This window comes from Nannocystis punicea, assembly GCF_026965555.1.
Classification (GTDB): Bacteria; Myxococcota_A; Polyangia; order Nannocystales; family Nannocystaceae; genus Nannocystis; species Nannocystis punicea.
The window spans coordinates 8,636,825-8,867,510 of the sequence record NZ_CP114040.1; the positions used below are offsets into that span (position 1 = coordinate 8,636,825).

169 protein-coding genes (2 of these 169 cut by a window edge) are annotated in these 230,686 nt (G+C 70.8%); 94 read left to right on the forward strand and 75 right to left on the reverse strand.

Annotated features, from left to right (window positions below; translation table 11 throughout):
• The 6 genes in view from O0S08_RS33060 to O0S08_RS33085 are tightly spaced (at most 36 nt apart) and all read left to right on the forward strand, a layout consistent with a single transcriptional unit that may run on beyond the window.
• A protein-coding gene (locus O0S08_RS33060) for a baseplate J/gp47 family protein (protein WP_269033408.1) crosses the window boundary here: on the forward strand, window positions 1-1,422 show its 3' portion. 72 nt of this gene lie to the left of the window's left edge; 1,422 of the gene's 1,494 nt are visible here — the last part of the coding sequence; its start codon lies off the left edge, out of view; the stop codon is at window positions 1,420-1,422.
• Complete coding sequence (locus O0S08_RS33065) at window positions 1,412-3,946, forward strand: hypothetical protein (protein ID WP_269033409.1); 2,535 nt, start codon at window positions 1,412-1,414, stop codon at window positions 3,944-3,946. Before O0S08_RS33060 ends, O0S08_RS33065 begins: the two co-directional genes overlap by 11 nt.
• Before the next feature lie 36 nt (window positions 3,947-3,982).
• Complete coding sequence (locus tag O0S08_RS33070) at window positions 3,983-5,197, forward strand: hypothetical protein (protein ID WP_269033410.1); 1,215 nt, start codon at window positions 3,983-3,985, stop codon at window positions 5,195-5,197.
• A 6-nt stretch (window positions 5,198-5,203) separates the two neighbouring features.
• Window positions 5,204-6,451 (forward strand): hypothetical protein, encoded by a 1,248-nt coding sequence (locus tag O0S08_RS33075; RefSeq protein WP_269033411.1) that lies wholly within the window; start codon window positions 5,204-5,206, stop codon window positions 6,449-6,451.
• 35 nt (window positions 6,452-6,486) lie between these two features.
• Complete coding sequence (locus O0S08_RS33080) at window positions 6,487-7,074, forward strand: hypothetical protein (protein ID WP_269033412.1); 588 nt, start codon at window positions 6,487-6,489, stop codon at window positions 7,072-7,074.
• 30 nt (window positions 7,075-7,104) lie between these two features.
• Window positions 7,105-11,295 carry an eCIS core domain-containing protein gene (locus tag O0S08_RS33085; RefSeq protein ID WP_269033413.1) on the forward strand — a complete coding sequence of 1,397 codons (4,191 nt, stop codon included), beginning with the start codon at window positions 7,105-7,107 and terminating at the stop codon, window positions 11,293-11,295.
• Window positions 11,296-11,354: 59 nt separating this feature from the next.
• On the opposite strand, the gene asnB is transcribed toward O0S08_RS33085, so the two are convergent.
• Both asnB and O0S08_RS33095 read right to left on the reverse strand, forming a co-directional pair.
• Window positions 11,355-12,992: an asparagine synthase B gene (asnB, locus tag O0S08_RS33090; RefSeq protein ID WP_269033414.1), complete on the reverse strand. Its 1,638-nt coding sequence runs from the start codon at window positions 12,990-12,992 to the stop codon at window positions 11,355-11,357.
• A 3-nt stretch (window positions 12,993-12,995) separates the two neighbouring features.
• Window positions 12,996-14,327 (reverse strand): KamA family radical SAM protein, encoded by a 1,332-nt coding sequence (locus tag O0S08_RS33095; RefSeq protein ID WP_269033415.1) that lies wholly within the window; start codon window positions 14,325-14,327, stop codon window positions 12,996-12,998.
• Between the two features lie 265 nt (window positions 14,328-14,592).
• Between O0S08_RS33095 and O0S08_RS33100 the strand changes: the two genes are divergently transcribed.
• Window positions 14,593-16,041 (forward strand): sensor histidine kinase, encoded by a 1,449-nt coding sequence (locus O0S08_RS33100; RefSeq protein ID WP_269033416.1) that lies wholly within the window; start codon window positions 14,593-14,595, stop codon window positions 16,039-16,041.
• The gene (locus tag O0S08_RS33105; RefSeq protein ID WP_269033417.1) at window positions 15,998-17,380 is read left to right on the forward strand and encodes a sigma-54-dependent transcriptional regulator; all 1,383 of its coding nucleotides are present in this window, start codon (window positions 15,998-16,000) and stop codon (window positions 17,378-17,380) included. The genes O0S08_RS33100 and O0S08_RS33105 overlap by 44 nt, the downstream gene beginning before the upstream one ends.
• Before the next feature lie 557 nt (window positions 17,381-17,937).
• Here O0S08_RS33105 and O0S08_RS33110 read toward each other — a convergent pair.
• The 7 genes from O0S08_RS33110 to O0S08_RS33140 all read right to left on the reverse strand — a co-directional run bounded on the left by O0S08_RS33110 (window position 17,938) and on the right by O0S08_RS33140 (window position 33,389).
• The gene (locus O0S08_RS33110; RefSeq protein ID WP_269033418.1) at window positions 17,938-18,501 is read right to left on the reverse strand and encodes a hypothetical protein; all 564 of its coding nucleotides are present in this window, start codon (window positions 18,499-18,501) and stop codon (window positions 17,938-17,940) included.
• A 15-nt stretch (window positions 18,502-18,516) separates the two neighbouring features.
• Window positions 18,517-21,831, reverse strand: a complete 3,315-nt coding sequence (locus tag O0S08_RS33115) for a tetratricopeptide repeat protein (protein WP_269033419.1) — start codon at window positions 21,829-21,831, stop codon at window positions 18,517-18,519.
• Between the two features lie 968 nt (window positions 21,832-22,799).
• Window positions 22,800-23,555 (reverse strand): hypothetical protein, encoded by a 756-nt coding sequence (locus O0S08_RS33120; RefSeq protein WP_269033420.1) that lies wholly within the window; start codon window positions 23,553-23,555, stop codon window positions 22,800-22,802.
• An 8-nt stretch (window positions 23,556-23,563) separates the two neighbouring features.
• On the reverse strand, window positions 23,564-29,662 hold the full coding sequence (locus O0S08_RS33125; RefSeq protein WP_269033421.1) for an Ig-like domain-containing alpha-2-macroglobulin family protein: 6,099 nt from the start codon (window positions 29,660-29,662) through the stop codon (window positions 23,564-23,566).
• A 64-nt stretch (window positions 29,663-29,726) separates the two neighbouring features.
• Window positions 29,727-30,470, reverse strand: coding sequence for a hypothetical protein (locus O0S08_RS33130; RefSeq protein ID WP_269033422.1), 744 nt, complete (start codon window positions 30,468-30,470; stop codon window positions 29,727-29,729).
• Between the two features lie 168 nt (window positions 30,471-30,638).
• A complete protein-coding gene (locus O0S08_RS33135) occupies window positions 30,639-31,871 on the reverse strand; it encodes a response regulator transcription factor (RefSeq protein ID WP_269033423.1) in 1,233 nt (410 codons plus the stop codon).
• Window positions 31,872-32,138: 267 nt separating this feature from the next.
• Window positions 32,139-33,389, reverse strand: a complete 1,251-nt coding sequence (locus O0S08_RS33140; protein ID WP_269033424.1) for an FAD-dependent monooxygenase — start codon at window positions 33,387-33,389, stop codon at window positions 32,139-32,141.
• A gap of 87 nt (window positions 33,390-33,476) precedes the next feature.
• Here O0S08_RS33140 and O0S08_RS33145 point away from each other — a divergent pair, with 87 nt between their 5' ends.
• The 7 genes from O0S08_RS33145 to O0S08_RS33175 all read left to right on the forward strand — a co-directional run bounded on the left by O0S08_RS33145 (window position 33,477) and on the right by O0S08_RS33175 (window position 45,096).
• Window positions 33,477-34,079 carry a TetR/AcrR family transcriptional regulator gene (locus O0S08_RS33145; RefSeq protein WP_269033425.1) on the forward strand — a complete coding sequence of 201 codons (603 nt, stop codon included), beginning with the start codon at window positions 33,477-33,479 and terminating at the stop codon, window positions 34,077-34,079.
• 296 nt (window positions 34,080-34,375) lie between these two features.
• Window positions 34,376-35,992 carry a DUF4832 domain-containing protein gene (locus O0S08_RS33150; RefSeq protein ID WP_269033426.1) on the forward strand — a complete coding sequence of 539 codons (1,617 nt, stop codon included), beginning with the start codon at window positions 34,376-34,378 and terminating at the stop codon, window positions 35,990-35,992.
• 243 nt (window positions 35,993-36,235) lie between these two features.
• The gene (locus O0S08_RS33155; protein ID WP_269033427.1) at window positions 36,236-37,243 is read left to right on the forward strand and encodes a DNA/RNA non-specific endonuclease; all 1,008 of its coding nucleotides are present in this window, start codon (window positions 36,236-36,238) and stop codon (window positions 37,241-37,243) included.
• Between the two features lie 31 nt (window positions 37,244-37,274).
• A complete protein-coding gene (locus tag O0S08_RS33160) occupies window positions 37,275-38,339 on the forward strand; it encodes a hypothetical protein (protein WP_269033428.1) in 1,065 nt (354 codons plus the stop codon).
• Window positions 38,336-41,899: a trypsin-like peptidase domain-containing protein gene (locus O0S08_RS33165; protein WP_269041885.1), complete on the forward strand. Its 3,564-nt coding sequence runs from the start codon at window positions 38,336-38,338 to the stop codon at window positions 41,897-41,899. Before O0S08_RS33160 ends, O0S08_RS33165 begins: the two co-directional genes overlap by 4 nt.
• Window positions 41,900-41,912: 13 nt before the next feature.
• Entirely contained in the window at window positions 41,913-42,986 is a 1,074-nt protein-coding gene (locus O0S08_RS33170; protein WP_269033429.1) for a trypsin-like peptidase domain-containing protein, read from the forward strand.
• A gap of 46 nt (window positions 42,987-43,032) precedes the next feature.
• On the forward strand, window positions 43,033-45,096 hold the full coding sequence (locus O0S08_RS33175) for an endonuclease (protein WP_269033430.1): 2,064 nt from the start codon (window positions 43,033-43,035) through the stop codon (window positions 45,094-45,096).
• A 26-nt stretch (window positions 45,097-45,122) separates the two neighbouring features.
• Here O0S08_RS33175 and O0S08_RS33180 read toward each other — a convergent pair whose 3' ends face one another.
• Window positions 45,123-45,596, reverse strand: a complete 474-nt coding sequence (locus tag O0S08_RS33180; protein WP_269033431.1) for an AgmX/PglI C-terminal domain-containing protein — start codon at window positions 45,594-45,596, stop codon at window positions 45,123-45,125.
• 80 nt (window positions 45,597-45,676) lie between these two features.
• Here O0S08_RS33180 and O0S08_RS33185 point away from each other — a divergent pair, with 80 nt between their 5' ends.
• Entirely contained in the window at window positions 45,677-46,513 is an 837-nt protein-coding gene (locus tag O0S08_RS33185; RefSeq protein ID WP_269033432.1) for a hypothetical protein, read from the forward strand.
• Between the two features lie 17 nt (window positions 46,514-46,530).
• Here O0S08_RS33185 and O0S08_RS33190 read toward each other — a convergent pair whose 3' ends face one another.
• From O0S08_RS33190 to O0S08_RS33210, 5 genes are all read right to left on the reverse strand, one after another.
• Complete coding sequence (locus O0S08_RS33190; RefSeq protein ID WP_269033433.1) at window positions 46,531-47,718, reverse strand: radical SAM protein; 1,188 nt, start codon at window positions 47,716-47,718, stop codon at window positions 46,531-46,533.
• Window positions 47,719-47,766: 48 nt separating this feature from the next.
• A complete protein-coding gene (ggt, locus tag O0S08_RS33195) occupies window positions 47,767-49,578 on the reverse strand; it encodes a gamma-glutamyltransferase (RefSeq protein ID WP_269033434.1) in 1,812 nt (603 codons plus the stop codon).
• A 395-nt stretch (window positions 49,579-49,973) separates the two neighbouring features.
• Window positions 49,974-50,666 (reverse strand): DJ-1/PfpI family protein, encoded by a 693-nt coding sequence (locus tag O0S08_RS33200; RefSeq protein WP_269033435.1) that lies wholly within the window; start codon window positions 50,664-50,666, stop codon window positions 49,974-49,976.
• Window positions 50,667-50,821: 155 nt separating this feature from the next.
• Window positions 50,822-51,991, reverse strand: a complete 1,170-nt coding sequence (locus O0S08_RS33205; RefSeq protein ID WP_269033436.1) for a zinc-dependent alcohol dehydrogenase — start codon at window positions 51,989-51,991, stop codon at window positions 50,822-50,824.
• A gap of 679 nt (window positions 51,992-52,670) precedes the next feature.
• Window positions 52,671-52,973, reverse strand: coding sequence for a helix-turn-helix domain-containing protein (locus O0S08_RS33210; protein WP_269033437.1), 303 nt, complete (start codon window positions 52,971-52,973; stop codon window positions 52,671-52,673).
• 319 nt (window positions 52,974-53,292) lie between these two features.
• Between O0S08_RS33210 and O0S08_RS33215 the strand changes: the two genes are divergently transcribed.
• Together O0S08_RS33215 and O0S08_RS33220 are read left to right on the forward strand one after the other, a co-directional pair.
• Window positions 53,293-54,408 carry a 3-oxoacyl-ACP synthase III family protein gene (locus tag O0S08_RS33215; protein ID WP_269033438.1) on the forward strand — a complete coding sequence of 372 codons (1,116 nt, stop codon included), beginning with the start codon at window positions 53,293-53,295 and terminating at the stop codon, window positions 54,406-54,408.
• Between the two features lie 224 nt (window positions 54,409-54,632).
• The gene (locus tag O0S08_RS33220; RefSeq protein ID WP_269033439.1) at window positions 54,633-55,343 is read left to right on the forward strand and encodes a response regulator; all 711 of its coding nucleotides are present in this window, start codon (window positions 54,633-54,635) and stop codon (window positions 55,341-55,343) included.
• A 125-nt stretch (window positions 55,344-55,468) separates the two neighbouring features.
• Here the strand turns inward: O0S08_RS33220 and O0S08_RS33225 are convergent, their stop codons facing one another.
• Both O0S08_RS33225 and O0S08_RS51375 read right to left on the reverse strand, forming a co-directional pair.
• Entirely contained in the window at window positions 55,469-56,326 is an 858-nt protein-coding gene (locus tag O0S08_RS33225) for a PAS domain-containing protein (RefSeq protein ID WP_269033440.1), read from the reverse strand.
• A gap of 254 nt (window positions 56,327-56,580) precedes the next feature.
• Window positions 56,581-57,123, reverse strand: a complete 543-nt coding sequence (locus O0S08_RS51375) for a hypothetical protein (protein WP_371879506.1) — start codon at window positions 57,121-57,123, stop codon at window positions 56,581-56,583.
• A gap of 211 nt (window positions 57,124-57,334) precedes the next feature.
• Here O0S08_RS51375 and O0S08_RS33235 point away from each other — a divergent pair, with 211 nt between their 5' ends.
• The 5 genes from O0S08_RS33235 (at window position 57,335) to O0S08_RS33255 (ending at window position 65,884) form a co-directional block, all read left to right on the forward strand.
• On the forward strand, window positions 57,335-57,865 hold the full coding sequence (locus O0S08_RS33235; protein WP_269033441.1) for a DUF1993 domain-containing protein: 531 nt from the start codon (window positions 57,335-57,337) through the stop codon (window positions 57,863-57,865).
• 277 nt (window positions 57,866-58,142) lie between these two features.
• Window positions 58,143-59,549 carry an STAS domain-containing protein gene (locus tag O0S08_RS33240; RefSeq protein WP_269033442.1) on the forward strand — a complete coding sequence of 469 codons (1,407 nt, stop codon included), beginning with the start codon at window positions 58,143-58,145 and terminating at the stop codon, window positions 59,547-59,549.
• Window positions 59,550-60,810: 1,261 nt separating this feature from the next.
• Window positions 60,811-63,150, forward strand: coding sequence for a golvesin C-terminal-like domain-containing protein (locus tag O0S08_RS33245; RefSeq protein WP_269033443.1), 2,340 nt, complete (start codon window positions 60,811-60,813; stop codon window positions 63,148-63,150).
• A 293-nt stretch (window positions 63,151-63,443) separates the two neighbouring features.
• The gene (locus tag O0S08_RS33250; protein ID WP_269033444.1) at window positions 63,444-64,751 is read left to right on the forward strand and encodes a sensor histidine kinase; all 1,308 of its coding nucleotides are present in this window, start codon (window positions 63,444-63,446) and stop codon (window positions 64,749-64,751) included.
• A complete protein-coding gene (locus O0S08_RS33255) occupies window positions 64,748-65,884 on the forward strand; it encodes a sensor histidine kinase (protein ID WP_269033445.1) in 1,137 nt (378 codons plus the stop codon). Before O0S08_RS33250 ends, O0S08_RS33255 begins: the two co-directional genes overlap by 4 nt.
• Here O0S08_RS33255 and O0S08_RS33260 read toward each other — a convergent pair.
• Window positions 65,833-66,945 (reverse strand): VLRF1 family aeRF1-type release factor, encoded by a 1,113-nt coding sequence (locus O0S08_RS33260; RefSeq protein ID WP_269033446.1) that lies wholly within the window; start codon window positions 66,943-66,945, stop codon window positions 65,833-65,835. The two genes, O0S08_RS33255 and O0S08_RS33260, sit on opposite strands and share 52 nt — an antisense overlap.
• 1,255 nt (window positions 66,946-68,200) lie before the next feature.
• Here O0S08_RS33260 and O0S08_RS33265 point away from each other — a divergent pair.
• Both O0S08_RS33265 and O0S08_RS33270 read left to right on the forward strand, forming a co-directional pair.
• A complete protein-coding gene (locus O0S08_RS33265) occupies window positions 68,201-68,446 on the forward strand; it encodes a hypothetical protein (protein WP_269033447.1) in 246 nt (81 codons plus the stop codon).
• Between the two features lie 77 nt (window positions 68,447-68,523).
• On the forward strand, window positions 68,524-69,090 hold the full coding sequence (locus O0S08_RS33270; protein WP_269033448.1) for a hypothetical protein: 567 nt from the start codon (window positions 68,524-68,526) through the stop codon (window positions 69,088-69,090).
• 181 nt (window positions 69,091-69,271) lie between these two features.
• On the opposite strand, the gene O0S08_RS33275 is transcribed toward O0S08_RS33270, so the two are convergent.
• Together O0S08_RS33275 and O0S08_RS33280 are read right to left on the reverse strand one after the other, a co-directional pair.
• Window positions 69,272-70,024 (reverse strand): dienelactone hydrolase family protein, encoded by a 753-nt coding sequence (locus O0S08_RS33275; protein WP_269033449.1) that lies wholly within the window; start codon window positions 70,022-70,024, stop codon window positions 69,272-69,274.
• Window positions 70,025-70,078: 54 nt separating this feature from the next.
• Window positions 70,079-71,311, reverse strand: a complete 1,233-nt coding sequence (locus O0S08_RS33280; protein WP_371879564.1) for a dipeptidase — start codon at window positions 71,309-71,311, stop codon at window positions 70,079-70,081.
• Window positions 71,312-72,779: 1,468 nt separating this feature from the next.
• Here O0S08_RS33280 and O0S08_RS33285 point away from each other — a divergent pair.
• Both O0S08_RS33285 and O0S08_RS33290 read left to right on the forward strand, forming a co-directional pair.
• Complete coding sequence (locus tag O0S08_RS33285; protein ID WP_371879565.1) at window positions 72,780-73,154, forward strand: ArsR/SmtB family transcription factor; 375 nt, start codon at window positions 72,780-72,782, stop codon at window positions 73,152-73,154.
• Entirely contained in the window at window positions 73,151-73,618 is a 468-nt protein-coding gene (locus O0S08_RS33290; RefSeq protein ID WP_269033452.1) for an SRPBCC family protein, read from the forward strand. The genes O0S08_RS33285 and O0S08_RS33290 overlap by 4 nt, the downstream gene beginning before the upstream one ends.
• 292 nt (window positions 73,619-73,910) lie before the next feature.
• Here O0S08_RS33290 and O0S08_RS33295 read toward each other — a convergent pair whose 3' ends face one another.
• On the reverse strand, window positions 73,911-75,230 hold the full coding sequence (locus tag O0S08_RS33295; protein ID WP_269033453.1) for an SMP-30/gluconolactonase/LRE family protein: 1,320 nt from the start codon (window positions 75,228-75,230) through the stop codon (window positions 73,911-73,913).
• 250 nt (window positions 75,231-75,480) lie between these two features.
• On the opposite strand from O0S08_RS33295, the gene O0S08_RS33300 reads away from it, so the two are divergent.
• A complete protein-coding gene (locus O0S08_RS33300; protein ID WP_269033454.1) occupies window positions 75,481-77,403 on the forward strand; it encodes an FG-GAP repeat domain-containing protein in 1,923 nt (640 codons plus the stop codon).
• Window positions 77,404-77,458: 55 nt separating this feature from the next.
• Here the strand turns inward: O0S08_RS33300 and O0S08_RS33305 are convergent, their stop codons facing one another.
• Window positions 77,459-78,967, reverse strand: a complete 1,509-nt coding sequence (locus tag O0S08_RS33305; protein ID WP_269033455.1) for an aldehyde dehydrogenase family protein — start codon at window positions 78,965-78,967, stop codon at window positions 77,459-77,461.
• Between the two features lie 90 nt (window positions 78,968-79,057).
• Between O0S08_RS33305 and O0S08_RS33310 the strand changes: the two genes are divergently transcribed.
• The 3 genes from O0S08_RS33310 (at window position 79,058) to O0S08_RS33320 (ending at window position 81,628) form a co-directional block, all read left to right on the forward strand.
• A complete protein-coding gene (locus O0S08_RS33310) occupies window positions 79,058-79,435 on the forward strand; it encodes an MAPEG family protein (RefSeq protein WP_269033456.1) in 378 nt (125 codons plus the stop codon).
• 148 nt (window positions 79,436-79,583) lie between these two features.
• Window positions 79,584-80,615 carry a DUF2169 family type VI secretion system accessory protein gene (locus O0S08_RS33315; RefSeq protein ID WP_269033457.1) on the forward strand — a complete coding sequence of 344 codons (1,032 nt, stop codon included), beginning with the start codon at window positions 79,584-79,586 and terminating at the stop codon, window positions 80,613-80,615.
• Between the two features lie 209 nt (window positions 80,616-80,824).
• On the forward strand, window positions 80,825-81,628 hold the full coding sequence (locus tag O0S08_RS33320) for a hypothetical protein (protein ID WP_269033458.1): 804 nt from the start codon (window positions 80,825-80,827) through the stop codon (window positions 81,626-81,628).
• A 10-nt stretch (window positions 81,629-81,638) separates the two neighbouring features.
• Here the strand turns inward: O0S08_RS33320 and O0S08_RS33325 are convergent, their stop codons facing one another.
• Window positions 81,639-82,388, reverse strand: a complete 750-nt coding sequence (locus O0S08_RS33325; protein ID WP_269033459.1) for an SMI1/KNR4 family protein — start codon at window positions 82,386-82,388, stop codon at window positions 81,639-81,641.
• The gene (locus O0S08_RS33330) at window positions 82,385-83,452 is read right to left on the reverse strand and encodes a DUF4150 domain-containing protein (RefSeq protein WP_308477874.1); all 1,068 of its coding nucleotides are present in this window, start codon (window positions 83,450-83,452) and stop codon (window positions 82,385-82,387) included. The genes O0S08_RS33325 and O0S08_RS33330 overlap by 4 nt, the downstream gene beginning before the upstream one ends.
• A gap of 486 nt (window positions 83,453-83,938) precedes the next feature.
• On the opposite strand from O0S08_RS33330, the gene O0S08_RS33335 reads away from it, so the two are divergent.
• A complete protein-coding gene (locus O0S08_RS33335; protein ID WP_269033461.1) occupies window positions 83,939-84,823 on the forward strand; it encodes an STAS domain-containing protein in 885 nt (294 codons plus the stop codon).
• Between the two features lie 112 nt (window positions 84,824-84,935).
• Here O0S08_RS33335 and O0S08_RS33340 read toward each other — a convergent pair whose 3' ends face one another.
• The 4 genes from O0S08_RS33340 to O0S08_RS33355 form a co-directional block, all read right to left on the reverse strand.
• Window positions 84,936-85,688 (reverse strand): hypothetical protein, encoded by a 753-nt coding sequence (locus O0S08_RS33340; protein WP_269033462.1) that lies wholly within the window; start codon window positions 85,686-85,688, stop codon window positions 84,936-84,938.
• Between the two features lie 67 nt (window positions 85,689-85,755).
• On the reverse strand, window positions 85,756-87,153 hold the full coding sequence (locus O0S08_RS33345) for a DUF2403 domain-containing lipoprotein (RefSeq protein ID WP_371879507.1): 1,398 nt from the start codon (window positions 87,151-87,153) through the stop codon (window positions 85,756-85,758).
• A gap of 53 nt (window positions 87,154-87,206) precedes the next feature.
• Complete coding sequence (locus O0S08_RS33350) at window positions 87,207-88,649, reverse strand: hypothetical protein (RefSeq protein ID WP_269033463.1); 1,443 nt, start codon at window positions 88,647-88,649, stop codon at window positions 87,207-87,209.
• A gap of 518 nt (window positions 88,650-89,167) precedes the next feature.
• Window positions 89,168-90,115: a LysR family transcriptional regulator gene (locus tag O0S08_RS33355; RefSeq protein WP_269033464.1), complete on the reverse strand. Its 948-nt coding sequence runs from the start codon at window positions 90,113-90,115 to the stop codon at window positions 89,168-89,170.
• On the opposite strand from O0S08_RS33355, the gene O0S08_RS33360 reads away from it, so the two are divergent.
• The 3 genes from O0S08_RS33360 (at window position 90,114) to O0S08_RS33370 (ending at window position 93,297) form a co-directional block, all read left to right on the forward strand.
• Window positions 90,114-90,776 carry a hypothetical protein gene (locus O0S08_RS33360; RefSeq protein WP_269033465.1) on the forward strand — a complete coding sequence of 221 codons (663 nt, stop codon included), beginning with the start codon at window positions 90,114-90,116 and terminating at the stop codon, window positions 90,774-90,776. The two genes, O0S08_RS33355 and O0S08_RS33360, sit on opposite strands and share 2 nt — an antisense overlap.
• Window positions 90,777-90,950: 174 nt before the next feature.
• A complete protein-coding gene (locus tag O0S08_RS33365) occupies window positions 90,951-91,925 on the forward strand; it encodes a Na/Pi cotransporter family protein (protein WP_269033466.1) in 975 nt (324 codons plus the stop codon).
• 160 nt (window positions 91,926-92,085) lie between these two features.
• Window positions 92,086-93,297 carry a lanthionine synthetase C family protein gene (locus O0S08_RS33370; RefSeq protein ID WP_269033467.1) on the forward strand — a complete coding sequence of 404 codons (1,212 nt, stop codon included), beginning with the start codon at window positions 92,086-92,088 and terminating at the stop codon, window positions 93,295-93,297.
• A 154-nt stretch (window positions 93,298-93,451) separates the two neighbouring features.
• On the opposite strand, the gene O0S08_RS33375 is transcribed toward O0S08_RS33370, so the two are convergent.
• Window positions 93,452-94,468, reverse strand: a complete 1,017-nt coding sequence (locus O0S08_RS33375) for a WD40/YVTN/BNR-like repeat-containing protein (RefSeq protein ID WP_269033468.1) — start codon at window positions 94,466-94,468, stop codon at window positions 93,452-93,454.
• 359 nt (window positions 94,469-94,827) lie between these two features.
• On the opposite strand from O0S08_RS33375, the gene O0S08_RS33380 reads away from it, so the two are divergent.
• Both O0S08_RS33380 and O0S08_RS33385 read left to right on the forward strand, forming a co-directional pair.
• Window positions 94,828-95,958 carry a PAAR-like domain-containing protein gene (locus O0S08_RS33380; RefSeq protein WP_269033469.1) on the forward strand — a complete coding sequence of 377 codons (1,131 nt, stop codon included), beginning with the start codon at window positions 94,828-94,830 and terminating at the stop codon, window positions 95,956-95,958.
• Window positions 95,940-96,683 carry an SMI1/KNR4 family protein gene (locus O0S08_RS33385; protein ID WP_269033470.1) on the forward strand — a complete coding sequence of 248 codons (744 nt, stop codon included), beginning with the start codon at window positions 95,940-95,942 and terminating at the stop codon, window positions 96,681-96,683. The genes O0S08_RS33380 and O0S08_RS33385 overlap by 19 nt, the downstream gene beginning before the upstream one ends.
• Before the next feature lie 169 nt (window positions 96,684-96,852).
• On the opposite strand, the gene O0S08_RS33390 is transcribed toward O0S08_RS33385, so the two are convergent.
• The gene (locus O0S08_RS33390; RefSeq protein WP_269033471.1) at window positions 96,853-97,536 is read right to left on the reverse strand and encodes a UdgX family uracil-DNA binding protein; all 684 of its coding nucleotides are present in this window, start codon (window positions 97,534-97,536) and stop codon (window positions 96,853-96,855) included.
• A 95-nt stretch (window positions 97,537-97,631) separates the two neighbouring features.
• Between O0S08_RS33390 and O0S08_RS33395 the strand changes: the two genes are divergently transcribed.
• The 3 genes from O0S08_RS33395 to O0S08_RS33405 are packed head-to-tail and all read left to right on the forward strand — an operon-like array spanning window position 97,632 to window position 101,243.
• Window positions 97,632-97,841 carry a hypothetical protein gene (locus O0S08_RS33395; protein WP_269033472.1) on the forward strand — a complete coding sequence of 70 codons (210 nt, stop codon included), beginning with the start codon at window positions 97,632-97,634 and terminating at the stop codon, window positions 97,839-97,841.
• On the forward strand, window positions 97,832-98,299 hold the full coding sequence (locus tag O0S08_RS33400; protein WP_269033473.1) for a DUF2243 domain-containing protein: 468 nt from the start codon (window positions 97,832-97,834) through the stop codon (window positions 98,297-98,299). The genes O0S08_RS33395 and O0S08_RS33400 overlap by 10 nt, the downstream gene beginning before the upstream one ends.
• 10 nt (window positions 98,300-98,309) lie before the next feature.
• Window positions 98,310-101,243, forward strand: a complete 2,934-nt coding sequence (locus tag O0S08_RS33405) for a PHP domain-containing protein (RefSeq protein WP_269033474.1) — start codon at window positions 98,310-98,312, stop codon at window positions 101,241-101,243.
• Window positions 101,244-101,264: 21 nt separating this feature from the next.
• On the opposite strand, the gene O0S08_RS33410 is transcribed toward O0S08_RS33405, so the two are convergent.
• Both O0S08_RS33410 and O0S08_RS33415 read right to left on the reverse strand, forming a co-directional pair.
• Window positions 101,265-101,591, reverse strand: coding sequence for a plasmid stabilization protein (locus tag O0S08_RS33410; RefSeq protein ID WP_269033475.1), 327 nt, complete (start codon window positions 101,589-101,591; stop codon window positions 101,265-101,267).
• 111 nt (window positions 101,592-101,702) lie between these two features.
• Window positions 101,703-102,404: a hypothetical protein gene (locus O0S08_RS33415; protein WP_269033476.1), complete on the reverse strand. Its 702-nt coding sequence runs from the start codon at window positions 102,402-102,404 to the stop codon at window positions 101,703-101,705.
• Between the two features lie 274 nt (window positions 102,405-102,678).
• Here O0S08_RS33415 and O0S08_RS33420 point away from each other — a divergent pair, with 274 nt between their 5' ends.
• The 6 genes from O0S08_RS33420 to O0S08_RS33445 all read left to right on the forward strand — a co-directional run bounded on the left by O0S08_RS33420 (window position 102,679) and on the right by O0S08_RS33445 (window position 112,802).
• Entirely contained in the window at window positions 102,679-105,129 is a 2,451-nt protein-coding gene (locus O0S08_RS33420) for a hypothetical protein (RefSeq protein ID WP_269033477.1), read from the forward strand.
• Between the two features lie 460 nt (window positions 105,130-105,589).
• On the forward strand, window positions 105,590-107,080 hold the full coding sequence (locus O0S08_RS33425; RefSeq protein WP_269033478.1) for a sensor histidine kinase: 1,491 nt from the start codon (window positions 105,590-105,592) through the stop codon (window positions 107,078-107,080).
• The gene (locus O0S08_RS33430; protein WP_269033479.1) at window positions 107,077-107,529 is read left to right on the forward strand and encodes a response regulator; all 453 of its coding nucleotides are present in this window, start codon (window positions 107,077-107,079) and stop codon (window positions 107,527-107,529) included. Before O0S08_RS33425 ends, O0S08_RS33430 begins: the two co-directional genes overlap by 4 nt.
• A 2-nt stretch (window positions 107,530-107,531) precedes the next feature.
• Window positions 107,532-109,493, forward strand: a complete 1,962-nt coding sequence (locus O0S08_RS33435; protein WP_269033480.1) for a hybrid sensor histidine kinase/response regulator — start codon at window positions 107,532-107,534, stop codon at window positions 109,491-109,493.
• A gap of 124 nt (window positions 109,494-109,617) precedes the next feature.
• Window positions 109,618-110,712, forward strand: a complete 1,095-nt coding sequence (locus tag O0S08_RS33440; protein WP_269033481.1) for an alpha/beta fold hydrolase — start codon at window positions 109,618-109,620, stop codon at window positions 110,710-110,712.
• A 701-nt stretch (window positions 110,713-111,413) separates the two neighbouring features.
• Entirely contained in the window at window positions 111,414-112,802 is a 1,389-nt protein-coding gene (locus tag O0S08_RS33445; RefSeq protein WP_269033482.1) for a cytochrome P450, read from the forward strand.
• On the opposite strand, the gene O0S08_RS33450 is transcribed toward O0S08_RS33445, so the two are convergent.
• Window positions 112,775-113,491, reverse strand: coding sequence for an HAD family hydrolase (locus O0S08_RS33450; protein WP_269033483.1), 717 nt, complete (start codon window positions 113,489-113,491; stop codon window positions 112,775-112,777). The two genes, O0S08_RS33445 and O0S08_RS33450, sit on opposite strands and share 28 nt — an antisense overlap.
• 198 nt (window positions 113,492-113,689) lie before the next feature.
• The gene (locus O0S08_RS33455; protein WP_269033484.1) at window positions 113,690-114,094 is read right to left on the reverse strand and encodes a hypothetical protein; all 405 of its coding nucleotides are present in this window, start codon (window positions 114,092-114,094) and stop codon (window positions 113,690-113,692) included.
• 6 nt (window positions 114,095-114,100) lie between these two features.
• Here O0S08_RS33455 and O0S08_RS33460 point away from each other — a divergent pair, with 6 nt between their 5' ends.
• Both O0S08_RS33460 and O0S08_RS33465 read left to right on the forward strand, forming a co-directional pair.
• Window positions 114,101-115,267 (forward strand): prenyltransferase/squalene oxidase repeat-containing protein, encoded by a 1,167-nt coding sequence (locus O0S08_RS33460; protein WP_269033485.1) that lies wholly within the window; start codon window positions 114,101-114,103, stop codon window positions 115,265-115,267.
• A gap of 174 nt (window positions 115,268-115,441) precedes the next feature.
• A complete protein-coding gene (locus O0S08_RS33465; RefSeq protein ID WP_269033486.1) occupies window positions 115,442-116,770 on the forward strand; it encodes an efflux RND transporter periplasmic adaptor subunit in 1,329 nt (442 codons plus the stop codon).
• 133 nt (window positions 116,771-116,903) lie between these two features.
• Here O0S08_RS33465 and O0S08_RS33470 read toward each other — a convergent pair whose 3' ends face one another.
• Complete coding sequence (locus O0S08_RS33470) at window positions 116,904-117,614, reverse strand: DUF899 domain-containing protein (RefSeq protein WP_269033487.1); 711 nt, start codon at window positions 117,612-117,614, stop codon at window positions 116,904-116,906.
• A gap of 235 nt (window positions 117,615-117,849) precedes the next feature.
• On the opposite strand from O0S08_RS33470, the gene O0S08_RS33475 reads away from it, so the two are divergent.
• Both O0S08_RS33475 and O0S08_RS33480 read left to right on the forward strand, forming a co-directional pair.
• Window positions 117,850-119,067 carry a helix-turn-helix domain-containing protein gene (locus O0S08_RS33475; RefSeq protein WP_269033488.1) on the forward strand — a complete coding sequence of 406 codons (1,218 nt, stop codon included), beginning with the start codon at window positions 117,850-117,852 and terminating at the stop codon, window positions 119,065-119,067.
• A 9-nt stretch (window positions 119,068-119,076) separates the two neighbouring features.
• Window positions 119,077-119,763 (forward strand): NHL repeat-containing protein, encoded by a 687-nt coding sequence (locus O0S08_RS33480; protein ID WP_269033489.1) that lies wholly within the window; start codon window positions 119,077-119,079, stop codon window positions 119,761-119,763.
• 232 nt (window positions 119,764-119,995) lie between these two features.
• Here the strand turns inward: O0S08_RS33480 and O0S08_RS33485 are convergent, their stop codons facing one another.
• The 6 genes from O0S08_RS33485 to O0S08_RS33510 form a co-directional block, all read right to left on the reverse strand.
• Window positions 119,996-121,102 carry a hypothetical protein gene (locus tag O0S08_RS33485; protein WP_269033490.1) on the reverse strand — a complete coding sequence of 369 codons (1,107 nt, stop codon included), beginning with the start codon at window positions 121,100-121,102 and terminating at the stop codon, window positions 119,996-119,998.
• Window positions 121,103-121,143: 41 nt separating this feature from the next.
• The gene (locus tag O0S08_RS33490) at window positions 121,144-122,109 is read right to left on the reverse strand and encodes a hypothetical protein (protein WP_269033491.1); all 966 of its coding nucleotides are present in this window, start codon (window positions 122,107-122,109) and stop codon (window positions 121,144-121,146) included.
• A 129-nt stretch (window positions 122,110-122,238) separates the two neighbouring features.
• Window positions 122,239-123,714: a hypothetical protein gene (locus O0S08_RS33495; RefSeq protein WP_269033492.1), complete on the reverse strand. Its 1,476-nt coding sequence runs from the start codon at window positions 123,712-123,714 to the stop codon at window positions 122,239-122,241.
• Between the two features lie 79 nt (window positions 123,715-123,793).
• The gene (locus O0S08_RS33500) at window positions 123,794-124,690 is read right to left on the reverse strand and encodes a hypothetical protein (RefSeq protein WP_269033493.1); all 897 of its coding nucleotides are present in this window, start codon (window positions 124,688-124,690) and stop codon (window positions 123,794-123,796) included.
• A gap of 86 nt (window positions 124,691-124,776) precedes the next feature.
• Window positions 124,777-125,376 (reverse strand): hypothetical protein, encoded by a 600-nt coding sequence (locus tag O0S08_RS33505; protein WP_269033494.1) that lies wholly within the window; start codon window positions 125,374-125,376, stop codon window positions 124,777-124,779.
• 344 nt (window positions 125,377-125,720) lie between these two features.
• On the reverse strand, window positions 125,721-126,830 hold the full coding sequence (locus O0S08_RS33510; RefSeq protein WP_269033495.1) for a hypothetical protein: 1,110 nt from the start codon (window positions 126,828-126,830) through the stop codon (window positions 125,721-125,723).
• An 847-nt stretch (window positions 126,831-127,677) separates the two neighbouring features.
• On the opposite strand from O0S08_RS33510, the gene O0S08_RS33515 reads away from it, so the two are divergent.
• The 4 genes from O0S08_RS33515 (at window position 127,678) to O0S08_RS33530 (ending at window position 133,073) form a co-directional block, all read left to right on the forward strand.
• The gene (locus O0S08_RS33515; RefSeq protein ID WP_269033496.1) at window positions 127,678-129,501 is read left to right on the forward strand and encodes an SBBP repeat-containing protein; all 1,824 of its coding nucleotides are present in this window, start codon (window positions 127,678-127,680) and stop codon (window positions 129,499-129,501) included.
• A gap of 421 nt (window positions 129,502-129,922) precedes the next feature.
• Window positions 129,923-130,609 (forward strand): hypothetical protein, encoded by a 687-nt coding sequence (locus O0S08_RS33520; protein WP_269033497.1) that lies wholly within the window; start codon window positions 129,923-129,925, stop codon window positions 130,607-130,609.
• A gap of 278 nt (window positions 130,610-130,887) precedes the next feature.
• Window positions 130,888-132,222: a hypothetical protein gene (locus tag O0S08_RS33525; protein ID WP_269033498.1), complete on the forward strand. Its 1,335-nt coding sequence runs from the start codon at window positions 130,888-130,890 to the stop codon at window positions 132,220-132,222.
• 95 nt (window positions 132,223-132,317) lie between these two features.
• A complete protein-coding gene (locus tag O0S08_RS33530) occupies window positions 132,318-133,073 on the forward strand; it encodes a hypothetical protein (protein ID WP_269033499.1) in 756 nt (251 codons plus the stop codon).
• 31 nt (window positions 133,074-133,104) lie between these two features.
• On the opposite strand, the gene O0S08_RS33535 is transcribed toward O0S08_RS33530, so the two are convergent.
• On the reverse strand, window positions 133,105-133,995 hold the full coding sequence (locus tag O0S08_RS33535; RefSeq protein WP_269033500.1) for an MYXO-CTERM sorting domain-containing protein: 891 nt from the start codon (window positions 133,993-133,995) through the stop codon (window positions 133,105-133,107).
• Between the two features lie 410 nt (window positions 133,996-134,405).
• On the opposite strand from O0S08_RS33535, the gene O0S08_RS33540 reads away from it, so the two are divergent.
• A complete protein-coding gene (locus O0S08_RS33540; protein WP_269033501.1) occupies window positions 134,406-135,515 on the forward strand; it encodes a hypothetical protein in 1,110 nt (369 codons plus the stop codon).
• A gap of 34 nt (window positions 135,516-135,549) precedes the next feature.
• Here O0S08_RS33540 and O0S08_RS33545 read toward each other — a convergent pair whose 3' ends face one another.
• The 6 genes from O0S08_RS33545 to O0S08_RS33570 all read right to left on the reverse strand — a co-directional run bounded on the left by O0S08_RS33545 (window position 135,550) and on the right by O0S08_RS33570 (window position 145,313).
• A complete protein-coding gene (locus O0S08_RS33545; protein ID WP_269033502.1) occupies window positions 135,550-136,683 on the reverse strand; it encodes a hypothetical protein in 1,134 nt (377 codons plus the stop codon).
• 32 nt (window positions 136,684-136,715) lie between these two features.
• Window positions 136,716-137,504: a phytanoyl-CoA dioxygenase family protein gene (locus tag O0S08_RS33550; protein WP_269033503.1), complete on the reverse strand. Its 789-nt coding sequence runs from the start codon at window positions 137,502-137,504 to the stop codon at window positions 136,716-136,718.
• Window positions 137,505-137,509: 5 nt separating this feature from the next.
• Window positions 137,510-139,933 carry an SAM-dependent methyltransferase gene (locus tag O0S08_RS33555; RefSeq protein WP_269033504.1) on the reverse strand — a complete coding sequence of 808 codons (2,424 nt, stop codon included), beginning with the start codon at window positions 139,931-139,933 and terminating at the stop codon, window positions 137,510-137,512.
• A 24-nt stretch (window positions 139,934-139,957) separates the two neighbouring features.
• Entirely contained in the window at window positions 139,958-141,814 is a 1,857-nt protein-coding gene (locus tag O0S08_RS33560; protein ID WP_269033505.1) for a hypothetical protein, read from the reverse strand.
• A gap of 144 nt (window positions 141,815-141,958) precedes the next feature.
• A complete protein-coding gene (locus O0S08_RS33565) occupies window positions 141,959-143,644 on the reverse strand; it encodes a hypothetical protein (protein ID WP_269033506.1) in 1,686 nt (561 codons plus the stop codon).
• 919 nt (window positions 143,645-144,563) lie between these two features.
• Window positions 144,564-145,313: a hypothetical protein gene (locus O0S08_RS33570; RefSeq protein ID WP_269033507.1), complete on the reverse strand. Its 750-nt coding sequence runs from the start codon at window positions 145,311-145,313 to the stop codon at window positions 144,564-144,566.
• A gap of 323 nt (window positions 145,314-145,636) precedes the next feature.
• Here O0S08_RS33570 and O0S08_RS33575 point away from each other — a divergent pair, with 323 nt between their 5' ends.
• The 8 genes from O0S08_RS33575 to O0S08_RS33610 all read left to right on the forward strand — a co-directional run bounded on the left by O0S08_RS33575 (window position 145,637) and on the right by O0S08_RS33610 (window position 155,300).
• Complete coding sequence (locus O0S08_RS33575; RefSeq protein WP_269033508.1) at window positions 145,637-147,337, forward strand: RCC1 domain-containing protein; 1,701 nt, start codon at window positions 145,637-145,639, stop codon at window positions 147,335-147,337.
• 421 nt (window positions 147,338-147,758) lie between these two features.
• On the forward strand, window positions 147,759-148,598 hold the full coding sequence (locus O0S08_RS33580) for a helix-turn-helix transcriptional regulator (protein ID WP_269033509.1): 840 nt from the start codon (window positions 147,759-147,761) through the stop codon (window positions 148,596-148,598).
• An 87-nt stretch (window positions 148,599-148,685) separates the two neighbouring features.
• On the forward strand, window positions 148,686-150,473 hold the full coding sequence (locus tag O0S08_RS33585; RefSeq protein ID WP_269033510.1) for an amidohydrolase: 1,788 nt from the start codon (window positions 148,686-148,688) through the stop codon (window positions 150,471-150,473).
• A 10-nt stretch (window positions 150,474-150,483) separates the two neighbouring features.
• Window positions 150,484-152,250 (forward strand): alginate export family protein, encoded by a 1,767-nt coding sequence (locus O0S08_RS33590; RefSeq protein ID WP_269033511.1) that lies wholly within the window; start codon window positions 150,484-150,486, stop codon window positions 152,248-152,250.
• Between the two features lie 40 nt (window positions 152,251-152,290).
• The gene (locus tag O0S08_RS33595; RefSeq protein ID WP_269033512.1) at window positions 152,291-152,947 is read left to right on the forward strand and encodes a hydrolase; all 657 of its coding nucleotides are present in this window, start codon (window positions 152,291-152,293) and stop codon (window positions 152,945-152,947) included.
• Between the two features lie 7 nt (window positions 152,948-152,954).
• Window positions 152,955-153,218 (forward strand): DUF1427 family protein, encoded by a 264-nt coding sequence (locus tag O0S08_RS33600; RefSeq protein ID WP_269033513.1) that lies wholly within the window; start codon window positions 152,955-152,957, stop codon window positions 153,216-153,218.
• Complete coding sequence (locus O0S08_RS33605) at window positions 153,208-154,845, forward strand: MFS transporter (RefSeq protein WP_269033514.1); 1,638 nt, start codon at window positions 153,208-153,210, stop codon at window positions 154,843-154,845. The genes O0S08_RS33600 and O0S08_RS33605 overlap by 11 nt, the downstream gene beginning before the upstream one ends.
• Complete coding sequence (locus O0S08_RS33610) at window positions 154,842-155,300, forward strand: DoxX family protein (RefSeq protein ID WP_269033515.1); 459 nt, start codon at window positions 154,842-154,844, stop codon at window positions 155,298-155,300. The genes O0S08_RS33605 and O0S08_RS33610 overlap by 4 nt, the downstream gene beginning before the upstream one ends.
• 69 nt (window positions 155,301-155,369) lie before the next feature.
• On the opposite strand, the gene O0S08_RS33615 is transcribed toward O0S08_RS33610, so the two are convergent.
• Both O0S08_RS33615 and O0S08_RS33620 read right to left on the reverse strand, forming a co-directional pair.
• Window positions 155,370-156,302: a hypothetical protein gene (locus O0S08_RS33615; protein WP_269033516.1), complete on the reverse strand. Its 933-nt coding sequence runs from the start codon at window positions 156,300-156,302 to the stop codon at window positions 155,370-155,372.
• Window positions 156,303-156,514: 212 nt separating this feature from the next.
• On the reverse strand, window positions 156,515-156,961 hold the full coding sequence (locus O0S08_RS33620; protein WP_269033517.1) for a hypothetical protein: 447 nt from the start codon (window positions 156,959-156,961) through the stop codon (window positions 156,515-156,517).
• A 58-nt stretch (window positions 156,962-157,019) separates the two neighbouring features.
• Here O0S08_RS33620 and O0S08_RS33625 point away from each other — a divergent pair, with 58 nt between their 5' ends.
• Window positions 157,020-157,349, forward strand: coding sequence for a hypothetical protein (locus O0S08_RS33625; protein WP_269033518.1), 330 nt, complete (start codon window positions 157,020-157,022; stop codon window positions 157,347-157,349).
• A gap of 360 nt (window positions 157,350-157,709) precedes the next feature.
• Here the strand turns inward: O0S08_RS33625 and O0S08_RS33630 are convergent, their stop codons facing one another.
• Complete coding sequence (locus O0S08_RS33630; protein WP_269033519.1) at window positions 157,710-158,474, reverse strand: helix-turn-helix domain-containing protein; 765 nt, start codon at window positions 158,472-158,474, stop codon at window positions 157,710-157,712.
• Window positions 158,475-158,584: 110 nt separating this feature from the next.
• On the opposite strand from O0S08_RS33630, the gene O0S08_RS33635 reads away from it, so the two are divergent.
• A complete protein-coding gene (locus O0S08_RS33635) occupies window positions 158,585-159,769 on the forward strand; it encodes an alpha/beta fold hydrolase (RefSeq protein WP_269033520.1) in 1,185 nt (394 codons plus the stop codon).
• Window positions 159,770-159,833: 64 nt separating this feature from the next.
• On the opposite strand, the gene O0S08_RS33640 is transcribed toward O0S08_RS33635, so the two are convergent.
• Entirely contained in the window at window positions 159,834-160,112 is a 279-nt protein-coding gene (locus O0S08_RS33640; RefSeq protein ID WP_269033521.1) for a DUF1653 domain-containing protein, read from the reverse strand.
• Between the two features lie 1,379 nt (window positions 160,113-161,491).
• On the opposite strand from O0S08_RS33640, the gene O0S08_RS33645 reads away from it, so the two are divergent.
• Window positions 161,492-163,672, forward strand: a complete 2,181-nt coding sequence (locus tag O0S08_RS33645) for a M4 family metallopeptidase (protein WP_269033522.1) — start codon at window positions 161,492-161,494, stop codon at window positions 163,670-163,672.
• Between the two features lie 151 nt (window positions 163,673-163,823).
• On the opposite strand, the gene O0S08_RS33650 is transcribed toward O0S08_RS33645, so the two are convergent.
• Window positions 163,824-164,246, reverse strand: a complete 423-nt coding sequence (locus O0S08_RS33650) for a VOC family protein (protein ID WP_269033523.1) — start codon at window positions 164,244-164,246, stop codon at window positions 163,824-163,826.
• A 517-nt stretch (window positions 164,247-164,763) separates the two neighbouring features.
• On the opposite strand from O0S08_RS33650, the gene O0S08_RS33655 reads away from it, so the two are divergent.
• The 4 genes from O0S08_RS33655 to O0S08_RS33670 all read left to right on the forward strand — a co-directional run bounded on the left by O0S08_RS33655 (window position 164,764) and on the right by O0S08_RS33670 (window position 170,125).
• Window positions 164,764-165,654, forward strand: a complete 891-nt coding sequence (locus tag O0S08_RS33655) for an FHA domain-containing protein (protein WP_269033524.1) — start codon at window positions 164,764-164,766, stop codon at window positions 165,652-165,654.
• Window positions 165,651-166,559, forward strand: a complete 909-nt coding sequence (locus tag O0S08_RS33660; RefSeq protein ID WP_269033525.1) for an SMI1/KNR4 family protein — start codon at window positions 165,651-165,653, stop codon at window positions 166,557-166,559. Before O0S08_RS33655 ends, O0S08_RS33660 begins: the two co-directional genes overlap by 4 nt.
• A 379-nt stretch (window positions 166,560-166,938) precedes the next feature.
• Window positions 166,939-168,453, forward strand: coding sequence for an ATPase domain-containing protein (locus O0S08_RS33665; RefSeq protein ID WP_269033526.1), 1,515 nt, complete (start codon window positions 166,939-166,941; stop codon window positions 168,451-168,453).
• Between the two features lie 4 nt (window positions 168,454-168,457).
• Window positions 168,458-170,125, forward strand: coding sequence for an ATP-binding protein (locus tag O0S08_RS33670; protein ID WP_269033527.1), 1,668 nt, complete (start codon window positions 168,458-168,460; stop codon window positions 170,123-170,125).
• 105 nt (window positions 170,126-170,230) lie between these two features.
• Here O0S08_RS33670 and O0S08_RS33675 read toward each other — a convergent pair whose 3' ends face one another.
• Window positions 170,231-170,989, reverse strand: coding sequence for a lysophospholipid acyltransferase family protein (locus O0S08_RS33675; RefSeq protein WP_269033528.1), 759 nt, complete (start codon window positions 170,987-170,989; stop codon window positions 170,231-170,233).
• A 542-nt stretch (window positions 170,990-171,531) separates the two neighbouring features.
• On the opposite strand from O0S08_RS33675, the gene O0S08_RS33680 reads away from it, so the two are divergent.
• The 3 genes from O0S08_RS33680 to O0S08_RS33690 all read left to right on the forward strand — a co-directional run bounded on the left by O0S08_RS33680 (window position 171,532) and on the right by O0S08_RS33690 (window position 174,090).
• Entirely contained in the window at window positions 171,532-172,143 is a 612-nt protein-coding gene (locus O0S08_RS33680; RefSeq protein ID WP_269033529.1) for an SAM-dependent methyltransferase, read from the forward strand.
• Between the two features lie 283 nt (window positions 172,144-172,426).
• The gene (dbpA, locus tag O0S08_RS33685; RefSeq protein WP_269033530.1) at window positions 172,427-173,851 is read left to right on the forward strand and encodes an ATP-dependent RNA helicase DbpA; all 1,425 of its coding nucleotides are present in this window, start codon (window positions 172,427-172,429) and stop codon (window positions 173,849-173,851) included.
• On the forward strand, window positions 173,848-174,090 hold the full coding sequence (locus O0S08_RS33690; protein ID WP_269033531.1) for a VF530 family protein: 243 nt from the start codon (window positions 173,848-173,850) through the stop codon (window positions 174,088-174,090). The genes dbpA and O0S08_RS33690 overlap by 4 nt, the downstream gene beginning before the upstream one ends.
• Window positions 174,091-174,278: 188 nt before the next feature.
• Here O0S08_RS33690 and O0S08_RS33695 read toward each other — a convergent pair whose 3' ends face one another.
• From O0S08_RS33695 to O0S08_RS33705, 3 genes are all read right to left on the reverse strand, one after another.
• A complete protein-coding gene (locus O0S08_RS33695; RefSeq protein ID WP_269033532.1) occupies window positions 174,279-175,004 on the reverse strand; it encodes a hypothetical protein in 726 nt (241 codons plus the stop codon).
• Window positions 175,005-175,469: 465 nt separating this feature from the next.
• Entirely contained in the window at window positions 175,470-176,645 is a 1,176-nt protein-coding gene (locus O0S08_RS33700; RefSeq protein ID WP_269033533.1) for a PAS domain S-box protein, read from the reverse strand.
• A 331-nt stretch (window positions 176,646-176,976) separates the two neighbouring features.
• Window positions 176,977-177,264, reverse strand: a complete 288-nt coding sequence (locus tag O0S08_RS33705; protein ID WP_269033534.1) for a hypothetical protein — start codon at window positions 177,262-177,264, stop codon at window positions 176,977-176,979.
• A 347-nt stretch (window positions 177,265-177,611) separates the two neighbouring features.
• Between O0S08_RS33705 and O0S08_RS33710 the strand changes: the two genes are divergently transcribed.
• Window positions 177,612-178,211 carry an SGNH/GDSL hydrolase family protein gene (locus tag O0S08_RS33710; protein ID WP_269033535.1) on the forward strand — a complete coding sequence of 200 codons (600 nt, stop codon included), beginning with the start codon at window positions 177,612-177,614 and terminating at the stop codon, window positions 178,209-178,211.
• Window positions 178,212-178,338: 127 nt separating this feature from the next.
• Here O0S08_RS33710 and O0S08_RS33715 read toward each other — a convergent pair whose 3' ends face one another.
• Window positions 178,339-178,671: a DUF1330 domain-containing protein gene (locus O0S08_RS33715; protein ID WP_269033536.1), complete on the reverse strand. Its 333-nt coding sequence runs from the start codon at window positions 178,669-178,671 to the stop codon at window positions 178,339-178,341.
• Entirely contained in the window at window positions 178,661-179,392 is a 732-nt protein-coding gene (locus O0S08_RS33720; RefSeq protein WP_371879566.1) for an SDR family NAD(P)-dependent oxidoreductase, read from the reverse strand. The genes O0S08_RS33715 and O0S08_RS33720 overlap by 11 nt, the downstream gene beginning before the upstream one ends.
• Window positions 179,393-179,489: 97 nt before the next feature.
• On the opposite strand from O0S08_RS33720, the gene O0S08_RS33725 reads away from it, so the two are divergent.
• Complete coding sequence (locus O0S08_RS33725) at window positions 179,490-180,461, forward strand: LysR family transcriptional regulator (protein WP_269033538.1); 972 nt, start codon at window positions 179,490-179,492, stop codon at window positions 180,459-180,461.
• 160 nt (window positions 180,462-180,621) lie between these two features.
• Here O0S08_RS33725 and O0S08_RS33730 read toward each other — a convergent pair whose 3' ends face one another.
• On the reverse strand, window positions 180,622-182,016 hold the full coding sequence (locus O0S08_RS33730) for an alpha/beta hydrolase (protein WP_269033539.1): 1,395 nt from the start codon (window positions 182,014-182,016) through the stop codon (window positions 180,622-180,624).
• Window positions 182,017-182,172: 156 nt separating this feature from the next.
• On the opposite strand from O0S08_RS33730, the gene O0S08_RS33735 reads away from it, so the two are divergent.
• Window positions 182,173-182,631, forward strand: a complete 459-nt coding sequence (locus tag O0S08_RS33735) for an Lrp/AsnC family transcriptional regulator (protein WP_269033540.1) — start codon at window positions 182,173-182,175, stop codon at window positions 182,629-182,631.
• Window positions 182,632-182,742: 111 nt separating this feature from the next.
• Here the strand turns inward: O0S08_RS33735 and O0S08_RS33740 are convergent, their stop codons facing one another.
• Window positions 182,743-184,062, reverse strand: coding sequence for a hypothetical protein (locus tag O0S08_RS33740; RefSeq protein WP_269033541.1), 1,320 nt, complete (start codon window positions 184,060-184,062; stop codon window positions 182,743-182,745).
• Between the two features lie 468 nt (window positions 184,063-184,530).
• On the opposite strand from O0S08_RS33740, the gene O0S08_RS33745 reads away from it, so the two are divergent.
• Both O0S08_RS33745 and O0S08_RS33750 read left to right on the forward strand, forming a co-directional pair.
• The gene (locus tag O0S08_RS33745) at window positions 184,531-185,439 is read left to right on the forward strand and encodes an STAS domain-containing protein (RefSeq protein WP_269033542.1); all 909 of its coding nucleotides are present in this window, start codon (window positions 184,531-184,533) and stop codon (window positions 185,437-185,439) included.
• Between the two features lie 387 nt (window positions 185,440-185,826).
• Window positions 185,827-186,453 (forward strand): CAP domain-containing protein, encoded by a 627-nt coding sequence (locus O0S08_RS33750; RefSeq protein WP_269033543.1) that lies wholly within the window; start codon window positions 185,827-185,829, stop codon window positions 186,451-186,453.
• A 73-nt stretch (window positions 186,454-186,526) separates the two neighbouring features.
• Here O0S08_RS33750 and O0S08_RS33755 read toward each other — a convergent pair whose 3' ends face one another.
• Both O0S08_RS33755 and O0S08_RS33760 read right to left on the reverse strand, forming a co-directional pair.
• Window positions 186,527-187,747: a metallophosphoesterase gene (locus O0S08_RS33755; RefSeq protein ID WP_269033544.1), complete on the reverse strand. Its 1,221-nt coding sequence runs from the start codon at window positions 187,745-187,747 to the stop codon at window positions 186,527-186,529.
• A 360-nt stretch (window positions 187,748-188,107) separates the two neighbouring features.
• Entirely contained in the window at window positions 188,108-189,223 is a 1,116-nt protein-coding gene (locus O0S08_RS33760) for a mechanosensitive ion channel family protein (RefSeq protein ID WP_269033545.1), read from the reverse strand.
• A gap of 318 nt (window positions 189,224-189,541) precedes the next feature.
• Here O0S08_RS33760 and O0S08_RS33765 point away from each other — a divergent pair, with 318 nt between their 5' ends.
• The 4 genes from O0S08_RS33765 to O0S08_RS33780 all read left to right on the forward strand — a co-directional run bounded on the left by O0S08_RS33765 (window position 189,542) and on the right by O0S08_RS33780 (window position 196,599).
• Window positions 189,542-192,616: an ATP-binding protein gene (locus O0S08_RS33765; RefSeq protein WP_269033546.1), complete on the forward strand. Its 3,075-nt coding sequence runs from the start codon at window positions 189,542-189,544 to the stop codon at window positions 192,614-192,616.
• Entirely contained in the window at window positions 192,613-193,023 is a 411-nt protein-coding gene (locus O0S08_RS33770) for a response regulator (RefSeq protein WP_269033547.1), read from the forward strand. The genes O0S08_RS33765 and O0S08_RS33770 overlap by 4 nt, the downstream gene beginning before the upstream one ends.
• A gap of 138 nt (window positions 193,024-193,161) precedes the next feature.
• Window positions 193,162-193,995 carry an EamA family transporter gene (locus O0S08_RS33775; protein ID WP_269033548.1) on the forward strand — a complete coding sequence of 278 codons (834 nt, stop codon included), beginning with the start codon at window positions 193,162-193,164 and terminating at the stop codon, window positions 193,993-193,995.
• Window positions 193,996-194,349: 354 nt separating this feature from the next.
• On the forward strand, window positions 194,350-196,599 hold the full coding sequence (locus O0S08_RS33780) for an ATP-binding protein (protein WP_269033549.1): 2,250 nt from the start codon (window positions 194,350-194,352) through the stop codon (window positions 196,597-196,599).
• A 141-nt stretch (window positions 196,600-196,740) separates the two neighbouring features.
• Here the strand turns inward: O0S08_RS33780 and O0S08_RS33785 are convergent, their stop codons facing one another.
• From O0S08_RS33785 to O0S08_RS33795, 3 genes are all read right to left on the reverse strand, one after another.
• The gene (locus O0S08_RS33785) at window positions 196,741-197,031 is read right to left on the reverse strand and encodes an antibiotic biosynthesis monooxygenase family protein (RefSeq protein ID WP_269033550.1); all 291 of its coding nucleotides are present in this window, start codon (window positions 197,029-197,031) and stop codon (window positions 196,741-196,743) included.
• A 219-nt stretch (window positions 197,032-197,250) separates the two neighbouring features.
• A complete protein-coding gene (locus O0S08_RS33790) occupies window positions 197,251-198,702 on the reverse strand; it encodes an FG-GAP repeat domain-containing protein (protein WP_269033551.1) in 1,452 nt (483 codons plus the stop codon).
• A 92-nt stretch (window positions 198,703-198,794) separates the two neighbouring features.
• Window positions 198,795-200,285 carry an Ig-like domain-containing protein gene (locus O0S08_RS33795; RefSeq protein ID WP_269033552.1) on the reverse strand — a complete coding sequence of 497 codons (1,491 nt, stop codon included), beginning with the start codon at window positions 200,283-200,285 and terminating at the stop codon, window positions 198,795-198,797.
• Between the two features lie 254 nt (window positions 200,286-200,539).
• On the opposite strand from O0S08_RS33795, the gene O0S08_RS33800 reads away from it, so the two are divergent.
• From O0S08_RS33800 to O0S08_RS33825, 6 genes are all read left to right on the forward strand, one after another.
• A complete protein-coding gene (locus O0S08_RS33800) occupies window positions 200,540-201,544 on the forward strand; it encodes a hypothetical protein (protein ID WP_269033553.1) in 1,005 nt (334 codons plus the stop codon).
• Window positions 201,545-201,843: 299 nt separating this feature from the next.
• A complete protein-coding gene (locus tag O0S08_RS33805) occupies window positions 201,844-202,398 on the forward strand; it encodes an RNA polymerase sigma factor (protein WP_269033554.1) in 555 nt (184 codons plus the stop codon).
• 1 nt (window position 202,399) lies between these two features.
• Window positions 202,400-202,966: a hypothetical protein gene (locus O0S08_RS33810; RefSeq protein WP_269033555.1), complete on the forward strand. Its 567-nt coding sequence runs from the start codon at window positions 202,400-202,402 to the stop codon at window positions 202,964-202,966.
• A 136-nt stretch (window positions 202,967-203,102) separates the two neighbouring features.
• Window positions 203,103-204,386, forward strand: coding sequence for a serine hydrolase domain-containing protein (locus tag O0S08_RS33815; protein ID WP_269033556.1), 1,284 nt, complete (start codon window positions 203,103-203,105; stop codon window positions 204,384-204,386).
• 550 nt (window positions 204,387-204,936) lie between these two features.
• Window positions 204,937-206,037 carry a hypothetical protein gene (locus O0S08_RS33820; RefSeq protein WP_269033557.1) on the forward strand — a complete coding sequence of 367 codons (1,101 nt, stop codon included), beginning with the start codon at window positions 204,937-204,939 and terminating at the stop codon, window positions 206,035-206,037.
• A 111-nt stretch (window positions 206,038-206,148) separates the two neighbouring features.
• Window positions 206,149-206,664, forward strand: a complete 516-nt coding sequence (locus O0S08_RS33825) for a DUF6368 family protein (protein ID WP_269033558.1) — start codon at window positions 206,149-206,151, stop codon at window positions 206,662-206,664.
• 55 nt (window positions 206,665-206,719) lie between these two features.
• Here O0S08_RS33825 and lepB read toward each other — a convergent pair whose 3' ends face one another.
• Window positions 206,720-207,892 carry a signal peptidase I gene (gene lepB / locus O0S08_RS33830; RefSeq protein WP_269033559.1) on the reverse strand — a complete coding sequence of 391 codons (1,173 nt, stop codon included), beginning with the start codon at window positions 207,890-207,892 and terminating at the stop codon, window positions 206,720-206,722.
• 808 nt (window positions 207,893-208,700) lie between these two features.
• Between lepB and O0S08_RS33835 the strand changes: the two genes are divergently transcribed.
• A complete protein-coding gene (locus O0S08_RS33835) occupies window positions 208,701-209,585 on the forward strand; it encodes an STAS domain-containing protein (RefSeq protein WP_269033560.1) in 885 nt (294 codons plus the stop codon).
• A gap of 55 nt (window positions 209,586-209,640) precedes the next feature.
• On the opposite strand, the gene O0S08_RS33840 is transcribed toward O0S08_RS33835, so the two are convergent.
• From O0S08_RS33840 to O0S08_RS33870, 7 genes are all read right to left on the reverse strand, one after another.
• Window positions 209,641-211,281, reverse strand: a complete 1,641-nt coding sequence (locus tag O0S08_RS33840; protein WP_269033561.1) for an SMP-30/gluconolactonase/LRE family protein — start codon at window positions 211,279-211,281, stop codon at window positions 209,641-209,643.
• A 27-nt stretch (window positions 211,282-211,308) separates the two neighbouring features.
• Complete coding sequence (locus tag O0S08_RS33845; RefSeq protein WP_269033562.1) at window positions 211,309-213,123, reverse strand: flavin-containing monooxygenase; 1,815 nt, start codon at window positions 213,121-213,123, stop codon at window positions 211,309-211,311.
• Window positions 213,124-213,250: 127 nt separating this feature from the next.
• The gene (locus tag O0S08_RS33850) at window positions 213,251-213,895 is read right to left on the reverse strand and encodes a TetR/AcrR family transcriptional regulator (protein WP_269033563.1); all 645 of its coding nucleotides are present in this window, start codon (window positions 213,893-213,895) and stop codon (window positions 213,251-213,253) included.
• Window positions 213,896-214,154: 259 nt separating this feature from the next.
• Window positions 214,155-216,677: an nSTAND1 domain-containing NTPase gene (locus O0S08_RS33855; protein ID WP_269033564.1), complete on the reverse strand. Its 2,523-nt coding sequence runs from the start codon at window positions 216,675-216,677 to the stop codon at window positions 214,155-214,157.
• 655 nt (window positions 216,678-217,332) lie between these two features.
• Entirely contained in the window at window positions 217,333-217,956 is a 624-nt protein-coding gene (locus tag O0S08_RS33860; RefSeq protein WP_269033565.1) for a hypothetical protein, read from the reverse strand.
• A gap of 245 nt (window positions 217,957-218,201) precedes the next feature.
• On the reverse strand, window positions 218,202-218,603 hold the full coding sequence (locus tag O0S08_RS33865; RefSeq protein ID WP_269033566.1) for a cupin domain-containing protein: 402 nt from the start codon (window positions 218,601-218,603) through the stop codon (window positions 218,202-218,204).
• Window positions 218,600-219,436, reverse strand: coding sequence for an SDR family NAD(P)-dependent oxidoreductase (locus O0S08_RS33870; RefSeq protein WP_269033567.1), 837 nt, complete (start codon window positions 219,434-219,436; stop codon window positions 218,600-218,602). The genes O0S08_RS33865 and O0S08_RS33870 overlap by 4 nt, the downstream gene beginning before the upstream one ends.
• Before the next feature lie 59 nt (window positions 219,437-219,495).
• Here O0S08_RS33870 and O0S08_RS33875 point away from each other — a divergent pair, with 59 nt between their 5' ends.
• Window positions 219,496-220,158, forward strand: a complete 663-nt coding sequence (locus O0S08_RS33875; RefSeq protein ID WP_269033568.1) for a TetR/AcrR family transcriptional regulator — start codon at window positions 219,496-219,498, stop codon at window positions 220,156-220,158.
• Window positions 220,159-220,203: 45 nt separating this feature from the next.
• On the opposite strand, the gene O0S08_RS33880 is transcribed toward O0S08_RS33875, so the two are convergent.
• Window positions 220,204-223,167, reverse strand: coding sequence for a carboxypeptidase regulatory-like domain-containing protein (locus O0S08_RS33880; protein WP_269033569.1), 2,964 nt, complete (start codon window positions 223,165-223,167; stop codon window positions 220,204-220,206).
• A 950-nt stretch (window positions 223,168-224,117) separates the two neighbouring features.
• Here O0S08_RS33880 and O0S08_RS33885 point away from each other — a divergent pair.
• From O0S08_RS33885 to O0S08_RS33900, 4 genes are all read left to right on the forward strand, one after another.
• A complete protein-coding gene (locus O0S08_RS33885) occupies window positions 224,118-225,401 on the forward strand; it encodes a PAS domain-containing protein (protein ID WP_269033570.1) in 1,284 nt (427 codons plus the stop codon).
• A gap of 1 nt (window position 225,402) precedes the next feature.
• Window positions 225,403-226,404, forward strand: coding sequence for an isopenicillin N synthase family dioxygenase (locus O0S08_RS33890; protein WP_269033571.1), 1,002 nt, complete (start codon window positions 225,403-225,405; stop codon window positions 226,402-226,404).
• 274 nt (window positions 226,405-226,678) lie between these two features.
• Window positions 226,679-229,297, forward strand: a complete 2,619-nt coding sequence (locus O0S08_RS33895) for a glycosyltransferase (protein WP_269033572.1) — start codon at window positions 226,679-226,681, stop codon at window positions 229,295-229,297.
• Window positions 229,294-230,686, forward strand: the 5' portion of a protein-coding gene (locus O0S08_RS33900) for an aminotransferase class III-fold pyridoxal phosphate-dependent enzyme (protein ID WP_269033573.1). It continues 263 nt past the right edge of the window; the window shows 1,393 of its 1,656 coding nt (coding positions 1-1,393); it begins with the start codon at window positions 229,294-229,296; its stop codon lies beyond the right edge, outside the window. Before O0S08_RS33895 ends, O0S08_RS33900 begins: the two co-directional genes overlap by 4 nt.

The following is a 230,686-nucleotide window of genomic DNA, read 5'->3' on the forward strand; positions in this document are numbered from 1 at the left end:
GAGCTGGCGCGCGAGCGCCTGCCCGAGTGGACCGACCACTCGCCCAACGACCTCGGCGTCGCCCTCGTCGAGCTGTTCGCCGCGATGGGCGACGCCCTGTTCTATTACCTCGACCGCGTCGCCGGCGAGAGCTACCTCGAGACGGCCCAGGAGCGGCGCAGCGTCGTCAACCTGCTGCGCCTGATCGGCTACGAGCTGCGCCCGCCGCAGCCGGCCTACGCCGACCTCACCCTGCTGTTCAACAAGGACGCCGCCGGCCAGGTCCAGATCCCCAAGGGCGCGGGCTTCGCCACCACCGCCAAGGCCACCGGCGCCCCGATCCTCTTCCGTTACCTGCGCACGCCCCTCACGCTCGACGTCGGCGCGCTGCCGCTGGTCACCGTCGACGGCAAGCAGCACCGGATGTTCGCGCCGCTCCCGGTGGTCCAGGTCGATCTCATGGTGACCGGCGAGATCCTCGGCTCCTCCGACGGCGGCCCGCGCCAGCGGCTGCCGCTCGCCCGCAAGCCGCTGATCGACGGCACGCTCGAGATCACGGTGATGCAGCCGTTCCAGAAGATCTGGCGGCGCGTCGACACCCTGCTCGACAGCGTCGGCACCGACGAGCACTACGCGGTCCGCCGCGACGAGAACGACGTCGCGTGGATCGAGTTCGGCGACGGCGTGCGCGGCAAGCCGCCGGCGCGCGGCCGCAACAACCTGCTCGCCGCCTACGCGATCGGCGGCGGCGTCAAGGGCAACGTCCCGGCGCGGACGATCACCGACGTGTCGCCCGCGATCCCGCAGCTCGAGCGGGTCTACAACGAGGCGCCGGGCAGCGGCGGGGCCGCCAGCGAGGCCATCGCCGACGCGGTCCAGCGGGCCCCGCGGCAGTACCGCTCGATGGGTCGGGCCGTCACCGCCGCCGACTTCGAGGCCCACGCGCGCAGCTTCGGCGTCGCCAAGGCCCGCGCCCGCGCGGTCGGCAACCGCGTCGAGCTGTGGGTCGCCCCGGCCGGTGGCGGCTACCCCAACGACCTGCTGAAGGACGACCTGCGCGCCTACCTCGACGGCAAGCGCATGCTCACCACCCTCCTCGACCTCCGCGACCCCGTCTACGTCCCCGTGGCCCTCGCGGCCAAGGTCGAGGTCGAGCCGTACTTCTACCGCACCGAGGTGCGCGCGCGCGTGAAGGAGGCCATCCGCGCGCTGTGGAGCTTCGACAACGTCGACTTCGCCGACACCCTGTACGTCAGCAAGGTCTACGAGGCGATCGAATCGATCGAGGGCGTCGCCGGCGTGACCGTGACCCACTTCGGCGTCGCCGGCGGCCCCAACGACACCGGCGGCGCGCTCAAGTTCGGCTACGGCGAGATCCCGCTGTCGCTCGGCCTCGCCGACCAGGACCTCGAGATCACCGGAGGCAAGAGCGATGTCCTTTGAGGTGCTGCAAGACCTCCACGCGCGTCGGCTCGTCGTGACCGCCGAGCACGCGCGCGGCTACCTCGATCCGATCCCCGGGGTCCGCGTCGTCCGCAAGCTCGACCACGCCGCTGCCGCGCCGGGCGGCGGGTTCGTCCTCTTCGACGCCCACCGCCAGCTCGGCGACCCGGCCGCGCCCGCGCTGTTCTGCCGCCGTTTGCGCGGCCTGACCGCCAACACCGCGGTCGACGGCGGCCTCGTCGAATTCGAGCTGTGGGAGGCCCACCCGACCGCGCCGCCGCCCGAGGCGCTGTCGACCTCGCCGAGCCACGTGCACCTGGACATCTGGAACGGCACCCAGCTGCGCTCGTTCCGCTTCACGGGCGTCACCAACGCCGCGCAGTCGGTCCAGCAATTCGGGCTGTCCACGATCTTCAACACCGATTATTACGCCGGCGACGATTACCTCGGCCGCGCCGCCTTCTGGATCGAGCCCGGGCAGGCCAGGCGCCTGACCTTCACCCCGGACGGCCAGCCCCCCGTCACCGTGTATTACGACGTCGAGGAGGAGTGGCGCGCCGACCTCGAGCTCACGGGCGGCGCCCAGGGCCAGTACCAGGCCGCCTTCACCTGGACGCGCGGCGACCAGACCCTGCTCGCGGGCACGATCGTCAACCGCCTGGACGCCGACCGCGGCGTGTGGTCGCTGGCGGTCGAGCTGGCCGACGCGGCGCCCTCGCGCGCCGGCGCCCCGGCCGGCCTCGACCCGCAGTCCTATTATTATTACGCGCTGTTCCTCGACCCCCAGCCGGGCGAGGACGGCCCGCAATACGCGGCGCCGCCCGCCGCCGTCGCCTCCGCCCTGGCGACCGGCGAGTTCGGCGAGGCCGAGCGCCTCTACCGCCAGCTGCCGGCGATCCACCGCACCTACGACGAGCCCGACCCCGCCGTCACCGGCCAGGGTCAGCTGCGGCGATTCCTGCAGATCTTCGGCGGCGCGCTCGACCACGCTCGCGGCAGCGCAGAGGGCCTGCAGCGCCGCAACGACCTGTTCCAGGTCGACATGGCCGCCGTCCCGCGACTCGCGCGCTGGATCGGCTGGGACGTCGACCGCACCAGCACCGGCGGCGTGCAGCGCAACGACGTCCTGTTCGCCAGCGAGCTGTTCGCCCGCGTCGGCACCGTGGGCGGCCTCAAGGCCCTGATCCCGCGCGCGCTCGGCTGGTCGTTCACGATCCGCGAATTCGCCGACAACGTGTTCTTCACCAACGCCCGCCCGACCCGCGAGTGGGACGTCTGGACCGGGAGCAGCCCCGACGGCGAGGTGTTCGGCCAGGCCGTCGCGGTCGTCAACCCCAACCCCCCGCGGCTCGCCGGCCGGCCCGCGCTGGTGATCGGCGACTTCCAGCAGCTGTGGATGTTCTGGCACCAGCTCACCGTCGGCGGCCGGCGGGAGCTGTGGGCTCGCTGGCCGCTCCTCGGCTTCCCGGCCCAGCTGGTGGCCGTGTTCGACGGCATCAGCGATCCGCAGATCGCCGACGAGTGCCCCGCCGCGCTCGTCGACGGCGCCAACCTCCGCCTGTTCTGGAGCTCCAACCGCGCCGGCACCTGGGACATCTGGACGCGGACCTTGCCGAAGAATTACCAGGGCGGGCAGCTCGGCCCGATCGGCGCCGCGGAGCGGCTGACCGACCACGCGGCCGACGACCGCAACCCTGCCGCCGTCCGCGAGCCCGGCGGGCGCCTGTGGCTGTTCTGGCAGTCGAGCCGGCGCGGGCCGTGCGACATCTGGGCGCGCACGCGGACCGGCAGCGTGTGGAGCGAGCCGCGACGGATCACCACCGCCGCCGTCGCCGACCAGATGCCCGCGGCCGCGCTCGATCAAAACGGCGCCGTCCACCTGTTCTGGAGCGCCACCACCGCCGACGGCTGCAAGCTCTACGAATCGGTGCTCGGCGCCAATCTCGAGGGCGACGATCAGTGGAGCCCGCCCGTCGAGCTCCCCGGCCCGCCCGGCCTCGCCTCTCGCGACGAGGCCCCCTGCGCCGTGCTCCTGCAGAACCGCCTGCGCCTCTACTGGCACTCCAACCGCCGCGGCAACTGGCAGATCTGGACCCGCGAATTCGTCGGCGGCGCGTGGACCGAGCCGGTCCAGGTCGAACAACAGATCAACGGCCAGCCGCACCCGAACAAGCACATGGTGGCCGCCAAGGAGCCGGCCGCGGTCCCGTGGAACCTCGGGCTGTTCACCGCCTGGCGCTCGCAACACCGCGCCGAGGCGTTCGCCTCGCGCACCTTCAACACCGCCGATCCGGCCGCGCTCGCGGCGCTCGGCACCGTCACCGACTGGAATCACTACACCTACGACACCGGCCGCGACCTCGCGGATTGGTACGCGACCGACACCGTCGGGGTTCACTTCACCGTCCCTCAGGACGACCCGCTCGTGGCCGACAAGCTGCAGCACGTCCAGGACTTCATCGAGCCGTACCGTCCGGCCACGGTGCGAATCGTCTGGTTCGCCGGCATGGACCCGGTCACCTGAGCCGCGCGCGGCCGAGAGCGATACGAAGGAGAGACCATGGGTAACTTTTCGAGAGACCCGGACGAGGTGCTGGCGACCAACCTGGCGAAGGGGTACGTCGGCGTGCGGATCGAGCAGAACGTCCCGCTGCTCGATCGGGACGTCAACCTGCTCGGCGACCTGGTCGGCGCCAACCTGCGCAAGATCATCCAGGGCTACGTCGGCGACGGCGTCGCGCCCGGCGACGACGGCTCGTTCCAGATCACCGCCGCGAACCCTCAAGGCACCGACCTCCTGATCGGCGCGGGCATCATGCTCGTCGGCGGCTTGCAGGCGCGGGCCGGCGTCACCAGCAGCTACGCCGGGCAGGTCGGCGCGCCGCTGCTGACCCTGCCGCCGGTCGGACAGCTCCGCGTCGACGTCGTCTACCTCGACGTGTGGCTGCAAGAGGTCGCGACCGACGCCGACCCCGCGATCGACCTCGGCAACCTCGCCGACATCGGCATCCCGACGTCGATCCGGCTCCGGGTCGCGTGGCGCGTCGAGGTCGTCGAGGGCTCCGACCAGGTCCCGCCGGCGGCGCAGGGGCACGCGCGCTGCCCCCTCGCGCTCGTCACCCGCGAGGGTCCGACCCTGGTCCAGATCGAGGACCTGCGGGTGCGGCGGCTCAACCTCGCCGACCTCGTGCAACGGGTCGACGCCCTCGAGGCCGACATCACCATGGTGAGGACTGCGCTCCAGCCGGCCTTCTCGCCGACGCGCCCGTTCGACAAGGCGACCAGCTACCCGACCCGCACCGTCGTGCTGTACGGGCGAAACTTCGACCTCGGCAGCGTCAGCGTCAAGCTCGGCAACTCCTTCACCCTGCCGATCGTCGGCGAGCCGCTCGCCAATTCGATCACCGTGCGGATCCCCGAGAACGCGCCGAAGGGCGACCTCTGGTTCGTCGTGACGACCGCGCTCGGCAGCGTCACCAGCCCGGCCCATCGCGTCCTCGGTTCGGCCGCGATCCAGGTCGTAAGCCCGTTCACGCCCAATCCGGTGGTGGCCGGCCAGCCGTTCACGATCGCCGGCTCCTTCTTCGACGCGCCCAACCTCGACGTCCAGGTCCAGCCGTGGAACGGCGGCACCTGGAACTCGCTGACCATCAGCGGACCGACCCAGACCTCGATCGTCGCCGTCGCGCCCGTCGCTGGCCAGTACCGGGTGCGGGTCACCAGCGAGGTAACGCCGGTGTGGTCCACCAGCAACGTCATGCTCACCGTCAGTTGAACGCCCATGCCGATCTTCTCCAAGGACCCACAGACCACGCTCGAGGCCAACCTCGCGAAGTTCTACGCGGGCGTGCGCCTGACGCAGGGCGTCCCCGTGCTCGACCGCGACCTCACCCTGCAGGGCGACCTGCTCGACGCGACGCTGCGGCGGGTGCTCCACCAGCACCTCGGCCAGGGCACGCCCCGGGGCCCCGCCGATCAATTCAAGATCGTGCCGCTCGTCCCCGCCGCCAACGACTTCGCGATCACCGGCGGCCGGCTCTTGACCCGCGGCATCGACGTCGAGGGCGCGACGACCAAGTACTCGAGCCAGGGCCTCCCGGCGCTGACCCCGACGGCCGGGCTCTCGCGCGTCGACGTCATCTACCTCGACGTCTGGCTGGCCGTGATCGACTGCACGAGCGACGCGGCGCTGTTCAACCCGGACGACTACGAGTTGGAGACCTCCGTGCGCCTGCTGCCGCGCTGGGCGGTGCGGGTGGCTCAGAACGCCACCCTCGTGCCCGCGCCGCAGCCGGGCCACGTGCACTACCTCCTGGCTCAGCTCTCGCGTCCGGCCAACACCTCGACCATCACCGCGAGCATGCTCGCCGACCAGCGGCGGACCCGCCTCGACCTCGCCGGCGCGACCGGCCGGGTCACGCTCGCCGAGTCCGCCGCCGCGAGCATGAAGTCGGCCCTGGCCCCCGCCTTCGCCGCGAGCCCGTACAGCCGCGATTACGCCTACCCCGGCCTGTGCGTGACCCTCCGCGGCCGCCGCTTCCTCGCCGGCCCGCTCGCCGTCGAACTGCGCCGGACCGACGCCGAGATCTACGCCCCCTGGATCTCCGCGCCGCTCGTCGGCGAGGCCGAACCCAACGCCGTCACAGTGCGCATCCCCAACGGCGTCGCCGGCTCGCTCGACGTCGCCCTCACCAACGGGATCGACCGCGTCCTGGCCCCCGCGCCGCTGTACGTCTACGGCCCGCCGAGGTTCGACGCGCGCGGGCCCCAGATCACCCCGCAGACGATCGACATCGGCGCGACGGTCACCCTCCACGGCGAGTTCTTCGACATGCCCGGCGCGATCGTCGAAGTGGCCCAGGTGGCCGAGCCGATCGTCTGGAAAGCGGTGACGATCGTCAGCGCGACGAGCGACAAGCTCCTGTTCAAGGCTCCCCTGACCGGCGGCGAGCACATGGTGCGCGTCCGGACGCTGGCGAGCGACCTCCCCGCGATCAGCCTGGAGACGCTGACCCTCTGGCTGATCTAGCCCAAGACGCCCTCTTCACTCTCCTCGAGGCCACGATGATTTCGTCCACCACTCCCAGATCCGGCAACCTCCCGCTGCTCCTCCTCGGCTCGGAACGCGTGCTGAACGCCGACCCCTCGCTGGAGTACCCGTACGCGTACACCACGTGCACGGCGCAGGGGATCCCGATCATCGACACGGTCAGCCTCCAGACCGTGGACACCCAGAAGTCGCTCGCGCTGTGGCTCCCCACCCCGCTGCTGTCGATCGCCGACCAGCCGGAGCGCAGCCTGACGATCGATTGGGTGTACACGAGCTGGGCCCTCAACAGCGGCACGATCCAGGACCCCACCTTTCAGGTGATCCTGCGCAGCCGGCCGTCGCGCCCGACCGGCAGCTCGATGCGCTTCACCTCGAGGACCGAGCAGGTGTTTCAGCTGTCCTCCGAGGTCGCCGCGCCGAACCTCGCGGGGTTCATCGAGCACCACGTCACCGTCATCGAAGGCATCAAGGGCGCCAACGAGCTGGTCGCGCAGGGCGAGGACCTCCAGTGCTACCTGCGGGTGAAGCTGCCCGCACGCGCGTCCGGCAACGTGTTCGGGCTCCGCTGGCAGATCCACGGCCTCGCGGTCGATCAGTGGTGACGACAATCCTTCGAGACGGGCGGTGAAGTCGTGAGCAAGGGCGGCATTCGTAGCAATCGAGCAGGCGAGCGGGCCGGCAAACCCGGCGAGCGAGCCCCCGACGCGAAGACCGAGGCGGACGCGGACCGGATCGGCCCGCACGCGGCCTTCGCCCGCGGAGCCGCGCTCCTCGGCGACGGCGAGGGCGAACCGCGGGTCGATCCGCGGCGCGCCCTGGCGCTCCAGAGCGCGCTCGGCAATCATCAGTTCTCGCGGCTCGTGGCCGCACGCCGGCCCCACGGCGCCGGGCCGGTCGTGTTCCGCAAGCCCGCGGAGGGCTTCGCGGGCGAGCCCGACCGCGACGCCGAACAGCGCGCGCTGTCCCGACTCGAGGGCGGAGCGCCGCTGCCCGCGTCGCTGCGGAGCGCGCTGCGAGACGTCGTCGCCCTCGACCTCGACGAGGTCCGGATCCACACCGACGAGCGGGCCGCCGCGACCGCGCGCGACCTCGGGGCCCGCGCTCTCACCGTCGAGCACGACATCTCGTTCGCCGCCGGCGAGTACGCCCCGCACACGCCCGACGGATTGCAGCTGCTCGTGCACGAGCTCAAGCACGTCGAGCAGCAGGCGCGAGGCCTGCGCCCCGGCACGATCGCCGGGCGGGCGATCGGCGACCCGCACGACCCGCTCGAGCGCGAGGCCGACGCCGCCGCCCACCGCGTCTCCGTCGGCCCGCCGCCGCCCTCGGCCGCGACACCTGCGCCCGCGCAAGCGAGCGCTCGCCCGCGCCGGGCCGTCCGCGGCGCCTCGCCGGTGATCATGCGCCAGCCCCGGGCCGACGCCGCCGGCGATCGCATCGAGGTGATCGCCGACCCCGCGAAGCACAAGCTCCGCGTCGTCCGCGTCGACAAGAACGGGCGCATCGTCGCCGGCCTCGCCGAGATCACGCCACCGAAGGGCGAGTCGCTCGAGGAAGCGAAGGTCGAGGCCAAGCTGCACGAGACCAGCCGCCTCACCGACGACCGCGGCACCTACAAGATCAAGCTCCCGCCGCGTTACACCGCGATCACCAACCCGAAGGAGACGGTCGACCTCAAGCAGACGACCGTCGAAGAGGTCGCGCGCAAGGAGGCCGACCGCCAGCAGGTCGAGGAGTTCCTGGCCGCCCAGGACGCGGAGTTCGGCACCAACCTCGCCCTCCTGTACGCCACCGACCTCGCCGACGAGGAGAAGGTCGCCGCGCTCATGAAGACCGAGGGGTACCAGCAGTTCGCGCAGAAGAAGGCGGACAAGAAGTACTGGACCGAGGTCAAGCGGCTGATGGAGCTCGACCGCGAGAGCATCAAGGAGGGCTACCTCGCGGGCGACGTCGTCCTGAGCGACAAGGAGGCCGACGACACATGGGTCGACCGCGAGCTCGAGAAGCCGCGGGACGACAAGACCGACCGCGACAAGCCGCACATGTCGGCGCTGCAGCAGTGGGAGGCCAGGAACCGGGCGTGGGTCGAGGAGCGCCTGTACGTCCAGGGCAAGCGGGCCCAGGCGCGCGGCTTCGCCGGGGAGCAGGCGCGGATCATGGCCCACCGCGTCGAGCCCGGCGCGAGCAGCTCCGCGGCCGAGAAGCAGGAGGCCCGCGAGTGGGCCGCGCTCGCCGGCCACGACCTCGCCGACGACGACGACGTCGCGCGGCAGATCAACGCCCAGGTGCGGGAGCACAAGGGCGACCTGCTCGAGCTGGCGACCAAGGAAGCGGCGTGGGCCGTCATGCACAACGGGCCGGACAGCCCCGAGGCGCGGCGCTGGCGGACGATCGTGAACGCCCACGGCACGGCGATGAAGGCCGGCGGCTTCGACCAGCCGTGGCGCCCCAACGCGGCCCGGGAGGCCCGCGAGAACGCCGAGGACAGCGCGATCCGCCAGCAGTTCGCGCAGATGTTCCCGGGCTTCGAGGAGGGGCTGAGCGTCAAGGAGATGCGGGAGATCTTGCGCCGCGGGCGGTCGCGGGCGCAGCTCTCGTCGTGGGAGCGCGACCACCTCGACAAGCACGGCACCTTGCCCAACGAGGTCACCGACGAGCGCGGCATCCTCAAGGGCTACAAGCTCTATTCCTACGAGGAGCTCGGCCTCGGCGGCGGCGTCGGTCAGGTCACCGAGGAGATCGTCGACCTCGGCGGCAAGCGAGTCTCGATCAACAAGACAGTGACGCTCACCCCCGCCGTCGCCTTCTTCGAGGACCTCGCGCGCAGCCTGCCGTACATGAGCACCGCCATCAGCGCCCTCGAGGCGCTGACCGGCCAGAGCATGCAACTGCGCGACGTCTACTCCGAGTCGGGCCGCGAGCTGAGCTTCGGCGAGCGCTTCGAGGCGATCCTGAACGGGATCCCGGCGGGCGGACCGTTCGGCAAGGTGGCCCATTACGCCGGCCGCATCATGCTGGCCAAGGCCGCCCTCGAGGTCACCACCGGCATGGACCTGTCCGGCCCCGGGATCGACGCCATCATCGCCGGCAAGCCGCGCTGGCTCACCGCCGACGAGCGGGCCCAGCGGGCGATCCACGGCGCCGCGATGCACATCGCCTATTCGGCGATCGGGGTGATCGAGGGCACGGTCGCCAACCGCGGGGCGATCAACAAGACCTTCAAGGCGGGGCCAGAACGATGGCGGGACCCCGGCCACGCGCCGAACGCCTCCGGGGGCGGGGAGTTCGCCACGACGGGCCGCCGCGTCGTCGACAAGGCGACGCGCTTCGCCGAGATCTTGCTGACCAGCGGCATGAAGCCGGGCGCGCCGCAGCTCGTGTACCACGAGGGCGCGCCGCTGGTCGCCGAGATGCACGAAGGCGCCGCCCCGGCGCGCCCGCGCGACGCCGGCGGCGAGCCGACGCCCGCGAGCACCCCCACTGTCCAGCGCGAGGTCGAGGGCGACGCGCAGGGCAAGGCGCCCAAGGCGAGGTATCGCAGGGAGCCGACGCCCGCGGAGCGAGGCCAGGCCTGGGATCAGACCGAAGCCATGGCCGCGTATTGGCAGGAGCGCGGGATCACTCCGCCCAAATTCCAGGCGAGCATGGATCTACCGACCTCGTGGATCCACGAGAAGGCCGGCAGCCCGACCGAGGTCCGAATCATCAACATGGGCTATAACCTCGCGCCCAACCGCGACCTCGCCAGCGTCCCGCTGCCTCACCGGGCCAACGCCGCGCTCTCGCCCCGCGCGGCGGTCGGCCACGAGGGCGGTCACTACGAGGCCTTCGTCGCCGACAAGGTCCATCCGACCCACGAAGAGACGCAGGCCAGCCTGCGCGGGGCGATTCACCACGCCGACTCCCGCGCGGATGTCGACTGGCTCGTCCGCGACGCCGCCGCCCGCCTCGGCGAATACGAGCAGGGCACGCCGGTCCCCGGCCGCGAGGAGCTGCGGTCTCGCTGGCAGCGCCCGACCCTGGTGATGCCGCCCGGCCTCTGGCTCGACGCCATCGACTTCCGCGCCGTGGCTCCGCACCGCGCCGGGCTCGCCACCTCCGCAACGCCCGCCGCGGCGGGCATCGGCGACCTCGTGATCCGCGAGGTCGAGCCGCCCCGTCGCGGCGGCCCGCCGCGCAAGGCCGCCGAGCCCGCCGACAAGGCCGGGCAGTCGCCGCGCTCCGCGGCCGAAGAAGCCCAGGACGCCTTCCGGAGGGCAGGCGAACGGCTCGCCAAACCAGCGCCGAAGAACCAGCCGAGGCAGCCCGCCCCGCCGCCCGAACGGGCCCAGGTCGCGCGCCCGCAACCTCCGAAGGAAGCGCCTGCGCCGGCGCAAGCGCGTCCGCAGCCCGCGAGATCGGCCGACGCCCCGCGCGGTCACGAGCCGCCGCCGCTGGTGAAGCTCAGCCCCACGGAGCGGGCGGACCTGGACGCGAAGATCGCCGCCGCCTGCAAGAAGTTGCCGTACCTGTCGAAGCAGCTCGAGCTCTCGCGGAGCAAGATCATCTTCTTCATGAAACGGATCGAGGCCGGCGAACCGGACCCACAGCCGTCGGTCGTCAACAACGAGTTGACCGACGGCCACCATCGACTCATCGCCAGCATGATCGTCGGCAAGCCCGTCGAGCCCATCTTTCGCTCGCAGGATCCCGCCATGCGCCAGCTCAGCAAGGCCGCGCACGAGATGGCCGTGCGGATCGCGGAGGTGTTCGGCACCCCGCCGCCGGGGAAGGACAGGCCGCTGCGACCGATCAAGAACGCGGACTTCGTGCTCACCGATTGACGACAGCGCACGGACGACCGACGGGGCGACGATCGGCGCCCGTGCTGCCCGCGGCGCGCCTAGCCGGTGAGCCGGCGCGCCCCCTCGCCGGCCGCGCGGTGGAACGGATTGGCACGACCGGAGGTGTCGCTGTCGGTCTGCCAGCGCGGCTCCCAGCGGACGATGCACCTGGCAGCGTGTTCGCCGGGGAACAGCGCCGCGAAGCGGTCGCGGTAGACGTAGGCCTCGGCGGTGGCGGGCGTCGCGTACGGGAAGCGCTCGGCGGCCTGCGCCAGCTCGCGTCGGGACACCACGCGCTCGGCGTGCGCCCGCAGCCCGTCGACCCAGCCGTAGCCGACGCCGTCGGAGAACTGCTCCTTTTGCCGCCACAGCACCGAGCTCGGGAGCAGCGGATCGGCGTCGTCGGCGAACGCCTGCCGCAGGATCCACTTCTCCACCCTGGCCTCGCCGCCGCGGCCCGCGCCTCGCGGCTGCTTGAGCTCGGGCGGCAGCGACATCGCCAGGTCGAGGAACTTCAGGTCGAGGAACGGGACCCGCGCCTCCACGCCGTGGGCCATCGTGCTCTTGTCGGCGCGCAGGACGTCGCTGAGGTGGAGGTTGGCGACGCGCGCGACCGTCTCGCGCTGCAGCTCCTGGGGATCTTCGGCGTAATAGAAATAGAGATAGCCGCCGAAGATCTCGTCGGAGCCCTCGCCGGATAGAACGACCTTGACCCCGAGGTCGCTGATATAGCGGCTCAGGAAATACATCGGGGTGCTGGCCCGGATCGTCGGGATATCATAGGACTCGACGTGGCGGATGATGTCGTCGAGCGCGGCGATGCCGTCCTCCACGCGGAACGACACCTCGTGGTGGGTGGTGCCGAGGAACTGCGCGACCTCTCGCGCCGCCCGCAGGTCGGGCGAGTCCTTGGCGACGCCGATGGCGAAGCTGTGGATCTCCGCCCGGGCATCGCGCGCACGCACGAGTCGGGTCGCTAGCGCCGCGATCAGGCTCGAGTCGAGGCCGCCGGACAGCAACAGGCCGAGCGGCACGTCGCTCATGAGCCGCTTCTCGACCGCGTCGCTCAAGCTGCGCCGGAGCTGGGCCGGATCGCCGGGTTCGCCGGGCTCGCCGCGCAGCCACGGGGGCGCGTACCAGCGGCGCAGGCCGCCGCTCCGGCTCATGAGGTGGCCCGGCGGGAACACCTCGAACGACACGCAATTGTCGATCAGCGCCTTGAGCTCCGACGCGAACCACAGGTTGCCGGCGCGATCGCGGCCGTAGTAGAGCGGCTTGATGCCGATCGGGTCGCGCGCCACCATCCAGTCGTCGCCGTGGACCGCGGCGAACGCGAAGATCCCGTCCAGCGCCTCCACGCAGGCCTCCCCGCGCTCTTCGTACAGGTGCGCCAACACCTCGCTGTCCGAGCCGCTCACGCAGCGACGGCCGGTCGCCGCCAGCGCCTCCGCCAGGGCGCGGAAGTTGTAGATCTCGCCGTTGTGGACCACGGCCGCGCCGTCGCGCCCGCGGATCGGCTGCTTGCCCTGCGCGGGATCCATGATCGCGAGGCGGCGGTGACACAGCACCGCGCTGCCGAGGCGCATCCACAGGCCGCTGCCGTCGGGGCCCCGGTGGGCCAGCCGCGCCGCCGCCGACTCTGCCGCCGCCGCGACGTTTCCGTCGACATCGCCGAACACCGCAACGATTCCACACATGATTCACCTCTGCTGCTGCTGCTCGCGCAGCGGACGCTGGAAGAAGAATTCGGGCGCCCCGTGGGCCGGCCGCAGCTCGTCGAGCCAGGCCGCGCGCTCGTCGTACTCGGCGAGGAAGGTGCGACCGACCCACGCGGGGTCGCGGCCCTGCAGGAAGCGGAGGGAGAAGTGCATCGTCCCGCCCGACTCGAGCACGCCGTCGACCACGACCTTGCCCGGCGTCGCCGACATCGACGGCCCCCGCGCGGTGCGAGCCAGGCCCGACACCTGCCGCTGGGCGTCGGCGTAGATGGCCAGCGCCCGCGCGAGCGGCACCTTGAAGTACTCCTTCGGCCCCGTGTCGCGCTCGACGAACATGTAGTACGGCACCGCGCCGAGCCGCACCTGGGCCCGCCACAGCTCCGCCCACACCCGGGGATCGTCGTTGACCCGGCGGATCAGCGGCGCCTGACAGCGGAGGACCGCGCCCGTCGAGCGCAAGCGCCGGATCGCCGCGATCGCGGCGGGGGTCTCGAACTCGCGCGGGTGAGACGCGTGCACCATCAGCGCCAGGTGCATCCCCCGCTCCGTCACCTCCTCGAACAACCGCAGCAGATCGTCGGCGTCGGGGTCGGTCGTGAAGCGATACGGCCAGTACGCGAGCGCCTTGGTGCCGATGCGGATGCTGGTGAGCCCGGGCAGGCGGGCCTCGAGCAGGGGCTCGATCGTCCGGCGCAGGGCCGCGGTGCGCATCACCAGCGGGTCGCCGCCGGTGACGAGCACGTCCGTCACCACCGGGTGTCGCCGCAGGTACTCGACCAATTGCTCGGACTCGCGGGCGGCGAACTTCAGGTCCTCGAGGCCGACGAACTGCGGCCAGCGGAAGCAATACGTGCAGTAGGCGTGGCACGTCTGCCCCTGCGCCGGGAAGAACAGCACCGTCTCGCGGTACTTGTGCTGCATGCCCCGCAGGGCCCGCCCGTCCATGGTCGGCACGTTGAGGGTGATCTGGCCGGCCGGGTGCGGGTTGAGGCCGCGCTGGATCGTCCGCACCGCGGCCTCGAGCTCGGCGGCCGGCGCCCCGCTCCGCAGCAGCGCGATCACTGTCTGTAGATCGTCCGCGGCGAGCATCCCGGGCTGGGGAAAGGTCAATTGGTAGATCGGGTCGTCGGGCGCCGCGCTCCAGTCGATGAGCTCGTCCAGGACGTATCGATTGACCCGAAATGGCAGGACTCTGGCGACCGCGGACAGCTGCAGCCGGGTCTCGGCGGGGAGCGCGGCGATCTGCGGGATCGTCTCGAGATCCCTCAAAGTGATCGGCGAGTAGGTGGACCGTGGCGGCGTGGAATCAAGCACGAGGACCCCCGGAGCACGCGTGCCCCTCGGCGCGCGTGCCGGACTTGAGCAAGCGATGTGCCAAGGACCGCAGCGGAGACTCCGCCGGCCCTGGCGACCCCCGGGGCGGGGCGTCGAGGCCGCGAGACCAGCCGGCGCGCCCGAGCGCGCCGCAGCGAGGCGGGAAAAATTCCGGGCCCCCGGGCAAGATGCCCGGCCCGATCGCGTTCGCCGCCGGCCAGACGCTGTTTCCCAATTGGCGCGGAGCGTGCTTCTCTTGGCCGCCATGAACGCGTCCCTCCCTCGCTTCAAGCGCTGGCGCACGGGATTGCTGGCGACCGCGATGGTGTGCGCCATCGGGGCCATCGCCGCGCTGGGCGTGATGGACGAGCGTTCGCTGGTGTGGACGACGCGCGTCGAGACCTCCCGCGAGACGCGGGTCCTCGCCGAGGTGCTGGCGTCGGAGTTCCGCGCGGGCCTGTCGGCGCTCGGCGGCGACGTGCCTGCGGGCGGCGCTCGCGTCGAGGGCGGGGCGTGGCGCTTCGCGGACACCTCGCTGGTCGTGGAGCCGCGCAAGCTCGTCCACGAGGACGCGATCGCCAACGACGCCGACCACCACCTGCTCGTGTGGGCGGCCGCCACCGACGACCTGCGGACCCTCGACGGCGAGCTCGTGGACATCCCGAGCGTGGTCCATGCGGCGAAGGCCGGAGACACCAGCGCGTGGTTGACGCCGGGCGAGGCGCGCCGGCTCGGGCTCCCCGAGGAGCTCGCGGTCGCGGGCCTGTCGCGCGTCGACGACCCGCGGTTCGGCGAGTGGATCCTCGCGGTGATCAGCTCGACCGAGCGTCAGCGCGCCCGCGAAGCTCGCCGCTACGCCCGCACCATCATCATGGTCAGCCTCGCCAGCCTCGTGGTGGTCGGCTTCGGCCTGGTCCTCCTGCGCACGCAACGGCAGGAGCGAGCCTTCGAGCGCATGCTCGCCCGCGAGTCGATGCGCGCCCATCAGGAGGTCCAGCTGGCGCGAGAGGGCCGCGCCGCGACGATGCTGACGTTCGCCGCCGGCATCGCCCACGAGCTGTCGACCCCGCTCGGCGTCATCGCCATGCGGGCGGAGCAGCTCGAGAACAACGCCGAAGACGATCGCGCGCGCCGCGGCGCGCGGGCGATCACCGAGCAGGTGGCGAAGATCCGGGAGAACGCGCGCGGCTTCCTCGCGATCGCCCGCGGCGCGGCGCCCCTGCGCGAGCGCTTCCCCGCCGCCGACGTCCTGCGCAGCGCCGTCGCTCGCATCGAGCACCGGTTCGATCGCGCCGGGGTGTTCCTCCGCGTCGACTGGCAGTCCGCGCTGCCGTGGATCTACGGCGACGCGCGGCTGCTCGAGCACGCGTTGACGAACCTGCTGATCAACGCGTGCGACGCCTCGACCGTGCGCGGCGAGGTCGAGCTCAGCGCGGCGCAGAGCGACAGGACGCTGACGATCACGGTCCGCGACCGCGGCGCGGGCATCGACCCGGTGGTGCGCGCCCGGATCCAGCCGTTCTTCAGCACCAAGGCCGAGGGCACGGGCCTCGGCCTGGCGATCGCCAGCGAGGTCATGCGCATGCATCGAGGCGAGCTCAAGCTCGAGGAGCGCCCCGGCGGCGGAACGAACGCCGTGCTACGCTTGCCCGCCGAATCGATGTCCGACGATGCTTTCGCCCACGAAGCACAAGACGCGCATCCTGTTGGTTGACGACGACCTCGACATGCTCGAGGCGCTGACCGACGGCCTGACCGAGAAGGGCTTCGAGGTCGCCGCAGCGCGCTCCGCCGAGGCGGCGCTGGTGCACCTGGCCGAGGCGAGCTTCGACGTCATGGTGACCGACCTGCGCATGACCGGCGCCGACGGCCTCACCCTGCTCGCCCAGGCCCGCGCGCTCGACCCTCAGCTGCCCGTCATCGTGATGACGGCCTACAGCGCGCTCGACACCGCGATCGAGGCGGTGCGCCGCGGCGCGTTCCACTACCTGGCCAAGCCGTTCCGCGTCGACGAGCTCCTCATCTTCGTCCGCCGCGCCTTCGAGGACGCGCAGCTGCGGCGCGAGGCCGAGGTCCTGCGCCACGCCCTCCGCGTCCAGCCCGGGCCGCCGGGCGTGCTCGGCGGCAGCGCGGCGATGCAGGAGCTGTTCCGCATCCTCGACCGCGTCGCCGGGACCTCGGCGCCGGTCCTCATCACCGGCGAGACCGGCACGGGCAAGACCCTCGTCGCGTCGACCATCCACCAGCGCAGCGGTCGCGCCTCGGCGCCCCTCGTCGCCCTGAACTGCGCGGCCCTGCCGGAGAACCTGCTGGAGAGCGAGCTGTTCGGCCACGTGCGCGGTGCCTTCAGCGGCGCGACCTCCAGCTCGGCCGGCCTGTTCTGCGCGGCCGACGGCGGCAGCATCCTGCTCGACGAGATCGGCGAGATGGCGCTGCCGCTGCAGGCCAAGCTGCTCCACGTCATCGAGCGCGGCGCGGTGCGGCCGATCGGCGGCACCAAGGAGCGCCCGATCGACGTCCGGATCCTCGCAGCCACCAACCGCGACCTCGAGCAGGCCGTGCGCGAGGGCAAGTTCCGCGAGGACCTGCTGTACCGCCTCAACCTCGTCGTCCTCGAGCTGCCCCCGCTGCGCGAGCGCAGCGGCGACCTGCCCGAGCTGATCGACCACTTCCTCGCCCGCGCCCGCTCGCGCTACCCCGACAGCCCCGTCCGCAACTTCTCGCGCTCGGCGCTCGAGCGGCTGCTCGCGCACCCGTGGCCGGGCAACGTCCGCGAGCTGTCCCACACCATCGAGCGGCTGGTCCTGCTCGGCCACGGCGCCGTGATCGAGGCCGCCGATCTGCCCCGCAACTTCAACGCGCCCGCAGACTCGCCCCCGACCTTCGACGCGATCGTGCCGATGCGAGAGATGCAGCGCAGGTACGCCGCCTGGGTCCTCGAGCAGGTCGACGGGATCCGCGCGCACGCGGCCCGCCGCCTCGGCATCGACGTCAAGACCCTCGGCCGCCTGCTCGGCACGCAGGAGACCGGCGACCTCGAGGTGAAGGACTGAAGAGACTGGTCCGCTCGCCGGCCCCCGAAACCGCCGATGGGTCGAGCGCCGAGGAGATGGACCCCCGGTGATCGTCGAGTGACACCACCGACACCTCGACCCCGTCGCCCAACTCCCTCGCTACCGGCGGTCGCTGACCGCCGCCTCTCGCCGCTGTCCGCGGTGGCGGTGTCGCCCCTGGTCGGCCCGCGGGCCACCGCAATGACGCATTCGGCGTAGTCGCACCCGGCCGCGATCCGGCCGGTGAGACCGTCGTGCCCTCCAATCGACGCCTCGATCCGGCGCTCGCCATGCTCCATCGAATCACGCGCTCATTCGTATGAGCCGCGGAACCGCGCGGCCACACGCGGACGGCAGGTCACGTCTTCACAATCCGAACTCCCGCAACGGCTGTGTGAGCGCGAAGCGCCCGTACGATGGCCGAAGGGTGCGTCATCCTCGAATTTCGCCACGTCCATCGCCGTCCCCCGCGAGAGGGCCCGCCCATGATCGCCGCGCTCGGCAGTCGTCACGGGTCTCGCATACTGGCGCGCGATGCGTCCTGTTCGCGCTCTCGATCAGCGCAAGTTGTTGTTCTGCTGGATCCCGGTGACCGTGACCGTGCTTTTGGGCGCATAGAAAATGTTGCCGCCGCCGAAGTTCACGGTCGGCTCGGGAGGCGCAGCTCGAAGAGGCTCTGGCTCGCGCTCCATGGGTGGGACGACGGGTCGCTCCTCCACGCGCCGTGGCGCAGTGGTTGTCCATTGCCGCCCGGCGGCGAAGGCGACAAGCCCCAGCGCCGCGGCGACCGCGACCAGCAACCACCGGCGAGGTCGACGCGGGCGCGGTGGATCGGCCGGCCTCGAGCACATCCAGCGATCCGCGATGTCGTCGATCTCGCGTGCCCTTCGCGGGCGCTGCGCGCGGAGTCGGACGAAGAACTCGGCGTCGAGCAGACCCCGGCGCTCGAGGCCACGCACGAGCGCGTGCGCGACGTCGGCGTGTCCCGCCTGAGCGCCAGGGAGTTCGTGCTCGAGGTCCCCGGCGTCGGCGACTTGGACTGGAAAGCGACGCAATTCCTCGACGGCGAACAGCTCCGTGAGGAGTCGGGCGAGCACGGCGAGGTCCTGGCGGTGGGCCATGATGGCGGTCGCAATTCAGAAGGCGTCGACGGCGGCTTCGATCCACCCTGTCAGCAAGATATCCGTCGCCCCGCCGTCGCGCCACACACGCAGCGTCGCTGGCGCCGGCGAGTAAAGGCCCGCGAACGGATCAGGGGCCGCGCCGAGGCACGCGCCGTTGTGCCGGAGCAGGATGTCACCGATCCGGAAGCCCGCGCGCAGCCCGTCCCACCCGATATCGAGGATGACGACGCCGCGACAGTCCTCGAGCGTCGCGCCATGGCTCGCCCTTTCGAGGCCCGCCCGTCCGCGCGTGGTCAGCTCGTGGGCCACCGCGAGGTCGGTCGCCACGCGTCCGAGCGTGACCAGCCGGGCATAGGCGCTCCGCGCCGCCTCACCACCCTGGGTGCCCAGGAGGAGCGCCCGATGCATTGCCAGCTCGGACTCGCCCTCGAGCACTTGCAGCTCCGCGAGGGCGACCTCCCCCTCCGCGAGCGCGGCGCCGGCGACGGCGGAGTCCAGCGCCTGCAGCCAGAGGATCTTGGCCTTCCCGTGCGAATGCGGCGCGCCGGCCGTCCGCCGCGCCGCCTCCCCGTAATGGTGCGAGGCCTGGCGGTAGCTTCCCATATCGACATGGGCTGTCGCAATGTTGGTGTGGGCCGCGGCCTCGCCCGCCACGTCGCCCACCCGCCGGAACACCGCGAGGGCCTCGCTATAGTGCTCGCGCGCCTTCGCGTGCGCGCCGAGGTCGTGATGAACGCTGCCGATGGCATTCAACGTGCGTCCTTCACCGGCCAGCTCGCCGGCCTGACGGAGCAGCGCCAGCGCCTTGTCGTAGTGCGCGAGCGCCTGGCGCGTGTCCCCGCGCTCGCGGTGCACGTGGCCGATGTTGGCGTGCGACTTGCCTTCGCCCAAGGTGAACCCGGCAGCTTCGCTGAGGGCCAGCGCCTCTTGATAGGCCGCCAGCGCCCGCTCCGGATCGTCCTTCTGCGCGACCAGGCCGATGTTGTTGAGCAGGATCGCCGTCAACATCGGCGCGTCGAGCTCACGCATCAGCGTCCGCGATCGTTCGTAGTACAGCGACGCGGCGCGCAGATCGTCCATTTGATAATGGACGTAGCCGGTGTCGTTGAGGATCATGGCCTCGATGACCGGCAGGTTCTTCCCGGTGACGAGCCTCAGCCCCTGCTCGTAGAGATCCATGGCCCTCTGACGGTCTCCGAGCGAGGCATGGACCGAAGCGAGGCTCCGGAGCAACTGCGCCTCTTCGGCGACTGCGTTCATCCCGCGGAGCAACTGCAGCGCGTCCTCGAGGTAACGCAGCGCCAGTCGCAGCTCGTGGCGCCGCGCATGGACCATGCCGATGTGGGCGAGGACGGCCGCGCGCGTGGCGACGTCGCCGGACTTCGCCAGCGGCACCAGCGCCCGCTCGAGGTACTCCATGGCACGCTCGGCCTGTCCGAGCAACAGCTCGAGCAGGCCGAGGTCTTTGAGCGCGTTGGCCTCGCCCTCCCGGTCGTGGGCGTCCTCGGCCAGGTGCAGCCCTCTTTCATAGCAGTCGCGCGCCTCCGACATGCGCCAGGCGTCGCGGTGAATGTCGCCGAGGTTGAGGAGCACGGCCATCTCCACGTCCGTGGCTTGCGACTCGCGCGCGAGCACGAGCGCCCGCTCGGCCTGCTCCAGCGCCGCCTTCGACTCGCCCATCGCGTGGCGAACCGCGCTGATGTTGTGGAGCGCCCTGGCCTCGGCCGCAGGGCTCCTGGCCTGCTTGGCGAGCGCCAGCGCGGTCTGGAGCAGCTCGAGCGCCGCCCTCGGTCGACCGAGGGAGCAATGCAGTCGGCCGATCTTGTCCAGGATCTCCGCCTGCTTGACGAGGTTCTGCGTCGATTGATGGCCGCGCAGCGCCCTGTCGTAGTAATCGAGCGCCTGGTCGCGGCGCCCGAGTTCGACCTGAAAATCGCCGATCACAGTCAGCGCCACCGCCTCCTCGTCGGGGATGCCCATCTTCTTGAGCAGCGGGAGCCGCTGCTCGAGCAGCGCCAGCGCCTCCTCGCCGTGTCCGAGTTGCTCATGTAGGCCGGCGAGGTGTTTGAGCACTTCGGCCTCGAGCGTGATTTCCTTCGCCTCGCGCGCGCGCGCCAGCGACTCTTCCAGCAACTCGAGCGCCTTCGCCTCCTCGTCGCGCCGGAAGTGGACCATGCCGATGCTGCTGAGCGCGAGCGCCATCCCACCGGCGTCGCCGGCCTCTCGCCGCGCCGCCAGCACCTCCTCGAGGCATGCGAGCGCCTCCGCCGCCTCTCCCCGCGCGAGGTGGACGGAGCCGATGTTGTGCAGCGCGGTCGCCTCCTCGACCCCGTTGCCGATCTCGCGCTGCAGCGCGAGCGCCTCGCGAAAGTGTTGCAGCGCCCTGCGATCGGCGCGCAGCATCATGTGCGCCAGGCCGAGGTTGTTGAGCGCGACTGCTCGCCCGGCCGCGTCTCCGGCCGCCGAGAACAGCGGCAGCGATCGCTGATAGTGCTCGATGGCCTTGCGGTACAGGGCGGGCGACTCCTGCTGCTGGCCGAGGTACATAGACGCCCACCCGAGGTTGCTCGTGGCCGACGCCTTGCACGCCGCGTCGTGCGACGGGCAGCGCCGTAGGGCCGACTGCAGGATCGCACTCGCCTCGGCCGCTCGACCTGCGAGCAGATAGATGGCGCCGAGTGACCCCTGCAGGTCGGCGAACCCATGCTTCGGGAACCCCGGGAGCTTCTGCGCCCGCGAGAACACGGTCGCCGCCGCGCCGAAGTGACCGCGACGGGCCGCATCCACGGCCAGGACGCTGTGGAACAGCGCGAGCGGCTCGGCGGTCGCCAGCCGGGGGAAGTCGAGGTCGAGCACACCGGTCGCCACGGGCGACGATCTGCTGCGCGCGCTCTCGGTCTCGAGCCGCGGCCACCACACGAGGGTAAGATAAGTCTTGAACCGATCGCGCCCGTTCGCCGTGAGCCGGAAAGAATCACGACCCTCGGCGATCGGCTGGCGCGTAGCGAACATCGCCCCGAGGTTCGGCGCCGCCTCGGCCGCCCCCCACATCACGGCGTCGGCCTCCCAGACGCGCCCGAGCGTTCGCGCCTCCGCGTGTCCGTTGATGATGCACGGGACGTACACCACCTGCAGCGCCGCGGGATCGATCCCCGCCTCGCGCAGCGTCGGATCCCTGGAGAACTCTTCCGCGACGTACTCGGGGATCTTCCGCTCGAGCGCCAGGCTCACCGACTCTCCAAAGTCCTCGGCGTCGGGGCCGGACCCGACGAAGCGCGTGATCACCAGCTTCAGGCCGTCGCTATCGGCGAACCCGCGCGTGAACATTTTGGGCTCACAGCGACCCATCCGCGCCGAGGCCGGCGCCACGGACGAGATCGACTTGATGCCCGAGATCTCGATATGGCAATTTTCCCCGGTACAAACGAACGGGTTGCCACCGCCGAGATACATGGCGGATCCTGCGGCACGCTCCGCGGCGGCCACAGATTCGGCGGCCAGCTCCGGACTCGTCGGAGCTGCGGGGATCGGCGCCGCATCGGACGCGTTCGCCACCGCCTCCGGGGCCTGTTCGGGCTCGCGGACCGCCGACCCACATTGTCCAAGGGACAGGGCTGCCAGGAGTACACCTGGACCGGCCACCCGGCGCCGAGCCGCTTGATCGCGCGGGTGATTCATCGCTCCGACTTAGGAGTGCCGCGGCGCGAGCGATCGATCATCGCGGCTTGACGAATTCGGCGCGTGCGAGTCCTCCCTTGAGGGGTAGGTGAGCCACGTTTCTTGATCTATCGCGCCAGCGGCGGGTTGAACAAGGTGCCACCGCCTTCAAGAGCTCGATGAAACGGCTGTTCCACAGCGATGAAGAAGAGCGCCTGGGCGCCTGGGCGCGGCTCGATGCTCTCCGCGCCTCGGTCGTCACATCGTGCTCCCGTGCCCCTCGAGGGCTTCGAACCGTCCCACCCATTTCCCAGCCACCGCCCGTGCGGCCGGACCTTGCCGCGCTGTAGGGCGAGCTCGCGTTCGGCGTTGATTGACCTGAGCAACCGGACCATCTTGTTCCCGGAGTCGATGCTGCGCGAGATCGAGGCAGTGGCCGCGAGCGATCGCTCTCCTTCGTCATGCGCCGCGCCTGGCAGCTCGCGGCGCCGGAGCTCCTGACCTCCCTGCCGCGAGCTGAGCCGCCTCCGGCACTCGCCCGAGAGGCGGGCCGCGACCTCCACCGTTCCCCACATTCCCGTGACCTGTCCCCGAAGACCTTCCACGCTCGAGCCCACGACACCCACGTGATCGCGGGCTCAGCGCTGCACGGGCTCGAGCTCGAGGCGCGCGATCGACAGCTGCAACCACGCATCGAACGCCTGCGCCTCGATCGTGAACAGGTAATCGCGCCAGCGCCACCGCTGCGGCCTCTCTTCGGTCCCGACATGCGTCTCCAGCCGCTCCGGCGCGGCTCTGAACGGCTGGTACTCGACCGCGACCAGCAGCGGCGGCGGCTCGCCGGCCTCGATGTGCTTGGTCGAGTGACCGAGGAACTTCATCCGCGTGCTGCCGAGCTCGACCTCGCCGCCCCGCTGGACGCGCGCCGCGATCGGCTCGCCCGGCCGCACCCGCTCGGTGACTTGCTCGGCCACCACCACCAGTCGCGGCGCCCGCGTCGGGTCCTCCACCTCGACGACCTCGACGCGATAGCGGTCGAACCACGCCTCGCGCACCGACTCGTAGCCCGCCGAGAGCAGGCTGATCTCGCGGCTGACGGGCGCCCCCAGGCCCTCGAAGATCAGCGCCAGGGTGATGCCGCTGCCGGCGGGATAGCTGCCGTCGGGGCTCGCCGCGATCGACTCCACCGTCACGTTCGAAAAATGCACCGTGACCCCGCCGCCGAGCGCGAGCCGCTCGTTCGGGGCCAGCGTCGTACGGGCCGCAGGCGCGGCGGCGACGGGTGCGGAGGGCGGCTGCATCGTCGGCGGGGGAGCCGGGGCTGCGCACGCCCCGAGCAGGCAGGCCACGAGGCAGCGGCGCACCGCCGCAGGATCGCCGATCGCCGGGCGCACCGCGACCCTCACTCGACGATCACCTTCGCGCTCCACCCGCGGCCGAACGTCTCCGGGTGGTACATCTCCTCGGCCTTCGGCGGCGGCACCACGAACACCCCCGGCGTCGTCGCCAGCGCCACGTACGTGTACGTGTGCACGCCCTCCCACAGCAGCGACGTGAACGCCTCGGCCCGCTCGTCGCGCAGGTTCTGGTGCTCGAACCACGGGCGGTTCCACCACCACCACGGCGACTGCTTGCTCATCGCCTGCGGGTCCTCCGGCAGCGAGCCCGTGGTCATCAGCGCCGGGTTCTGCGGCTCGAGACCCGCGGGCAGCGGGTCGACCAGCGCCACGTGGTAGCGCCGCGTCGGCGCCACCATCGTCAGCCGCACCCGCACGCGCGCCCCGCCCTTGATCCGCCAGGTCCCGTCGGCGTCGCGCGACACGTCCTTCGGGTCGTCGATCGCCTCGTACGCGCGGTCGACCACGAAGCCGTGGTCGGCCGGCGGCATCAGCATGTCGCTCGGCGCGTAGCGCATCCCGATCCGGTAGTACAGGCGGCCCTTGCCCTCCTTCTGCAGGATCAGGTCGCCGGACCCGATCTCGGCCACGTCGGCCATCGGGATGTCGATCCGGCGGCGGTCGGTCTGGCGGCCGACGAACTTCTGCTCGCCGGCGTAGCGCGGCCCGAGCCACGCGCGGGCCACGAAGTCGGGCTCGATCTTCTCGTACGTGTTGAAGTAACGGTCGAGCGCCACCAGCACGAACGCATTCTCCTGCGTGCTCGTCCACCGGCCGGCCTTGCGGTGGGCCATCAAGCCCTCGACCAGCTTCGGGATCAGGTCGCTCTTCGGCTGATCGGCGATCAGCGCCTCGAGCATCAGCGCGTCGACGCGGCGGTCCGAGTGCAGCAGCACGTGGCCGGCGTCGCTGTACGACGTCACGAAGTGGGCCGCGCCCGCGGTCTCCTCGGCGCGGTTGCGGACGATCCGCCGGATCGCCTCGAGCTCGCTCGTCGACGCCGCGTCGCCCTGCAGCGCCGAGTACAGCCACGCGACCGCCTCCAGCCCCATCTTCTCGACCCCGCCGGCTTCCTTGATCAGCGCCCGCGCCTCGGTCGGGTCGCCGTGGCCGAGCTGGCGCAGGGTGTAGAGCGCGTAGGCCCGCAGCACCTGCTTCTCGACCGGCCCGTAGGACTCGGGGATCCGGTAGCGGATCGACTGCAGGTACGAGACTGCCTTTCGGGTCATGTCCTTCGAGACACCAAAGCCCTTGGCGTCGGCGCGGGCCAGCGCGTGGGCCACGTGGATCGACAAATAGGGGTACGAGCGCTCGCCCCAGCGCCAGAAGCCCCAGCCGCCGTCGTGGTTCTGCAGCTTGCCGAGGCGCAGCAGGTCCTGGCGCACGCTCGCCTCGAGCTCCTTCGGCGGCGGCAGGCCCTCGGCGGCGAACGCGGTCAGGACGTCGCGCAGCGCCGCGATCGCCATCACCCGCGACGACACCTGCTCGGCGCAGTCGAACGGGTAGCGGACCAGGTACAGCAGCGCGTCGGTCAGCCCGGCCACCGCGGTCGAGGTCGTCGTCACCTCGAGCCCGCCGAACTCGCGCCACACCCCGGCCGGCGCTTTGACCGGCTGGGCCACCGCGCCGCTGTCGAGCGTGCCGTAGGTCGCGAACGCCTCCGTGGTCGCCGGCGTCCACACCGGCAGCGACAGCTCGGCCGCGTCGGAGTGCTGGCCGCTCGCGGCCGCGAACTGGAACCGCGCGGTGCCGGCCATCTCGGTGGTGGTCGGGAACCTGACCTCGACCCGGTCGCCGGCCGGCACCTGCACCTTGCGACCTGTCCCTGCGGTCAGCTTGGCATTGGCCGCGCGGACCGCCACCTCGACCGTCAGCGCCTTCTTGCCCTGGTTCTGCACCACCACCGGCAGCTCGACCTTGTCGCCGAAGTTGAGGAAGCGCGGCGGCGACGGCCGCACCATCAGCGGCCGGCTGGCGGTGACCGTCGCCTCGCCGCCGCCGAACGCGTTGACGCCCCCGGCCGCGACCGCCATCACCCGGTAGCGAGTCAGGTTGTCCGGCAGCTTGAGCTCGACCTGCGCCTGGCCCTCGCTGTCCGTCGGGACAGCCGCGGCGAACAGCGCCAGCGCGCTGAAGTCGGTCCGCAGGGCGATCGCCGCGTCCTCCTGCGCGCCGCTGTCGCGTTCGAGGGCGTCGCCCGCCTCGTCCTTCTTGGCGGTCTCGCGCTGCCTGGCGTCCGGCATCGTCGGGGCCTCCACCGGCGCCGGATCCGGCGCGGCCATGCCGGGGCTCGACTTGGCCTTCCGCTTCGGCGACTCCTCCGCGCGGTCGTAGCCGCCGTCGTCGCGCGAACCGCCGGTCGGCCCGGCCGCCTGCAGCTTCGCCAGGTCGGGCCGCGCCAGCAGCAGCAGCTCGCGCAGGTGATGCTCGCGCACCCCGCCGTCGCGGTCGACGTAGAACGTCGCCACCGGATCGGGCCAGCGGTAGCCCGTCAGCGACAGCAACGCCTCGTCGACCACCGCCAGCGCCACCTCGCCGCCGGCGACCGGCTTGCCCTCGGCGTCGCGCAGCTCGACGTCGACCACGGTCTTCGCGCCGGGCGGCAGCTCCTCGTCGCGCGGCTTGACCGTCAGCTGCAGCGTGCGTCGCCGCGGCGGGACCCGCAGGTTGAGCGCGCCGGCGGCGTAGGCTGGCCGCGGGGACAGGCTCGGATCGACCGTCCCGTCGTCGCGGGTCCGCGGGGCCGCGCCGACCAGATCGACGTGCACGTGCAGGTTGGGCACGTGCGCCTCCTCGATCGGCACCCGCAGCTTGGCCGCGCCGTCCTCGACCTTGAACCGCTCGCTGCGCACCAGGCCCGAGCGGCGGATCGTCAGCACCCCCTCGGCCCGCGGCCACGGCGACACCACCAGCAGCTCGGCGACGTCGCCGGCCCCGTACTCCTTCTTGTCGGCCAACAGCCCGACCTTCTCCTGCTCGATCGTCCGGCTCGGCGGCGTGTCGCCGCCCGCGACCCACAGGTCCGTCCGCGTCACGCTCGCGCGCCCGCGGGCGTCGGCCACCGTCGCCTCGAGCCGCAGCGTCCCGCCGCGGCGGGCCTCGAAGTCGCAGCGCGACGCGCTCTTGCTCGAGCTGATCGGGCAGGTCTGGGTGTCGACGACCTTCTCCTTCCACTCCCCGCGCTCCTGCACCCACTCGAATTGCTGGGCCAGGATCGTCGCCGCGCGGCCCTCGACCAGCTTGCCGTCGAGGTCGGCGACCACCGCGTCGACCGAGAACTTGTCGCCCTTGTTGTAGAACGGCCGCGGCGTCTTGAGGCCGACGTAGAGGTCGGCCGGGTGCACCACCAGGCGCGTGCGGCCGGTCCACTTCTGCCGGTTCACGTCCTGCGCCGAGCCCTCGGCAATGACCGCGTACGCGCGCGCCGGCCGGCTCCACACGAAGTCGGCGCGGATCCGGTGGGCCCCGGCGGCGTCGGTCTTGCCGGTGAACGTGAACTCGCGCCCCTGCGGGCGAGACTCGCGGCGCCACCAGTACCAGCTCTCGGTGAAGCCGAAGCTGTACTCGTCGAGCCCCGGCGGCGTGAACGCGGCCGGCTCGGCGTGCACCCGCCAGTCGACGTCCGCGCCCGCGAGCCCGCCGCCCGAGAAGTAATTCGCGGTCAGCGTCAGCTCGGCGCTGGTCCCGACCAGGTGCGGCCCCGGCGATGCCTCGACCTTCACCTCGTACTCCGGCCGGCGGAACTCCTCGACCTTGAGCGTGTGATAGTAGGTCCGCGAGTCCGCCTGGATCTGCAGCGACGCCTGCCCGGTATTCATATTACTCGGCAGCCCCAGCGTCAGCTCGAACCCGCCGGCCGCGTTGACCGGCACCTCGCCCTTGCGCACCTCGCTGCCCCGCGGATCGTACAATCGATAGGTCACCGACTTCGCCGAGGTGAGGCCGATGTCGCCGCGCTCGCCCCCGCCGACGCTGCGCACCCAGCCCTTGACCTTGGCCGTCTCGCCCGGCTTGTACAGCCCGCGGTCCTCCGCCACGTAGAAGCGGTAGTCCTCGCCCGGCTGATACGCGCTCCACCCGGAGTTCTCGGGCTGATAATAGTACATGTTCTCGGCGACGAACGCAGTGTCCCCGCCCTTCTTCGCGATCAGCAATTGCCCGCGGTCGGCCAGCGGCAGCGTCACCAGCCCGTCGGCCGCGCTCTGCCCCGCGCCCCCGCGCGGCGCGATCTTGACGTCGACGCCGGCGAGCGGCGCCCCGTCGGCCAGGTTGGTCGCCCACGCCACCATCTCGCCGTGATCGACGAACGCGGTCAGGCCGATGCGCGTGACCTGCGCCCACGCCATCACGTACTGGCGCTCCCAGCAGTTCCACGGCTGGCGCGGCGGCTCGACGAACGCGATCACGTTGCCGAGCCCGCCCTTGAGCGCCGGCGACAGATCGATCGCGGTCTCGACCAGCGCGTCGGGCTTGTCCGCGACCTTGACCGTCGTCGTCGCCACCAGCTTCCCCGGCGGCGGCGGGATCGCCCGGCCGTCACGACAATCCATGTCGCGGCGATAATCGAGGTACTTCCCGTAGTCCTCCGGCGTGACCGCGTACAGCCGCACCTTCAGCTTCGGCCGGTTGATCGTGAACACCGACAGCTTCGACCCGCCCGCCGGGTCGACGACCAGGAAGTCGCGGTTCGGCCCCTGCAGCTGCGGCTCCGCGCGCGTGGTCGTGAACCGCGACACCGCCGGCTTCTCGGACGCCTGGCCGAACACGTCGCGCAGCCCGGCGTCGACCGTCACCGAATACATGGTGCGGCCCGCGGTCGCCCCGGCGACCGTGATCATGTTGCCGCTGGCGCTGATGTTCATGCCCGGGATCGACGGCTCGACGTGGACCGACTTCGGGTCGAAGCGCTCGAGGTCGATCGCGTTGCTGAACTCGATGAGCAGCGGCGTGAGCGGCCGGCACTGGTCGCCCCAGCCGCAGTGAGCGCCGACGTGCGTCATCGGCCCGTACGTCTGAAACGCGAACCTGTACGGCGCCTTCGCCTTGCGCGGCCCCTCGGCCGACGGCGTGCCCGGCCCGACTGTCACGGTGACCACGGTCGCGCGCGGCAGCGGCTCGACCGCGCGGAACGCCACCGTGCGCCCCGGCTCGCTCGCCGCCACCTGCTGGCGCGCGACCTCGTCGGCCTCGAGCTCCGCCTGGGTCGCCAGCCGGATCGCCCGCTTGCCGCCGGCGTCGACGGAGATGACCTCGAGGACAGCCTGCGGATCGATCTTCTGATCGAAGCTCACCACCATCACCGGCTCGAGCTCGTGCGGCCCGCCCTGCGGCCACGAGTTCAGCACCGTCGGCGGCGGCGTCGCGAACGTCCACTCCTTGGCCTTGGCCAGCGCCCCGCCGAGGCTCGACTTGACCTGCCCCGGCACCCGCACCCGGTACTCCGTCGCCATCGGGAACCGCCCCTCCGGCTCGAACATCACCGTCTTCGCCCCGACCCACCGCCACGACCCCGGCGGCTGCGGCGACAGCTCGACCGGCACCTTCAGCTTCGCCAGCTCGGCGTGGCTCGTCACTGCCACCATCGGCTGCGAGAACGACACCGCCAGGTGCGGCGCCAGCTCGACCTCGCCCTCCGGCATCGCCCGCGTCACCGCCAGCGGCCCCGCCTCCGCCCGCTCCGGCGCCGGCGCCTCGGCCGGCGGCGGGAACGCCTGCTGCACCGTCTTGCCCGGCCGCGGCGCCGCCAGGCTCTGCTCGCGCAGCGCGAAGGTCTTCTTGTCACCTGTCTCTTGGGTCAGCGCCGGCAGCCGCGCCAGCAGCTTGGCCGCGCGCGCCTCGGGCAGCGGCTCGGCCCTGGCCGGCGGCCGTCCGGCCGCGCTCAGCGGCCGCAGCTCCTCGCTCGCGCGCAGCCGGATCTCGAGCCCCTCGGGCGCGTCCTCCGGCGCGCTCCGCAGATCGATGTCCCGCGTCCCCGACTCCGTCGCCACCGCCTCGCCGCTCACCGGCACCACCACCGCCGACCCCTTCGTCGCCGGACAGCTCGTCATCAGCGCGAGCGAAAGATGGAGGACGCAGACGATTCGGAGCGGACGACCGGGGCGCACGCCGCGATTGTATGCGCACGCACGCGGCCCCGATACGCCCGCCCGCCGGGCGATTTCGTCCCGCCTACGGGTCGACGTCGAGGCACAGCTCGACCTTGTCCATGCTGCAGCGGGCGTCGTGCACGAGGATGCTCCCGCGCTTCGAGTAGAACGAAGCCCCGCCGGGCGCGACCAGCATGATAACGTCCTCGATGACGATCCCGGCCGCGAGGTGCTCGCGGGCCGCGAGTCCCAGCGCCGGCACCTTCCATCCCAGAGGATCGAGCGCCTGCACCAGCGGGTCCTCGGCGGGCAGCGGCAGCTCCTCCGGATCGATCTGCGACAGCGGCAGCACCGGCGCCAGCCCGCCCTTCGGCGCCAGCTCGCGCACCGCGGCCTCGTGCCCCGCCACCCCGACCAGCGCCAGACAGTCGAGCCGGTCCAGCTTGTCCGTCACGGCCGCGCACGCCTGCTTCGCGCTGCCGGCGGCCTTGCCCGCTCCGTCCTCATTCACCACATACCAGATCCCCGCGTGCGCCGCCTGCCCCGCGAAGCTGTCCGTGATCGTCACCCCGACCTTGCTCTCGCTGCACGTGTAGCGGGCCCGCACCAGCGCGCACGCCTGCGGCGACAGGTCGGCGCAGCGGGTGTCGTAATAATCCTCGCAGCTGCCCACCTCGGGGAATTGCACCGGATCGTGCACCCCCCAATCATCGCTGATGGTGACCGCGCGCGGCTGAACCGCGCCGGCCTCGATCGATTCGTCGCAGCCGCCCGCCATGAGGCCCAGACCGCCGAGCACGAGGATGGAGAACATACGATTGCGCATGACGACTCCTGGCGATCGGCCGTCGACCGATCGCACGGATGAGAACACCCGGCGCACGGGCCCGCCTCATGGCGGCCGCTCGCGCCGGACCCCGGGTCATCGACAACGAGCCCCCGGTTTCTGACGCGGCCGCGATCTTTTTTCCGTCGCGCCCCGGGCCGCGCGAATTCAACCGCCGCGGGCCATCGGCGCCAGGCCGCGCGCGAGCGTCTGCAAGCGCGAGCGCGCCAGCCCCATGCTGCCGCTCGCGCGGTCGAGCTCGACGAACAGATAGCAGCCGGTACGCGGGGTCCGCTGCAACAGGTGCAGCCGCGGCCCGCGGGTCACGAGGATGTCGTCGACGCAATCGTCGACCTCCTCGCTGTGGACCAGCCGCGTCAGCGCGTGGACCAGCCCGTCGTCGAGCGGGTGCCCGCGCCGGGCCAGGAATCGCCCGCGGTCGCTGTCCAGCAGCGCCGCGGCCTGGGCTCCGTCGAGCGCCATCGCCTCGTCGAGGCAGCGCCGGATCTCCGCGTCGATCTCGATCGCCGGCGGCACCGACCTCGTCGGCGCCAGCGGCTCCGTCGCCCCCACGAACGTCGGCAGCAGCTCCGCCAGCGCGAACGTCAGCCCGCTGGAGTAGCGCCGCTGCTGCGGCACGAACATCACCACCTCGTGCCGGCGACCGAGCAGCCGCTGCAGCTTGGCCGCCAGCCACCGCCGCAGCCGCGCCTCGAGCTCGCCGGCCGTGACGACCTCCCACTCGATCAGCACGTCGGCGAAGTGTCGCCCGGCGGTAAAGCACTCCTCGAGCACCGCGCTCACGTCGTCCGCGCGCACGTCGGGCAGATCGCGCAGCAGGTCGTGCAACGAACCTGTCTCCGAGGACAGATGCACCCACGCCACCCGGCCCGCGTGAAAGAACACCCGCCCGACCTCGGCGCCGCTGCGGAGCAGCAGATCGCCGCCGGGGCTGGCGTGGGCCTCGGCCAGGGCGGCCGCCAGCCCCGGCGTCGCGCTCGCCAGCGCCAGCGCCCGTTCGGCCGCCTGCACGCGCGCCACCACCTCTCCGCTCGACAGCGGCTTGACCAGGAAGTCGTCGGCCCCGGCCGCGAACCCGTCGAGCATGTCTGCGTGGCGATTCCTCGCGGTCACCAGCACCACGTGGGCCGGCGCCCGCGCCTCCCGCAGGCGGCGGCACACCTCGAGCCCGCTGATCCGCGGCATCACCCAGTCGAGCAGGACGATCTGCGGCGGCGCCGCCTCGCTCAGCAGCTCCCACGCGGCCGCGCCGTCGGCCGCCTCGCTCACCGCGTAGCCGCGCTCCTCCAGCGGCCCCGCGAGCATCGCCCGGGCCACTGGATCGTCGTCGGCGACCAGGACGCGGGTCATGCGAGCGGGCGACGTTACGAGCAGATTCATGACCGGTGGCTCGACCCGACGATCGTCGGTCCCCGCGCGCTTGTCCATGGCTGTCTTCGACGACGCGAGCCCGCGCGCCAATCACCGCGCGGGCCCGAGCTCACGACTCTGAACAATCATGTCCTATGTTCAATCGTCCGCGTACGGCTGTCCGATGAATCCAGTGAAGGATTGCCCAAGGTATGCACATCGTCGATCCCACGAGCGCCTTCGCGGGTGCCGCCGGCCGCCCCCGGGGCCGCCCCTTGCGCGTCCGACAGCTGCAAATCACGCGTGGGCCGCCACGACCGCCGCGGCCGGGCGGGCGCCGTCCGCATAATCCTTCAACACGAACGCGTCGTGCATCTGGACCGAGCTGCGGCTGAGTCGGGCCAGCGCCCGCAGCCACGACACCGGCACGTGATTGAACAGCCGGGCCGACTGGGCGAACAGCCACACTGCCAGCGGGTTGCCTGGGATCAGCTTGCGCGCCGCGGACAGCGCGAACGCGCGGCTGTGCGTCACGTACTCGCGCAGCGTCTCCTCGCAATTGCGGAAGCCTCGCACGTGATCGCCGCCGGCCGCCGCCAGCTCGCCGGCCAGCACGTACGCGCCGACGATCGCCAGGCTCGTGCTGCCGCCCACCGCCGGCCCCGGCGAGTAGCCGGCGTCGCCGGCCAGCGTCACCCGCCCGCGCGTCCACGTGTCCATGCGCAATTGCGTGATCGTGTCGAAGTAGAAGATCGGCGCGCGCTCGACCTCCGCCAGCAGCCGCGGCACCTCCCAGCCCATCCCGGCGAACGCCTGCGCCAGCAGCTGCTTCTGCCGGGCGACGTCGCGGTGGTGGTATTCGAGCTCCTGCGGGCTGCGGAACAGGAACACCGCGCGGGCGTCGTCCATGTGCCGCGCGCTGTAGACCCCGGCCATTCGGTCGACCCCGGTGACGAGGATCGTGCGGTCGCTCAGCTCGAGGTAGTTCGGGATCGACGCCACCGCCAGGTGCGCGCCGATCGGGCGCGAGAACTGCCGCTCCTCGCCGAACACCAGCCGGCGCACGTTCGAGTGCAGGCCGTCGGCGCCGATCACCAGGTCGAAGCGCCGCGGCGCCCCGCGCTCGAACGTCACGTCGACCCCGGCGTCGTCCTGGCGCAGCGACGCGATCGAATCGCCGTACACGTACTCGACCTCGCCCCGGCCGGCGCCGATGAGGACCTCCGCCAATTCGTCGCGCATGATCTCGCAGTGACGGCGCGACACCGTCTGCAGGATCCGCTTCACGTCGACCTCCAGCGGCCGCTTCACCCCGTCGCGCAGCAGCGTCAGCTGCTCCGTCCCCGTCGCGCGCGCCTCGATCTCCGCCAGCACCCCCATCTTCTCGACGATGTCCATCGCCGGCCGGAACAGATCGACCGCGTGCCCGCCGGTCTTGCGCAGCCCCGGCGCCCGCTCGACCACGGTCGGCTGAAACCCGTGGCGCTTGAGCCAGTAGGCCAATACCGGCCCGGCGACGCTCGCGCCGCTGATCAGGATCTTCTGCATCACGCCTCCCTTACTTACCGATAGGTAAGCACGCGGTCCTGGCACTTTCAAGCCGACCGCCGCGCTTTCCGGCGATATCCTCGTCGGGTGACGCGAGCCCGGCCCACCGACACCAAGGCGCGGATCCACGCGGTCGCCCGCGAGCTGTTCATGCAGCAGGGCGTGCAGCAGACCAGCCTGCGCCAGATCGCGGACCGGCTCGGCATCACCAAGCCCGCGCTCTACTACCACTTCGACTCGCGCGAGGCGCTGGTCGCCAGCATGTTCGCGCCGCTCATCAGCGACATGGAGGCCCACTTCGCCGCGCTCGAGGCGACCGCGCCGGCCGACCCGCGCGCCCTGCTCGGCGCCCACTTCGACCTGCTCACGCGCCACCGCGACCTCATCGTCATGCTCGTGCGCGACTTCAGCATCCTCGCCGAGCTCGACCTCGCCGCGCGCATGTTCGCCTGGCGCCACCGCCTCATGACCCTCCTCGTCGGCCCCTCGCCCTCGCTCGAGGCGCGCGTGCGGGCCGTGGTCGCCATCGGCGGCATGGCCGACACCACCATCGAGTTCCCCGACGTGCCGATGGAGCGGATCAAGAACAGCGCCGTCGAGGCCGCCTGCGCCGCCCTCGGCCTGCCTCCGGCCCGCCCGGCCGCCGCCAAGAAGACCGCGAAGAGCGCCCGCCCGCGCCGCGCGACCTGAGCCCGCCGGGGGCGCGAGCGCCCGCTCACGCCGCGCCCATCTCCGAAGCTCCCGTACCAATCCGAGCAGCGGGCCGCGCGACCCGAGCGCGGATCGACATGTCTCGAGAGCCATGTCATCACCCTCGACGCGGATCTTTCGACCTGTCCCATCGGACATACCTCCTCTCGCCCCCGCGCGAGCTCGCCCGGCCGCGATCGAACCTGTCTCTTGCGACATCATCGCGGCCTCGCGGCCGGCGAGCTCGTCCGCAGCTCGGGCGCCGCGAGCCCGCGGACTCGGGTATGGTGCCCCGCATGTCGACGCGCCCCAATCGACCGCTCACGCTGCTCCTGCTCGGCGCCCTCGCGTCGTCCGCCTGCCCCGGCAGCGACGCCTCGACGGAAGCCGACACCGGCGCGACCGGGGGCTCCGCCACCGACGCGACCGTCGGCGCCGATCCGTCCGGCGATCCATCGACCGCCGCGTCGACCTCGACCACCGGCTCGTCGACGACCGCCGAGCCGACCACGAGCACGACCTCGCCGGCCACCACCGACGCGCCGACGTCCACCAGCGTCGATCCCTCCGCCACCAATGGCGACACCGACACCGGCGCGCCCGGCCTCGCCTGTCCGCTCGGCGACGGCCCCGGCGTCTCGCAGCTCGCGCTCGCCCCGGCGCTGTTCAGCGCCGGTGACGATCCCTCGGATTCACCGGCCTGCGCGATCGTCAACCCCGAGCGCGGCTTCCACGGCTTCACCGACCTGCGCGACCTCGACGACGACACCCTCGACGGAATCGCCGCCGGCGGGCGCAGCGTCGTCTACGGCCAGGTGCTCCTGTCGGAATACCGCGACACCGCGCTCGACGCCGTCGTCCTCGACGAGATCGCCGCCGGCTTCGACCTCGTGCGCGAGCACGGCATGAAGGTCGTCCCGCGCTTCCACTACTCCAACGCCATGAACGAGCCCGACGCCGAGCTCCCGCGGATCCTCGAGCACATCGATCAGCTGGCCCCGCTGCTGCAGGAGCACGCCGACGTGATCCTCACCCTCCAGGCCGGCTTCATCGGCGCCTGGGGCGAATGGCACGGCTCGATGAACGGACTCGACGATCCCGGTCCGCGCAAACAGATCCTCGACGCCCTGCTGGCCGCGTTGCCGCCCGAGCGGACGGTCTCCGTGCGCCGGCCCTCGTTCAAGCAGCAGGCCTACGGCGGCCCGCTGACCGCCGACACCGCCCACGACGGCAGCGCCCTCGCCCACGTCGGTCACGTCAACGACTGCTTCCTCGCCTCGGACGACGACTTCGGCACCTACCAGGAGCCCGGCGAGAAGGACTACGCGGTCGCCGATTCAGCGTTCGTGCCGGTCGGCGGCGAGACTTGCGCCGAGAATCCGCCGCGCTCGGAGTGCCCCTCGGCGCTCGCCGAGCTGGCCCTTCATCACTGGACTCACCTCAATTCCGCGTACAAGGAGGAGGTCCTGGCCGGCTGGCAACAGGACGGCTGCTACGCAGAGATCGCCTGCCGCCTCGGCTACCGCCTCGCCGCCCTCGGCCTGCGCTGGGCCGACGCCGCGGCCCCCGGCGGCGCCGTGCCCGTCGCGCTCGAGCTCGTCAACGACGGTTTCGCCGCCCCCGTCCACGCTCGCCCGCTGGTGCTCGTATTCGCCGGCCCGACGCGCCTCGAGGTCGCCGCCGACGACTTCGACCTGCGCACGCTCCGGCCCGGCGAATCGCAGACGGTCTGCGTCGACGCAGTCCTCCCCGCCGACCTCCCGCCCGGGACGTACCGGATCGGCCTGCGCCTCGCCGACCCGGCCCCGGGCCTCGCCGACGACCCGCGCCAGGCGATCCGCCTCGGCAACGACACCGGCGTCGAATGGACCGAGGGCGTCAACTGGTTCGAGGCGACCGTCGCAGTGAATTGATCGCCGCGACGCCGCGAGCCGCGTCCGTCCTCGCCTCTTGCGCGCGAGCGCGCGGACCCGCCCGCGCCGTCGCCGATCCAAAAAAATGCGCCCGCGGTTCACGGTCTGCGGACCTGTGGACACTACCTCCCCAGGTCCCGCGCAGCCGCTCGCGCCCGGACCCTGGACGCTCGTAACCGCGGTCCGCAAACGCCGGTCGCAGCGCCGCGGCATTCCTTCTCGCCGCCCGCAGGAGCACGCCCCTTGTCGCAACACAGCATTCATTTTCACGGTCCTGTCACGATTCACATCCACGACGGAGCGCCCGGCGACGCCATCGTCTCGGCGTCCGTCGGCGAGGCCGAGGCCGCGCGGGCGTTCGAGAAGAAGCAGACCTTCGACCCCGACTACGACGGGCGCCCGGGCTACGACGCCGACTTCCTCGACGTCGAGGTGCCGGCGCCGACCGTCCGGGTCGAGCGCAGCCGCGAGATGCTGACCGGCTTCGACGGCGAGCCGCTGGTCCTCGCCTATCACCACTACTCCCTGGCGGTGAACAAGCAGCGTCGATTCGCCATGTGGACCGCAGCGAACGTCGACTACTCGCCGGAGATGCGCGGCGACGAGACCCGGGCCGACTTCGGCGACGACGGCTGGCGGCGCGACGCTCGCGTCCCGGCCGGCTATCAAGTCGACGACCGCGACTTCTACCGCCCGGCGCGCCGCATCGACCGCGGCCACCTCGTCCGCCGCGACGACGCCGCCTGGGGCGCCACGCCCGAGGAGCGCGCGTTCGCCAACGCCGACACCTATCACTGGACCAATTGCACACCCCAGCACGAGCGGTTCAACCGCGCCCCGCGATTCCGCGGCGCCTGGGGCGAGCTCGAGAATCAGATCAAGGCCGAGGCCCAGCGCAGCGGCGCCCGCCTGAGCATCTTCGCCGGCCCGGTGCTCGCCGGCGAAGATCCCGAGGCGCTCGGCGTGCAATACCCCCTGCGCTACTGGAAGGTCCTGTTCGCCGTCGAAAACGCCCAGCTGCGCGCCTACGGCTTCATCCTCGACCAGAGCCGCGTGGTCGCCCGCTACGGCCTCGCTCTGGACAAGGAGCTCGACTTCGAAGCCTTCGTCGAGCACCAGACCTCGCTCCAGGACATCGAGGCGACCACCGGCGTGGCCTTCGCTCGCAGCCTGCACGAGGCCGACGTGCTCGCCGGCGCATCGCCGGTGGAGATCCGTCACCCGACCGACCTGCGGCGCTCGTTCCGCTGACCTCGACGCCTCGTCCGGAGGTTATTCATTCATGGCTCACCCGCTCTTCGACGATCCTCGCTATCGTATGGACATCCAGGAGGGGCTGCACCTGTACGAGCAGCTCTGCATTCATTATCCGGGCGCACAGGACATTCGCATCGTCTACGCGTGCTGCGGCGCCGATCTGCCCGGGCTCAAGGACGACGCCCCTCGTCCCATGTGGGACGTGGCGCTCGGCCACATCGCCAGGGCGCTGCGGTTGCGGCGCCTCTGTGAGCACCTCCTCACCCGCACCATGCCGAAGCTGGTGGAGGCCGTCCGCCTGGTCATGGGCATGCGCGACATCGTCGAGCGGACGGTCCTCGGCGCCGACGAGCTGCCCTTCCTCGATCGCAAGGAGCTGCGCGGATACCTCGAGGCCCTCGCCCGCGAGACCAGCCCCCTCAAGGTCGTCGTCGTCCGCGGCGAACGATTCAGCGGGCGGACCTGGACCCGTCACCTCGTCGAGAGCGTGGCCGATTCACGCAAGGAGCTGGTCGCGTACTACGGGCGGGGCAACCTGTTCGACCTCGACACCCTCGTCTCCGACCTGTTCGCGACGTTCAAGGCCGACCGGCCGCCGCAGTTCACGACCAACGCGGCCGGCTACAACAACCTCTGCACCAAGCTGGCCGCCGCGGCTCGTGACAGAGACACGCGCTGCTGGCTCATCGTCGACGACCTCGACGCCGACCAGAACCGCAACTCCCACATCGACTCGGCGATCCTGGCGTTCTTCGATCAATTCGTGGCCGCCATGGCCAACCCGGTGGTGCGGAGCTGGTTCCGTCTGGTCCTGATCGCCTACCCCGTCGAGCAGCCGACGCCCACGCGGTGGGAGCCCGAACACTTCCGCATCGACGAGCCCCGCATCGACACCCCGGACAGGAGCCACGTGCTCGAGCACCTCGAAGCGTGGGCCGCGAGCAAGGGGCGCGCGCTGCTGGCCGAGGAGCGCGAGGCGATGGGCCATCGCATCATGCAGGCGGTCGACCGCGCGAACAGGCCCGACCGGCTGTCGACGCTGCGAAAGACCATCGCCACCGAGACCGCGCAGCTGGAAGGTGCGCCATGAACGGCGGCGAGCGCTCGGAGTGGGTCGGCCTCGCGCGCTTTCAGGACGCGCTCCAGCGATCCGCACAGAGCGTCGTACGTCTCGCTTTCAGCGTCGGCGGAACCGCAGGCGCCGGCTCCACCGGCTGGTGCATCACCGACACGCTCGTGGTCGTGCCCCGCCATGTCATCCACCCGGACCTGTCCAGCTTGCAGGTCTTCTTCCCGGGCGGGACCACGGGAAGCGGGGCAGAGATCGTCGCCGTCACCGGCGACGATAAGATCGACGATGCAGCCCTCCTGCGCTGTACGCCCCCGGGCCCGACTGAAGCGTTGACCCTCTCGCTCGATCCACCCCGGGCAGGCGGCCGCTTGTGGATGTTGCATCACCCCTTTCTCAATCCGCATATCCAGTATTCAGCAGGGGTCACAGTCGAGGTCTCACCGGCGACCGGCGAGCTCATCCACGATCTCGACAGCTCGCCCGGCTCCTCCGGCGGCCCGCTCTTCGACTTCCTCGGCCGCGTCCGGGGCACGCACATCGGATGGTTCGGTGAGCCCAGACGCAAAGGCGGGCGCACGATCGGCTTCTGGCTGCAGCGTCTGCGCAATCTGTCCTTGTGGCCCGAGATCGCCGATTATCATCGCCTCGTCGGCCCGCGCCCTCCGTCCGAGCGCCCTGTCGCCGCACCCCAGCCCTCTCCCTCGTTACTGCTGCGTCTCGCCGTGCGCTCGCGCTTCTCTCCCGAGCAGCTGACCGCCGAGGAGCGGCGCGGCGTCGAACCCCACGTGATCGACGTCCGCGCCGCGGCCTGGACGCTCCAACCCGAGGTTCGCCGCCGCACCCTCGAGGGCGCCGGTTCCCTCGAAGCGATGCGCGAGGCTCGTGGTCCGGAGCGAGCCTCCCAGCCCGGCCAGGTCGCGCTCGACCGGATCTTGCGCGGCCCGCCGTTCGACCTGTGGGAAGAGCCGCTCGCCGACCTGCCCCAATGGTTGCAGATGGTGCGGTGGTTCGCCGGTCTGGTCCCGGGCTTGCCGACCGCGCACGAAGTCCAGCGCGTGCTCACGCAGCGCCGGGCGCGGCAACGGCTCAAGGACATCGCCGGGGACGGGTTCCGCGGCCGGAGCTTCGAGCTGGCCGCGATGCACGCGTGGTACGCACGAGAAGACGCGGGGCCGCTCGTGATCACCGGGATCGGAGGAATCGGCAAGTCCGCGCTGGTCGCCAGATTCGCCGACGAGCTCCCGGCGAACACGGTGATTCTGTGGCTCGACTTCGACCGCGCCGATCTCGCTCCCGACGACGCCGACTCGATCTTGCGGCGGATCCTCGCCGAGTGCGAGGCGCAGCTGGAACTGTCACCACCCGCGACTCCCCACGCGGTCGCGCGCGAATCCTGGCAAGCCGCGGCAGATCGGCTCGGCGTGGCGCTGGCGAGCGAGCTGCGCGACAGGCCGCCGCCGTTGATGGTCCTGGACAGCTTCGAGATCGCGCAGCACGTCGAGCGCTATCAGGAGCTCTGGCCGGTCCTCCAGCGGCTGCTCGCCGAGCTCCCCCGGCTCCGAATCATCGTCACCGGCCGCGGCACTCTACCGAATCGCGAGCTCGTCGGGCGGCCCTCGCAGTCGATGCGGCTGACCGGGCTCCACGCCAGCGACGCCGACGAGCTGTTGCGCGCCAGGGGTATCGGCGCGCACGCGATGCGGCGGCGCCTGGTGGAGCTCGCCGACGGCATCCCTCTCGTCCTGCTGCTCGGAGCCCACTACCTGCACCTGGGCGGCGATCTCGCGGTATTGCCGGCGAGCCTGCCCAGGCAGATCATCGAGGGTTATCTCTACGATCGCATCCTCGCCCGCGTCGTCGACGTCTCGCTGCAGCCGCTCGCGCGCGGCGTGCTGGTGCTCCGGCGGGTGACTGCCGACGCTCTGAGCCACGTGCTCGGCGACCTGCTCCCGCCCGGGGCTCCGGCCGACCAGGTCTTCGCGCGACTGCGGCGCGAGATGGCCCTGGTGGACGGCGACGACGTCCTGCGAGTCCGCCAGGAAGTACGGAACGCGACGCTGCGCATGCTGGAGAGCGAAGACCAGGCGTTCGTCCGCCGCATCGACGAGGCGGCCGCCGTCTACTACGCGAGCCTCCCGCAAGACGACATCATCGCCGCCGAGCTGGTCTATCATTGCCTGCGGCTCGGCGATCTCCACGGCGCGGCCGTGGCGTGGCGGACCGCCTGCGCGACGCACCTGCGCGGCGCGGAGGACGATCTCACGGGCGACGCTCACGTCTGGCTCGCCTCACGACTCGGCACCATCGCCATCGAGCGCACCGATCTCGATGGTTGGGAGCACGACGCCCTGCGCCGGATCCGCGACCTGCTCGCTCGCGGCCTCACGCACGGCGTCGGCCACGTCCTCTCCGAGCGGCCCGAGCGGACCCCCGACAGCCCGCTGGTGTTCTACGACGCCTGGCTCGCGGCCACCCAGGCACACGACGTGCCCCGCGCCCTCGCGCTCCTCGGCGAGGAGAACCTGGTGTGGACGACCGCTCGTCGCGACCGGACGGTGCTGCGCGCCTGGCTCCACGCGCGAGACAATCACGTCCTCGCGGACGGGATCCTGCAACGCACGCTCGACGTCCCGCCCCTCTCGGCCGACGACCGCGACCATGCGACGCACGACCTGGTGAGTCTGGCGATCACCGCGGCGCGGATCTGGCTGACCTTCGAGCCGAGCGCCGAGCAAGCGCTCGTCGAGCAAATGGACGAATCGGGCCATCTTCGCATCGATGGACTGCGGCAGGTCCTGTCCGCCAGCGATACGCTGAACGTCGAGCTGCGCGCCCGACTCGGCTGGGCGTCCAGACAGACCCGTCTCCTCGGCAACCTTCGCTCCATCGACTTCGCCGATGCGATCGAGCGCAGTCAGGTACACCGACTGCTCCTGGCAGAACGTCTGGGCATGTGGACCCGAACCGGGCTCGCCGAGCAACCAGCGTACACACGCTCCTTGACCCGTATCTCCCGCGACGCCTTCGTCGATCAGCTGGCCCGCGAGCAGGGACCTCGAGTATCCAGCCTGCCGCCCCACGCCGTCGACCTCTTTCTCGCCGCGCATCACCGGTGGAAGCTGCTCACGACGACCTCGATCGCCGCCCGAATCGACGCATTCATCCGCCGACAGCACGACTGGCGGATGCTGACGGCGTCGGTGGGGTACACGTTGATCTGCCTCCATGACAGCCCAGGATGGTCGTTCGTCCCGCAGCTGAACCGGCGGCCGGCGCAACAATTCCTGGCCGAGTACCTCAGCCACGTCACCCAGATCGCCCCGGCGCGAGCGCTCATCACGGCCAAGCTGACGGAGCGCTCGCCCGACCGCTGGCAGAGCTTCGCAAGAGAGTCTGCGAGCGACGTGCTCGCGGACCTGCTGACCAGCTCCAGCTCGGGGCCGGAGCGGGCCTTTCATCTGCTGCAAGGCCTCGACAACGATCTCGAGCGCTACAAAGTGCACGCCACCGTCGCCTCCGCCCTCCCCGACCCCCTCGATCTCCTGGTCCGATACCTCGCCGGAATCCCCGACGCTTGAATTGAGGATCTCCATGCAGTTCGATCTCGACGCCCTCCCGTTCCCGTTTCACCGCCAAGAAGGTCAGCAGCTGCGCAAGAACCTCGCGGAGCTCTATCCCACCGCCGCGGCGGCCCGCCGCCTGCTCTCCGAGATTCAGTTCGACACCTCGCTCATCTTCTTCGAACAGGCGCCCGTCTCGCTGTGGCACGAGATCCTCGACACCAACGCGCGCCACGGCACGGTGCGGACGCTCGTCGCCAAGGTTCATGACTCGTTGCCGCGGACGTCGCCGCTGAAGCCGTTCTTCGCCGCGCTGGTCGCCTCGCGTCCCATCGAGATCGAGGCGGAGCCGCTGAACGACGACGGGACGCCGCGCTTCATCGACGGCGACGATCAGGTCCCGGTCCCCGAGGCCCTCCTCTACCTCGACAACCTGACCTTCTCGATCGGCCGCGTCCCCGGCCTCATCCGCACCCTGCAGAGCATGCTGCAGCTGGCCCCGGCCGTCTGCCGGCTCGACGTCAGCACGGGCGCGGGCAACCAGTTCGGCACTGCGTTTCGCGTGGGCGCCGACCTCCTGCTGACCAACTGGCACGTCCTCCACGATCGCGCCGGCGGCCGCGCCAGGGCCGTGACCGCGGAGTTCGGCTACGAAGCCGACCACAACGACAACGGCCTCGCTGCGACCGCCGTGGTGTGCGACGTGAACAGCATCCTGGCCGACCAGGCCGACGATTGGGCGATCATCCGGGCCGCCGGCCTGCAGCCCGCGTGGCCCGTCGTCGCCCTCGACCAGGCCGTCGAGCCGACCTTGAACGACGCTGCCTTCATCATTCAGCACCCGAACGGCGCCCGCAAGCGCGTCGGCTTCGTCCGCAATCAGGTGACCAACTTCACCGACCGCGTGGTCCACTATTTGACGGACACGCAGGAGGGCTCGTCCGGCTCGCCGGTGTTCGACGCCGCGGGGCGGCTCATCGCCCTGCACCACGCCGGAGGTCGGCCTCAGGAGGTGCTCGGACGGCCCCCCCTCAAGAAGAACGAGGGCATCCGGATCCAGCGGGTCCTCGCCGGGTTGAAGGCGAAGGGCTTCGCAATCGCGTGAACCATCGAACAAAGAGGACGCTAATATCATGGTGTACAGTGAAAGTTTGACCGATCTCGCCGAACAGCGGCTGCGCGGGGTGCTCACGGCGCTCCCCGACGGCCGGGCCCTCCAGGAGCGGTGGAAGGCGCTGCGCAGCGCCGGCATCACGGAAGTGACCGAGTCCCAGTCTCTCCACGAGCTCGCCCGCCCCCTGGCGGACCCCGACATGTTGGAGCGGATCCTCGGCCGCAACGACCTCATCGATATCCGCTTCTTCCACCGCATGCATCAGGCCGCCAGGGCGGTGTGCCGCGTCCAGCTCGCCGGCGGCGGCGCCGGCACCGGCTGGCTCCTGTCACCGCGACTACTCATCACCAACAATCACGTCTTGCCGAGCGCCCGCGAGGCCGCGGACGCGGCCGTCGAGTTCGCAGTCGACGCGCGCGACGACGCCGGGCGGCGGTTCAAGCTCGATCCGTCGCGCTTCTTCAGCACGAGCCGCGAGGAGGACCTCGACTACACCGTCGTGGCGGTGCGCGAGGCGGACGAGCCCGAGCTCGCCGCCTTCGGCTACCTGCTGACGGCCCCCGAGCTGGTGCCGACCCTCGCGCTCGGCGAGCCGCTCAACATCATCCAGCACCCCGACGGCGAGCACAAGCAATATGCGATCCGCGAGAACGAGCTCGTCGCCGCGCTGACGAACTTCCTGCATTACCGCACCGACACCAACCCGGGCTCCTCGGGCTCGCCGGTGTTCAACAATCAATGGCAGGTCGTGGCGCTCCATCACTCCGGCGTGCCGCGGCGGGTGAACGGGCGGATCGTCAATCGTCAGGGCAAGCCGTGGACCTCCGACATGGGCGACAAGGCGATCGACTGGATCGCCAACGAAGGCGTGCGCATCGACGCCATCCTGCGCGACCTCCGTCAACGAGCCAGCGGCGCCGAACGGGACCTCCTGGGCGACCTCGGCAAGTTCTCGGAGATCGCCGATCTCCACGTCGATACCCGGCCGCCGCCGCGGACGGACGACGCGATCGCCGTGGGTAGCCCAGGCCCGTCGCAACCCGCCGATCCGCGGATCGCCGCGCCGGTCGCAGTGGCGACCCCGCAGCTCGTCGCCGCGCCCGCGACCGGCGACGGTCTCACCTCCATCGTCATTCCCTTGCACATTCAGCTCAGCGTCGGCGCCCCGCAAACCATCGCCCCGACGAGCCCCGCACCGGCGCCCCGGGCCCTCGTCCCCCGCGAGGCGGGCTTGCGCGCGGCCCTGGAGCGCCTGGACCGGATCACTGCCGACAACTACTACGACCGCGTGCAGGACCAGGCCGCCCGCGATCGCTACTATCAGGACATCGATCCCGAGGCCGACGGCGGCGCGCTCCACGACGCGCTGTCCGACCTGCTCCGCCGGACCCATGAACGCGTGCTGTCCTACAAGGAGGCCCGCCTGCAATACCTCTACCCGATCGTCGATCTCGTGCGCGACGGGCGGCGGCTGTTCCTGCGCAGCCTGTACTCGGCCGACGAATACGACGACACCCGCGAATTCGTCCGCGAGGAGTTCGCCGCCACCGAACGATTCGAGGCCGCGCGCGAGGCGTTGCGGGCGCGAGAGGCCGGCATGAGCGCCGAGGCCCTGACCCGCGAGCTCGACCTGCTCGAGGCGAGCGCCGGCTTCAACTGCGAGCACGTCGTCCCGCAGTCGTGGTTCGCCAAGAAGTCGCCGATGGTCGCCGATCTGCACCACCTGTTCACCTGCGACCAGCGGTGCAACAGCCGGCGCGGCAACTTCCCCCTGACCGACTTCGCCGACTTCCCCGCCGAGGACGACCGCGAGCGGTGCGGCCTGCAACGCGGGCAGCGCTTCGAGCCCCGCCACGGCAAGGCCGCCGCCGCGCGAGCGACCCTCTACTTCCTCGTCCGCTACCCCGGCAGCATCTCGAGCGAGCGGTACTCGCGGTCCGACATCGGCGCCCTCAAGCGCTGGAGCACCGCCGCCTCGCCCGACGAATGGGAGCGCCGCCGCAACGCCGAAGTCGCGCGGGTCCAGGGCGTCCGCAACCCCTTCATCGACTTCCCGGAGTGGGTCGCTCGCGTCGACTTCTCCCGCGGCCTGGGCTCATAGACGATCGGCCCGGCGACGGCTCCGAATCACGGCAGCAGCGCGCCCGACGTCAGGTCGAACGTGTAGGGCATCGGCGAATCGGAGCCGTTCAGGGTGATGTTGAACTTCCAGCCGGCGATCTTCGCCTGCATGCAGGCGAACAGCCCGTCGTGCTTGAGCGTGGAGCGCTGCGGGTCGAACGTCGCCTTCTTCACCTTGCCGTCGCCGTCGACCACGATCGTCGCCTTGACCCGCCCGGTCGGCGCGTCCGGGGCCTTGCCCGCCGTCTCGTTGTAGCAAGCGACGATCTCGCCGACGTTCTCCTCGACCTTGCGGTTGAAGTTCGACACGTCGAGGTACGGCGACTCCTCCTCCGCGGCCGCAGGCGCCTCCGACTCGCCCGTCGCCGCCTGCTCGCCCGCGTCGGCGGCGGCCGGCGGGGTCGACTCCGCCTCCTTCTTGCAACCGGGGTGCAGGAGCAGGGCCGAGGCGAGCGCGAGCCGGAGCGAGGGCGAGGGCATGGCCTCGACGGTATCACGGCAGGGCGCCGCGGCGCCGAAAACCCGCATGCGCGCGAGCGGCCTCGGCTATCCTCGCGGTCGTGCGCACCCTGCAGGAGCTCCCGCATCGCTTCTGGCCCGCCTCGCAGGTCCCGGCCGACGTGAAGGTCTGGCCGAAGATGCTCAACCTCAAGACCGCGGAGTTCGCCAAGGTCTACAACAAGAAGGTGAACCCGCGCCTGCGCGCGCTCGGCTTCACCTGCAAGGGCATGCGAGGCCGCGGCCGCGCGGGCGACGTCGTCTTTCTCAGCTGGTTCGCCGGCGGCAAGGCGGGCGGCTCCGGCTCGCTCGCGTTCGCGGCCCACCGCGTCGGCCTGCCGTCGGCGCTGCACCACGCCCTCGCCCCCGACGACGTCGACTACTCCGACTGCAACTTCTACCGCCTCTTCAGGCTGTTCGACGACCGCCATCACGGCGCCGACTTCGACCTCGGCAAGGACGTCGCCGAGGCCGAGGAGACCTGCGAGCGCCTGCTCGAGGTCGTCGAGGAGCAGGGCCTGCAGTTCCTGGCCGCAGTGCCGCGCGGCCTCGCCGAGCTGACCGCCCTGCGCGTCGACGAATTCGAGGCCCGCGCCCCGGAGCTCGCCACGAGTTATCCGCTCCGCGTGGCCGGCAGCGCGCTCTCTCCGGCCGCGGAGCCGCGGATCGACCTCGTCGTCCTGCTCGCCCGCCTGGCCGTGCTCGACGGCCGCCGCGACGACGCCCAGGCCTGGGCCCGCCTCGGCCTCGCCCTGCTGGCGGGCGCCGCCTGGCCGCCGTACGCCCACCACGAGCGCAGCATCCTGTTCGAGAAGCTCCTCGCCGGCGACTTCGACCTCCCCCTCACCGCCGCCGATCGGGCCGAGCGCGAGCGCCGCTTCGAGCAGTCCCGACAATGACCTTCAGGACATGCCCTTCAGGACATGTCCGAATCGCCATCCAGCTCCGGCGGCAGCTCGCCGGCCCACAGCGGCACCCCGCGCTCGCGCAGCGCCGCAGTCAGCGCGGCTGCCTGCGAGCGCTGCCAGTCACCGTTCGCCGCCGCCGCCCAGCGCGCGTCGGCGAACTCCTGCGTCGCGCCCTCGACCCCGTGGAGCACGTCGACGCGCACCGACCCCGCGTGCTCGGCCAGCGCGTCGGCCAGCGGCGCCACCGGCCCGGGCAGGAGCGGCTGCACGATCGCAAACGTGCGCAGCCCCGCGGCCCTGCAGGCCCGCAGCGCCGCCAGTCGGTCCGCAATGGCGGCGGCCCGCGGCTCGAAGTGGCGGCGGGCCGCGTCGTCGATCGTGGGGATCGAGATCCCCGCCCACGCATTGGCGATCGCCGGCAGGACGTCGAGGTCGCGCTCGATGAGCGCCGAGCGCGTCAACAGCAGCACCCCCGCCGTCCACTGCGCGTCGCGCAGCGCCAGCAGCATCCGCCGCGTCAATTCGTGCCGGCGCTCGATCGCGTGGTACGGATCGCTGACCACCGCGCAGAACTTGATCGGCCGCGGCGGCGCCCGCTGCAGCTCGGCCGCCAGCACCGCGGGCGCGTTGACCCGCACGTCGACGTACGAGCCCCACGGCGCCGGCGCGAGCCCCAGGAGCGCCCGCGTCTCGGCCACGTGCGACTGCGCGTAGCAGAACCTGCAGCCAATCAGGCAGCCGACGTACGGCGTCACGGTGTAGTAGCGGCCGCCCTCGGCGCGCTCGAGCAGGCGCTCGACCGTCACCGCGCGCACGCGCGCGCCCGGCTCGTCACCTGTCTCTTCGGCCATCTCAGCGTCGCGGGCCAGCGCCGCCAGCACCGCCTCCTCGCGGCCCGCCGCGGCGGCCGCGACCGCCCGGCAGACCGTCACCCCGAGCGCTCGCCTGTCCGGAGAGACAGCCTCGTCGAAGCGGTACGACAGGCCGAGCCGGCGCGTCTGCACCGCGCTGCGGCGGCCCGGGGCCAGGCGGGCGACCTCGACGTGGACCCGCGTCCCGCCTGTCTCGAAGGTCAGACGCGGCCCGCACTCGGTGGTGACCTCGGCGAGGCGCAGCCCCGGCGCGAGCTCGTCGCCGGGGGCGAGCCCGCCGACGAGCGCGCGCAGGTGGACCTCGAGGTCGCGGGCGCCGGACATGGCGTCCTCGCCTATACCACGAGGCCGCGCCTCCCGGCCGCCGGTCGTTCACGGCAGGCCGGCGACGCCGCCGATCCGCCGCGGGTCGGCCGCGCCGTATTGATTCCCGCTCCTCGGGTACCTCACCACCGCCTGGACCGCGCCGATGTCGCTCACGTCGGCGAACCGGTAGCCGATGTCCGCCAGCTCCGCCCGCACCGCGCTGCTGAAGCCTTCCTCGATGTCCGTGTCCGCCGAGCTGCCGGCGCTGTCGAGCGCGATCCGCGGCGACGTGATCGACGCCTTCAGCGATCGCCGGTGATCGATCAAGTTGAGCGTCACCTGCAGGAGCGCGCTGATGATGCCGGTCCCGCCCGGCGAGCCGTAGGCGGCCACCAGTTCGCCGTCGAGGAAGACCATCATCGGCGAGATGCTCGCGCGCGGCCGCTTGCCCGCGGCCAGGTCGTTCGACCCCGGGTCGTATGGCGACGTGGAGGCCGCCGGCGCGTCGTTGAAGCTGGTCAGCTGATTGTTGAGCATGAAGCCGTAGCCCTCGACCATCAGCCCCGTGCCCCACAGGCGCTCGATCGTGCTCGACACGCTGACCGCGTTGCCCTGGCCGTCGATCACCGTGAAGTGCGTGGTGTCGGCCCCCTCGACCTCCTGCCCCCATTCCGGCCGGGCGAGCTTCTTGGCGGTGGCCACGGGCGGCGGCAGGATCAGGCGCGGGTCGCCGGCCGAGACGCTGGCGCGCCGCTGCCCCGCGCTGATCAGCGCCGAGCGCGACTGCACGTAGGTACGATTCAACAGCCCCGTGGTGGGCACGTACGCGAAGTCCGGGTCGCCGAGCCACATCGCCCGGTCGGCGAACGCCAGACGCATCGCCTCCATCATCACGCCGAGAGTGTTCGTGGCGCCGAAGCGGAAGCCGCCGCTGCCGATCTCGAAGCGCTCGAGCATCCCCAGCATCTGCAGCACCGCCACCCCGCCCGACGACGGCGGCGGCGTCGTCACCACCTCGTAGCCGTGATAGCTGCGGATCAACGGCCGGCGCACGCGCACCTCGTAGCTCTCGAGGTCGCCGCAGCTCATGCGGCCCCGACCGCCCGCGTTGCTCGCGCGCGTGGCCCGCTGCGTCGCCACGATCGCCTCTGCGATCCCCGCCGGATGCTCGCAATCGTAAAACGCGTCGATTCCGTGCTGCCGGATCAGCTCGAAGGTCCTGGCCAGAGCCGGCTGCGTCAACACCTCGCCCTCGTCGAGCCGCTTTCCGCCCGGGCGGAACACCGCGCGCGCCGCGTCATAGGCGGCGTCGCCGGCCTCGAGCTTGAGCCGCGAAGAACCTGTCTCTTCAGCCAGGCGAAGACTGACCTCGAAGCCGTCCGCGGCGGCCGCGATCGCCGGATCGAGCAGCTCCCCGAGGCTGCGCGTGCCGTAGGTCTCCAGCGCGTGGGCCATGCCCTTGAGCGCCCCCGGCACGCCGACGGCGTAGCCGCTCGACGACTTGACGTCGTGCGAATGGTCGGTGGCGAACATCGTCGGCGTCACCGCGGCCGGCGCCGTCTCGCGGAAGTCGATCACCACAGTCTCGTCGGGCTCCCAGCCGGCCAGGTGGATCATCATGAACCCGCCGCCGCCGATCCCGGACGACTGCGGCTCGACGACGTTGAGCATGAATTGCACCGCCACCGCCGCGTCGACCGCGTTGCCGCCGGCGGCGAGGATCGACGCGCCCACCTCGGCCGCCAGCGGCTCGGTCGTCGTCACCACGCCGCCGTGGAACGCCGGGTTCGGACCGGCGAGCGGCGCGCCCGCGTCGTCCGGGAGCCACGCGTCGGGCAGCGGAGGTTCGCCCGCCTCCGCCGACTCGCCCGCCGCCACACACCCGCAGACCGCCGCGAGTCCGAATACGAGCAGCGCGCGTGGTCGATGCGCACAGTGTCTCAGATCCCCGATCGACATCCATCGGTCCTCCTGCGACCGCGGTGGCGCAGAACGAGCGCGCCCGATCCGTGCGGCCGCGGCCCGGCCAGGTTACCACGCGTCGTCGCAGTCGCCGCCACGGAGCGTGCGCCAGTTGGCACGTGCCAGCGCCGGCCCTCACGACTTGCGGCGATCGTGTGCCGCACGGCACGCGAATTCGCCGGCTGCTGTGATTCATCGCAGACGTCCCGCCGGCGATCGCGTGCGTATCGCTACAGCCGCCGACAACCACCACACCCCGCAATCGGTCGCGGACGATCGGCCGGACTGCGAGCTGCGCCCGATCGCCGCGCTCAGGCGCGAGCCGGCGGCGCGTCGGCCGTCGGCGCGGCCGCACCCATCAGCGCCAGGGCGCGCTCGGTCAGCGCCGGCCCGGCCTGCTCGGGCGTGCCCGCGGCGAACGGCGGCGCGGGGTCGTACTCCATCATCAACTGGACCAGCTTGGCGCTCTCCTCGCCGCGCAGCTGGGCCAGCAGGACCAGGCCGAAGTCGATGCCGGCAGTGACGCCGCCGCCGGAGATCCGGTTGCGATCGACGACGACGCGCTGCTTGACGGGCACGGCCCCGAGGGCAGGGAGCGCGTCGTGCAGGGCCCAGTGGGTCGTCGAGCGGTAACCCTGCAGGAGCCCGGCGGCGCCGAGGATCAGAGCGCCGGAGCAGACCGAGGTGATGCTGCCGGCCCGCGCGCCGCGGTCGGCCAGGAACGCCAGCAGCTCGCGATCTTGCATCGCCGCGAAGGTCCCGAAGCCGCCGGGCACGAACAGCACGTCGAGATCGCGCGGGCAGTCGGCCAGAGTGCAGGTCGGCACCAGCTGCGCGCCGGAGTCGCTGGTCACCGGCTCCATCGTCTTGGCGACCAGGTGAATGGTGCCCGCCCAGCACAGCACCGACTGCGGCCCGATCAGGTCGAGCAGCGTGAAGCCGGGGTACAGCAGCATGGCGACGGACAGCGGTTCGATGCCGGGGAGCGTCAACGGTTCGGTCATGCCGCGACGGTGACACCGGCGCGCGCGACAGGCAAGTGGCGCGAACGCCAAAGACCGCTCGGTTCTCGCCACCACGCGAATTCGCGGCCGCGGCCGCGAAAGGTGCGACGATTCAGCGCAGGTCGAGGAACTTCGATCCTGTTTCTCGGGACATCTCACGGGCGGAGCACGACCTTGATGCAGCCGTCCTTCTTGTCGCGGAAGGTCTTGTACGCCTCCGGCCCCTGCTCGAGCGGCAAGCGGTGGGTGACGACGAACGACGGGTCGAACTCGCCCGACTCGATCTTCGCCAGGAGCTGCTGCGAGTAGCGCTGCACCGGGGTCTGGCCCATGCGGAAGGTCAGGCCCTTGTTCATCGCCGCGCCCATCGGCACATTGTCGACTTCGCCCACGTAGACCCCGGGGATCGACACCGTGCCGAACTTGCGGCAGCACCGGATCGCCTCGCGCAGCACGTGCGCACGGTCGGTCGCCAGCATCACCGCGGTCTTCACCCTGTCCACCACCGCGTCCATGCTGCCCATCCCGTGCGCCTCGCAGCCGACCGCGTCGATGCAGCGGTCGGGGCCGCGACCGCGGGTCATCTCCATCAATCGGTCGTAGACCTGGGTCTCCTCGAAGTCGATCGTCTCGGCCTTGCCCGCCTCGGCCATGCGCAGGCGCTCCGGCACGCGATCGATCGCCACGACCCGGCCCGCGCCGAGCATCCAGGCGCTGCGGATCGCCATCTGCCCGACCGGACCGCAGCCCCACACCGCCACCGTGTCGCCCGCCTCGATGCCGCACAGATCGGCGGCGAAGTAGCCGGTCGGGAAGATGTCGGACAGGAACAGCACCTGCTCGTCGCTGAGCCCCGACTCGATCTTGATCGGGCCCACGTCGGCGAACGGCACGCGCAGGTACTCGGCCTGTCCGCCCCAGAATCCGCCCATCATGTGCGAGTAGCCGAACAGGCCCGCGGGCGACTGGCCCATCAGCTCCAGGGCCATGTGCGCGTTCGGGTTGCTGACGTCGCAGCCGCTGTGCTCGCCCCGCTTGCAGAAGAAGCACGAGCCGCAGGCGACCACGAACGGCACGACCACGCGGTCGCCCTTCCGCAGCCGCGTGACCCCCTTCCCGACCTCGACGACCTCGCCCATCGGCTCGTGGCCGAGGACGTCGCCGTATTCCATCGTCGGCACGACGCCGTCGTACAGGTGGAGGTCCGATCCGCAGATCGCGGTGGCCGTGACCCGGACGATCGCATCGCCCGGCTCGAGGATGATGGGATCGGGGACGTAGTCGATGCTGACATCGCCCCTGCCGTGCCAGCAGAGTGCTCTCATGGCTCGTTCTCCTGTGCGGTGGGTCTTCCTCGCGCGCCCGGTCGGCCGCTGCCGCCCGCCGCAACCGCGCTAACCTGCGCGCTCACGCCGGCGTTGCAAACTCGTGCGAATGGAGCGACCCGCCGCGACCACGCGCCACGGCGGCGCCGACGCCCCTCGCGTCCCCGCATCGCGACCGCGGCCGGCGGCGACCACCCCCGGTCGTCCGCCGTACCCCACAGCGAACTCACCCGTTCGCCGCTCGCGACCGGGCCCGGGCTCGCGGCGACGACGCACGCGGTCCGCCTCGCTAGCCGACTGTTCACCCGCGAATGTTCACAGTCCCCGGCGGTCGCGGCCATGCGCGGCGAGAGACCAGGCGCTCACCGGGGGACAAGAGTACTGCACGGACGTGCATCGCCTGCGCGCTCTGCCCCCAAGCCGAGCACCGAGCAGCTCGCGGACCCGGACCACATCGACGCGATCGTCATGAAGGTGACCCCGAGCACGGCTCGAGCCTCGCGCCGCACGGACGCGGCCGGATCACCGGCGTGTCGAAGCACGGCCGCCACGGGCTCGCAGGCGACGACGGCGTCTCCGTCGCGCCTGCGAGCCCGTGGCGACCGCGGCGAATGAGGTGTGACGAGAACGACCTGGCGGCCAGGGCCGCCAGGTCGTCCTGGACATCACCTCGGGGTTGTCAGCGGACCAGTCCGGCGCTCGCGTTCACCGCGTCGGACGGGCGACTCGCGTTGCGCGGGGGCCATTCGATCGCCAGCTTGATGATCCGCCGCTTGAGCGCGTGGCGAGTGATTCCCAGCAATGCGGCGGCGCCGACGATGTTGCCGGCCGAGCTGAGCGCCTCCGCGCACAGGCGTCGTTCGGCCTTCTCGAGGTTGAAGTCGTCAAGGATGAGTTGGGCCAATGAAACCTCCGGTTCCGTACTCGCGGGAACGGGCAGAATAATCCCTTCGAGCTTCAGCGGCGAACCGCGACAACTCACGGCCGCGTGGCTCCCACGATCCGGCCGCGCGGCACGAGATCGCGCATTGCTGTGTGGCCGCCAGCCCCCCGGCGATCGACCTATCCATATCATCAGTCCGATCGACGACGACTCGATCGAATGACCCGAGTCGGCGCGAGGTAGGTGTCACCGCCCCGCGCGTCCACCCGAGGGCGCCACACGCGCCGCGATCCGAAGCCGTCCGGCGCGACGCTCAAGGGGTGTCGAGGCCGCAGCTCCGCGACGCCGGTCCGTCCGGCGCGTGCGGGGCCGCGGCCGCGGTTGCCTCGCCGTGCGGCGATTTCCCTATCGAGCCACCATGACCTCCGACTATCAGCAGTTGAAAACACGCCGGCCGACCATCGTCGGCGCCGGCGCCTATGTCCCCGAGATTCGCATGTCGACCGCTCGGATCGCCGCGATCATCCCCGGGTGGACCCCCGAGCGCATCATCGATCGCACCGGCATCCACGAGCGGCGGTACCTGTGGGACGTCGACGACGTCACCGGCAAGGCGATCGAGCCGGCCCCGGGCGAGGCGCCGGCCACGGGCGTCGACATGAGCGAGATCGCCCTGCGCAAGGCGCTGCGGATGGCCGGCATGCGCTCCGCCGGCCTCGACGCCATCTTCGTCGTCACCTGCACCCCCGACCGCCCGAGCTTCGGCCAGGACGCGATGGCGCTGCACCGCCGGCTCGACTGCCGCGCCGACTGCTACGCGATGGTGCTCGACAGCGGCTGCGGCGGCACGATGTACGTATTCGACATGGTGGCCAGGATGATCGCCTCCGGCGCGCTCCGGACCGCCGCGATCGTCGGCAGCAACTTCAGCTCCTCGATGGTCGATCGCGACCTCTACACGCAATCGGTCCCGCTCGACGGCAGCGACAAGAGCATCGGCGCCTTCCTGTCGGCCTACGTGTTCGGCGACGGCGCCGGCGCGATCGTCCTCCGGGGCGAGGACGACGACCAGCGCGGCGTGGTCGCCTCGGTCGCCGGCAACGAGCACCTCGACCTGGTGCTGCGCCCCGGCGGCGGCGCCCTCCTGCCGCCCCACGCCGCCCGCACCCGGCCGGTCGACCTGGCGTTCGTCGTCAACGGCGCCCTCGTCCAGCACAGCTACATGCGATGCATGCGGCAGAGCCTCGAGCACGTGCTGGCCCGCGGCCAGGTCGCCGTCGGCGCGGTCTCCCGCTATTACATGCACCAGCCCAACCAGCGCCTGCTCGAGCACTTCGCCGAATCGATCGGCCTGCGGCGCGATCAGCTACCGTCGAACGTCGCGCGCAACGGCAACACCTCGTCGGCCGGGATGCTGATCCTCCTGGCCGAGGACCTCGAGCGCGGCGCCGTCGCGCTCGGCAGCGGCGAGCTGGTCGCCTTCGCGGCGATCGGCGCCGGCGCGCACCTCGGGGCCCAGCTCGTGCGATTGTGAGGCGCGACGCGGCCGCTCCTGTGAACTATGATCATAGCTGCGGCAGGTCGCCACGACGGACATCCCCGTCGTCTGTCGGCGGCTCCCCGGGCGCCGCGCGGCCCTCCGGCGATTTTGACATCCTCGTCACATCCACACGGCGCTGCGGTGAATTTCATCGGAGCGCCGCGTCGATGCGTATTCGCGAGCCGACGTGTACGCTCGGAGCGTCCCCTCGCCTCGCCATGCCCGCCTCGATCCTCGTCGTCGAAGATGAGCGCGATCTACGGTCCGCGATCTGTCACGCGCTGACGCGCGAGGGCTTTCCCCCCCGCACCGCCGACACCGGCGCGCAGGCCCTCTCGCTGGCCCGCAGCGAGCCCGCGCCCGATCTCGTGCTGCTCGACCTCAACCTCCCGGACATGTCGGGCATCGCCGTGTGCCAGGCCCTCCGCGCCGACCCGAGCACGCGCGCGCTGCCGGTGGTGATGCTGAGCGCGCGCGCCGAGGAGATCGATCGCGTGCTCGGCTTCGAGGTCGGCGCCGACGACTACGTGACGAAGCCGTTCAGCATGCGCGAGCTGGTGCTGCGGATCCGCGCCGTGCTGCGGCGACGAATCCAGCCGTCGGCGGCGAGCGAGCGGGTCACCTGCGGCCGCGTGCGCGTCGACGCCGGCGCCCAGCGTGCCTGGCTCGACGACCGCGAGCTCGCGCTCACCGCCCTCGAGCTGCGGCTCCTGATCCTCCTCGTGACCCGCCAGGGCCGCGTGCACACCCGCGAGGCGCTGCTCGCCGAGGTCTGGGGCCTGTCGCCGCACGTCACCACGCGCACCGTCGATACTCACGTCCTCCGCCTGCGCGCCAAGCTCGGCTCCGCCGCCGGCCAGCTGCAGACGCTGCGCGGCGTCGGCTACCGCTTCGCCCAGGACGAGGGCGGCCCCGCCGACCCGGAGTGATCCCGCGCCGTTGCCGGTACGATCGGGTCCGCGCCTGAATGTACAATGGGGGCGCCCCCGGCTCGCGCAGCGATCCGCGGCCGACGGCAGATCCGCCCACGTGCAGGGCGCCGTCAGGCCGCCCATCAGTGCATGACCTGGCGATCGCTGTCGCGCAGGCACGCCTGCAGCGCGTCCTGCAGGTTGCGGTGGCTGATGGATGGAGTGACCTCGACCCCGAGCTTCGTCATCGTCCGCGCCACCGCCGGGTTGAGCCCCGACAATCGCACCTGCCCGCCGAGCAGCCCGACGGCGCGAATGATGCGATACAGCTGCTCGGCCGTGGTCGTATCGACCGCGTCGACGCCCGTCATGTCCATGATCGCGTAGCGAGCCTGCAGGCGCACCACCTCGGAGAGCAGCCGCTCCATGATCGCCGACGCCCGCCCCGACTTGACCGCCCCCACCAGCGGCAAGGTGATGATGTCGTCCCAGATCTGGATGATCGGCGTCGACAGGGCCCGGCTCGCCTTCTGCTGGCGAGTGACGAGCTCGAGCCGATGGAGCGCGGTCTCCTCGGCGACCTTGAGCGCGGTGATGTCGCGGACCACCCCGATCGCGCGGATCTTCCCCTTGTGCTCGGCGTCGGGCATCGAGTCGCCGAACACCTGCCACCAGCGGATCTCGCCCTGGCGGTTGATCACGCGGTACTCGGCGAAGATCGGCTTGCCCGTCATGAAGTGCTCGGCGATCGCCTTCGACGACTTGGCGACGTCCTCGGGGTGTATCGCGTCCCACCAGCTGCTGGCGATCTGCGGGAAGCTCCCCTCGGGATAGCCGAGGAGCTCGGTGAAGCGCTCCGAATAATGCACGGGGATGTCGCGGTGGAACGCCTGCTCGGGATCGATGGCCGGGTACTCCCAAATACCGTCGCCGGCGACCGCTATCGCCATTGCATAGCGCTCGAGAAGACGGCGGATCTCCGTCTCGTCATTCGTCATCATCGTCCCCGTCCTCCGCTCTTCACCCTAGCAGCCGGAGCCGTCGGCGCAAAGCGATAAGCAGCCGGACCCACCGTTGCAGAACGTCGGTCGCCATGAAGACCGAGCAAAACGCGCGGTTTCACCCGCCCGTCGCAGACGCCCCCACGGCACCCGCGCAGCTCCGGGCGCCCGGCGCGCAATTCACCGGTCTCGCCGTCGGTCATCCACCCGTACCCACAGCCGGCGCGGACTCCGCGTCGATGTGACAGCAGGTTTCATACGCCTTGAGGCGTGCTGACGCCGCAGTGTTTGAACCACCCGGGCGCGTCGGCTGGGGTGACGAGAGCCGCAACGGCGGAAATCGCGGCCTTGAGGAGCGGGACGGTTCGGGCTCCGAGGCCGCGAAGGGCGGTCTTGATTTTCGACCAGGCGAGCTCGATGGGGTTGAGCTCGGGCGATGACGGCAGCTGGTCGACGGCATCGAGGCGATGATGACACGACAATCGATGACGATTTTCATGAGAAGCTGTGTCCATTGCTGTCTCTTCGATGCATGCGCGCACGAGCGCCCGCCACTCGGCGGCGCAGCCTCGAGGACCAACGCGCCCGCGGGCGACACAACCGATCACATGGGGGCAAGCTCCCCGCCGGTCGACCAGCACCTCTCGATAGGGCTCCGCGCGCGGTGGGAACACCGTGAGGTCGACGCGGCTCTCGTCCTCCTCGTTGACGCCGGTGATGATGGCGGCACGGGTGGTGAGGGCGCCGCCTTCCAGGTTGGGGTGGTGGTGCACGACGCGACCGATGCTCGGTTTCATGGCCGGGCGCGTAGTCGTGCACACCGGGTCTGTCAAGCTGATCAGCCTGCGCGAGCTGCAGCAGCACAGGGTCGAGCGCGACGTAGCGAGCAGCGCTCAGCGTCGGCCTTGGCGAAGGTCAAGGCCGCCTCGGCGATGCGTGGGTGCCCGGCTGTTCGAGGGCTCGCGCGGACCCTCGCCAAAACGCGGGTCCGCGGGCATCCTCCCGCGCATGTCGGTCACGATCCACGACTTCACGCAGGGCACTCTCGTCCCGCTGCTGCACACCCTCTCGTCGCTGCTCGCGCGCGGTGCCGAAAAGCTCGACCCCGCGACGATGGTCGGCCTGCGCCTCGCTCCGGACATGCACCCGCTGACCCGCCAGGTCCAGTTCGTCTGCTTCCAGGCGGTCGACGCGGCCGCCCGCCTCACCGGCCGCCTCCCGCCGGAGGTCGACACGCCCGAGGAGACGCTCGCGCAGCTCCAGCGCCGCATCGCTGCCGCGATCGCCACGCTCCGCGAGCTATCCGCCGAGGCCCTCGTCGGCGCCGAGGACCGCCCGGTTCGCCGCCAGATCGGCGAGCAGTTCGACCTCGAGATGACCGGCCTGCAGTACCTCCGCGACTTCACGCTCCCCAACTTCTACTTCCACCTGGTCACCACCTACGCGATCCTCCGCAACCACGGCGTCGACCTCGGCAAGGCCGACTACATGGCCCACATCGCCTACGCCTTGCGCCCGCGCGCCGCGGCGACTGTCTGAAAGGACAGGTCGGACTCGGCGCCGCGCCGAGGTTGATCGCCCGTCAGGTGAAACCGGCGGCCATCCATTTGAACCCGATCGTCGGCGTCACGTCGGCGATTCGTCGCGCGCCCCCCGCGGGTACGGCGTCCCGGCGGGCGCCTGCGCGCATGATGTCCCTAGAGACATGTCTTGAGGGACATATACTCGTACGTCGATGTACGACAGGCGCGACGTTACGTCGCGGTGGTCCGGGCTCGGGCCGCGTCGTAGTCTGCACGCCGGCGGAGGACGAGCGATGGACGAGCAGCAGCGAGCGGAGGTGACCGATCGAGTGGCGCGCGTGCACGCCGACCTCATGCGCGCCAAGGACGAGGCCGGGGTCCTGCGCGCGGTCGCCGAGGCGGTCGGGACGTACGCGCCGGCGCTGCTCGAGCTGTCGTACGTGCACCTCGACGGCGAGCGGCGCCCGCACGAGGTCGAGTTCGTGGCGTGGTGGCGGAGCGGCGAGGTGGGTGAGCACCCGGGCCGCGGCCAACGGCTGCCGCTCGCCGGCCTGACGCTCGCGGAGCGCTGGACCGCCGCGCGGTCCGAGCCGGTAATCGTGCCCGACATCGCCGACGACCCGCAGGTGGTCGAGGTGCTGCGCCAGCGCGGCCTATCGTCGCGCGCGCTCGCGCTGCTGCCGCTGTACAGCGAGCGCCACGACGCGTGGCAGGGCGTGCTCGGGATCCACTGGGACGCGCCGCGTGTCGCCTCCGCGGACGAGATCTCGCTGTACCACCTGCTCGCCCGCACGGTCGCCGAGGCGATCGCCGGCGAGCGGACGCTCCGCCAGCTCCGGCGCGCGCTCGCCGAGAACCAGGCGCTGCTCGCCGAGACCCAGCGGGCTCTGCGAGAGACCCGCGCGCAGCAGGAGACGCTGCGCGTGGTGCTCGACCACCTGCCGATCGGCGTCGAGGTGCTCGACATGCAGACCAACGCGCGCGAGCTCGTCAACCGCGCCGGCCAGGAGATCCTCGGCCTCGGCGGGCAGAGCGACCGCATCGACGCGACCGCGAACAACGCCTTCCGCCCGGGCGCCGCCGAGCCGATCGCGCTCGAGGACCACCCCGTGGCGCGCACGTTCGCGGCCGGCGAGACCGTGCGCATGGAGCTGGAGTTCGTGCGCGGCACCGGCGAGCGCGCGCGGCTCGACCTGACGTCGGCGCCGCTGCGCTACCCCGGCGACCCGGCGCCGCGGGTCGTCCTTCTCTATCAGGACGTCACCGCATCGCGTCGGCTCGAGCTCGAGCGCATGCAGGCGCAGGAGGAGCTGCTGCGCGTGCAGGCGGCGGCGCTCGCCGAGCGCTCGACACCGCTGATCCCGATCACGCGCGACGTCGTGGTGATGCCGCTGATCGGCACCGTCGACCCCGAGCGCGGCGCGCAGATCCTCGCCACGCTGACGCACCTCGGCGGCTCGAACCGCGTGCACGCGGCGATCCTCGACGTCACCGGCGTCTCTTGCCTCGACGCCGCCGCCGCGGACGCGCTCGTCACCGCGGCCCGCGCGGTCCGGCTGCGCGGCGTGCAGCCGGTGCTGACGGGGATCCAGCCGGCCGTCGCCGCGACGCTCGTCGCGCACGGCGTCGATCTGTCCGGCGTCCAGGTGTGCGGCACGCTGGAGGACGGCGTCGCGTGGGCGACCCGGGCCCGGCGCTGACCCGTCTCGCGCTCGAGCGGTTCGAAGAGGAAACCCCTCAGAACACTCCGAAACCCGCGATGCGACGTCGCGCGAGAACTGGCGTATGGCCGCTCGGGCGCGGACCCGTAAAACAAAGAATTGTCGTTTCCTGCAATTGAACCGTGCGTCGAGGCACAAATCCGATGGGCGGCTCGACCGGCCGAAGCACGATTTCACAGCAGGAGTCACTCATGTCGCGCGCGAGACCGGGATTGAACAAGGGAATTGGGGGTCTGAACATTCGTCCTCTGTGGTCGCCCCGGCAGCGCAGACACCGCCCGCACCAGTTCGCTTCTTGCTCTTCTTCGTTCATCGACATTCCTCCGCCGACGAGGCTCCGGCTGCCCTCAATTCACGTCACGACGGGGCACGGCGAGCATGTACGAACCTGCGTCACCACCAGGCGGCGGAAGAGCACGATGCAAGAGGCCATCGACGGTCGCTCGCCCGACCGCCAAGCACTGCGGTATCCGTGGGCTCAAGTCAGATGAAACCTGCAGTGAGTCTCCAGCATCACGCTTTCCCACGCTCCCACCTTCCCCCGCTGTGTCGGCGCGCAAGCGACGAAGCCAATGATGGTAGCACGCGTTGTCATGCCATTCTCCGGCGCCTCGAGCACGGAGGTTCGACGCCACAATCGCATTATCACCGCGAACAATCGGCCGTGTACTCGAATGGCCGTCGAAGCATATCGCCTGCAGATCGACGGGCGTGAGATCCGGCGCCATGCGTGCTCGGCCGGGCGGCGGCTCGACCCTCGACCTGGCCCATCGGACCGGTTGCGATCAACGACCCTCACCGGCTCCCCGCGCACCTGCTCGTCGGCGTCCCCCGCCTCGTGCGCGCTGCCCCGGCCCCCGCTCGCCGCCGACGTCCTCATGGCCCGCGTCCTGGTCGCCGATCGCTTCTCGAGGATGGACGAGCCCGCCGACCTCGCCTCTGCGCCCTCATGACCGCCGTCCACCATGCACTGTGGTGAGTCGTCCCGGGGACCGCCGCAGGGCGATTGCCGGACCCGGTTCCGCGAGACCCCGATCGCGCCACGTCCTTCTCACCAAAGCGAGGCCAAGCGGCCTCGCATCGAGGTGTCCGAGGCCCCGAGCGAAACATGTTTCTCCGCATTGAGGGCCGTTCGGAGCGGCCCCGTCACGCCGCCGTCGCGACGCGCTCCTCTTGCCCTCGCCCGCGCTCTGGCCTATAGCGGCTGACGATGCTGCGACTCGTCTCGACACGCGCCCTCATGATCGCACCCCTGCTCGCCCTCGCCTGCGAGGTCGACGGCGGCCGCGAGTCCGGCGATACCGGCGACCATCCGATCGACGTCCCCGACCCCGTCGATCCGCCCGAGGCCGATCCCGGTGAATACCTCGAGGGCATCGAGGGCGAGTTCATCCGCGCCTCCGAGGAGTTCGGCGTGCCCGTCTCGCTGCTCAAGGCCGTCGCCTACGTCGAGACGCGCTGGGAGATGGTCGAGGGCCAGGTCGAGTTCGACGGCCGCGACGCCGCCTTCGGCGCCATGGCCCTGCGCGCGACCACCCTGCAGCGGGCGGCCGACCTGCTCGGCGTCGAGGTCGACGCCATCAAGACCGACCGCGAGACCAACATCCGCGCCGCCGCGGCTGTCCTTCGGGACATGTCCGACGCCGAGGGCATCGACCGCGACGACCTCGGCGCGTGGGCGCCGTCGATCGCGGCCCTGGCCGCCATCGGCAACGACGCCGCCAGCATCAGCTACATCCACAACGACGTCTACGGCCTGATCAAGAACGGCCTGCTCGTCACCGACAACGACGGCAACGTGCTCTCGGAGATCCCGGCCGAGCCCGACGTCGAGCCGAACTACGACCCGCCTGGCGGCCCGATTCTGGCCAGCAACCCCGACTACGCCGGCGCGATCTTCCGCAGCTCGCCCAACTACGGCAGCCGGCCGGCCGGCGTCACCGGCGAGCGGCGCATGGTCATCATCCACTCGTGCGAGGGCGCCTACTCGGGCTGCTGGGGCTGGCTCGTCAACTCGGATTCGGGCGTCAGCGCCCACTACGTCGTCAAGGAGGACGGCTCGGAGATCTCACAGCTCGTCAAGGAGGACAAGCGGGCCTGGCACATCGCCGCGACCTACAACAAGAGCCTCAACGGCGGCCAGGAGTCGCAGCTGCACGGCACCAGCAGCAATAACTTCACCGTCGGCATCGAGCACGCCGGCTACGCCAATCAGGCCAATTGGAACGCCAACCTGATCGAGCAGTCGGCCAAGCTGGTGTGCGACATCACCAAGCGCCAGGGCATCCCGATCGACAAGTACCACGTGGTCGCGCACGGCCAGCTGCAGCCGAACAACCGCATCGACCCCGGCCCCAATTGGCCGTGGGCCACCTACTTCAACAAGATCGACGCCGCGTGCGGCGGCCAGCCCGCGGACCCGCCGCCCGAGGAGCCCGACCCCAACGAGCCGCCGCCCGACCCGCAGGATCCGCCGCCCGACGATCCGCCGCCCGACGATCCGCCGCCGATGGGTCAGGATCCGGCCGAGCTCATCGTCGACAGCAGCAACGGCAACAACGACCCCGCGCGGGCCAAGTTCACCGCCTCCGCCAATTGGTCGGCCACCGCCGCCACCCCCGGATTCTACGGCAGCAACTACCTGTTCGCCGCGGTCTCGCCGGTGTCCGACGCGGCCGAGTTCTCGTTCTACCTCGCCGCCGCGGGCAGCAAGAAGATCGAGATCTGGTACACGAGCGGCACCAACCGGGCCCCCGACGCGCCGATCGTCGCCTTCGACGCGCAGGGCAAGAACCTCGGCACCGTGAAGGTCAACATGCAGGCCGGCGGCAAGGCGTGGGCGGCCGTCGGCACCTTCAACTTCACCGCCGGGTGGAACAAGATCGCGGTGTCGCGCTGGACCACCGGCAACTACGTCGTCATCGCCGACGCGATCCGCGTGACCGCGGCCGGCAACAACCCGCCCCCGCCCCCGCCGAACGGCGACCCGACCTACGACCAGCTGCTGGCGCTGACGCAGAGCTGCACGCAGCTGCCCGGCACCACCAAGTTCAAGAGCGACTCGGCGGCCGCGGCCACCATCCCGATCTGCCAGTTGAACGGCGCGGTGTGGTGGCGGGCCGACGCCGACATCGACTGCGACGGCGCCGCCGACCCCAAGTGCACCGTCGACCCGTACTACCAGCCCGAGACCTCGGCCAAGGACTCGATGGGTAACTTCATGAACGCGGCCAAGATGGCGTTCCTGGTCGTGCCGCTGCCGAGCAACGGCTTCGACCCCAAGGCCCACGGCATCAAGACCGGCTGGTCGGGCTACGGCAGCGTCGGCGCGATCCTCTACAACGGCAAGCTGATCTACGCCCCCTACGCCGACGCCGGACCGACCGGCGTCATCGGCGAGCTGTCGTACCGCGCCGCCGAGCTGCTCGGCATCCCGCCGAGTCCGATCAACGGCGGCGTCGCCAGCGGCGTCACCTACATCGTCTTCACCGGCGCCAACTACGTCGACCCGATCGAGAGCCAGTCGGCCGCCGACGCGCTCGGTAAGCAGCGGGCCGCCGCGCTGCTCGCCGACAACTGACCGGTCCGCCGCCCGTCGGCCCACCCGCGAACATGTCTCCAGGGACATGTCCTCGCGGGCATTGTATGCACGCATGGTTGGCCCGACTCGCGAATGCCGATCGGGGCGGCGAGCGGCCCCAGCCCATGCCGCCCCGCGGCCGCTGCGCCCGCGGCGAGCGGCGCGCGATCGTCGGGCCGTCGAGTCCCGCACCGCGCCGCTGCGGCCGTGCGGGAAAGCCAACGCCACGGCGCGCGCGACCGCGGGCTGCGCCACTTGGCGACGCCCGGGCGTGCGCACAGAATTCGCCGGCAATGGCGGAGCACTCGCACCTCGAAACGCGGCTCGAGCACCTGCTCGCCGTCGTGCAGGAGCTGTCGCTCGCGCGCACCCTGGACGAGGTCACCGCGATCGTCCGTCACGCCGCTCGCGCGCTCGTCGGGGCCGACGGCGCCACCTTCGTGCTGCGTGACTGCGACCAGTGCTTCTACGCCGACGAGGAGGCGATAAGCCCGCTGTGGAAGGGCAAGCGGTTCCCCATGGACATCTGCGCCAGCGGGTGGGTCATGCGTCAGGCCCGGGCGCTCGTCATCGAGGACGTGTTCGTCGACCCGCGGATCCCGGGCGACGCCTATCGACCCACCTTCGTCAAGAGCATGGCGATGGTGCCGATCCGCAGGGCCAGCCCGATCGGCGCCATCGGCACCTACTGGGCTTGCCCTCGCGTCGCCAGCGAAGACGAGCTCAAGGTGCTGCAGGCGCTGGCGGACAGCACCTCGATCGCCCTGACCAACGTCGAGCTCTACAACGACCTCGAGCGCCGCGTCCGCGAGCGCACCGCCCAGCTGGAGGCGCTCAACGACGAGCTCGGCGCGTTCGCCTACGCCGTCTCGCACGACCTGCGCGCCCCGCTGCGAGCGATCGCCGGCTTCAGCCGCGCGCTCGACGAGCGCTGCGGGCCCGCGCTCGACGCCCGCGGCCGCGACTGCCTGGCCCGCGTGCGCCGCGGCGCCGCCCGCATGGACCGCATGATCGACGACATGCTCGACCTCTCGCGCGCGCGCGGCGGCCCCGACGGCCCGCGGCGCGAGTCGGTCGACATGTCCGCGCTGGTGCGCAGCGTCGCGGCCGAGCTGCAGGCCGGCCAGACCAGCCGCCGCGTCCGCGTCGTCGTCCAGGACGGCCTCGTCGCCGTCGCCGACGCCGGCCTCGTGCGCGTGCTGCTGCAGAACCTGCTCGGCAACGCGTTCAAGTTCACCCGCCCGCGCGCCGAGCCGATGGTCGAGGTCGGCGCGGAGGTCTCGCCCGCCGGCGAGCTCGTCTATCACGTCCGCGACAACGGGGTCGGCTTCGACGCCGCGCGCGCGGGCGAGCTGTTCGGGGCGTTCCACCGCCTCCACGACTCCGCCGAGTTCCCCGGCGACGGCATCGGCCTCGCCACGGTACAGCGGATCGTCCGCCGCCACCGCGGCCGGATCTGGGCCGAATCGGCGCCCGGCGGCGGTGCCAGCTTCTACTGGACCCTCGCCCCCGCGAGCGCCGAGCCTGTCCCCAGGGACATCTCTGCAGAATCGGACGCGCGACGGGGCGGCGCCGCGACGGCGCTGGTAGGCGCGCAGTGAACCTCCGCTCGCTCGCGGTCATGGTCGTCGACGACGACGAGGAGGACGCGCTGCTCCTCGTCTACGAGCTCGAGCGCGGCGGCTTCGACGTCCGCTGGATCTGCGTCGACACCGCCGAGGCCATGCGCGAGCAGCTCGAGCACGGCGGCTGGGAGCTCGTGCTGTCCGACTGCGCCATGCCGCAATTCAGCGGCCGCGAGGCGCTCGCCGAGTTGCACGCCTCCGGCCTCGACCTGCCGTTCATCGTCGTGTCGGGGGCCATGCGCGAGGAGGACGCGGTCGAGGCCCTCCGCGCCGGCGCCCACGACTTCATCGTCAAGGGCCGGCTCGCGCGCCTCTTGCCCGCGGTCGAGCGCGAGCTGCGAGAGGCCCACCTGCGGCGACGTCAGCGCGAGACCGAGGCGCGCCTCGCCGACTCGGAGAAGCTGCGCTCGCTCGGCCTGATGGCCGCCGGCATCGCCCACGACCTGCGCAACATCTTCACGCCGCTGACGCTGCACACCGGCCTGCTGCGGCGGCTGGTCGCCGACCATCCGCTGGCGCTGCAATCCCTGGCGAAGATCGAGCACGGCCTGGCGATCGGGGTCCAGGTGATCGATCGACTGAGCGGGTTCAGCCGGCGCAGCGACGGCTCCGAGACGATCACTGCCGCGCTCGCCGATCTCGCCCGCGGCGCCGTCGAGCTGTGCCGCCACCGCTCGCCGCCGCAGGTCCGGCTGCTCGTCCACGAGGCCTCGCCGCCGCCGCCGATCCGGATCTGTCCCGGCGAGTTCACCTCGGCGCTGGTCAACCTGATCGGCAACGCGCTCGACGCCGTCGACGCCGCGGGCACCGTCACAGTGCGGACCGGCGCCGGCGCCGGCGGGGCCTACGTCGAGGTCGTCGACGACGGCCCCGGCATCGCCGCCGAGGTCCAGGCGCGCATGCTCGAGCCCTTCTTCACTACCAAGAAGGCGGGCACCGGCCTCGGCCTGGCGATCGTCCGCGCCTTCGTCGACCGCCACGGCGGCAAGCTGTCCTTCGAGACAGCCCCGGGCGCGGGCACCTGCGTGCGCATGTGGTTCCCGACGCCCTTGCCGGCTCAGGCCGCGCCCTTGAGCGGCGCCGCCGGGGCCGCCTCGGGGATGCCGTAGTAGAGCCGCGCCGCCAGGCCGCCCTCTTGCTGGACGCGCTCGGCGGCCGGCCCGGCGATCAGCTCGATGCGGGCGCCCGCGGCCATCGCCAGCTCGGGCAGCTGCACCCGCAGCTCGGTGTCGGCCAGCGGCCACGGCACCAGCAGCAGCTCGACCTGCTTGTTCTTCAGGCACTCGAGCACCGTGGCGATCCCCAGCGCTCCGCGGCCGCCGGCCTTGGCCAGGTCGACGACCTCGTCGACCAGCGCGCACTCGTGCACGCGCTCGTGCTCGAGCGCGTGCGGCAGCAGGTGGTCCCAGGTCGCCTGGTCGCTCAGGTGCAGCGGCGTCGGCACGACCGCGATCACGGCCTTGCGCACCGTGTCGTGCATGATGCCCTCGACCGCCCGCGCCGACGCCTCGGTCCCGCCGAGCACGATCCGCTTCGCGCCTGACTCTTCGACCAGGTGCGCGCATTGCTCCGCGACCTGGCGGTAGAACCGGCGCGCGTGGTCCTCGATGGTCGCCTCGAAGGCGTCGCGGTTGTTGCCGCCGTGGACGTAGCCGCCCTCCCCGCGGCTGGTCGCCGGCAGGTACTTGGGCGGGAAGTCGTACTCGAACACCTCGTTGTAGCGGGTGCCGCCGAGCCCGGCGCGGCCGAGCCGGGCGACGAAGAAGCGGACCTTCTCCGAGTCGACCAGCGCCACCACGTAGGGCTCGTACTCGTCGAGCAGCCACAGCAGCGACGCCACGGCCGGCCGCCCGAAGTGGCACTCGGGCGCGACGATCGGGACCTGCAGCCGGAGCACCTCCTCGGCGCCCGGCGTGAAGAAGGCGGCGACCGCCTTGCACTCCGGCCGCAGCGTGGAGAAGAACTGCTCCGCCCGCGCCACGAGCTCCGGCACGACCGGGTCGTCGTGCGTCGCCTTCAGCTCGCGCAGCGAATTCTTGAGCCAGATCCGCCAGCCCGGCACCCGCCCGTTGTTCTCGAACAGCGAGGGGTCGACCTGCGCGTACAGCGACAGCGTCTTGTCGGCCGCCGATTGGCTGAGCACGCGATTCACATCGGTAAGCTTGAGCATCCAGACCTCGTTGCCGCCAAGTCTGGGCAATCAGCGCGCTCGTGCAAACCCGCGGGCGACCTCTGCCGGACCAGCCGGCCGCCGATCGACAATGGTGGCAGGCGCGACCGCGGCCCCGCGATTTGGGCGCCGGCCCGGCGCGACACGTGCGCACGATCGATTCACCGTCGGCGACGGCCCGCTCGCCCCGGCGAGCACGACTTTTCCGGAACACACATTCACGATCGCCGCCAGCGAGCCCGACCGCCGGCCCCTCACGAAGACGCAGCGTCGCCTCGAGCCTGGTGATGCGCGTGGGCGCGCGGCGATGGCCCGCTTCGTCGACCAGCACGGTCGCAGGTAACGATGTCGAGCTCCTCGACGCCATGCCGCCGCAATCGCGGGCTGTCAGAGGATCGGGGACACAAAGCAGACTCACTCGACCGGGCAACTCGTACTCGCCGTGCTCCGCCCTCTCCGCGAGAGCTCGCGCAGGTCATCGGGCACCGCGAAGCCGAGGGCTTTCGCACACGAAGCAATTGCTTCGTCGGACGTTGGGGGCGCGAGGTTGTCGACAATGTCCTCAGCGTCGTTGGCGCGCATCCACGCTTGAGCCGCCCGAGGGCTGTCTTCCTTCGTTCGACAGCGCAAGAAATGCGAATGAGCTCCGGGCGTCAGCCTTGATCTGGCCGTGGCCGCGACGCGGCGAGCCTCCGGCGACTCGGCCGGCCCCGGGATCCGTGTGCTTCGGGGACGGCGCCGCGCCCCTGGCAACCTCAGCGCGGCGAGACGATGAGCCTCGGTGTCATAACGCCGGCGCGGGCCCCGGCGAAAGTCGGGGAGTCTCCGCCAGGGGGGCTGGCATGCTGCTGCTCTGCTCGTGGTTGCCCGCGCGCTCGGCGACAGCGGGTAGCAGCACATGGAGGGCCATGCACCACACCGCACTCGTCCTGTCAATCACGCGAGCGGCGGCACCAGGAGCGGCCGAGAGCGCCCCGGAGCTGCTCCCGGCCGCTGACGCCGAGGAGTTTTTCGCCGACCTGCAAGCTCCCGTCATCCTCGAGGACGTCCGTGCTGCTGTGGCCGACAGCCAGCTAGAGGTCAGCTTCTATTTGCCGGAGGTCGGAGTAGTCTCAATGACCGTTCGGGTGGACGATGCAGGTGCCGGTGTTGGCCTCGTCAAGGTCGAGGACGCTGTCGTGACGAGGTCGGCTTCATCGACGGTGCGGTCGTCTCGCACTCGAGCAACTTCGCCATCCTCAGTACGGAGCAGGCCGTGGGCCTCGTCGCTGGCCTCCTGCAGGTCTGGCACGGGGACGCCGTGACCGACGCGCTGGAGGACGACCGGGGCCTCAAGTGCTGGTGGGCCGGCAAGATCGCCGGGGCGACGATGGGCGTCGCGGCCGCCGCCGGGTGTGGCCTCGTGGCCAAGAACACAACGTGCATCGGCATTGGCTGGGGTGTTCACAGCACCGTCTCGGGCTATATCAGCGACAAGTGTAACGGAGCGCAGAACAAGTGATGGACCGAGGGACCATGGAGCTGCGGCAGCAGCGTGCCCCTTCGCGCGGACCCCTGCCCCCTCAACGGTGGGGGTTCTTGCCGACCGAGCAATTCTGGAACCTCGCGGGGTTTACGCCGATCACGTTGGCGTTCTGGATCCCGGGCTTCATTTTTCATGACTGGCTCGTTTTCCTCGGATGGTCGTGGTGGCAGCGCGGGCTCGCGGTCATGGCCTTCGCCGCCCTCTGGGCTGGCCTGGTCGAGCGCTGGAGCCGTCACTATCTCGCACGGCGACGCAAGCGGGCGCTGACCGAAGGCGAACTCGAGGATGCACAGGAAGCGCTCGTCCCGTCGCCGGTCGAGCCGCAAAAGCTGCCAGTCTTCGCCACGCATGAATTCTGGGACTACGCGTTCGCAAGGCTGTTCGGCCGAGCGAGAGGCGTCGCCTTGAAGCTCTTCGAGTTCCTGTTTTTCATGGCGTTCTTCTACCCCTCCGCGCTCGTGTTGGGCGGGGCCTTTTCTCTGCTGGTCGTCATCTCCCTCGGCCTTGGAGCATGGCAGCGCCGGCTGCTACGCCGAGCGCTCGAGGTCGGTGGGCAGCCGGGGCCGGCGCTCGCGGACGCGTGCGAGCCGGGCGGCTCGCGGCCCCGGACGACCGCGTAGAGGCGGCGCCGTCGCCTCCACGGCGGGCCATACCTCGTGGCGGGGTCTGTTCGACCTCGCGTCCGTGACATGTCCTTCAGAGCATATCACGCACTCGCGCCCGCCCCCGTGCCCTGCCCATCCCGAGCGGACCGCCGCTCGGGACGAGCCCCTCTCGCTCCATGCCTCTCGGGACAGGTACTCACCGCGGGACCGGCCCGAGCGTCTCGGCGAGGAACGTCTCGATCGCCAGCTGCGCGCGGCGGGTCGCGTTCGGGTCGTACTGCAGCCCGCGCTCGGGCATCTGCGCCGCGGGCAGCGTGAACGCGTGCATCGCGTGACCGTACGCGTGCAGCTGCCAATCGGCGCCGGCGGCGGTCAGCTCGCGGGCGAGCGCGAGCACGTCCTCGGGCGGCGCGACCGGGTCCTCCCAGCCGTGCAGCACCAGGATCTTCGCGCCGATCCGCGGCTGCTCGGCGAAGCCCGGCGGCTTCAGCACCCCGTGCACCGAGATCACCCCGCGGACCCCGGCGGCGTTGCAGCGGGCCGTGTCGATCGCACACAGGCCGCCGAAGCACCAGCCGATCACCACCAGTCGGTCGGGGTCGACGAGCGGGTGCTGGCGCGCCGCGGCGACCCCGGCGACCAGGCGGTCGCGCAGCAGGCCGCGGTCGTGCAGCAATGGGAGCATCAGGCGGCTATTGTCGCCGGTCTCCTCACCGCGGACGCCCTTGCCGTACACGTCGAGGGCGAAGGCGACGAAGCCCTGGGCCGCGAACTCCTCCGCGCGGGTGCGGATGGACGCGTTCTGACCGTCCCAGGCGTGCGCCAGCACGACGCACGGGCGCGGCCGCGCGGTCGCGCCGTCGTGCGCGACGTAACCCTCGCCCACGACGTCGCCCGCGGGATACTCGACGAATTCGGACACGATCGATCGGCTCGAAGCAGCGGTCATCAGTACCGATTGATTCTCATGCGCTGCGCGGCCCGACAAGCCCCGCACAAGGTGTCACGGTTGGGCCCGGGTCTCGCTCGGCGGCGTGAACGTCGCCAGCGACGCCGGTCGCGCCGCTCGTAGCCGCTGGGCCGTCGCCTCCGCGGTCCTGAGCACGCGAAGCAGATTGCGCCCGGCGAGCTTCTCCAGCTCCTCGTCGGTCCAGCCCCGACGGGCCAGCTCGGCCAGCAAATGGGGGTACTTCGACACGTCCTCGAGACCGACCGGCACCGCCGACATGCCGTCGAAGTCGCTGCCGAGGCCGACGTGGTCGACGCCGGCCACGCGGCGCACGTGCTCGACGTGGTCGGCCACCTGCGCCAAAGTGGCGCGCGGCTGCGGCTGCGCGTCGAGCTCGGCCATCCGGGCGGCGCGGGCCGCAGGATCGGCGATCTTCGCCGCCTCCGCCCGCGCCTTCCGCCGCGCCTCGCGGGCGTCGCCGGCCGCCTGCGACACGTAGGCCGGCAGGAACGTGACCATGACGATCCCTCCGTTCTCAGGGATCCGCCGCAGGATGTCGTCGGGCACGTTACGGGCCGAGTCGGCGATCGCCCGCGCCGACGAGTGCGAGAAGATGATCGGCGCCTCGCTGACCCGCAGCGCGTCGTCCATCGTCGCCGGCGACACGTGCGACAGGTCGACCAGCATGCCGAGGCGGTTCATCTCGCGCACCACCTCCTCGCCGAACGCGGTCAGGCCGTCGTGCCGCGGCGGCAACACTGCGCAGTCGGCCCAGTCGGTATGCACATTGTGCGTCAGCGTCAGGTAGCGGACCCCGAGCGTGTGATACGCCCGCAGCGTCCCCAGCGAATTGGCCAGAGTGTGACCGCCCTCGGCCCCGAGCAGCGACGCCACCCGCCCGGCCCGGAACGCCTGCTCGACCTCGTCGGCGGTCAGCGCCAGCGCCAGATCGTCGGGGTACGCCGCGATCATCCGCCGCGCCAGATCGATCTGCTCGAGCTGCAGGCGCACCAGCTCGCCGGCCGGCCGATCCCCCGGCACGTACACCGACCAGAATTGCGCGCCCACTCGACCCGCCCGCATTCGCGGCAGATCGGTGTGCCCCTTGGTGGCCGCGCGCAGGTCGTAGGCCGCGACGTCCCCGGGCGCATCCTTGTACTCGCGGATCGTCCACGGCAGATCGTTGTGCCCGTCGACCAGCGGCACGCGAGCCAGCACGGCGTGGGCCCGCTGCAGCTCCGGATCGGCCGCGAGCGCCGGATCGATCGGCGGCGCAGCCGCGGGCACCACCGCCGCCGCCGGAACCGCCGCCGCCGGAACCGCCGCCGCCTGTGGTTGCGCCCGCACCGCCTGGGCCTCCGTCGCGGGCGCGGCCCGCCGCTCGGGCTCCCGCTCCGCTGGCGCCGCGCATCCGCACGCGAAAAGGGCGAGCGCCCACGTCGACGCGCGCGCGTGAAGGACCGGCCGCAGGCTCGAAATCACCCCGCGATACTATCACGGGCCCGCACGCCCTGCCCCGCCCGCAGCTCCCGGCGCCGCCCTCGCCATTCGCCCCGCGCAACAGCGGCACACCGCAATCGGGCCGCCGTCGCGGAACGCTGGCCGAGCCAGCCGCGTCCCCGGGCTCGAGTTCACCGCGGCCGAGGTGAGCGATCGAGTTCACCGCGGCCGAGGCGAGGCCGCAGGATCGTGGCGGAAACGAACCGCCTCACCGCATGCGAGCCTCGAGTTCACCGCGGCAAGGCGAGCGCACCGCCTCGGCGGGTGCGAGCGCTCGAGTCTACAGCGGCGGAGGCGTGGGCGTGGGCGCAGGGGGCTGCGGCGCCGGCGAGGGCGGGGGCGGCTGCGGCGGCGGCATCGGATTGGGGGGAGGCTGCGGCTGAGGCGAGGGAGGCTTCGGCCCGGGGGTGGGAGGATTCGGGTTTGGATTCGGATTGGGATTCGGATTCGGGGGAGGCGTCGGATTCGGCGTCGGCGACGGCGGTGCCGGGGATGGTTGCATCGTCGCGGCCGAGACCGCTGCGACGGCCTCGGGCGCTGCGGCGGCCACGAGCGCCAGCGCGGCGACGGACACCGAAGCGGACTTGAGGATTCTGGTCATGATGCGGTCTTTCATGATTCGACCGTAGCGCCCTCCAGGCGAGCGTCCAGCCGAGCCGGGGTCATGGCTCCACTCCTCGCATTCGCGGGCCGCCGCGCGTTCTTCGCCGGTGCCCGCCCGCCAGCGAGGCCAAGCACACCGCGCTGCCGTGATTGCGGCCCGGCGACGAAAAGCTGGCCTCGCCGGTTGCCTCACTCGCGAGCACCCGCCGGGGCGCATCCCGCGAATCGCGGCCCGGCGAGGCGCCTCGCGCCGCCTGCGCGAAGGAACTCGAGCCGCGCGGCGTACTGCGATTCGCGGCCCGCCGATCCGACGATGTCCGCACGCGAAGCGAACCGTACCGCGAGTCGAACGATCTCGCTCCGCCAGCGCGACACCGGTCCCTCCGAGTCGCCAGCTCCTCGCTAGAGCCTGGCCTTCAGAACATGCCCAAATAGACATGCCAGCGACAGCGCGACGCAGTCCGGCTCCTCGCCTGGACGACCTGCCAACTGCCGTGCACATCCGAGCGATTTCGCCCATCGCGCCACTCGCGCATCGCGCTTGTCCGCGTGACGACCACAAGGAACGTCGTTCAATCGGCAAGAATCGCTCGATTCTGAATACTAAAGTTTTAACTTGATCTTCTTGATCGCCAGCCCAATACTCAAGTCCATGCTTGACCAAGGCGCCGTCGACCGGGTTTTTCATGCGCTCGCAGATCCGTCTCGTCGCGCCATGGTCGAGCGCCTCGGTCGGGGGCCGGCTTCGGTGAAGGAGCTGGCCGCGCCGCTGGCGATGAGCCTCGCCGCGGTCGTGCAGCACGTGCAGGTGCTCGAGCAGAGCGGCGTCATCCGCACCGAGAAGATCGGGCGGGTGCGCAACTGTCGGCTCGACCCGGCCGGGCTGAACGTCGCCGAGCGGTGGATCGTGGAGCGTCGCGCCCTGTGGGAGCGCCGCCTCGATCGCCTGGGCGACCTCCTCGCCGAGCCCGAACCGTCCGACGAACAGCGAGCGAACGATAACGACACCACGGAGGAACAGTCATGATCACGGAGTCCGTCGTCCACAGCACCATCACGATCGAACGCACCTACCCCGTCGCTCCCGAGCGCGTGTTCCGGGCCTGGGCCGACCCCAAGCAGAAGCGGCGGTGGTTCGCCGAGGGCGAGGGCTGGGAGGTCGTGCAATTCGACCTGGACTTCCGCGAGGGCGGCCGCGAGACTGCCCGCTTCCGCCACGCGACCAATAACGCCGAGTTCCGCAACGAAGGCCATTACGAGGACATCGTCCCGAACCGGCGGATCGTCGTCGCCTATACCATGAGCGCCGGCGACAGGCGGATCTCCGCCTCTCTGGGGACCGTCGAGCTGCGCCCCCAGGGCGACGGCACCCGGCTGGTCTACACCGAGCAGGCCGCCTTCTTCGACGGCGCCGACGGCCCGCGCATGCGCGAGCAAGGCTGGCGCCAGCTGCTCGAGTCCCTCGCCAACGAGCTCGCCGCTCCGCGCTGAACCGCCTCGCCGCAGCGCGGCGATGATTGTGACACCACCGCCCGTTCATTCGTCGGAGCACACGATTGCGCGTCGCCGCCAGGGAGCTGCAGCTCTCGCGTCGATTCGTATTATCGTCCTGCGACGAGGACGACCCTCGCCCGGCCCATTCACCGGACGCTCGCGCGCCGCCGATGTCGACCCGCGTGCCATGGACGCGGCCGACAGCGCCACGCGCGATCGCTCCCGGCCGCTGCGCGACCGATCAACGCTTCAACGCACTCCTCGCGCCCGGCTCGCCACAGAACATTCATCACAGCGACAATCGCAGCACCTGCACCGGGAACAGCCGCTCGGGCGGGAAGATCTGCCCGTTCTCAGAAAAACTGCGCAATTGCGAGTTGGCGACGTAGACCAGCGAATCGCCGTCCAGCACCCCGGTCGTGGGGATGAGGAAGTCGGGGTGGCCCGCCTCGAGCACCTCGACGCGGACGATGCGATCGAGCTCGGGCGCCAGCGCGAGCCGCACGATCCGCCCGCCGCCCGCCCCGTTGTCGACGCCGACCAGCGCCCCGCGGTGGAAGTACAGCCCGTCGAAGCCGTGCGTGGCCGCCCCGCGCGGGTGCGGCAGCGTGTGGAGCCGGCGGGTCGCCAGCGGGATCGCCGTCACCCCGCGCACGAAGTCGGCCACGAACAGCACGCTCCCGTCGTCGGACAGCGCGATCCCGTTGGGGTAGCCGAATTCGCCGGCGGACACGACCGACTCGAATTGCGCCCCCGGCCCCGGCCGCAATGTGAGCACCTCGCCCGCCTCGCTGTCGGTGACATACAGCGCCCCGTCCGGCGCGATCACCAGATCGTTGAGCAGGTGCGGCCCCGGCGATTCGCGCGGGTAACGGGCCCGCGACTGGCCGCTCGACGGATCGATCTCGTGCAAGGCCGCCCGCCCGCGGTGCTCGGCCTCGACGTAGCCCTGCATGCTCGGCGTCGCCGCGCTGGCGACCCACAGCGAGCCGCGACGCGCGTCGAACTTCATGCCGAGCGGGCTGTACAGGCCGTTCGTCGCGTCGGTGACCGCGAGGTCGCGCGCCGCCCCGCCGCGGTCGACCGCGACGATCTTGCGCTTGTGGATGCTGCCGACGAAGAAAGTGCCGGTGGCCGGATCGTGAGCGATGCCCTCGGGGATCAGCTCGCGGTCGGCCAGAGTGAACGCGCGGACGCTCGCCGACGCCGGCAAGCGGGCGCGGGCGGCCGCGGCCAGGCGCTCGAGCTCGGGGCCGACGATTTTGGCGAAATCATGGGCCTGCGGCACCAGCAGGCTGCCCGCCGCGTCGAGGCGGCCGAGCGCGGCCAGGGCCTCGTCGCCGCGCCCCGCGGCCGCGAGCAGCGACGCGCGCTGATAGTCGAGAGAATCGTCGCCGGCGTTGATCGCCGCCGCGGCGTCGACCGCCGCCAGGCCCGCCGCGAAGTCCTGGCGCCCGAGCGACCCGCCGAGCTTGCCGTACGCCGCCGTCATCCCGCCGACCTCGGCCTCCGACAGCATCGTCGCCTGCCCCTCGACGGTCGGCTCGGTCGGCGCGCTCCGGGGCCCACAGGCGGTCACGAGGGCGGCGAGGAGCAGCAGTCGTCGCATTGGTGCGACGTTACTCGAAATCGCCCCGCCTCACGACCGCGATGCAGCGCACGCAGGGCCCGCGAAAATTATCGCGACTCGAAGTCATGCTCGCGACGACCTTCGCTCGTGTGCGCTGGAGCACCGCGCGGAGGTTGCGAGCGGCCCTCGGCCCGAGATCGCGCAGGAGCTCCGCACGCGCCGGATTGACCCGCTGGAGGCGCCGTGGTCATGTGTGCCGATGATGCGGCACGGCCGACTGATCGGACTGATGTGTTTTGTAAGCAGCGCGTGCGGGGACAGCGGGGGCAGGGCCGACTCGGCCTCGGCGACCTCCGCGACCACCACGGCGACCGACGGCCCTGGCGGCACGACCGCGCTGCCGACCACCACTGAAGTGCCCACCGGCTCGGACGCCGGCACCGCGACCGACAGCGCGACGGTCGCGTCGACCGACGCGACCGTCACGTCGAGCAGCAGCAGCTCGACCGGCGCCGACGCGTCGTGCCTCGACACCCCGCCGCCCGGCTTCGCCGGCCCGACAGACCCGTCCTGCGCCGCCCAGCCGCAGGTCGGCACGTTCACCCCGGTGCTCGAATGGAACCACCCCAGCTGGGCCTCGTTCCCGACCTCCGACCAGATCTTGATGTCGCCGGTGGTGGTCTCGCTCGACGGCGACGCCACCCCGGACGTCGCCTTCATCACCTACGTGTTCGGCGATCACTACGGGCCGGGTGTCCTTCGGGCCATGTCGGGCGACGGCAGCAAGGAGATCTTCAACGTCGGCGACCACGAGGTCTGCGGCCACTCGGGGATCGCGGCCGGTGACATCGACGGCGACGGCCTGGTCGAGCTGGTCGCGGTGGACCTCGCCGGGGGCCTCCGCGCGTTCGAGCACGACGGGACCCTGAAGTGGACCAGCGCCGCCTACGACCTGCATTGCGCCTCGTGCCCGGGCATCGCCGACTTCGACGGCGACGGCTCGCCGGAGGTGTTCGCAGGGTCGGTGATCCTCAACGCCGACGGCAGCGAGCGCGGCGTCGGCGAGTACGGCAGCGGCTTCCGCACCTCGCTGGCCGCCGACATCGACGGCGACGGCGAGCAGGAGCTGGTCGTCGGCAACGCGGCGTACAACAGCATGGGGGAGGCCGAATGGACCAACATGGAGAGCGACGGCTCCCCCGGCGTCGCTGACTTCACCGGCGACGGCGTGCCGGAGATCGTCGTCAGCTCGGGTGGCACCGTTCGCCTGCAGGACAACACCGGCGCGGTGCTGTGGACCGCCACCGTGCCCGGCGGTGGCGGCGGCGCGCCGACGATCGCGGACTACGACGGCGACGGTGAGCCCGAGACCGGCGTCGCCGGCAGCGAGTACTACGTCGTGTTCGACACCGACGGCACCTTGATGTGGCAGGCGGTCATCTCCGAGACCGAGTCGGCGACCGGCTCGGTCGTCTACGACTTCGAGGGCGACGGGATCGCCGACGTCGTCCACGCCGACGAGAACCGGGTGTGGGTGTTCTCGGGGACCGACGGCGCGGTCAAGATGGAGTTCCCCGGTCACGGCAGCGCGACGCAGATCGAATCGCCGGCGATCGCGGACGTCGACGGCGACGGCCAGATCGAGATCGTGTTCGGCAACAATCAATTCTACGACCCGGCGGCGCCGACCGGCATCTCGGTGATCGGCGACGAACAGATGTCGTGGCGACCGGGGCGACAGATCTGGAACCAGTACGCGTATTCGATCACCAACGTCGCCGACGACGGCACCATCCCGGCGGTGCCCGCGGCCAACTGGGAGCTCTACAACAATTACCGGTCGGGCGACCTCTCCCCGGCCGACGGCACCGCGGCGCCCGACGTCGTCCTCGAGGCGTCGATCTGCCAGTACCAGTGCAGCGACACCGCGCTGCAGCTATGGGTCAACGTCGGCAACGCCGGCGCCTCGCCGCTGAGCGCCGGCGCGACGATCGAGGTGTACGGCGACATGGGCGGCCAGGAGACGCTGCTCGCCTCTCAGCCATTCCTCGAGGTGCTCGACCCCGGGCAGTACGCGACCGCGATCGGCTTCATGATCGACGCGGCGGGCTACGACGGCCTGTCCGTCCGCGCGGTCGCCGGCGAGGAGGAGTGCAAGCTCGACAACAACGAGGTCGCGATCTCGCCGCCGTTCTGCAACCCGCCGCGGTGAGCCGACCGGCGCGTGGGCCGGCCCGCCGCGCGCGCGCCGGCCGGGCGCGCTCGGGTCATTGCTTGTACCAGTCGTCGAACGGCGCCAGCGCCCACAGCACGGTCTTCCACGTGGTGTAGGTATCGACGGCCTGCGGCCCGCAGTCGCGGCCGAAGCCGGACGACTTCACCCCGCCGAACGGCACCTCGACGGGCGTCGGGTTGTAGTTGTTGATCCACACGTAGCCCGACTGCAGCTCCTGCGAGCAGCGCAGGGCTCGTTGCACGCTCGACGTCCACGCGCCGGCCGCCAGCCCGAACTCCGTCGCGTTGGCCAGCGCGATCGCCTCGTCGTCGTCGGTGAACTTCGTGACCGTCACCACCGGCCCGAAGATCTCCTCCTGGAACACGCGGTGCTCCGGCTTCACCTCCGCGAGCACCGTCGGCAGGTACCAGTGCCCGCGCATGAAGTGCTGCTCCGGCGGCGGCGGCCCGCCGCACAGCTGCGTCGCGCCTTCGGCGATCCCGACCTCCACGTAGCCCGCGACCTTGCGCGCGTGCGCGGCCGAGATCAGCGCGCCCATCTGGCTGCGCTCGTCGAGCGGCGGCAGCACGCGGATCGCCCGCGCCCGCTCGACCAGGCGGGCGACGAAGCGCTCATAGATTCCGGCCTGCACGAGCAGGCGGCTGCCCGCGTTGCAGTTCTCGCCCTGGTTGTAAAAAATTCCGAACGCCGCGCCCGCGCTGGCGCGCTCGAGGTCCGCGTCGTCGAACACGATGTTGGGCGACTTGCCGCCGAGCTCGAGCTGCGTCGGTCGCAGCAGATCGGCGCGCGCGTGCAGCACCTTGCGCCCCGTCACCGTCCCGCCCGTGAATGCCAGCACGTCGACGTCGGGGTGGCTCGACAGCGACGCGCCCGCGCCGGGCCCGGCGCCGCAGACGACGTTGAACACGCCCGGCGGCACCCCGGCCGCCAGCGCCAGCTCGGCGGCGGCCAGCATCGTCAAGCTCGTCAGCTCGCTGGGCTTGAGCACCACGCTGCAGCCGCTGCACAGGGCCGGCGCGAACTTCCACGCCCCGACGTACAGCGGGAAGTTCCACGGCGTGATCTGCCCGACCACCCCCGCCGGCTCGCGGAGCACCGTGGCGAAGTTGTTGCCCGGCACGCGCGCGGTCTGGCCGAACAGCTGCGACGCCAGGCCGGCGTAGTACTCGAGGATCTCCGCGGTGCCGGCGATGTCGGCGCGGGCCTCGGCGATCGGCTTGCCGCTGTCGCGCGTCTCGAGCCACGCGAGCGCCTCGGCCTCGTCGCGGATCGCCCGCGCGAACGCCCACAGCACGCGCCCGCGGTGGGCCGGGTCGGCGCGCGACCACGTGCCTGCGACGAAGCTCGCGCGCGCGGCCCGGACCGCGCGGTCGATGTCCTCGGCGCCGCCGTCGGGGATCTGAGCGAAGATCTCGCCGGTCGCGGGGTCCTCGACGGGGAGCGTCGCGCCGCGGGTCGGCGGCACCACGCGGCCGTCGATCACGTGGCCCTTGGGTTCGAGGAAGCGCGCGGCGCCGGCGGGGATCGTGGCAGTGTCCATGGCGGTCGAGGCCGCGAGTCTACCCGTGAAGGCGTCTCCGCGGATACGCCGTTCGCCGGCGCCGCGTCGGGTGCTGCTACCCTCGGCCCCATGGTCACCGAGACGCCCGTCTTCGCCGTCCTCCTGCTCCTCCTCGTCACGCTGCTGGGTGTGAACACCTCCATCACCCGCATGCGCCTGCGGATCGCCGACGGCGACGGCGGCGACAAGCGCATGACTCGCGCCATCCGCGCGCACGCCAACGCGCTCGAGCATGTACTGCCATTCGTGCTCCTGCTGTACTTCTATGAACAATCGGGCGGCTGCGCTGCCACCATTCGCTGGGCCGGCGGCCTGTTCCTGGCCGCCCGGGTCGGCCACGCCGTGTCGATGCTCCGCGGTCCCTTCGATCTCCGCCGCCTCAGCGCCACCCTGACCATCGCGCTCGAGGTGTGGCTGTCGCTTGCGCTGCTGCGCAACCTCCTGTGAGCGCGAGCGCGCGAGCGTGTGCGCCCTCGCCGTCCTGGGGCCCGGAACGCGTCGAGCGACGCGCGCCTGAGCGCGCGGACGCGGAGTTGTGTTAGCCCTGCGCGCCGATGTACCCTGCCCTGGCGCTCAGGTCCCGTTGCCAGGTCCGATGTCTGTCCTCGAGAATCTCACGGACTTCGCAGCGATTTGCATCCCGTCGATGTCACGACAGGATGAATTGTTGACGCTGCTCGTGGTATCGGGTGTTTTCACGTTGCCCTCGCCCGAGGCTACCGCTCCGGAGCTGCAGCTCGCCAGCGAGCAGCACGAGGCCCGGCTGGCGGACGAATACGACGGAGAAGCGGCGGCGATGGTTCTGCTTCACGAGGGCCAGAGCACCTGTTCGCGCCCGGGCACGGACATCACGATGCACGGACGCGCCCATGCTCCCGTCGGCGAACGGGTCACTCGCAGCGTCGTCGAGCTCCGCGTGGGCCCCTGCCACAGGCGTGCTCTCGTGTTCGGAGACCGCGTATGGAGCAGGACGGCGGCCGGAGTGCGCCCATCATCGCCGGCGGCCTTCGAGTCGCTCCCGCTCGACTATCGGCGGTGCTTCGGTGGTTCACCCGAGCGGCCGTCTCCCTCAGTCGCCATGGCCGCCGAGTACAACCCGGCAGGCTGCGGCTTGCACGACAGCGACCGCGACGCGGTCGATCGACCGTTGCCGAACTTCGAAGATCCGGCGGCACTGCTCATGCGGCCGGCCGATCGCCCACGGCCGGCCGGTTTCGGGCCCATCGCGCGCCACTGGCGGCCGCGGCGCAATTACGCCGGGACTTACGATCAAGACTGGGTGGAGAAGCGAGCGCCGCTGTGGCCGAAGGACGTCGACGAGCGCTTCTTCTCGGCCGCGCCCCCCGGATTGCTGGCGACGCCACACCTCGTCGGAGGCGAACCGATCCGGATCGTCGGGATGTCGCCACACGGCGACTACGTCTGCTTTCTTCCTCGCGTACAGCTGCGAGCACGCTTCGCCCTGGCCGATCGGTCGATCTACAGGTGCATGGTACTCGACGCGGTTCACTTCGACATGGACACCGAGACCGTGCGCATCACCTGGCGCGCGTCGATCGTCGCCGACCCGTTGGCCGTGCGCGCCGTCGTCGTGCGAGAGCTCGATCCGGGGGATGTTGCGCGATGACGCGGCTCCCGCAGGTCCGAATCGCCGGCTCTGGCCTGGCCTGTCCTGTCGGCCTGCGCTCGCGGAGCGCGCTCGCGGCCATTCGCGCGGGAATCGTTCGGTTCATCGAGCTCGACGATTCCATCGGACCAGGCGCGCCGGCTCGCGTCTCAATGCTACTACGATTGGGCCCCGGCCGCTCACGGACCGAGCGAGCAGCCGCGCTCGCGTTGCACGCGATCCGCGAGGCCGTAGCAGGCTTCGACGGCGAATCCACGCTGCCGTGTTTCCTCGCGCTCCCCGAGCCTGGGATCGGTCGTCCGCTCGACCTGGACGCGTTACTGCGGGTCCTCGCGGAGGCCCGGACCCGCACGCGCGCCCCGGTGCACCTGCAGCTGCGTCCGGAATGGTGCGTCGCGGCCGGCCGGGCCGGCGTGTTCACCGTGCTCGAGAAGGCGTGTGCTCTGCTGGCGAGCGGCGCTCAGCGGGTCGCGCTGGTCGGCGGGATCGACTCGCTCGTCGACGCCGAGACCCTCGATTCCCTCGTCGAACACGAACGCCTGCTCGGACCCACACAACTCGACGGAATCATCCCCGGGGAGGCGGGCGCATTCCTACTGCTGTCGAGCCGCGGCTACGGCGGCCCCTCGCTCGCCGCGCTCGCCACGGCCCACGAGCCGCTCCCCTTCGTGCGAGCGAGCGAGCGCATCAGCGAGGCCGAGGGGCTGACGACGGTGTTCCGCGACCTGCGCTCGAGGATCCAGGGCCGCGTCGACACCGTGGTCACCGGGACTTCGAGTGAAGCTTACTTCGGCCGCGAGTTCGCCCACGCCTATCTGCGCAACGTCGGTCTGTTCCCCGAACCACTGGCCCACGAGCTCGTCAGCCACGCCCTCGGCGACGTCGGCGCAGCTGCAGGGGCCGTATGTCTGGTACAGGGGGCGTCCTCGCTCGTCGCTGGACGAAAGGCCCTCGTCCATGCGTCTTCCGACGGCGGCCTCGTCGGCGGCGCGGTGCTGTCCGGGGCCTATTGAGGCGGATCGCTCACTCGACCATCCGGGCTTCCGGGTACTCGGCAAGCAGCACCTCGACGAGCCCGCTCGCCGCCCGGGCAGTCTTCGCTCCGACGACGACCTGGAGAAGCCCCAGCGCCTCGCGGCGCTCGATCAGGACGCTGAGTGACTCGGAATGGAGGCAGACGATTCGCGGCAGGCCGGGCAGCGCCTCCGCGAGGCCGCGTTCCCGCAGCTGCGCGGCAATCCGTCGCGCAGCTGCCGCAAGCCCCGCGACGGACTCGGCGAAGATCGCCAGCCGTTTGCTCGCCGGGCGGCGCACCACCTCGAATTGTTCGAAGGCACTGCGGGCCAGTTCCTCCCCGAGGGTGAACCCGACCTCCTGCACGGCGTCCGCGGAGAACTCTTCGTCATCCTCGAATCGCACCAGCGGAGCGTCGGTGCCGTCGCTGCGCCGGAGATCGAGGAAGATGTCGTAATACGTGATGGCCGCCGGGCTGGATTCGAACGATACTCTGAAGTAGCGATCGCCCGGATAGTTCGCGGCGGGGAGGCGCTGGACGAGCGCCTCGAAGTCGCACAGCTGGCCGATCCCGAACGGATGAAACGCTCCACAATCGCCGCCCATAGCCGCGAGGAACTCCCGGTAGAGCGTCGGCAGCGTGGCCGAGCAGAGCTCCTCGCAGCGGGCGATCTGCTCGGGCGAGACCCCCACGAACGCCTCCGCGTCCGCGCTGCCATGCTGTCGGATGAACGCGACGATGTCGTCGACGGCGGTCACGGACACGTCCTCTCGGGGCAATTGGCCAGATAGAGCAGCCGCTGACACGTGTGGCACGACGGGACCGTCTCGCCGGTCGTGAACAACACTTTCGCGGTCGTGCTGCGCCAGGTCGTCCACATCACCCTGTACCGCTGCTCCCATCCCGAAGGGCTGAACATCATCTCGGTCATCTCCTTGGGGACGTGGCCGGCTCTGGCGATCAGTTTGGCTCCCGCGCACGCGCCGGGGTGGTTGTACCCCGAGTTGGGGCCGCTGTTCCTTGCCGCGGTCTCCATCGCCTGCCAGGCGGTGTTGACGCCGCGCGCTCTTTTCACGTCGTCGGCGAACTTCGTCTTGTTCGAGTTGATGAAGTCCTGCGCAGTCGCTGCCCCGCCGCCGACGACCTGGTCGACGATCGAGCTCGCCACGGACGTGAAGAGCGTGGAGGTCTTGCCGGACATGCTCCCGAAGCTCATCCCGCACCGCCCGCAGATCATCACCCCCACCATGAATCGCTTCTTCTGCGCCCCCGGATCCTTGTGCAGCGCGGTGATGATGTCTTTGCACAGGGTCATGCTCGACGGGGTCGCTAGCACCCTGTGCCGGTGCGGGCCCTTCCCGCAGATCTCGCAGCGCCCCCGGAAATCGTCGGCGTACGCGAAGCCGGAGCCGCCGAACGCCTGGAACGCGTCATTGTACGAATTACCGTTGTGCTGGGTAATGTCCATGAACCGTGCGACGCCCTTACCCTCCACCCGGACGTCGGCGCTGCTCGTCCCCCACTTCATCTTGCCCTTGGTCTTGGAAGAGATGATGCCGCCCCCGGCGGTCCCCGGTTCGTCGCCGGTGCTCGTGCTGAGGTGAGAGCGTGAATGAGCTACCGGACTGCCCTCGATCTTGACCTGCTTGGTGCCTGCTGCCAGATCCGAGTCGAAAGCCACGTTGACGTACGGTAGCGGAACCGGTCCGCCCGGCGTGGGCGTCTTGCAGACGTCCGGAGGGGCCGCCACGTGCTTCAGCCCATCTCCCGAATGGATGATCGAGCGGCCATTGGCGAATACCGAAGGCATGGCGGCGAGCATATCGGACAGGACGCTTTCGTCAAGCTGGGCTCCGCTCGGCGGTACTTTGCGTGAAGAGCCCCGGATTGGCGCTGAACCCCCGAGCGTCGGCACGATGCTCTGCTGAATGCCCGTGCTCACGAACTCCGCTGCAAACAACCGCAGGGCGTTGCCGGCTCTGGCGAGCGTTCATGCGCTCGCTCCCGCCCGAGCTCATCCCGATGATGCCGAAGATAAAGATACACCAGCGCCTCCAGCACCTGCTGGGCCGGCGCCTGGGCCCACCTCGCCGATCTGGAGCATGACGAGCGCTCTCGCTCGGCCACCTGTGAGCGCGAGCGCGCTCGCGTGTGCGCAGCGGTGCGATACCTGCAATTGCTCGGGCCTCTCCAAACGGCTTCCGGTCGCCCCTCGGCCCGCGTCTGCGCGCCCTCGCGTCGCGGTCGACCACGTCGATTCGCGGTACCATCGCCGGCGCTCCCCCTCGCTCGAAAGGTTGGCCACCGCATGTCCGACTATCCGCCGCTGCCCTCGCTCAGCATCACCGAGGCCCTCGACGACATCCCGGACATCGCCTTCGTCTACCGCGACGACGGCCTCCTCGTGGCGATGAACAGCGCCTGCGAGCGCCTGACCGGCGTCCCGCGAGCGGCCGCGGTCGGCAACTTCAACTTGCGCCACAACGAGCTGATCCTCGGCCCAGCGCTGGTGGCCGGCTATCGCGCCGCGTTCGCCGGCGCCGCCCAGGTCGTGCCCGCCACCGAGGTGCGGATCGGCGAGCAGCAGGCGATCGAGACCCCGTTCAGCCGCGATTCCTTCTGGCTCGAGACGACCCTGTTCCCGCTCGCGCGCCGGCCCGACGGCAGCGCCTACTACGTGATGGGCCTGCAGCGCGACGTCACCGAGCTGCAGCAGGCGCGGGCCGAGATCGACGCGGCGCGCAGGCAGATCGACGTGCAGCAGGCGACGATCGACTCGCTCGAGGCGGCCCACCGCGAGATCGAGAGCCAGAGAGCCACCATCGAGGCGCTGTCGACCCCGGTGATCGAGGTGTGGGACGGCATCCTGACCCTGCCCCTGCTCGGCCACTACAACCACGAGCGCGCCACCCGGATGACCGAGCAGGTGCTCGAGGCAGTGACCCGCACCCGCGCCCGCCACGTGATCCTCGACCTCACCGGCGTCGCAGTGTTCGACGCCAGCACCGGCGACCACCTGCTGCAGCTCGTCGCCGCCGTCAACCTGCTCGGCGCCACCGGCGTGCTGGTCGGGATCCAGGCCCACGTCGCCCGCCTGCTCGTCGGCCTCGGCGTCGGCCTGCAGAACGTCCGCGTCTACCAGGACCTGCGCCAGGCCCTCAAGGCCTGCCTGCAGGAACGCCCGGCCGCATGAACGCACCGACGCCCTCGGCTCGCTTCGATGAGTCGCGCTCATCGCTCGCGTGAAGAGCCACCTTCACGCCAGCTCGCTCACGCGGCGACAGCAGCGGTTCGAGCTGCCCCCACTAACAGTTGACCCCGCAGCCCTCGAGCGTGCCGCACGACCACGCTCCGTCCTGCGGCCAGCACGAACCGCAGTCCTGGTTCTGCGGCAGATGCCGGCAGTCCTCGTGGACGAGGCACGGACTGCTCGCGTCGATGCACGCGACCTCGGCGACCGCCAGGGCGCCGCATTGAGTGGAACCGCCGGCCGCCAGCGCGCACAGCCCCGCCTCGCAGCCGCTGCTGTCGAGGCAGCCCGCCGGGATGCACTGGCTGTGGTTCTTGCCGAGGACGCCGGGGCACGCGCAGATCTCGCCCGCAGCGCAGTCCGCGTCGCTGCCGCAGCCGAAGTTGCACACGCATCCGATGAACGAGACCTGATGACACGTCCCGTGCGGCGCGTCGTCGCATTCGACGTCGGAGTGGCACTCGTCGTTGCCCGACATGCAATCGCCGAACCCCTCGACCGCGCACGCGACAACCTCGAGGCGATGGACGATCCCGTTGGCGCAGCGCACGAACCCGCTCGGCACCTCGCCCCCGCGCTGAAAGATCGGCTGCGGATCGACGCACGGAAGCTCCGGCTCGCCCGTGGTCGGCGCCGCAGTCGACCCCGATGCGCCGCTCGTCGTCGCGGTCGACCCCGATCCGCCGCTCGCCGTCGCCGACGCGTCCTCCGTCCCCCCGTCCGAACCGGGCCCCGCCGGCTCGGGTCCGCAGGCGCACATCAGCGCGACCAACAAGCGACACAATCTCCCCCGCGACACGGTGCTCATGCCCCGATGATGCCTCACGGACGCGCGTCGTTCGAGCGCGCGCCGGAGCGCAGGCGCACGGGCGGTCTCACTGCGGCAGACGCAGGTTCAGGAAGCCGTCGACCACGTCGCGCGAGATCACGTTGGGGACCGCCGGGACGATCTGCTGCGCGGCGGCGGGGACGTTGCCCGGGTGGATCACGGCCACTTGCACCGTGCGCGATCCTTCGTCCATCAAGAACAGATAGAAGCGATCGTCCTGGGCCCGGCGCCACGCCGGACCCGCGCTCATCGCCGGGTCGTCGGCGTCGATGACGGCCCCCTGATTCATCGCAGTCAGGCTGTTCACATCGACGAGGTCGGCGTCGGTCGGGAATTGCTCGATGCCGCACGACTGGATCCCGCACGTCACACCGCCGAGCGACCCGACCTGATACGAGCGAATGCCGGTGCTGATGATGTCGCGGTTGCCCCACTGAGGCCCGGAGGACTCCGCGATCACCTCGAACACGTTGATCTGACCGCAGCCGTCGCCCAGCTGGCCGTTGTCCGTGTTGTTGAAGCAGTGACACGGGTGGTAGCCCGACCACCCGTCGCGATTCAGCTCCGAGGGCGAGACGCCGATCCACGGGGCGTCCTGCGCTCGCTCGTCTTCTCCGTCGGCGATACAGCTGAGCGGCTTCATCTCGGGCTCGTCGGCGTACGGCATCGATGCCAGCAGCACGACCAGCTTCGAGCCGGCCCACCCGTAGTGATCGAGATCCGACCCCGGGCAGTAAGGATCACTGCCCGGCCCGCACGGGAATTCGCGCTCCTGCATGGCGAAGAAGCTGCAGTTGTTGCCGAGGTCCCCGCCGAACTCCTTCGCGCCGTTCGGGCCCGAGAACTGGAGGTTGTACGGCTGATCCGGCGTACGACGGTCCCAGAACGAGCGGATCGCCCAGGGCCCGTCGGTCGCGCCGAGCGGCTGATACACCGCCAACATCTTCACCCGCAGCGGCCCGTCGAGCACCATGTGCAGCTGCTCGTTGAACGGCGTGAGCTTGTCGGACGTCACCTCGTGCCGGGTGCGGCAGCAGAACTCGCTCCCCCAGCCGAAGTCGATCGTCTCCGACTGCACGTCGCAGCGCGGGTCGCCCGGTTCGGCCTCGATTCGGCGGCCCCAGTAGCCGGGCGCGCCGATGTTGGTAAACGTCAGCGTTCCCCCGCGCGTGGGGTCGCCGTTGTTCGTCGGCTCCGCGGGCGGATGCGGCGGCGCGTGGCTGCCGTCGAGATCGTCCCAGTTGCCCGTGTCCGGATCTCCCATGGGGACGTCATCCCCAGGAGGTTGATCCCCCGTGGGTTGATCTCCAGTGGGTTGATCCCCAGTAGGTCCGCCCCCAGTCGGTTCGTCCCCAGTAGGTTCATTCGTGGCAGGTCCGTCGGTGGCCGCCGGGTTCGAGCCGCACGCGATCGCGAGCGAGGCCGCGGCCGCGACTGCGAGCATGGGCGCTGCGTGTTTCGAGTAGCTCACTGCAACCTCGCTCTGTCGTCGACGGCTCAAAGGTCCTCGAGGATCGCGAACACGTGATCGCCTCGATCCTGGAACACAGGGCCGTTGACGATCCAGCGGCCGTTCTTGTCGTTGAGCGAGTGCACTTCGGGGCCGTCGCCCGTGGGGATCCACTCCTTGTTTTCCTGCTGCTCGTACGACAGCGTCCCGAGCAGCTCCGTCTTGTCCTCCTGCCCCAGGTAGCGGTAGAGCGTGATCTTGTACAATTGCTCGCGCGTCGGGATGTCGCCCATCGCCGTCCTCGCCGCGCGCAGCTCCGGCCAGGTGAAGCCCTCCGCGTGGGCGAAGTTGAAGCCCGCCGTATCGCACCCGCCCGAGTACGGCTTGTGGAAGTTGCCGGGCGAATTGAGGCCGGGCGCGCCGTCGTCCTCCCACATCGCGACCTCCTCCATCGGGCGACCTTGATGGCCCCAGTACTTGTGTCCGGGCGCGCCGGCCGTCGCGTACCCGGGCAAGAAGGTCTCCGACGCGTAGTAGGATTCGTTGCCAGGGAACTGCGTGCGCGTCGTCGGGATCGGCTTGCTCGCCATGTTGATCGTCACGCAGGCGTGATAGTCGTCCCAGCCGTCGTCGTGGTTGGCGACCGTCGCCCTGTCCGGCTTCGGCACGTAGACCTTGCCCTCCGGATCGACGTACAGCCCGAAGTTGAGCTCCCAACCCTGACCGTGGCGCGGCCATTCGAAGCCCTGCGAGTCGGGGGCCTCCGGGATCAGGAAGAACATCTTGTAGCTCTCTCCCTCGGGGTGCACGACCCACGTGGGCCGGAAGCCTGTGAAGTTGATCGGATCGTTGGGGAGGGGATCCTGGTTGTACGTGGAGTAGCCGTACTCGTAGCCCGCGTTGACGTGGTAGACGAAGGGCCGCATCCCGCCGTTCTCCGCGATCTTCTCCGCGGGGTCGTCATTCGAGCCGATCGCCCAGCCCTTGTTCTTCTCCCCCGGGGTCCACGCGATGTCGTCCGTGACCCCCTTGAGGTAGGGGATCTCGAAGTCGCTGTCGACGATGTAGTGAGTGTCGGTCTCCTCCACCGGGAAATTCTTGCCACACTGGACCGCAGACAGCGTGTAGGTCCAGGGCATCGCCGAGACGATCGGATACGGCTTGCCGTCGAACGTCGTGTCGGCGAGATGAATCACCCTGTACGTGTTCGAGAACGGGGTGTCGATGACGCCCTCGACGACGCAGTCCTCGGGCGGCCGCATATCCGGGCCTTCGTCCCCTTCGCTCTCGGCGCCGCTGTCGTCGGCGCTGTCGCCGGCGCTGTTGCCAGTGCCCTCGGTGGGACCATCGCTGGCACCATCGCTGGCGCTGTCGCCGGCGCTGTCGCTGGTGCTGTCGTCCGCACTGTCGCTACCACTCTCCCCACCATTACTCGCGCACGCAGCCAGCACCGCCGACACCCACAGAGCCCCGACCTTGACCGTGTTCATTCCTGAATCCTATCTCACGACGAGGCGCGGCGAAAGGCAGAAAAACGAGCGCTCAGGGGAGGCCTGTGAAGCAGGTGCGCTCACAGAGTTCGAAGTGGGGACTCCGAGGTGAGAGGTGGGCAGAAGCTCGGGCGCTTGCGGATGAGACTTCGCATGCTCCGAACCATGATGGCGACTCGAGTGCGCGACGAGTCGCTCATTGAACTCTGGTCAGCCGAGATCGAGTGCCGACAAGGCCGTCGAGTTCACGCATGTTCGCGGCGGTGTCGCGTTGGTGCCACGAGGCCGCTCGCGAACCGCTGGAGATGGGGGTTCCAGGCCGTCGGTGTCGGCCTGCAGGACGTCCGCATCTGCCACGATCTGCGCCGGGCCCCGAGAGCCTGCTTTCGCAGCAGGCGGTCGCATGATCGGAGCGACGGCCTCGGCGCGGTTCGATGAAGCGTGCTCATCGCTCGTGCGAGCCGCGGCGCCGCGCACGTCACCCGACGCCGCGCTCGCCTCGCGGCGATGAACTCCGCTCATCGCTTGCGCTGCGGCTTGGCGGCGAACAGCGCAGCCACGCGTTCGCGCAGCCACTTGTGGGCCACGTCGTCCTGGCGCGACGCCGAGAACAGGGCCCCGAAGCGGACCTCGGGCAGCTCGAGCGGCGGCGGGAACATCACCAGCGGCGCGTGGCGGGCGTACTCGACGACGAGGCTGCGCGGGGCGGTCACCAGCAGGTCCGTGCGGGCCGCGATCGCCAGGGCCGTCTGGAAGCACGGCGTGCGCAGCACCACCCGGCGCGTGCGGCCGAGGCTCGCCAGGCGGTTGTCGACCACCCCGCCCGGCAGCGCGCGCGGGGCCACCAGCACGTGCCGCGCCGCCAGATAGCGCTCGAGAGTCAGGCGGCCCGGCGCGTGCTCGGCGGCGATCGCCACCACGAACGGGTCGCGGAACAGCGGGCGCAGCATCAGCCCGCCGCGCTCGGCGAACGAGGCCCCGATGGCGAGGTCGGCCTCGCCGCGCTGGACCACGTCCTCGACCGCGTCGCCGACCACCATCGTCACCAGGTCGACCCCGGGGGCCTCGCTCGCCAGCGCCGCCAGCAGCCGCGGTAGCACCACCATTTCGGCGTAGTCGGCGGCGATGATGCGGAAGCCGGCCTTCAAGGTCGCCGGGGTGAACGCCTCGCCGGCCTGGAACACCCGCCCCACGGCCGCCAGCGCCTCGGCCAGCGGGCCGCGCAGCGCCAGCACGCGCTCGGTCGGCGCCAGCTTGCGGCCGACGCGGACGAACAGCGGGTCGCCGAGCGCCTCGCGGAGCCGCCGCAGCGCGTGGCTGACCGCGCTCTGGGTCAGGCCCAGCTCGCGCGCCGCCCGGACCGTGCTGTGGGTGCGCAGCAGCACGTCGAGCACGCGCAGGTGGCCCAGATCGATCCCCGACGTATGAATGAAGTTCATGGCTGTCATGACGACGATGAGCTTCATGATGCCACGATCCGGGCGCACAGTCGCGGGCATGACGACCACCAAGCTGCTCGCGCCCGCCCTGCTGACCGCCGCCTTCGCCCTCGCCTGCGCCCACGGCTGCGACGCCGAGGACGGCACCGAGACCCCCGACAACGCCCCCGACATCGCCGGTCGGTGGGTCAGCGACTGTCTGCCGAGCCCGCAGGCCGACGGCTCGACGCAGTACCTGCGGCTCGACTTCGCCATCGACGACGCCGAGTGGAAGCTCGACTACGTCACCCACGCCGACGACGCCTGCGCCACCAAGCTGGTGACCGTGCACATCGAGGGCCCCTACGAGCTCGAGCGGCCCTCGACCACGGTCGAGGGGGCGTGGGAGGCCCGCTTCGCCTTCGGCACCAAGACGATCCGCCCCGAGGTCGACGGCCTGCGCGACTACCTCAATTCGCTCGATGGCTGCGGCGCCGCCGACTTCGCCACCGGCGTCGCCCAGGACGTGCTGCAGACCGGCTGCGCCGGGTTCGGCCAGTACCCCGGCGCCGACTGCCCCGCCGACTTCGACGTCGTCAAGCGCGACGGCGACGACCTGTTCTTCGGCGCCCGCCCGGCCGACAACGACATGTGCACCGCCGCCAAGCGCCCGACCGCGCTGAGCCCCGTCGGCAACCACCGCCGCTGAGCGCCGAGCGCTGCGGCCTGAAGCGCACGACCGCTCGCGGTGCGAACGGAGCCCCACCCCCGCGCGGGGCGCCTGCCGGACGCTCGCACGATCTCCCCGACGTCGAGCGGCCCGCTCGCGCTGCGGACATTCCGCGGTCGTGCAATCCGGTGATCGGGTGCCATGGAAACTTGCATGGTCTCGACCGTCGCCCTGCAGTTCGTCGCGGCCCTGGCGCTGTTCCTGCTGGGTTTGGAGGAGCTCTCGCAGGCGTTGCGCGCGCTCGAGTCGGCGCGGGTCCGCGGCTGGCTCGCCCGCCTCTCGCGGGCCCCGTGGCTGGCGCTGCTGACCGGCGTGTGGGTCACGGCCCTGCTCGACTCGTCGTCGGCGGTGATCGTCCTGCTGATCGCGCTCGTCGACTCGAAGACCCTCGACTTCGAGAACGCGCTGGGCATCGTGCTCGGGGCCAACATCGGGACCACAGTCTCGAGCCAGGTCATCGCCCTCGACATCGGCCGGCTCGCGCCGGTGCTGCTGCTCATCGGGGTGATCGGCCAGCTGCTGTCCCGTTCGGAGCGGGCGTCGCTGCGTCTGCGCGTGGCGATCGGCGTCGGCCTGATCTTCACCGGCCTCGAGCAGATCGAAGCCGCCGTGGAGCCGCTGCGCGAGGCCCCTGCGGTGCTCACCTGGCTCGACTCGCTGACCGATCCGGCGCGCGGCATCCTCGCCGGCGGGTTCTTCACGCTCGTCATCCAGAGCTCGTCGGCCACGCTCGGCGTGGCGATCCAGCTGTGCCTCGCCGGGCTCATGTCGCTGCCGGCCGGCGTCGCGGTCATGCTCGGCGCGGAGATCGGCACCTGCGCCGACACCCTGGTCGCCACTCTCGGCCGGAGCCGGTCGGCGCTGCGCGTGGCCGTCTTCCACCTGGGGTTCAATGTCGTCTCCGTCGTGCTCGGCGTGCTCTGCATCGATTGGCTCGTCACGGCCTCGACCTCGCTCAGCCCCGCCGCAGGGCCCGGTCGCCAGCTGGCCAACGCGCATACTCTGTTCAATACGCTCGCGGCCGTGCTGGTGCTGCCGCTCCTGTCCCGGGCCACAGCGGCGCTGCGTTGGGCGCTCCCGGAGCGCGCCGAACCACAGCCCGCTGCCGGCGGAGCGCCCCAATCATAACACCACGCGCGGCTCGACTCCGACCTGGTCTCACGGTGTCGGCCGACCTTCGGATCGCCGGTTCCGCAGGACCCGCCGGCTGGCTCCGCGATCGACCGCCGCCCGCCGCGCCAGCCGCCGCTGCCACCTCCCGGCCGCTTCGTCGTGCTAGCATCGCGGCATGCTGTTCGAGGCGGAGCGACACGAGCCGTTGATCGACGAGGCGTGGGATCCCGCGCGAGCCCGTGCGGCCGTGCGAACGATCGTCGCCGATCTCGCCGCCAGCTTCAGCCCGACCGACTTGTGGCCGACGCACCCGCTCGACGAGGACGGGCCGCCGATCGCCGGCGGCTACAAGTCGATCTACCTCGGCGCGGCCGGCGTGCTGTGGGCCATGGCGTACCTCGGGCGCGAGGGCGCCGCGGCGCTGCCGTTCGCGCCCGAGGATCACATCGAGCGGGTGTACGCCGCCTACCTGGCCGGGCCCGACGTCGGTGAGGTCGTGCCCTCGTACTACCTCGGCGAGGTCGGCATCCTCCTCGTGCTGTGGAGCATGACGCGCTCGGCGGCCGCGGCCGAGCGGCTGTTCGCGGTCATCGAGGCCAACATCCCCAACCCCACCAACGAGGCGCTGTGGGCCGCGCCGGGCACGATGGTGGGCGCGTGGCACATGTTCCGCTGGACCGGCGAGCCGCGCTGGCGCGACCTGTTCCTCGCCAACGTCGAACAGCTGTGGCGGACCTGGTCGCCGAGCCCGCACGCGGCCTGTCACTTGTGGACGCAGGACCTCTACGGCGCCGTCGTGCAGTACCTCGGCGCCGGGCACGGCTTCGCCGGCAACGCGTCCGCGCTGCTGCGCGGCCAATCACTGCTGTCGGCCGAGCGGCGCGAGCAGCTCCATGCGCGCTGCGTCGAGGCGCTGCGGGTCACCGCCCTGCGCGAGGGCGACGCGGTCAACTGGCCGCCGCACGTCGGCCCGCCGCGCCCCGCCCGCGAGAAGCTCCTCGTCCAATGGTGTCACGGCGCTCCGGGCATCGTCACCGCACTCGGCGAATTCCCGGCCGGCGGGTCCGATGAAATGGACGACCTCTTGCTCGCCGCCGGCCGGGCGGTCTGGCAGGCCGGGCCGCTCACCAAGGGGGCCGGCCTCTGTCACGGCACAGCCGGCAACGGCTACGCGTTCCTCAAGCTGTATCAGCGGACCGGCGACCCGCAATGGCTGGCGCGCGCCCGTGCGTTCGCGATGCACGCCATTCGCCAGAGCGAGCGCATGCGCCAGGACCACGGCCGCGGCCGCTACACCCTGTGGACCGGCGACCCGGGGGTCGCGGTGTACGTGTGGCATTGCCTGACCGAGAAGTCCGACCTGCCCACGCTCGACAGCTTCGAATGACGAGGAACCCCGCTGCAACGCCTGCGGCTGCAGCGGAGGACCTCGGCGCTCGCCGGCGCCCTGCCGACATTCCCCGCCCTCCCCGACCGCGACGAATCGTGTATATATACAATCAATAGGACATGTCTAAACGGACATATTCAAAGAACATCCATCAGCCTTGAAAGCGCCGGTCGCACTCGCGCTCGTCGGAGATCTTGGCGCGACCGACGAGGCCGCCGGCGCCGACCACCACCGCCTCCTCGCCGACGGCGACGACCGCGTGCATCGCCGGCAGGACCTCCTCGGTGCGCACGCTCTGCTCGACCCAGGCCGGCTCGCCGCCGATGAGGACGCCGTCGGCGCGCACCAGCCATTCGACCTCGCGGGTCATGCCGGTGATCGTCGGCGGGTCGAACTGCGACTTGTCGACGAACACCCCGTTCACCAATACGAACAGGGCCCCGTCGGCGCCGCCGAGCGCCCAGTCGCTGCTGCTGCGGGCGATCGCGTGGAAGTCCGCGCTCGCCCCGGGCACTGCGGTCCAGGTCTGTCCGTCGTCGCTGACCAGGACCGCGCCCTCGAGGCCGGCGGCGACGAACGGCGCGGACGCGCGTCGATCGACCTCGACGGCCCGCAGCGCGCCGAGCTCGACCGGCGCGCTCGCCGGCGGCGCCCAGCTCGCGCCCGCGTCGGTGCTGACGAGCAGGGTCTCGTCGCCCACCGCCACGCACGTGCCCGCGTCGCAGCGCACGCCGGCGAGGTCGACCGCGACGCCGGCGTCGATCACTGCCCACGTCGCGCCCGCGTCCGCCGAGCGCACCACCACGCCGCCGTCGCCCACCGCCACGACCACCTCGTCGCCGGCGAAATCGACCCCGCGCAGCGACGCGTCGGTCTCGCTCGCTTGCGCCGTCCAGACCGCTCCTCCCGCCTGCCGGACGATCGCCCCGCCCTCGCCGACGGCGACCACGACGTCCGTCGCCGCCGCGACCGCGAACAGGTCGACCTCGACCGGGCTCTCCTCCTCGCGCCACTCGATCGGCCTGTAGTAGAGGTCGCAAGGCGTGCAGGCGGTCGCGCCGGGCAGCGCCGCGCCGACCACCGCGGCCAGCGCGAGCGAGCCGGCGAAGCGGAAGACGACGCGAGGACGGGCGCTCGCGCAGCGCGGGGACTTGGGACAGCGTGGCATCGTTCGAGCCTCGGGTGTGAAGCCAGGCCGCGCGCCCGCAGCAGGCCGCCGGCGCGAGGGTGAAGGTGGAGTAACCGCCGGCCCGATCGCAATTGGCGAGGCCATGAAAAACTTCACCGGCGCAGCGCGGACAGCCCAGCCTGCCCCGAACGCGCGCCCCCGAACTCGAGCTCGGCAAGGAGCGAGGCCTGCGCGATCCACCGGCTTTGCCACGAGCGCGGAGCTGCGCAGGGGTGACCTTTGTGGCCCAGCCTCCGTGCGGTGCGAGAAACATGGCAGCCTCAACGCTGACTCAGGTCGTGTGCGGACGGAGCGACGCTCGACGACCCCCAGCCCCGTACTGGTCACGAGCAGACGACATGAACGTAACCGTCAACCCGCCGAAAACTCCAGTCACCACCGGCAGCAACGGCGTCGCCGCAGCCACCGTGCCGAATGTCTGCAAGATGCCCGGACCGCCCGCCCCGTTCGTACCGACCCCCCTGCCGAACATCGGCAAGAGCGGCGAATCGCCGTCCGGCTTCTCGAAGACCGTCACCATCGCCGGCAAGAAGGTAGCGATCAGGGGCTCGACCTTCAAGTCGATCGGCGACATGGCGAGCAAGGGCACCGGCGGCGGCTTGGTCTCCGCCAACACCCACGGTCCGACCAAGTTCGTCGGCCCCGGCTCCCTGGACGTCAAGTTCGAGGGCAAGAACGTCCACCTCCTGAGCGACCCGATGCTCAACAACTGCGGTCCGAGCGGCAGTCCACCGAACTCCGCCACGTTGATGGGGCTCATCCAGGCGAGCGGCATGCTGATCGCGGTCGAGTCAGGCGACTGTGTCATCTGCAAGAAGCGTCACAAGGACTTTCGCGAGACGAAGGCTACAAAAACGGACGCTCAAGTGCTGGCAGGCAAGTACAAGCAGCAATTGGCGAAAAATGCCGCGTCGGACACGACCATGCTCGGCGTCGTCGAGTGCAAGTGCAAGACCCGGTACGCGGAGAAATCCAGCATCACGACGACCATCTTCACGGACGCCGCCAAAGCCGCCGGAATGAAGCATGCCCAGAGAGCGATGGACAACAAGCAGCGGAAGGACGCAATCTCCGCCCACATGCAAGCCCTCGGAAGAGCCGACGAATTCAACCGCGCCTGGCAGGACGCAGCGGAGCGTCACAAGGACTTCCAGTCGTCGCGCAAGACCGACGAGAATGCGCCCGCGGCCTATCCGCCAGGGTCGTGCGCGGCGCAGAAAGCCCTCTTGCTCCTCCTCGACGACGGCGCCATCCCCAATGCCATGACCGAACAATACTTCAGCAGCGCGGGCACTGCGACCTCCTCGAAGATCGCCTATGCTTACATCGACAAGTCGACCGGGGAGCGGGTGAAGTCGGCGGATTTCTTCAAACACGGCTCGTCCGTGCCGCCTTGCAGGACCTGTGAGCTTCTAGTACCTTTTCTCATCTGTGACCGAGGACAGACGGCGTGCGAACACAAGACCTAGAACCTGAGATGGAGGAGCTGTTGCTCCGCCTCGTCCCCGACCTCCCGGCACAGTGGCAAGGGGCGACCGAGCAGGAGATCGAGCAGCTCACGAAGTTCGCAGGTCGACCCTTGCCCCGCTTCTATCGCTGGTTTCTCCTGCGGATGGGGCGCAGCATGGGCGCCATCTCCTACGCGACCCTGGACTTCTCCGCGCCCAAGCTCCTCTCGTGCTACGCGGCACGGTTCACCACGCCCGACAGCCGCTTCCTCATGATCGCGCACGAGTCGGACGAGATGGTGCCGCTTCACATCTTCTATGACTTCGAGCACCCAGTCCGTGACGACGCGCGCGTCGTCCTCATGGATGCCGGCAGACAGGAGCTGTACAATCACTTCGAAACGCTCCGCGAAATGATCGCCTGGGGTCGGTTCCTCCAGCTGCGAGTCAAGGTGCAGCCGAATCGCTGCCGCGGAATCTTCTCGGATACGAGCGGCGACGTCCGGGAGCAGCTGGATCTCGTGCTCGACAGCCTCGGCTTCACCACGCCGATCCCGACCGGCCCGTATTGCGGGATCTACGAGGGCGATCGCGCGAGCCTGGTCACCTCCTCGTCCATCGACGATCCGCCGCGGATCCAGCCGTTTCAGCTCGGCGGCAAAGATGTCGGGTACCTCCGTCGCGTGCTCGGAGAGATCGCCGCCGAGACGTCCCTCGAAGTCGAGATCAAGGAATGGAACGGCTAGCGCCGCCCTCGCCTCGGCCAACAAGCTCTGCCAGAGGCGGGAGATAGCGAAAAGCCCGCCGAGGCCAGTGGCGACCAGAACTCCGACTGGGCCAAGGCACGGCTCTGCCCGGTCCAGCATCCCATGACCGCACCCCGGCCTCGGCCCGCTCTCCCGCAGGAATATCCCATCACCGCGCCGCCGACGGTCGCCTCCCTGCGCTTCGCCCCTCGTTCAGCACGCCTGCCACCACCTCGAGGTCGGCGGTGAACTTCGCCATCTCTGCGCGGCGGTCGGCCGACGTCGGCTGGCGCAGGATCGACGACGGGTGGACCGTCGCCAGCACGTGCGGCACGCGGTCGTTGGCGATCAGCTGCCCGCGCATCGTCGTCACGCGGAACGTCCGGCCGAGCAGCGCCTGCGCTGCGGTCGCGCCGAGGCACACCAGCACCTGCGGGCGGATGAGCTCGATCTCCTGCTCGAGCCACGGCAGGCACGCACCGATCTCGCGGGCGCTGGGCTTCTTGTGCAGGCGCCGGCTGCCGCGCCGCTCCCACTTGAAGTGTTTGACCACGTTCGTCACGTACGCGTCGTCGCGGGCGATGCCGGCCTGCTCGAGCGCCTGGTCGAGCACGCGACCTGCGGGGCCGACGAACGGCGCGCCGGCGATGTCCTCGTCGTTGCCGGGCTGTTCGCCGACCAGGATCAGGCGGGCGCTGCTGGGCCCGGCGCCGAACACCGTCTGGGTCGCGTTGCGGTAGAGCGGGCAGCCGTGGCATCCAGCCGCGGCCGACCGCAGGGTCGGGAGCGACAGCCGCTCCGGGAGGAAGTCCCGGGCGCTGCCCGTCACGTCGTCGTCTTCGTCGTCGTGCATGCTCGGAGTGTGGCGCGGGTTGCGACGACGCGCGCGTCCGCGGCCCTCGATTTTGTCGGGCGTGCTCGCCGGAGATCCGGTGCTACATACCGGCCATGCTCGCGCTCGCCGCATTCGCACAATCGCTGGCCTGCCCCGATTGTGCCCCCGTGCGCGCCGCCCGAACCGCGATCGCGGCCGATCCGGACCGCTGGTTGTACGCGTTCGGGGTCGCCGCGCCCTTCGTGGTCGCCTCGGTGGTGATCGCTCTGGTGTATCGCCTCGGCCGCAGCGGGCCGGGCCGGGAGGACTCGTCATGGCGGTGAAAGAGACCCACGACGGACCGCTGATCGCCGCCGGCATCGCCCTCGGCGTCGGCCTCGGCGGCTTCGTCGACGGCATCCTGCTGCACCAATTGTTGCAGTGGCACAACATGCTCAGCGCCCGCCTGCCGCCGGACAACCTGGTGGCCATGAAGATCAACATGATGTGGGACGGCCTGTTCCACGTGTTGACCTGGCTGATGACGGTGATCGGCCTCGCCTTGCTGTGGCGCGCCGGCGGCCGCGAAGATGTCCCGTGGCGCGGGCGGACTCTGGTCGGCGGCATGGTGCTCGGCTGGGGCCTGTTCAACTTCGTCGAGGGCCTCATCGACCACCAGCTCCTCGGCATCCACCACGTGCACCCCGGCGCGTACGAGCTCGCCTGGGACCTCGGGTTCCTCGGCTCGGGCCTCCTCTGCATCGCCCTCGGCATCGTCCTCGTCTGCCCGGCGCGTCGCTGAGCGCGCCGGGATGGTCGCCGCGCTCCTCCACGTCAAGAGCGAGTACTCGCTCGGTCAGGGCACCGCCACCCCGAGCGAGCTCGTCCGGCGCGCCGTCGAGTACGGCTATTCGGCGCTCGCCCTCACCGACGTCGAGACCCTGGCCGGCCAGGTCGAGTTTCACCACGCCGCGCGCGCGTGGGGCATTCGTGCGATCGCCGGCGTCGAGCTGCGCGACCAATTCGTGCCCGGCGAGCTCGGCCGCGAACAGGGCCGCCTCGTGCTCCTGGCCCGCGATCCCGGCGGCTACGCCAGCCTGTGCCGGATCCTCACTCGCCGGCGGGCCGGGATCGCCGGCGACAATGTCCGCGACTGTCTCGCCGCCCGCCCGACCGGGCTCTTCTATCTCAGCGACGATTCGACGGTGCTGTCGAGCTTGCTGAATTCCGGCGTCGACCCGGGCGACGTCCGCCGCCTCGTCCGCCCCGGCGACGATTCACGATCGCCGATCCCCGGCGTCGCCGCTCCCGACGTCGTCCTGCTCGACCGCCACGACCTCGAGCTGCACCGCGTGCTGGTGGCAGTGCGCACGCAGCAGCGCCTGGTCGACGTCTCCGACCTCGCCGCCGGGCCGCTGCCCGAACCGCGGAGCCTGCGCAGGTGGTTCGACGGGCCCTCTCTGGCCGAGGCCTCGCGCATCGCCGACGCCTGCACGTTCGACCTCGCCGCAGTGCGGGCCGAGCTCCCGCGCTGGCACCCGGCGACGGCCAGCACCGCGGAGGCCCACCTCGCGGCGCTGGCCCGCGAGCGCCTCGCCGGCGGACGCGACCGCGGGCGCTGGCGCGGTCCTGCGTATGAACGACGATTGACGCACGAGCTCGCGGTCGTCGCCGATCTCGGCTTCTCCGCCTATTTCGCCCTGGTCTGCGAAGTCACCGATCACGCCCGCCGCGAGGACATCGAGGTCGCCGCGCGCGGCTCCGCCGCGAGCTCCCTGCTCGCCCACGTCCTCGGCATCACCCCGATCGATCCGCTGATTCACGGCCTCTACTTCGAGCGCTTCCTCCACCCCGGCCGCAGCGAGCTGCCCGACATCGACCTCGACCTGCCCTCCGATCGCCGTGACTCCGTCATCGAATGGGTCCTGCGGCGATTCGGCGACGAACGGGCCGCCCGCGTCGCGACCATGCAGCGCCTGGCCGCCCGCTCCGCCGCCCGCGAGCTCGCGCGCGCCCTCGACCTCCGCCTCCGTGACGACGACGACGAGCTCCCCGCCGCCCTGCGGACGCCGCCCCTGCGCGCCCTGCTCGCGCGCCTGATCGGCAAGCCGCACCACCTGTCGGTGCACCCGGGCGGCGTCGTCGTCGCCGAGCCCGACCTCGCCACGTACGCCCCGCTCGAGCGGGTCCCGAGCGGCATGGTCGTCACTCAGTACGACATGCGCAGCCTGGCGCAGCTCGGCCTCGTCAAGATCGATCTGCTCGGCAACCGGGCCCTGAGCGCCCTCGCCGACGCGCGTCGGCTCGCCGGCGACCTCGACCTCGCGCCGGAGCGCGACGACCTCACGCTCCGGCGGATCCGCGACGCCGACACGATCGGCTGCTTCCAGATCGAGACCCCGCCGGTGCGCGCCACCCTGCGCAAATTGCCGCTCCACGACCTCGACGACGTCATGGCCGCGCTCGCAGTCGTGAGGCCCGGCCCGGCCTCCGGCGGCGCGCGGGCTGCCTACATTCGCCGCGCCCGCGGCGAAGAGGCTCCCCTGCCGCCGCACCCGCGGCTGGCAACAGTGCTGCAGGAGACCTACGGCATGCTGGTCTACGACGAGGACGTCATCGCCGCCCTCGCCGCCATGACCGGATGGTCGCTCGCGCGGGCCGACGCCGCGCGCACGACCCTGGTCCACGGCGAGGCCGATCCGGCCGCCCTCGCCGCCCTGCGGCGGGAATTCCTGGACGCCGCCGCGAACACCGGCGTCGCCGAGCGCGAGGCCGCGGTCGTGTGGGCCACCGCCCTGCGATTCGCCGCCTATTCGTTCAACAAGGCCCACGCCGCCGGCTACGCGCATTTGGCCTGGCGGACCGCCGCCATGAAATCCCATCACCCGGCCGCCTTCGCCTGCGGCGTGCTCGACCATTACGGCGGGCATTATCCGCTGCGCACGATCGCCGCCGACCTCGCGCGCCACGGCGTCCGCCTGCTCGCGCCGCACGTGCAGCGCGCCGACGTCGCCACCCGGCTCGAGGCCGGCGCCGTGCGAGTCGGCCTCAGCCACGTCAAGCACCTCACCGCCGCGAGCGTGCGGCGGATCCTCCTCGCGCGGCCGTTCGCCGACCTCCCCGCGCTGCTGCGAGCCGTCCCGCTCGGCGCGCGCGAGCTGCGGGCGCTGGTGCTGAGCGGCGCCTGCGACGGCCTCGCGCCGCTCGACCCCGACGCCTATCCGATCGCCCACGAGGACGTCCTGGCCCGCCTCGAGCACGACCGCTCGCCCGCTCGCCTGCACGGCTTCGTCGTCCGCGCGCCCGTCGGGCCCGCCGCCGACCTGTATCGCCGGCTCGTGCGCGTGCGCAACGAGCTCGCCTGCTTGCACATGCACCTGAGCGATCACCCGCTGCGGCTCCTCCGCGACGAGGCGCGGCGCGCCGGCTGCATCCCCACATACGCAGTCGTGGCCTGCGCCGGTCGCGAGGTGCGGCTGGTCGGGCTCATCGCCGCGTCACGCCGGCACCACGACGCGCGGGGACGCGTCATGCAATTCGTCACCCTCGAGGACGAATGGGGCCTGGTCGAGGCCGTCCTCTCCTCCGCCGTCTACGCCGCGCTCGGCGACCCGATCCGCAACCCCGGGCCGGTGATGGTCACCGGCCGGGTCGTGGTCGATCGCGGGCATCCGCACATCGACGTATCGCAGGTCCAGCCGTTTTATCGCCGGGCTCGGCCGTTCGCGGGGCTCCCGCGAAGTTGACGCGGGAGCTTGGCGCCGCGCTCACCGCCGCTTCGCGCCGGTCTTCTTGCGCGCGCTCGCGGCGTTGCGGCGGCGCGTCTCCCAGCCCTTCTTGGCCGCCTCGCTGCGCTTCTTGGCCGACTGGGTGCTGCCGCCGATCCGGCCGCCCTTGCGCGACGACGAGCGATTGGCCTGCTTGCCGCGGCCGCTGCCGGACTTCTTGCCGCCGCCCGTCTCCTTGTTGACGGTGGCCCACGCCCGGCGCTCGGCCTCGTCTTTGCCCACGCCGCGCTTCTCGTAGCCCTCCTCGATGTGCTCGGCCTGGCGCTTCTGCTTGTCGGTGTACTTTTCCTTGCTTCCGCGTGCCATCGGGATCCTCCTTCGGACGATTTGCTCGAGAAGGTGGCACACACACGAGCCCCGTCAACACGAGGCCCGCTGATTTCACGCGACCGATCGCGGCCATGATGGCGCGGCGGATCAGAACGGGACGCCGCAGCACTCGGTCGCGGCCGCGTTCAACGCCGCCCCGTCCATCCCGGCACATACGCCCGGATCGGGGCAGGAGGCGAAGTCCTGCTCGCCGTCGTTGCAGGTGCACGTGCCGTCCTGGCACACGAAGGACAGCCCGAGCACGTCCGGGCATTCGATGCCCGTCGCGCACACGCCCGCGGCGATGAACTGCGGCTCGACGTGGCAGTCCGCGCAATGGATGAGGTAGCTCGCGCCCTCGGCGAAGCACGGCGCGCTGGCCACGAACCCGGCCTTGTCGATCCCGTCGCAGTCGAGCGCCCCGCGGCAGGCGTTCCACGCCGTGGCGCTGCACAGGCACGCCGGCGTGTCCTTGAACAGAGTGTCCGTCTCGCAGCTCTCGGCGCACGTGACCGGATCGACGTCCGCCTCGCAGGAGCCGTACACGTCGCACACCTGGTCGCACGTCGCCTCGAAGCCGGCCATGTCGACGTCGCACAGGGGCTCGCCGCCCGTCGTGACGTCCCCGGTCGTCGTCGGCCCCGTCGCGGTCGCGTCCGTCGCGGTCGCGTCCGTCGTCGGCTCCGTCGCCCCGCTCGTCGTCGGCGTCCCGGTGGTCGTCTCGGAGCCCGAGGCCGACTCGGTCTCCTTGTCGGGGCAGGCGGTCAACAGGAAGATCGACGCTGCGCAGAAACCGGAAAATGTTTTCATCATCAAGCTCGTACCCACAAGTCGCATCTCGCGATGCTGGGCCAGCGAGCTCGGCTTGTCCAAGGCTTTCCTCACGCGGCCCCGCGGCCCCCAGGAATGCTCCAGAGCGCCAGTGCGCACATACCTCACAATCAAGCGCCGCTGATTCACCCATTCGAGATCCAGCAGCACGTCGCAATCACGAGAGGGCGCGATCGCCCGGGCGCAGGCCGCGCGAATCACCGTACACGGAAATCACGCTTGGCGACCTCGCCCGAGATGCTATGGCAAGCCCATGCACCTGCGACCTCTCCTTGGCATGATGATGATTTCCTGCACGGGCCTCGGCCTGCTCGCCTGCGGCGACGACGGCGACGCCTCGACCACCGACAGCGCCGGCACCGACGAGCCGACCACGGCCGCGCCGACGACCGAGCCGACCACGACAGTGCCGACCACCGGCACGCCGACCACGGACGGCGAACCGACCACCGGCGACAGCATGGGCGACAGCACCTCGACCACCGACGGCACCTCGACCGGGGACGAGCCCGCCCTCGCCTGTCACGCGCTCCCGCTGCCGGCCGCGCTGGTCGAGGACGGCGCATGGGACGACGGCCTCACGATCTCCGGCTTCGCCGGCTACGACGGCCTCACCCCCAGCGTCCACGACTTCGCCCGCGACGCCGAAGGCGGCCTGCTCGCCGTCGGGTACTTCCATTACATCGGCAAGGAGGTCGTGCATCCATTCGCGCGCGACGACGGCGACGGGTGGGTCGAAGACCCGAGCCTCGGCGTCGAGCTCGAGCGGCCGACGCTCTCGGCCGTGGCCGCCGACGACGGCGGCCGCGTCGCCCTCGCCACCTTCTCGGCGCTGCCGGCCGACCTCATGCAGCGCGAGGGCGAGATCTTGCTGGCCGACGGCGGCGAGTTCGAGACGATCGGCAGCTTCCACGGCGCCGTGCGCAGCATGGCCTGGTATGACGGCGAGCTGTGGGTCGCCGGCGTGTTCTCGATCGACGGCAAGCCGGCCATGCCGCACCTCGCGGTCTGGGGCGACATGGGCTGGCACGCCCCGCCGGGCGGCTCGCTGACCGGCACCGGCGCCTTCGAGCTCACCGTCGACGACGACGTCCTGCTGGTCGGCGGCGCCTTCACCGGCGTCGGCGGCGTCTCTGCGCATTCGGTGGCCGCGTGGGACGGCGCCGACTGGACCGCCTTCGACCTGCCGAATTCGACGGTGTTCGCGCTGGCGCGCGACGGCCAGGGCGATCTCTACGCCGGCGGCTTGTTCTCGATCGAGAACAGCGTCGAGACCGGCGGCATCGCCCGCTGGTCCGGCCAATCATGGCAGTCGGTCGCCGGCGGTCTGGCCAATCCGACCTTCCGCGGGGTCGTCTCCGACCTGGCCGTTCGGTCCGGTGAGCTCCACGTCGCCGGCTGCTTCACCTCGGCCGGCGGCGTCCCGAGCGATCCGGCCGCGATCCCGGCGCCGGGGCTGGCGCGCTGGGCCGGCGGGGCCTGGGAGGCGCTCGCCGATCCGGCCGGCGGCGTCGGCACCGCGTGGTTCACCCCGCTGAAGTGCGGCGACGAGGGCCCCGACGCGATCTGGGACGCCGCCTACCAGCGCCTGTTCGTCGACGGCGACCGGCTCCTCCTCGGCGGCTCGTTCTCCGGCGTCGACAATGTCGCCTCGCAGAGCGTCATCGCCCTCGGCGCCGACGATCAATGGGTCGCCCAGGGCGAGCCCGGCCGCGGCTTCTCCGGCGCCTCGCGCTCGCTCGCCGTCGGCGGCCCCGAATGTGCAGTCCACGTCATGGGCGGGGTCAGCCACGCCGGCGCGCTCGCGGTCGACAATCGCGTGTTGCGCGACGACGGCGACGCCTGGACCCCCGTCGGTCCGCCGCTCCCCGCCGGCGCCTATTGTTGGCAGCTCGCGGTCGACGGCGCCGGCGTCCCCGTCCTCGGCTGCGACCTGCCGTCCGAGAACGACCTGCCGCCCGAGGGCGGCGCGCTGCGGCTCGTCGACGATTCGTGGCAGGTCGTCGGTCTGCCGTTCGCGCAGGGCGGCGTCGCGGCCGTCGGCTTCGACCCCGCGGGCGCGCTGTGGGCCGCGGGCGGCGGCGGCGAGGGCTTCGTCGCCCGCGAGGACGGCGACGCGCTCGTGGTCTTCGGTACGAGCAATGGCCGCGTCGCCTCGCTCGCGTTCCGCCCCACCGCCGAGGGCGAGCCGGTGCAAGCCGTCGTCGGCGGCTACTTCAGCGAATTCGCGGGCGCCCCGGCCGGCGGCGTCGCCCACTGGAACGGCGACGCCTGGGAGCCGCTCGGCGACGGCATCGTCGGCAGCGTCCTCGCCGTCGCCTACGCCGAGGACGGCGCGATCTATGCCAGCACCGCCGACGACGGCACCCCGAATCGACCGATCCTCGCCCGCTGGGACGGCGCCGCGTGGGCCGACGTCGCCACGCCCGAGCCCGGTCCGGTCGACGCCGGCTACGCCTTCTATTCGCTGCTCGCCCGCGGCCAATACGTCGTCGCGTCCGGCTTCGCCTGGCCCGACTCCGGCCAGCGCAACCTGTTCGTCTACGACGGCGCCACCTTCGCCAGCCTGCGCGGCGGGGCCACTGCCATCTACGTCGAATCGACGGCGCTGGCGAAGAACGGCCTGTGGTTCGGCGGCACGATCGCCGAGGCCGGCCCGCCGGAGGCCCGCGTCTCGTCGGTCGGGATCGCCCACCTCCGCTGATTGACCCGACTCGTCCGCTCCCGCGGCGTCGCGTGCGTCTCGTGCGCGTCGCCGCGGATGCGAATGAAGAGGGACGTCCGGGCGGTCCCGAGGAGCGCTCCGACGGATCCACGGAGCCGACGGCATTTGCGCACCCTGCCCCACCAGGGCCTCACCGGCGAATTGCCATACCCGACGGCTATCCCGTAGAATAACTGCGTTCACCACGGACATGATCGACGCACTCGCCGTTCTGCGCGCCTTCGAGCCCTGTGACGTTGTCTGCAGGGCCTGCCGCGTCCAGCGAAACTGCCGCGACGATCACGCCGAGGCTCGCACCGTCGAATCCTCGCGGGCCGCGGCAATGGGGTGTCGTCGCATCGGCCGGCGTTCGCATCCGCTCGCTGCGCGATCGCGCAAAGTTGCGCCGCTTCGCGGCTTCGGGGCATCATCCAGGGCGTTCGATGGAGAGCGGCCGCGCATGAGCTATCACGAGCCCATCTTTGCCATGAGCCTCGATCCCGCCCTATTGCTCGACCCGCAGGGCGTCGTCACGCGCGTCAACGCCAGCTGGCAGCCCACTTTCGGGCATTCTGCGGACGACCTGGTAGGTAAACCCTTGCTGGGTCTGTTGCCCCCGCAGGAGGCCGAGCACCTCGGCCAGTGGCTCGCCGCTCTCCCCGCCGACGGCGGGCCGCAGGATCTTCATACTCGGGTCCGCGCCGGCAACGGCGAATATCGTCTCCTCCACCTGCGAGCCGCGCGCGAGCCCGATTCGGGCGTCATCTGTCTGATCGCGCGCGAGCGCTGGGTCGACGAGGGCGAGCGCGACCACCTGCGGGGCATCGGTCACCGCTGGGACGCGCTGGTCCACTGCCTCTCCGACTTCGTCGTCACCTCCGACCTCGAGGGCGTGGTCCTCACCATCAACCGCGAGGTGCCGGGGATCCCGACCGACCAGCTGGTGGGTCGGCCCGAGAGCATGTTCACCCCGATCGCCCCCGACGAGCGGCCGGCGCTGCGCCAGCGGTTCGCGCACGTCATCCACACCGGCGAGACCCTCACCTACGAGACCCAGGTCCTCTACCCCGACAACACCTACGGCACCTTCGAGAGCCGGCTCGGCCCGATCTTCGACGGTGCGACGATCACCGGCACCGTCCTCGTGACCCGCGACCTCACGCGCCAGCGCCAGGCCGAGGAGGCGCGGCGGATGGCCGAGCAGCAGATCCGCGAGTACACCATCCAGCTCGAGCGCAGCAACCGCGAGCTCGAGCGGTTCGCCTCGGTCGCCTCGCACGACCTGCAGGAGCCGCTGCGCAAGATCCAGGCGTTCAGCGACCGCCTGCGCCAGAAGTACGAGGAGCTGCTGCCCGAGCCCGGCCGCGACTACGTCAATCGCATGCAAGAGGCCGCCAAGCGGATGCAGGACCTCATCAACGACTTGCTGATGTTCTCGCGCCTCACCACCAAGGAGCAGCGGCACGCACCGGTCAACCTCAACAAGATCCTGACCGCCGTGCTGTCCGACCTCGAGGTGCGGGTCGAGGAGAACGAGGCCAAGATCGAGGCCGAGGGGCTGCCGATGATCGAGGCCGACCCGATGCACATGCGGCAGCTGTTCCAGAACCTCATCAGCAACGCGATCAAGTTCCGCCGGCCGGACAAGGCCCCTGTGGTCAAGATCACGGCCGAGGAGCTGCCGGCCCGCGGGCGGGCGACCAGCGTGATCATGCGGGTGTCCGACAACGGCATCGGCATCGACGCGAAGTACCACGAGCGGATCTTCGGCATCTTCGAGCGCCTGCACAGCCGCGGCAAGTACGAGGGCACCGGGGTCGGCCTGGCGGTCTGCCGCAAGATCTGCGAACAACACGGGGGCTCGATCCGGGTCGACAGCGAGACCGGCGAGGGCAGCACCTTCATCGTCGAACTCCCGCTCCGTCAGGAGAGGAAGCACCAGTACCCATGAAGTCGAACAGCAAGCGACCGATCACTATACTCATCGCGGACGACGATCCGGAGGATCGTATGCTCGCCGCCGAGGCGCTCAAGGAGAGCCGCCTCGCCAACGACATCCGCTTCGTCGAGGACGGCGAGGAGCTCCTCGACTACCTGATGCTCCGGGGCCGCTTCAGCAACCCCGACGACGCGCCGCGGCCGGGCGTCATCCTGCTCGACCTCAACATGCCGCGGAAGGACGGCCGCGAGGCGCTGCGCGAGATCAAGGAGACCCCGGACCTGCGCCGGATCCCGATCATCGTGCTCACCACCTCCAAGGCCGAGATCGACATCTACCGCACCTACGACCTCGGCGTGAACTCCTTCATCGTCAAGCCGGTCACCTTCGACTCGCTGGTCGAGGTCATGCAGATCCTGCGCAAGTACTGGTTCGAGATCGTCGAGATCGCCGCGGACTGAGGATGCACGAGCCGGTCGACGTGCTGATCGTGGACGACGACGAGGACGACTTCGTCCTCGCCAGCGACCTGATCGCCGACATCACGGCCAACGAGTACCGGGTGCGCTGGGTCCAGTCGTATCAGGACGCCGTGCACGCCCTGATCACCGCGCCGCCCGACGTGTGCCTGCTCGACTACCGGCTCGAGGCGCGCACCGGCATCGACCTCTTGCGCGAGGTCCGCGGGCTCGGCTGCGACGTCCCGATCATCTTTCTCACCGGCCAGACCGAGCGCGAGCTCGACGTCGAGGCCATGCACGCCGGCGCCGACGACTTCCTGATCAAGGGCAGCTTCACCACCCGCGAGCTCGAGCGGGCGATCCGCTACGCCATCGAGCGCGCCGCCACCCTCGCCGCCCAGCGCCGGCTGACCGAGGAGCTGCGCCTGATGCAGGTCCAGGCCCAGCGCTCGAGCCAGGCCAAGAGCACCTTCCTGGCCAACATGAGCCACGAGTTCCGCACGCCGCTGAACGCCATCCTCGGCTACAGCGACATGCTGGTCGACCAGGCGCGCGCCGGCGAGTTCGAGCAGATCGAGGACGACCTCAACCGGATCCGCGCGGCCGGCAATCACCTGCTCGCGCTCGTCACCGACATCCTCGACCTCAGCCGGATCGAGGCCGGCCGCCTCAGCCTCGCGCCCGAGCGCTACCAGCTCGGCGAGCTGCTGCGCGAGGTCGTCGACGCCGTCGCCCCGCTCATCCACCGCAACGGCAACCGCTTCGTCTACGCCCCCGCCGACGAGCTCGGCGAGATGGTGGCCGACGCCACGCGGGCGCGGCAGATCCTGTTCAACTTGCTGAGCAACGCCGGCAAGTTCACGCGCAAGGGCGTGGTGTCGCTGGCGATCACGCGCCGCCAGGCCCGGCTCAGCGACTTCAACCACCACGCCGGCGACCAGCCGATCGAGGGCATCGAGTGCGTCGAGTTCGTGGTCGCCGACTCGGGCATCGGCATGACGCCGAAGCAGATGGAGCGGCTGTTCGAGCCGTTCTCGCAGGTCGACGACACGGGCGGGCGCCGCTTCGGCGGCTCCGGGCTCGGCCTGGCGATCAGCCGCCGGCTCGCGCGGGCGATGGGCGGCGAGCTGCGGGCGCGCAGCGAGATCGGCCGCGGCTCGTCGTTTCGCCTGTCGCTGCCGTCGGACAGCACCGCCGCCGCGCGCTGGCGCGGCCTCACCCCCGAGCGGCAATTCGCGGCCGGCGAGCGCGGCCAACTGCCGATCGTGTTCGTGCTCGGGCCGACCGACGAGTTCGGCCGCCAGCTGCGCGACCAGCTCGCCGACGTCCAGCTCGACATCGTCGTCGAGGCCGACCTGCGCCGCGGCGTCAAGCTGGCGCGCGCGCTCGGCCCGTCGCTGCTGGTGGTCGAGCTCAACGCCGGGGCCCCGGCCACCCTCGTCACTCTCGGCCAGCTCGCGCGCGAGCCCAGCCTGCAGGAGGCCGGCGTCCTGGTCTACCTCGTCGACGAGCACGCCCAATTCGGCTGCCTCCTCGCCTGCGACGGGGTCATCAGCGCGCCGCTGCAGGCGCTGCAGCTGCAGCGGACCGTCGAGCGCCTGTCCCCGGGGACATCCCGGCCGGTGCACTTGTGGTCGAACAGCACGGGCCTGCTGCACGAGGCCACCGAGATGATCCGCCACACCCGACGGATGGCCGCCGCCGGGACCGGCGGCGCCGAGGCGAGCGAGCTGCACCTCGTCCACCTGGCGGCTCCCGGCGCCTCGTGGGGCCTCACGGCCGCGCGACGAGACGACCCCTCCGGCGCTCCCGCGGTCGTCCTGGTCGCGCCCGAGGACCCGCGCGCGGTACCGCCGAGCTTCGCCGCCGAGATGCGCGCCCTGGTCGAGGAGGCCGGCATCCCGCGCCAGGAGCTCGCGCGCGAGGTGAGCACCGCGCTGATGGCCCGGATGTCGCGCGAGTGATTCACAGCAGCGGCAGCCCCTCGCGCTGCACCGCCCTGCCGAGAGCGTTCGTGCCCGGCGCGAGATTGCGAGCGCGAGCCAGCGGCGCTTCCCCGGCGACGTCGCGGCTGGCATAACCGAGGCGATGAACTTCGATCGAACGCAAGGTTGGTTGCTGGCTGCGCTCATGGTCTCGCCGGCGGCGTGTACGGACATCGCCGTCGATTCCGCCGTCGACGCTCGCAAGGGCGGCTCCGGGATCGATCTCGACGTCGGCGTCGACGGTACGCCGGGGATCTTGCTCGCGGACGTGGCGCTGCGGCCGGGCGTCACGGTCGACCTCTTCGTCAACGTGTACGGCCACCTCGGCTCCGCGGGCCACGCGAAGAAGTGCCAGTTCGCGGTCCACGGCGGCGTGTTCGCGGCCGCCTCGTGGCGCCCCTACGCCGAGGCGCTGGGGGAAGACGCGTGCGTGCTCGTGGTCGACCTCCCGCTCCGCGGCAACAGCGGCAGCCCCAAGGGCGCGCAGTTCGGCGACCTCGACCTGTTCGACTACGTCACCGCGATCGAGGAGGTGCTCGAACGCCTGGACGATCGCAAGATCCGCCCGCGCACCATCCTCGGTCACAGCATGGGCGGCACTCTGGTGCAGATGCTGCAACAGCGCCTTTTCGCCGAGGGCAGCAGCCTGCGCAAGCGGTTCGGCATCCGCGAGGCGATCCTGGTCGCGTCCGACCTGCCCGCGGAGGTGCCGTGGGCGCTCGGGGACAGCGGCGATCTGTCGGGGCTCATCGAAGCGTTCGCGGTCGACGAGCCGGGGCTCGGTCTGCTGTTCGAGATCCCGGTCTCGCTGTGGCCGGCCTTCTACTTCACCGATCGCGACAACAACGTCGTCCCCGGCGCGCTGACGCCGGAGGAGATCGAGGCAGGCGGCTTCAACGCCCTGGGCGAGCCGCTGCGGGCGATCCACCAGCTCAACGGGACCGGCCCGTTCACCTCGCGGCCTTCGGCCCAGGCCGACCTCTTCGAGAAGGGGACCCGCTTGCGCGCGATCGCCTACGAGGAGGACATCTATGTCCAGCTGGCCGAGAGCGAGACCCTTTATCGGCACTTGACGGGCGACGCGACGTCGAGCTGCTTCGTGCCGGTGCTCGGACCCGGCGCGGTCCACGTGCTGCAGTTCTCCGACCCGCAGGCCCTGGTCGACGCGATCGCGTCCTCCGAAGACTGCGATTATTGACAGCGACGAGCAGGCGCTCGAGGGGGCTCCACTCGGGCGCGCGCGGCTGCACCCGCAGGCGGCACGACGCGCGCGGGAGCATCACCGCGTGCGCGGCCCATGGCCGGCGTGTCCGGCTCCCCTTCGCCGATGCACACCTTCCATGCCCCTTCGTTCGCGCTCGTCCTGCTCGCCGCCTGCCCCGCCGGCCTCGAGGTCGTGATCTACGACCTGAGCGTCGAGCACACCTGAGGCCTGGCGAAGGCTCTCACCACGAACACGGTCGACCCGCGCACTCTACGCGGCCCCGTACTCACGCGACGGCACTTCATGGGCACGACCGCAGCGTCGCAAAGCACGCTCACGTGCCCCGCGGGGTGATCTTCCTGATGCGCGCCCCCATGGATGCATGGAAGTTCCCGTCGGCATCCGTGGTGATAGGCTCCGGCAATTCGCCGCGCTCCGCGGCCAAGCCCGGCGCGAGAGACATGAAAAGCCCGACGGATCATGACGCGATCGGGCCGCGACCCAGGACACCCCCTCCATTACGACCCGGCCGGGGCGCGTCGCGTGACGCCGTCACGGATCACTTAAATCGTCGCTGAGCTCTTTTTTGCAGTGCGATGATCGGTGGGCGCGGCGATGAGCGCCGCCGGCACAGACCGCGGAATTCTCGGAATCGACGGTGGGTCGGACCGCCGCGACTTGCTATCCTGCGGGCGATGACACGCTCCGCCCTTGTCGCGCACCTGATGCGGCGAACCGCCCCCGGGCCGCGCGGAGGCCTCATTCTCGGCAACCTCCCGGAGGTCGCCCAGGGCCGCATGTTCGAGCTCCTGCATCATATGTGGCGGGCTCACGGCGACATCAGCTGCGCCCGGGTCGGCACCCGACTGCTCTATCTCGTGGTCCACCCCGACCAGATCCAGCATGTGCTCGTGACGCGCCGTGAGAACTACACCAAGGCGTCGCACCGCGCCCGCCCGCTGATCGGCGACGGCTTGCCGGCCAGCAACGGCGAGCTGTGGGCGCGGCAACGCAAGCTGCTGACGCCGCGGTTTCAGGTCGGCGCCCTGCCGCAATTCGCCCCGCCGCTGCGAGGGGCCATGGAGCGCCATCTCGGCCGCTGGGAGGCCGCGGCGGCCCGCGGCGACGAGCTCGACCTCGCCGACGAAATGATCGCCCTCACCCTCGACGCGATCCTCGGCTCGCTGCTCGGCGAACGCCTCGACGACGAGGAGGCGCGGCTGCGCGCCGCCATCCGCGACGCCGTCGACTTCGTCGCCGCCAGCGGCCAGCTGTTCCGCGTCCCGCTGTCGTGGCCGACCCGGCGCAATCAACGTTTCCTGGCCGCCCTCAAGGTGATCGACGATTTCATCCATCGCGCGATCGAGGCCCACCGCGGCCGCCCCGAAGGCGACCCCGATCTGCTCACCTTCTTGTTGCGCCACGTCGGCGACGACCCCGCGGCGCCCGCGACGGCCCGGCTCGTGCGCGACGAGGCCGTCAGCCTGCTGCTCGGCGGCCACGAATCGACGGCCCAGGCGCTGACGTGGTTATTGTATTGCCTCGACCTCCACCCCGAGGCCAAGGCGCGGGTGATGGCCGAGGTCGACGCATTCGGCGACGCGCTGCCGGGGGTCGCCGACCGTCAGCGCTTCCCGTTCCTCGCCGCCGCCGTCCAGGAGGCGCTGCGCCTGTACCCGCCGTTCTGGGCGTTCCCGCGCCACGTCGCCGCCGACGACGAGCTCGGCGGCTACCACGTGCCCGCCGGCGCCACGGTGATGCTCTGCCCCTATCTCACGCACCGGCATCCGGCGCTGTGGGAGGCCCCCGAGCGGTTCCAGCCCGAGCGCTTCCTCGGCGGCGTGGCCCAGGGCCGCGCGCGGGCCAGCTACCTGCCGTTCGGCTACGGCCCGCGCACGTGCATCGGCAACCACATGGCGACCGCCGAGATCGTGCTGGCGACCGCGGCGATCCTCCGCCGCTTCGACGTCGAGCGCGTCCACCACGCCCCGGTCGCCGCCGAATTCTCCACGACGCTACGACCTCGCGGGGGAATCCGCGTCAAGTTGACGCTGCGTCACGGGGCCAGCGCCCGCTCGACATGATGCAGAACATTGATACGATCGACCTGCGGCCAATTGTTACGAAGTGCGATTGCCGACAGGGGCTGCCCCGCCTCGAATACCAGGGGCCGACCGACGGCCGCCAGCACCTCGACGTCGCCGGGCCCGTTGCCCAGCGCCAGCGAACGCGACAATTCAGCCCCGCGGGCCGCGGCGAACTGTCGTAACAATGTCAACTTGCCGCCGCGAGCGCCGGGCATGCTGCGGCATTCACCAGTGTAGCGACCGCCGTCGACCGCGAATCGCGAGCCGTCGCAATCAGTTACGCCCAGCTCCGCGGCCAGCAGCGCGACGATCTCGTGCGGGCTGGACGAAACGACATAAGGAGCCACGCCGGCCTCCATGAGCCGCGCGATCAGCGGGCGAACGAACGCGAACAGCTCGCCGCGCAGCGACTGCCAGGTCTCGCGCGCCAGGGCCTCGAGCTCGGCCTGCGCTGCGCCGGCCAGGGCGGCCGCGTAGGCCGCGGTGCTGCGGGCGACCATCTCGGGGAAATCGATGGATCCGGCCCGCAGCTGGCCCACGGCGGTCATCACGGCCGCGACGGCGTCGGGCCGCCCGAGCCCGCGGCGGCCCATCTCGTCGAGCAGCGCCAGCCCGATCGACCGCGGGTGCATCGTACCGTCGACATCGAGGATCGCCACGCGTGCCACGGAAGCGTCGTACGTCATGCCCCCGATCATAGCTGACCGAAGGTGCATGCTCCAGACCCCAGTCGCACGAGTAACCGGATAATTCGCCGCTCCGTGCGATGGGCGTTGATCGTGACCAATAATTCGAGTAGCTCTGATCAAAGCTATGTTCACCACAGTAGGCGTGCTCGAACAAATCGGGCCGGCGCTCGATCGCGCCGTACAATTCGTGCTCGATCATCGTTCGCCCGACGGGCGGCTCGCGGCCGGCTGCGCCGGTCGGGCGCTGGAGAGCGCCCTGGCGTTGCACCTGCTGCGCACCTGCGGCCACGGGCCGGGGCTCCAGGCCGAGATCGCGGGTTTCTGCCGGCGCTGGCTGGCGAGGACGACGGCGACGACGACGGCCCGAGCCAGGCCGGTCGGCTCGACCGCACGCTTTCGCGCATCCTCTGCGAGCTCGTGGTCGACGGCGACCTCGGCGACGAGGGCCTGGCCTCGCTCCACCGCACCCTGGCCGCTTTCGATCACCCCACGCTTTGGCGCAAACGCGTGCTGGTCGAAACGATGTTGGTCGAACTCGGGGCACTCCCTCCGGGTCGGGCCGTGTTGCCACTCGCGGTCGTCCGCGCCGAGTCCTCCCATCTATGGGTGACGATCCTGCTGGCGTCGATTCGCGTGCTCCAGCTGTGCCATTCGGGTCGCGCCGCGGAGGTCGGTGACGCCGAGCTGGCGCCGATCCTCGGGGCCCAGTCGACCGACGGCAGCTGGGAGCAGCACGTGCTCGTCACCATCGTCGCCCTGCTCGCGCTGACCCGCCTCGGCCGGGCCGCGCCCCACCGCGCCCTCGGCCTCCATTTCCTCGCCGGCCAATTGCGGCCCGGCGGCGGCGTCCCGTTCATCACCAACGAAGACGTCTGGGTCACCTGCCTCGCCGGCCTGGTGCTCACCGAGGCGCGGCGGCCGGCGCACGAGCTGCAGCGGTGCGAACAATTCCTGGTATCACAGCAGCAGCCCGACGGCGGCTGGGCCTACGCCGAGGGCGTGTCGCAGACCGACGCCGACGACACCAGCGTCGTGCTCTCGCTGCTCGCGCGCCGCAATCCGCTGATTCATCGCCACACCATCCGCCGCGCCGTCGCCAACCTGCTCGCGCTGCAGAACAGCGACGGCGGCTTCCCCACGTTCGTCCGCGGCGCCGCGTCGGAGGCCGAGATCACCGCCAAGTCGATCACCGCCTTGCACGCCAGTCACATGGCCCCGCCCGAGGTCCTCGACGCCGCCTGGGCCTGGCTCGCCCGCGCTCAGCTGCCGAGCGGAGGCTTCCGCGGCGAGTGGAAGCTGTGCGTCACCTACCCTGCCTTCCATGTGATCAACGCGGCCGCAGGTCAGCGCCCCGGCACCCGCGCCGCCGACATCCGCCGCCGCTGCGTCGGCTTCCTCCGCGACCTGCGGCGGCCCGACGGCGGCTGGCCGATCCACCCCGACGATCGCCACAGCCACGTGCTCAGCACCGCCTACGCCCTCGGGGGCCTCGCGGCCTGCCCGGGCAGCCTCACCTCCGGCGAGCTCTACGAGTCCGCCCTGGTCCTGCTGGCGGGGCAGGGCCGCAGCGGCGGCTTCACGGCCGAGGCCGACTCGCTCGGCCCGCGCCCGTTCGTCTACGACGTCCCGCTGCTCGCCACGCTCTACAGCATCTGGGCGCTGTCCCGGGTCCGCGACCTGCTGTCCGGGCACGCGCACGAGGTGCCGTTCGGCGCGCTCGCGCCGCGGCTGTCGCTCATCAGTCACGACCGCGCCTGGATCAGCGTCGCCTGAGCAGGGTCTCACCTTGCAGTCAGGACACGTTGTGGGCTCGCGCTTGTCCGCTCGCGCGCGTCGCATGAATTGTCCTCCATGCAGAAAGCGCGGGGTCACGTGTCGAGCGGGCGCACCGCGGCGCGCGCGAGTCGAGTTTCGCCGCGCGTGTGGTAACTTGAATTCCTTCCTTCCATGTCGTCGTCTCGTCGTGTCCGGAAATACGCGCTCGGCTGGGCCGCCGCGGCCGCGGTCCTGTTCGCGTCGACGTTCCAGCCGCGCGAAGCGCAGGCCGCCTCGGCCCGCGGCGTGTCCCAGCAGGCCGGCGCGGTGCTCGGCAGCCTCGGCCTCGGCGCCCTCGCCCTGCAGCGGCGCAACGACCACCGCGCCGTCGGCCTCGCCGGCATCGCCCTGATCGGCGGCCTCACCGGCGCCGGCTGCGAGCCCACCTCGAGCGCAGCCGGCCGGCGCCACGGCGACCACGCGCGCTCCGCCGACCGCCCCCCGGACGCCCCGAATCGGGTGAGCCTGCCCGCGAGCGCGCTGGCCTATATCCGCGTCGAACCGGCCGCCAACGAGCCCGAGGACCTGTCGATCCGCGCGCCGGCCCACGTCGCCTTCCGCGACACCGCCGTCTCCAGGGTCGACGCCCCCGCCGCCGGCCGCGTCGCCAGGCTCCTCGTCGAGGTCGGCGCCGCGGTCAAGGCCGGCGATCCGCTGCTCGAGCTGAGGAGCCCGCAAGCCTCGACCCTGCACCTAGAGCGCGATCGGGCGCGCCTGGAGCTCGAGCGCGCCGAGCGGGCGCTCGACCGCCAGGAGCAGATGCTGAAGTCGGGCATCGGCCGCGAGCTCGACCGCCAGGTCGCTCGCGCCGAGCTCGAGGCCGCCCGCGTCGCCGACCGCCACGCCCGCCGCGCCGTCGAGATGCTCGGCCGGAGCCGCGGGGCCCGCGTCACCGTCGTCGCCCCGATCGACGGCACCGTGCTGCGCCGTCACGCCACCGTCGGCACCCAGGTGATGCCCGGCGGCGCTCCGCTGCTCGAGATCGGCGACAAGGCCGCGCTGTGGGTGGTCGCCGACGTCTTCGAGGACGACCTGCTGCAAGTCCGCCCCGGCACCGCAGTGCAGCTGCGCTTCCCCGCCGACCCCGCGCCCGTCGCCGGCCGCGTCGTCGGCGTCGGCGCGCTCGTCGACGTCGGCCAGCGCCGCGCCCCGGTCTACGTCACCCTCGCCGACGACGCGGTCACTGCGCACAAGCTGACCCCGGGCATGTTCGTCCGCGCCGACATCACCGGCCCCGCCGGCAGCGGCGTCACCCTGCCCAAGGAGGCCGTGCTGATCAAGGGCGACGACGAGTCGACCGCCTACGTCGAGGTCGCCCCCGGCGTGTTCGAGGCCCGCCGCGTCGTCGTCGGCCACACCTCCGGCGAGCACGCCCAGGTGGTCTCCGGCGTGGCCCCCGGCGAGCGCGTGGCCGTGTCCGGCGCGCTCCTGATCGATCAGCAGGCCCGCAACGCCCTCTGAGACCTGCGCGAAGGAGCATGTCAATGCCGACATGCTCCTTCAGACATGTCCATTTCGGACATGCTCCGGAGGACATGCTCCGGAGGACATGCTCCGGAGGACATGCTCCAAGGGTCATGTCCATGCGGACACGTCAAGGCGCGTCGTAGCGGTCGTGGTGGCGCACCCACGACATCGGGAACGGCAGCCCCTCCTCTTGCCGGCCGAGCGGCGTAAAGTCGAGGATGGCGTAGGTCGTCATCACCGGCTCGAAGCCGCGGCCGTACGTCGAATAGGTGTGGTAGACCGCCTCGCCCTCGCGCACGAACGCGCTGAGCCCGGGCCCCTCGGGGTGCGGGAACGGCTGGACCGTGTAGTTGTAGGGGACCGCCTGCGCGGCGACGTCGGCCGGGTCGAACGACACGTGGAAGTCGTAATTGAAGCGGCTGCCGTGCGACGACAGCCACGGGAACGTCCAGCCCATCCGCGCCCGGAACGCGGCGATCTTGGCCAGCGGCGCCCGCGAGACGGCCACCAACGCGGTGTCGCGGGCGGCCAGGTGGGCCACGGTCCCCGGGAAATGATCGGAGACGAACGAGCAGCTCTTGCACCCCTGCTCCCACGAGGGGTCGAACATGAAGTGGTACACGACGAGCTGCCGCTTGCCGGTGAACAGGTCGAGCAGGCTGCGCTCGCCGTCCGGCCCGTGGAAGACGTAGGGCGCGTCGACGCGGACCCACGGCAGCGCCCGCCGGGCCGCGCTCAGGGCGTCTTGCTCGCGCGTCCAGGCCTTCTCGCGCGCCAGCAGCTCCTTGCGGGCCACGAGCCATCGCTCGCGGCTCACGATGTCATTCGCGGTGGTCATGGCGATCCTTTCGTGGTTGGGGGCTTTGACTCCGCTCGAGCGACCGCTTCGCCCGCACCACCAATGTGGTGACTGCGGCGCCGGTCCCCGTCGCCGCGGCGACGGTGAGCGCAATGGAAGTCCAACAGGCAGGGCACATGCCGGCAACATAGGCGAGCCCCGCCGGCGTGGCGCGTAACAATCGTGGCGCGATTCACCTCGTGACATTTCCCGGGCGGCGGCCCATCCTCGCCGCGTGTCCTCGCCGCCCGACGTCCTCCTCGACGCCGCCCGCGCCCTCGCCGGCGGCGACCCGCTGCGCGCGCTGGCCGGCGTCGGTCGCGACGACAGCGCCCGCGGCCTCACCCTCCGCGGCATCGCCTACGCCCAGCTCGGCGACCTCGAGCTCGCGCGCCAGGCCCTCGAGCAGGCGGTGAGCGGCGCCGACGACCCGCTGCTGGCCGCACGCGCCCGCGCGGCCCTCGTCGAGGTCGAGCTCGGCCGCGGCGCCCCGGCGCTGGCCGCCGGCGCCGCCAGGGCCGCCGCCGACGCCCTGGAGCGCCTCGGCGACCTCCGCAACGCCGCCATGCAACGCCTCGTCCTCGCCCGCGCCGAGGTGCTCCTCGGCCGCCTCAACGAGGCCCGTCGCGCCGTCGAGGCGGTCCTCGCCGGCGACCTCGGCCCCGACCTGCGCGCCGTCGCGTCGCTCGTGCAGGCCGAGATCGCAGTGCGCGCCCTGGCCACCACCGACGCCCGCGAGGCCCTCGCCCGCGCCCGCGACGCCCTCGCCCGCGCGCCCCATCAATTGCTCGCCCGCACGGTCGAGGCGATGGCGCAGGAGCTCACCCGCCCGGTGGCGCGGATCTGGCGAGCCGGGGTCACGGTCGACGCCGACCTGTTCGCGATCCAGGCGATCGCCCGCGGCGACGTGCTCCTGGTCGACGCCTGCCGCCGGCTCGCCATCGCCGGCCGCGTCACCATCCCGCTGGCCCGCCGCGCCGTGCTGTTCGCCCTGCTCCTCGAGCTCGCGCGCGCCTGGCCGGCCGCGGTCGCGCGCGACGAGCTCGCCGCCCGCGCCTTCGCCGTCCGCCGAATCAACGCCTCGCACCGCGCCCGCCTGCGCGTCGAGATCGGCCGCCTGCGCAAGATTATGGACGGCCTCGCCGCCGCCCCCACCGCCAGCGCCGACGGCTACGTGCTCGCCTCGGAGCGCGAGGTCGCCGTCCTCTTGCCGCCTTCGGACGACGAGGCCGCTCGCCTGGGCCTGCTGCTCGGCGACGGCGCGGCGTGGTCGGCCCAGGCCCTCGCCGAGCACGCCGGCGTGTCGCGGCGGACCGCCCAGCGAGCCCTGCAGGTCCTCGTCGAGCGCGGCACCGTCGTGCGCACCGGCAAGGGCAAGGAGGTCCGCTACACCCGCCCCGGCGTCCCCGTCGCGTCACGGATGTTACTCCTCGGCCTCGTCCCGGGCGGCTAAAAAGCCTGCATGCGACAGAACATCACGACCCCCGCCAATCACGACACTCCGACCCCCGCCCCCGCCGAGGTCTTGCACGAATACGTGCCGCTCGACGAGCGCCAGATCCACGGTGTCACTTTCGACGGCAAGTCGGTGTGGTTCGCCCGCGACGACGAAGTCGTCGCCTTCGACCCGAACTCCGGCCAGGTCGCCCGCCGCCTGCCGATCCCCGGCGCCGACGCAGGCACCGCGTTCGACGGCCAGCACCTCTATCAATTGGCCAAGGGCGAGATCCTCGTCATTCGCCCCGACGACGGACAGATCGTCCGGCGCCTGCCCGCCCCCGGCAAGGGCGAGGACAGCGGCATGGCCTGGGCCGACGGCTATTTGTGGATCGGCCAGTGCTACGGCGCCCGGATCCACAAGGTCGACGCGGCCACCGGCGAGGTCGTGAAGACCCTGACCTCCGACCGCTTCGTCACCGGCGTGACGGTCGTCGACGGCCAGCTGTGGCACGGCGCCGCCGGCGACGACAAGCCCTCCGAGCTGCGCCGCCTGGCCGCCGACGGCACGCCGGAGGAGGTCCTGGCGGTCCCCGCGGCCATGATCGCAGGCGTCGAGGCCGACGGCCACGGGCGCTTCTGGTGCGCGGGCGAGCAGGGCAAGCTCCGCCTGGTCCGACGCAAGCCCGTCGACAAATCACCGGCCGCGTGAAATCACGGCCGACGATCGCACTCTTTGCGGATCGAGCAGCCCCTTCTTCGAGAAGCACGGCGACGTCTGCGAGCGCGCTGATTCACCCCCGAGGCGGCCGCCCGACGAGCAGCCGGTCTTCGAGGAGCACGGCTGCGCCTGCGAGCGAAGCCGATTCGCGCCGGGTTGCTTCGCGCGTCCTGGAATGATGGCACATGTCCGAACGGACATGTACCATCATTCCACGCGTTCGCTATTTCTTCCCCTTGCCCCCGCCGCCCTTGCCACCGCCGCCGCCCTTCGGCCCGCCGCCGCCTTTCGGCCCGCCGCCGCCGCCCTTCGGCCCGCCGCCGTGCATCGACTGCTTCGGCCCCGGCGCTCCGCCGTGCTTACTGCCGTGGTGCTTCGGCCCGCCGCCGAGATCGGCCTTCCCGCCGCCGTGGCCCTTGCCGGGCCCCCCGCCGCCGAAGCCGCCCTTCTTCGGCCCCCCGCCGAAACCGTCGTCGAAGCCGCCCTTCGGCCCGCCGCCCTTCTTCGGCCCGTGGCCGCCGAACCCGCCGTGCCCCTTCGCGTGACCCTCGCCGTGGAAGCCCGCGTGCCCCTCGCCGTAAAAACCCACGTGCCCCTTCGCGTGACCGGGCGGCAGCCCGCCGGTGGCCTTCCAGTGGCCGTGCTTGAGGTGCCCCGGCGGGACCCACCGCCCCGTCTCCACCTCGACGTACACGCTGTGGTACATCGGCCGGTCGACCACGAACGCCCACGCCAGCAGCGGCTGAGCGACCACGACCGCGCTCGCCTCGAAGCGCGCCGGTGCCACGAATGTCAGCGCCTCCGCGTGCACCGCCGCCCCGGCCGAGAAGTGCACCCCGGCCGAGAAACTGGCCGAGAACGACACCTCGCTGGTGGCGCGGCTCGCCATCACCGTCGCCGTCGCCAGGTCGACCGCGTGCACCACGGTCGCCCGCGACGACGGGATCACCTTCATCTGGAAGTCGACCCGCGCGTCGCTGCGGACCTCGACCACCTCGACGTGATCGACCTGCCCGTCGACGTCGATGTCGATGCGATTGATCCCGGCCTCCGGATCGTTGACCGCCAGCTCGAGCTCCTCCGCAGTCTCGATCGTCCCGCCCTGCACCAGCGCGGTGACCTCGGCCAGGCGGAAGCTGTCCGCCTGCAGCTCGACGGACGCCGACGCGGGCGCGGCCGCGACCACGGCGACGTCGGCCTGGGCGTCGACGACCGCCACGGCCTCGGCCTCGGCCTCGACCTCGGTGCGGGTCTCGGCCTGCGCGACGACGGCGGCGTCGCAGGCGGTGAAGAGCAGGAGCGCGGTGGTTGCGCGGATCGTTCGTCCCATTCCCGGTAGACCGGCGCCACTCCCGCGCTTCCAACCTCGGCTCAGCCGGGCTCCAGCACGTGGCAGCAGCCCGTCTTGCAGTAGAAGCCCTCGGGGCAGTCGCTCTGGCCCATGTCGTCGATCTCGCACGGCTGGGCGTCGCCCTCGCAGGAGGGATCGTCGCAGCCCGGGGGCGGCTCGGTCTCACCGAAGCACACCTCGCACTCCTCCGGGTGGCACTCCTCGTCGCAGTCGGGGTTCTTGGTGCACTTCGTGCACGAGTCGATCTGCGCCAGCGAGCAGTCCTGGTCGCCGAGGAAGATGTCGTACGTCATCCCGTCGACGACCACGGTGCAGCAGCCGAAGCAATCGCAACCGTTCGGCACCTGGCACTCGTCGATGCACTGCTGCGGCTGCTCCATCGGGCAGTTCTTGAAGTTCGGGTCGTACGGGCACTTGTCGCCGCCCGGGCTCAGCGGGTCGCACTTCAGGTTCCACGCGCAATCGCCGTTGCCGCCGCCCGAGTTGCCGTCGAAGAAGCAGTCCTGCTTGCACGGGTCCATGTTGTCGCCCGGCAGGCCGGTGGCGAACGTGTCCTCGCGGTCGTCGCACGGCGACACGCACTCCGGGTCGGCCTGGTCGACCAGGCCGTCGCCGTCGTTGTCCATACAATCGCCGCAGGCGTAGATCCCCCCGTCGCACTGCAGCGGGACGCAGGACCCTCCGCCGGTCGTGGTCGTCGTCGTCTCCGTGGACGTCACCGGCTCGGTCGTCGACTCCGAGGTCGTCGTCGTGCTGGTGCTGGTGCTCGTGCTCGTGCTCGTCGTCGGCCCGGCCGTGGTCGGCTCGACCGTGGTGCTGCTGGTGCCGTCGGTCCCGGTCGTCGGTCCCGCGGTCGTCATCGCCGACGTCGTCATGCTCTCCGCCGACGTGCCCGACTCGCTGGCGACCTGAGTCTCCGTCTCGCCCTTGCTCGGCCCGTTGCAGGCCAGCAGCGCGCATATCCCGAGGACGTGAATCTTTCGCATATGCGGATGCTGTCGCCGGCCCCGCGAAAAGGCAATCGCCATTTTCGCGCGGAGATCCGGCGCCAGCAACTCATGACAATCTCGTCACGACGGCTGAGCCCGCCGTGACCGCCGTTCGTCGGCCTGAGATCATTCGACCACGAACACCCCGCGCAGGTCCTCGGTGGCCGAGAGCGGCACCCCGCCGCCGTCGAGCGAGATCGCCCGGAATTGATAATAGAGACCCGAAGTCAGCGGCGGCCCGTCGTACGGCACCCCCACGGTCTTCGCGCCCGACACGCCCGGCACCATCGTGTTCTCCCACACCAGCTCGCCGAACACGTCGAACAGGCGGACGATGTAGCCCTTCTCGCTCGAGTCGTCGGCGAACTCGAAGGTCGGCGTCGCGGAGGTCGCCGTCGGCTCCTCGGCCCCGGGCGCGACGACCGCGAGCGCTTCGGTGATCTTGAAGCCCGCGTCGACCGTCACCGCCTCGCCGGCCGCGACCGTCACCTCCTGCAATTCGGTGCCGCCGATCGAGAAGTCCGGATCGCGCACCAGGCGATCGTTCTCGAACGCAGCCAGCACCTTGTACGTGCCCGCCGGGACGCCGGGGATCCGGAACGTCCCCGTCACGTCCGGCTCGGCCCCCGGGTCGGGCGAGCGCAGGCCGAACGGCACCGGCCCCCGCTCGATCGTCGCGTTGAACACGCTGACCGGGACCAACACCACGCTCGTCACGCTGCCGCCCGGCGCGTTGACGATCTGCACCGTCCCGCTCACCGCCCCGAGCTCCTCCTCGCCCTCCGCGACCGCCATGAGGTCGACCGCCTCGAGGTCCTCCGCCGCCACGGTGGACGCCGCCGCCGCCACCTCGAGCCCGCGCCGGTAGCCGCGGATCGTCGCCTCGCCGGCCTGCACGTTGAAGATCGTGTACGCACCTGTCCGATCGGCCACCCCGTACTGGGCCACCGCGTCGCCGCTCACGCCCTCCGCGACCACCAGGGTCCCGCCCGGATCGATCCCGCCGATCGTGCCCGTCACAGTCACCCCGCCGCGCAGCGCCTCCGGCAGCATCACCAGGCCGACCGTGGTCAGCGGACTCTCGAGCACGCTGACCTTCAGCTCCTCGTCGTACACCGCCTCGGACGCGTGGATCGGCAGCGCCACGCGGATCCCCGACGGGAACGGCAAGTAGTCGCGGGCGAACGCCTGCAGCGTGTAATTGACGTCGCTCGCCAGCTCGCCGTCGGGCTTGCGGAACGCGCTGACCTGCAGCTCGTAATGACCCATCGCGTCGGTCACCGCGACCTCGCCGAGCGGCGCGCCGGTGCGGTCCTGGCCGTTGACGAGCGCCCCTTCGATCGGCTCCTCGGTCTGCAGATCGATCACCATGCCGTGGATCTGCAGCGGCTCGCCGCAGACCCATACGTCAGTCTCGCCGGCCACCGGATCGCACGCGAGCCCCTCGACGCAGTGCGGCCCGTCGGCCGTGGCCGGGTCGATGAGCGGGTCGCAAGGACCGCCCTTCTCCGAGGGCTCGGTCACGTCGAGCTGCTTCTCCGCGCAGCTCGCCAGACCGATCGTGAGCATCGACCCGCACGTCAGGACGAGAATGTTTCGCATCGTACGGATTGGACCACCTGGGCCCGCGCGATTCCAAGGCCAATCCACCGACCCAGCGAAGTCGCGCGCGCCGCCCGCCTCAGCCGGGCACGATCGGCTGGCAGCAGCCGGTCGAACAAAAGAAGCCCTCCGGACAATTCGAAACGCCGTCCATGTCGACCATGCACGGAGTGTCGCCCTCGTCGCAGCCCGGCTCCTCGCACCCGTCCGGCAGCTCCTCCTCGCCGAAGCACAGCTCGCACTTCTCCGGCTCGCAGACGTTGTTGCACGAGTCCTGGAAGGTGCACTTACCGCACGCCTCGAGGTTTGACAGCGAACAGTCCGGTGTCGAGCCGAGGAAGATGTCGACGACGCCGTTCGGCGTCTGCACATGGCAGCAGCCGAAGCAGTCGCAGCCGTTCGGCACCAGGTCGGTGCAGACCTCGAGGCACTGCGCCGGCACGTCGGGCTCGCACTCCTGCTTGAACTCGCAGCCGATCATCCCGCCGGGGTTCTGCGGGTCGCACTGCAGGTCGTACTCGCACTTGTCGTTGCCGACCCCGCTGTCGTCGTCCCAGTAGCAGTCGTTCTTGCAGTCGAGGTTCTGCCCCGGCAGGTCGGTCTGCAGCGAGCCCTCGCTGTCGTCGCACGGGCTCGTACACTCCTTGTCGCCGCCGTCGATCGCCCCGTCGCCGTCGTTGTCGATCGCGTCGCCGCACTCGTAGATCTTGCCGCCACACTCGACCGGCATCGGCCTCCCGCCGCCGGTCGTCGTGCTCGTCGACGTCGTGGTGGTCTCCGGCGGCTCCGTCGTCCCGACCGTCGGCCCCGTGCTCGTGACCGGCTCGCCGGTGGTCGTCGGCTCGCTGGTGCCGGTGGTCGTGGACGTCGTCGTCGTGTCGCCGACGGTCGACGTCGTCCCAGGGAGGGTCGAGGTGCCCGTCTCGGTCTCGGTCCCCGTGCTCGCGCCCGGCTCCGAGGTACACCCGACGATCAACCCGCAAAATACCGACAAACAGTACGCAAAGACATTTCGTCGCATCGGCGAATTCGACAGGCTCCAGAGCGGCGATTCCAACGTCTTCACAACGCGACGTCGATCATGAACACCCCATAATCCGAACTCGCGGTCCCGCTCACGTGAATCGTCCCGGCCTTGCGGCGGATCGTCCCGTCCGGGGCCTCCTCGGTCTCGCCGGTGATGTCGAGGTCGAGCGCGACCGCCCCCGCGAGCTCCCCCGTCATCGCGAACTCGCCGCTGAAGTTGCCCGTGACGGTCCCGTCGGGCAGGTCGCGCAGGCTCAGGTCCAGCAGCGCCGGCCCGCCGTCGTAGACCACGTCGAACATGTCCTCGACCGGCCCATCCGAGTAGTCGGTGAGGGTGACCTGGAGGTCCATCTCCTTGTTGTCGGACGCGCCTTGATCGACCTTGCCGCCGACCACCATCGTGCCCGACAGCTCGCCGGCCGCCATCTGCTCGGGGATGTTGGCGCTCGAGGCCGCGTTGAACCCGTCGAAGCCGAGCTCGATCGCGCGATCGACGGCGCGGTCGAGCCCGAGGTAAGCCCTCCGCGCCGCCTCGGGGTCGGCCACGCCGTCGTCCGGCTGACAACCCCACACCATGAAGGAGAACAAGGAGCACGCCGCGGCGCGCGCGAGGATCGGCCTGGTGAGCGAGGGCATGTTCTGCTCGCTGTGACAGGCCCGCCCGCGGCGATTCCAAGCGGATCCACCCGCGCCGCGCCCCGAGTCCCAGGGGTTTGTGCCGGATGCGCAGGGCGCTCCTGACGCCGACACCGAGCTCAGGCGAGGCGCTCCCGCTCCTCGGATTCAGCAACCCCTGAAGGTCGGGCAGAGCAAGCCCGTGGCCGGCACACGAAGACCTCGTCGAACCCGAGCCGGCCGGCCACCGCGGTGAGCGCCCGCCGGCATCACCCGCCGCCGGCTCTGACCACGCACGCGCGAGGATCTCGCCCCGCGCACCGGGTCACCGCGAGCCGACCCGCGACCCCCCGCTCGCTCGTGTCTCAGCCCGGCGGCATGAAGCCGTCACAGGCCTGGGCGATGCCTGCGATCGCCTCGTGGAAGAACATTTGATAGTTCTCGGCGCAGATCTCCCCGATGCTGCCGTAGGTGAACATGTCGGTGAATTCGATCAAGCGCTCGCCGATCTCCGCCGCGTCCATACACGACGGATTCTCCGGTCCGATGAGTGACAGCACCACCACATTGGTCTCGACCCCGCCCTTGAGCGCCGTGATCGCCTCGAACCATTGCGGTGGGTCGCCGGCCGAGCCCTCCTCCTCCTCGTCGGTGATGATCACCAGCACGAGCAGCGCATCCTCGCGCATGAATTCCTCGTTGCACGCGCCCGGCGCCTCCAGATCGGGGCCGAGGGCCGCCAGCGCCGCGTCGATCGGCATCTCGTCGCCGCTGCCGTCGATCCCGACCTGGGCCGCGCAGGTGAATGTGGTCGTCAGGTCGTCGGCCTCGGTCATGAATCGATGACCGCTGGCGAACGGCCCGCACACCGCATCGCTCGCGCCCTTGCCGCCCTTCGTCTGCGTCACCAGGGCCCCGAGGGTGTCGGCGCAGGCCGGATCGTTGTGTTCGTAATCGTCGGTCGAGACCACGCCGATGTGCAGGCTCTCCGCGTCCGCCAGCTCCTGCTGGATCTCGCTGACGAAGGTGGGGAAGCTGGCCACCAGAGTGACCTGCTCCTGCTTCATGCTGCTCGAATTGTCGACCACGAACAGCAGATCGATCTTGACGCACGGCTTGTCCTGGGACCCCGGGTCGACCGGGTCCGGCGAATCGCCGAGGTCGAACTTCGGCCCCGAATCGGGCGGACCCTCGCCGCCGGCCGGCGCCTCCGAGGTCCCGTCGGTCTCGTCGCCCGCGCCGGTGCTCGTGCCCTCCGAGGTCGTCGGCGCCGGTTCTGGCGCCTCCGCGGTCGTCGACGACGACGACGGGTCCGGCGAGGTCCCGGGCGACACCGTCGTCACCGCCCCGAGCGTCGCGCCGACCGTCGCCGAATCGCGCCCGCCGTCGTCGCCGCAGCCTGTGCTGAAAAGACCCACGCACATCGGGACCGCCAGGACCGCGCGACGGATGCTTTGCCGATTGCTGAGATTCATCAGACCACCTCCACTCCACACAATCACTCGCCGCCCGCCCGCCGGTCAACGCCGCGGTCGCGACGCCGTCGCACTACCGCGCTCGCGTAGATTGCTCATATGCTTTAAGGGACATGCACTTTCAGCCATATCCCACCTTTGGCAAGCGCGACGGCGCCGGCCCAGCGGCCTGTCCGCGCCGGCGGCCCGCGCGCCAGTCTTCGCAGTCCTCGCATGCAGGGTCAGATTCTGGGCACAAAACCAGCGCAAACTCACAACTGTCTCCAGATCCTCTGGCCTCCCTCCAGGCGCTGCGCGCAATTTCCGCCGCAGCGAGGCGCCGTCCCACGCGTCTTTTGCGCAGTCGAGCCTGCCATGAAGGACGACCCGCGAGCAATCACGCTCGCGGCGGACGCCGCGCCGCGAGGGCTTCGCGGATCGCATCGGCGTCCCTGCCCCGCCCCGCGCACCGGCATCCGCGCCAGCGAAGCGATGGCCCAAATCGCCGCAGCGAGGGCGATCACTCGATGCAGTCTCAAGCGGGTTGAGCTTGTACGGTACCGCAGTGTCGCGGTCCGGCGAATCATGGGCCCTGATTCGGGGCATGCACAAGGAGCGAATATGAGGGGTCGGTGGTCTCGACCCCTCCGGGTCGCCGGTCGCGGCCTTGGGCGTGCCGGCGCGCACGAAGTCGAGGGCGTGGCGCCGTCTCGTAGCCGTCGTCGGTGACGGCCTCGAACAAATCCAGGCGCAGAATGCGGCTACCACGGACGGCCTGCTGGCGACCGGCTCGTGAGCCGGGTTGAGCGATCCTGGCGCTTTTTTGTCCTAGCGACATCGCGCCCCGGCGCGGGTTGAAGGCGGCGTCATGAACCCGATGACCCTGCTTCGCTTGAGCTCTCCCGGGCCGCGACCGCTCGCGTGCGCCCTGCTCCCCGCGTTGCTCGCTGCCTGCCCCGGAACCCCCGGCGAGACGACCGCGACCGACCCGACCGGCAGCACCGGCACGACGACCGCGAGCACCGAGACCGAGGGGAGCACGACGGGCGGCGACACGACGATGCAAGAGCCGACCTCGACCACTCGGGGCACGACCGGCACGACGAGCGTCGACACCACGACCGATGACACCACGAGCGGCACGACGCTCGACACCACCACGAACGACACCACCGCCGCGGGCATGCCCGGCGAGTGCGTCCCCGGCGACACCCAGTCCTGCTACAGCGGCCCGGATGGCACCGACGGCGTCGGCAAGTGCGTCGCCGGCGAGCGGCCGTGCGACCGCGACGGCACCTGGGGTCCGTGCGAGGGCGAGGTCGTGCCGACGCGCGAGACCTGCGACGAGCCGGGCGACGAGGACTGCGACGGCGACGACCCGTGCCTCGGCGACGGCGCCTTCAAGTGGGGTCTGACGTTCGGCAACAACGGCAACGACGAGGGCCAGCGCGTCGCCTTCGACGCCGCCGGCAACCTCGTGCTCGCCGTGTGGGGCGACGGCCCGATCGACTTCGGCGGCGGCACGCTGCAGAACGCCGGCAATGACGTGTTCCTCGCCAAGTTCTCGCCCACCGGCGCGCTGCTGTGGAGCGAGCGCTACGGCGACGCGAGTTTCCAGGGCGGGCCCGACTACGGGCTCGCGGTCACGCCTGCCGGCGACATCGTGCTGGCGGGCGTCTTCCAGGGAGAGATCGACTTCGGCGGCGGCGCGCTGACAAACCCGTCGCTGAGCAACGACCTCTTCCTCGTCAAGCTGAACGGCGACGGCGGGCACGGGTGGAGCAAGTCGTTCCATTCCGCCCACCACGCAGAGGTGGCGGATCTGGCCCTCGCCGCCAACGGCGACATCTTGCTGACCGGCACCTTCGGCTACTCCCTCGGCTGGTCCACGCTCGACCTCGGCGAAGGTCCGAACCTGGCCTCGAAGGGCCTGTACGACATCTTCGTCGCCCGGCTGACGTCCACCGGCGCGCACGTGTGGAGCCTGAGCATCGGCGACCCCGATTATCAGTACGGCCGCAGCATCGCCGTCGACGCGGCCGGCAATGCGTACGTCACCGGCTGGTTCTACGGCACGATCGACCCCGGCAGCGGCCCACTGATCTCCGCCGGCTCCGACGACATCTTCCTGTTCAAGCTCGATCCCGCCGGCAACGCGGTGTGGGGCAAGCGCTTCGGCGACGCCGGCAGCCAGAGCGGCCGCGGCGTGACGGTCGACGGCAAGGGACGCGTCACGATCACGGGCGCGAACAGCGGCGCCGTCGACTTCGGCGGCGGTGTGCTCGACGGGCCCAAGGGCCTCAGCTACCTCGCCCAGTTCGACGGCGACGGCGCGCACCTGTGGAGCAGAAAGCTGTGCGTCGATAATTCGATCGCCCACGACGTCGCCACCGACGGCCCCGGCAACATCCTCGTCACCGGCGAATTCCGCATCATGTGCGACCTCGGCGGCGCCCCGCTGATCGCCGTCAAGGATCGCGACGTGTTCGTCGGCAAGTTCACCCCGAAGGGCCAGCACGGGTGGAGCAGGCGCCTCGGGGGCGAGGCGGACCAGTTCAGCACCGCCATCGCCGGCTCCGCCGCGGGCTCGGTCGCCGTCACCGGCAACTCCAACGGCGCCATCGACCTCGGCGGCGGCAGCAAGGCCAACCAGGGCGGCCGCGACGGGTTCGTCGTCGTGTTCGATCCATGAGCGGCTGTCGCTCGCCATCACGATCGCTCGCTGTTCACGGCGAACGCCATGGAAAAGCATGCACGTAGCACTCTCCACCGACATCCGGATCCGTATCGTCGAAGCACGTGCGCAAGACAGGCATACCTACGAGCAGCTCGCCGAGCGGTTCGGAGTCGAGCGCGCCAGCGTAAGCCGTGATCCGCTCGGGCGTGCCGCCCCTGTGGGCCGCCGGTTCCACCGGACCTGTCTCTCGCGCCAGACGTAGAATGCGCGGTGTTTCACGCGGATCCTGACCGGCGCTAACACACGCGCGCCTCCGAAAAGAGAAACCGGATCGGGCAATTTTTCGGCGCGTTCGGGCGACTCCAGGCGCCGAGCGGCTCGGCAGTGGCGTCCCCCGGGCGCCCGGTTCACCAAGCCGCACGGAAATGGAACCTGCATGTCCTCCAAGATTCACAATTTCGCTCTTGCACTCCTCTTCCTCACTGGCGCCTGCGACGACGACGATACGGGCGGAGGCTCCGACACCGCCGCGACGGACGCGGCCTCGACGAGCCAGACATCTTCGACGACGACCGGCGACCCGTCCTCGACAACCGGCGACCTGCCGACGACCGGCCCGACCACGGAAAGCGAGACGACCATGGACACCACCTCCGGCGGCCTCGATCCCGACTTCTTGGCCGCATGTGAGGCGTATTGCGAGCACGCGGTCGCGTGCGGAAAACAGCCGGGCGTCGCGGAGTGCCTCTCCTGGTGCAGCGGTCTGGACGAGCAGTGCACCGCCAAGACCCAGGCCTATCTGGTCTGCGCGGCCACCATGAGCTGCGAGGAGCTGGATGGACACTTCGAGGATGGCCCGTGCAGCAACGAGACGTGGGAGTTCGTCCTTTGCACCTCTCCTGACCCCCTTCCTTGCACCGATTCCGGGTACCAATCGGATACCGAGTGCGGGCTGCTCCTCGAGTGCCCTGACGCGCCGGCGCGCGAGTTCAAGTGCGACACCGAAACGTGCACCTGCTTCGAGGGCGGTGTCCAGAGCGCCGAGTGCCCTGCCAGCGGCGTGTGCGGGATGGGTGACATGATCTACAACAAACAATACGAGTGCTGCGGCTGGGACCCGTGACGGCGCTCGCCTGGCTCGCCTTCTTCGCAAGCGTCCGACGGACTGTGTCTGGCGGCGCCCGCGGGGCCTCGGCGACATCGCGGTCGGATGCTCGCTGAGGGCGATACGGCGGAAGACGTCGGCGGCGAGCAGCACTGCGGTGTCGTAGGAGCTCAACACGCGTGAAACCTGTTGTCAGACGTCCATCTCTGCGGCGTCCCCTTTGCCAATCGTTCCGGGCGAACGCCACGAACAGCAATTGTTCGCCGGTCGACTGGCAGTTCTCGACCTTCACCGACATGGTCACGCTGACCGACGCGCAGGTCGACGAGTTCGAGCTCGGCATCGACATCCCGGCGGCGCCGACGCTCGCGCGCGCCGACGACGGCAGCCCCGAGGTCTGGCTGCTCGACGGCGCCGACCTGCAGCGCCGCCGCCACGTCCCCGACGTCGCCGTCGCCGAGGCCTGGCACCTGCAACTCGACACCGCCGCCGTGATGCCGGCCACCGAGCTGCTCGCGCTCGAAGAGGCCCCGCCGCTGCGCCCGCGCCCCACCCTCGTCAAGGGCGACGGCGACACCGTGTGGCTGCTCGACGTCGACCTCGAGCCCGCGCAGGCCGGCAGCGACAGCGACAGCGCGGCCGAGCCGTTGCGCTCGGGGACGACGATCATCCTCGTCGCTGGTGCAGCGGAACCACGACGAACGCCGGCCGCGGAACAACCCGCCCGGCGTGCGAGCCCGCACCGCCGTGAATCACTTGCGCCCGATGCGGCCGTCTGCCACCTTCGTCGCATGACTTGTCTTGACTTGAATGCTCGCTGTCTCCTTGGTCTGCTCGCGTTCACGCTGGCCTGCGAGGGCAAGACCCCGGGCGGCGACACAGAATCCACCGACCCGTCCCCGTCGACCGACTCCCCGTCGACCGACTCCGCGTCGACCGCCCCGACCACCGGCAGCGCCGAGCTGTCGTGCGACATCGAGGTCAACGACAACTACCCCGACGAGGGCATGTTCGCGGTCTTCCCCGAGGGCGACGTCGACGAGCCCTGCACCCTCGCCGGCGCGGTCGAGGCCGACTCTGCGCTCGAGCTGACCCTCCAGTGCCCCGAGTTCACCGCGCAGACCGGCGGCGACTTCGTCCTCCGCATCGAGCGCGGGCCGCGGCCGCAGGTCCTGCCGCCCATGGGGGCGACGCTCGACGTCTTCGCCACCGGCTTCGACCCCGGCTACCCCTACACCAGCCACGCCTGGCTGTCGCTGCGCTCCGGCGGCGCCCTCCTCTACGCCGTCACCCAGGGCGAGGCCTTGATGTCGGAGCTCGGCGACCCGACCGCGTACAGCCCGTTCGGCTTCGAGCGGCTCGACGATTGCGAGTTCGTCGAGGTCGGCGAGACCGGGGTCGTCGACGCCACCCTGCTGTGCCTGTTCGGCGCCCGGTCTCGCCTCTCGGTGCTCGTCGGCGGCGAGCAGGAGCTCGTGATGCTCGAGGGCGAGACCACCACCGTACTCGCCGGCGACGTCCCCTACGCCATCGACCTCGTCGCGGTGCGCCGCCTCAAGGAGTGCAACATCGACCCGCCGGTCGACGAGTTCCCCCGCTACGACTTCGCCCTCGCGGCCCAGTCCGAGTGAGCCCCGGCTCTGCGCCCTGCCCCTCGAATTCGGGCCTCTGGAGCCTCCCGGGAGCGGCTGCCGCTCGGCTCCGCGACCGGGTAGCATCGACGGCCGTGACCCGCACCGAAGGCCCGATCGCCGCCCCCGAGGCGTTGCTCGCCACCCTCGCCGAGTACCGCCAGCTCCACGTACTGTTCGCCGACGTCGACCCGCGCCACGAGTGGATCCTGCGCGTGGCCGGGCCGCCCGAGCTCGACCTCGACGCCGTCGCGCAGGTCGAGCGCGACCTCGAGGCGGAGCTGTCCGACGCCCTGCTCGCGGTGCTCGCCTGCCAGGTGCCGCACCTCGAGGACCACTACGACCTGACCCTGCGCCAGATCGCCGCGCACACCGAGGCGGCCTGGTCGCGCGGCTGTCCTCGCGACCAGGTGGCCGTGGCGCGCACCCAGGACGCCTTCTACTGCCTCCCGCGGCGGATGCGGGCGTGGGCCTCGACGGCGATCGCCACCTGGGCGGACCGCACCCTCTCGGTCCCGCGCCCGCTCGACAGGTGGATCGCCGACGAGCCCATGGGCGGCCTCTGGGACATGCTCTGCGACTTCGATCTGGTCGATCCCGACGCGCACGAGCCGGTGCCCGCGCACGCGCGGCCCGACGCCGCGCCGGCGCTGGTGCCCCGCCTCGTGCGGCCGGTCGCCGCCGCGGCCGCGGTGGCGCGGCGGGTCCAGCACCCGAAGTTCGGCGCCGGCCGGGTGCTGCAGGAGGTCGGCGACGGCGACGCGCGCAAGCTCGTGATCGACTTCGGCGCGCCGCACGGCGTGCGCACGCTCGTCGCCCGCTTCGTCACCGAGCTCCCGCCGGACCGGTGACGCCGTTCAAAGTCCTCGCGGCGCGCGACCGTCAGCGACGGCGACGGCGCCGCAGGTGCAGGCCGACGATCCCGAGGGCGAGGAGCATCGCGCCGACGCCTCGGCTCGCATCGGGAGCGATCGCGCAATTGAGCAGGCCCTCGCCCTCGGCCTCCGCCTCGCACTTGTTGCCCTTGCACTCGACGTCGGCCTCGACGTGGATGTCGATCTCGATGCCGAGCTCGGCCTGCAGCTCATCGGCGCAGGCCTGCAGATCCTCCACCGCCAGGAACTGACCGTCGCAGAAGATCGCGCCGCCGGTCTGCTCGCAGCTCTTCGTGCAGCTCTGGACGACTTCGGTCTTGCACTCGGAGAACCGCGCCGACTGGCAGGAGATCTGGCACTCGCTGCGCGCCGACGCCTCGCACGAGCCCTCGCACACCGCCGAGCACTCGGTGTCGCAGGCGACCTCGTCGTCGAGCTCCCCGCAGCGCGGCTCGCAGCTCTCGCCGCAGGTGTGCGCGCAGGCCGAACGGCACTCGCCGACGTGCTCGGCGCCGGCGCACTTGTCGTTGCAGTCCTGCTGGCAGGCCGACATGCACTTGCCCATCGCGTTGGGCGGATCCTCCGTGCCGGCCTCGGCCTCGCAGTCGGTGTTGCAGCTGGTCTCGCAGCCGCCCACGCACTCGACCTCGAACGACGCGGTGCACTCCCCCTCGCACTCGGTGTAGAGCCGCGACGCGCACGCGGTCTCCACCGCCACCGGCTCGCAGCTCGTCGTGCACTCCTCGGTCGGGACGAACTTGCATTGCGCCTCCGCGAACAGGAAGACCCCCCCGCACGCCTCGAGATCGGCGTGCGCCGTCCTGGGCAGCGCGACCAGGGCGAGCAGCGCCAGCGAGGCACCGATGAGTCGGGTGGACTGGATCGTGGACTTGGTCATGGTAATTCCTCCCAGGTGCGCCCGCGTCGCGGCCTTCGGCGCAGCCACGGATCAGGTCCGTGAATCGCCGCAGCCGACCGCCGAATCATCGTAGGATGATCCACGCTCGCACCGACCCTCGAATCATGATCGGTAAATCCGACCGGGCAAATCACCCGCGGAGAATCCCGGAGTGCGATTATGTAGACATCAGCGATAACGGCGTTCTCCACGGCCCCGATGCGGCGGCAAGGGCGCAATGATGATAGTTCTGACGGGCTCTTGCAGACGAATGGAGGCTTCGGCGCGAGGCTCTACCGACACTTCTCCAGAGGTCCTACCAGCAGCGAACCGAACTCGAGCGGGGCAGGAGGCGCGCTGCCAGCCCGCGGCGCCGCGACGCCGCTCCCGTTTCGTGGTACTCCCCGCGCGTGTCCACCCAGGTCCCCCCCAAGCCGACATCCATCGACTCCCCTCCCGACGAAGGGCTCGCCGCCTTTGTGGGCAAGCGGGTCTACGTCGCCGGCGACTTCGACGTGCTGCCGTGCGGCCTGCTCAAGGAGCAGCTCCGCATGATCGGCAGCCGGATCGAGACCCACCTGTCGCGGAAGACCAACCTCCTGATCCACGGCGCGAACGCCGAGGCGGAGCTCGAGCGGGCGCGTCCGCTGGGCGTGCGGACGATGACCGAGGTGCCGGTGCTCCTCGCGCTGCGAGCCGCCGGCGAGCTGCCCGACAGGTTGCTTGCCGCCCTGGGAGTCCGCGGTCCGCTGCCCTTCGACAAGGAGATCCCGCCGCCGCCGCGCGTACAGACGCTGAACCCCGAGCCGGACGACATCATGCGCGCGAGCGAGGCGATCCGCGCCGCGCAGCTCGACAGGTACGGCCTGACGATCGCGCAGCTGCTCCGCTGCTGGTGCCGCGCGTTCGCCGAGCGCCCGGATATCCGCGTCCTCCACGCCACCGCCGATCGCCCCGCCTCCCCGGCCACCCTGGCCGCCCTGGCGCCCCGGCTCCCCGCCCACGCCCTGGCCCTCGCGGCCGAGCTCGGCTCCTTGCACTTCCGCTGGGTCTTCAAGGGCGAGCGCGACGAGGCCGGCAGCGACCTGGGCCACAACGGCGGCCGGATCAACTTCGTCGGCTTCGACGCGCTCCGCTGGTGCGCCGAAGACGAAAGCTACGACGCCAAGTTCGACGAGCTCCAGGCGGAAGGCAGCACCTTCCTTCGCCACGAGCTCGAGGCGTCGCCCGCCGACGCCCGCCTATGGTTCATCCATACGAGCGCCGAACCGCGGGCCCTCGGCACCGTCGAGAGCTACCTGGCGCACGGGGCCGGGCGCGCGTTCGTGTGGTACTGGCAACGGCGCGGCGACTCGGAGACCGACGCGCTCGTCGCCCGCCTCACCGCCGCATCGCTCCCGAGCGCGACGCCCGCCGACGAGGTCGTGGCCGGCCTGTGCGCCCGCAGCCTCGCCCCGGCCGAGGCCCAGGCGCTCCAGCGCTGGCTCGGCCCCGACGCAGTGCTCCTGCTGCCCGCATAGCCGCCGCCCACTCGGGGCAGTCCAGGGCGTCGCCTCAATAGCTGATGTTCGTGGTGCTCGCGCGGATCCCGGCCTCGAACTTCGTCGAAATGACGGTACCGCCCACGGGTTGCCCCGAGGGGCCGAACTGGGCCGCCCGGAAGTCGATGTCGATGATGCGAATGACCGTGGTGCCGTCGGTCGAATATCCCGTGATGACGGAGCGTTGCGGGGTCGGATTGCTGGCCCCCGGCACCTGCCAGTCCTGCCGCCGCTCGATCAGGGTCCCGTCCGGTCGGGTCGTATCGCTCACCTTGTCTGCAGGTCGGTTCGGCGACCACGGCCCCGGCACCGACTTCGGGGCCGCGGCGAGCACCGGTTGAATCACCTCGCCCGGCTTGAGCTTGGCGCGAGAGACCAGCAGGCCGTCGCGGAAGCGAAACACCGACGCGCTCTTCTCCTTCCCTTGCGGCGAATAGACCTTGATCATCAGCGCGCCGTCCTCGATCGCGCCGCGGGGGTCGAACGCGACGCCGCCGTAGTCGGAGTGGACGGTCTCCTTCACCGTGGTCCCGTCGGCCGCGTAGTTGGTCGACCGCAATTCGCTCGGCACGCCCTGCGCCGTCAAGATCGAGCGTGACGCGGTCGTGAGCGTCGAGCCGGACGAATAGTACGAGATGCCGAGCTCGCCACCCATCAGGCGCGTGCCCACGAGCTTCGCCTTCGAGAAGTCGATCTCGAACCGGCTGGCCGAACCCGGCGGCCCCGCGCTCGTCATGGTGTACGTGCTGAACAGCTCCTGCGCGTACTCCAGGGCGGCCTCGTCCGTGGGCTTGCCCTGAGGGTCGGCGATCGAGAGCTTGGCCGTGCCCGAAGCAGGCCAACCGGCGGCGTTGAGCACCAGCCCGCCATAATCCCCGCTCACCTGCTTTCGCAGCGATCCGTCGGTGTTCAGCAGCTTGGTCGTCGACGTCTGCACCCGCCCCTGCGCGTCGACGACGACCTCGCTCTGGGCGTGCGGCGCCCCGCCGGCCAGCGACGACTTGTATTGCACCTTGGCACCCGTGTCGGAGACCTCCGCGTAGGTCGCCTTGCCGGTGAGGGCGACCTGCGCGCCGTCCGGTCCGTAGTGCACGACCGAGATCGATTTGGGCATGCTCTTGCCGAATCGGGCGATCGTCTCGGCCACCGATTGAGCCTCCTGGAGCGACCATGGCTGCGTCATAGAACCTCCTCGTCGTTCAACGTTTCCCTGTCAGGGAGCGCCGCAGGGACGCAGGGCGCGGCCGCCCGGGTCTTCGCGTCGATCACCTGGATGATCCGGTTCATCAGCGACACACCATCCGCGCGTGTGGTCGCCTTCTTGTAGGAGAAGCGCATGTCGAGGCTGACCCGCGTCACCTCCGACGTGTTGTCGACCGAACCGTGGCCCAGGTACCCGCCGTCGAAGATCAGCACCTGACCGTAGCGCACGGGCACGGGCGCGAAGTCTGCCCTGCCGTAATCGCTCTCCAGCCAGATGGTGGCGCCGCCGTCGACATCGACGAACGGGAGCCAGAAGTTGACCTGGTCGGGTCGCTTCGTCACGCAGATGTCGTGGTGAAACGAGCTCACGCTGCCCGTCCCGGGCAGGTGGATCCGCAGCTTGGGATGGCTGGTGTAGGAGATACCTCGCCCGACCAGCGGCGCCAGGACGCGCAGCATGAAACCGTGATAGAGCCGCCAGAAATCGGCGTCCTCGGGCTGGCGCGCCATCATCTCGCAGATCCGCACGTTGTCCTTCGTGCTCAGCCTGGGGGGCCGTCCCTCACGTTCCCGTTGCTGCTGCACATACTCGTGCAGCCGCTCGAGGCGCTTCACTTTATAGACATCTCGACCGATCACCGCCGCGAACGGGAACCGGGCCGTATCGTACGACAGCAGGACGTGGGTCCGCTGCGGCAGCGCCCCGGCCTCGCGCGCGAGCTGGGAGCGGTCGACGTCGGCCAGAGCCTGGGCTGCCATCACCATGATCGTCAATCCGTGTCGTCGCCGTGCAGGCGAGTCAGCACCTGCCGCACGCGGGCCAGGTTGGTCGAAGCGCGTTCGTAGCCCTCCCACAGGAAGAGCCCGCCCTTGGCGTTCGCTCCGACCATGATGGTGACGAGGTGGCGCCACGCCCATCCGGGCAGGCCGAGCCGGGGCGAGCCCGCGAGCAGCACGCGAGCGGCGGCTTCGTCCATCACCCCCATGCCGCGCAGCGCCGCCGGGACGCCGCGCTTCGACGTGGCATTGCCGTGGATCAGCGGACGCAGGGTGACCGGATCGAGCGCGAGAGTGACGCGACCCTCGGCCAGCGACGCCGGACCGCCGGTCCACGACAAGTCGAGCCCTTCAGCGCGCGCCACGACCCTCTGCCCGGCGATCACCAGCTCCTCGGCGCCGATGTTCATCGTCACGAGCTCGGCCTGGGCCCCCTGCTGCACGAGGAGGCGACACGCGCCGTGAAAGTACGGCGCGAGCCAGGCCTGCTGGACCCGCGCCGACAGCGGGACCACCATGTCCCCGACGCGGAAATGATCGGAGGCGATCGTGAGGGGCCTTTCGGTCGCCCCCCCGTCCACCTCGACGACGAGGGCGCCCGCCGACGTCGGCACAATGGAGACAGTGCAGAACTCGCCCGTCTCGTCCCTGCCGGCATAATCACCCACGAGGGCGCTGGCGGGCAGGCGCGGCCGGGGCACATGCTCGAGCGCGACCACCTTGTGCCCGGACCCCGGCGTCGCGTTCGCCGGCCACACCAGGCCGACCCACCGCCGCTTGCCCCGCGGCGTCAGATCGGGCTGGAGATAGCCGGAGCAGGGGTTGCCCGCCTCCGCGGTCCAGCTGAGCACGCCCTTGTCGAAGCGAATCCCCGCGAGCCTGCGACCGTCGAGATCGACGCGAGTCACCGCGGCGCCGACGCGCCCGTGGATCGACAGCGACGTCTCGGCCTCACCGATCAAATACAGACCTGTCCAGGCGGCCAGGCTGCGGCGGAGCAGCGATTGCAGGTCGCCCGCCATCGCCCGCCAGTCGGCCGCCATGCCCTCGCCGCGGCTCCACGCCTCGGCCGCGGCGTGGGCCTGCCCGGCAGGCGCCCGCTTCATGGCCGCCAGCAGGCTCGCGGTGCAGGTCTTGCGATTCAGCAGGGTCTCCAGGATCCGCCGGTTCTCCGACTCGCCCGTCGAGCGCATGCCCTTCGCCGCCAGCTGGATCCCGCCGGGATCGCGCTTGATCAGGAGGTCGCGCTCGCGGACCGACAATCCCCCGTCCCAGGCCGCCAGCGTGCCTGCCGGATCGGCCCGGTAGCGCTCGCGCAAGGCCTCGTTCTCGCACAGGTCGAGGACGAATCGCGCCGCCGGCGTGTCCGGCTGCCATTGATAGCTCTGCGGGACGTCGAACGTCGCGAAGTCACGGAACGCACGCCGCTCACGCGGGCCGTACCGATCGATCACCCGCAGCGCCTCGGTCGTCTCCCGCGTCGATTGCCCGGGCCGGAGCAGGCCGAGACGCGCGAGCATGGCTGGATCCGCCGGCGCCGCCTGCCTGGGCGGCAGATAGAAGGTCGAGATCCCCGTGACCCAGTTCTGGGTCGCCGGGTCGCGCAGGGCCGCGATCGTCAAGCGGTCGATGACCGGATCGACGCCGGGGTAGCGCGAACCCACGTAGTTCACCACCGGGTGCTCGGGCCCGTAGAGCGCCTCGAGGTAGTCGAGCAACACGGAGAAGTTGCTGTTGAGATAGCCCTGCCGGCGATAGCCGAGCTCGCCGATCAGGCCGACCTGCCACAGCACCAGATGCAGCCCGACATCCGGCCGGCGGCCGCGGATCAACATGTCCGTGGCCTCGTACATCTGCATCCCCGGCTGGCTCGGGTCGACGCCGAGATCGGCGCACAGAGTGTCCAATGCGCTGACCGCCGGCCGCATCTCGGCCCGATGGCCCTCCCTCCGCGCGATCTGGAGCGCCCGGTGGGTCGCCAGCACGAAGATGCCGGGGTGGCCGTAAAACACCGCCACCACGCGCTTGCCCTGACGAACCGGATGCAGCATCGCCTCGGCCATCTGCATGTACGTGAGATAGCGGCGCTTGGCGTCGTCGTAGAGCACGTAGAGGTCGTAGGCGTCGGGACGCTCCGTCAATAACCACACCTTGGTCGCAGGATCGGCGACGCAGTAGAACACGTGGTCGGCCGCACGAATGCGCGACTCGTCCGCCCGCGTGAAGCCCACCGCCTCGATCCCCGAGCCCAGGATCTCGAGCACGCCGGGTCGCTCCGGAGGCGCGAGGGTCTGCGCGTCGTCCGAGACCGTCGCCGCTCGGGCGGCGATCTCCCGCGCCAGCTGGCGCCAGCGGCGACGATGAGCCTCGGGGTCCGGGTAAGCATGGGATGGCGGCTGCGGGCGGCGTGCGGTCATGACATTCCCTCGCTATGGTGGCGCTCACGCCTTCAGATAAGCCATCGCCACCGTGACGCCGACCTTCACCGGCAGGGGCTGGCCCTGGAAGGTGGCGTTGGCGAGCGTCTGGAACGCGAGGTAGGCGTTCGCGCCGGTGTTCGGGGCCATCTGCGCCACCACCGCGGCCTTGTCGTCGTCCGACCAGCGCCAGTTGTTCATCTCGGTGTCCGCCTGGCTGTTCTTGGTCTGGACGATCGACGCCAGAGCGACCTGAAGGGTCATCGAGTCGCCGTTCACCTCCTGGACGTATTGACTGAAGGTCGTCCAGCGGGTCGCCACCGGGATCCCGTCGTTGAGCATGTAATTGACCAGCAGACCGAGGCCCGTCGTCTGTCGCGGCTGGAGGTTCTCGAAGGCCTCCTCGTCCTTCTGCTTCCAGGCCTCGAGGAGCGCCCCCACCGACTGGAACGCCACGTAGATCGTCACGCCCTCGATCAAGAACGGCAGCGCCTTGGTCATGATCCAGTTGCCCACCGAGTTCAGGAGCTTCGAGATCGCGCCCGGCTGCACGTCGACGTCGGTGTCGATGTCGATGTCGATGTCGATGTCGATGTCGTTTTCCGTCACCACGTCGATGTCGATGTCCACGTCGACATCCACGTCCACGTCGACCACGGCGATGAAGTCGACGTCCACGTCGACATCCACGTCCACCTCGACGTCCACGTCGATGTCGATGTCGACGTCGACGTCGACGTCGACGTCGACGTCGATGTCGATGTCGACGTTGATCGGGTCGGCTGCGTCCCCCACCGCGGTATCGGGGGCTGCGCTGTCACCCGCGCTGTTCAGCGCGCCGCGCACCTTGTCGGCCAGCTTGCCGACGTTATCGGCCAGCCATTTCAGGCCGCCGGGGATGGAGGTGAGCAGATGGATCGCGGCGTCGACGGCCATGACCACCTGGATCGTGAAGAACGCGCCGTAGGCGAGGTCGTAAAGGACCGAATACCAGGGCAGCTGCGGCTCCTCGTAGGACTGGGCGATGAATTGCTGCCCGTCCAGGGTGCCGACGAAGCCCCAGGTGATGATGTCGGGCTGCCCTTCCCAGGTGAGATCGCGGATGATCGCGTTCAACACCACGCCGTTGCTCGCCGTCGCGCCGGGGCCCGTCAGCTTGTTGTTGGCGAACGTCAGGTCCGTCGAATCGCCCGAGACAGCCACGTAGGTGGCCTTGCCGTCGGCGATGGTCAGCGTGCCCACCTGGGTCTTCGGCAAGATGAAGCCCATCGAGCTGGCAGGCGGCGGCTCATAGCAGTAGTAGGTCCCGGGAAAGGCGTAGAGCTGGTTGGAAGCCCAGTAGCCGATCGCCGTGAACAACCCCATGGTCACCCCCGACGCGTCGTTCTGGGAGAAGAACGCCGCCGCCGCGTCGACCAGGCCCGCGACCGGGGTATTCTCCACCAGCGCGCTGAACTCGAGCGCCACCGGCGAGAACGGCTGGCTCGAAAAGTTCTGGTAGAAGGTCCAACCGGCCTGGGCCACCGTCAGATCGGCCGGGGCCACGCTGATCGACCCGGAGCCCGGCGTCAGCGCGTCCGCCACGCTGACCTTGACCGGCTGCTCGTTGGCCTGCCGCGTCACCACCACCCGCGCGATCGGCTCGTCCGTCGTGAAGTTACCCACACCATTGGCCGGGACGGTGCCCAGCAGGGTGTAGGTCGGCACGTAATCGGCGGGGTCCGACGAGGGCGGATTCGTCGGCGCCTGGCTCATCGTCGTATAGACATTGAGCGCCTCGCCCACCGTGCTGGTGACCTGGATCGGATAGGTGGCGGCCGCGTCGCCTGCGCGCGCGGGGAGCCGTCCAGGACCGGCGGAAGGGGTCTTGTCTGCAGTCATGGGTGCTCCGGCGTAGGCAATGGTTCGAGCCGCTCGATTCGGCGCGACGAGCGGGCGGTTGAATTTCGCGGGCGGTTCTGCAGCGGCGGCGGCTCCCGCGAGACCTCCGCCGCCTGCGGTCAGTGTTCTTGACAGGCCTGACGCTCACACTTCGGGGACCACGCCGTCCTCGAAGGGCTCCTCCGTGCCGCTCTCGGCGTCGTCGGCGTTGTCGCTGCTCTCGTCCGCGACCTCCGAGGCCTCTTCCTGCACCTCGACCGCGTCCGCGATCTCTGCCTTGGTCTCGGCGGAGACCGCGTCGCCCATGTTTTCGGTGATGTCGGGGATTTGTTTGTTGACGCTGTCGAGGCCCTGGTTGGCGCCATCGAGATCGCCCGCGTTGAGTTTCTGCTTCGCGTCCACCAGATCGCCCATGGCGCTCTCGATCTCCGGAGTGTTTTCGATCTCGGCGAGCGTGTCGAGCTGCGCCTTGGCGCTGTCGAGGCCGCCGTCGATGTTGTCTCCCGCAACCCCGTTGAGGGCGTCGCTGCTCACCACTCGGGCGTCACTCACCGACTGGCTGAACTCGGCGTCGCTCTCCGGCATCTTGACCTCGCCGCTGAGGTCGACCGAGTCGATGCGCGCCTGATTCTCGGAGGCGACGGAGTCGCCGACCTCGCTGCTCGCCTCGTCCGCGTCGTTCTCCTGCTGCGCGTCGGGCTCCTTCCCGTCGTTCTCGTTGGCCTGGTCGTCATTGAGCTTCTTCGTCTTGCCCACCAGCTTCTGCTTCAGGAAGTCGAGCGCCATCCACACGCCCATCGCCTCCAGGAAGTAGGTCAGGACCTTCTGGAACGTGAGGCCCGACCAGAACTTCGACCAACCCGACTCGTTGTCCGAGTCCGGGGCCAGCGGGATCGCAATCACCGACTTGTTGAGGATCTTGCCGGTCAGGACCACCCACGCAGTGGTCTCCGTCTGCTTCCCGGTGAAGGTCCCCTTGAAGCCGTACGAACAATTGAGCGCGACGGCCCCGCCTTCGCTGTCGATGACCTGCCCGTCCACGAAGGTCAGCGTGCTGGCGCTGCCGTCCGACGGGTTGAGGGTGATCGTCATCCCGCTCTGACGGTCGGTCGGATCGGCGGGCGACGGCGGATTGGCCTTCTGCGCGAAGACGATCGTGCCTTCCGACGTGGCGCCCTTCTTGCCCGCCTCCGGCGCGGAGTACACGTAGTAGGTCTGTCCGAGCTTGGCGCTGTCGGCCATGCCCCAGATGTAGGCGAACCCGCGCAGCCAGGTGCTCACCGCCACGTAGCTGGGGAAATCGAGCCCCTTGAAGGTGTCGTACTGGTTGAAGAAATCGGCGATGGCCTTGTCGATGTCCGCCACCGTCTTGAGCCGCAGCGCGTCGGACATGGCCGCCTGGAACGCCACCGCCATCTTCGACGTGGGCGACGTCATGATGTTCTGGCAGAACGCGTAGGCCTTGGCCATGTTGTCCGCCGCGGCCTTCGTGACGGTGATCGGCGGGTAGCTGAGCGAGTCGAAGTCCAGCGACTGCCCGACGACCATCACCGGGAACAGCGAGTCGGTCTGCGAGAACATCAGGTCGTAGATGTAAGAGGGTTTGGTGGCCCCGTTCTTGTCGACGTAGGTCTCGTTCAGCGTGATGGTGTCGGTCGCACCGTCGGCCAACACGGTGGCGCCGGATTGGCCGGTCAGCGCCTTCAGCTCCTGCAGATAGCCCTGCTTCGTCGAGTTCTGCGCGACGTTGGTCGAGGAGTTGAAGGCGTTGAGCACGACGACGCTCTTGCCCGATGAGTTCGTGATCTTGCAGTCGGTATTGATGGCCATTGTCGCTTCCTCGGTTGCGAAAAAATCAGGCCCGGCCCCGCCAGCGCCGGTGCACGCCGTTCTCGATCCCATTGAGAATATGAAGACTCTCCGAGCCGAAGCTCGGGTGAATCGAGCCATCGACCTTTCGGGGCCGTCGCCACGGTTCCCCTTCAGGACTCGCTCGAGCGCGCGAACGAGCGCCGCCCCACTTCGGTCGTCGTATCCCTCTAGAAATGGTTCATATCACCGACCCGTTTTACCGTCAACTCGGACCGTCATTCATAACACCGTATTCTTCGACGTCTCCGGTGGTAGCGAAGGCCATTGCGATCGATCCCCGAGCGGCACGATACCCCCAACCACATTTCGGTTGCACATAGGCTCGTCCTCGCCGAGCTCCTCGCGTGAAACATCGTGCGGCTCGATGCTTTGGCGGCTCGCCTCACCGCAGTCGAACGCGGCGGCGAGCCGACGAATCATGGGACACCGTTCGCTGATCGGCGCCGACGGGAAGGATCGCAGTTGGTCGTATTCGCTCGCAGGCGCTCGCGCTGCGCCGGGAGCCCGGCGACTTCGACCTGCGCACCGTCTATAGAGGTTCGGAGGGATGTCATGATGTTCATCTCCGCCCCTGCGCCGCCGGAGCCAGAGGACGGTCACCGGTGAGCGATATCGCCACCCCATTTCCCGCGCCTGTTCCGCGGCGGGGGAGACAGACTCCGAGGCCATTCAGCACCACACGCCGATCGCGTCCCCCGCACTGAGCTCGCCCGCCCGCAATCTCCGATTGACCCGATCCAGGACCGCGGTGCAACGGAGAGCGTCGCCACGACGCATGGGAATGTGCATCGATTCGGTCTATCGCGGGGGCGCCATCGACTCCGCGTCGCGAGGGTGAGCGCAGTCGGATGGCGGCGTCTGTGGAACAGGTCGCCGCTCACAGCCGCGCCGCGAGGAGGATCGCGTCGACTCGCTCCGCGAATTCGCGGGCTGCGCCTTGGTAGGCCGCGCGCGTCGTCCCGAGGTACGGGGCATAGCATCGCAGCTGATACGACGTCGGTCCGTCCGGCTCCGCGTGGAGCAGCCCGTCCTCGAACTCGAACAATTCGGTGTGCCCGATCTGCGACGCCACCACCAGCCCCGGCGAGCGGCTGCGGACCCGGTCGAGCAGGGGCTTTGAAATGGCTCGCTCGAGCTGCACGCACTTGCTGAGGTGCAGGTAGGAGACGATGAACTCGATCGCCCACGTCGAGACCCGCGGGGCGACCTGACGACCGCGCTTGAAGCGGGACTCGGAGCGCTCGTAGTCCGGGACGAACTCGTGAGTGGGCGGATCTTCCCGGGCCAGGTCGCGGAACATGGGCCCCCAGTGGCGATCGTTCTCGCCTCCCGTCAACAGGGAGAACGCGGCGCAGTTCGGCACCTTGACGAGGCCCCAGCTGTCCCGCAGGACGCGCCCCCAGCCGCCGATCCGGGCGAGATCGTCGAGCAGGACGATCCACTCGCGCACTGCCAGCGGGAGCGCCTTGCCGACCCGCGCCTCGGCCGCGCCGACGCGCTCGACGGTCCGCCCGACCGCCCCGGTGTCGAGTCCGTGCCAGCGCAGCAGGAACTCCCGAATGACCTGGAAGCGCCCCGCGGTGTCGTCCGGGAAGCGGTGGAGCGTGGGCTGATAGGCCTGAGTCACGAGGCCGCGATCGTACACCGGCGCGAGGGCCCGCTCGAGCGCCGCGAGGGATGGAGGGCACCGGCGACGCACTTCGCGCCTCCGCGCATGCTCCTCGAGGCATGTCTCCCAAGACATGCTCATAAAGACAGCTCCGGAGCGACACCACGCCGGGGATCGCCCGATCCGCCGTCCGAATTTTGAAATTGAAAGCCAAAGTTGAACCTACCTCACGCAGCCTGGCCGCCACGCCCAGGCAACGGCCTGTTGACCCGAGTTTTTGAAAACTGTTATCAAAATTTCCCCCACGCAAAACCGCGCACGATTCGCCTCGAGGCCCTCTCATGCACGCTCGTCGTTCGACCTCCATCCTCCTCACCGCCGTCCTCTCGCACGCCGCCTGCGGCGACGACGGGACCACCAGCGCGAGCGACACTGCCGACACTACCGGCACCACCACCGGCTCCACCGGCGCCGTCGACCCGACCACCGCGCCGACGACCACGAGCCCGAGCACGAGCACGACCGAGCCGGAGACGGGCACCACCCAGCCGCTCACCTCCACCACGGACGAGACCACCACGCTCGACGTCACCACCAGCGCCACCCCGGCCACCACCACGAGCGACACCACCACGAGCGACACCACCACGAGCGACACCACCACGAGCGACACCACGAGCGACACCACCACGAGCGACACCACGACCACCACCGGCGTCGTCGACGACAGCCCGCCCCTCGTCGTCCTCGCGCGTCCCTTCGACAACGTCTACCTCGCCAGCCGTCGGCTCGTCGTCACCGGCCAGGCCACCGACGACGTCGAGGTCGTCGCCGCCGACGTGATCGTCAACGGCGAGGCCCCCGTCGCCCTGACGATCGTCCCCGGACCTGTCCTCGAGTTCAGCGCCGACCTCCGGCTACGGCGCGGCTGGAACACGCTCGAGGTCGTCGCCCGCGACGCCGCCGACAACAGCGGCAGCGACGTGCGACACGTCCACGTCGGCGTGCCCGTCGCCGCCGGCGGCGCCCACTCGCTCGCGCTCGCGGGCGGCGCGGCCTGGGGCTTCGGCCGCAACAACGAGGGCCAGCTCGGCGTGGGCGACCTCGTCGATCGGCTCGAGGCGGCCGCGATGCTGAACCTCGACGACGCAGTCTCTTTGTCGGCCAACCTCAACCACTCGCTGGCCGTCACCGAGAGCGGCGCAGTCAAGGTGTGGGGGCGCAACGACGAGGGCCAGCTCGGCCAGACGCCCGGCGCCGACGTCTCCACCCCCGCGATCCTCGACCTGCCCGAGGTCGTGCTCGTCGCCGCCGGCCAGCGCCACAGCCTCGCGCTCACCGAGGACGGCCAGGTGTGGTCGTTCGGCCTCGACAACGCCGGCCAGCTCGGCCGCGACGGCGACTCCCTGCCCGCCGTCGTACCTGACCTCGAGGACATCGTCGCCATCGCCGCCGGCGGCACCTACTCGCTCGCGGTCGACGGCACCGGCGCAGTGTGGGCGTGGGGCAACGGCAGCGACGGTCAGCTCGGCGACGGCATGGTCCTCGACTCACCTGTCCCGAAGGTCATCTCGATGGTCGACGCCGCGGCGGTCGCCGCCGGCAAGGCCCACACTCTCGCCGTCGCACCGCTGGGCGCCCTGGCCGTCTGCGGCCTCAACGTCTCCGGCCAGCTCGGCGACGGCATGAACGCCGACAACGAATTGCTGCCGGTCGCCGTCCCCGAGTTCGCCGACGTCCTGACCGTCGCCGCCTCCGGCAACCTCTCACTCGGGCTGGCCAGCGACGCTGCGCTGTGGGCCTGGGGTCAAAACTTCTCCGGCCAGCTCGGCCTCGGCGACAACGCAGATCGCCCCACGCCGACCGCTGTCCCCGGCCTGCCGCCCGTGCGAGCGATCGCCGCCGGCCTCGCCCACACCGTCGTGTTCGACGAGAACGGGGCCGTCTGGGCCTGGGGCCTCAACTCGTTCGGCCAGCTCGGCAAGGGCGACGCAGGCAACGCTACCAACAGCGCCGTGCCCTTGCTGGTCACCCTGCCCTGATTCGTGGTCGACAAAGAACCTGCTGGCATTCCAGCGAGATGTTCTCCGCCGTCGTTCGGCTCGTGAGCTGATCCGGAGGCGCCCAAGGCACGCGCGGGACCATGGGCTTGCTTCGATATCCGCGGGATTGAGCCAACGTCCGTGCTTCGGGTGTAGTGCACGGTGAAGCGGCTCCACGTCGAGCCGGCCTCGGCGCGGCCTCCGCCGCCGCTCATGAACCTCCTGTCCCCGAGGACATCTTGGTCGGCCCCTCGCCGGCGGCCGCGACCCGCGCCTCCTCTTTCGGCACGATCGACGGTGTAGGCCGGCTTTTTTCGACCAGGGTCACGCGCAAGCCACCGCGAGCGGACAAGACTGTTCGCCCAGCAGCATCAATCTCGGGCTTTATTTCGCGGCCTTCGGTGCGAGACTGGTGGCGCGTATGAACCTCGGAGACTCGATCAAGCACGACCGCTGCCCCGTCCGTGTGATCCGCGGGCAAAGCCTCCCGGACGTCGAGGTCCACCGCGGAGTCCGGGTGCGCGACGCGTTTGAGCGCCACTTCCACGCGGAGGCCCACGTCATCCATGTCCTCGCCGGCGCGCGCGTGCAGACCGTCGGCCGTCGCCAGCACACCCTCGCGCCGGGCGATGTGCTGGTCATCCCGCCGGACGAGGTCCACTGCGGCGCGTCCTCGCACCGCGAGGGCTGGACGTTCGTCTCGCTGTATTGCTCGCCCGTGGCGCTCGAGCGCGCGGCCGACGAGCTCGCGCCCGACGGTGCGGGAGAGTCGCGCCGCGCCGTGCGCCCCGAGCTCGACGAACACCCGGGCAGCGGACGACTCGTCACCGAGCTCGCCGCAGCGCTGGAAGACACCCCGCTCGCGGCCCAGACAGCCTGGCTCGCCCTCGCGTCTCGCCTGCTCCGCGGCCGCAGCGAGCCACCTCCGCGCCGCCGCGAGCGGGCTCTGGTGAAGCAGGTGCGAGAATTCCTCGACGCACACCTCACCGCGCCGGTCACGCTCGATCAGCTCGCGGGGGTCACCGGCGTCAGCAAGGAGCACGTCGTGCGCAGCTTCACCGCCGATGTCGGGCTGGCGCCGCATTCGTACCAGATCAACGCGCGGATCGAGCAGGCCAAGCAATCTCTGCTCGCCGGATCGACCATCTCGGAGGTCGCGCTCACGCTGGGTTTTCACGACCAGAGCCATTTCACGCGGCACTTTCGCCGAATCGTCGGTATCTCTCCCGGGCGATTCACGCGGCCGCGCAGGGCGGCGTGAGCGCGACATCAACATCGTACAAGACGGCGCGGGGCCGGGCGGCCATCCTCGTCCGGCGCCGCTTCGATGCGCCGCGCCGGAGAGCCCATGACAGACGCAGCCGACGCCGATCTCGTCCTCTACAACGGCCGAATCACGACGATGGACTCGCAGGCGCCCGCCGCCTCGGCGGTCGCGGTGCGGGACGGTCGATTCATCGCGGTCGGCGACGACGCGGCAGTCCTCCGTCGCGCCGGCGCCGAAGCCCGACGGATCGACCTCCGCGGCCGCAGGGCCATTCCGGGCCTCATCGATTCGCACCTGCACCTGATCCGCGGCGGCCTCACCTACAACAGTGAATTGCGGTGGGACGGCGTCGCCTCGCTCGGCGAGGCGCTGCGACGGCTGCGCGAGCAGGCCCTGCGGACCCCCCCGCCGCAGTGGGTGCGCGTGGTCGGCGGCTGGTCGGAGTTCCAGTTCGCCGAGCGGCGCATGCCGACGCTCGACGAGCTCAACGCCGCCGCCCCCGACACGCCGGTGTTCGTGCTGCACCTCTACGCGCAGGCGCTGCTCAACCGCGCTGCGCTGCGCGCCGTCGGCTACACCCGCGACACGCCCGATCCGCCCGGCGGCGTGATCGTGCGCGACCGCCACGGCGAGCCGACCGGCCTGCTCGTCGCCAAGCCCAACGCGTGGATCCTCTACGCCACCCTCGCCAAGGGCCCGCGGCTCGCGCTCGACGACCAGCGCAACAGCACCCGTCAATTCATGCGCGAGCTCAACCGGCTCGGCGTCACCGGGGCGATCGACGCCGGCGGCGGGTTCCAACAATATCCCGAGCACTATCAGATCATCGAGGAGCTGGCGGCCGCCGGGCAATTGACCGTGCGGGTCGCCTACAACCTGTTCACCCAGCGCCCCGGCCAGGAGCTCGACGACTTCACCCGCTGGTCGAGCACCCTGACCCCGGGCGCCGGCGACGGCTACTATCGCCTCAACGGCGCCGGCGAGATGCTCGTCTATTCGGCCGCCGACTTCGAGGACTTCCTCGAGCCGCGGCCCGACCTCCCGCCGCACATGGAGGACCAGCTCGGCGCCGTCGTCGAGCACCTCGTCGCCAAGCGCTGGCCGTTCCGCCTGCACGCGACCTACGACGAGTCGATCTCGCGCATGCTCGACGTGTTCGAGGCGGTCGACCGCAAGGTCCCGTTTCAGGGCCTGCGGTGGTTCTTCGACCACGCCGAGACCGTCTCGCCGCGCAACATCGATCGGATCGCCGCGCTCGGCGGCGGCATCGCCATCCAGCACCGCATGGCCTACCAGGGCGAGCACTTCATGCGCCGCTACGGGCCGCAGGCCGCCGCCGAGGCGCCGCCCGTGCGGCGCATGCTCGCGGCCGGGCTCCCCGTCGGCGGCGGCACCGACGCGACGCGCGTCGCCAGCTACAACCCGTGGGTCGGGCTCGGCTGGCTCGTGTCCGGCCGCAGCGTCGGCGGCACCGAGCTGCTCGGCCCCTCCGGCCGGCTCTCGCGCGAGCAGGCGCTGCGGCTGTACACCGCAGGCAACGGCTGGTTCTCCGGCGAGGACGGCGAGCGCGGCCGGATCGCCCCCGGCTGCTTCGCCGACCTCGCCGTGCTGTCCGCCGACTACTTCGCAGCGCCCGAAGCGGAGATCCGCGGCATCACCTCGGAGCTTACCGTGGTCGGCGGCGACGTCGTCCACGCCAGCGGCGACTTCGGCGGCCTCGCGCCGCCGCCCCTGCCGTTCAGCCCCGACTGGGCCCCGCCCGCCCACCACGGCGGCTACGACCCGGGCGCCGTGGCGCGCGCGCTGCACCGCGTGCACCGCCATCATCACCACGCCGCCGGTCTCGCCTGCCCCTGCGCCGTGTTCTAGCCGTATGGACATGTCCTTTCAGGCATGCGGGGCGCGCCGGCCCGGCACGCGCCCCCGCGGTCGCGCGCGCGCAGCCTCGACCGCCGCCCTTGCGGTCACCCTCGGGGCGCCGTCGGGCGCGCTCGGGCGACCAGCGACCTGGCCGATCGAACCTGTCCCTTCGGACATCATCGTGAGCGACCGGCACCCCGGGTTCAAACACGTCCCCGCGGACAGCCTCGCCGGCGCGCGACCCCCGGCGATCGAACATGTCCCCACGGACAGCCGCCTGGTCGGCGCCGCCCTCGCCCGCCGCGACGCCGCGCCGCCGCAGGTCCCCGCCGGAGCGCCGGACCTCCGCGGCGCTCCGCCGGCGCGCGCACCTGTCCCCGCGGACATGCGCCGTCCGCTGGCCCCCAAGCCGGGATCGCCGGCCCAGTCCGCGGGCGCGACCGAGGCCGCCGCGCTCGCCGGCCGCGGCGAGGGCCCGCCGGCCGCCCCGCCGCCCTACCGCCTGCTGCGCGCCGACGAGGACTACCGTTACCTGCGCGACCGCGGCCGGCGGACCGACTTCCTGGATGTCCTCAAGTACATCCCGCTCGGCCCGCGCCGCCGCGTCGCGCTCGGCTTCGGCGGCGAGACGCGGCAGCGCCTCGACTGGTTCCGCGACCTCGACTGGGGCGCCGGGCCGCCGCGCTCGCTGTCGTGGCTGCAGCGGACCATGTTCCACGCCGAGCTCCGGGCGCCGTACTTCCGCGCGTTCGCCCAGGTCAAGAGCGCGCTCGAGACGGGGCGAGCCGGCGGGCCGCGGGCGACCGACCGCGACGACTTCGACTTCCACCAGGCCTTCGCCGACCTCGACATCGAGCGCCCGGGCCTGCGCCTCATCGTCCGCGGCGGCCGGCACGAGCTCGCGTTCGGCTCCGGCCGCCTCGTCTCGCCGCGCGAGGGCCCCAACGTGCGCCGCAGCTTCGACGGCGTGTCGGTCATCCTGTCCATCCGCCGGGTCCACGCGCACCTGTTCGTCACCCGCCCGGTAGCGACCCTGCCCGGCGTCCTCGACGACGGCTGGGAGCGCGGTCAGTGGTTCGCCGGCGCCTACCTGACCGTGCCCTCGCCCCTGCGCGGCGGCCAGGTCGACGTCTACGCGCTCTACCTCGACCGCCTCGACGCCGAGTACCACCACGGCCGGGCGCACGAGCGGCGCCTGTCCCTCGGGACACGTTGGTTCGACGCCGCCGGACGGCTCGACTACAACGTCGAGGCGGTGCTGCAGACAGGGCGCTTCGGCGCCGCGCCGCTGCTCGCGTGGACCGTGGCCAGCGACACCGGCGTGCGCCTGCCGCTGCCGTGGGACCCGCGGCTCGGGGTGCGGCTCGACGTCGCCTCCGGCGATCGCGGCCCGGGGAAGCCCTTCGGCACCTTCTCCGCGCTGTTCCCCAAGGGCTCGTACTTCGGCGAGGACGCGCTGGTCGGCCCCGCCAACTTCCTCGACGCCCACCCGATGCTCACGCTGACGCCGGTCGAGCCGCTGAACCTCACCCTCGACTGGGTGTTCCTCGGCCGTTACAGCCTCACCGACGGCCTCTACAACGTCCCCGGCGAGCCGACGATCGCCGACGCCGGCGGCGCCCGGTTCGTCGGCCACCGCGCCGGCGCCACCCTCGAGGCCGAGCTCGGGCGACACGTCGGCTTCGTCGTCACCGTCGGCCGCTTCTTCCGCGGCCCGTTCCTCGCGCAGGCCGGACGCGCCCGCGACGTCGACTTCCTCGCCACCTGGCTGACCCTCAAGTTCTGAGGCGCAGACCGCACTGCAACGCGAACCTGGAGACCGAACCATGCCCACCGCCATCGCCGCCCCCGGCAAGACCCTCCTCACGCCCCACGACCACACCCTGATCCTGATCGACTACCAGTCGCAGATGGCGTTCGCCACCAAGTCGATCGACGCCGTGCTGCTGCGCAACAACGCCGGCCTCGTCGCCCACGCGGCGCGGATCTTCGGCGCCTCGACGATCCTCACCACCGTCGCCGAGAAGAGCTTCTCCGGCCCGATGTTCTCGGAGATCAAGGCCGCGTTCCCCGAGCACGACGTCATCGACCGCACGTCGATGAACACCTGGGAGGACGCGAAGATCGCCGAGCGCGTCAACAAGCTCGGCAAGCCGCGCATCGTCCTCGGCGGCCTGTGGACGTCGGTCTGCATCGTCGGCCCGGCGCTGTCGGCCCTCGACCAGGGCTTCGAGGTCTACGTGATCGCCGACGCCTGCGGCGACGTGTCGAACGAGGCCCACGACCGGGCGATGGACCGCATGGTCCAGGCCGGCGCGCGGCCGATGACCTCGCTGCAGTACCTGCTCGAACTCCAGCGCGACTGGGCCCGCAGCGCCACCTACGACGCCGTCACCGGCCTCGCCAGGGAGCTCGGCGGCGCCTACGGCCTCGGGATCATCTACGCGAAGACCATGTTCGGCGCGTCGGAGGGCGGGCACTAGGAGCCGCATGAAGCTCTACCTCGTCTCGCTGGCAGTCGGCGCGCTCGTCGGTGCCCTGTACAGCGCGCTCGGCGTGCGCTCCCCGGCGCCGCCGCTGGTCGCGCTGCTCGGTCTGTTCGGCATGCTCCTCGGCGAGCAGGTCGGGCCGATCGCGCGGCGCGTGCTCGCGGGAGAGCCGCTGTCCGCGGCGTGGTTCGCCCGCGAGTGCGCGCCCAAGATCACCGGCGCTCCGGCGCCCCAACCCGTCAATAGCAACACCGATGACGGATGACGCCCCGCGCAGTCCCTGGACGCCGCTCCGCCGCGGCCCGTTCCGCTCGCTCTGGCTCGCCGCGCTGAGCTCCAACATCGCGCTGTGGATACAGAACGCGGTCGGCAGCTGGGACATGACCTCGTTCGGCACCGCGCCGGTCCACGTGGCGCTGCTGCAGACGATGTCGGGCGCGCCGGTGCTGCTCGTCGGCCTGCCGGCGGCGGCACTCGCCGATCTGTTCGACCGCCGCCGCCTGCTCGTCGTGTTCGCCGCGTGGATGGCGGCGGTCTCGGTCGCGCTCGCGGTGCTGTCGTTCACCGGCGCACTCGGCCCGGCGAGCCTGCTCGCGCTGACCTTCGCGCTCGGCCTCGGCGCGGCGCTGACGGCCCCGCTGTGGCAGTCGGTGCTGCCCTCGCTGGTCGCCCCCGCGGAGCTCGCCTCGGCGGTGACGCTCAGCGGCGTCGCCGTCAACATCGCCCGCGCGATCGGTCCGGCGATCGGCGGCGTCGGCGTCGCGCTCGCCGGCAGCGGCGCAGTGTATACATTCAACGCCTGCGCATTCATGGTGGTCGTCGTGCAGGTGCTGCGCTGGCGACCGGAGCCCGCCCGTCCGGCGCAGACGCCCGAGCGGGTCGCCGGGGCGGTGGTCGCCGGCCTCCGCTTCGCCGTCCACGCGCCGGCCCTGCGCGCCGTGATCGTCCGCGCCGCCGCCTTCATCCTCTGCGGCAGCGCGCTGTGGGCGTTGCTGCCGGTCATCGCGCGCCGCGAGCTGCACATGACGCCGCTGCGCTTCGGTGCGCTGCTCGGGTGCGTCGGCGCGGGCGCGCTGCTCGGCGCCGCGGTGATGCCCGGGCTGCGCGCCCGCCTCGGCCCCGATCGACTCGTCGTCGTCGCCACCGTCGTGTACGCGGCGGCGATGGCCGTGCTGGGCTTCGTGCGCATCGAGCCGGCCCTCTACGCCGCGATGCTCGCGACCGGCGTCGCGTGGATCAGCATCATGTCGAGCCTCAACGTCGCCGCCGCGTCAGCGGCCCCCGGGTGGGTCCACGCGCGCGCGCTCGGCCTCTATCTCCTGGTGTTCCAGGGCGGGCTCGCGCTCGGCAGCCTCGCGTGGGGCACCCTCGCCGGTCATCTCGGCTCGTCCGTCACCCTCGCCGTCGCCGCCGGCGGCGTCACTCTCGGCGCGCTCGCGGCGGTACGCTGGCGGCTGAGCGACGCGCGCCGCGAGGACGTCCAGCCGTGGAGCGCCTGGCCGGAGCCCGTCCTCGCCGGGCCAGTGACCGTCGAGGCCGGACCGGTGCTGCTCGTCCGCCGCCACCGCGTCGCCGCCTCACAGCGCGCCGAGTTCCTGCAGCTGTCCCGCGAGCTCGAGGTCCTACGTCGCCGCGACGGTGCCACCGACTGGGCGCTCTACGAGGATCTCGCGAGCCCCGACGAATTCGTCGAGACGTTCTCGCTGGCGTCATGGTCCGAGCACCTGCGCCAGCACACCCGCGCCGTCGTCGCCGATCGCCGCCTGCTCGAGCGGCTCGCGGCCCTGTCCGAGGACGCCGGCGTGACCCACCTCGTCGACGCCGGCGCCCTCGCGGCCGCCCGCGCTCGCGGCGACCACCTCTCCGCTCACCACCCTCCGGAGCCGTCATGAACGTGATCGATCCGCGCCTCGCCTCCGCGCTGGAGAAGGCCCGCGACCTCGGCCTGCTCGCGCAGCGCATCGGCGCCGGCCTGCTGATCTGGACCTTTCACATGCGCCCGAAGCTGCTGCGATTCGACGAGGAGCTGCGCGAATTCCCCGACCCGCTCGGGATCGGCTCACCCGCCAGCCTCGCCCTCGCGCTCCTGGCCGAGGGGCTGTGCAGCGTGCTCGTCGCGCTCGGCCTGCTGACGCGACTCGCGGCGTTGCCGGTGATCTTCACGATGCTCATGGTCTTGACAATGGCCGCGCGCGGCTTCGAGGGCGCCGACGTCCAGTCCGCCCTGCTCTACGCGCTCCCCTACGCGACGCTGTTCGCCACGGGACCGGGCCGCTATTCGTGCGACCACCGCCTGCTCGAGCGCTATCGGCGGCTCTACGCGCGGTTCGCCCCGCCGCGCGCCTGATCCGTCATGCCCCGCGGCGATCTCCGCCCGGCACCATCGGGCACGCACGGCCACCACCGAAACGCTGCGTCACCCGGGGTTGTCCTTGGCCCAGGCCTCGAAGGCCTTGAGGTCGACGTCGCAGACCTTGGCGTACTCGCGGGCGATCTGCTTGCGCTCCGTGGCGCGATCGCCCTCGGAGCGGCCCTGCTCCTCGCGCAGGACGTCGAGCATATCGAGCACGTTGCGGAAGTAGGTCCACCGCTCGCGCTCGTCGACGGTGCCCGCGCAGTAGCGGGCCAGCCAGGCGTGGGCCTCGGATCGCTTGCCCTGCTCGCGCAGGGCCGTCGGCATGATCGGCACGCAGGCCTGCAGCATCAGTGTGATGCGGCCGGGACCGCGGGCTTCCTCGGCGAAGCAGCGCTCGCCGAAGCGGGCGTGATCGCCGGCGAGAAAGGCGTCGCGCACGTAGGCGTCGCGCTCGAGCTTGGAGCGCGTCGGCTGGGCGCGCTCGCAGGCGTACATGTCGACGAAGATCTCCTTTGGACCTTCGGGACATGGCACTTCGTACAGGTCGACGATGTGGCCGTCCTTGTTGGTGCCGACGCTGCCGCGGCGGGCCCGCTTGCCGCTCGAGAGGTCGCCGTCGAACGGGCGGCTGCCGTCCTCGCACTCGGCGTCGGCCACGGCGACGTAGGAGCCGTTGGTGTCGCAGGTCGGCAGCGGGTGCTCCTTGGACGAGCCGGGCGGCGATGCGGCGCTGGCGGGGGGGCGCACGTCGGCGATCCGCTGGCGAGCGTCGGTCCGGCTGTCACGGCCGGCCCGCGACGACCCGGCGCCAGGGTGGTCGAAGGTCCCCGAAGACGCGGGCTTCCGATCGAGCGGCGAATCGTCCGCTCCGGCGATCGGGGCACCGGAGGCGCCCGACTCGATCGCCGCGGGGGCCTTGGCCCGGCCCGGCCCGTTGGCGGTCTTGCAGCCGGGCAGACAGGCGAGGGCGAGGAGCAGGAGCGGACCGCGCATGCGCATGCGAATGTAACATGCCCGCGCGCCAACGGGCGCGAGCGTGCAAGCGAGCGCGTCCGCCGAGGATGCCGGCGGCGCAGCGCGGTGCGAGGGGGGCGTGGCTCGCGAAATTCCCCTGAACATTCCACGCGTGTCCCCCTCACAGGATCCCCCAAGGAGACCCCTCGCGCGGCCGCGGACAGGGCAGTTGGTGCGGCGCGCAGGGTGGTCTATGTTGCGAGCCAGATGACGACGACGGCGAAAAGCTCCGGGAGGAATCCGAAAAAGTCGACGAAGCGCGCGACGAAAAAGAGCGCCGGCGCGGCGAAAGCGACGACCTCCGCGGCGAAGAAGACCGTGGCGAAGAACGCGACGACCAAGACCGCGAGCGCAACGAGGAAGACCTCGGCGAAGAAGACCGCAGCGAACGCGACGACCAAGAAGACCGCGACGAAGGCTGCGGCGAAGAAGACCGCGGGCGCGACGAGGAAGGCCGCGACGAAGGCGGCTGCGACGAGCGCGACGACCAGGACCGCGCGAAACAAGCCGGCGGTGACAAAGCACGCCGCGGTCGCGCCGTCGGGCTGGTCGAGCGAGGGCGGGTGGAGGCTCGCAGTCGCCGGCGCTCGGCTGCGCGAGCGGCCGTTCCACCGCCGCACTCCGGAGCGCAGCGCCAAGCTCGATCGACTCGCTTTCGGCAGGACGCCGCCCGCAGACCCCGTCAAGGCGATCGAGGTGCTTGCCGCACGGGTCGATGACGCGAATGCAGGGAAGATCCCCAAACGCAAGCTCGACGTCGCCGTGGCGTCGGCGTGGGGCGACCGCGTCTGCGCCGCGCTGGGCTGGGAGATCGTCGAGCTCCGTTACCGCGGGGGCGGTGTGGTCGTCAACGTGCTCGTGTCGCCCGACCGGCGCTACTCCATCGATCTGGAATCCTACGCGCGTCGCGTCCTGCGTCTCGGGCCGGGCGCCGGCCCTAACACGCTGCAACTGCTGTTCTCGATGCTCCGCGACGGCAGCGTGCTGCCACCGGCCCCGGCCGGCAGCTACACCGAGCTCGGATGAAGGCAACAAGGGCAAGAGCAGCAGCGCGAGCGGCGGCCGCGTCAGGCCCTCATCGCTGGCCCGCGGATCGCCCTCGCCCTGCAGCGGTTGTTCCTTCGACGGGGAAGGTGAGTCGGGTTCGATCCGGGTCCCGGCCCTCGCGGCCGGGGGATTCGCCCGACTCTCGGGCGACGCCGGGCCGGTCTGCCACGACTACTATCAATACAGTCGTTCGGTACAGTCGCGCTCTTACACGTGGTCGAGCGGGCGCAGCGGAATGTCGGCAGAGGCAGTGGCAGCGGCGCTCGACCGGGTGCTGGGCGGGTCGCGGCGCGCGAGCTCGGTCCTTGAGCTGGAGCGTCGCGCCGTCGGCGGTATCGCCTACATACGCCGCAGCGCCTCCGCTGTCGCCTGGTCGGCCGGGAAGAACGACTCGATGGCGAGCTCCGACAGCGTCACGTCGACGGGGCTGCCGAAGATGGTCGTCGTGCTGAGGAACGACAGCACGGAATCGCCGACGCGCAGGCGCAGCGTGGCGACGAGCTCGCTCCCGTGGCCGGCGGCCGCCTGATCGCCGCCGAGCTCTGCGCGGAGCTCGACGAGTACGGGATCGGCGCTGGCATCGATCTGCTGCTGCAGGCGGTGCATGACGTGCGCGCGCCACTCCGCGGCGTTGACGATCCGCGGCCACAGACCATCGGGCGCCAGACTCGCGCGCAACACGTTCATCGGCGGCTCACGCAGACGCGCGGGCAAGTCGGCGACCAGCGGCGCGAACGCGCGATTGGCAGCGACCAGGTTCCAGTGCCGATCGATCGCAATCGCCGGATAAGGCTCGTGGCCCGTGAGCAGGAGCTCGATCGCGTGCCGCGCGCTCGCCAGCTCGGGCGCTTCGAGCGAGTGCTGCGAGTACATGGGTGCGTGCCCCGCGGCGAGCAGCAGCGCGTTGCGTGCACGCAGCGGGATCGCCAGCACGTCGGCCAGCTTCAGCACCATGTCGCGGCTCGGCGTGGCGCGGCCGGACTCGAGGAAGCTGACGTGCTTCGTCGAGATGTTGGCCGTGGCAGCGAGCGCAAGCTGGCTCAAATGACGGCGCTCGCGCCACTGCCGCAGGAGGGTGCCGATCGGCCGTGTGGGACTCTGCATCGCCCCGCCAGTGTACTCGTCTCGCGCCAGCGCTCCATTACCCCGCGGGTAATCCGATCGTTACCTGCGAGGTAATCGACCCGGCGCCCGCGCGGGCCCATCGTGAGCGCATGTCCACGACCATCGAGAACCTGCACCTCGTCGACCGCTACCTCGCCGCCTGGAACGAACGCGATCACGCTCGCCGCGCGCAGCTGATCGCCGCCCTCTTCACCCCGGACGCGCGCTACGTCGATCCGCTCGCCGCGAGCGAGGGGCACGCGGGCATCGATGCGATGATCCGCGCGGTCCAGGCGAAGTTCCCGGCGCACGTGTTCGCACCGCGGGGCGCCGTGGACCGCCACGGCCTCTTCCTGCGCTTCGCGTGGACGCTCGCGCCCACGAGCGGCGCGGCGATCGCCGGCGGCACCGACTTCGCGACGCTCGCGCCCGACGGTCGCTTCACCAGCGTCACCGGCTTCCTCGACGCTCTGCCGGCGCGGCCCCGCGGGAGCACGGTCGCGCTGCCCGACGGCGAGAGCCTGTTCTATCGCGACACCGGCGGCGACGGCCCGCCGGTCGTGTTCGTCCATAGCTGGGCGCTGTCGAGCTCGATGTGGCAATACCAGGAGTACGCCCTGCGCGCGGCCGGCCTGCGCTGCATCGCCTACGATCGTCGCGGCCACGGGCGCTCGAGCCCCGCGACCTCGGGCTACGAGCTCGACACCATGGCCGACGATCTCGCCGCCGTCCTCGCGCACCTGGACCTCCGCGGAGCGACGCTGATCGGCCACTCGCAGGGCTGCGCCGAGCTCCTGCGGTACGTCGCGCGCCACGGCTCGTCGCGGGTCGCACGGCTCGCCTTCCTCGCACCGACGACGCCGGTGCTGCGGCAGCTCCCCGACAACCCCGACGGGGTGCCCGATGCCGCGTTCGAGGCCGTATGGGCGACCTGGGCGCGCGATTTCCCGGGCTGGGCCGCCGACAACGAGGCGCCGTTCTTCGTCCCCGAGACGTCGGCCGCGATGCGCGCGTGGTTGGTGTCCGAGCTGCTGCGTACGCACGTCGACGTGGCGATCGCCACGCAGCGCGCAGTGGTGTTCTCCGACCTGCGTCCCGACCTCGCCGCGATCGATCGCCCGACCCTGATCCTCCACGGCGATCGCGACGTGTCCGCGCCGCTCGCACTCGGCCGTCGCACGGCGGCCGGCATCGCGGGCGCTCGCCTCGAGGTCTACACGGGCGCCCCACACGGCCTGTTCGTGACGCACGCCGACCGCGTGAACCGCGACCTGCTCGAGTTCATCCGCGGGTGACCAGTTCGTGCGGTGCGGCGGTGGCTGTCACGAACCGCAGGTCACGGCACGCCTGCCCGCGCCTTCAGGGTCGTCTCGCCGAAGGGCAAGACTGGACGGCGTCCTCGTCCGATCGCATGAACTGGTTGTGCTCGGCCTGAATCAAACAAAAGCGCGGGACACTTTCGCCGTCGACCTCGACCGACTCCAGGAACATCGACAAAGGCCGCACCCAAAGGCCGTAGTCGCCGTAGAGCGCCTGGTAGAAGACCACCTGCTCCTCGGTCTCGGAGTGCCGGGCGACCGCGAAGACCCGGTACTCAGGTCCCTTGTAATGACGATAGATGCCAGGCTGTATCCGCATGTTCACTCCGCTGGAAAATCGCACGAGGCCCCGGTCGGTAGACCCTGCAGCTCGTCGATCCGCGGCGCCGACAGGCGGGGCGGGTCGCTCGCTTCGAGGGCGCGGGGCATGGCCGCCATCCTGCCGTCCGCCGTTCGGCGGCGTCAACGGCCCGCTGAGGCAGGGAGGGCGTCGAGCTCCGGACGATCGACGACGGCGACCACCACATCGAGGTCTTCGCGAGCAACGGCCGCTCGTCTCGTTCCACGTGAAGACGCCGGCGCGGGTGTGGCGAACAGCCGGGTCCCAGGCTGAGGGTTGGTGCTCGGCGTTGGCGAGCGCGTGGTGGCGGCGGTCCAGCGGAGCGCCGGAGGATCCTCCGGAGCTCCGCTCCGAAGCTGCGATGGGCCGCGGGCTCGACCTCCCACTCGACAACAACGTCTCCAGGCAACACCTCCGCCGCGAGGTCCTCGGCAAGCGCAGATTTCGGCTCATCCGCTCACCTGCCCCAACGTTGCCGGCATCGGATGAGCCCGCGCTCCCGAGCCCACGGCGCACACCGGACCCGACGTTGCCGACAGCGATGCTCCTGCGCTCCCGAGCCCGAGACGTCCAACGTCCTCTTCAGGAGCGCTGCAGCGACAGCGATGCTCCTGCGCTCCCGAGCCCGAGACGTCCAGCGTCCTCTTCAGGAGCGCTGCAGCGCGGTCCGCTGATTGCGGGCGTAGCCGTGGTGCGCGGCGTGCCGTCGAGTCGCCGCGCTCGCTGCGGCGCGCACGCCTCGACGACGGCGCGACTGCGGACCATCGCAACCGACCCGCGACGTGGCGAACGCGGCGGCGGGCGGCACCCCGATCGTACCCGCGACCTTCGATCCGCGACGCGCGGGGCGGTCCGCGATCGCCCCTTCGAAGCGTGGAGCGCGGAGCGACGCGCTGCGTCGAAGATCGAGTGGAGCTGGGGTCAGCAGCCCTGACCGTTCGTGCCGGCGATGGTCGCAGCCCACATTCGCCGAGCACCCGGCACGCGTCGGCGATCTGTGGGCCTGCGCATTCTCCGAGCACCCGGCCAAACACACACCGGCCATCGGGGGGCCTGCGCATTCGCCGAGCGCCCGGCCAAGCGCGCGCGGGCCGTCTCCGGGGCCGCGCATTCGCAGAAGATCCGGCTCGCAGCGGGCCGCCGCACGCTCCGAGGCGCGTCGCTCGGCGGGGCGACTGGCACGGGGGCTCGGGTCGGCGCGGGGAGATTGTGGATACAGGTCACCTCTGGTATGGTGCTGCTGTCATAGGGGTTGTGCTGACCCCTTCCTTGCCTCTGGGCAAGGGCTCTTCGGACATGTTCCACGGGACAGGGCCATTTCGGATGGGCCCTGAATGCCCGCTGGAGGAGGAATGCGCATGCTTCGTACCGCTGGAGTCGTCTCGTCGATCGTCTCGTGTTTCCTGCTGTCGGCCTGCTACGAGGGAGGAGGTGCGGCGGGGGACGAGGTTTCCACGGCGGAGCGCATCGTCACCGCCGAGGATCTCGAGGGGCTCGGGGCGGGGGGCGTGCTCGAGCTCGACCTGGGGGCGGAGGCGGTGCGGTTCTCGTTCGCGGCCGGGCCGATCGACTTCGCCAGGGTCGTCGTGGTCGGTGAGGATGGGCGCCGCGCGCTGCTGCAGGACCTGCTGGCGCGCCGCGGCGAGGCATGGGGCGTGATCCCGGCGCGGCTCGAGCTGGGTGACAGCTTCCTGGTCGACGCGAAAATGGTCGCCGACGCGGCGAAGGAGCGGCCGACCACGCTGATGGTGGCGCAGGAGGCGGCGCTGTCGCGGCTGCCGCGGATCGATCAGGTCGTGACGGCGGGCGACGGGGTGCCGTCGCTGGTCGCGGGCGACCTCGGGTTCCTGCCGAAGGGCGAGCCGCGGGCGGCGGCGCAGACGTTCCTGCAGGATGTCGCGCCGGTGTTCCGCATGCACGCGGCGACCGACCTCGAGCCGCTGCGCGTGAAGAGCGACGACCGTGGCCAGGTCCACGTGAAGTTCCAGCAGTACCTCCACGAGCTGCCGGTCATCGGCGGCGAGCTGACGGTCCACGCCGACGGGGTCAGCGGGCGCGTGCACGCGGTGAGCGGGCGGTTCATCGCCGGCGAGGACGTGGCGAGCGAGCCCGAGGTCGAGGGCGAGGCGGCGCTGGCGACGGCGCTGGCCGGTCTCCCGGCCGACGCGGCCAGCACCGACGCGCCCGACCTCGTCTATGTGGTCACCGAGGATTCGGTGGCGCTCGCGTGGATGGCCGAGGTGACCTATACCAGCGCCGACGGGCCCGAGCGCGACCTCGTGTTCGCCGACGCCCGGACCGGAGAGCTCGTGACGCGCCACCCGCAGCACCACCGGGCGCTGGCGCGCAAGGTCTACGACGCCAAGAAAGGCGAGAACCTGCCCGGCACCGAGATCGCCAACCCGGGCAGCTCGGCCGACCTCTCGGTCAAGGACGCCTTCAACTACGCGGGCACGACCTACAACTTCTACAAAGACCGGTTCGGCCGCGACTCGTTCAACGGCGCCGGCGCGACGATCCACTCGACGGTGCACTTCAGCGTCGGCTACGACAACGCGTTCTGGAACGGCCAGCAGATGGTCTACGGCGACGGCAGCGGGCAGTACTTCTCGTCGCTCGCGCGCGACCTCGACATCGTCAGCCACGAGCTGACCCACGCGGTCACCCAGTACGAGGCGAACCTCGTCTACCAGAACCAGTCCGGCGCGCTCAACGAGGCCTTCTCCGACATCATGGCGGCGTCGGTCCAGGCCCACCTGGCCGGCGGCGTGGTCTCGGCGGCCACGTGGAAGCTGGCCGAGGCGTCGTTTACGCCGAACACCTCCGGCGACGCGATGCGCTACATGGACGACCCGATGAAGGACGGGCAGTCGTATGATTACTGGCCGACCCGCTATCAGGGCGGTCAGGACAACGGCGGCGTGCACATCAACTCGGGCATCGCCAACCTGGCGTTCAAGCTGCTGGTCACCGGCGGGGTCCACCCGCGCGGCAAGACGGCCAACAACGTCACCGGGATCGGGATCACCAAGGCGAGCAAGATCTTCTACGACGCCCTGGTGACCTACCTGTCGGCCAACGCGACCTTCCAGGACGCCCGCAACGCGACGGCCCAGGCGGCCACCGCGATCCACGGGGCGGGCTCGGCGGAGGTCGCTGCGGTCCACGCGGCGTGGACGGCCGTCGGCGTGCCTGGCGACCCGGGCAGCGGCGGCGGCGGCGGCGGCGGCAGCTGCACCGGCACGCAGTACCAGGGCAGCCTGTCCGGCGCGGGGGCTCAGCAGGCCCAGCCGAACGGCTCGTACTACCAGACGACCGGGACCAAGACGCACACGGCCTGCCTGACCGGGCCGAACGGGACGGACTTCGACCTGTACCTCCTCAAGTGGAACGGCAGCACCTGGGCCCAGGTCGCCCAGTCGGAGAGCCCGACGTCGAGCGAGTCGATCTCCTACGTCGGCACCGCGGGCTACTACACGTATACGGTAGCTTCGTACGCCGGCGCCGGAAACTACACGCTGACCGCCGGCGTGCAGTGATCGCGTGATCCACCGGGCGCGAGGAACATGGTCTTTTGGCCATGTTCCTCGCGCCATGTTCTTTGATACGCCCGTTCTGGACGTGCACGGCGGCCGCGTGGTCCGCGGGCGGGCCGCCTCCGGCAGAAGTCCAGAACGCCTACGATGGACTTCACTTCTGGAGGTGGTTCGGGTCCATCCACAAGACCGACCAGCTGTGGCCGTCGAGGTCCTGGAAGCTGCGCGTGTACATGAAGCCGTAGTCCTGCGGGTCCTCGACGAACGTGCCGCCGGCGGCCAGCGCGGTGTCGGCGACGTGATCGACGTCGGCGCGGCTGGCCGCCGAGAGCGAGAACAGGCCCTCGACGTGGGTGCGGGTGTCGCAGATCTGCCGGCTGGTGAAGTCCTTGAACCGGGACTCGACCAGCAGCATGACGAACGCCTCCTCGCTGAGGATCATGCAGGCGGCGTGCTCGTCGGTGAACTGTTGATTGAACGCGAAGCCGAGCTTGGTAAAAAACTCGACGCTGCGCTGCAGGTGCTTGATCGGGAGGTTGATGAAGATCTTGGTGGTGCGGGCGGCCTGGGGGGTCATGTCGATTGGACCGGCGAGCCGCGCCGAACTCATCGGTCGATCGAAGATTTTTTGTCGAAAGATTCTCCGGGATCCCACCGCTGGATCGACAGGTCCGCGTCGCGGTGCAGTAGCTCGGTCGGCGCCGGCCCGTCGCACCGCTCGAACGCGGCGACGTGGCGGTCGACAAGCGCCGTCTGGTCGGCGGACGGCGGGGCGCGCGCGAGGCTCAGGTCGCGGACGCGGTGCTCGGCCCGCGCTGCTCGGCCATCGCGCGCGGGAGCGTCGGCCCGCCGGACATGTTCGCCGGATCGCGTAGCTCGGCCATCGCGCGCGGGAGCGTCGGCCCGCCGGACACCGCGGTGAACCATGACGACACCGCCGGCCATGGCGACGCCGGGGGCGAGCCGGCCGCAGGACGTCTCCGCCCCCACTCCGCTTGTCTCGACGGCCGGGCGGCCACCGGCCACGCCCGCAGGCCGTTTCGCGCTCGCACCGGCGACCCGCGAGGGGCGCCCGGACGTGTTATCCACTCACCATGGCCGAGGAGCCGCGCCGCATCGCCGAATACCTGCGCTCCGACGACGAGCGGCCGTTCATCCACAAGGCGTTCGACCAGACGCTCGGCGACGCCGATCGTCTCGCCTACGCGGAGCTCGTCGAGGGCAGGGACCCCGAGCGCGCCGAGTGGCTGCGCCTCGAGGTCGCCCTCCATTCGCGTGCGACCGACGACCCCGCCGTGCTCGCCCGGTTCGTCGAGCTGTCGCGCGAGGTCGGCCTCGACTACGCCGGCGCGCTGCTGCGCGAAGAGATCATGAACTGCGGCAGCGACGGCGCCAAACAGGCCGCGCCGCGGATCCGCTTCGCCTTCGCCTGCCCCAAGCGGTGGGAGACGCTCGCGCCGGCCGATGGCGAGTCGGTCCGACTGTGCCAGCAATGCAACGAGCGCGTCTATTACTGCGAGACCGTCGCCGACGCCGAGGTCCGCGCATTCGCGGGGCAGTGCATCGCCATCCCGAAGGGGCTCACGGACGGCGGCGTCCAGACCGTACAGCTCGGTCGACCGGACCCGGTCCGCCACTGGGCCGACCGCCTGTTCTCGTACGGACCCGGCGCCCCCAAGCACGTCGACGCCCTCGTGGTCCTCTATTCGCTGGACGCCGAGCTCGTCGGTCGCTCCTACGTCCTGAACCCGACGGGCGTCACCGTCGGCCGCGGCCTCGACAACACGATCGTGCTGTCCGGCGACTCCGTCTCGCGCTGCCACGCCCGCCTCGAGCCGCGCGACGACGGCTGGTGGGTCATCGACAACGCCAGCACCAACGGCACCTACGTCCACGACAAGCAGGTCCAGGAAGCACGCCTGGCCGCCGGCGACCACCTGAAGATCGGCAGCACGATCTTCAAATTCGTCGCTGCACCGGGGTGACCGGCCCGGACGCCGACGCCCGCATGAACGAGGACGCTCCACCCGCCCGCCGGCTCACCCGGGCCGCCCAGCGCAAGCTCAACGAGCTCGTCGCGCAGGGCGTGCCCCTCGCGCGCGCGATGCAGCAGGTACGTGCCGAGCCCGGCGCGTTCGAGCAAGTGGCGCCGGCCGAGCGACCCGCACCCACGCCGCGGCCCGCGTGGTCCGGCGATCGCACCGACTGGGAGCGCGCGGTCGAGAAGCTCCAGGTCTTGCGGGAGCTCGATCGCGGGTACGCGACGTTCGGCGCTCGGACCCATCGGTACCTCCTGCGACCGAAGGCCACCCCGCGCCAGCTCGAGGCGATCGAGGAGAAGCTCGGCGCGAGGCTTCCGCCCGGCCTGCACGCGTTCTATCTCACTGTCGGGAACGGCGGCGCGGGACCAGACCATGGCCTGTTCGCTGCGGCGGAGCTCAAGCGCCGGCGTCCAGGCACCGCGTACCCGGGGATCGAGGCGTTGCGCGCGCTCGGCGTTCGCACCCAGGCGCAGCCGCCCGAGCCGACGTACGCCAACCTGTCGCCGTCGCGGCTGACCGGCATCGTCACGCTCCTGTTCTCCGGCTGCTCGCTGTACTCCGGCGTGGTGTGTACCGGTGACGTCGGGCGCATCGTGCACTGGGATGACGACCGTATCGTCGAGACCGACGACACCCTCGTCACCTGGTACGAGCGCTGGCTCGACGACGAGATCGCGCAGTTCAAACTGGTCGAGCGGATGCGCGACGAGGGCGCCACGATCGACGCGGTGGTGAGCGCGATGAAGCGGCTGGTGCCCTCCGGACTGTCGCCCGCCGCCAAGACGTCGCGCGCGCGCGAGCTCGTGGAGGCAAAGCTCCGCGGGCTTTCGTCCGAGGGAGCGGGCTAGACACCGCCGCCGGGCGACGGCCTTCTTGGCCACCTTGGCCACGAGTCGGGAGCTCATGCCGACCGCCTCGCCGGATGCGCTCGACGGTTCGTCGAGGACACGCCGCGAATCATCGCGGATCGCCCCAGCCTTTTGCGACCCGAGCTGCAGCAGTCGCGGCACGCATGTGCGGGTCCTGACCCGCCAAAAGTCACCGGGCATCCTCCGCGGCTCGCAACGAGCGCGATGCCCGCGCTCGGGTCGCAAAAGGCGCCGACTCGCATGTGGCGAGAAACGAAAGCAGCGGGCCCGTGGCTTGCTCACGGGCGGGACCTGCGAATTGTCCGGTTGCCCCGCCTGTCGAACGCATCCATACAGCGAACACGACCGATTTTCAGCCATGACTCGAGCCGTTCCCAAGCCTTTCTCGCAGCCGCGCGCGCCGACCGGAATTACCGGCCTCGACGACATCCTCGGCGGAGGCTTCCCGCGCGACCACCTGTATCTCCTCGAGGGGGCGCCGGGGACCGGGAAGACCACCTTCGGCCTGCAGTTCCTGCTCGCGGGGCGAGACCGCGGCGAGGTCGGCCTGTACATCACCCTGTCCGAGACTCACAGCGAGCTCGAGGTGGTGGCGGCGTCGCACGGCTGGTCGCTCGCGGGCATCCGGGTGTTCGAGCTCGTCGCGCCCGCCGATCTGGGCGGCGCGTCCGAGCAGTCGATCCTGCACCCCTCCGAGGTCGAGCTCGGGGAGACCGTCGACGGCGTGCTCCGGGCCCTCGAGCGGGAGAACCCGACGCGCGTGGTGTTCGACAGCCTGTCCGAGATGCGGATGCTCGCCCACGACGCGCTCCGCTATCGCCGGCAGATCCTCGCGCTCAAGCACTACTTCGCCCGCAAGGGCTGCACCGTCATGCTGCTGGACGATCGCACGGTCGCGCAGCAAGACCTGCAGCTGCACAGCATCGCCCACGGCGTCCTGTGCCTCGAGCAGCACACCCACCAGTACGGGCCCGAGCGCCGCTGTCTGCGGGTGTCCAAGCTGCGTGGCCTGAAGTATCGCGGCGGCGATCACGACTACGAGATCCGCACCGGCGGCATCGAGGTCTATCCGCGCCTGGTGGCGGCGGAGCACCGCACCCACGTCGAGCACACCGTGGTCTCGACGGGCAACCCGGCGCTGGACAGCATCTTCGGCGGCGGCCTCACGCGCGGGACCAGCGTCCTCTTCAGCGGGCCGGCCGGCGCCGGCAAGACCACGACCGCCCTCTCGTGCGTCGAGGCGGCGCTCCGGCGCGGCGAGCGGTGCGCCTTCTATCTCTTCGACGAGGCCCTGTCGGTCATGCTGCAGCGCGCGACGGCGCTGGGCATCGACGTCCACCGTTACGTCGAGGACGGACAGCTGGAGCTGCAGCAGCTCGACCCCGCCGAGATGTCGGCCGGAGAGTTCGCCCACCGGGTGCGCCGCACCGCGGAGGCGGGCGCGACGATGGTGGTCATCGACAGCCTCAACGCGTACTTGCACGCCATGCCGGGCAGCCGCTTCCTGGTGCTGCAGATGCACGAGCTGCTCGCCTACCTCAATCAGAAGGGGGTCATCACGATCCTGATCTTGGGGCAGCACGGCGTGCTGGGCGAGGGTCGCACGGACGTCGACCTCAGCTACCTCAGCGACTCGATGCTGCTGTTCCGTTACTTCGAGGCGCGCGGGCAGCTGCTGAAGGCGCTGTCGGTCACCAAGAGCCGCACCAACGCGCACGAGTCGACGATCCGCGAGTTCCGCCTGACGTCCGGAGGCATCGAGGTGGGTAACGTGCTGCTCGACTTCCAGGGCGTGCTCGGCGGCATCCCGCATTATCGAGGGTCGCGGCCGCTGCTGGCCGACAGTGACGACGACGCGGCGTCCGAGGGCTGAGCGGGTGGAACAACGCGTCCTCATCTACACCCCCCGGGGGCGCGACGGAGAGGTCGTGGCGGCGGTGTTGCGGTCGGTCTCGCTGGAGGTCGTGGCGTGCTCCGATCAACGCGACCTGCTCGGCCGACTCGACGAGGGCGCGGCGTGTGCGATCCTCACCGAGGAGACCCTCGCCGCCGAGTCGCAGGCCAGCCTCCGCGAGTGGCTGGCGCGCCAGCCGGCGTGGTCGGACTTCACCTTCATCGTCCTGGCGCTGCGCCACGCCCGTCGCCGCCCCGCGCACGCGGAGGCGACCCTGCGCGAGCTCGGCAACCTCCTCCTGCTGGAGCGGCCGCTCAACGCCGAGACGCTGGCGAGCGCGGCCAAGTCGGCCGTGCGCGCGCGCCAGCGCCAGTACGCGATGCGCAGCCACTGGGCCGAGCTGGCCGCGGCGCGGGCGGAGGTCGATCAGGCCAACGCCCTGCTCGAGTCGCGGATCGCCCAGCGCACTGCGGCGCTCGCCAGCGCCAACGATCGCCTGACCGCCGAGATCGCCGAGCGCGAACGGGCCCAGCTCGCGCTGACCCAATCGCAGAAGATGGAGGCGCTCGGTCAGCTCACCGGCGGTATCGCCCACGACTTCAACAACCTGCTGCACGTGGTCAGCATGAACCTGGACCTCGTCGACCTGATGACCGAGGACCCGAACATTCATGCCACCAACCAGCGGGCCAAGGACGCGGTCAGCCGCGGGGCGCGCCTGACGGGCCAGCTCCTCGCATTCGCGCGGCGGCGGTCCATGCTGCCGCGAATCAACGACATCCGCGCCGTCTTGCACGAGATGCGGGACCTGCTGGCGCTCGCGCTCGGCGCCAACGTCTCGCTCGAGATGACGACCGGCGCCAAGGAACTGCACGCGTTCGTCGACGCCAATCAGCTCGAGATGGCCGTGCTCAACCTGAGCATGAACGCACGCGACGCGATGCCGGCAGGCGGCCGGCTCCGCGTGCACGCGGCCGTGAGCGACGGCGCGGGCACCGAATTGCCGGTCGGCTCTTACGTGGCGATCTCGGTCCAGGACGAGGGGGTCGGCATCCCGCCCGACTTGCTGAGCAAGATCTTCGAGCCGTTCTTCACCACCAAGCCGGTCGGCAAGGGGACCGGCCTGGGACTGTCGCAGGTCTACGGCTTCGCCAAGCAGTCCGGCGGGACGGCGCGGGTCGAGAGCGCACCCGGGGCAGGCACGACGGTGCAGATCCTCCTGCCCCTCCAGGGCAAGCCCGACGAAGACGAGCGCCGCCCCGAGCCGCCGCAAGCTTCGGACCGCCCGGCGCGCCGCTTCGAGATCCTGGTGGTCGAGGACGACGAGGAGGTCCGGCGGGCCGTGGTCGAGGGCCTGCAGTCGCTCGGCTACGGCGTGGGCGCGGTCGCAAGCGCCGAGGAGGGCCTGAGGAGCGTCGAGCAGGCCGCGCCCGACCTGCTGTTCGTCGACTTCGCGATGGCCGGCATGAACGGCGCCGAGTTCATCCAGACGGCACGCGCTCGCGGGGCGACGATGCCGGTGGTGATCGCCAGCGGCTACGCCGACATGCAAGAGATCGAGCGGCTCATCGACACGCGGTATTTCCTGAGCAAGCCGTTCGACATCGCCGCGATGTCCCGCGTCGTCGCCGACGCCCTCGCCGATCGCTGAGCTCCGAGCCCGGGAACCGAGGCGCGCGGACCGCCGCGGATCTCCAAATTGAGGCAGATCCGAGGCGGCGAGCGGTTCGCCACCAGGTCCTGAAATCACGCGGGCTCACGTGCTCGCAGGACGCTCCCGGGGGAAGCCGGTCTCGACGAACTCGTGGATGTCCGCGCGCATCTCCTCGATCACGACCGCCAGCGCCTCGTCGTCGAGGCCCGCGGTCTCGACCTGCGGCCCGACCCACACGCTCACGGGCCCGCGTGAGAACAACCAGGTGCCCTTGTGGTTGACCTCGTAGGCGCCGTGGACGGCGATCGGGACCACCGGCGCGCCGGCATCGCGGGCCATGAAGAAGACGCCCTGCTTGAACCGCTGGACGTGACCGTCACGGGTCCGATGGGCCTCGGGAAACACCAGGATCGAGATCCCGCGCGCCATGCGGTCGCGCGCGGCCGCCATCAGCGCCGCCGTGCGTCCGCCCGCCTCGGAGGGCACGGGGATCCCGCTGGTGATCCGCATGATCCAGCCATAGGCGGGGATCTTGAAGTGCGAGGCCAGCATCAACCCGCAGAACGGCCCGGGGATGACCCGGCAAGCCACGTGAGCGTCCATGAAATTGACGTGGTTCTGACAGAACACGCTCGGGCGGGTCGGGTCGAACCCGGGGTCGTAGACCACGCGAAAGCGCGGGTAAGCGAGGCGAGTGACGTGCGACATCCCCTTCGCCGCCTTGCGGTTGAGCTGCGGCCCACCGCCGCGCACGAGCGCGAAAACGACGAGGAAGAGGATGACGCCCGTCATCCACGCAAACCCGAGCGTCCAGACGAGGATCGAGGCGAGATAGCGGATGACCCGCGCTGGAAAGGACATGAGCACCTGAGGGAGCGAAGTGAGCGAGCGGACGGACGAACGAAAATGCGAAGTCCGCGCTCGAACGGCGTTTTACCAGAGTATGCCCCCGCAAAGCGGCGAGAACACGTTCTCGTCGCGCGATTCGCCGCACAGATGCAGACCCGCCGAAGGACGCCGAGGATCGCGCCGCTCGCCGGGGCGAACCTCGCGCGGCCTGGCCGCCCACCGCTGCGCGAACGGCAGCGAGAACCTATGATCATAGTGCGCCTACCCATGCCACCCGAAAGCTGCCCTGACAGCAATGCGCATGGAGCTCGACGTCACCCTGCAGAGCTCATCCGCGTCGCCGGCATGACGCACGTCCGGAGCTCACGCGGCTATCCCCAGTCCGACGGCGAGCTCGAGCGCTGGCACACGCGAGCGGGAACAGCTTCCTTGTTCTGCCGGAGAATGACGACATGAAACCATCGAGGCCGCGCCGGGCTGCCAGGCCATTGACAATTTGCCAACCGAATAACTCGCGCGCCGTCGCCGGCTCCGCGCTCTGCTAATGCAAGGACATGACGACGCTGCAGTCCGAACGCTTCCCCGACTGGGAGACCCTGTACCGCCAGCAGCCCGGCGAGACCCTGCCCTGGTACTACGCGGACCTCGACCCCGACCTCGCGGCCGCGCTGCGCGACCACGGGCTCACCCGCGGACGGCTGCTCGACCTCGGCACCGGCCCGGGCACGCAAGCGATCGCCCTCGCCGCCCGTGGCTTCGAGACGACCGGCACCGACCTGTCGGCGACCGCGGTGGCGAAGGCGACCGCGCTCGCGCAGGCGCGCGGGTTCCAGGTGACCTTCGTCCAGGACGACGTGCTCGCGTCGCGGCTGACCGCCAGCTTCGACGCGGTGTTCGACCGCGGCTGCTTCCACGTGATCGACCCGTCGCAGCGCGGCACCTACGTCGACGCGACGGCCGGCTGGCTCGCGCCGGGCGGGCTGCTGCTGCTCAAGACCTTCAGCAAGCTGCAGCCCGACGACGTCGGGCCGCACCGGTTCTCGCCCGACGAGATCCGCACGACCTTCGCGCCGCGCTTCGAGCTGCTGTCGGCGACCGAGACCGTGTACCAGGGCACGCTCGACCCGCTGCCGAAGGCGCTGTTCAGCGTGCTGCGGCGCCTCTGAGCGCGCGCCGACGGCCCCCCGCCGCGACGCGGGCCGCATCCACTCACCCGCGTCGCCGCGGATCTCCGAACGGAGGGCCTGGCCGAGACCCGGACGGACCTGGTTTTTGGCCACCGGACGGCCACCGCCAAGGCCACCCGGGCACCGTGAACCTGGGCGCGGTGCGCGATGCGCCGGCTCGCGTGGACCAGGCGCGTCGGGCTTGCGGGGGCCTGGCCCCTGGGCTAGGGTGCGCGCCGGCTCAGGAGCGGGTTCCGCCACTGAATGTGGCGCCGCGGCCTGCATGACGGAGTCGACGACGACAACGCCTGAACCATCGGCAGCCACGCCGGGCCCGCAGGAGACCTTCGCCGCGCTCTCGCTGGCGCCTCCGCTCGCCCAGGCGCTCGCGGTGCTGGGCCTGTCACACATGACACCGGTCCAGGCCCACGCGCTGCCGAGCCTGCTCGAGGGCAAGGACGTGATCGCCCAGGCCAGCACCGGCAGCGGCAAGACCGTGGCGTTCGGCCTGGCCCTGCTGACCCGCGTCGACGTCGACCTCGCTCGCCTGCAGGCGCTCGTGCTCTGTCCGACCCGGGAGCTCGCCGATCAGGTCAGCACCGTCCTCCGGCGCCTCGCGCGGTTCATCGCCAACCTGAGGGTCGTGACCCTGTGCGGCGGCGTGCCGGTGCGGACGCAGAAGCCGGCGCTTCAGGCGGCTCCCCACGTCGTCGTCGGCACCCCGGGGCGGATCCTCGATCACCTGGCGCGCGACAACCTCGAGCTGTCCGGCCTGCGCGTCCTGGTGCTCGACGAGGCCGATCGCATGCTCGACATGGGCTTCCTGGAGTCCATCACCGCGGTCGTCGAACAGACCCCGAGCTCGCGGCAGACTCTGCTGTTCTCGGCGACCTATCCCGAGGACATCAGGGCGCTGAGCCGCCGGCTACAGCGCGATCCCGTGGCCGTCACGGTCGACGACGTCGTCAGCCGCGCCGATATCGAGCAGACCTTCTTCGCGGTCGAGCCCGCTGGCAAGCTCGACGCGCTCGCCGCCTTGCTGTCGCAGCACCGACCCGAATCGGCGCTGGTGTTCTGCCACACCCGCAACGATGTCCGGGAGGTCAGCGCCCAGCTCGCCAGGCGGGGCTTCTCGGTGCTGGCGCTGCACGGCGAGCTGGAACAGCGCCAGCGTGACGAGGTGCTGCTGCGCTTCGCCAACAAGAGCTGCGCCGTGCTGGTGGCGACCGACGTCGCGGCCCGCGGCCTCGACATCCAGGAGCTCTCGGCGGTCGTCTCGTGGGAGCTGCCCACCGATCCCGATGTCCATCTGCACAGGATCGGCCGCACCGGCCGCGCGGGGCGCAAGGGGCGGGCGCTGGCGCTGTGCTCGCCGTCCGAGCACGAACGGGTCGCGGCGCTCGAGCGAGCGCAGGGGGCCCCGTTCCGCTGGGAGAAGTTGCCCGGCCCCGACGACGACAGGCCGACGCGGCCGCCGATGACGACCCTCGTCATCGAAGGCGGCCGGCAGGACAAGCTGCGCGCCGGCGACCTGCTCGGGGCGCTCACCGGCGACATCGGCCTCCCGGGCGAGGTCGTCGGCAAGATCGACATCCTGGCTCGCCATACCTACGTGGCGATCCGCAGCGACCGCGCAGAGCTGGCATTGAAAGGGCTGCGCGCCGGCAAGATCAAGGGCCGATCGTTTCGCGCCCGGGTGCTGAAGTGACGACGAGCCCGAAGTCCAAAGATCCGCTGCACGGCATCACCCTCGAGGCCATGGTGAACGACCTGGTGGCCTTCTTCGGCTGGGAAGAGCTCGGCCGGCGCATCTCGATCCGCTGCTTCACCAGCGAGCCGAGCGTGCCGTCGAGCCTCAAGTTCCTCCGCAAGACCCCCTGGGCCCGAGCGAAGGTCGAGAGCTTGTATCTCTTCGTCCAGCGCGAGCGCAGGCGACAAGGGATGTAGGGCGCGTGGCCGCAGGCGCCGACGACATGGCGGCGCACATCGGCGGCATGGCGGCATACGTCGACGGATTCGTGGAATCGACGTCCTGGGGCTTCGGGTTTTCTCATGGATACCGCGACGCCCCGCCGAGCGGGGCGTCGGGAGGCCCTCCGCAGGGCCCCCAAGATAGTCGGAGCTGAGGGTTCGCCTCACCCGAATGGGCAGCACTCCTCCTGCTTGAGGGCCACATCGCCGTCGATGCACACGTTCTCGGACGGGCACTGGCCGACCTCCATGTCGCCAATGAGGCACGTGCAGACATCGGCGTCGCACACGAAGCTCTGCGTCGGCGCGTCGGGGCACTCGAGGTTCACCGCGCAATTGACGTCCTCAAAGTCGATGCTCCCGAGGCAGTCCGGGTCGACGGGCTCCTCGCCGAAGCAGAGCTCCGAGGCCACCCGCAGCTCGTAGCACGGGGTGTCCTTGAGTGAGCCGTGAGAATCCCGGCAGCTCAGCCCGTTCACGCAGGTGATCAAGCTGGCCAACGTATCGACGCAATCGTCGGTCAGGCCGTCGAAGTTCCCCGAGCACTCGGCGACGCACTCCGGCACGTCGAGATCCACCCCGCACGCGATGTCGTACTCGCAGCTCGCCTGGCACAGGCCGGAGATGTCGGGTTCGGCTGCGCTCGTGGTCTCGGTCTCGCCCGATGCGCCGCCGGTCGTGTCCTCCGTCGCTGCGGTGGTCGTGTCTTCCGACGCCGCGGTGCTCGTCGGCTGCTCGCCGCCCGTCGAGCTCGTGGTGTCCATGGTGGTCGCCTCGGTGGTCGCGCCGGAGGCGCTCGCGGAGTCGCTCTCCGTCCCGCCCTTGCCGTCGCAGGCGCCGAGGAGGAACAGCAGGAATGAAATGGTCAACGCGGTAATCTTGGAATGCATGCTAAATGTCCTTTATGGCGAAGCGGGGGGCGGCCTGTCGGCCGCCATCGCGTCGCGCGGCCGTGGAGTCGCCGGAGCGAACCAACAAATTGCCGGTCGACGTAAATTTTTCGGACCGTTCGCTGCAGCTCCTCGCGCCTCGACATCGGTGCGAGACGTGACGACAGTTCCCGCGCGACTCACGCTGCGGCGCACGGTGCGGCCTCCTCGCAGGCGGTCGAGGCTATCGCAGCCGCGCTGCAGCACGACCAATCTCGGCGGCTCGGACCGATCGCCCACGAGCTCGAGCGCATCCGAGGCCTTCGCCCTCACCTCGATCGGCGAGGTCGGGCGTCACAGCGCAACCATCGCCCCCCACATTGTGAACCCACCCCTCGACGAGCGGGGCTTCGATGACGCGCACGACAGTTCGCCTGACAGGGCGCTCGTGGCACGCGGGCGCGCTCGACGTGCCAGGCGACGCGATCAGGCGTGGTTGGGCTTGCCCGGATTCAAGTCGTTCGTCAGCGCCGACGCGATCGCGCTCTGGAGAGTCCCCTTGGTGATGATGCTGCCCAGGTCGAGCCCGAGACCGACGAGCGTCTGCGCCAGGGAGGGCCGGATTCCGGTCAAGATCGTCTTCGCGCCGAGCAGCTGCAGCCCCTTGGCCGTGTCGAGCAGCGCGCGCGCGACGCGGGTGTCGAGGTCGCGCAGCCCCGTCACATCGAGGATGACCACCTGAACGTGCGTCGACTGGACGCCTTCGAGCGCGACGGTCATCACCTGGTGGATCCGGTCCGTGTCCATCTGGCCCACGAGCGGCATGACCACGATCCGCTCGGTGATCGGGATGAACGGCGTCGACATCGCCTCCATCGTGTCGCGGAGCCGTGCCAGCGTCCGCTCGAACTCGCCGAGCAGCTCCTTGTACGACGTGACGTCATGGGCCGTGCCGTACACGAGCCGGGTCGACTCGTCCTCGCTCGGGTCCATGTACGCGGTCCAGGCGAGCCACTTGTAGCTGCCGTCCTTGCACTGATAGCGGTTGTCGAAGCGGATGGTCATCTTGCCCTCGAACAGGGCCGTGGCCTCGGCGATCGTCGCCGGGCGGTCGTCAGGATGGACGAACTCGATGAACGGCTTCGCCGTCATCTCCTCGGGGCTCCAGCCGAGGAGCCGCTCCCACGCCGGGTTGGCGTGGCGGAAATACCCGTTCGGGTCCAGGGTGACGAGGAGGCCCACCGAGACGCGGAACAGCTTCTCGTAGACCTTGGCGTCCTGCAGCCTGGGCTCGAGCTGCGACAGCCGCTCGCGGTCGATCGTCACGTCGATCGCCGTCGCATAGATGAGCTGCTCCGACGGCTCCTCCCCTGTGTCCACCCGCGCGGCCCAGCCGAGCCACCTGTACGAGCCGTCCTTGCACAGGTAGCGGTTGTCGAACCGGTCGACCGTGTTGCCCTGGAGGAGGCCGGCCACCTCGGCGAGCGTGGCCTCGCGGTCGCTCGGATGGACGAACTCGATGAACGGCTTGCTCCTCAGCTCGTCGAGGGACCAGCCGAGGATCCGCTCCCATGTCGGATTCAGGACGCGGAAGTGGCCGCTCGCGTCCACGGTGGCCAGAAGTCCTGCCGAGGCCTGGAACATCTTCTCGTAACTCAGCACCTAGTCCTCCCTTGCGCGGCCGTGACTGCGAGCTCTCGCTGCGGGGCGGCCGCCTGTCGCCGAATCCCCGTACTCATATGCGGAAGAGCCTCCCACGCCATGACGCAGGAGCGAACGGCGCCCGCATCATAGCAAGGTCGGCTCTCCGATCATCGGAGCCACTTGTCCCCGAGACGCGATTGTATGTCAAGATCATCCGAACGCGGCTCTGCCGCCGCACCGTGTACGTGTTCGCCGCCGATCGGAACCGCCGCCCGCCCACTGTTGCCAGCCCGCGATGGCGCGAGCAGGTTCGCGCCCGAGCGCGGACGATGATCGCGTCTGCGATTGTTCACTGCGCGCAACGGAGATGAATCGGGCTCGCCTGGTCCCACTGCGCCAGCAGGAACGAATCACGAGGCGCGAGCCTTTGCTCTGGCAATGCCTTCATCGGAGCGTCCCATCGCTGCTGGGCGTCACCCTTGGGCTGCGCGCCCAACGCCGGCGCTCCGCCGGTGTATGGGGCGACATCGACCTCGAGTTCCCGCTGCTCCTCGTCGCAACCGGGGACCCGCGTCGAACCGACGAGAATGGCGAGAAAACACGGACTTTGCGAATGAATGGACATGAAGATCTCCATGCGCCCCGGCTGGCGCGGGCGTGATGCACGAACGGCGCCGATTCGACTGGGCAGGCGACTCGCTCGCCGAAGTCGACTTCGTGTCGATGCCGCGGACGCGCTCTGCCTCGCGGGCTCACGCGCCAGGACGCGCCGCAGGATCGGCTCCTGCGCGTCGGGTCTCGCAGTGAACGCCCCCCGTGGCCGACATGCTCGGCGCTCATGTTCACGACGACCTGCGGCGGGCCCGGTGAACGAGCCCTCCTCGCCCGGCCCGCCGCGCGCTGGCCGCTGGCGCTGTCGAGTGCCGCAGTCTTCCGTCGCCAATCCGCTTGCACCTTCGCCGCGACGACCTACCTTGGCGCCCCGTGCCCACCCATTACGTCGCCCTCGGGGACTCGGCAGGCGCGGGCTTCGGCGTGCCCGCTGGCACGGGTTACGTCGACCGCGTGTACGCGCGCCTGCAGCAGCGAGATCCCTCGGCGCGGCTGCTGAACCTCGCGCGCAACGGCGCGACCAGCGAGACACTGCGCGCCGAGCAGGTGGGCGCCGCCCTCGTCGCGCGACCGACTGTCTGCTCGCTGTTCATCGGCGGCAACGACCTGTGGCGCGGCGTGCTCCCCTCGCACTACGGCCGCAATCTCGAGGCGATCGCCGACCGTCTCGACCGCGCCCGCTGCCCGGTCGTCGTCGGCACGCTGCCCAACATGTCCCATGCGCCAGCCGCGGCGCTCGCCGAGCGCTTCCTCGGGATCGCCCGCGCGCAGATCGAGGAGCGGATCGTCGCCTACAACGAGCGCGTCCGCCGGCTGGCGATCGACCACAGCTACACGCTCGTCGACCTGTTCGGCGCGACCCGCCTCGACGAGCACGCCGAGTACTTCGCGCCCGACGGCTTCCACCCGTCCGCCGCCGGCCACGCGGCGTGGTTCGAGGCGATCTGGCCGACCTTCGCCGCGACCCTCTAGCGCGTCCCGCTCGCACGATCCGCAGTCGCGGGCGACCTCGAGATCGCCGAGTCGCTGCACCGGCCGCGCTGCAGCAGTCCACGACGACGCTGTTCGCGGTGAGCTCCAATGCTTCGACACGGTGGTCCTACGTGACCTCCGAGGCCGGCGGAAGCGTAAATTCCGCCAGGATCTCGGTGTGGACCACGGCCGACTCGAAGTGGGCGGCACGCACATCCCGGTAGCGCTCGTCGGCGAAGAAGCGCTCCTTCGCCGCACGATCGGGGAACACGATCGTGAAGACGCGGTTGCTGCGCTGATCGACGCCGCGCAGGGCCTCCGCCACCACGAAGTCGTGGCGGAAGGAGCCCCCGTGCGACGCGAGGATCGGCGCCATCGCCTCCCGGTAGCGCGCGTAGGCGACCGGGTCCGCGACCACGAGCGCCACCAGCATCGCGTGCCCTCCGCCCTCAGCGTGCATGCGAGTAGCCTCCGTCGACCTCGAGGGTGACGCCGGATACGAACCCTGCCCTCGCCAGGAAGAGCACCGCGTCCGACGTGTCGCGCACCTCGCCGACGCGCCCGAGCGGGTGGATCGACGCCAGCGAATCGGCGTCCTCGATCAGCGGCGTGCGGACGATCATGGGCGCGAGCGTGTTGACCCGGATGTTGTGTTTGGCGAGCTCGGCGGCGAGCGAGACCGTGAGCGCATGGACTCCGCCCTTGCTCGCCATCGCCGCCGACGCCGGCAGCGCGGCCATCGCCTGCTGCACGAGCGCGGCGCCGACGTTGACGATCGAGCCGCCGCCGGCTGCGATCATCAACGGCACCACCGCCTGGGTCACCTGGTACGTCCCTTTCACGTTGGTCGTGAAGAAGCGCTCGAGGTCGTCGACCGTGCTGTCGAGGAACGGCTTGGCGCCGAAGATGCCGGCGTTGTTGACCAGCACGTCCACGCCGCCGAGGTGCTCGCGCGCCGCCACGGCCAGGGCGCGCGCGGTGGCGGGGCTGCCGACCTCGCCCGCGACCGCGAAGACCCGCGACCCGCTGCCGTCGAGCTCCCACCGGACGCGCTCCAGCTTGTCCGGGTCCCGCGCGTTGAGGACCAGCCGGGAGCCCTCGGCGAGGAAGCGGCGGGCCAGGTCGAGGCCGATGCCGCTGCTGGCGCCCGTGATGATGACCCGATCGATTCGATTCGACATGAATACCTCCGTGGGGACAGGTCTAGGCGAGTTCTCCATTCCAAGAAAATGGTATGTTTCGATGAACTCCATTACTCTTGGTTCTGGAGGTTTCTGCGTGACCCACGACCAACTCCTCGCCTTCCTCGCCGTCGCCGACGCGGGCGCGTTCACTGCCGCGGCCTCGACGCTGCACAAGTCGCAGCCGGCGGTGAGCAAGCTGGTGCGCAACCTCGAGGACGAGCTGGGCCTCGAGCTGTTCGATCGCGGGAGCTACCGCGCCACCCTCAGCGACGCCGGCCGCCTGTTCCGCGAGCGTGCGGCCGCGGTCATCGAGCAGGTCGAGGCGCTGAAGAGCTTCGCCCGGGAGCTCGCCGGCGACGTCGAGCCGATCGTCCGGCTCGCCGTCGAGGCGGTCACGCCGCTCGGCTCGCTGATGACGATCCTCCGCGCGGTGGGGGCACGCTTCCCGGCCGTGCGCATCGAGCTCGCGACCGAGCGCCTCACCGGCGCCGCCGCGGCGCTGCAAGAGGAGCGCGCGGACCTCGTCATCGCCACGCGCCTCGGCGTCGCCTCGGCCCGGGTCGAGAGCGCATACCTCCAGAGCGTGCGCATCTTGCCGGTCGCGCGCCGCGACCACCCGCTCGCGACCTGCGGCGCTCCCATCCCGCCGGCGCTGCTGCGGGCGCACGCGCAGATCGTCCTGCGTGACAGCGCCCAGGGCTCCGACGCGCCGTCGCTGAACGTGCTCGCGGGGGGACTGCGCTGGAGCGTCACCGACGTCACTGCGAAGAAGGACATCATCCTCGCCGGCATGGGCTGGGGCGGGCTGCCCGAGCACGTCGCCGAGAGCGAGCTCGCGGCGGGCGAGCTCGTCGTGCTCGAGGTGCCCGAGTTCGAGGTCGACAGGATGGAGCTGTTCGTCCTGCGGCGGCGAGACCGCCCGCACGGCGTCGTGGCGAGCGCGCTGTGGGACGAGCTGAAGCGCTGGGCCGCGGCGGCGCCGGCGAACGCGGGCGGCGGGGCTCGACGCGCGCCGGCGCGAGGCCGGCGCGCGGGTACCCGGACGCACCGTCCACGACGCAAGTAGCGCCGTCGTCGTCACGGCGGAGACGCCGGGCAGCACCGGCGAACGAGCGCCGTATCGGCTCGCGTGAATGCCTCCGAGGAGCCGCCTGCGGACTTGTGGACGTGCAGGTGTCGAGCGACGAGGTCGCGCCCGCAGCCGACGCACGGAGCCCCAGTAGCTCTCAGCGGCGCGCGGGCGGCGGGAACGCCGGCGTCACGAAGGTCGGTGCCGGCAGCGAGAGCTCGGCCGGCAACTTGGCGGTCGCGCCCGAGCGATAGAACTCGAGGATCGCGTCGAACACCTCGGGTCGGTGGCGGGTCATCCGGGTCAGCTGCTCGTGTTGGGCGCGGTGCACGATCATCACGCGGCCGCGCGGGAAGTAGGGCGCGATCTGCAGCATGTTCTCGATCGGCGTCGAGGTGTCCCAGTCGCCGTTGACGAACAGCACCGGCACCTCGCTCGTCGTCGGAGCGCGCAGAGCGTCGCCGAAATCGGGGGTCGGCCAGGCCGGGCGCGAGCTCTCGTGCGGCTCGAAGCTCCACGTGCCGAGGAAGTGCGTCGCCGGATCGTTGTGCAACCGGTGCGCTCGCGTCGCGCTGACGCCGAGCCCCGAATCGATCAGCGGCAGGATCACCGAGGAGAACTTCGACCGGCGGCGGCGCGCCAGCTCCTCCCCCGCCCACCCCTCGTAGTGGCCGTGATACAGCGACAGGATGAACGCCGGCCACGCGTCGGCGTCGTCGGGGAGCAGCGCATTTTGCAGGTCGGCGAGGCCGAGCACCACCGATTCGGTCTTGCCGGTCTCGGGGACGCGGACCTTCACGGTGACCGGGGCACGGGCGAACCGGTCGCGGAGCTCGCGGACCGCGGCCATCAATCCGCCGGGCGGCAGGTACGGCTGCAGGTTCGGCGCGCGGTCGCCGTCGAAGGCGATCCGCTGCAATGCGGCGAACAGGTACGACGGCATGTCGATGCCGTCGTCGAGCGGCTCGACGCCGTACAGCACGGCGCGCTCGACGATCTCCGGGTGCAGCCGCAGGACCGCGAAGCTCCACTGCGAGCCGAAGCTGCCGCCGAGCAGGTTGAGCTTGGCGTAGCCGAGCGCGCGGCGCAGCTCGGCGACGTCTTCGACGCACTCGCGCACATGGTAACCGGACAGATCGTGGTCTGGGTTGGCGGCGATCGCTGCGGCCGCGAAGGCCCGATAGGCCGCGCTCTCCGCCGCCACCGAACTCGGGCGATCGGGCGGCGCGGGCACGGCATCGGGCACGCGCAGGGTGGTGCCGCGGCGCGAGAACCCGCGCTGGTCGAGCACGATGACGTCCGCGACCGCGCTGTAGCGGCGGAAGTTCTCCAGCCGGCGGCGCGCGTTCTCGTCGTTCGCCGTGAACGCGTCGAGGTAGCTGTTACCCGGCCCCCCGGGCAAGAACACGATCGGAGCCGCGCGGGTCGGTCGCGCGGCCCGCAGCCGCGCGAACCCGACGGCGATCACGCGGCTGTTCGACGCGGCGCGATTCTCGAGCACGTGCAGGGTGCCGAGCTCGAACTGGACCTTCTCCCCCGCGGCGCTGGTCACCGCCGCGGGTTCGAGCGAGACCGTCCCGGGCCGGGGTGCGGGAGGCGAGGCGAAGGCAAACAGACCGGCAAAAAGTCGGGCTAGTAGCATCGATACAGAATAATATTCTCGAGCTGTCCGGTATTCTACCGAATAGAATTCGAAACGGAGCCGAAGATGCCCACCCTCGACCGAATTGATCGCGCCCTGCTCGGCCTCCTGCAGAAGGATGCACGGATCTCCAACAAGGAGCTGGCCGCGACCGTCGGCCTCGCGCCGTCGTCGTGCCTCGCGCGCGTGCGCCGGCTCGAGGCCGAGGGCGTGATCACCGGCTACCGCACCGAGCTCGCGCCGCGCTCGCTGGGCCTCGACCTGCAGGCCCTGATCGCCGTCCAGCTCCGCCTCCACGTCGGCGAGGCGTTCAACAGCATCGGCGATCACCTGCGCTCGCTGCCCGAGACGGTCGCAGTGTATTGCCTCGGCGGCGCGACCGACTTCCTCGTCCACGTCGCGTGCCGCGACACCGAGCACCTGCGTGTTCTCACCATCCGCTCGTTCACCAGCCGCCCCGAGGTGAGCCGGATCGAGACGTCGCTGGTGTTCTCCTTCGCGCGCTCGAGCCTGGCCGTCGAATGAGCGGCAGCATGCGACCCGACCGCCCTTCACGTCCCCGCGCTTTCGCCGTCCCCTTGCATCGCCGGGCCGAGCGCCGAAGCCGCCCTGCCCTGATTCGTCGCCCGATCCGCGTCACGAATCGCCGGTGCGCAGATCCTCGGGCGTGCAGGGGGAAGAGAGCAGCTCGCGCAGGAGCTCCCAGCGCCGCCCGGGGCGCTCGTCCGTGCCCCCTTTGCGCGCGATGAAGTCCGCCACCAGGTCGTGGCCGAGGCTGTAGTTGATGACGTAGGTGCGGTCCTCCGCGGCGTTGACGAGGAACCTCTCGACCTGCGGCGGGGAGAGCAGGCGGTAGCGGACGAGATAATCGCGGGTCTGTTCGCGGGTCGCCTGGCCGTCGAGGAAGCGCCGCGCGGCCTCGATGTCGGCGTATCGCAGCCGCCTCGCCAGCGCCTCGACCTGCAAGTAGACCTCGACGCGCTCCGCGGGCAGGCCCGCCAGCGGGAACAGGACGTCCCTCAGGTAGGCCGTCTCGTCGGGGAAGACCACGTGGACCCCGTAGGTCGCGCTCCCCTCGGCGATCAGGGATTGGGGCGAGTAGAGCGGATACACCGCGAACTCCACCCACCCGAGCTGTCGCACCAGGCGCTGCTCGAGCAGCAGGTTGTAGACGTGGTGCCCGGGGTAGCTCTCGTGCGCCGCCACGTCGATCGCGTGGGAGATCGTGATGGGCAGGTCGCTGTTGACCTGGACCAGGCTCCTCCCGTCGCCTCGATACCAGTTGTAGCCGTCCCAGGTCTCCCCCGTCACGAGCTCGAGCGTGACGGACTCGTCCGCGGGGAGCGGAATGTGCTCCTTCGTCCGCCGCCTCGCCTCGGCGATGGACGTCTGGAGCACCCGCTCCAGCTTCGCCGGCGGAATCATGAAGTCCTGGCGGAACGCGTGGAGTCGCTCCGCCAGCGCGCCCGAACCCGGCAGGAGCGCCCCCAGCTCCGCCAGCGCCGCCTCGAGCTCGGCCTCCGCGCGGATCGGCGCCCGCGCCCCGTAGAGCCCCTCGCTCTCCTCGTCGAAGCGCATCGACTCGCCGCTCAGCAACCTCACGCGCACCGCCACCGCGTGCACCTGCCGCTGCAGGAAGCGGCGTCGCCTGGCGACGAGCCGCTCTCGCGGGGCGGCCGAGGCCGCGAGCGCCTGCAGCAGCGCGGCCGCGCGGCGGCCGACCTCCGCGAGCGGCAGTCGGTCGCGCTTCGCCGCCTCGGCCCAGTCGCTCGGGCCGTAGTACGCGTCCACGTAGTCCCGATCGTGCTGGCCGAGCGCGAGCACCAGCTTCACGTACGTCTCCGCAGCCGCGTCCAGCGAGACGGCGTGGCCGGCGTCGGAGGCCGGGCGCCGGCCGGCGCATGCCTGCGCCAGCACGGCGGCGAGGGTGAGGGCGAACGAGCGCCGTGAGGTCATGCGGCCCAGTGTTAACGCAATGGCGCCCGAAGACCAAGGAGGAGCACCGACCGCGAGCCGGCGCGGCGTCTGCCCCCGAATCGGGCCTCGATCCACCGTCGTGGCCGCGAGCCGCCACCGGCCCGTCATGTCGACATGGCGTCGGATATTCCTGTCCCTCGGGGCATGTCATTCGTACGGACGACATTGCCCGCCCCGAGGTCCGTCCCCTCGTACTCGTCGCAATCGACGGGATCGGGGGCTCCTCGATCGCCGAGGTTCCACTGGAAGATGTTGCACGACATGGAGGTCCGGCGGGCCTTCGCCGAATTCGCGCACCTCGACGCGACCTCGTTGCTCGCATTCCCGCGGCGCACGGATACGTGGTAGAGCCCCGGAGTTCGGGGGACTCGGCGCGCTCTTCTGTCCGACGAGGCGAGCGAGCGAGCGCCGTTGCAATTGTGCGCGAGGCTCGGGTAACCTCGTTTCATGACCGGCGCCGCAGAAGAGAGGATTGATGCCCTGTCCAAGCGCGTGGCCGAGCTCGAGGAGCAGGTCGCGGCGCAGGAGCGCATCATCGCCGACCTGCGGGCGAAGGAGAGCCTCGACGAGGAGCGCCAGCAGATGCTCGCCGCGGTCGAGAACTGCGTCGATTTCATCGGCATCTGCACCCTGGACGGTCGCACGATCTACCTCAACGCGGCCGGTCGCAGGTTGATAGGATTCGACGTCGACGCGGACATGCGGGGCTTCGACGTCACGAAGGTGCTGACCCCGGAAGCCACCGATTACTTTTTAAAAAGTATCGTCCCGGCGCTCCATGAGACCGGGCGCTGGGAGGGTGAGCTCGAGTTCAAGCACCTCAAGACGGGCGAGGCCTTCCCCACGCAGTACAACGCGTTCATCGTCCGCGATCAGCGGACCGGACAGCCGCTGGGCATCGGGGCGGTCACCCGCGATTTGCGGGCGGCGAGGCGGGCCGAGGAGGAGCGGCGGCGACTCCAGGACGAGGTCATCCAGGCGCAGGCCGCCATGCTGGCGGATCTCTCGACGCCCCTCATCCCGATCAGCGACGACGTGGTGGTGATGCCGCTCGTCGGCAGCGTCGACGCGACGCGCGCCGGGCAGGTGATGGAGAGCTTGCTGGCGGGGATCTCCGGCCGCAACGCGAAGGTGGCCATCCTCGATATCACCGGAGTGCCGAAGGTCGACGCTGCGGTCGCCGAGGCGCTCGTACGCGCCGCCAGGGCGGTGCGGCTGCTCGGCTCCCAGGTGGTGCTCACCGGGATCCGACCCGAGGTCGCCCAGGCCCTCATCGGCCTCGGCGTCGATCTCGGCAACATCGAGACCCGCGGCACCTTGCAGAGCGGGATCGCCTTCGCCATGCGGCGACTGTAGTCGCAGCTCCAGCCGGCATTGCTGCGAGCGCGGCCTCGAGGGCCGATTGGCGGCCGTCCGCCGCGCAATCATGCCACCGCGTGTGCACGCGTCGCCTCGCCCGCCCCGATGTACGCCGGCCCGCGCGGAGCACCTGCACGCGGCGCCGCGATCGAAGCTGGGACGTCGAGCCCTCATGCGTGGCCGGCGAGCGGTGTCTCAGGGCCTCGGCTGACCACACGGCGCCGCGAGGCGGCAATCGTACATATGTCCCAAGGGACACATTATCGACCCAGAGCGGCGTAGACCGGCGTTTCAGCGGCCGCGCGATCGCCGGGGCGCGCTCCCGCCCGCGGCGCTCGGTGCACGCGCGACGACGATCGCGGCACCGATGATATAGATGCAAGCATGCACAACACTCCGCGCATTCTCGCCCTCCTCGCCCTCCTCGCCCCCGTCGCTTGCGACGTCGACGACGAAACCGCGACCCAAGTCGGCGAAGGCGTCATCGGCATCGGCCTCGATTCCACCGAGCTCACGGAGCTCGACATCGACGAGCTCACCGACGCGGTCGATCCCTCCTTCGCGTGCAGCGACGCCGGCTGGGACCCGGCGTGGGCCGCGTTGGAGGACCAGGTGCTCACCCTCGTCAATCAAAAGCGCGCCGCCGGGGCCGTGTGTGGCGGCGTCACCAAGCCGCCGGTGCCGGCCGTCACCGCCCAGGCCCAGCTTCGCTGCGCCGCCCGCAACCACTCGAAGGACATGGGCGTCAACAACTTCTTCAGCCACACCGGCTCGAGCGGCTCGACCTTCACCCAGCGGATCACCGCCGCCGGCTACGTGTGGACGGCCGCCGGCGAGAACATCGCCGCCGGCTACGCGACCGCCGCCCAGGTCGTCAACGGCTGGATGACCAGCACCGGCCACTGCAACAACATCATGAACGGCAATTACAAGCACCTCGGCATCGGCTACTATTACGCGTCCGGCGCCACCTACAAGCATTACTGGACGCAGGACTTCGGCAAGAACTGACGCCCTCGCGCCGCGCCTCGGGGCATCGCCGTCCGCGCCGCGGACGCCGCGGTGCCCCGTCGCGTCGCGCCGCTCAGCCGACGTCGAGCTCGATGGTGAAGTTCTGGTCGGCCGCGGTGAGGTACTCGTCGTACCACGGCGAATAGGTGCGCACGTGCATCGTCCGCCCGTCGGGCTCGAGCTCGAGCAGGCGGAGGAAGCCCTCGCCGCCCATGGGGCGGTGCTGATAGTTGGAGAGCATCTGGTGGACCACCTGGCCGTGGTCGTTGACGCTGGCGAGGTACCCGGCGCCGTCGCCGAGGACGTGGCCGTTGAGCGTGAGGACGAAGCGGTGCTGGCGGACCAGCTTCTGCCACAGCTCCTCGCCGTCGTTGACCCCGCCCATGGTGTCGTAGTGGTGCGGGTTGTAGGCCTGCGAGTGAGCGTCGTCGGTGTGGTCGTAGCGGCGGTCGTCGTGGTTGAGGTACGCGTGGGTGACGAGGATCCCCAGGCGCTCGGGGTACAGCCCCATCACGTCGTTGGCCCACTCCACGACCCCGTCGCGCGGGCCCCACTCGAGCAGCAGCGCGACCCACGAGTGCCCGCCGGCGTCGAACAGGTGGAAGGTGTTGTCGAGCTTGCCCGGCTCGTACGAGCCGCCGAAGCTCGGCATCAGCTCCGCGTCGTCGAACGAGAACCACTGGTTCAGCAGCGTCTCGCGGGTCGACGCGTCGCCCGACGGTCCGTAGTCGTGGTTGCCGGGCACGACCCCGTACGGCACGATCCCGTCGAGCTCGGCCATCGCCGCGCTGGCCCGCTTCCACTCCGATTCCTTGTTGTACTGGACCAGGTCGCCGAGGTGGAACGCATAGGCGATGTTGCGATCGACCGCGTTGCGGGCGATCCACTTGGTCTGGCTGTTGAACACCCCGGGAAAACGCAGCGAGTAGTACTGAGTGTCCGGCAGCACCACGAAGGTCGTCGAGCCCTCGACGAACAGCGGCAAGGGCGGCGGCCCGGGCGGCAGATCCGGCTCCGGCTCCGGCGGCTCGGGCCCCTCGGGCGTGGTCTGCAGCGCGCACTTGGCGGCCACGCCGGCGAGCTCGTACTCGCGGCTCCAGACGCCCTCGGGGCCCGGCTCCTGGCCGGGAATGCCAGGGCACGCGCCGCGCTGCGGATCGTCGACCTCGTCGCCCTCGTCGGCGCCGTCGGCCGCGGTGTCCGGCAGCCCGCCGGGAGAATCCTGCAACACGTCCTGACAAGCGGCGATCGACAACGCGACGGTGACGAGACCCAGGCGCCGAGCTCCATCCATGCCTCGATCGTACCGGCGCCGCGATCGGCGGCGACGCGGGCGTGCGACGACTCCCGTCGCCGTCTCGCTGACCGATCCGACAGATTACCGCCCCGATATGTTCGCACCGCGACGTCTCTGGCGAGGAATCACGCGAGCGAGGCGGACGACGAATGTCGCCCGACGATCTGCGCACCGGTGGTCAAAAGGCCGATCGCGATCCGGCGTCGGGCAGTCTGACCGCGGCGACAGACGAGCGACGCCCGGCGTGGACTGTCTGCACGCCCCGTCGCCCGAATTGTCGCGCCGCCGGAGATCTGCGCCGCCGCGCCGCGGACACGGCGCCGGCCTCGCAACGTCGGCGCGAGTCGTACCCGCGCGTCAGCCCGCCGCGGGCGCCGGGCTCGCAGGCGGCTCATTCTCCGGCGGCACGACGTAGAGCGTCCGGCTCGGGAACGCGAACTCGTAGCCGAGCTCGCGCATCTCGCGGAGCAGGTCGAACAGCAATTGCTGGTGCTGCGCGACGAACACCGCATAATCGGCGGTCGTCAACCAGTACGAGAGCTCGTACTCGATCGCCGACTCGCCGAGCTCGACCAGCGCGGCGCGCTCGAAGCGGACCTGCTCGCGCCGCTCGACGGCCGCGCGCAGCAGCGCCGGCAGCCGCTCGACCAGCTCCTGCGGCGTCGAGTAGACCACGCCGATGCGCAGAGCGACCCGCCGCTCCTGCATGCGGGTGAAGTTCTGGATCCGGCTCGACAGCAGGTCCGTGTTCGACAGCACCAGTTCCTCGCCGCCGGCGCCCGCCAGGACCGTGCTGCGCATGCCGATCCGCCGCACCGTGCCGGACATCTGGCCGACCTGGATGGCGTCGCCGGGGGCGAACGGCTTGTCGACGATGATCGAGATCGACGCGAGGATGTCGCCGAGGACCTTTTGCACGGCCAGGGCGACCGCCACGCCGCCGATGCCGAGGCCGGCCACCAGCGCGGTGATGTCGATGCCCATCGCCGACAGCACCACCAGCACCACGATCGACCACACCACCACGAGCCCGGCCAGCCGCAGCAGCGCCTGGGCGATCGGCGTGACCTGCGGCGACGCCCCCCCGGCTTGCACGTGGCGGGCGAACCGGCGGTCGACCAGGTAGCGCACCACCGTGCTGGCCCACAGCCCGCCCTGGATCATCCCGCCGATGATCAGCGCAATGTGCACCCGGTGGTCCCAGCGCTCGGGCAGATCGAGCGTCACCGTCGCCAGCCGCAGCCCGATCAGCGCGAAGAACCACCCGCGCGAGCGCTCGACCAGGTCGGCGATCGCGTCGTCGACGTCCGACTCCGTCCGCATCGCGTGCTTGCGCAGCCGCCTCACCGCCGTCCGCCGCACCAGCAGCAGCGTCGGCGTCAACGCCAGCAGGATCACCCCCGCCGCCAACCATTGCAGGCCCGTGATCCCGAGCCAAGTCCGCTCCAAGAGCCCTTCGAGGACCTCCCGCATCGCCGGCGAGCTTAACCGACTTCGTCGCGCGCGCCACGCCGGGGCCGAGGGTTGCGCGGGGCCCGGGGTGCACTCATGGACATGTCTTTCAGGACATTGTCATGAGAACATGTCCAGAAGGACATCGCCACTGGCGCGAGCGCCGTCTCGGTGTACGAACGGACCCCTCGGCCCCGGCGGTCAGCGGCCGCGGGCGCGAGGTGCGGCGAACCCGCGGCCCCCCCGGCGGAGCCTCCGCGGACCCCATGGCGGGGGTCTACGCCGTTTTCGCGACCGACGCCGGGGATCCGGCGCCGCTCACGTATTCTTGTCCTCGTCGTGATTCCGGGGACAGAGCTGGCGGAGCTGCTCGACGACGGCCTGTTGGTCGTCTCTCACGCTGGCGAGGTGCGAGCCGCGAACCCCGCGGCCGAGCGCGTGCTCGGGGCCGAGCGGGCGGCGTTGATCGGGCGCGACCTGGCGACGCTGCTCCCGGGCGCGCCCGCGGGCGCGCTGCACGAGGCGTGCGCCGGCGACCACGAGCGCAGCCTGCACGCCAGCAACCGCCACGGCTTCGGCATGGCCGTCCGCGTCGTCCCGCGGGCCGCCGACACCTGGGTGTTCCTGCGCGGCGACGTCGAGCTGGCCCCCCCGCCGATCCCCGACACCGACATCGTCCGCACGATCCTCGACCACGCCCCGGTCGTGCTGTTCGCCTCCGACGCCGAGGGCATCATCACCCTGAGCGAGGGCCACGGCCTCAGCCTGCTCGGCCGCGCCCCCGGCACCAACGTCGGCCGCTCGTACGTCGACGCCTACCGCGACGTGCCGTGGATCCTCGACAGCATGCGCAAGTCGCTCGCCGGCGAGCCGGTCACGATCGTCGGCGACCTGCGCGGCCGCGTGTTCGACGTCCACTACTCCCCGGTCCGCGGCCCCGTCGGAGAGGTCACCGGCGTGCTCGGCGTCGCCCTCGACGTCACCGAGCGCGAGCGGGCGATGGAGAAGCTGGCGTCGCAACAATCTGTCCTCAAGTACCTGCTCGCCAACGTGCCGCAGGCGATCTTCTGGAAGGACCGCCAGCGCCGGTTCCTCGGCTGCAACCAGAAGTTCCTCGAGCACACCGGCCTGACGGACGAGAGCCAGCTGCTCGGCAAGACCGACCACGACATCTGGGACAGCCGCGAGGAGGCCGACTTCTTCCGCCTGATGGACGAGCGGGTCATGTCGACCGGCGTGCCGATCATGGACATCGAGGAGCCGCTGCGCCGCCCGGACGGCCGCCAGACCTTCATCCTCACCAGCAAGGTCCCGATCCGCGACGAGGCCGGCGAGGTCACCGGGCTCCTCGGGATCTACGTCGACATCACCGAGCGCAAGCGCATCGAGCTCGAGATCCAGCGCGCCAAGGAGGCCGCCGACGCGGCCCTGCGGGCCAAGAGCGAGTTCCTCACGGTGATGAGCCACGAGCTGCGGACCCCGCTGACGCTGATCCTCGGCCCGCTCGAGGCGCTGCTCGCCGACCCCGCCGAGCCGCTCGGCGACGGGACCCGCGCCTCGCTGTCCCGCATGTGGCGCAACGCCTCGCGCCTCGGCCGGCTCGTCGACGACATCCTCGACTATCAAAAGCTCGAGGCCGGCAAGATGCGGGTCGTGTGGGAGCCGGTCGACGTCCACGACCTCGTCGAGGGCATCGTCCTCGACGCCGAACCCGCCGCCCACAGCGCCGGCCTCACCCTCCGCCACCGGCTCGCGCCCGCCGTCCGGACCGTCCCGCTCGACCGGCGCATGTTCGAGAAGATCGTCCTCAACCTCCTCGGCAACGCCCTCAAGTTCACCCCCGCCGGCGGCACCGTCACCGTCTCGCTCGCCCGCCACGGCGACGGCCACATGCGCCTGGCCGTCGAGGACACCGGCCCCGGCATCGCCCCCGAGGAGCACGAGCGGGTGTTCCAGCGCTTCCAGCAGCTCGACAGCTCGATCAGCCGCAAGCACGAGGGCACCGGCCTCGGCCTCGCCATCGTCCGCGAGTTCGCCGAGGCGATGGGCGGCAGTGTGCACCTGTGCAGCGAGCTCGGGGCCGGCGCCTGCTTCGTCGTCGACCTGCCGATCGACGCCGATCGACTGGCGCTGCTGGGCCCGCCGCACGAGCGACCCACGCGTCCGCCGCCGCCGCCCGGCCCCGGCGTCGTGCCCACCGCCCCGCCGTCATCGCCCGCGCCGGGCCGCCCGCGCGTCATCGTCGCCGAGGACAACGCCGACATGCGGGCCTATATCGCCTCGGTCCTGCGCGTCGACCACGACATCGTCCTCACGGCCAACGGCGCCGAGGCGCTGGCCGCCGCCCGCGAGCGTCGCCCCGACGTCATCGTCTCCGACATCATGATGCCGGAGATGGACGGCTACGAGCTCGTCACCCGCCTCAAGCGCGACCCGGACCTGCGCGACATCCCGGTCGTCGTCCTCAGCGCCAAGGCCAGCCGCGAGGAGACGGTCCGCGGCCTCGAGGTCGGCGCCGACGATTATTTGCCCAAGCCGTTCGCCCCCGCCGAGCTGCGCGCCCGGGTCGGCGCGGCCCTCCGCCTGCACCGCGTCCACCTCGAGGTCGTGGCCCAGAAGCACGAGCTCGAGCAGACCCTCCGCATCCTCAAGGACACGCAGGACCAGCTGGTCCAGTCGAGCAAGATGGCCGCCGTGGGCACGCTGGTCGCCGGCCTCTCGCACGAGCTCAACAACCCGGTCGCCATCATTCGCATGAGCGCGCAGATGCTGCTGCGCCGGGGCTCGCGCGACCCGTTCGTCCGCCGCACCCTCGAGCGGATCGAGCGCCACTCGCAGCGCTGCGCCGGCCTGGTCGAGGCGCTCCTGGCCTACAGCCGCCGCCGCCCGCAGGTCGCCGAGCGCTGCGAGCTGGGCCAGGTGCTGACGTGGCTGCTGGAGCTCGCCCGCCCCGAGGCCGCCGAGCGGGGGATCCGTCTGGTCGCAGACTTCGCCCCCGACCACCTGCCCGCCCTGGTCGTCCATCGGCCCGCGCTCGAGTCCGCGCTGCTGAATGTCATCGGCAACGCCGCCGACGCCACCAGCCGAGGTGGTATCATCGAGGTCCACGCGCGCGCCGCCGCCGGCGAGGACGACGTCGACGGCGCCGAGATCCTCATCCGCGACAGCGGCGTCGGCATCGCCCCGCAAGCCCTCCCCCACGTGTTCGAACCGTTCTACACCACCAAAGCTCCGGGCAAGGGCACCGGCCTCGGCCTGCCGATGACGCAGAAGTTCGTCCAGGCCCACGGCGGCAGCATCCACGTCGACAGCGAGCTCGGGCGCGGCACCACCGTCCGCCTGTGGCTCCCGCTGCTCCCGCCCGAGCCGCCCGAGCCGACCGAGCCGGCCCGCCTGACCGAGGAGGTCCCGTGACCGCCGTCGACACCGCCGGCGGAGCGACCGACGCCCTGGCGCTCCCGCGAGTGCTGGTGATCGACGACGAACGCGACATGCTCGAGATCCTGCAAGACTTCTTCGAGAGCGAGGGCTACGCGGTGCAGGTCGCCGACAGCGGCGAGCGGGCGATCGAGCTGTGCCGCCACGGCAGCTTCGACGTCGCCATCACCGACATGCGCATGCCCGGCATCGACGGCCTGCACACCCTGATGGGCCTGCGCCAGCTCGACCCCCGCCTGCCGGTCATCGTCGTCACCGGCTACGCCTCCGACGACACCGAGCAGCGCTGCCGCAACGCCGGCGCCTTCGAGTGCATCCAAAAACCGGTCGACCTCGACACGCTCCTCCGCCTCGTCGGCGCCGCCGTCCAGGCCCGCAACTGAGCCCCGGGCCGGCGGCACCGACGAATCGAGACGGTCCAAGACGCCCATTGCCGTCGCAAGGCTCCGTCGATCGCGAACGATGATCGCGCCCCCGGTTCGCGGTGGCCGAACCCGCGACGAGCGACTATCGTGCCCCGCGTGAGCGGCACCGACCTCGCCTACGCGCTCGTGCTCGTGTCGGGCGTCCTGCATGCCACGGTCAACGCGATCCTCAAGGCCGGCAACGACAAGCTGGTCGGCCGCGCCCTCATCGACGCCGCCAGCGCCGCGCTCGCCCTGCCCGCGCTCGCGTTCGTCCCGCTGCCGGCGGGCGCGTGGACCTGGCTGGTCGCCTCTCTGGCGATCCACCTCGTCTATCTCTACGCCCTCGTGCGCGCCTACGAGGTCAGCGACTTCTCGGCCGCCTATCCGGTGGCCCGCGGCGCCGCGCCGCTGCTCACCGCCGTCGTCGTCCTCGGCGTGTTCCACGAGCCCGCGCGCCCGCTCGAGCTGGCCGGCATCGTCGCCATCGGCGCCGGCATGCTCGCCATGGGCCTCGGCCGTCACCTCAGCCGCGCCGCCCTCGGCTGGTCGCTCCTCACCGGCGTGTGCATCGCCGGCTACACCGTCGTCGACGCCTGGGGCGTGCGCGCGGCCCCGTCCGGCCCCAGCTACATCGCCTGGCTGTTCGTCCTCCACGGCACCGTCATCAGCACCGTGTTCGCCGCCCTCCGCGGCCCCGGCGTCCTCGCCATCGCCCGCGAGCAGTGGCGCCCCGGCGTCCTCGCCGGCGTGCTCAGCCTCGGCACCTACGGCCTCGCCCTCGCCGCCTACCGCCTCGGCCCCACCGCCCCGCTCGCCGCCCTCCGCGAGACCAGCATCCTCGTCGCCACGGTCATCGCCGTCTTCTGGCTCAAAGAACAGGTGACCCCGCTGCGCGCCGCCGCGGCCGCCGCCATCGCCGCCGGCGCGGCGCTGATCCTCGCCGCGTGAGCGAGCCCGATCGCAGGCGTTCCGGGCGTCCTCCCGGAGACATGTCCTCATGAACATGTTCAAACAGACATGTCTTGATGATCACCCGAGCTCCGGCAGGCACGCGCTCGCCGCCCGCGGACCCGTGGCAGCGCTCGCTCGCGCGTCGTGAGCGAGCAGGCGACGGACTGCATCGTCCGTCCGAAGCAGCCGGGCTCGACGGCATCGACGAGCTCGGCGACCTCTGCGAATCACCGCGGGCCGCGAGCCGCGCCGGCGAGCGAGCGAAGCGAGAGCGGGTCCTCGGCAGATCACGCCACCAGGGATGCAGCGAGGGCTCCTCCAGTGTAAGAGAGTAACGGCGGCTCGCTGGGCATGAGCGTGGAGACGAACCCTTCAGTGCCTCCGGAGCGTCTCTCTCCAGACGCGCCCGACGGCCTCGACTGCGACCGGGAGCCGATCCACACGCCCGGTTCGATCCAGCCGTTCGGGCTCCTGCTCGCGCTGTCCGAGCCCGGACTGGTCGTCCAGCAGATCAGCGCCAACGCCTCCGTCTTCCTCGGCCGCCCGCCAGAGGCGCTGCTCGGGCGCCCGGTCGCACAGATCCTGGATGGCGAATCGCTCGCGGCGTTGCGAGCCGCGACGCAGACCGTCCGCGAGGACGAGTTCCGACCGCAACACGTCACGGCGGCGGGCCGCGAGTTCGACGGGCTGCTGCACCGCCACCAGGGCGTGCTCCTCCTCGAGCTCGAGCCGTTCGATCCGGCCCAGCCGGAGCCGTCGCTGCGCGACCTGATCGGCTGCGCCCTGACGCGGATCGAGGCCGCACGGACGATCGATGCGCTCGTCGAGGCGCTCGTGCAGGAAGTGCAACGCCTGACCGGCTTCGACCGCGTGGTGGCGTATCGATTCGACCAGGCGGGGCACGGGGAGGTGATCGCCGAGGCGCGCCGCGACGACCTCGAGCCGTACCTCGGTCTACACTATCCGGCCTCCGACATCCCCCGGCAGGCCCGGCGGCTGTATACGCTCAATTGGCTGCGCATCATCCCGGACACCAGCTACCGGCCGGTCCCGCTCGTGCCGCCGCTGCGGCCCGACACGGAGGCGCCGCTCGACCTCAGCTTCTCGATCCTCCGCAGCGTCTCGCCGATCCACGTCGAGTACATGCACAACATGGGGCTCAGCGCGTCGATGAGCGTCTCGCTGGTGCATCGCGGCGCCCTGTGGGGGCTGCTCAGCTGCGGGCACTACAGCGGGCCGCGGCACCTGCCGTACACGCTGCGAGGCGCCTGCGAAATGCTCGGCCGGGTCGCCTCGCTGCAGATCGCAGCCATGGCCGAGCTCGAGGAGCGCCGCTGCCGGGACGAGTGGCACAGCGTCCTCACCAGCCTCGAAGAGGCGATGCGCCGCGCCGGGAACGACGTGCTCGCGGGACTCGCAGCGCGAGGTCCCGAGCTGCTCGAGCTCGTCCCGGCGCACGGAGCCGCGATCTGCAGCGACGCCGGCTGCACGCTCGTGGGTGAGACCCCGCCCCCGGAAGCGATCGAGAAGCTGGTCGCCTGGCTGTCGGACACCCCCTGCGCGCCGATCTTCCACACCGCGTCGCTGCCCCGGGATTTCCCCGGCGCCGCCGGCTTCGCGGAGGTGGCGAGCGGCCTGCTCGCGCTGCGACTGCCGCGGCCGCGCCCGCATTACGTGCTGTGGTTCCGCCCCGAGGTCGTGCGGTCGGTGGAATGGGGCGGCGATCCGAACAAGGCGTTCGAGCTCGGCGCGACGCGGCTCCACCCGCGCCGGTCGTTCGCCCTCTGGAAAGAGATCGTGCGGCAGAGCTCGTTGCCGTGGCGGCCCGGGGAGATTGAGGCGGCCGAAGAGCTGCGGCGCCGCGCGATCGAGATCGATCTCGAGCTGCAGGTCGAGCGCGCCCACCTGGCGGTTCGCCTGCGCGACGACCTGGTCGCCGTCGTATCGCACGACCTGCGCAACCCGCTCGGCGTCATCCAGATGGCCGGTGCAGTCATCGCCCAGAGCATTCACGCCTGCGACACGCAGCCCGAGGAGCGGCGCGTCACGCTGGCGATCGACCGCATCCAGCGTTCGGCGACCACCATGAGCAACCTGATCGCGGACCTCCTCGACGTCGCCAAGATCGAGTCCGGCCGGTTCCAGATCTCGCTGCGGGACCAGGACGTCAAGCAGTTCCTCGACGAGTCGATCGGCATCCTTCGGCCGCTCGCGGAGCACAAGCGGATCGATATCCCTCCGGTCGCGGCCGCGCCCGGTCTGCGCGCCTTCATGGACCCCGACCGGATCTTCCAGGTGCTCTCGAACCTGATCGGCAACGCGATCAAGTTCACTCCGGAGGGCGGCACGATCACCGTCACCGCCGAGCAGCACGGCAAGGAGGTCGTGTTCCTCGTCCGGGACACCGGGGCCGGCGTCCCGGAGGAGCAGCGCGCCTGGATCTTCGACCGTTACTGGCAGGCGCGGCGAGCAGGGCAGAGCGGCGTCGGCCTCGGGCTGTTCATCGTGAGAGGCATCGTCGAGGCCCACGGTGGGCGCGTATGGGTCGACAGCGAGGTCGGCCGCGGCGCCGCATTCAGGTTCACGCTGCCGGCGGCCTGATGGCGCGCTCGCGTGCGCCGGCTCGCGCTCCCCACCGTGGCTGAGGGTCCGCGAGCGGCAGTTCCACGCCCATCACTCCCCCCGCTGCGCTCCCGCCTCGGCTGCCCTTTCGGACAGGCGCTCGCGGCTCCGCGGCCCCGCTCACACCTCGTAGCGCTCGCGCGTCGGCTGGCCCTCGACCAATTTAAAAAATGCCACCGACGGGTCGTCCTGCCCCTTGTAGTGCTTCGCCAGCGCGCCTTGCAGGGCCGCGAGGTCGCGCCAGCGCTCGAGCATCACCAGCACGTCCGGATCGGCGTGGCCGACGAACAGCTCGTACTGCTCGCACCCGTCCTCGCCGCGGACCTTGTCGATGATCGGGCCGAACCCGTCGATGAACGCCTGCGCCGCGCCCCGCTGGACGCGAAACGTGATGACCTGCCGGATCGCCATGGCCGTGCCTCCTGAGGCCCTGAAACACACCACAGGCCGCCTCCGTCGCCCATGAGCGCGATCGCGCGCCGACGCGAGTTCACGCACGCGCGTGCGGCGAAGAGGCGAGCCTGTCCCAAGAGACATGCCGTGAACACGAGCCTCGGCGACGCGATGAGCTCGTCGCTACCACAGCCGGGCCGTGCCGCGAGCCGGCCCGGTTCGACGGAGCGCGTCGGCTCATGGCCCCGTGCGTAGGATCTGCGCCGTTGTTCCGGCGACCCCGACGATGTCCGCCTTGCCGTCGCCGTCGAGGTCCCCCGTCGCCAGGCCCGACGCGTACCAGCCGACTTTTGCCTGGATGCAGGGCGCATCGACGTAGAGGATGTGGAGCGCCAACGAGTCCCCCTCGACCGCCAGCAGATCGCCGCGGCCGTCGCCGTCGATGTCCGCGATCGGCCCGAGGCGGATCGGCGCCTCGACCAGGAAGCGGGACCCGAGCATGAGCTGCGGCCACGTCTGGATCTGCCCTGAGCCGACCAGTGCGCGGTGAGCGACGACATCGGCCGCAGCGTCGCCGTCGATGTCGCCGACCGCGACGTGGTCGTAGGGCGTCGCGCCCGCGCCGGGCAGCGTCGCCACCGCCGTGAAACCGATCCCCGGTGCGTACTCGAGGACCTCCGCGCCCAGCGTCTCGGCGCGCGTCACCACCACGTCGAGCCTCGGCTCGCCCGCGACCGCCCCCACCGCGAACACGAACGGCTCGTCCCCGGGCACGTCGTGAGGCTCGGCCGTGAACTCGCCCATCCCGTCGCCGCGGTACAGCACGATCTCGGCGTCATACGAGCCGTTCAGCATCACCAGATCGGGGTTCGCGTCGCCGTCGAAGTCGCCGGCCCGCAGGATGTTCGGAGGGAAAGGCAAGCTCGACAAGACCGGCTCGGCGAACGACCCCGCCTGTCCGAAGAGCAAGCTCAGCTCTGCGGGCTCCGACCAGCGATCGATCGCCAGATCGGGTGACCCGTCGGTGTCGAAGTCGGCGATCGCCAGCGATTGATGCGACATCTCCAGCCCGGTCGGGTAGGTGGTGCCGGGGAGGAAGCCGCCGTCGCCGTCGCCGAGCGCCACCTCGACCCTGGAGTCCGCGGCGAGCAGCGCCACCAGGTCGAGCGCCCCGTCACCGTCGAGGTCCACCAGCTCCACCTGGGTCGCCGCGCCCTGGAGCTCGAGCTCCGACACCATCAGGGGCTGGCGGTCGCACACCGGGATCGACGGGAGCGGCGCGCAGAAGCCGTCCTCGCCGCACTCCTCCCCCTCCTCGCATTCGCCGTCGAAGCCGCAGCGGTCGGCATTGCACGGCCACGGCTCGCCGCGCTCGCACAGGTGGCAAGCCGACCAGTTGAGGTCGCAAACGTCGAAGTCCACCCATCCCTCGCAGATCTGCGCCCCCGGCTGGCCGTCGACCTCGCAATCCTGAGTCTCGCCCTCGTAACATTCACAGTCGAGGCCGTCGTAGGAATCGTCGTACGGGTCGGAGTCCGAGGATGGAAAACCTCCGTCGGTCGGCGTGTCGGAGCTCGTCGAACCGGAGCTCGTCGTTCCCGACGTACTACCATCCGTCTCGGCCGGTACATCCGGCCCGCAAGCAGTCAAACACAAACCAGCCGCCAGCAATTCTACTCGTATGCGCATGCCCTCGATCATGCCACGAACCGCCGCTCGCGGACCATGGAGCAACCGCCGTGCGTGGCTGCTCCAGCAGTAACTCGGTGCGTTTCGGGGTTTCACCGGCGAAAGCTTCGGCCCTGCTCGCGCCGCCGCCGCAACAGCGGCACCAGCAGCAACCAGACCGGCGGCCCCGTCCAGCCGGTCGTCGCGCACGCGCAGCCGCTGTCGGCCGTGTCCGTCCCGGCCGTCGCCGCGTCCTCGGCCGTCGTGCTGCTCGTCGGATCGCCGCCGCTCGACCCTTGCGACTCGCCCGCCCCCGTCAGCACCTCGCCGCCGGAGCTCGAGCTCGTCGGCTCCTCGCTCCCGCTGCTGCCGTCGCTCCCGCTCTCGTCGCCGCTGCTGCTGCTCGTCTCCTCCGGCGCGTAGTCGTCGGCCACGTCCCAGAAGCCGTCGTCGTTCACGGGGGGCGGGCCCATCGCTCCGGTCGAAAACGTGAAGCTCCACCCCGCCAGCGACTCGCCGTGGATCGTCTGCACGCCAGGGTCGACGGTCACCACATAGACCTCGTCGGCCAGCAGGTCACTGGTCGGCTTGATGTGGACCACGTGCGACGATTCGCCGTAGAACAGATCGATCTCGATCGGCGCCTCGACGTCGGCCGAATCGACCACGTGGAATTGGCTGGCGCTCAGCGCCGCCTCGTCGAGCCCGCGGGCGAACACCACCGAGATCCACGACTCGATCGACGCCGCCGGCGTCGCGTGCCCGCTCCCGCCGTCGACCGGGAATGTCCACAGCACCGGCCGCGGCAGTGATTCGCCGTGGATCAGCGCCCAGTTGCTCTGCCAGTAGCGGCGGGCGATCTGCGCCTCGCTCGGCGGATTGCCGGGCACCGCCGGATCGTCGTCGTGCGCCGCCGCCCACGGGAAGTCCGCCTCCGCGTCCGCCAGCCCCTCCGGGTCGGCCGCGATCGCCGACACCGCGTGGATGGCGAACCCGACCAGCCCCACCTTCTGCGCCATGCTGCCGCCGTCGATCGTCTTGCCGACGACCGACTCGAACAGCGCCAGCAGCGGCGCCGTCGGCAGCCACAGCGTCGGCACCTCGCCGGGCCCGGTCGCGCCGGCCCACATCACGTCGGAGTCCTGATCGAACTCCGAATGATCCTTCGCCTCGTAGAACTCCGAGCGCTCGAAGAACATCGCGTCGTACGTCTGGTCGGCGATCCCGTGCGACGTCATCCCCAAATAGAACGCCAGGTGCAGCCGCGCCTCGTCCGACCACGGCGGCGCGAAGTTGTCGCCGATCCACCGCCGATACGCCTCCTGCACCGGCTCCCAGTGCGACGATTCGCCCGCGTCGCCCTCGTCCGCGGTCGCCCCCGGCGTATAACCCCAGTCGGGGAACATCGTCCCCGTGTAGAGCGCCTGCCGCAGCGCCGGATCGCCGACCAGCGCCCGCAGCGACCCGTCTGCCGGCACCAGCTCCGCCGCGGTCTTCGAGATCCACTGGTGCGACACGTTGCCGTTGGCCACCGCCTCCGCCGGCAGCGACGCCGCACACCCGAGCACGAGACCGAATCGCCACGACCACTGTCGACGCGCCATGCCGGTGACGCTACCCGACCTCGCGCGCGCCCACCAGCCCTCGCGCGCCGACGCCCCCGCGTCACCGCGCCGTGAATCCCGCGTCGCCGACGCGGCCGCCGAGCGGAGGACAGGCCCGACATCCTCGCTGGCCCCGAGCGGAATCGTCGATATGCCGACTGCGACGCCCTGGATCGCACGAGCGTATCGATCGCCGAGGTGTCGCGCCCCGTCCGCTACCGTGTTATGCACGGAAGCCTCGAGGATCCTGCCTCATGCGCACCTCTTCCCTCGCAATCCTGGTGCTCGTCGCGACGAGCGCTTGTCGAGGTGAGAGCACGCCCCAGGGCCAGCCCGTCCCGAGAAGCGCCGTCGCCGAACCCGTGCCCGACCGCAACGAGGAGCCGCCGCAAGCCGTCGCGGAGCCTCGCGCCGACGTCGCACCCGAGCCCCACGAGCCCCTCCTCGACGCGGGCTCTGCCGGCGCCGCATCCTCGACCGCCACAGATCCGGCCCACGGGCTCGCCGTCGCGTGGTTCGACTCGAGCCTCGCGCCGGACGCATTGATCCTGCTGTGCGACTCGACCGCGCCGTGGGTGCACAACGACCTCGACAGTCGAACCTCGTGCGTCCCCGACGGACAGGCGGTGCACGTGCTCGACCCTCACGGCCTCGAGCGATGGTCCGTACGGGCGCGCGAGCGACAAGGTCGCTTCCTCGAGCCCGAGCTCGTCCGCCCCGACGCCCGGTATCCCGCGGCCTCGATGCCCGTGCTCGTCATGACCGAACCTCCTCGCGCATCGAACCCGCGTCTGGTCCCGCTCCGCGCGGCGCGGCCTTCGAACCGGACCCGCGCTGCCGCGAGCGCCGTCGCAAGCGCGGCCGCTGCGGCCCATGGCGAGCTCGAGGCCGACCTGCCGCTCACCGCAAAGGCCGAGATTCACGGCACCTTCGGCGGCGGTGCCGACACCGTCGCCGTCTTCCAGGTCGGCGAATCTGCGCCCGACCTCGCTGGTCATCAGGTTCTGGCCGCGCTGTCGCAGGGGAAGCTCGTGGGCTTGTTCGACGCGTCACCGCTGGCGTGGAGCGGATACGAGCTCGTCGGCGCGACCGACCTCGAAGGCGACGGCCACCAGGAGCTGCTGTGGTGGGCCGTGGCCGAGGGCGTCGGCATCGGCCTCAACCTCACCTATTTCTCCGACGGCGAGCACAAGCTGCACAACCTGTTCGCGTGCGAGTGCGGCCTGGCCTTCCGGTCCGCCTATCCTCGTCGCGGCTAGCCCGGTCGTGCGACAATCCATTCACCGAATCGATCCACCTCGACCCGTCGCATTCGCCGAGCCTTCGCGGAGTTGCGACGAGCGCCATATCGTTCGTCGGACGGTACCAAGCCACCCCGCACTGCCCACATTCCGCCGGCGCCAGCTCGTCCTCGCGGTGGACCGGCCTCGCGCGCCCCCGCGACCAGCGCCGGCCTGGACGCGCCACGGTCTGCACGAGAGGACCCTCTCCCGCCGAGCGCAGTTCGCGGCCCCGCGAGCGGAACTCCGCGGCCCGAGTTCTCGTTGACGCCACGAACATGTCCGACGACGACGCCGACGTGTGCGCGCGGGCCGTGCGGGGCGACCGGGACGCCTTCCGGCTCCTCGTCGTCCGGCACCAGCACGCCGTCCACGCCGTCCTCGCGCAGATGCTCCTGCGCGGGGCCGTCGCCGACGTCGAGGACCTGGCGCAGGAGACCTTCCTCCGCGTGCACCGGTCGCTGCCTCGCTTCGAGGACCGCGGGCCCGGGAGCCTCAAGAAGTGGATCGTCACCATCGCGGCCAGGATTGCGATCGATCATTTGCGCCGCCGTCGCTCGCAGGTCGAATCGTTCGATGAGTCGAACCATCCGGCGCCGACCGCAGGCGCCGACGAGCTGGCCCGATTTCGCCGGCTCGGCGAGCGCGTCGAGGAGGCGCTCGCCGACCTCGGCGCCGAGCAGCGCAGCGTCCTGGTCCTGCGCCAGCTCCACGGCCTCGAATACCAGGAGATCGCCGACGCGCTGCAGATCGATCTGGGGACGGTCAAATCACGACTCCACCGCGCCCGCGCCCGCCTTCACCAACTCTTGCCCGAGGAGCGCTGTGGCTGACATGCAGGACAACGACGAATCGATCGATCGCCTGCTCGATGGTTGGGGGACGCCCGAGGCGAAGCCCGACTTCGCCGACCGCGTGCTCCGACGAATCGCCGCCCCCGAGCCCCCGCGGTCGACCCCGCGGCTCCGGAGCCGGGCGCTCACCTTCGTGCTCGGCGGCGTGGTCGGCGGGCTCGCCGTCGCCTCGGTGACGACGCTGCGCGACGGCCCTCGCGCGACCGCACCGCCGAGCTTCGAGCGGCTCACGCACCTGCACGCCCCCGGCGTCGCCGAGGTGGTCGGAGAGCCAGGTTCTCGGCTGCACTGGCAGCGATCGGCCGGCGGAGAGTTCGCGCTCGAGGTGGTCCGCGGCGTCGCCTGGGTCCGGCGAGCCACGGACGGCCCCGCGTTCCGCGTCGTGGTCGACGGCGAGGCCGTCGCGCTCGACGGCCCGTGCACCCGGCTCGAAGTGAAGCGCAGCTTCCTCAGCGTCGACGCGACGGTCGACGGCGTCGACTGCGCCCGCGTCGACGCGACGATCGAGCAGGCCCGGGCGGAACTCTCGCGACCTCGGTCTCGTTAGCGGCGCGGAGGACCCTATGAAAAAAACTCATCGTCCCCACCGCCCTGGGCTCGTGGATCTCTCGCGCCCGGATTCGGCCGGCGCAACCCGCCGCACCGACGCGACACGAAGGCAGGCCCCGGGCCTGCGAGGCCTCGTGTCTCTCCTGCTGGCGATCGCGGCCGCGGGGTGCACCCCGGCGGAAGACTCCCCAGCCTGCCCCACCGCGATCGCGGCCGCAGAGGACGTCTATCTCGAGTGCGTCGCCGACCTCGGGCTCACGGTCGAGCACCTCGAGATCCGCGTGTCGGGCGACATCCAGGTGCTGTTCGCCGGGTCGTCCCCGGCTGCCGCTGTCGAGATGGCCGAAAGGACATGTGAGCCGAGGATGCAGGAGGCGCTGGCCCTGGGCCTGCTCGCGTGCGAGTCCGTCGACATCGGCCACCCGGCCACCGCCGAGCAGCTGCGCGCGCAGGTCGAGCGCGCGGCCGACCAGGGCTTCTCGGGCAGCGTGGCGATCGTCCGCGACGGCGCCCCGGTGTGGAGCGGCGGCGTCGGCTTCGCCGACCGCGAGCGCGAGCGCCCGAACGCCCCCGACACCGCGTTCGACTGCGGCTCGATCATGAAGGTCGTGACCGCCGCCGCGATCTTCCAGCTCGAGGCGGACGGGCTGCTGTCGCGCCAGACGACGCTCGGCGCCCTGTTCGACGACGTGCCGACCGACAAGGCCGCGATCACGCTCGACCACGTCCTCACCCACCGGGCCGGCTTCCACGAGTATCACGACACCCACGGCGACTTCGAGGTCATGGATCGGGCCACTGCCCTGCGGCGGATCTTCGAACAACCGCTCCTGTTCGCGCCGGGCGAGGCCGAAGCGTACTCGAACTCGGGCTACACCCTGCTCGCCGCGGTCGTCGAGGACGTCTCCGGCGAGCCTTTTTCGCAGTACCTCCGCGGCCACCTGTTCGACGTCGCGGGGATGCAGCGCACGGGCCTGTACGGCGACGGCCTGTGGCCCGAGGGACAGGCGGCGATCGGGTACGACGAGGACACCTTCGCCTGCAACTCGCCCGCCTGCTGGCCGGCCCCGTCCTGGGCGCTGATGGGCAACGGTGGCCTCGTCAGCACCGTCGCCGACCTCGTGCGCTGGACCGCCGCGATCGACGGCGCGGCCGTGTTCGACGCCGCGACCCGGGACGCGTACCGCCGCGACATTCTGTCGGGGCGCGGCCTGTGGATCGACGGCGAGCCGGCCCACGCCTACTCCGGCCGCAACGACTTCGGCTTCGGCGTCGCCGTCGGCGAGGTGCCGAGCCGCGGGACCTACGTGGTCGTGGCGTCCAACGCCGCCGGCAACTACAACGACAACGCGCTCATGGCCCAGCTCGTCCAGATGTCCCTGGGCGCGCTCGTCGAGCTCTCGCCACCGAGCGGCTGAGCTCGAACAGGATGCTAGGGAGTCGCCGCCTTCGAGCTGGCGCGAGGGTTCCAAAATGACCTGTCTCTTCGGACATGCAATATTGCCTTGCTACGAAGGCAAACATTCATTTATGAACATATCCAAAAGGACATGAACCAAAGGACGTACGCGAGCGCACCGGGTGCGGCGCAGCAGCGCGGCGCGCCGATGGCCCCGGACGAGCTGCTCGGAGACGACCCGCAGCAAGCGGCGCAAGCTCGCGGCGATGCGCGGCCTGCTCCGGCGGTCGAGTCCCCGCCCGTCGTATTCTGCGTAGTGCGGGCGCGGCACGAGCGGTGCGCATTCGCCCGCGTCCCCGGACGCTCGGCGTCGGAGTCGCCCGCAGCGCCCGGTTTGCCGGGCGCAATTGAGCACCGGCACTCATCTCCGATTGTCCGGCCCACGTGCATGTGCCAAGGTGCAAGTTCCATCGTGCCCCGCGACGGCGCTCCGAACCGCGACCCACGACGAGAGCCTCCAAACACCACGCCCGAAGTCGAGCGACGCGAACCGCTCCAGGCCATCGAGTATGCAGTCCGATGAATCCCTGAGCCGCGCGAGCGCCGGCTTGCTCGAGCGCTTCGCCGCCCACGGCGCCGCGCTCGTCGACCGCGACGATGGCGCCCGCGTCGTCGACCACCCCGTCGCCGGCGTCGTCCATCGCTTCGCTCTCCCCCTGACCTTCACCCCCTTCGCGTCCGCCCGCCCGTGCTCGGCGCGCTGCGTGTTCTGCTCCGAGACCCTCGTCCACCGCGACGCCGCCCGCATGTCCGCCGCCCTGCGCCCCGGCCCCGGCTACTTCGCCGGCCTCGCGCGCGCGCTCGCCGAGCTGCGCGGCCTCCCGCTCGGCCTCTCGCTCTCCGGGCTCGAGGCGACCGACGACCCCGCGTGGCTGTGCGCCGCGCTCGACGTGCTGACCGCCGCGGACCTCGCCTCGCCGTTCACCGACAAGGTCCTCTACACCAACGCGGCCGGGCTCCACGCCGGGACCCACGCCGCCGAGCTGGTCCCGCGGCTTCAGGCCTTCGGACTGACGCGCGCGGAGGTCTCGCGTCACCACCACGAGGCCGCGCGCAACGACGGCATCATGCGCTTTCGTCCGGGCGAGCGGATCTCCGAGCAGGCGGTGTTCGAGGCGGCGGTGCGCGGCCTCGCGGGGCGCGTGCCGGTGCGGCTGGTGTGCGTGGTCCAGCGGACCGGCGTGTCCGACCTCGCCGGCGTGCTCGCCTACCTCGAGTGGGCCGCGCGCCTCGGCGTCGACGACGTCGTCCTGCGCGAGTTCTCGCGCCTGCACGACCTCTATCGCCCCAACGTCACCCTGCGGAACATCGAGGACGGCCGCGTGGCGATCGAGTCGCTGCTCGCCGAACTGTGGCCCGCGGACGGCCCCTGCCACCTCGACTTCGTCCCCGCTGCGGTCACCCGCGGCTATTACTACTGGAACGTCCGCTTCCGCTGGAAGGACCGCGTCGACGTCACCTTCGAGACGTCCGACTACGCGACCATGAAGTCGCGCCACGGCGAGGGCGTGGTGCACAAGCTGGTGTTCCACGCCGACGGCAACCTCTGCGGCGACTGGGACCCGGACCGCCGCGTCCTCCTCCGCACGGGGGACCCGCCGCATACGTGACCGGACCGCACGGCGACACCGTCCTTGCTGCGCAGCGGGGGTCCCGGTACCTTCGACGAACGGCACGTGGCCCCTCGGCCGTGCCCGCCACTCCCCGTTCGTACCGCCGCCATGTCCGGGCCCTCTGCATCCGTCCTCGTCTTCGAGCCGCTCGGTCCTGCCGAACTCGACGCATTCCAGGCCATGCTCACGGCGCTCGGCAGCAAGCGCACCGGCGATCGTTTTTGGGTCCGCGACGCCCTCGTCCTCGGCGACTCGCCCGGCGAGGCCAGCGAAGCCGAGGAGCGGCCGTTCTCGGCCTTCGTCGGCCGGTTCCCGGGCGAAACCTACGACTCCGAGCAGATCGACTTCATCCTCCGCGTCTTCGGCCGCCCGGCCCACGTCATCGATCTCGTCGCCTTCGCCGGCGACCCGCGCGACCATCGGATCCTCGGCGAGCTGTGTCGACGGACCACGGAGCGCCTCGGCGGCGTCGTCGACTTCCTCGGCGCCCTGCGCCTGCCCCTCGCGGAGCGAACCGCCCTCACGGAGAGGGGCCTCGTCGAGGATCCCGACGGCGGCGACTTCGGCGACGCGGCGTTCATGGGCGCCTGGCTGGCGCACCCCTCGTTTCACATGATCAAGTGAACGGGCGAGGTTCGCCCGAAACCCCAGGCCGACCCGACCGCGGCGCTGCCGCGAGTCAGCGCGCCCCGGCGTCCGGCGGCGGGCTCGCTGCGTCCAGCGCGGCGGTGCTCCGCTCCCAGTCGACGCGCCCGGCGGGTGCGCTCCAGGCGATGAATCGAGCGACGCCGGCCAGGCTCCGCACGTCGACCGGCCCGATCGTTCGACTGTCCTTCGAGACAGGTCGATTGTCCCCCAGCACGAAGACGTGGCCGTCAGGGACGCGCGCGGACACGCTGCCCGCGCGAGAGTCGGCGATGAATTCGAAGCGGGAGGCGTCGAGGGGTTGCGCGAGCAATCGTACGCCGCACGACGACGCCGCTTCGGTCTCTCCGGTCGCGGACGGAGGCAGCGCGCGGCCGTCGATGTGGAGCCCCTCCGGCGAGAGCTCCAGCGCCTCACCGGGCAGCGCGATCACCCGCTTGATCAACTTCTTCCCGCCCTCGCCCTCGAACAGCACGACGGCGCCCCGCGCAGGGACCTCGCCCCGCGCCAACTTGTCCACGAACACGACGTCCCCGTCGCGCAGGGTCGGGAGCATGCTGTCTCCGTGGACCTCGAAGGTCTCGAAGAATTCGTCCCGCAAGACCGCCCCCAGAGCCGCGAGGTCCACCGATTCCTGGGGAGACGGAAGGATCTCGAGCGTCGTGGGGGAAGCCTCCCGACATTCCTGGATGTAGCGAAACCCGAGCGAATCCTGGCGCCGGAGCGCGCCCTCACACCACGAACCGGCCCCCTCGACCACGTCCCGGGGTCCCTCGATCCGGAACAGCACTCCGGGCTCGTCGCTGTCCTCCAGCGTCAAAGTCACCCGCCGATCCGGCGGCCCCGCGGTCGCCCGCAAGTACAAACCTCGCCCTGCGGGAGCATCGAACTCGAACGCTTCGTCACCCAGCGGCGTCGCGTCGGCGCGTCGGACCCGCAGCGCGCCCGGCCGCTCGTCCGCGGCGAGCCAGCCCTTGCTGCCGGCCACTGCGAGCAGGTCGGGGATGAATGGGCACGCGCGCAGCTGTTCCAGCGGAGGCAGCCCGAGGACCCGCGCTTCCACCACGGAGGCGGGCGTGACGACGAGGCGGAGCGAACGCAAGTCGGCGGGTCGGAGGCCGCACCGCGTCAGGTCGGGCAAGCTCTCGTCGACGAGCGCCTGGAGATCCTGGCGAAACCCGGGCCCGAGGCCGCGCTCGAGATCCACGACCCCGATGATTTGCGGGGAGCCGGCGAGCTCCTCCGCAGCCGGTGTCCCGGAGGCTGCGCCGCCCTTCCAGCGGGCACACCGGGCAGGCTCCGGAGGCTTCTCTGCGGGAGCGGGCGGCGGAGCGACTCTCGGCACCGGCTCGGTCCGGGGTGAAGGCTCCCCTCCGCAGCTCAGCGCGAGGAATGAACCGAGCCCGACGATCACGGTGAGGCCGCGCCTGCACATGCGCGCGTTTTTAGGCCCCGGCACCGGCGGCTGTCAACGACTGGATGACCTCGACCTCGGCCCCCGCGCGGGCCGCCTGAGCGCAACGTTCGCAGGCCCGGCCCGCGTGATTCGGGCTTCAGCACCAATCGTTGGTGCATTGATTCGCACCCCGAATGGGGCTACCCACAGGCCGAGGCGTGAGAACAGTGTGGACCTGCTGCGCCAGTCCGGCGCTATCCGCATGGATGGGAAGGTCGAGCTGCGCATGGAAGGCGGCGGACCTGCGAGCCCCGGCGAGGGCGGCGCCGAGCCTCGTCCCCGGCGCCCTCGACGTCACGCCGTGGAACACAGCGGTGCGGGCGGCGACGCGCCCGCGGGCGAGCCACAATTCTCGCACAGGTTACATTCCCCCACAAATTTTCACGCCCTGTTCACCTCCGCGCCGCCATCCGAATCTCCTGAACTTCCTTCGCGGACTCCGAGCGCCACGACGTTGACCCGAACTATGTTGCATCGGAGCGGAAACGTCGGTAGCTTCTGCGGAATGTCGTCTCTAGACGGTCCCTCAGACCGCGCCAGCGAATCCTCCCAGGACCCATTGCGACAGCGCATTGCGGAGCTCGAGCGGCAGGTGGCCGAGCAACAGCGGACGATCGACGGCCTGCGCGAGACGAACGCCTGGAACCTCGACAATCACGACGCGCAGCAATCATTGCTCCGTCTGATCGATTGCAGCTCCGACTTCATCGGCATCGCCGACATGGAGGGCCGCGCCCTCTACGTCAACGCCGCCGGGCGGGAGATGGTCGGGCTCGCGAGCCTGGAGGAGACGAAGAAGACGCTGGTCCAGACCTACTTCGATCCCGCCGACCTCCCCTACGTCGAGCAGACCATCCTGCCCATCGTCCTGCGCACCGGCCAGTGGGCGGGCGAATTCCGGTTCCGCCACATGGTCACGGGCGCGATCGTCCCCGTGCACTACAGCCTCTTCCTCGCCAAGAACGCCAAGAACGAGCCGATCGGGCTCGCCACGATCACCCGCGACCTCCGGTCGATGAAGCGCGTCGAAGAGGAGCGCCAGCGGCTGCAGGAGGAGGTCATCCGGATCCAGGCGAACGCGCTGGCCGAGCTGTCGACCCCGCTCATTCCGATCAGCGATCGCGTGGTGGTGATGCCGCTCATCGGCCAGGTCGACGAGGCGCGGGCCAAGCAGGTGCTGGAGACCCTGCTGGACGGCATCAGCAAGCGCAGGGCCGCCATCGCCATCCTCGACGTCACCGGCGTGTCGATGGTCGACTTCGCGGTCGCCAACGGGCTCGTCCAGGCCGCGCGGGCGGTCCGCCTGCTCGGCGCGCAGGTGGTGCTCACGGGCATCCGGCCCGAGGTCGCCGGGACCCTGGTCGGCCTGGGCCTCGAGCTCGACGGGCTCGTGGTGCGCGGCACGCTGCAGAGCGGCATCGCGTTCGCCATGGAGAAGACCTGAAGCGGCAGGCGTCGGAGCGCCGAACTCGCCCCGACCGCCTGCACTGCCGACATTCTCAGGGCACGGGGACGAATCGATAGAGGGCGCTGTCGATGTCGGACGACACGTAGATGGTCCCGGAGCGGCCCACCGCGACCCCCGTGGGCACATAGCCGGGCGGCAGGCCCTCGCTCTCCGGCAGACCGATGCGCAAGCCGCTGGCCAGCACCGTCGACCGTCCGGTGGCCGGATCGACCCGCACCAGCCGCTTGCGGCCGACCTCCGCGACGATGAGTCCCCCGTCGGGATGGCGGGCGATGCCCTCGGGGGCCCGCAGGCCCTTCGCCACGGTGCGCTTCGCCCCGTCGGCCAGGCGCACTCGCGTCACTCGCCCCGAGCGCACCTCCGTGACATACACGCCCGGCTCCTGCCCCTGCAGGTCCGCCACCAGCCCCACCGGCCCCTTCAGGCCCTCGGTCAGCACAGTCATCCCCGCCGGCTCGGCGGCGTCGACACGCACGAGCCGGCCCGTGGTCGCCTCGGCGACCAGCAGCGTGCCATCGGCCAGCTCGAGCACGCCCTGCACGCCGTTGGGGTCGGGGATCGTCCGCAGGATCGCGCCGGTGGCCCGATCCAGCACCTGCAGGCTGCCGAGATAGGCGCTGCTGAGCACCACGTGCTTCGCACCCAGGCTGACGTGCATCGGGAAGATCAGCGGCGTGGACAGGACCCGGGTCGTCTGCGCGATCTTGCCGTCGCGCCCGCCCACTCGCCGCAGCGCGTACACGTCCGCCACGTACAATTGCTCGTCCGCGTCGTCCGGCGCGACTGCGAGGCCCGACGGCACAGTCAGACGCGCGGCGACGACGGAGCGGACCGAGCCATCGCCGGGGTTCACCACGCGAATGTCATTATCCACCATGTTCGAGACATAGACCCGGTCGTCGGGCCCGACCGCCAGGTTGTCGAGCCCGGTGGGCAGCTGCGCGATCACCTTCTTCTCGCCGGTGGCGACGCGGACGCGCACCAGCTCGCCGCGCACCGCGTCGACGACGAACAGGTGCTCCCGGCTCGAGTCGAAGTTGACCGCGGTCGGCATCATGAAGCCCCCCGCCACGACCTCGATCTTCCCCGTGTCCACGTCCACCCGGACGATCTGCCCCTTGAGCAACAGCGGGCCGTACAGGCGGTCGTCCGGGCCGAACTCGAAGCCGTTGAGGAAGCCGGGCGCGGCCAGGATCTGCTTCGGCTTCTTCTTGCCGCTCGGGTCGACCTCCCACAGCGCGTCGGCCCGGCCGAGCTGCGTGACGTAGAGCCTGCCGTCGCCGCGGAACGCCAGCGAGTTGAGGCCCGGCAGATCCCTGGCGATGACGCGCGTCTTGCCTTGCGGGGTGCGCCGCATCAGCTGGCCCGAGAAGAACCCCGTCCAGTAGAGCGAGCCGTCTGGCCCGAGAGTCAGGTCGTCCGCGCCCCCGAGGGGCGGCCCCACCAATGTCGACACCGCGCCGGTGCTCGGGTCGATGGAATGGACCGACTGGCCCAGCAGGTTGCCGGCCAGCAGGTGTCCGCGGTCATCGACGACCAGGCCGTGGACGCCCTGGAAGGGAGAGCCGGCCACCACCACTTCCTGGCGGTACACGGGCGCGGGCGCTGCCGTCGCCTGGCGGCTCCCCAGCAAGGCGCAGGCGATCAAGGATGTGTAGAGCAATCGACGCATGAGGTCCTCCTGGTGGGGGCGAATGAATCATGAGTTGGGGGCGGCCGCTCCGCGCGTGAGCTCCAGACCCGCGAGATCGCCGCGCTCGCGCCAATCGTGCAGGATCTGCAGGAACCCCAGCGTGCCGGCCGCGTAGCCGGCGCTGCGGATCTCCCGCGGCCCGAAGCTGGCGCCCTCGTTGTTGTAGTAGCCGGGCGTGCATTCGGGCCCGCCGAAGCCGACCCCTTTCGCGAGGGTGCCGAAGATCACCTCCCACCAATCCTGCTGCGCCTGCTCCGTCGGCTCGATCGCCTCGACGCCGCGCCTTTTGCACTGATCGAGGATGTACGCGGCGTGCTTCGCCTGCTCGTCGAGGATGTGGACGAAGTTGATCGCCCAGCCGCTCTGGGTGGTGCTGAACATCAGCAGGTTGGGGTAGCCGCGGCTGTGCATGCCGTGGAGCGTCGAGGCGCCTTCGGCCCAGCTGTCGCGCAGCGACTCGCCGCCCCGCCCGCGAATGTCGAAGCCGAGCCGGCGGGTATACTCGCTCGAGACCTCGAAGCCCGAGGCGTAGATCAGGCAGTCGACCGCGTATTCCTTGCCCTTGACGACCACGCCGGTGGGCGTGATCCGCTCCACGCCCTTGCCCTCGGTGTCGACGAGCTGGACGTTGGGGCGGTTGAACGTGTCCAGGTATTCGTCGTGGAAGCAGGGCCGCTTGCACAGCTGATAGTAGTACGGCTTGAGCGCCTCGGCCGTCGCGGGATCCTTGACGAGGGTATCCACCCGCGCGCGGATCTCCTCCATCTTGCGGAAGTCGGTCAACATTCGCAGCTGCGCCGCCTCCTCGGGCGTCGTCGCGCCGGAGCTGGCGTCGCCTTCGAAGATGTAGGTCCAGCCGTCGCGCACCAGGTCGACCTCCTGCGGGCGACCCGACACGATCGCGGAGAAGTTGACGATGCGCTCGCGCTGCCAGCCGGGCCGGAGCGTCTTCACCCACGCATCGTCGGTCGCCTGATTGTTGCGCACGCCGATGCTCGAAGGCGTGCGCTGGAAGACGTACAGCTGCGCGGCCGCGGCGCCCAAATGAGGGATCGCCTGGACCGCGGTCGCGCCGGTGCCGATGATGCCCACGCGCTTGTCGGCGAGCCTGTCCAGGCCGCCCCCGGGCCCGCCGCCGGTATAGTCATAGTCCCACCGGCTGGTGTGGAAGCTGTGGCCCTGGAAGGTCTCGATCCCGGGGATGCCGGGCAGCTTCGCCTTGTGCAGCACGCCGCCGGCGATGATCACGAACCGCGCCGCCAGCCGGTCGCCCCGGTCGGTCGTGACGATCCATCGCCGCGCGTCGTCGTCCCAATCCATGCCCGCGACCGAGGTCTGGAACAGCGCCGCCCGGTACAGATCGAACTGGCGGCCGATCCGCTGGCAATGGGCGAAGATCTCGGTGGCCTTGGCGTACTTCTCCGTCGGGATGTAGCCGGTCTCCTCGAGCAGCGGCATGTAGATGTAGGACTCCACGTCGCACGCCGCGCCGGGATAGCGGTTCCAGTACCAGGTGCCGCCGAAGTCGCCGCCCTTCTCGACGATGCGGAGCGACTCGAACCCCGCCTGTCGCAGCCGGGTCGCCGCCAACATGCCGCCGAAGCCGCCGCCCACGATCACCACCTCGACCGTCTCGCTCACCGCCGGGCGGGTGAAGCCGGGCTCGACGTGAGGATCCCTGTCGAAGTCCGCGTACACGCCGCTGAAGTCGGCGTACTGGGCGCTCCCGTCGGGACGCAGCCGCTTCTCGCGCTCGAGCCGATACTTGTCCCTCAGCGCCTCTGCAGAGAACGAGGCCTCACCCTTCTTCGTCACATCCATCTTTGCACATCCTTTCGCATCGAACGGCGCCCGCAAAATCGTCGCGGATCCACGAGCGCGAGGTTGATTCCTTCGTCAGTTGATTTCGCACACGGGCACGGATTCGTCGGTCTCCGCCCCAGCGAGGTCACCACCGGGCGGTGACGGGGGCCAGCCACAATCCGACGAGCGCGTCGACCAGTCCGGTCGCGGTGGACTCCCACGTCGAATGCGGCGAGGCCGTGCCCTCTTGCAGCGCCCGCTCCCGCTCCGCGCATATGTGCACGAGCATCAGCCGCCCCATGTCGTCGCGCTCGCGCCGGACCTCCTCGGGGAGCAGCGGGACCAGCCGGAACATGGCTTCATGGCACCGCTGAAACGACCGCGAGGCGAACGCCTCGCCGACGACCAGCCTGCGAAACGTGGGATGGGTCGTCGCCTGCGCGATGAACCGCGCGTACCAGGACGGGACCCCCAGCGACGCGAGGTGCTCGACGGCCGGCCGCACGAGGCACGACACCCAATCGCGCAGGCCCGGCGAGTCGGGCAGCTGTGCCACCATTTCGCCGCACCGGCGCTCGATCGACGCCGCGTGCGGCCGCACGATCGCCACCACGAGGTCCTCCTTGGAGCCGACGTGGTAGCCCACCGCGAAGTTGTTCGACTGCCCGGCGGCCTCGCTCACCTGACGGTTCGAGACGCCCTCCACCCCGTACTCGGCGAACAGCCGCTCCGCGGTGGCGAGGAGCAGCTCGCGCGTCTGACTCCCCCGGTCGGATCTGGCCAGCTTCACTCCAGGACCTGCTTGCTGTCGTTCGCGCGCATACGACCGTTTGGGGGCCTGCCCTCGCCCGCGCAGAGACTAAGTCATACGCCTTAAAAGTCAACTGACTTAGATCGCGCCTGCCTGGGGCTCGCGTCCCCCAGAATGCGGCCAAGACTCGTACGCAGTCCCGAGTTTTCGTCAAAATCGACGCCGCGCCTGCCCGTGCGCGCTCGCGCAAGCCCATCGGGCGTCCGACTCGTCGGCGTCGACGAATCCGACCCGGCCGTCAGCGCTCGTGCTTGCGAAACGGATTCTTCAGGCTCTGCTCACGCAGATCGATCGCCTCCTGGACTTCGGCGCGCCCCAAGTCCTGCGGGCGCAGCAGGGAAGGATCGCGTTCCAGCCCGGCGAGCCGGTGCTTCAGTGCGTCGTCGAGCTCGAGGCGTCTCGCCTGCTTCAGGATCGCCGCCCAGTCGGCGTCGGTGCGGGCGGGCAGCGTCTGCTCGAGCAACTCGACCACGCGTACCGTGTCGTCCTTGATCTTGGCGCGCAGCTTCGGACTCAGCGCTGAATCGCTGCGAAGATCGGCGTAGCACTCGATCGCGTCGCGCATGGCGATCGCCCACGGCTGCCCGGCGACCCCTTGCGCGCGGGTCAATGACTGCTCGCATGTGACATAGCGGGCTTCGTCGCGGACCACCTTGTCGGCGACCGTGTCGGCCTTGTGCTCGAGCTCGGCCGCGGTGGTCAGCACGGAGCTGGCCTGGTTGGCCTGCTGGACGACCCACGGCCCGAACTTCGAGTCTCCGCACTCTTCGCCCGCCAATTTTGCCAGCTCCAGTAGCCCTCGCGCCGCTTGGACCTGGGCGGCCCCGAGCACCCGGGCCATATCGCTGCGGAACGACGCGACTCGTGCCTTCTCCAGCGCCCGCAGCTTGGCGTCGACGGCTCGCCGCTCGGAATAGTCGGCTTGCTGGCCCGCCCGCTCCGCTTGAGCTTTTTGCAGCACCATCTGCTCGAGCGCGACACCGACGAGACGCCGCTGGGAAACTGCGAAGTAGGTCGACCACCCCAGCATCGCAGCGAGCACCGACAGCCCAGCGAAGGCGCCGATGATGCGGCGACGCCGCGTCCGGGCCGCGCGCCTCTCTCGCTCCACATCGTCGCGGAGGGCCTCCTGGAACGCCTCGTCGAGCGCGCGCTCGTCCTCGGACGGCGCCGCCTCGAGGAACACTTCGCGCACCTTTCCACGGGGCAGCGCGTCGACGTGGCGCCCGCCGAGGCTGTCCCACTGGACAGCCGCCTCGTGGAGCTCGGCGGTCCGCCGCTTGGCCTCCTCCTCGGCGAGCAACCACGTGTGCAGGGTGCTCCAGCGGGTCAAGAGCGCCTCATGGATGAGATCGACGCGTGGCTCATCGTCCCCGGATGAGGTGACGATGATCCTCATCGACGCGTGGCCCGATCCGCTCACATGTCCTGAAAGACCGGCAAGGAGATCCTCCGCCTTCTCCCCCCCGAGCACCTCGAGCGCGCGGCCGCGGCGGATCGTCCTTCGGGTCCATCGCCGCTGGCGGTCGACCGCGGTGAGCGCCAGGAGCAACTTCTGGATCCGCTCGGGCGCCGTCGAATCCACCTGCTGTAGCCCCCTGAGCAGTTCCTCCGCCGACCGCGCGAGGGCGCCCGTGAGCCCACCGAGCCGCGCGCAAGCGCTGTGAGTGAGCGTGTCGCCGCCGACGCAGGCGCGCCAGAGCTCGCGTAGGACATGTGCCAGCAGCGGCAAGCAGCCCTCGGACGAACTGTGCAGCAGTTCGTCCGCCTCCAGGCGGAGCGACTCGGCGAGCCCCGCCTCGAATTCGACGCCGTGCATCCGAGCGGGCCCTCTGATCACCTCGTCGAGGCATTCGCGGCGGATCGGCGGCACCACGAATCGCCGCACCCATGAGCGATTGATGCATCCGCCGAGCTCGGAGATGCCGTCGAAGAGCGAGCCGACCTGATCGGCGCGGATCGTGGTCAACAGGTGAAAGCGCGGCTCCTCATCGGCGAGAGCGCCGGCGACCGCGGCGTCGAAGCTGCGCGTCTGCTCCTCCTCGCCGAAGGTCTGCGCTTCCTCGAGCTGGTCGACAAGGAGGAGGAAGCGCGCTCCTTTCGGCGTGTGTTGGCGGACCAGGCTGCGCAGCCCGGATCCGTCCTGCACGAGCTGGTGGCGCACCTCCGCGAGATCGGGCTTCGGCCCGGCGATCGCGTCGCGCACGGCCCGCGCGAGGTTGTCGAGTGGGTGCCGCCCGGGCCGCATGCACGCGACCATCCAGCTCTGCTGCTCCGCGCGCAACCTCGGCAGCAGCCCCGCTGCCACCAGCGACGACTTGCCGACGCCGCTGTCGCCCTCGACCGACAACCACCGCGCAGCGGGGATAAGCTCGTCGAGCTCGTCGAGCTCGTCGTCACGCCCGAGGAAGATCCCAGCGTCGGACTCGACGTACGCCGCGAGGCCCGGATAAGGACAATTGTCGGCGCGGACGCGAGCTTGTCCGTCGGCCGTCCTCGGCGCGCCTTCGATTCGGACGAGGAACCTTCGCAGCTTGACCGCCCGCCCGCGCACTGCCTCCGGGCCAGCCAGCGCTCGCAAGAATGGGGCGACCGCATCGTGTCTACAGAGGGCCTGGACGACCTTGTATCGATAATCCTCGTATGTGACCGCCCCGATCGAGGGTACGCTGTCGGCGAGGCTCCGATCGTACTTTTCGAGGTGTAATCGTAGCTGCTCCCCGGTGAACGATTCCGCGAATATGGCGTCGAGCTCGAGCATCTGCGGTTCCGATAACATGGGACTCCTCAGCGACCGGATGGATAGTGATGCCCTCGCCGAGATACTGCGGCCCGCTCGTCCGGCACAGAGCCGGCGTCGGCGAAATGAGGACCATCGAAGGCATGCAGTGTCACGGTAGTCGAACCGACGCGCGCTGTACAGGTCCCCGTCCCACACACGCAGGCACGCCCCGCCCCGCCGGATATGCCCGGTCGTCCAGTGCCCGAGCCTGAAGTCGAAGCCTCACGCGGACCGTCTCCACCCCGTAACGTCGTCTCCCGGTCGTCGAGCATCATCTCGCGGTATCTGCCCGAGTTGCGGGTCGTCGCCGGTCGTGAAGCGCGGCTGTCTCGCAGTCGACGATGCCTTCTCGAGCAGCTCGCTGGCTCGAGCAGCTCAAGGCGCCGAGCCGCTTCAAGTACGCCGACGGCGGGCCGGGCGCATCGAAAGAGCGCGTCCCTGATGGCGACGCGGGCCATCAGCGGCGCGCGCGTCGTCATCGATCACCGCCATGTCCGACGGCTCGAGCCTGGGACGTCTCCCCACCTGTAACGCGGTGCACGTCGGGGTCGGGGCGTCCCGCCGCTCGAGCCGCCCGCCACCGGGTCCAGGCTCTGCCTGGTCCCGAGGACAGGTCACCGGCGCCCGCAGGCGCCTACTGCAGGTTCTTGAACTGCGCGCCGGAGAACCACGCCTCGATCGCGCTCGACTCGGCGTCGAAGACGTCCGGCAGGCCCTCGGCGCTGACGACGAACACGTGGTTGCCGGCGGTGTGGACGAGCTCGCGCTTGCGGATCTCGCCCATGCTCGCATGGACGGCGGAGATCCGCAGATCGTGCCCCGGCTTGCCGGCGCGGGTGGTCGGCTTCGACTCGAGGATCTCGAATTTCTCGAACAGCTTCTGGTACGTCGACGGGAACACGTCCGTCGCCAGCTGCTCGGCGCTGCGGACCTGGTCGGGCGGGACCGCGTAGTCCTTGGCCAGCAGGAAGAAGAAGCGCGCCCTGTCGGTTTGCCGGCACTTGATGAGCGTCGCCTCCTGACCGGGATCGGTCGCGGTCTGCTCGACGCACTCCCAGCCGTCGCCGGGCGGGCGCGGGGCCGCGACCAGGCCGTCCTTGCTGGTGAACAGCGCCGGCTCGGCCGCGGCAGCCGGTCCGGGCGCGGCGGCGGGCGCCGACTTGGATGTCTCTGCGGGCATGTTGGAAGGACCAGGTTGTCCGCCGTCGCACGCGGCGGCCAGGACGAGGAGGAAGATGTGCGCGCGGAGAGGATTCATGGAGAGATCATACTGGACCGCGCGGTCGCGGCGGAACGGCCTGGCGCGAGTACGTCGGCGCACGTCCCCGCGAGTCACGCAACCGAGATCATGCGTCTCGGGCGCGATCGAACCCCGGCGTGGCGGTCTGCCCTGGCCCAGCACGCACATCCTCCGCAAGACCTGGGACACCCGGATCGCCGATGGCGGCAAATGCGTGGCGGCGCTCGCGCGACTCTGCGGCATCACCTGTCCGAAAGAGCTTGTCACCGCTGCGCCAGCCCGTGCTCGCTGCGAATGGCGTCATTCGTCGGCGCGCTCCACTCGTGGTTGCCCTCGCCGGGGCTGACGAAGAACACCTGCAGGTCTTCGAGGACCTCCGCCGAATGCGCCGCGCCGCGGGGGAGCAGCAGCGCCTGCGCCGGTCCGACCTCGACGACCTCGGTCGCGCCGTCGACGGGCTCGATCGTGAAGCGCGCCCGCCCCTTGAAGATCACCAGCAGCTCGTCGCCGCCGTCGTGGCGCTCCCAGGCGCCGTCGGTGCTGCCGCGGGTCCGCGCCACCACTCCCACCCGGCACGGGCCGGCGACGAACGCCGCGAGGAACAGCGCGGCGCCCGGAGCCGTGGGTGCGGCGCCGAAGGCCGCGGGCAGATCGAGGACCTTCACGCTGCACCTCCCGGCGCGTCCCACAGGCCCAGGGGAGCGACCACTGCGCGCAGGAACTCCGCCTCGGACAGCCGGCGCCGGGCCTCGAGCAGCGCCGCGACCTTCGGGCCGAGGCCGTAGCGCAGCCGCGGCGCCTCGCTCTGGAGCGCCTCGAGCACGCACCGGGCCAGCAGCGACGGGTCCTCGCCACCCGCGCTCGTGATGTGCACGAGCCGCCTCAGCATGCGGTCGCGAGGCCCCGCGTAGTCCGCTTCGCTCCGGCCGGCGTGCGCGAAGGCGATGCCCGTGCGCATCCCGTCGAGCTCGATCAGCGACACGTGCACGCCGTGCGGCCGGACCTCGTGGGCCAGCGACTCCGACAGCGCCTCGAGGGCGTGCTTGCTGGCCGCGTAGGCGCCGAGGAACGGCGGCGGCACCACCCCGGCGAGCGAGCTGATGTTGACGATCCGGCCGGCGCCGCGGCGCCGCATCTCCGGCAGCACCGCGTGCATCATCCGCAGCGCGCCGAAGCAATTCGTCTCCATCTGCGCCTGCGCCTCGGCGATCGACGTCTCCTCGACGGCGCCGACGAGCGCCTGGCCGGCGTTGTTGATCAGCGCGTCGATCCGCCCCGCGGCGCCGACCACCTCGGCGACGCAGGCCGCCACCGACGCGTCCGAGCGGACGTCGAGCGCGAGCACGGGATACGGCGCGGAGGCGACGCCGGACGGGGTCCGACTGGTCCCGAACACGCGGTAGCCGTGCGCCGCCAGCAGCGACGCCGTCGCGCGCCCGAGTCCGGAGGAGGCGCCGGTCACCAGCGCGACAGGAGGATCCAGGAGCTTGTCGTTCATGCCCCCAGTATGCGAATGTTTATTCGCGTTCGCCATTCGCGTTCGCGAAAGGACCGGCCGTGAGGACCAAGATCGAGACGAGGCCGCGCAAGACGCCGCGACAGGAGCGCTCGCGGGCGATGGTGGAGGCGATCCTCGAGGCGACCATTCGCGTTCTGCTCGCCCGCGGCTACGACCGCACCACCACCATCGCCGTCGCCGAGCGGGCCGGCGTCAGCGTCGGGTCGCTCTATCAATACTTCCCGAACAAGGAGGCGCTGGTCGCCGCGCTCGTCGAGCGCCACGCCGCCGACATCATCGCCTGCACCGAGCGCGCCCTCGCGGCGGCCGATCCCGACGACCCCGTGTCGGCCGTGCGCGCCCTCGTGCGCGCCGGCCTCGACGCCCACCGGATCGCGCCCGCGCTGCACAAGATCCTGGTCGAGCAGGTCCCGCGCGTCGGCCGGATCGCCAAGGCGATGGCGACCAGCCACAAGCTCACCGAGATGCTCGAGCGCTTCCTGCAGCGCCACCGCAGCCGCCTCGCGGTGCCCGACGTGAAGCTGGCGGCGTTCGTGGTGGAGACCGTCGTCGAGGCGCTCACCCACCGCGCCGTGATCGAGCAGCCCGACCTCATCGGCACGTCCCGGCTCGAGGCCGAGGCGACGACCCTGGTGCTCGGTTATCTGTTCCCGCCGACGCCCGCCGAGCGGCGCCCGCCGCGAAGCCGGGCTGCGCGGTGAGCAGTCACCCGCGCTCCTACGAATGTCGCGCTCGCCCGCTCCCGCTCACTTCATCGAATCGGCCGTCACCTCGATCGTCGCTCCGCGGCCGAGCCCGATCTTGACCGTCGTGCCCGCGGGCACCGCCGACAGCTCGTGGAACAGGTAGCCGTTGAGGCCGGTCACGTCCTGGCCGTCGACGCTGACGATCTCGTCGCCGATCTGCAGCCCCGCGCGCATCGCAGGCCCGCCGGGGCGGACCGCGGCCACGATCAGCTTCGCCTCGCTCGGCTCGGTCTCGGGAGCGGGGGGTCGTACGCGCAATCCGAGGTCGCCGGGGCCCTCGTTCTCGGAGACGCGCTTCTTGGCGATCCGCAACGGCGGCAATTCGACCGACGTCGCGCCGGTGCTCGGCACCTCCAGCACGATGTTCGACCAGCCGTAACCATTGTCGACCCAGTCCTTCGGCAGCACGATCGCCTCGGCCGGACCGGCCGCCACCTTCTCGACCTCGAAGCGGCCCTCCGCGTCGGACGTCTGGTTGCGCGGCGTATTGTCGTGCATCGTGAACATGTGCACCTGGCCGCGCGCCCGGATCCGGACCTCCATTCCGGGCACCGGCTGGCTCGACAGCGCGTCGATCAATCGCCCGCGCACCGTCAGCAACGGCAGCAGCTCGACCCGCACCTCGGCGCGCCCGCCCTCGGCCACGCTCGTCTTGGCCGAGCTCGCGCCCTCGGCCGACTCGACGGTCACGCTGTAGTTGCCGCGCGGCACCTCCGGGAAGCGGAATGCACCACCTGTCCGAAAGAACTTGTCACCGCTGCGCCAGCCCGTGCTCGCGTCGTACAGCGTCACCTCGAATTCTTCCGGCGCCCCGCCGCCCTGGATCCGCACAGTCCCGGAGATCGAGCCGGCGTCGGCGATCTTGATCTCCACCTCGCTGCCGGTCGCCACGTGCTCGACCGAGCCCTCGCCGCCGCCGCGACGCTGGGCCACCAACGTGTACTTGCCGTCGCCCAGCCGGCTCAGCTCGAAGCGCCCGTCCTGGTCGGTCAGCTTGCGGGTCTCCGCCCCGCCGAACGTCCAGCGCGAGTCCCGGAGCGCGTCGCCGGCCCCCGCCGCCGCGCTGTCGCTCTCGCGCGTCGCCTCGACGAACGCGTCCGACAGCGGCCCGCCGGCGGAGTCGACCACGCGCCCGACGATCCGCCCGTGCTGCGACTCCACCACCAATTTCACCTCCGCCACCTCGCCGGTGGCGACCGTCACCGACGTCCCCTGCACGTCGTCGTCGGTGGTCCCGGGCGCCTGCAGCGGCAGCCACGCGCTGATCGCCTGCACCCGGTACGAGCCCGCCGGCACGTGCGGCAGGCGGAAGCTGCCGTCGTCGACGGTGCGCGCGCTCGGCAGCTCCTGCTGGCCGCCGCGGAGCAACACCTCGACGCCCTTCACCGGCAGGCCCTCGCTGTCCTTGACCGTCCCGCGCAGCTCGCCGGTCGCCGGCAGCGTCACCAGGATGTCCTCGAGGTCCTGTCCCGGGGGCAAGTCGACCTCCAGCGGCGGCTCCGACCGCGGGTGCTCGTTCGACGACGCGCTCACGCGGTAATGCCCCGGCAGCAGCCCGAGCAGCTCGAAGCGCCCGTCCTCGCCGGTGCGTGACGACCACGCGCGCGTCGTCTGGGCCCGCGGCGCCGAAGGATCGGGCTGCGGCTCGGCGCCGACGTGGAGCCCGCGCGCGGCTGTCCCTCCGGACAGCACCACCCGCCCGCGGATCGCCTGCCCCGGCTGGACCTCCCAGCGCAGCCCGCGGATCGCCGCGTCGACCACCGTCACCGGCTCGTACGACGGCTGCGCCACGTACGTGTCGCACTCGACCTGCGGCTCGTACGTCCCCGGCAGGACCCCGCGGAGCCGCACCAGGCCGTCGGCCTCGATTTGAGCCCCGCGCGCCCCCACCTTCGGGTCGCGCAGGCGGACCCAGCCGTGCTCGCACGAGTCGCCGCCCGCGATCGTGACTGTCCCTTCGACCAGGTACGCCGGGTGCGCCTGGATCACGATCGGCTCCGACGTCTCGCCGAGCCCGAGCACCGCGCTCTCGGCCGCCCGCCCGTAGGCCTCGTCGTGGAACGCCTCGAGCTTGTAGGCCCCCGGCTTCAGGCCCTCGACGCGGAAGTGGCCGCTCGCGTCGGAGACCGCATACGCGAACGTGTCGAGGTGCTTCTCCGCGTAGACGCCCGCGCCCGCGACCGGCGAGCCGTCCTCCGCCCGCACCACGCGACCGACCAGCACCGACTCCGGTGTCAAGGCCAGCTCGAAGGTCGTCCCCGGCGCCACGCCCATCATCCAGCCCTTCGCGTAGCCGTCGGCCTCCGCCTCGATGTACGTCTCGCCCGGCGCCACCCACAGCGTGAACGTCCCGTCGGCGGCCGAGCGCGCGTACGCCAGCCCCGACGACACCAGCGCCCCCTCGAGCTCCCCGCCGCTGAGGTCGCGCACGATCCCCTTGAGCTCGGCCCCGCCGGCCTGCAGCACCACGTCGATCCCCGCAGTCTCCTGCCCCGCGCGCAGCGTCACCAGCGTGCGCGCGCGCCGGCCCGGGCCCGATCGATACTGATCCGGCACGTGCCCGGGCGCGCTCGCGTGGACGAATTGCGGCACCGGCAAGAGCCCCTCGATGCGATAGCTGCCGTCGCCCGCGCTGGTCGTGCAGGCGCGGGCCGCCTGCTCCTTGCTGCTCAATCCCGGCGCCGAGCTGCCCGCGCACACCGTCGCCCCGCCGAGCGCTCGACCGTCGGCTTCACGCACGTGCCCGGAGATCGCCGCGCGCTCGGCGAGCCGCGGATCGAGGCGCGGCAGCTTCGCCCCGTCGACGATCGGGCCGATGTCGATCGCCGCCCCGCCGCTCGCCGCCTGCCCTCCCTCCGGCCCTGTCGCCTCCTCGCCGCTCCGCCTCGCCGACCACCACCACAGCAACAGCGCGATCGCTGCGATCGCCGCCGCGGTCATGAACCTCCGTGTCGCTTGGGTCATGTCTGAAAGATCCTGTCGTTGCCGGCTTGCACATTTGTCCAGATACGGCCAGCCGCCCGCACCGTCACCGTAACACGAAACCCCGCCGAATCCTCCCGTCAGGCGACCGCCCGAGCAGCCTGCGCGCACATCCCGCCGGCTTCCAGGAGGTCCAGGAGGCGCTTCTACGCGGCTTTCGACCGCTGCGCGCCTGCGCGCGTGCGCCCGTGAAAGGATTCACACATGTCGGAAACATCGCTCCGACACCCATGATTGCCGCCGATCAGGCTCTGCGCCGACACCCGTGATTGCCGCGAGCCGACGCCCGTGGTCGTCGACTCCACGCCTCATTCGCGTCGGGCACGACCCGACTCCCGTGATCGTCGATCGCACGCCTTCACCCACCATCCATTCGCGCGGGCACGACGCCGCGCTCGTGATCGAAGACCGCTCCACGCACTCACCATTCGCGCTGGCACGATCCGCCCCGACACCCATGATACGGCGACCACCGGCGATTCGCGGGTGCGCCCCGACCGCGCCGGCGGAGCTCCCGCCGCGCCCTGGCCGCAGGCCCTGCGCGCGCGGCCAAACCCGGGAGATCGATCACTCCGCTGCGGAGCGGCGCGGGCATCGTCCACCGCGCACACCTCCTGCCAATGAACTCACATTCCTCGTGACTCCGCGGAGCGCCCCACCTCGTGCGAGGCGCACGCCTTTGCTCGGGCGGAAAAGCCGAGCATCGTCCGCACGACTCCTCGAGGCGCCGAAGCACCGTGCGACACGAGCGCCGCCCGTCGATCGAGGTCGGTAGTCAGGACTCGCATGCGTGAGCCGAGGTATGCAGACAGCGACGATCACGCCTGCTCGTCGACGCGCATGGGGTCCCGAGACCTCAGGCAAGCTCGCGTGGTCGGGGGGGGAGGCATCACCCTGGCCTCCGCCGCGTGTGTTCAAGTGACCGGACGCCGATGAGTGAGAATGCCGAGATCGCCCGCCTGCAGGCGGAGAACGCCGCTCTTCGCCGCCGGATCGCCGAGCAGGACGATCACCGCGACTGGCTGGAGCGGCTGCTGCAGACCACCATCGATCACGTCGATTCGGTGATCTACCTGCGCGACGCGAGCGGCGTCTTCACCCATATCAATAACACCTACGAGAGATTGACCCATCTGTCGCGCGACGAGGTGATCGGCCGCCGCGACTGCGACGTGTTCCCCAAGGAGGTCTACGAGGCGTTCCGCGTCGCCGATCGCGAGGTCGTGGAGAGCCTGAAGACCTTCACCCAGGAGGAACTGCTCCCGCAGGAGGACGGGATGCATTTCTTCCGCTCGTACAAGTACCCCGTGCTCGACGCCGCCGGCAGGTTGATCGCGCAGGGCGGGATCTCGACCGACCTGACCAAACAGCGGCGCGCCGAGGCGACGCTGAAGGCGACCCAGTCGGTCTTGCAGGCGATCGTCGAGAACGCCCCGCTGGCGATCCTCGCCACCGACGCCACGAACACGTACGTCCTCGTCAGCCACGAGGCCGCGCGTCAGGTCGGGCGCACGCCCGGCGACGTGCTGGGCAAGCGGGTGCCCCAGATCCTGCCGGCGGGCGCGGCCGAGGCGATGATGGACACCACCGCGGAGGTGTTCCGCAGCGGCGCCACCCTCGTGCTCGAGCAGACGGTCCCGTGGGAGGGCAGCAGCAAGGTGTTTCTCACCCACATGTTTCCGATCCGCATGAACGGCGGGGAGGTCGAGGCAGTCGGCACCATCGCCACCGACGTCACCGACATGCGCCGCGCCGAGAGCGAGCACCTCCGCCTGCAGGCGGAGGTCATCCGGGCCCAGCGCAAGACGCTGCTCGAGCTGTCGACGCCGATCATCCCGATCGCCGACGGCGTGCTCGCGGTGCCGCTGATCGGCGCCATCGACCGCGAGCGCAACCAGCAGATCGCCGGCGTCCTGCTGGAGCGGGTCACGGCCACCCGGGCCGCGGTCGTCATCCTCGACCTCACCGGCGTGCGCTCCGTCGAAGCCGAGATCGTCGACGCCTTGATGCAGACGGTCCGGGCCATGCGCATGCTCGGCGTCGAGGCGGTGTTGACCGGCATCTCGCCGCAGGTGGCGAGCACGATGGCCGACCTCGACTCGCCGCTGCGACAGATCACCGTCCGCCAGACCTTGCAACACGGGATCGGCCACGCGCTCACGCGGATCCGCGAGCGAAGAGCCGGCAGCCGCCGCGCCGCGGCAGGAGAGCATTGATATGAGCAACGTCATCCCCTCGGAGATTCCGGTCATCGACCTGCTTCCCTTCGGCGACGGCGACGCCCCCGGCGCGGCCGGGGTGGCCGCGGCGTTCGACCGCGCCTGCCGCGACCTCGGCTTCGTGGTCGTGGTCGGCCACGGGGTGCCGCAGGACGTCATCGACGCGGCTCACCGCAGCGCCCGCGCCTTCTTCGACCTCGAGCTGGCGCTGCGCGACCGCTACGCCGCGCCGCCCGGCGGTTTCGTCGGCTACCGCGGCCTCGGGGCCGAGGGCCTGGCGTATTCGCTCGACCAGGAGTCGGTGCCCGACTTCAAGGAGACGTACACCGTCGGCCGCATCGACCGCGGCGACGAGGCCTACTTCACCTCGCAGCTCGGGCGCATGTACATGCCCGACCCGACCTGGCCCGGCGAGGTGGCGGACTTCGCCGCCAGCTGGACCGAGTTCTACCGCCAGATGGACCGCGTCGCCTGGCGACTCATGCGCGTGTTCGCCAGCGCCCTGACGCTCCCCGTCGATTTCTTCGACGACAAGGTCGACCGCAACATCAGCTGCCTGCGCGCCCTCAATTATCCGCACCAGTCGACCCCGCCGCAGCCGAACCAGCTCCGCGCCGGGGCCCACACCGACTACGGCAGCCTCACCCTGCTCAGCATGGAGGACGCCCCCGGCGGCCTCGAGGTCCAGCGCGAGGACGGCTCGTGGGCGCCCGTGCGGGTGCCCTCCGACGCGTTCGTGATGAACATCGGCGACCTGATGGCCCAGTGGACCAATGACCGCTGGCGCTCCACCATGCATCGCGTCACAAACCCGCCCCCCGACGCCGGCGGCAGCACCCGCCGGCAATCGATGGTGTTCTTCCACCAGCCGAATTACGACGCCGAGGTCATCCCCCTGGCCAGCTGCTGCGGCCCCGACCACCCGCCGAAGTACGGCCGCACCACCTCGGGCGAGCACCTGTTCATGAAGATGACCAAGGCCAAGAACCTCAACGTGTGATCGGCCGCGCCCTGCGAGCAGGGGCGGCGACGGTCCGTCCGCGGTTCCATGTCCATACGGACATCTCGATAAAGGATAGGACGCCGCGAGCGCCCGTCGGCCGCGATTCGCGAACTCTAACACCGTGATGCCACGGCCGGCGCAGGGGTCCGGCGACAGGACGGCCACCGCCCGACGTCAGGCCGCAGACCGGCCGCCCGGCCAGTCGATCTGTTTCACGTTCGTGATCTGGCGAATGCACTGCGCACACATGCGTGTGCTTCGATCGCTGCCCGTGAACGGAGTGACAACCCACAAGGTCGACCTGCACCTGCACTCGCGCGCGTCCAACGTCACGGACTACTACGCCGCCAACGCGTTCGCCATCCCCGAGTCGTACTCGGACCCGCGCAAGCTGTACCAATTGCTGCGCCAGCGCGGGATGTCGCTGGTGACGCTGACGGACCACAACTCGATCGACGGGGTCCGCGAGCTGCTCGACGCCGGGCTCGCCGACGTGTTCATCAGCGCCGAGATGACGACGACGTTCCCCGAGGACGGCTGCAACATCCACGTCACGGTCGCCAACATGACCGAGGCGCAGTTCGCCGAGATCCACCGCCTGCGCAGCAACATCTACGAGATGATCGCGTGGATCGACGAGCAGATCGCCGGCGAACGGCCGGGCGACAACAAGCTCGCCTACTTCATGACGCACCCGCTCATGAGCACGCAGAACCGGCCGTACGGCCGCGAGGGCGCGCTGACGGTGCAGCACGTCGAGCGGGCGCTGCTGCTGTGCCCTTGCATCGAGGTCCGCAACGGCTCGCGCACGCCGGCGCTCAACGAGCTGACTGCCCACCTGGTGCGCTCGCTCGACCGCGCGACGATCGAGCGGATGGCCGACAAGCACGGGCTCTTGCCCGGCGGGGCGACCCCGTGGCTCAAGGCGCTGGTCGGCGGCTCGGACGACCACGCGGGCATCAACCCCGGCCGGACCTGGACCGAGTTCGAGGCGGTCGGCCGCGTCACCCCCGACGTCCTCGTCGAATCGATCCGCCGCCGCGAGACCCGGCCCGGGGGCGTGCACGGCGGGCCCGTCACGCTCGCCAACGGCCTGCTCAAGCTGCTGCACGACGGCAGCGTGCAGCGCAGCGGCGGCGGCATGGCCACCCTGGTGCCGGTCGGCAGCCCGATCCACTCCCTGCTGCGCATGGTCTTCCAGTCGGAGCTCGACGGCCCGCTCGAGCAGCTGCGACTGCGCGCGAAGGTGCTGCTCCACCAGCTCGTGCGCGTCGCCGCCGGCGAGCGCCGCGGCGGCGAGCCGTTCGAGCGGGTGCTCGAGACGGAGGTCTACGCGCTGCTGGCCGACGCCGAGTTCCGCGCGCGGCTGGCCGCGGCGGAGCGGACCGACGACCGGATCTTCCTGGTGGTCGGGACGCTGGTGAACCGGATCTTCGCCCGCTACCTCGACAACGTCCGCGCCTCGTCGCGCCGCAGCTTCGTCGGCGCGCTCAAGGAGGCGATCGCGCTGCTGTCGTCGAACATCCTGGTGTCGCTGCCGTACCTGGTGTCGTTCCTGCAGCAGAGCTCGGACTGCATGATCGTCAAGGACGTGCGCAAGGCGTTCCAGCTGGTCGACCGGCCGCGCGTGGTGCTGGTCACCGACACCCTGTTCGAGATCAACGGCGTCTCGGCGACGATCCTGCGGATGCTGCGCGAGGCCGTCCGCCGCGGGATCGAGTTCACCGTGGTGACCTGCCTGAGCGCCGTGGAGCAGGAGGAGCGCTGCGCCGACCCGGAGATCGCGGCCTTCATCGCCGCTGGCCGGCTCAAGATCTTCACCTCGGTGGCGACGCTCGACTTCCCGGAGTACGACGGCCTGAAGATCCGCTTCCCGCCGCTGCTCGACCTGATCAAGTACATGCAGGAGTCGGGCTTCACCAAGCTGCAGATCAGCACGCCGGGGACGATCGGCCTCGCGGGCCTGCTGGCGGCCAAGCTGCTGCAGATCGAGACGGCGGCGACGTACCACACCAGCTTCCCCGAGTACGTCGAGAACTACACCCGCGACGTCAGCCTCGAGGCGCTGGCGTGGCGCTACATGATCCTGTTCTACCACTCGGTCGACGAGGTCCTGGTGCCGTCGCGCTTCATCGCCCGGCTGCTGCACAAGCGCGGGCTGCGGAACCGCAAGCTGCTGATCCTCGACCGCTGGGTCGACACCGAGCGCTTCCACCCCCGTCACCGCACGCGCGGCTTCTGGGACAGGTTCGGGCTCGTCGACGAGGACGCGCGCGTGAAGTTTATCTACGTCGGTCGCGTGGGCGTGGAGAAGAACCTGCACCTGATGGCCGAGGCGTACCGCAAGCTGCGCGAGACCCGGGCCGACGCGCACCTGATCGTCGTCGGCGACGGGCCGTACCGGCGCGAGCTGGAGCGCCAGCTCGAGGGCTTGCCGGTGACCTTCACCGGCTTCTTGCAGGGCGAGGCGCTGTCGCAGGCGATCGCGTCGGCCGACGTCAAGCTGTTCCCGAGCACGACCGACACGTGGGGCAACGCGCCGCTCGAGGCGCAGGCGTCGGGGCTGCCGGTGATCGTCTCGGACGTCGGCGGCCCGGCCGAATTGATGCGCGACGGCCTCACGGGCCTCAAGGTGACGGGCCGCGACGTGCCGGGGCTGTGCGCCGCGATGACCGTGCTGATGGACCCGACCACGCGCGGCGCGATGGGCAAGCGGGCGCGCGCGTTGGTCGAGGCGAACCGGCTCGACGAGCCGTTCACGGCGATCCTCGACTCCGAGGCGTATCGCCGCCGCTTGCAGCAACAACAGCAACAGCCGACCGCGGAGGCGCCGCCGTGGGCCTGCTTCGACCTGGCGGCGCCGCAGTTCGAGACGGAGGCGCGGGCATGACTTCCACGTGGCAACAATGGTTCGAGCGGGTCCGTCGATTCGACCCGGTCCGGCGCGGCCAGGCGCGGCTGCTGCTGTCGCGCGCCAAGCACGGGTCGCTGCCGGGGCACCCGCGCATGGCGCTGCGCGTGGCCCGGATGGTCCCGCTGCGCGAATACGACGAGTCGGAGTTCTTCGCCGGCGACGGCGCGCCGGCCGAGGTGGTCGCGCGCCGGCGCGACGGCTTCTCGCGCCTCGCCGCGCTGCTGCAGGCCCGCGCGCCGCAGACTCTGGCGCGCAGCGAGGAGCTGGCCCAGGGTCTGTCGGACGTCGCATTCGTCGACATGTACCGGGTGCCGTTCCAGTACCGCCGGCACGTGCGCGCGCACCTGAAGCTCGGCTGCCTGGTGGCCGCGTCGGACGGCGCCCGCGTGCAAGACCTCGACGGCAACTGGTCGTACGACCTCGGCGGCTCGTACGGGGTCAACCTGTTCGGGGTCGACTTCTACCGCCGCTGCATCGACCGCGGGGTCGAGAAGGCGCGCGACCTCGGCATGGTGCTCGGCGCCTATCACCCGATCGTGCTCGACAACGTCCGCCGCCTGCAGGCGGTGTCCGGCCTCGACGAGGTGTCGTTCCACATGTCGGGCACCGAGGCGGTGATGCAGGCGGTGCGGCTGGCCCGCTATCACACCGGCCGCTCGCACGTGGTCCGCTTCTGCGGCGCGTACCATGGCTGGTGGGACGGCGTGCAGGCGGGTGTGGGCAATCCGCGGCCCGCCGGCGAGGTCTATACATTGCGCGAGCTCGACGAGACCACGCTCGAGGTGCTGCGGACCCGCGACGACATCGCCTGCGTGCTCGTCAACCCGATCCAGGCGATGGCGCCGAACGCCGCCCCGGCCTCCGACTCGACGCTGGTCGCCAGCGACCGCGCGGCGCACGTCGACCGCGCCGCCTACCGCCGCTGGCTCCGTCGCCTGCGCGAGGTCTGCAGCGCCCGCGGGATCGTCCTGATCTTCGACGAGGTGTTCCTCGGCTTCCGCCTGGCCCTCGGCGGCGCCCAGGAGTACTTCGGCGTGCACGCCGACCTCGTGACCTACGGCAAGACCGTCGGCGGCGGCCTCCCGGTCGGCGTTCTGTGCGGGCGCCGCTCGCTGATGCGGCGCTTCCGCCCCGACCGCCCGGCCGACATCTGCTTCGCCCGCGGCACCTTCAATTCGCACCCCTACGTGATGGCGACCATGAACGAGTTCCTGCGTCACCTCGACGAGCCGGCGGTGCGCGGCGCGTACGCGGGGCTCGACGCGCTGTGGGACGGGCGCGCCGCGGCGCTGAACGAGCGCCTGGCGCGGCTCGAGGCGCCGGTGCGGTTCGTCAACCTGACCTCGGTGTGGACGACCCTGTACA

Bases quoted from the DNA above. Each gene is read 5' to 3' on its own strand.
- O0S08_RS33220 (WP_269033439.1), top strand. From the start codon at position 54,633: ATGCCCGCCTCGATCCTCGTCGTCGAAGATGAGCGCGATCTACGGTCC.
- O0S08_RS33610 (WP_269033515.1), top strand. From the start codon at position 154,842: ATGAACGTGATCGATCCGCGCCTCGCCTCCGCGCTGGAGAAGGCCCGC.
- O0S08_RS33705 (WP_269033534.1), bottom strand. From the start codon at position 177,264: ATGGAGATCTTCATGTCCATTCATTCGCAAAGTCCGTGTTTTCTCGCC.
- O0S08_RS33065 (WP_269033409.1), top strand. From the start codon at position 1,412: ATGTCCTTTGAGGTGCTGCAAGACCTCCACGCGCGTCGGCTCGTCGTG.
- O0S08_RS33345 (WP_371879507.1), bottom strand. From the start codon at position 87,153: ATGCTCGCAGTCGCGGCCGCGGCCTCGCTCGCGATCGCGTGCGGCTCG.
- O0S08_RS33805 (WP_269033554.1), top strand. From the start codon at position 201,844: ATGTCCGACGACGACGCCGACGTGTGCGCGCGGGCCGTGCGGGGCGAC.
- O0S08_RS33235 (WP_269033441.1), top strand. From the start codon at position 57,335: ATGTCGGTCACGATCCACGACTTCACGCAGGGCACTCTCGTCCCGCTG.
- O0S08_RS33445 (WP_269033482.1), top strand. From the start codon at position 111,414: ATGACACGCTCCGCCCTTGTCGCGCACCTGATGCGGCGAACCGCCCCC.
- O0S08_RS33520 (WP_269033497.1), top strand. From the start codon at position 129,923: ATGTCCTCCAAGATTCACAATTTCGCTCTTGCACTCCTCTTCCTCACT.
- O0S08_RS33505 (WP_269033494.1), bottom strand. From the start codon at position 125,376: ATGCCCTCGCTCACCAGGCCGATCCTCGCGCGCGCCGCGGCGTGCTCC.
- O0S08_RS33750 (WP_269033543.1), top strand. From the start codon at position 185,827: ATGCACAACACTCCGCGCATTCTCGCCCTCCTCGCCCTCCTCGCCCCC.
- O0S08_RS33790 (WP_269033551.1), bottom strand. From the start codon at position 198,702: ATGCGCATACGAGTAGAATTGCTGGCGGCTGGTTTGTGTTTGACTGCT.
- O0S08_RS33740 (WP_269033541.1), bottom strand. From the start codon at position 184,062: ATGACCTCACGGCGCTCGTTCGCCCTCACCCTCGCCGCCGTGCTGGCG.
- O0S08_RS33425 (WP_269033478.1), top strand. From the start codon at position 105,590: ATGAGCTATCACGAGCCCATCTTTGCCATGAGCCTCGATCCCGCCCTA.
- O0S08_RS33735 (WP_269033540.1), top strand. From the start codon at position 182,173: ATGCCCACCCTCGACCGAATTGATCGCGCCCTGCTCGGCCTCCTGCAG.
- O0S08_RS33200 (WP_269033435.1), bottom strand. From the start codon at position 50,666: ATGACCGAACCGTTGACGCTCCCCGGCATCGAACCGCTGTCCGTCGCC.
- O0S08_RS33495 (WP_269033492.1), bottom strand. From the start codon at position 123,714: ATGCGAAACATTCTCGTCCTGACGTGCGGGTCGATGCTCACGATCGGT.
- O0S08_RS33780 (WP_269033549.1), top strand. From the start codon at position 194,350: ATGAGCGTGGAGACGAACCCTTCAGTGCCTCCGGAGCGTCTCTCTCCA.
- asnB (WP_269033414.1), bottom strand. From the start codon at position 12,992: ATGTGTGGAATCGTTGCGGTGTTCGGCGATGTCGACGGAAACGTCGCG.
- O0S08_RS33595 (WP_269033512.1), top strand. From the start codon at position 152,291: ATGCCCACCGCCATCGCCGCCCCCGGCAAGACCCTCCTCACGCCCCAC.
- O0S08_RS33105 (WP_269033417.1), top strand. From the start codon at position 15,998: ATGCTTTCGCCCACGAAGCACAAGACGCGCATCCTGTTGGTTGACGAC.
- O0S08_RS33870 (WP_269033567.1), bottom strand. From the start codon at position 219,436: ATGAACGACAAGCTCCTGGATCCTCCTGTCGCGCTGGTGACCGGCGCC.
- O0S08_RS33665 (WP_269033526.1), top strand. From the start codon at position 166,939: ATGACTCGAGCCGTTCCCAAGCCTTTCTCGCAGCCGCGCGCGCCGACC.
- O0S08_RS33855 (WP_269033564.1), bottom strand. From the start codon at position 216,677: ATGCTCGAGCTCGACGCCATATTCGCGGAATCGTTCACCGGGGAGCAG.
- O0S08_RS33485 (WP_269033490.1), bottom strand. From the start codon at position 121,102: ATGGGACGAACGATCCGCGCAACCACCGCGCTCCTGCTCTTCACCGCC.
- O0S08_RS33580 (WP_269033509.1), top strand. From the start codon at position 147,759: ATGAACCTCGGAGACTCGATCAAGCACGACCGCTGCCCCGTCCGTGTG.
- O0S08_RS33785 (WP_269033550.1), bottom strand. From the start codon at position 197,031: ATGGCGATCCGGCAGGTCATCACGTTTCGCGTCCAGCGGGGCGCGGCG.
- O0S08_RS33165 (WP_269041885.1), top strand. From the start codon at position 38,336: ATGAACGGCGGCGAGCGCTCGGAGTGGGTCGGCCTCGCGCGCTTTCAG.
- O0S08_RS33465 (WP_269033486.1), top strand. From the start codon at position 115,442: ATGTCGTCGTCTCGTCGTGTCCGGAAATACGCGCTCGGCTGGGCCGCC.
- O0S08_RS33340 (WP_269033462.1), bottom strand. From the start codon at position 85,688: ATGAGCACCGTGTCGCGGGGGAGATTGTGTCGCTTGTTGGTCGCGCTG.
- O0S08_RS33455 (WP_269033484.1), bottom strand. From the start codon at position 114,094: ATGGGAGGACTCGGCGCGGACGACCGCGAGTGGCAACACGGCCCGACC.
- O0S08_RS33115 (WP_269033419.1), bottom strand. From the start codon at position 21,831: ATGTTCACGCGCGGGTTCGCCGATAGCGACGGCCTGAAGCTGGTGATC.
- O0S08_RS33190 (WP_269033433.1), bottom strand. From the start codon at position 47,718: ATGTCCGGCGCCCGCGACCTCGAGGTCCACCTGCGCGCGCTCGTCGGC.
- O0S08_RS33405 (WP_269033474.1), top strand. From the start codon at position 98,310: ATGGTCGCCGCGCTCCTCCACGTCAAGAGCGAGTACTCGCTCGGTCAG.
- O0S08_RS33695 (WP_269033532.1), bottom strand. From the start codon at position 175,004: ATGCATTCCAAGATTACCGCGTTGACCATTTCATTCCTGCTGTTCCTC.
- O0S08_RS33170 (WP_269033429.1), top strand. From the start codon at position 41,913: ATGCAGTTCGATCTCGACGCCCTCCCGTTCCCGTTTCACCGCCAAGAA.
- O0S08_RS33450 (WP_269033483.1), bottom strand. From the start codon at position 113,491: ATGACGTACGACGCTTCCGTGGCACGCGTGGCGATCCTCGATGTCGAC.
- O0S08_RS33365 (WP_269033466.1), top strand. From the start codon at position 90,951: ATGGTCTCGACCGTCGCCCTGCAGTTCGTCGCGGCCCTGGCGCTGTTC.
- O0S08_RS33390 (WP_269033471.1), bottom strand. From the start codon at position 97,536: ATGCACGACGACGAAGACGACGACGTGACGGGCAGCGCCCGGGACTTC.
- O0S08_RS33860 (WP_269033565.1), bottom strand. From the start codon at position 217,956: ATGAATCCTCTCCGCGCGCACATCTTCCTCCTCGTCCTGGCCGCCGCG.
- O0S08_RS33380 (WP_269033469.1), top strand. From the start codon at position 94,828: ATGAACGTAACCGTCAACCCGCCGAAAACTCCAGTCACCACCGGCAGC.
- O0S08_RS33135 (WP_269033423.1), bottom strand. From the start codon at position 31,871: ATGAATCTGCTCGTAACGTCGCCCGCTCGCATGACCCGCGTCCTGGTC.
- O0S08_RS33440 (WP_269033481.1), top strand. From the start codon at position 109,618: ATGAACTTCGATCGAACGCAAGGTTGGTTGCTGGCTGCGCTCATGGTC.
- O0S08_RS33840 (WP_269033561.1), bottom strand. From the start codon at position 211,281: ATGCGTCGATTGCTCTACACATCCTTGATCGCCTGCGCCTTGCTGGGG.
- O0S08_RS33070 (WP_269033410.1), top strand. From the start codon at position 3,983: ATGGGTAACTTTTCGAGAGACCCGGACGAGGTGCTGGCGACCAACCTG.
- O0S08_RS33510 (WP_269033495.1), bottom strand. From the start codon at position 126,830: ATGAATCTCAGCAATCGGCAAAGCATCCGTCGCGCGGTCCTGGCGGTC.
- O0S08_RS33315 (WP_269033457.1), top strand. From the start codon at position 79,584: ATGTCTGTCCTCGAGAATCTCACGGACTTCGCAGCGATTTGCATCCCG.
- O0S08_RS33285 (WP_371879565.1), top strand. From the start codon at position 72,780: ATGCTTGACCAAGGCGCCGTCGACCGGGTTTTTCATGCGCTCGCAGAT.
- O0S08_RS33535 (WP_269033500.1), bottom strand. From the start codon at position 133,995: ATGACCAAGTCCACGATCCAGTCCACCCGACTCATCGGTGCCTCGCTG.
- O0S08_RS33420 (WP_269033477.1), top strand. From the start codon at position 102,679: ATGCACCTGCGACCTCTCCTTGGCATGATGATGATTTCCTGCACGGGC.
- O0S08_RS33250 (WP_269033444.1), top strand. From the start codon at position 63,444: ATGGCGGAGCACTCGCACCTCGAAACGCGGCTCGAGCACCTGCTCGCC.
- O0S08_RS33760 (WP_269033545.1), bottom strand. From the start codon at position 189,223: ATGCGGGAGGTCCTCGAAGGGCTCTTGGAGCGGACTTGGCTCGGGATC.
- O0S08_RS33890 (WP_269033571.1), top strand. From the start codon at position 225,403: ATGAGCAACGTCATCCCCTCGGAGATTCCGGTCATCGACCTGCTTCCC.
- O0S08_RS33480 (WP_269033489.1), top strand. From the start codon at position 119,077: ATGCGACAGAACATCACGACCCCCGCCAATCACGACACTCCGACCCCC.
- O0S08_RS33720 (WP_371879566.1), bottom strand. From the start codon at position 179,392: ATGTCGAATCGAATCGATCGGGTCATCATCACGGGCGCCAGCAGCGGC.
- O0S08_RS33800 (WP_269033553.1), top strand. From the start codon at position 200,540: ATGCGCACCTCTTCCCTCGCAATCCTGGTGCTCGTCGCGACGAGCGCT.
- O0S08_RS33590 (WP_269033511.1), top strand. From the start codon at position 150,484: ATGTCCTTTCAGGCATGCGGGGCGCGCCGGCCCGGCACGCGCCCCCGC.
- O0S08_RS33885 (WP_269033570.1), top strand. From the start codon at position 224,118: ATGAGTGAGAATGCCGAGATCGCCCGCCTGCAGGCGGAGAACGCCGCT.
- O0S08_RS33430 (WP_269033479.1), top strand. From the start codon at position 107,077: ATGAAGTCGAACAGCAAGCGACCGATCACTATACTCATCGCGGACGAC.
- dbpA (WP_269033530.1), top strand. From the start codon at position 172,427: ATGACGGAGTCGACGACGACAACGCCTGAACCATCGGCAGCCACGCCG.
- O0S08_RS33605 (WP_269033514.1), top strand. From the start codon at position 153,208: ATGACGGATGACGCCCCGCGCAGTCCCTGGACGCCGCTCCGCCGCGGC.
- O0S08_RS33655 (WP_269033524.1), top strand. From the start codon at position 164,764: ATGGCCGAGGAGCCGCGCCGCATCGCCGAATACCTGCGCTCCGACGAC.
- O0S08_RS33180 (WP_269033431.1), bottom strand. From the start codon at position 45,596: ATGCCCTCGCCCTCGCTCCGGCTCGCGCTCGCCTCGGCCCTGCTCCTG.
- O0S08_RS33575 (WP_269033508.1), top strand. From the start codon at position 145,637: ATGCACGCTCGTCGTTCGACCTCCATCCTCCTCACCGCCGTCCTCTCG.
- O0S08_RS33140 (WP_269033424.1), bottom strand. From the start codon at position 33,389: ATGCAGAAGATCCTGATCAGCGGCGCGAGCGTCGCCGGGCCGGTATTG.
- O0S08_RS33260 (WP_269033446.1), bottom strand. From the start codon at position 66,945: ATGCTCAAGCTTACCGATGTGAATCGCGTGCTCAGCCAATCGGCGGCC.
- O0S08_RS33550 (WP_269033503.1), bottom strand. From the start codon at position 137,504: ATGGTGATGGCAGCCCAGGCTCTGGCCGACGTCGACCGCTCCCAGCTC.
- O0S08_RS33375 (WP_269033468.1), bottom strand. From the start codon at position 94,468: ATGCCACGCTGTCCCAAGTCCCCGCGCTGCGCGAGCGCCCGTCCTCGC.
- O0S08_RS33245 (WP_269033443.1), top strand. From the start codon at position 60,811: ATGATCGCACCCCTGCTCGCCCTCGCCTGCGAGGTCGACGGCGGCCGC.
- O0S08_RS33820 (WP_269033557.1), top strand. From the start codon at position 204,937: ATGCAGTCCGATGAATCCCTGAGCCGCGCGAGCGCCGGCTTGCTCGAG.
- O0S08_RS33415 (WP_269033476.1), bottom strand. From the start codon at position 102,404: ATGAAAACATTTTCCGGTTTCTGCGCAGCGTCGATCTTCCTGTTGACC.
- O0S08_RS33585 (WP_269033510.1), top strand. From the start codon at position 148,686: ATGACAGACGCAGCCGACGCCGATCTCGTCCTCTACAACGGCCGAATC.
- O0S08_RS33515 (WP_269033496.1), top strand. From the start codon at position 127,678: ATGAACCCGATGACCCTGCTTCGCTTGAGCTCTCCCGGGCCGCGACCG.
- O0S08_RS33360 (WP_269033465.1), top strand. From the start codon at position 90,114: ATGATGCCACGATCCGGGCGCACAGTCGCGGGCATGACGACCACCAAG.
- O0S08_RS33635 (WP_269033520.1), top strand. From the start codon at position 158,585: ATGTCCACGACCATCGAGAACCTGCACCTCGTCGACCGCTACCTCGCC.
- O0S08_RS33470 (WP_269033487.1), bottom strand. From the start codon at position 117,614: ATGACCACCGCGAATGACATCGTGAGCCGCGAGCGATGGCTCGTGGCC.
- O0S08_RS33400 (WP_269033473.1), top strand. From the start codon at position 97,832: ATGGCGGTGAAAGAGACCCACGACGGACCGCTGATCGCCGCCGGCATC.
- O0S08_RS33640 (WP_269033521.1), bottom strand. From the start codon at position 160,112: ATGCGGATACAGCCTGGCATCTATCGTCATTACAAGGGACCTGAGTAC.
- O0S08_RS33680 (WP_269033529.1), top strand. From the start codon at position 171,532: ATGACGACGCTGCAGTCCGAACGCTTCCCCGACTGGGAGACCCTGTAC.
- O0S08_RS33395 (WP_269033472.1), top strand. From the start codon at position 97,632: ATGCTCGCGCTCGCCGCATTCGCACAATCGCTGGCCTGCCCCGATTGT.
- O0S08_RS33555 (WP_269033504.1), bottom strand. From the start codon at position 139,933: ATGACCGCACGCCGCCCGCAGCCGCCATCCCATGCTTACCCGGACCCC.
- O0S08_RS33355 (WP_269033464.1), bottom strand. From the start codon at position 90,115: ATGAAGCTCATCGTCGTCATGACAGCCATGAACTTCATTCATACGTCG.
- O0S08_RS33310 (WP_269033456.1), top strand. From the start codon at position 79,058: ATGGTCACCGAGACGCCCGTCTTCGCCGTCCTCCTGCTCCTCCTCGTC.
- O0S08_RS33295 (WP_269033453.1), bottom strand. From the start codon at position 75,230: ATGCGACGACTGCTGCTCCTCGCCGCCCTCGTGACCGCCTGTGGGCCC.
- O0S08_RS33615 (WP_269033516.1), bottom strand. From the start codon at position 156,302: ATGCGCGGTCCGCTCCTGCTCCTCGCCCTCGCCTGTCTGCCCGGCTGC.
- O0S08_RS33225 (WP_269033440.1), bottom strand. From the start codon at position 56,326: ATGATGACGAATGACGAGACGGAGATCCGCCGTCTTCTCGAGCGCTAT.
- O0S08_RS33335 (WP_269033461.1), top strand. From the start codon at position 83,939: ATGTCCGACTATCCGCCGCTGCCCTCGCTCAGCATCACCGAGGCCCTC.
- O0S08_RS33810 (WP_269033555.1), top strand. From the start codon at position 202,400: ATGCAGGACAACGACGAATCGATCGATCGCCTGCTCGATGGTTGGGGG.
- O0S08_RS33560 (WP_269033505.1), bottom strand. From the start codon at position 141,814: ATGACTGCAGACAAGACCCCTTCCGCCGGTCCTGGACGGCTCCCCGCG.
- O0S08_RS33370 (WP_269033467.1), top strand. From the start codon at position 92,086: ATGCTGTTCGAGGCGGAGCGACACGAGCCGTTGATCGACGAGGCGTGG.
- O0S08_RS33525 (WP_269033498.1), top strand. From the start codon at position 130,888: ATGGTCACGCTGACCGACGCGCAGGTCGACGAGTTCGAGCTCGGCATC.
- O0S08_RS33205 (WP_269033436.1), bottom strand. From the start codon at position 51,991: ATGAGAGCACTCTGCTGGCACGGCAGGGGCGATGTCAGCATCGACTAC.
- O0S08_RS33675 (WP_269033528.1), bottom strand. From the start codon at position 170,989: ATGTCCTTTCCAGCGCGGGTCATCCGCTATCTCGCCTCGATCCTCGTC.
- O0S08_RS33845 (WP_269033562.1), bottom strand. From the start codon at position 213,123: ATGGATGTGACGAAGAAGGGTGAGGCCTCGTTCTCTGCAGAGGCGCTG.
- O0S08_RS33825 (WP_269033558.1), top strand. From the start codon at position 206,149: ATGTCCGGGCCCTCTGCATCCGTCCTCGTCTTCGAGCCGCTCGGTCCT.
- O0S08_RS33305 (WP_269033455.1), bottom strand. From the start codon at position 78,967: ATGGACACTGCCACGATCCCCGCCGGCGCCGCGCGCTTCCTCGAACCC.
- O0S08_RS33110 (WP_269033418.1), bottom strand. From the start codon at position 18,501: ATGGCCCACCGCCAGGACCTCGCCGTGCTCGCCCGACTCCTCACGGAG.
- O0S08_RS33080 (WP_269033412.1), top strand. From the start codon at position 6,487: ATGATTTCGTCCACCACTCCCAGATCCGGCAACCTCCCGCTGCTCCTC.
- O0S08_RS33100 (WP_269033416.1), top strand. From the start codon at position 14,593: ATGAACGCGTCCCTCCCTCGCTTCAAGCGCTGGCGCACGGGATTGCTG.
- O0S08_RS33350 (WP_269033463.1), bottom strand. From the start codon at position 88,649: ATGAACACGGTCAAGGTCGGGGCTCTGTGGGTGTCGGCGGTGCTGGCT.
- O0S08_RS33880 (WP_269033569.1), bottom strand. From the start codon at position 223,167: ATGACCCAAGCGACACGGAGGTTCATGACCGCGGCGGCGATCGCAGCG.
- O0S08_RS33290 (WP_269033452.1), top strand. From the start codon at position 73,151: ATGATCACGGAGTCCGTCGTCCACAGCACCATCACGATCGAACGCACC.
- O0S08_RS33435 (WP_269033480.1), top strand. From the start codon at position 107,532: ATGCACGAGCCGGTCGACGTGCTGATCGTGGACGACGACGAGGACGAC.
- O0S08_RS33330 (WP_308477874.1), bottom strand. From the start codon at position 83,452: ATGCTCGCCGCCATGCCTTCGGTATTCGCCAATGGCCGCTCGATCATC.
- O0S08_RS33300 (WP_269033454.1), top strand. From the start codon at position 75,481: ATGTGTTTTGTAAGCAGCGCGTGCGGGGACAGCGGGGGCAGGGCCGAC.
- O0S08_RS33160 (WP_269033428.1), top strand. From the start codon at position 37,275: ATGGCTCACCCGCTCTTCGACGATCCTCGCTATCGTATGGACATCCAG.
- O0S08_RS33075 (WP_269033411.1), top strand. From the start codon at position 5,204: ATGCCGATCTTCTCCAAGGACCCACAGACCACGCTCGAGGCCAACCTC.
- O0S08_RS33630 (WP_269033519.1), bottom strand. From the start codon at position 158,474: ATGCAGAGTCCCACACGGCCGATCGGCACCCTCCTGCGGCAGTGGCGC.
- O0S08_RS33240 (WP_269033442.1), top strand. From the start codon at position 58,143: ATGGACGAGCAGCAGCGAGCGGAGGTGACCGATCGAGTGGCGCGCGTG.
- O0S08_RS33215 (WP_269033438.1), top strand. From the start codon at position 53,293: ATGACCTCCGACTATCAGCAGTTGAAAACACGCCGGCCGACCATCGTC.
- O0S08_RS33755 (WP_269033544.1), bottom strand. From the start codon at position 187,747: ATGGATGGAGCTCGGCGCCTGGGTCTCGTCACCGTCGCGTTGTCGATC.
- O0S08_RS33745 (WP_269033542.1), top strand. From the start codon at position 184,531: ATGACCGGCGCCGCAGAAGAGAGGATTGATGCCCTGTCCAAGCGCGTG.
- O0S08_RS33795 (WP_269033552.1), bottom strand. From the start codon at position 200,285: ATGGCGCGTCGACAGTGGTCGTGGCGATTCGGTCTCGTGCTCGGGTGT.
- O0S08_RS33130 (WP_269033422.1), bottom strand. From the start codon at position 30,470: ATGCGCAATCGTATGTTCTCCATCCTCGTGCTCGGCGGTCTGGGCCTC.
- O0S08_RS33565 (WP_269033506.1), bottom strand. From the start codon at position 143,644: ATGGCCATCAATACCGACTGCAAGATCACGAACTCATCGGGCAAGAGC.
- O0S08_RS33490 (WP_269033491.1), bottom strand. From the start codon at position 122,109: ATGCGAAAGATTCACGTCCTCGGGATATGCGCGCTGCTGGCCTGCAAC.
- O0S08_RS33275 (WP_269033449.1), bottom strand. From the start codon at position 70,024: ATGACCGCTGCTTCGAGCCGATCGATCGTGTCCGAATTCGTCGAGTAT.
- O0S08_RS33715 (WP_269033536.1), bottom strand. From the start codon at position 178,671: ATGCACGCTGAGGGCGGAGGGCACGCGATGCTGGTGGCGCTCGTGGTC.
- O0S08_RS33150 (WP_269033426.1), top strand. From the start codon at position 34,376: ATGTCGACGCGCCCCAATCGACCGCTCACGCTGCTCCTGCTCGGCGCC.
- O0S08_RS33650 (WP_269033523.1), bottom strand. From the start codon at position 164,246: ATGACCCCCCAGGCCGCCCGCACCACCAAGATCTTCATCAACCTCCCG.
- O0S08_RS33600 (WP_269033513.1), top strand. From the start codon at position 152,955: ATGAAGCTCTACCTCGTCTCGCTGGCAGTCGGCGCGCTCGTCGGTGCC.
- O0S08_RS33645 (WP_269033522.1), top strand. From the start codon at position 161,492: ATGCTTCGTACCGCTGGAGTCGTCTCGTCGATCGTCTCGTGTTTCCTG.
- O0S08_RS51375 (WP_371879506.1), bottom strand. From the start codon at position 57,123: ATGAAACCGAGCATCGGTCGCGTCGTGCACCACCACCCCAACCTGGAA.
- O0S08_RS33410 (WP_269033475.1), bottom strand. From the start codon at position 101,591: ATGGCACGCGGAAGCAAGGAAAAGTACACCGACAAGCAGAAGCGCCAG.